Source organism: Halomonas denitrificans (assembly GCF_003056305.1).
Lineage (GTDB): Bacteria > Pseudomonadota > Gammaproteobacteria > Pseudomonadales > Halomonadaceae > Halomonas > Halomonas denitrificans.
The window spans coordinates 113,163-340,567 of sequence record NZ_PYVX01000001.1 but is presented as its reverse complement, the minus strand read 5'-3'; the positions used below and the strand labels follow the sequence as shown (position 1 = coordinate 340,567).

At 64.2% G+C, this 227,405-nt stretch carries 205 protein-coding genes, 5 tRNA genes and 1 pseudogene (2 of these 211 cut by a window edge); 129 read left to right on the top strand and 82 right to left on the bottom strand.

From position 1 onward, the window contains the following. The 9 genes from C9F13_RS01505 to C9F13_RS01465 all read right to left on the bottom strand — a co-directional run. Positions 1-1,384, bottom strand: partial view of a ribonuclease J gene (locus C9F13_RS01505; protein WP_108445311.1) — the 5' portion only. 239 nt of this gene lie to the left of the window's left edge; only the first 1,384 of its 1,623 coding nucleotides appear in the window; it begins with the start codon at positions 1,382-1,384; its stop codon lies off the left edge, out of view. Positions 1,385-1,784: 400 nt separating this feature from the next. Continuing rightward, the gene (locus C9F13_RS01500) at positions 1,785-2,546 is read right to left on the bottom strand and encodes an amino acid ABC transporter ATP-binding protein (protein ID WP_108444471.1); all 762 of its coding nucleotides are present in this window, start codon (positions 2,544-2,546) and stop codon (positions 1,785-1,787) included. Further along, positions 2,543-3,217: an amino acid ABC transporter permease gene (locus C9F13_RS01495; protein WP_108444470.1), complete on the bottom strand. Its 675-nt coding sequence runs from the start codon at positions 3,215-3,217 to the stop codon at positions 2,543-2,545. Before C9F13_RS01495 ends, C9F13_RS01500 begins: the two co-directional genes overlap by 4 nt. Positions 3,218-3,234: 17 nt before the next feature. Then, positions 3,235-4,002, bottom strand: a complete 768-nt coding sequence (locus C9F13_RS01490) for an amino acid ABC transporter substrate-binding protein (protein ID WP_245888678.1) — start codon at positions 4,000-4,002, stop codon at positions 3,235-3,237. A gap of 126 nt (positions 4,003-4,128) precedes the next feature. After that, positions 4,129-4,875: a M15 family metallopeptidase gene (locus tag C9F13_RS01485; protein WP_245888677.1), complete on the bottom strand. Its 747-nt coding sequence runs from the start codon at positions 4,873-4,875 to the stop codon at positions 4,129-4,131. A 16-nt stretch (positions 4,876-4,891) separates the two neighbouring features. After that, positions 4,892-6,169, bottom strand: a complete 1,278-nt coding sequence (locus tag C9F13_RS01480; RefSeq protein WP_108444467.1) for a TRAP transporter large permease — start codon at positions 6,167-6,169, stop codon at positions 4,892-4,894. Beyond that, complete coding sequence (locus C9F13_RS01475) at positions 6,166-6,657, bottom strand: TRAP transporter small permease (protein WP_108444466.1); 492 nt, start codon at positions 6,655-6,657, stop codon at positions 6,166-6,168. Before C9F13_RS01475 ends, C9F13_RS01480 begins: the two co-directional genes overlap by 4 nt. An 80-nt stretch (positions 6,658-6,737) precedes the next feature. After that, positions 6,738-7,772 (bottom strand): TRAP transporter substrate-binding protein DctP, encoded by a 1,035-nt coding sequence (gene dctP / locus C9F13_RS01470; protein WP_108444465.1) that lies wholly within the window; start codon positions 7,770-7,772, stop codon positions 6,738-6,740. Positions 7,773-7,862: 90 nt separating this feature from the next. Next, positions 7,863-8,828, bottom strand: a complete 966-nt coding sequence (locus tag C9F13_RS01465; RefSeq protein WP_108444464.1) for a LysR family transcriptional regulator — start codon at positions 8,826-8,828, stop codon at positions 7,863-7,865. A gap of 154 nt (positions 8,829-8,982) precedes the next feature. Here C9F13_RS01465 and purU point away from each other — a divergent pair, with 154 nt between their 5' ends. Together purU and C9F13_RS01455 are read left to right on the top strand one after the other, a co-directional pair. Beyond that, complete coding sequence (purU, locus tag C9F13_RS01460) at positions 8,983-9,837, top strand: formyltetrahydrofolate deformylase (RefSeq protein WP_108444463.1); 855 nt, start codon at positions 8,983-8,985, stop codon at positions 9,835-9,837. A gap of 86 nt (positions 9,838-9,923) precedes the next feature. Beyond that, positions 9,924-10,595: an energy-coupling factor ABC transporter permease gene (locus C9F13_RS01455; RefSeq protein WP_108444462.1), complete on the top strand. Its 672-nt coding sequence runs from the start codon at positions 9,924-9,926 to the stop codon at positions 10,593-10,595. 44 nt (positions 10,596-10,639) lie between these two features. On the opposite strand, the gene C9F13_RS01450 is transcribed toward C9F13_RS01455, so the two are convergent. The 3 genes from C9F13_RS01450 to lexA all read right to left on the bottom strand — a co-directional run bounded on the left by C9F13_RS01450 (position 10,640) and on the right by lexA (position 12,851). Then, positions 10,640-10,981 (bottom strand): four helix bundle protein, encoded by a 342-nt coding sequence (locus tag C9F13_RS01450; protein ID WP_108444461.1) that lies wholly within the window; start codon positions 10,979-10,981, stop codon positions 10,640-10,642. A gap of 106 nt (positions 10,982-11,087) precedes the next feature. After that, on the bottom strand, positions 11,088-12,134 hold the full coding sequence (gene dinB / locus C9F13_RS01445; RefSeq protein ID WP_108445310.1) for a DNA polymerase IV: 1,047 nt from the start codon (positions 12,132-12,134) through the stop codon (positions 11,088-11,090). A 57-nt stretch (positions 12,135-12,191) separates the two neighbouring features. After that, positions 12,192-12,851, bottom strand: coding sequence for a transcriptional repressor LexA (gene lexA / locus C9F13_RS01440; protein WP_108444460.1), 660 nt, complete (start codon positions 12,849-12,851; stop codon positions 12,192-12,194). Positions 12,852-13,088: 237 nt separating this feature from the next. Here lexA and C9F13_RS01435 point away from each other — a divergent pair, with 237 nt between their 5' ends. Both C9F13_RS01435 and C9F13_RS01430 read left to right on the top strand, forming a co-directional pair. Continuing rightward, entirely contained in the window at positions 13,089-13,757 is a 669-nt protein-coding gene (locus tag C9F13_RS01435) for a TetR/AcrR family transcriptional regulator (protein ID WP_108444459.1), read from the top strand. After that, a complete protein-coding gene (locus C9F13_RS01430) occupies positions 13,757-14,275 on the top strand; it encodes a L,D-transpeptidase (protein ID WP_108444458.1) in 519 nt (172 codons plus the stop codon). The genes C9F13_RS01435 and C9F13_RS01430 overlap by 1 nt, the downstream gene beginning before the upstream one ends. Positions 14,276-14,278: 3 nt before the next feature. On the opposite strand, the gene C9F13_RS01425 is transcribed toward C9F13_RS01430, so the two are convergent. Together C9F13_RS01425 and pilB are read right to left on the bottom strand one after the other, a co-directional pair. Then, entirely contained in the window at positions 14,279-15,511 is a 1,233-nt protein-coding gene (locus C9F13_RS01425; protein WP_108445309.1) for a type II secretion system F family protein, read from the bottom strand. 50 nt (positions 15,512-15,561) lie between these two features. Continuing rightward, complete coding sequence (pilB, locus tag C9F13_RS01420; RefSeq protein WP_108444457.1) at positions 15,562-17,358, bottom strand: type IV-A pilus assembly ATPase PilB; 1,797 nt, start codon at positions 17,356-17,358, stop codon at positions 15,562-15,564. Positions 17,359-17,728: 370 nt separating this feature from the next. Here pilB and C9F13_RS01415 point away from each other — a divergent pair, with 370 nt between their 5' ends. The 6 genes from C9F13_RS01415 to C9F13_RS01390 all read left to right on the top strand — a co-directional run bounded on the left by C9F13_RS01415 (position 17,729) and on the right by C9F13_RS01390 (position 23,971). Then, on the top strand, positions 17,729-18,223 hold the full coding sequence (locus C9F13_RS01415; protein ID WP_157955147.1) for a pilin: 495 nt from the start codon (positions 17,729-17,731) through the stop codon (positions 18,221-18,223). Between the two features lie 123 nt (positions 18,224-18,346). Then, positions 18,347-19,717, top strand: a complete 1,371-nt coding sequence (locus tag C9F13_RS01410) for a sulfatase-like hydrolase/transferase (protein ID WP_157955146.1) — start codon at positions 18,347-18,349, stop codon at positions 19,715-19,717. Between the two features lie 29 nt (positions 19,718-19,746). Then, positions 19,747-21,030 (top strand): O-antigen ligase family protein, encoded by a 1,284-nt coding sequence (locus C9F13_RS01405; protein ID WP_108444454.1) that lies wholly within the window; start codon positions 19,747-19,749, stop codon positions 21,028-21,030. Further along, on the top strand, positions 21,027-21,890 hold the full coding sequence (gene cysQ, locus C9F13_RS01400; protein WP_108444453.1) for a 3'(2'),5'-bisphosphate nucleotidase CysQ: 864 nt from the start codon (positions 21,027-21,029) through the stop codon (positions 21,888-21,890). Before C9F13_RS01405 ends, cysQ (C9F13_RS01400) begins: the two co-directional genes overlap by 4 nt. A gap of 97 nt (positions 21,891-21,987) precedes the next feature. Beyond that, on the top strand, positions 21,988-23,409 hold the full coding sequence (locus C9F13_RS01395) for an MBL fold metallo-hydrolase RNA specificity domain-containing protein (RefSeq protein WP_108444452.1): 1,422 nt from the start codon (positions 21,988-21,990) through the stop codon (positions 23,407-23,409). A 121-nt stretch (positions 23,410-23,530) separates the two neighbouring features. Continuing rightward, positions 23,531-23,971 carry a low molecular weight protein-tyrosine-phosphatase gene (locus tag C9F13_RS01390; RefSeq protein ID WP_108444451.1) on the top strand — a complete coding sequence of 147 codons (441 nt, stop codon included), beginning with the start codon at positions 23,531-23,533 and terminating at the stop codon, positions 23,969-23,971. 36 nt (positions 23,972-24,007) lie between these two features. Here C9F13_RS01390 and cysQ (C9F13_RS01385) read toward each other — a convergent pair whose 3' ends face one another. The 4 genes from cysQ (C9F13_RS01385) to C9F13_RS01370 all read right to left on the bottom strand — a co-directional run bounded on the left by cysQ (C9F13_RS01385) (position 24,008) and on the right by C9F13_RS01370 (position 28,532). Further along, the gene (gene cysQ / locus C9F13_RS01385) at positions 24,008-24,796 is read right to left on the bottom strand and encodes a 3'(2'),5'-bisphosphate nucleotidase CysQ (protein ID WP_245888676.1); all 789 of its coding nucleotides are present in this window, start codon (positions 24,794-24,796) and stop codon (positions 24,008-24,010) included. 86 nt (positions 24,797-24,882) lie between these two features. After that, positions 24,883-26,787 (bottom strand): sulfate adenylyltransferase subunit CysN, encoded by a 1,905-nt coding sequence (cysN, locus tag C9F13_RS01380; RefSeq protein WP_108444450.1) that lies wholly within the window; start codon positions 26,785-26,787, stop codon positions 24,883-24,885. Continuing rightward, entirely contained in the window at positions 26,787-27,689 is a 903-nt protein-coding gene (gene cysD, locus C9F13_RS01375; RefSeq protein WP_108444449.1) for a sulfate adenylyltransferase subunit CysD, read from the bottom strand. The genes cysN and cysD overlap by 1 nt, the downstream gene beginning before the upstream one ends. Positions 27,690-27,725: 36 nt before the next feature. After that, positions 27,726-28,532 (bottom strand): helix-turn-helix domain-containing protein, encoded by an 807-nt coding sequence (locus C9F13_RS01370; protein WP_157955145.1) that lies wholly within the window; start codon positions 28,530-28,532, stop codon positions 27,726-27,728. Between the two features lie 135 nt (positions 28,533-28,667). Between C9F13_RS01370 and C9F13_RS01365 the strand changes: the two genes are divergently transcribed. The 15 genes from C9F13_RS01365 to C9F13_RS01305 all read left to right on the top strand — a co-directional run bounded on the left by C9F13_RS01365 (position 28,668) and on the right by C9F13_RS01305 (position 46,652). Then, positions 28,668-30,395, top strand: coding sequence for an SLC13 family permease (locus C9F13_RS01365; protein WP_108444447.1), 1,728 nt, complete (start codon positions 28,668-28,670; stop codon positions 30,393-30,395). Positions 30,396-30,783: 388 nt separating this feature from the next. Beyond that, positions 30,784-31,518: a GumC domain-containing protein gene (locus C9F13_RS01360; protein WP_245888675.1), complete on the top strand. Its 735-nt coding sequence runs from the start codon at positions 30,784-30,786 to the stop codon at positions 31,516-31,518. Between the two features lie 62 nt (positions 31,519-31,580). Beyond that, a complete protein-coding gene (locus tag C9F13_RS01355) occupies positions 31,581-32,948 on the top strand; it encodes a lipopolysaccharide biosynthesis protein (protein WP_157955144.1) in 1,368 nt (455 codons plus the stop codon). Between the two features lie 360 nt (positions 32,949-33,308). Then, on the top strand, positions 33,309-34,142 hold the full coding sequence (locus C9F13_RS01350; protein ID WP_157955143.1) for a sulfotransferase family protein: 834 nt from the start codon (positions 33,309-33,311) through the stop codon (positions 34,140-34,142). Positions 34,143-34,147: 5 nt separating this feature from the next. Continuing rightward, a complete protein-coding gene (locus C9F13_RS17390; RefSeq protein WP_157955142.1) occupies positions 34,148-35,341 on the top strand; it encodes a hypothetical protein in 1,194 nt (397 codons plus the stop codon). 1,979 nt (positions 35,342-37,320) lie between these two features. Further along, positions 37,321-38,313, top strand: coding sequence for a glycosyltransferase family 4 protein (locus tag C9F13_RS01345; protein ID WP_108444443.1), 993 nt, complete (start codon positions 37,321-37,323; stop codon positions 38,311-38,313). A gap of 1 nt (position 38,314) precedes the next feature. After that, the gene (locus C9F13_RS17850) at positions 38,315-38,830 is read left to right on the top strand and encodes an acyltransferase (protein WP_108444442.1); all 516 of its coding nucleotides are present in this window, start codon (positions 38,315-38,317) and stop codon (positions 38,828-38,830) included. 15 nt (positions 38,831-38,845) lie between these two features. Then, positions 38,846-39,619 carry a sulfotransferase gene (locus C9F13_RS01335; RefSeq protein ID WP_108444441.1) on the top strand — a complete coding sequence of 258 codons (774 nt, stop codon included), beginning with the start codon at positions 38,846-38,848 and terminating at the stop codon, positions 39,617-39,619. Positions 39,620-39,626: 7 nt separating this feature from the next. Beyond that, complete coding sequence (locus tag C9F13_RS01330; RefSeq protein WP_157955141.1) at positions 39,627-40,424, top strand: WecB/TagA/CpsF family glycosyltransferase; 798 nt, start codon at positions 39,627-39,629, stop codon at positions 40,422-40,424. 120 nt (positions 40,425-40,544) lie between these two features. Next, a complete protein-coding gene (locus C9F13_RS01325) occupies positions 40,545-41,951 on the top strand; it encodes a mannose-1-phosphate guanylyltransferase/mannose-6-phosphate isomerase (RefSeq protein ID WP_108444439.1) in 1,407 nt (468 codons plus the stop codon). Positions 41,952-41,965: 14 nt separating this feature from the next. Continuing rightward, complete coding sequence (locus tag C9F13_RS01320; protein WP_108444438.1) at positions 41,966-43,348, top strand: undecaprenyl-phosphate glucose phosphotransferase; 1,383 nt, start codon at positions 41,966-41,968, stop codon at positions 43,346-43,348. 83 nt (positions 43,349-43,431) lie between these two features. Further along, complete coding sequence (locus tag C9F13_RS17830) at positions 43,432-43,827, top strand: NAD-dependent epimerase/dehydratase family protein (protein ID WP_342747758.1); 396 nt, start codon at positions 43,432-43,434, stop codon at positions 43,825-43,827. Between the two features lie 277 nt (positions 43,828-44,104). Further along, a complete protein-coding gene (locus C9F13_RS17825) occupies positions 44,105-44,368 on the top strand; it encodes a GDP-mannose 4,6-dehydratase (RefSeq protein ID WP_342747757.1) in 264 nt (87 codons plus the stop codon). Positions 44,369-44,465: 97 nt separating this feature from the next. Continuing rightward, the gene (locus tag C9F13_RS01310) at positions 44,466-45,728 is read left to right on the top strand and encodes an O-antigen ligase family protein (RefSeq protein WP_108444437.1); all 1,263 of its coding nucleotides are present in this window, start codon (positions 44,466-44,468) and stop codon (positions 45,726-45,728) included. A gap of 126 nt (positions 45,729-45,854) precedes the next feature. After that, a complete protein-coding gene (locus tag C9F13_RS01305) occupies positions 45,855-46,652 on the top strand; it encodes a hypothetical protein (protein WP_245888674.1) in 798 nt (265 codons plus the stop codon). Positions 46,653-46,705: 53 nt separating this feature from the next. Here the strand turns inward: C9F13_RS01305 and C9F13_RS01300 are convergent, their stop codons facing one another. Continuing rightward, positions 46,706-47,437 carry a lipopolysaccharide kinase InaA family protein gene (locus C9F13_RS01300; protein ID WP_108444435.1) on the bottom strand — a complete coding sequence of 244 codons (732 nt, stop codon included), beginning with the start codon at positions 47,435-47,437 and terminating at the stop codon, positions 46,706-46,708. A 27-nt stretch (positions 47,438-47,464) separates the two neighbouring features. Then, a complete protein-coding gene (locus C9F13_RS17745; protein WP_281261059.1) occupies positions 47,465-47,590 on the bottom strand; it encodes a hypothetical protein in 126 nt (41 codons plus the stop codon). 998 nt (positions 47,591-48,588) lie between these two features. Here C9F13_RS17745 and C9F13_RS01295 point away from each other — a divergent pair. From C9F13_RS01295 to C9F13_RS01200, 26 genes are all read left to right on the top strand, one after another. Next, positions 48,589-49,923 carry a UDP-glucose dehydrogenase family protein gene (locus C9F13_RS01295; RefSeq protein ID WP_108444434.1) on the top strand — a complete coding sequence of 445 codons (1,335 nt, stop codon included), beginning with the start codon at positions 48,589-48,591 and terminating at the stop codon, positions 49,921-49,923. 793 nt (positions 49,924-50,716) lie between these two features. Then, the gene (locus C9F13_RS01290; RefSeq protein ID WP_483866728.1) at positions 50,717-51,796 is read left to right on the top strand and encodes a polysaccharide export protein; all 1,080 of its coding nucleotides are present in this window, start codon (positions 50,717-50,719) and stop codon (positions 51,794-51,796) included. A gap of 2 nt (positions 51,797-51,798) precedes the next feature. Further along, on the top strand, positions 51,799-53,796 hold the full coding sequence (locus tag C9F13_RS01285) for a polysaccharide biosynthesis protein (RefSeq protein WP_108444433.1): 1,998 nt from the start codon (positions 51,799-51,801) through the stop codon (positions 53,794-53,796). Positions 53,797-54,010: 214 nt separating this feature from the next. After that, positions 54,011-55,075 (top strand): dTDP-glucose 4,6-dehydratase, encoded by a 1,065-nt coding sequence (gene rfbB, locus C9F13_RS01280; protein WP_108444432.1) that lies wholly within the window; start codon positions 54,011-54,013, stop codon positions 55,073-55,075. A gap of 270 nt (positions 55,076-55,345) precedes the next feature. Then, positions 55,346-56,404: a TDP-N-acetylfucosamine:lipid II N-acetylfucosaminyltransferase family protein gene (locus tag C9F13_RS01275; protein ID WP_157955140.1), complete on the top strand. Its 1,059-nt coding sequence runs from the start codon at positions 55,346-55,348 to the stop codon at positions 56,402-56,404. 37 nt (positions 56,405-56,441) lie between these two features. Continuing rightward, positions 56,442-57,635 carry a dTDP-4-amino-4,6-dideoxygalactose transaminase gene (rffA, locus tag C9F13_RS01270; protein WP_245888672.1) on the top strand — a complete coding sequence of 398 codons (1,194 nt, stop codon included), beginning with the start codon at positions 56,442-56,444 and terminating at the stop codon, positions 57,633-57,635. Between the two features lie 70 nt (positions 57,636-57,705). Continuing rightward, a complete protein-coding gene (locus C9F13_RS01265) occupies positions 57,706-58,896 on the top strand; it encodes an ATP-grasp domain-containing protein (protein ID WP_108444430.1) in 1,191 nt (396 codons plus the stop codon). Between the two features lies 1 nt (position 58,897). Further along, positions 58,898-59,695, top strand: a complete 798-nt coding sequence (locus tag C9F13_RS01260) for an amidohydrolase family protein (RefSeq protein ID WP_108444429.1) — start codon at positions 58,898-58,900, stop codon at positions 59,693-59,695. A 118-nt stretch (positions 59,696-59,813) separates the two neighbouring features. After that, on the top strand, positions 59,814-60,584 hold the full coding sequence (locus C9F13_RS17385) for a hypothetical protein (protein WP_157955139.1): 771 nt from the start codon (positions 59,814-59,816) through the stop codon (positions 60,582-60,584). 17 nt (positions 60,585-60,601) lie between these two features. After that, positions 60,602-61,588 carry a glycoside hydrolase family protein gene (locus tag C9F13_RS17380; protein ID WP_157955138.1) on the top strand — a complete coding sequence of 329 codons (987 nt, stop codon included), beginning with the start codon at positions 60,602-60,604 and terminating at the stop codon, positions 61,586-61,588. Continuing rightward, the gene (locus tag C9F13_RS17375) at positions 61,572-62,360 is read left to right on the top strand and encodes a hypothetical protein (protein ID WP_157955137.1); all 789 of its coding nucleotides are present in this window, start codon (positions 61,572-61,574) and stop codon (positions 62,358-62,360) included. The genes C9F13_RS17380 and C9F13_RS17375 overlap by 17 nt, the downstream gene beginning before the upstream one ends. Positions 62,361-62,666: 306 nt before the next feature. Then, on the top strand, positions 62,667-63,380 hold the full coding sequence (locus tag C9F13_RS17370) for an ATP-binding protein (protein ID WP_157955136.1): 714 nt from the start codon (positions 62,667-62,669) through the stop codon (positions 63,378-63,380). Positions 63,381-63,704: 324 nt separating this feature from the next. Further along, positions 63,705-65,006, top strand: a complete 1,302-nt coding sequence (locus C9F13_RS17365; protein ID WP_157955135.1) for a hypothetical protein — start codon at positions 63,705-63,707, stop codon at positions 65,004-65,006. Continuing rightward, positions 64,987-65,865, top strand: coding sequence for a glycosyltransferase family protein (locus tag C9F13_RS17360; protein WP_157955134.1), 879 nt, complete (start codon positions 64,987-64,989; stop codon positions 65,863-65,865). Before C9F13_RS17365 ends, C9F13_RS17360 begins: the two co-directional genes overlap by 20 nt. A 4-nt stretch (positions 65,866-65,869) precedes the next feature. Continuing rightward, the gene (locus tag C9F13_RS17355; RefSeq protein WP_157955133.1) at positions 65,870-66,613 is read left to right on the top strand and encodes a hypothetical protein; all 744 of its coding nucleotides are present in this window, start codon (positions 65,870-65,872) and stop codon (positions 66,611-66,613) included. Continuing rightward, positions 66,576-67,718, top strand: coding sequence for a glycosyltransferase family 4 protein (locus C9F13_RS01250; RefSeq protein WP_157955132.1), 1,143 nt, complete (start codon positions 66,576-66,578; stop codon positions 67,716-67,718). The genes C9F13_RS17355 and C9F13_RS01250 overlap by 38 nt, the downstream gene beginning before the upstream one ends. A gap of 101 nt (positions 67,719-67,819) precedes the next feature. Continuing rightward, the gene (gene rfbA / locus C9F13_RS01245; protein ID WP_211310906.1) at positions 67,820-68,689 is read left to right on the top strand and encodes a glucose-1-phosphate thymidylyltransferase RfbA; all 870 of its coding nucleotides are present in this window, start codon (positions 67,820-67,822) and stop codon (positions 68,687-68,689) included. Positions 68,690-69,103: 414 nt separating this feature from the next. Then, positions 69,104-71,380, top strand: a complete 2,277-nt coding sequence (locus C9F13_RS01240) for a polysaccharide biosynthesis tyrosine autokinase (protein WP_108444426.1) — start codon at positions 69,104-69,106, stop codon at positions 71,378-71,380. Between the two features lie 51 nt (positions 71,381-71,431). Further along, a complete protein-coding gene (locus C9F13_RS01235; RefSeq protein ID WP_108444425.1) occupies positions 71,432-73,234 on the top strand; it encodes an ABC transporter ATP-binding protein in 1,803 nt (600 codons plus the stop codon). 953 nt (positions 73,235-74,187) lie between these two features. Beyond that, on the top strand, positions 74,188-75,378 hold the full coding sequence (locus C9F13_RS01230) for a carboxylate--amine ligase (RefSeq protein ID WP_157955131.1): 1,191 nt from the start codon (positions 74,188-74,190) through the stop codon (positions 75,376-75,378). 79 nt (positions 75,379-75,457) lie between these two features. Continuing rightward, entirely contained in the window at positions 75,458-76,054 is a 597-nt protein-coding gene (locus C9F13_RS01225; protein ID WP_245888671.1) for a sugar transferase, read from the top strand. A gap of 42 nt (positions 76,055-76,096) precedes the next feature. Further along, positions 76,097-77,254: a DegT/DnrJ/EryC1/StrS family aminotransferase gene (locus C9F13_RS01220; RefSeq protein WP_108444423.1), complete on the top strand. Its 1,158-nt coding sequence runs from the start codon at positions 76,097-76,099 to the stop codon at positions 77,252-77,254. Between the two features lie 525 nt (positions 77,255-77,779). Then, positions 77,780-78,427, top strand: a complete 648-nt coding sequence (locus C9F13_RS01215; protein WP_108444422.1) for an HAD-IB family hydrolase — start codon at positions 77,780-77,782, stop codon at positions 78,425-78,427. 916 nt (positions 78,428-79,343) lie between these two features. Further along, the gene (locus tag C9F13_RS01210) at positions 79,344-80,624 is read left to right on the top strand and encodes an O-antigen ligase family protein (protein ID WP_108444421.1); all 1,281 of its coding nucleotides are present in this window, start codon (positions 79,344-79,346) and stop codon (positions 80,622-80,624) included. A 103-nt stretch (positions 80,625-80,727) separates the two neighbouring features. Next, a complete protein-coding gene (locus C9F13_RS01205) occupies positions 80,728-81,186 on the top strand; it encodes a tellurite resistance TerB family protein (protein ID WP_108444420.1) in 459 nt (152 codons plus the stop codon). 156 nt (positions 81,187-81,342) lie between these two features. Beyond that, positions 81,343-82,584 carry an NAD(P)/FAD-dependent oxidoreductase gene (locus C9F13_RS01200; protein ID WP_108444419.1) on the top strand — a complete coding sequence of 414 codons (1,242 nt, stop codon included), beginning with the start codon at positions 81,343-81,345 and terminating at the stop codon, positions 82,582-82,584. Between the two features lie 156 nt (positions 82,585-82,740). On the opposite strand, the gene C9F13_RS01195 is transcribed toward C9F13_RS01200, so the two are convergent. Continuing rightward, positions 82,741-83,166 (bottom strand): hypothetical protein, encoded by a 426-nt coding sequence (locus tag C9F13_RS01195; RefSeq protein WP_108444418.1) that lies wholly within the window; start codon positions 83,164-83,166, stop codon positions 82,741-82,743. A gap of 371 nt (positions 83,167-83,537) precedes the next feature. On the opposite strand from C9F13_RS01195, the gene pyrC reads away from it, so the two are divergent. Continuing rightward, positions 83,538-84,575, top strand: coding sequence for a dihydroorotase (gene pyrC, locus C9F13_RS01190; protein ID WP_108444417.1), 1,038 nt, complete (start codon positions 83,538-83,540; stop codon positions 84,573-84,575). A 94-nt stretch (positions 84,576-84,669) separates the two neighbouring features. Here the strand turns inward: pyrC and C9F13_RS01185 are convergent, their stop codons facing one another. From C9F13_RS01185 to folD, 4 genes are all read right to left on the bottom strand, one after another. Beyond that, the gene (locus C9F13_RS01185) at positions 84,670-85,551 is read right to left on the bottom strand and encodes an alpha/beta hydrolase (protein ID WP_108444416.1); all 882 of its coding nucleotides are present in this window, start codon (positions 85,549-85,551) and stop codon (positions 84,670-84,672) included. Positions 85,552-85,554: 3 nt separating this feature from the next. Further along, positions 85,555-86,289, bottom strand: coding sequence for a 5'-methylthioadenosine/S-adenosylhomocysteine nucleosidase (gene mtnN, locus C9F13_RS01180; RefSeq protein WP_108444415.1), 735 nt, complete (start codon positions 86,287-86,289; stop codon positions 85,555-85,557). After that, entirely contained in the window at positions 86,286-86,753 is a 468-nt protein-coding gene (locus tag C9F13_RS01175; protein WP_108444414.1) for an S-ribosylhomocysteine lyase, read from the bottom strand. The genes mtnN and C9F13_RS01175 overlap by 4 nt, the downstream gene beginning before the upstream one ends. Positions 86,754-86,853: 100 nt before the next feature. Continuing rightward, complete coding sequence (gene folD, locus C9F13_RS01170) at positions 86,854-87,720, bottom strand: bifunctional methylenetetrahydrofolate dehydrogenase/methenyltetrahydrofolate cyclohydrolase FolD (RefSeq protein WP_108444413.1); 867 nt, start codon at positions 87,718-87,720, stop codon at positions 86,854-86,856. Between the two features lie 208 nt (positions 87,721-87,928). On the opposite strand from folD, the gene C9F13_RS01165 reads away from it, so the two are divergent. The 11 genes from C9F13_RS01165 to C9F13_RS01115 all read left to right on the top strand — a co-directional run bounded on the left by C9F13_RS01165 (position 87,929) and on the right by C9F13_RS01115 (position 98,391). Beyond that, positions 87,929-88,005: transfer RNA gene (locus C9F13_RS01165), tRNA-Pro, on the top strand. Between the two features lie 68 nt (positions 88,006-88,073). Next, a tRNA-Arg gene (locus tag C9F13_RS01160) sits at positions 88,074-88,150 on the top strand. Positions 88,151-88,227: 77 nt separating this feature from the next. Further along, a tRNA-His gene (locus C9F13_RS01155) sits at positions 88,228-88,302 on the top strand. A gap of 24 nt (positions 88,303-88,326) precedes the next feature. Further along, positions 88,327-88,401: transfer RNA gene (locus C9F13_RS01150), tRNA-His, on the top strand. Between the two features lie 286 nt (positions 88,402-88,687). Further along, positions 88,688-90,043: a trigger factor gene (gene tig, locus C9F13_RS01145; RefSeq protein ID WP_108444412.1), complete on the top strand. Its 1,356-nt coding sequence runs from the start codon at positions 88,688-88,690 to the stop codon at positions 90,041-90,043. 89 nt (positions 90,044-90,132) lie between these two features. Further along, complete coding sequence (gene clpP, locus C9F13_RS01140; protein WP_108444411.1) at positions 90,133-90,753, top strand: ATP-dependent Clp endopeptidase proteolytic subunit ClpP; 621 nt, start codon at positions 90,133-90,135, stop codon at positions 90,751-90,753. 126 nt (positions 90,754-90,879) lie between these two features. Next, positions 90,880-92,160, top strand: coding sequence for an ATP-dependent Clp protease ATP-binding subunit ClpX (gene clpX / locus C9F13_RS01135; RefSeq protein ID WP_108444410.1), 1,281 nt, complete (start codon positions 90,880-90,882; stop codon positions 92,158-92,160). Between the two features lie 181 nt (positions 92,161-92,341). Further along, positions 92,342-94,750 (top strand): endopeptidase La, encoded by a 2,409-nt coding sequence (gene lon / locus C9F13_RS01130; protein ID WP_108444409.1) that lies wholly within the window; start codon positions 92,342-92,344, stop codon positions 94,748-94,750. A gap of 178 nt (positions 94,751-94,928) precedes the next feature. Continuing rightward, on the top strand, positions 94,929-95,201 hold the full coding sequence (locus C9F13_RS01125) for an HU family DNA-binding protein (RefSeq protein WP_089850121.1): 273 nt from the start codon (positions 94,929-94,931) through the stop codon (positions 95,199-95,201). A 163-nt stretch (positions 95,202-95,364) separates the two neighbouring features. Next, positions 95,365-97,188 (top strand): SurA N-terminal domain-containing protein, encoded by a 1,824-nt coding sequence (locus C9F13_RS01120; RefSeq protein ID WP_108444408.1) that lies wholly within the window; start codon positions 95,365-95,367, stop codon positions 97,186-97,188. Positions 97,189-97,359: 171 nt separating this feature from the next. Next, on the top strand, positions 97,360-98,391 hold the full coding sequence (locus C9F13_RS01115; RefSeq protein ID WP_108444407.1) for a CobW family GTP-binding protein: 1,032 nt from the start codon (positions 97,360-97,362) through the stop codon (positions 98,389-98,391). A 22-nt stretch (positions 98,392-98,413) separates the two neighbouring features. On the opposite strand, the gene C9F13_RS01110 is transcribed toward C9F13_RS01115, so the two are convergent. Further along, a complete protein-coding gene (locus tag C9F13_RS01110) occupies positions 98,414-99,175 on the bottom strand; it encodes a UDP-2,3-diacylglucosamine diphosphatase (protein ID WP_108444406.1) in 762 nt (253 codons plus the stop codon). Between the two features lie 108 nt (positions 99,176-99,283). Further along, complete coding sequence (locus tag C9F13_RS01105; protein ID WP_108444405.1) at positions 99,284-99,790, bottom strand: peptidylprolyl isomerase; 507 nt, start codon at positions 99,788-99,790, stop codon at positions 99,284-99,286. A 177-nt stretch (positions 99,791-99,967) separates the two neighbouring features. On the opposite strand from C9F13_RS01105, the gene C9F13_RS01100 reads away from it, so the two are divergent. Together C9F13_RS01100 and cysS are read left to right on the top strand one after the other, a co-directional pair. Continuing rightward, positions 99,968-101,677, top strand: coding sequence for a glutamine--tRNA ligase/YqeY domain fusion protein (locus tag C9F13_RS01100; protein WP_108444404.1), 1,710 nt, complete (start codon positions 99,968-99,970; stop codon positions 101,675-101,677). Positions 101,678-101,691: 14 nt separating this feature from the next. Then, a complete protein-coding gene (gene cysS / locus C9F13_RS01095; protein ID WP_211310905.1) occupies positions 101,692-103,134 on the top strand; it encodes a cysteine--tRNA ligase in 1,443 nt (480 codons plus the stop codon). An 82-nt stretch (positions 103,135-103,216) separates the two neighbouring features. Here cysS and C9F13_RS01090 read toward each other — a convergent pair whose 3' ends face one another. Further along, the gene (locus tag C9F13_RS01090; RefSeq protein ID WP_108444403.1) at positions 103,217-104,212 is read right to left on the bottom strand and encodes a DUF1853 family protein; all 996 of its coding nucleotides are present in this window, start codon (positions 104,210-104,212) and stop codon (positions 103,217-103,219) included. Positions 104,213-104,303: 91 nt separating this feature from the next. Between C9F13_RS01090 and osmF the strand changes: the two genes are divergently transcribed. The 9 genes from osmF (at position 104,304) to C9F13_RS01045 (ending at position 115,013) form a co-directional block, all read left to right on the top strand. After that, positions 104,304-105,218, top strand: coding sequence for a glycine betaine ABC transporter substrate-binding protein OsmF (osmF, locus tag C9F13_RS01085; protein WP_108445302.1), 915 nt, complete (start codon positions 104,304-104,306; stop codon positions 105,216-105,218). A 7-nt stretch (positions 105,219-105,225) separates the two neighbouring features. Next, positions 105,226-106,392 carry an ABC transporter permease gene (locus tag C9F13_RS01080; RefSeq protein ID WP_108444402.1) on the top strand — a complete coding sequence of 389 codons (1,167 nt, stop codon included), beginning with the start codon at positions 105,226-105,228 and terminating at the stop codon, positions 106,390-106,392. Further along, positions 106,389-107,333, top strand: coding sequence for an ABC transporter ATP-binding protein (locus C9F13_RS01075; protein ID WP_108444401.1), 945 nt, complete (start codon positions 106,389-106,391; stop codon positions 107,331-107,333). The genes C9F13_RS01080 and C9F13_RS01075 overlap by 4 nt, the downstream gene beginning before the upstream one ends. Next, positions 107,326-108,054, top strand: coding sequence for an ABC transporter permease (locus tag C9F13_RS01070; RefSeq protein ID WP_108444400.1), 729 nt, complete (start codon positions 107,326-107,328; stop codon positions 108,052-108,054). The genes C9F13_RS01075 and C9F13_RS01070 overlap by 8 nt, the downstream gene beginning before the upstream one ends. A gap of 213 nt (positions 108,055-108,267) precedes the next feature. Beyond that, positions 108,268-109,485 carry a thiamine pyrophosphate-dependent dehydrogenase E1 component subunit alpha gene (locus C9F13_RS01065; protein WP_211310880.1) on the top strand — a complete coding sequence of 406 codons (1,218 nt, stop codon included), beginning with the start codon at positions 108,268-108,270 and terminating at the stop codon, positions 109,483-109,485. A gap of 1 nt (position 109,486) precedes the next feature. After that, the gene (locus C9F13_RS01060; RefSeq protein ID WP_108444398.1) at positions 109,487-110,464 is read left to right on the top strand and encodes an alpha-ketoacid dehydrogenase subunit beta; all 978 of its coding nucleotides are present in this window, start codon (positions 109,487-109,489) and stop codon (positions 110,462-110,464) included. Positions 110,465-110,492: 28 nt separating this feature from the next. Next, the gene (locus C9F13_RS01055) at positions 110,493-112,148 is read left to right on the top strand and encodes a dihydrolipoyllysine-residue acetyltransferase (protein ID WP_108444397.1); all 1,656 of its coding nucleotides are present in this window, start codon (positions 110,493-110,495) and stop codon (positions 112,146-112,148) included. 166 nt (positions 112,149-112,314) lie between these two features. Further along, positions 112,315-114,162 carry a protein kinase domain-containing protein gene (locus tag C9F13_RS01050; RefSeq protein WP_108444396.1) on the top strand — a complete coding sequence of 616 codons (1,848 nt, stop codon included), beginning with the start codon at positions 112,315-112,317 and terminating at the stop codon, positions 114,160-114,162. A 50-nt stretch (positions 114,163-114,212) separates the two neighbouring features. Then, positions 114,213-115,013: a hypothetical protein gene (locus tag C9F13_RS01045; RefSeq protein WP_108444395.1), complete on the top strand. Its 801-nt coding sequence runs from the start codon at positions 114,213-114,215 to the stop codon at positions 115,011-115,013. A 30-nt stretch (positions 115,014-115,043) separates the two neighbouring features. On the opposite strand, the gene C9F13_RS01040 is transcribed toward C9F13_RS01045, so the two are convergent. Genes C9F13_RS01040 through C9F13_RS01025 form a run of 4 tightly spaced genes read right to left on the bottom strand, consistent with a single transcriptional unit; the run spans position 115,044 to position 118,515 of the window. Further along, positions 115,044-115,562 carry a winged helix DNA-binding protein gene (locus tag C9F13_RS01040; RefSeq protein WP_108444394.1) on the bottom strand — a complete coding sequence of 173 codons (519 nt, stop codon included), beginning with the start codon at positions 115,560-115,562 and terminating at the stop codon, positions 115,044-115,046. Between the two features lie 34 nt (positions 115,563-115,596). After that, the gene (locus tag C9F13_RS01035) at positions 115,597-116,892 is read right to left on the bottom strand and encodes a TRAP transporter large permease (RefSeq protein ID WP_108444393.1); all 1,296 of its coding nucleotides are present in this window, start codon (positions 116,890-116,892) and stop codon (positions 115,597-115,599) included. A gap of 16 nt (positions 116,893-116,908) precedes the next feature. After that, positions 116,909-117,460: a TRAP transporter small permease gene (locus C9F13_RS01030; protein WP_108444392.1), complete on the bottom strand. Its 552-nt coding sequence runs from the start codon at positions 117,458-117,460 to the stop codon at positions 116,909-116,911. A 53-nt stretch (positions 117,461-117,513) separates the two neighbouring features. Next, entirely contained in the window at positions 117,514-118,515 is a 1,002-nt protein-coding gene (locus tag C9F13_RS01025) for a TRAP transporter substrate-binding protein (protein ID WP_108444391.1), read from the bottom strand. A gap of 220 nt (positions 118,516-118,735) precedes the next feature. Here C9F13_RS01025 and C9F13_RS01020 point away from each other — a divergent pair, with 220 nt between their 5' ends. The 3 genes from C9F13_RS01020 to C9F13_RS01010 are packed head-to-tail and all read left to right on the top strand — an operon-like array spanning position 118,736 to position 121,157. Beyond that, on the top strand, positions 118,736-119,491 hold the full coding sequence (locus C9F13_RS01020) for a 5-oxoprolinase subunit PxpA (RefSeq protein WP_108444390.1): 756 nt from the start codon (positions 118,736-118,738) through the stop codon (positions 119,489-119,491). Continuing rightward, positions 119,488-120,216 carry a 5-oxoprolinase subunit PxpB gene (gene pxpB, locus C9F13_RS01015; RefSeq protein WP_108444389.1) on the top strand — a complete coding sequence of 243 codons (729 nt, stop codon included), beginning with the start codon at positions 119,488-119,490 and terminating at the stop codon, positions 120,214-120,216. Before C9F13_RS01020 ends, pxpB begins: the two co-directional genes overlap by 4 nt. Next, positions 120,213-121,157, top strand: a complete 945-nt coding sequence (locus C9F13_RS01010; RefSeq protein WP_108444388.1) for a 5-oxoprolinase subunit C family protein — start codon at positions 120,213-120,215, stop codon at positions 121,155-121,157. Before pxpB ends, C9F13_RS01010 begins: the two co-directional genes overlap by 4 nt. Positions 121,158-121,193: 36 nt before the next feature. On the opposite strand, the gene C9F13_RS01005 is transcribed toward C9F13_RS01010, so the two are convergent. The 3 genes from C9F13_RS01005 to C9F13_RS00995 all read right to left on the bottom strand — a co-directional run bounded on the left by C9F13_RS01005 (position 121,194) and on the right by C9F13_RS00995 (position 124,050). Next, positions 121,194-121,403: a hypothetical protein gene (locus tag C9F13_RS01005; RefSeq protein WP_108444387.1), complete on the bottom strand. Its 210-nt coding sequence runs from the start codon at positions 121,401-121,403 to the stop codon at positions 121,194-121,196. A 119-nt stretch (positions 121,404-121,522) separates the two neighbouring features. Next, a complete protein-coding gene (gene csiR / locus C9F13_RS01000; RefSeq protein ID WP_108444386.1) occupies positions 121,523-122,209 on the bottom strand; it encodes a DNA-binding transcriptional regulator CsiR in 687 nt (228 codons plus the stop codon). A 119-nt stretch (positions 122,210-122,328) separates the two neighbouring features. After that, entirely contained in the window at positions 122,329-124,050 is a 1,722-nt protein-coding gene (locus C9F13_RS00995) for a SulP family inorganic anion transporter (RefSeq protein WP_108444385.1), read from the bottom strand. A 160-nt stretch (positions 124,051-124,210) separates the two neighbouring features. Between C9F13_RS00995 and C9F13_RS00990 the strand changes: the two genes are divergently transcribed. Then, positions 124,211-125,485 carry an O-acetylhomoserine aminocarboxypropyltransferase/cysteine synthase family protein gene (locus C9F13_RS00990; protein WP_108444384.1) on the top strand — a complete coding sequence of 425 codons (1,275 nt, stop codon included), beginning with the start codon at positions 124,211-124,213 and terminating at the stop codon, positions 125,483-125,485. 86 nt (positions 125,486-125,571) lie between these two features. On the opposite strand, the gene C9F13_RS00985 is transcribed toward C9F13_RS00990, so the two are convergent. Both C9F13_RS00985 and rarD read right to left on the bottom strand, forming a co-directional pair. Further along, on the bottom strand, positions 125,572-126,714 hold the full coding sequence (locus C9F13_RS00985; RefSeq protein ID WP_108445301.1) for an NAD(P)/FAD-dependent oxidoreductase: 1,143 nt from the start codon (positions 126,712-126,714) through the stop codon (positions 125,572-125,574). Positions 126,715-126,770: 56 nt separating this feature from the next. Next, entirely contained in the window at positions 126,771-127,706 is a 936-nt protein-coding gene (rarD, locus tag C9F13_RS00980; protein ID WP_108444383.1) for an EamA family transporter RarD, read from the bottom strand. Positions 127,707-127,836: 130 nt separating this feature from the next. Between rarD and C9F13_RS00975 the strand changes: the two genes are divergently transcribed. Beyond that, on the top strand, positions 127,837-128,652 hold the full coding sequence (locus C9F13_RS00975; protein ID WP_108444382.1) for an amidohydrolase: 816 nt from the start codon (positions 127,837-127,839) through the stop codon (positions 128,650-128,652). Then, positions 128,652-129,350 carry a pseudouridine synthase gene (locus C9F13_RS00970; RefSeq protein ID WP_108444381.1) on the top strand — a complete coding sequence of 233 codons (699 nt, stop codon included), beginning with the start codon at positions 128,652-128,654 and terminating at the stop codon, positions 129,348-129,350. Before C9F13_RS00975 ends, C9F13_RS00970 begins: the two co-directional genes overlap by 1 nt. A gap of 98 nt (positions 129,351-129,448) precedes the next feature. On the opposite strand, the gene C9F13_RS00965 is transcribed toward C9F13_RS00970, so the two are convergent. The 7 genes from C9F13_RS00965 to gloB all read right to left on the bottom strand — a co-directional run bounded on the left by C9F13_RS00965 (position 129,449) and on the right by gloB (position 139,149). Beyond that, complete coding sequence (locus tag C9F13_RS00965; RefSeq protein WP_108444380.1) at positions 129,449-131,185, bottom strand: sensor domain-containing diguanylate cyclase; 1,737 nt, start codon at positions 131,183-131,185, stop codon at positions 129,449-129,451. Positions 131,186-131,442: 257 nt separating this feature from the next. Next, positions 131,443-133,029 carry an ABC transporter ATP-binding protein gene (locus C9F13_RS00960; protein ID WP_108444379.1) on the bottom strand — a complete coding sequence of 529 codons (1,587 nt, stop codon included), beginning with the start codon at positions 133,027-133,029 and terminating at the stop codon, positions 131,443-131,445. After that, positions 133,022-134,122: an ABC transporter permease gene (locus C9F13_RS00955; protein WP_108444378.1), complete on the bottom strand. Its 1,101-nt coding sequence runs from the start codon at positions 134,120-134,122 to the stop codon at positions 133,022-133,024. Before C9F13_RS00955 ends, C9F13_RS00960 begins: the two co-directional genes overlap by 8 nt. A 3-nt stretch (positions 134,123-134,125) precedes the next feature. Further along, positions 134,126-135,199 (bottom strand): microcin C ABC transporter permease YejB, encoded by a 1,074-nt coding sequence (locus C9F13_RS00950; RefSeq protein WP_108444377.1) that lies wholly within the window; start codon positions 135,197-135,199, stop codon positions 134,126-134,128. Positions 135,200-135,253: 54 nt separating this feature from the next. Beyond that, entirely contained in the window at positions 135,254-137,083 is a 1,830-nt protein-coding gene (locus C9F13_RS00945) for an extracellular solute-binding protein (RefSeq protein WP_108444376.1), read from the bottom strand. 43 nt (positions 137,084-137,126) lie between these two features. Further along, entirely contained in the window at positions 137,127-138,308 is a 1,182-nt protein-coding gene (locus C9F13_RS00940; RefSeq protein ID WP_108444375.1) for a transglycosylase SLT domain-containing protein, read from the bottom strand. Positions 138,309-138,381: 73 nt separating this feature from the next. Further along, on the bottom strand, positions 138,382-139,149 hold the full coding sequence (gene gloB, locus C9F13_RS00935) for a hydroxyacylglutathione hydrolase (protein WP_108444374.1): 768 nt from the start codon (positions 139,147-139,149) through the stop codon (positions 138,382-138,384). 95 nt (positions 139,150-139,244) lie between these two features. Between gloB and C9F13_RS00930 the strand changes: the two genes are divergently transcribed. The 3 genes from C9F13_RS00930 (at position 139,245) to nudC (ending at position 141,640) form a co-directional block, all read left to right on the top strand. Then, entirely contained in the window at positions 139,245-140,027 is a 783-nt protein-coding gene (locus C9F13_RS00930) for a class I SAM-dependent methyltransferase (protein ID WP_108444373.1), read from the top strand. A 78-nt stretch (positions 140,028-140,105) separates the two neighbouring features. Continuing rightward, positions 140,106-140,867 carry a DNA polymerase III subunit epsilon gene (dnaQ, locus tag C9F13_RS00925; RefSeq protein ID WP_108444372.1) on the top strand — a complete coding sequence of 254 codons (762 nt, stop codon included), beginning with the start codon at positions 140,106-140,108 and terminating at the stop codon, positions 140,865-140,867. Beyond that, positions 140,867-141,640, top strand: coding sequence for an NAD(+) diphosphatase (nudC, locus tag C9F13_RS00920; protein ID WP_108444371.1), 774 nt, complete (start codon positions 140,867-140,869; stop codon positions 141,638-141,640). Before dnaQ ends, nudC begins: the two co-directional genes overlap by 1 nt. Positions 141,641-141,649: 9 nt before the next feature. Here the strand turns inward: nudC and C9F13_RS00915 are convergent, their stop codons facing one another. Further along, positions 141,650-141,961, bottom strand: coding sequence for an SCP2 sterol-binding domain-containing protein (locus C9F13_RS00915; protein ID WP_108444370.1), 312 nt, complete (start codon positions 141,959-141,961; stop codon positions 141,650-141,652). A gap of 148 nt (positions 141,962-142,109) precedes the next feature. Between C9F13_RS00915 and sohB the strand changes: the two genes are divergently transcribed. After that, positions 142,110-143,150, top strand: a complete 1,041-nt coding sequence (gene sohB / locus C9F13_RS00910; protein ID WP_108444369.1) for a protease SohB — start codon at positions 142,110-142,112, stop codon at positions 143,148-143,150. 6 nt (positions 143,151-143,156) lie between these two features. On the opposite strand, the gene C9F13_RS00905 is transcribed toward sohB, so the two are convergent. Then, positions 143,157-143,489, bottom strand: a complete 333-nt coding sequence (locus C9F13_RS00905) for an ArsR/SmtB family transcription factor (protein ID WP_108444368.1) — start codon at positions 143,487-143,489, stop codon at positions 143,157-143,159. Between the two features lie 340 nt (positions 143,490-143,829). Here C9F13_RS00905 and C9F13_RS00900 point away from each other — a divergent pair, with 340 nt between their 5' ends. The 3 genes from C9F13_RS00900 to C9F13_RS00890 all read left to right on the top strand — a co-directional run bounded on the left by C9F13_RS00900 (position 143,830) and on the right by C9F13_RS00890 (position 147,434). Beyond that, positions 143,830-145,737 (top strand): propionyl-CoA synthetase, encoded by a 1,908-nt coding sequence (locus C9F13_RS00900; protein ID WP_245888670.1) that lies wholly within the window; start codon positions 143,830-143,832, stop codon positions 145,735-145,737. Positions 145,738-145,915: 178 nt separating this feature from the next. Then, positions 145,916-146,599, top strand: coding sequence for a 7-cyano-7-deazaguanine/7-aminomethyl-7-deazaguanine transporter (locus C9F13_RS00895; protein ID WP_108444366.1), 684 nt, complete (start codon positions 145,916-145,918; stop codon positions 146,597-146,599). A gap of 55 nt (positions 146,600-146,654) precedes the next feature. Further along, positions 146,655-147,434, top strand: coding sequence for an alpha/beta fold hydrolase (locus C9F13_RS00890; RefSeq protein WP_108444365.1), 780 nt, complete (start codon positions 146,655-146,657; stop codon positions 147,432-147,434). Between the two features lie 28 nt (positions 147,435-147,462). Here the strand turns inward: C9F13_RS00890 and C9F13_RS00885 are convergent, their stop codons facing one another. Further along, positions 147,463-148,677, bottom strand: a complete 1,215-nt coding sequence (locus C9F13_RS00885; protein ID WP_108444364.1) for an ABC transporter substrate-binding protein — start codon at positions 148,675-148,677, stop codon at positions 147,463-147,465. Between the two features lie 155 nt (positions 148,678-148,832). Between C9F13_RS00885 and C9F13_RS00880 the strand changes: the two genes are divergently transcribed. After that, on the top strand, positions 148,833-150,539 hold the full coding sequence (locus C9F13_RS00880) for a potassium/proton antiporter (RefSeq protein WP_108444363.1): 1,707 nt from the start codon (positions 148,833-148,835) through the stop codon (positions 150,537-150,539). Positions 150,540-150,623: 84 nt separating this feature from the next. Here C9F13_RS00880 and C9F13_RS00875 read toward each other — a convergent pair whose 3' ends face one another. Both C9F13_RS00875 and C9F13_RS00870 read right to left on the bottom strand, forming a co-directional pair. Beyond that, complete coding sequence (locus tag C9F13_RS00875) at positions 150,624-151,178, bottom strand: YaeQ family protein (protein WP_108444362.1); 555 nt, start codon at positions 151,176-151,178, stop codon at positions 150,624-150,626. A 216-nt stretch (positions 151,179-151,394) separates the two neighbouring features. Beyond that, positions 151,395-151,485 (bottom strand) — tRNA-Ser (locus tag C9F13_RS00870). 120 nt (positions 151,486-151,605) lie between these two features. Here C9F13_RS00870 and C9F13_RS00865 point away from each other — a divergent pair. From C9F13_RS00865 to C9F13_RS00835, 7 genes are all read left to right on the top strand, one after another. Next, positions 151,606-152,076: an NUDIX hydrolase gene (locus tag C9F13_RS00865; RefSeq protein WP_157955130.1), complete on the top strand. Its 471-nt coding sequence runs from the start codon at positions 151,606-151,608 to the stop codon at positions 152,074-152,076. Between the two features lie 79 nt (positions 152,077-152,155). After that, on the top strand, positions 152,156-152,830 hold the full coding sequence (locus C9F13_RS00860) for a Bax inhibitor-1/YccA family protein (protein WP_108444360.1): 675 nt from the start codon (positions 152,156-152,158) through the stop codon (positions 152,828-152,830). 69 nt (positions 152,831-152,899) lie between these two features. After that, positions 152,900-153,292, top strand: a complete 393-nt coding sequence (gene tusD / locus C9F13_RS00855) for a sulfurtransferase complex subunit TusD (RefSeq protein ID WP_108444359.1) — start codon at positions 152,900-152,902, stop codon at positions 153,290-153,292. Positions 153,293-153,313: 21 nt separating this feature from the next. Next, positions 153,314-153,694: a sulfurtransferase complex subunit TusC gene (gene tusC, locus C9F13_RS00850; protein ID WP_425432850.1), complete on the top strand. Its 381-nt coding sequence runs from the start codon at positions 153,314-153,316 to the stop codon at positions 153,692-153,694. Positions 153,695-153,717: 23 nt separating this feature from the next. Further along, the gene (gene tusB, locus C9F13_RS00845) at positions 153,718-154,008 is read left to right on the top strand and encodes a sulfurtransferase complex subunit TusB (protein ID WP_108444357.1); all 291 of its coding nucleotides are present in this window, start codon (positions 153,718-153,720) and stop codon (positions 154,006-154,008) included. Then, positions 154,008-154,361, top strand: a complete 354-nt coding sequence (locus C9F13_RS00840; protein WP_108444356.1) for a TusE/DsrC/DsvC family sulfur relay protein — start codon at positions 154,008-154,010, stop codon at positions 154,359-154,361. The genes tusB and C9F13_RS00840 overlap by 1 nt, the downstream gene beginning before the upstream one ends. A 10-nt stretch (positions 154,362-154,371) precedes the next feature. Next, a complete protein-coding gene (locus C9F13_RS00835; RefSeq protein WP_108444355.1) occupies positions 154,372-154,959 on the top strand; it encodes an acyl carrier protein phosphodiesterase in 588 nt (195 codons plus the stop codon). Positions 154,960-154,983: 24 nt separating this feature from the next. On the opposite strand, the gene C9F13_RS00830 is transcribed toward C9F13_RS00835, so the two are convergent. From C9F13_RS00830 to C9F13_RS00780, 11 genes are all read right to left on the bottom strand, one after another. After that, entirely contained in the window at positions 154,984-156,192 is a 1,209-nt protein-coding gene (locus C9F13_RS00830) for a molybdopterin molybdotransferase MoeA (protein ID WP_108444354.1), read from the bottom strand. 77 nt (positions 156,193-156,269) lie between these two features. After that, positions 156,270-156,791: a molybdenum cofactor biosynthesis protein B gene (moaB, locus tag C9F13_RS00825; RefSeq protein ID WP_108444353.1), complete on the bottom strand. Its 522-nt coding sequence runs from the start codon at positions 156,789-156,791 to the stop codon at positions 156,270-156,272. Further along, complete coding sequence (locus C9F13_RS00820; RefSeq protein ID WP_108444352.1) at positions 156,788-157,111, bottom strand: DUF1244 domain-containing protein; 324 nt, start codon at positions 157,109-157,111, stop codon at positions 156,788-156,790. The genes moaB and C9F13_RS00820 overlap by 4 nt, the downstream gene beginning before the upstream one ends. A gap of 95 nt (positions 157,112-157,206) precedes the next feature. Then, positions 157,207-158,268 (bottom strand): formate dehydrogenase subunit gamma, encoded by a 1,062-nt coding sequence (locus C9F13_RS00815; protein WP_245888669.1) that lies wholly within the window; start codon positions 158,266-158,268, stop codon positions 157,207-157,209. Between the two features lie 10 nt (positions 158,269-158,278). Beyond that, the gene (gene fdh3B / locus C9F13_RS00810) at positions 158,279-158,893 is read right to left on the bottom strand and encodes a formate dehydrogenase FDH3 subunit beta (protein ID WP_108444350.1); all 615 of its coding nucleotides are present in this window, start codon (positions 158,891-158,893) and stop codon (positions 158,279-158,281) included. A gap of 10 nt (positions 158,894-158,903) precedes the next feature. Next, positions 158,904-161,759, bottom strand: a complete 2,856-nt coding sequence (locus C9F13_RS00805; RefSeq protein WP_108444349.1) for a molybdopterin-dependent oxidoreductase — start codon at positions 161,757-161,759, stop codon at positions 158,904-158,906. 24 nt (positions 161,760-161,783) lie between these two features. Further along, on the bottom strand, positions 161,784-161,987 hold the full coding sequence (locus C9F13_RS00800) for a twin-arginine translocation signal domain-containing protein (protein ID WP_108444348.1): 204 nt from the start codon (positions 161,985-161,987) through the stop codon (positions 161,784-161,786). A gap of 79 nt (positions 161,988-162,066) precedes the next feature. Then, positions 162,067-162,669: a TorD/DmsD family molecular chaperone gene (locus tag C9F13_RS00795; protein WP_108444347.1), complete on the bottom strand. Its 603-nt coding sequence runs from the start codon at positions 162,667-162,669 to the stop codon at positions 162,067-162,069. Positions 162,670-162,673: 4 nt separating this feature from the next. Continuing rightward, entirely contained in the window at positions 162,674-164,389 is a 1,716-nt protein-coding gene (locus C9F13_RS00790) for a 4Fe-4S dicluster domain-containing protein (protein WP_108444346.1), read from the bottom strand. Positions 164,390-164,577: 188 nt separating this feature from the next. After that, entirely contained in the window at positions 164,578-165,162 is a 585-nt protein-coding gene (locus C9F13_RS00785) for a DUF3306 domain-containing protein (RefSeq protein WP_108444345.1), read from the bottom strand. Next, positions 165,159-165,590, bottom strand: a complete 432-nt coding sequence (locus C9F13_RS00780) for a DUF3305 domain-containing protein (protein WP_108444344.1) — start codon at positions 165,588-165,590, stop codon at positions 165,159-165,161. The genes C9F13_RS00785 and C9F13_RS00780 overlap by 4 nt, the downstream gene beginning before the upstream one ends. A 219-nt stretch (positions 165,591-165,809) precedes the next feature. Here C9F13_RS00780 and C9F13_RS00775 point away from each other — a divergent pair, with 219 nt between their 5' ends. After that, positions 165,810-166,655, top strand: a complete 846-nt coding sequence (locus C9F13_RS00775; RefSeq protein ID WP_108444343.1) for a formate dehydrogenase accessory sulfurtransferase FdhD — start codon at positions 165,810-165,812, stop codon at positions 166,653-166,655. Between the two features lie 13 nt (positions 166,656-166,668). Here C9F13_RS00775 and C9F13_RS00770 read toward each other — a convergent pair whose 3' ends face one another. Together C9F13_RS00770 and C9F13_RS00765 are read right to left on the bottom strand one after the other, a co-directional pair. After that, positions 166,669-167,304: a helix-turn-helix domain-containing protein gene (locus C9F13_RS00770; RefSeq protein WP_108444342.1), complete on the bottom strand. Its 636-nt coding sequence runs from the start codon at positions 167,302-167,304 to the stop codon at positions 166,669-166,671. A gap of 152 nt (positions 167,305-167,456) precedes the next feature. Then, entirely contained in the window at positions 167,457-168,392 is a 936-nt protein-coding gene (locus tag C9F13_RS00765; protein WP_108444341.1) for a histone deacetylase family protein, read from the bottom strand. Between the two features lie 111 nt (positions 168,393-168,503). Here C9F13_RS00765 and C9F13_RS00760 point away from each other — a divergent pair, with 111 nt between their 5' ends. Then, positions 168,504-171,251, top strand: coding sequence for a bifunctional acetate--CoA ligase family protein/GNAT family N-acetyltransferase (locus C9F13_RS00760; RefSeq protein WP_108444340.1), 2,748 nt, complete (start codon positions 168,504-168,506; stop codon positions 171,249-171,251). An 84-nt stretch (positions 171,252-171,335) separates the two neighbouring features. Here the strand turns inward: C9F13_RS00760 and pdxH are convergent, their stop codons facing one another. From pdxH to C9F13_RS00745, 3 genes are all read right to left on the bottom strand, one after another. Further along, complete coding sequence (gene pdxH / locus C9F13_RS00755) at positions 171,336-171,977, bottom strand: pyridoxamine 5'-phosphate oxidase (protein WP_108444339.1); 642 nt, start codon at positions 171,975-171,977, stop codon at positions 171,336-171,338. Positions 171,978-172,071: 94 nt separating this feature from the next. Then, positions 172,072-172,419, bottom strand: a complete 348-nt coding sequence (locus C9F13_RS00750) for a branched-chain amino acid transporter permease (RefSeq protein WP_108444338.1) — start codon at positions 172,417-172,419, stop codon at positions 172,072-172,074. Continuing rightward, positions 172,416-173,117, bottom strand: coding sequence for an AzlC family ABC transporter permease (locus tag C9F13_RS00745; RefSeq protein ID WP_108444337.1), 702 nt, complete (start codon positions 173,115-173,117; stop codon positions 172,416-172,418). Before C9F13_RS00745 ends, C9F13_RS00750 begins: the two co-directional genes overlap by 4 nt. 248 nt (positions 173,118-173,365) lie before the next feature. Here C9F13_RS00745 and C9F13_RS00740 point away from each other — a divergent pair, with 248 nt between their 5' ends. Next, positions 173,366-174,646, top strand: coding sequence for an O-antigen ligase family protein (locus tag C9F13_RS00740; protein WP_108444336.1), 1,281 nt, complete (start codon positions 173,366-173,368; stop codon positions 174,644-174,646). Positions 174,647-174,688: 42 nt separating this feature from the next. Here C9F13_RS00740 and C9F13_RS00735 read toward each other — a convergent pair whose 3' ends face one another. From C9F13_RS00735 to C9F13_RS17345, 4 genes are all read right to left on the bottom strand, one after another. After that, entirely contained in the window at positions 174,689-176,788 is a 2,100-nt protein-coding gene (locus tag C9F13_RS00735; protein ID WP_211310879.1) for a YjbH domain-containing protein, read from the bottom strand. Next, complete coding sequence (locus C9F13_RS00730; RefSeq protein WP_108444335.1) at positions 176,785-177,525, bottom strand: capsule biosynthesis GfcC family protein; 741 nt, start codon at positions 177,523-177,525, stop codon at positions 176,785-176,787. The genes C9F13_RS00735 and C9F13_RS00730 overlap by 4 nt, the downstream gene beginning before the upstream one ends. Before the next feature lie 93 nt (positions 177,526-177,618). Continuing rightward, a complete protein-coding gene (locus C9F13_RS17350) occupies positions 177,619-178,191 on the bottom strand; it encodes a YjbF family lipoprotein (RefSeq protein WP_157955129.1) in 573 nt (190 codons plus the stop codon). 143 nt (positions 178,192-178,334) lie between these two features. After that, complete coding sequence (locus C9F13_RS17345; protein WP_157955128.1) at positions 178,335-178,706, bottom strand: hypothetical protein; 372 nt, start codon at positions 178,704-178,706, stop codon at positions 178,335-178,337. Positions 178,707-179,448: 742 nt separating this feature from the next. On the opposite strand from C9F13_RS17345, the gene C9F13_RS00720 reads away from it, so the two are divergent. The 20 genes from C9F13_RS00720 (at position 179,449) to C9F13_RS00625 (ending at position 202,868) form a co-directional block, all read left to right on the top strand. After that, complete coding sequence (locus C9F13_RS00720) at positions 179,449-180,576, top strand: polysaccharide export protein (RefSeq protein ID WP_108444333.1); 1,128 nt, start codon at positions 179,449-179,451, stop codon at positions 180,574-180,576. Next, complete coding sequence (locus C9F13_RS00715; RefSeq protein WP_108444332.1) at positions 180,573-181,037, top strand: low molecular weight protein-tyrosine-phosphatase; 465 nt, start codon at positions 180,573-180,575, stop codon at positions 181,035-181,037. The genes C9F13_RS00720 and C9F13_RS00715 overlap by 4 nt, the downstream gene beginning before the upstream one ends. A 40-nt stretch (positions 181,038-181,077) precedes the next feature. Next, the gene (locus tag C9F13_RS00710) at positions 181,078-183,273 is read left to right on the top strand and encodes a polysaccharide biosynthesis tyrosine autokinase (RefSeq protein ID WP_211310878.1); all 2,196 of its coding nucleotides are present in this window, start codon (positions 181,078-181,080) and stop codon (positions 183,271-183,273) included. A 64-nt stretch (positions 183,274-183,337) separates the two neighbouring features. Beyond that, positions 183,338-184,654, top strand: coding sequence for a nucleotide sugar dehydrogenase (locus C9F13_RS00705; protein WP_108444331.1), 1,317 nt, complete (start codon positions 183,338-183,340; stop codon positions 184,652-184,654). A 41-nt stretch (positions 184,655-184,695) separates the two neighbouring features. Next, positions 184,696-185,646: a Gfo/Idh/MocA family protein gene (locus C9F13_RS00700; protein WP_108444330.1), complete on the top strand. Its 951-nt coding sequence runs from the start codon at positions 184,696-184,698 to the stop codon at positions 185,644-185,646. Between the two features lie 8 nt (positions 185,647-185,654). Next, complete coding sequence (locus C9F13_RS00695) at positions 185,655-186,236, top strand: acyltransferase (RefSeq protein ID WP_108444329.1); 582 nt, start codon at positions 185,655-185,657, stop codon at positions 186,234-186,236. Between the two features lie 28 nt (positions 186,237-186,264). Continuing rightward, entirely contained in the window at positions 186,265-187,350 is a 1,086-nt protein-coding gene (locus C9F13_RS00690; RefSeq protein ID WP_108444328.1) for a DegT/DnrJ/EryC1/StrS family aminotransferase, read from the top strand. 25 nt (positions 187,351-187,375) lie between these two features. Then, entirely contained in the window at positions 187,376-188,830 is a 1,455-nt protein-coding gene (locus C9F13_RS00685) for a lipopolysaccharide biosynthesis protein (protein WP_157955127.1), read from the top strand. Beyond that, on the top strand, positions 188,827-189,411 hold the full coding sequence (locus tag C9F13_RS00680; protein ID WP_108444326.1) for a GNAT family N-acetyltransferase: 585 nt from the start codon (positions 188,827-188,829) through the stop codon (positions 189,409-189,411). Before C9F13_RS00685 ends, C9F13_RS00680 begins: the two co-directional genes overlap by 4 nt. 15 nt (positions 189,412-189,426) lie before the next feature. After that, positions 189,427-190,353 carry a GNAT family N-acetyltransferase gene (locus C9F13_RS00675; protein ID WP_108444325.1) on the top strand — a complete coding sequence of 309 codons (927 nt, stop codon included), beginning with the start codon at positions 189,427-189,429 and terminating at the stop codon, positions 190,351-190,353. A gap of 5 nt (positions 190,354-190,358) precedes the next feature. Further along, a complete protein-coding gene (locus tag C9F13_RS00670) occupies positions 190,359-191,783 on the top strand; it encodes a polysaccharide deacetylase family protein (protein WP_211310877.1) in 1,425 nt (474 codons plus the stop codon). Positions 191,784-191,797: 14 nt separating this feature from the next. Further along, positions 191,798-193,099: a hypothetical protein gene (locus C9F13_RS00665; RefSeq protein ID WP_108444324.1), complete on the top strand. Its 1,302-nt coding sequence runs from the start codon at positions 191,798-191,800 to the stop codon at positions 193,097-193,099. Then, entirely contained in the window at positions 193,059-194,171 is a 1,113-nt protein-coding gene (locus C9F13_RS00660) for a glycosyltransferase family 4 protein (RefSeq protein ID WP_108444323.1), read from the top strand. Before C9F13_RS00665 ends, C9F13_RS00660 begins: the two co-directional genes overlap by 41 nt. 11 nt (positions 194,172-194,182) lie before the next feature. Then, positions 194,183-195,433: a glycosyltransferase family 4 protein gene (locus C9F13_RS00655; RefSeq protein ID WP_108444322.1), complete on the top strand. Its 1,251-nt coding sequence runs from the start codon at positions 194,183-194,185 to the stop codon at positions 195,431-195,433. Continuing rightward, on the top strand, positions 195,430-196,026 hold the full coding sequence (locus tag C9F13_RS00650) for a sugar transferase (protein ID WP_108444321.1): 597 nt from the start codon (positions 195,430-195,432) through the stop codon (positions 196,024-196,026). Before C9F13_RS00655 ends, C9F13_RS00650 begins: the two co-directional genes overlap by 4 nt. Then, a complete protein-coding gene (locus C9F13_RS00645) occupies positions 196,019-196,717 on the top strand; it encodes an acetyltransferase (protein ID WP_108444320.1) in 699 nt (232 codons plus the stop codon). Before C9F13_RS00650 ends, C9F13_RS00645 begins: the two co-directional genes overlap by 8 nt. A gap of 2 nt (positions 196,718-196,719) precedes the next feature. Then, positions 196,720-197,901 (top strand): DegT/DnrJ/EryC1/StrS family aminotransferase, encoded by a 1,182-nt coding sequence (locus tag C9F13_RS00640; RefSeq protein ID WP_108444319.1) that lies wholly within the window; start codon positions 196,720-196,722, stop codon positions 197,899-197,901. 67 nt (positions 197,902-197,968) lie between these two features. Beyond that, positions 197,969-199,948, top strand: a complete 1,980-nt coding sequence (locus tag C9F13_RS00635) for a polysaccharide biosynthesis protein (protein ID WP_108444318.1) — start codon at positions 197,969-197,971, stop codon at positions 199,946-199,948. Positions 199,949-200,026: 78 nt separating this feature from the next. Beyond that, positions 200,027-201,955: a glutamine--fructose-6-phosphate transaminase (isomerizing) gene (glmS, locus tag C9F13_RS00630; RefSeq protein WP_108444317.1), complete on the top strand. Its 1,929-nt coding sequence runs from the start codon at positions 200,027-200,029 to the stop codon at positions 201,953-201,955. 229 nt (positions 201,956-202,184) lie between these two features. Next, complete coding sequence (locus C9F13_RS00625) at positions 202,185-202,868, top strand: cytochrome b/b6 domain-containing protein (protein ID WP_157955126.1); 684 nt, start codon at positions 202,185-202,187, stop codon at positions 202,866-202,868. A gap of 106 nt (positions 202,869-202,974) precedes the next feature. Here C9F13_RS00625 and C9F13_RS00620 read toward each other — a convergent pair whose 3' ends face one another. The 5 genes from C9F13_RS00620 to C9F13_RS00600 form a co-directional block, all read right to left on the bottom strand. After that, positions 202,975-203,448 carry a c-type cytochrome gene (locus C9F13_RS00620; RefSeq protein WP_108444315.1) on the bottom strand — a complete coding sequence of 158 codons (474 nt, stop codon included), beginning with the start codon at positions 203,446-203,448 and terminating at the stop codon, positions 202,975-202,977. A gap of 82 nt (positions 203,449-203,530) precedes the next feature. Then, the gene (locus C9F13_RS00615; protein WP_108444314.1) at positions 203,531-203,923 is read right to left on the bottom strand and encodes a DUF2069 domain-containing protein; all 393 of its coding nucleotides are present in this window, start codon (positions 203,921-203,923) and stop codon (positions 203,531-203,533) included. Then, a complete protein-coding gene (gene wrbA / locus C9F13_RS00610; protein ID WP_108444313.1) occupies positions 203,920-204,543 on the bottom strand; it encodes an NAD(P)H:quinone oxidoreductase in 624 nt (207 codons plus the stop codon). The genes C9F13_RS00615 and wrbA overlap by 4 nt, the downstream gene beginning before the upstream one ends. A 40-nt stretch (positions 204,544-204,583) precedes the next feature. Further along, the gene (gene arsC / locus C9F13_RS00605; protein ID WP_108444312.1) at positions 204,584-204,931 is read right to left on the bottom strand and encodes an arsenate reductase (glutaredoxin); all 348 of its coding nucleotides are present in this window, start codon (positions 204,929-204,931) and stop codon (positions 204,584-204,586) included. Between the two features lie 81 nt (positions 204,932-205,012). Further along, positions 205,013-205,453, bottom strand: a complete 441-nt coding sequence (locus C9F13_RS00600; protein WP_108444311.1) for a gamma-glutamylcyclotransferase family protein — start codon at positions 205,451-205,453, stop codon at positions 205,013-205,015. Between the two features lie 149 nt (positions 205,454-205,602). Between C9F13_RS00600 and smrA the strand changes: the two genes are divergently transcribed. Then, positions 205,603-206,196 carry a DNA endonuclease SmrA gene (smrA, locus tag C9F13_RS00595; RefSeq protein ID WP_108444310.1) on the top strand — a complete coding sequence of 198 codons (594 nt, stop codon included), beginning with the start codon at positions 205,603-205,605 and terminating at the stop codon, positions 206,194-206,196. Positions 206,197-206,300: 104 nt separating this feature from the next. Here smrA and C9F13_RS00590 read toward each other — a convergent pair whose 3' ends face one another. The 4 genes from C9F13_RS00590 to metH all read right to left on the bottom strand — a co-directional run bounded on the left by C9F13_RS00590 (position 206,301) and on the right by metH (position 213,707). Continuing rightward, the gene (locus C9F13_RS00590; RefSeq protein WP_108444309.1) at positions 206,301-206,831 is read right to left on the bottom strand and encodes a DUF934 domain-containing protein; all 531 of its coding nucleotides are present in this window, start codon (positions 206,829-206,831) and stop codon (positions 206,301-206,303) included. Further along, positions 206,824-208,476: a nitrite/sulfite reductase gene (locus tag C9F13_RS00585; RefSeq protein ID WP_108444308.1), complete on the bottom strand. Its 1,653-nt coding sequence runs from the start codon at positions 208,474-208,476 to the stop codon at positions 206,824-206,826. Before C9F13_RS00585 ends, C9F13_RS00590 begins: the two co-directional genes overlap by 8 nt. Before the next feature lie 119 nt (positions 208,477-208,595). Next, positions 208,596-209,924 carry an MATE family efflux transporter gene (locus C9F13_RS00580; RefSeq protein ID WP_108444307.1) on the bottom strand — a complete coding sequence of 443 codons (1,329 nt, stop codon included), beginning with the start codon at positions 209,922-209,924 and terminating at the stop codon, positions 208,596-208,598. Positions 209,925-209,987: 63 nt separating this feature from the next. After that, positions 209,988-213,707, bottom strand: coding sequence for a methionine synthase (gene metH / locus C9F13_RS00575; RefSeq protein ID WP_108444306.1), 3,720 nt, complete (start codon positions 213,705-213,707; stop codon positions 209,988-209,990). Between the two features lie 356 nt (positions 213,708-214,063). Between metH and nfuA the strand changes: the two genes are divergently transcribed. After that, complete coding sequence (gene nfuA, locus C9F13_RS00570) at positions 214,064-214,654, top strand: Fe-S biogenesis protein NfuA (RefSeq protein WP_108445297.1); 591 nt, start codon at positions 214,064-214,066, stop codon at positions 214,652-214,654. Positions 214,655-214,703: 49 nt separating this feature from the next. Here nfuA and C9F13_RS00565 read toward each other — a convergent pair whose 3' ends face one another. Then, positions 214,704-215,750, bottom strand: a complete 1,047-nt coding sequence (locus tag C9F13_RS00565; RefSeq protein WP_108444305.1) for a DNA-binding protein — start codon at positions 215,748-215,750, stop codon at positions 214,704-214,706. Positions 215,751-216,045: 295 nt separating this feature from the next. Here C9F13_RS00565 and C9F13_RS00560 point away from each other — a divergent pair, with 295 nt between their 5' ends. From C9F13_RS00560 to gcvA, 3 genes are all read left to right on the top strand, one after another. After that, entirely contained in the window at positions 216,046-217,290 is a 1,245-nt protein-coding gene (locus C9F13_RS00560) for a tyrosine-type recombinase/integrase (RefSeq protein WP_108444304.1), read from the top strand. 37 nt (positions 217,291-217,327) lie between these two features. Then, on the top strand, positions 217,328-217,753 hold the full coding sequence (locus tag C9F13_RS00555; RefSeq protein ID WP_108444303.1) for a SufE family protein: 426 nt from the start codon (positions 217,328-217,330) through the stop codon (positions 217,751-217,753). A gap of 160 nt (positions 217,754-217,913) precedes the next feature. Further along, positions 217,914-218,840: a transcriptional regulator GcvA gene (gene gcvA, locus C9F13_RS00550; protein ID WP_108444302.1), complete on the top strand. Its 927-nt coding sequence runs from the start codon at positions 217,914-217,916 to the stop codon at positions 218,838-218,840. Positions 218,841-218,912: 72 nt separating this feature from the next. On the opposite strand, the gene C9F13_RS00545 is transcribed toward gcvA, so the two are convergent. Further along, positions 218,913-220,601 carry a BCCT family transporter gene (locus C9F13_RS00545; RefSeq protein WP_108444301.1) on the bottom strand — a complete coding sequence of 563 codons (1,689 nt, stop codon included), beginning with the start codon at positions 220,599-220,601 and terminating at the stop codon, positions 218,913-218,915. A gap of 358 nt (positions 220,602-220,959) precedes the next feature. On the opposite strand from C9F13_RS00545, the gene C9F13_RS00540 reads away from it, so the two are divergent. From C9F13_RS00540 to C9F13_RS00520, 6 genes and pseudogenes are all read left to right on the top strand, one after another. Next, the gene (locus C9F13_RS00540) at positions 220,960-222,147 is read left to right on the top strand and encodes an aromatic ring-hydroxylating oxygenase subunit alpha (RefSeq protein WP_108444300.1); all 1,188 of its coding nucleotides are present in this window, start codon (positions 220,960-220,962) and stop codon (positions 222,145-222,147) included. A 32-nt stretch (positions 222,148-222,179) separates the two neighbouring features. Next, the gene (locus C9F13_RS00535; RefSeq protein ID WP_108444299.1) at positions 222,180-223,622 is read left to right on the top strand and encodes an aldehyde dehydrogenase family protein; all 1,443 of its coding nucleotides are present in this window, start codon (positions 222,180-222,182) and stop codon (positions 223,620-223,622) included. An 11-nt stretch (positions 223,623-223,633) separates the two neighbouring features. Then, a pseudogene (locus C9F13_RS17650) lies at positions 223,634-223,795 on the top strand (rubredoxin); the annotation flags it as partial. Next, the gene (locus tag C9F13_RS00530) at positions 223,784-225,058 is read left to right on the top strand and encodes an NAD(P)/FAD-dependent oxidoreductase (protein WP_342747778.1); all 1,275 of its coding nucleotides are present in this window, start codon (positions 223,784-223,786) and stop codon (positions 225,056-225,058) included. The pseudogene C9F13_RS17650 and the gene C9F13_RS00530, both read left to right, overlap by 12 nt. A 142-nt stretch (positions 225,059-225,200) precedes the next feature. Next, on the top strand, positions 225,201-226,520 hold the full coding sequence (locus C9F13_RS00525; protein ID WP_245888668.1) for an NAD(P)/FAD-dependent oxidoreductase: 1,320 nt from the start codon (positions 225,201-225,203) through the stop codon (positions 226,518-226,520). 83 nt (positions 226,521-226,603) lie between these two features. After that, positions 226,604-226,984, top strand: coding sequence for a cupin domain-containing protein (locus tag C9F13_RS00520; protein ID WP_108444297.1), 381 nt, complete (start codon positions 226,604-226,606; stop codon positions 226,982-226,984). Positions 226,985-226,988: 4 nt separating this feature from the next. Here the strand turns inward: C9F13_RS00520 and yidD are convergent, their stop codons facing one another. Further along, positions 226,989-227,321 (bottom strand): membrane protein insertion efficiency factor YidD, encoded by a 333-nt coding sequence (gene yidD / locus C9F13_RS00515; protein ID WP_108444296.1) that lies wholly within the window; start codon positions 227,319-227,321, stop codon positions 226,989-226,991. A gap of 48 nt (positions 227,322-227,369) precedes the next feature. Beyond that, positions 227,370-227,405: the end of a phosphoribosyl-AMP cyclohydrolase gene (hisI, locus tag C9F13_RS00510; RefSeq protein ID WP_108444295.1), read on the bottom strand. Its footprint extends 405 nt past the window's final position; only the last 36 of its 441 coding nucleotides appear in the window; the start codon falls outside the window, past its right edge — the gene reads right to left on this strand; the stop codon is at positions 227,370-227,372.

Genomic DNA, 227,405 nt, shown 5'->3' with positions numbered 1-227,405 from the left:
CGTCGGTGGCGGCCACCGAGAGGGCGAGGTAGAGGCTCCCGTGGCGGGCGCGCTGCCCGCCGTCATTGCCCCCGAGGCCCGGCAGGGCGGCGACCGCATCCTGGCTGACGATGTGCGGCTGCTGGGGGTGGCGTGCCGTGAGGGAGAGGCCGTCGGCATCCAGGCGTATCAGGTCGCCGTTGGTCGGGATCACCGGAGCCTGGATGCCCAGCGACGCCGCCAGCGACTGGTGGGCCCGTTGGTGGCGGGCCTCGCCGTGCACCGGCAGCAGGTGACGCGGCATTATCCAGCCATAGAAGGTGTTCAGCTCCTCCTGGGCCGGGTGGCCCGAGGCGTGCAGCTCGGGATGATTGTCCTCATCGAAGAGATGCACGCCGAAGTGTCGGAGTCCTGCCTTCAGGCGTTGGATCAGCCGCTCGTTGCCGGGAATCGCCTTGGCCGAGAAGATCACGGTGTCGCCGGCCATCAGCTCGAAGTGGGGATGGCGCCCCCGCGACAGGCGTGACAGCGCCGCCCGGGGCTCGCCCTGGCTGCCGGTGGCGATCACCAGCACCTCCTCGGGCGGCAGGTATCCGAGGTCGGCGACCGGCACCAGCGGCGGCAGGTCGTCCATGTAGCCCAGCTGGCGCGCCACGCCGACCATGCGCTCCATGGAGCGCCCCATCAGGCTGACCCGCCGCCCGCAGCGCTGGGCGGCGCGGCCGATGGCCAGCACCCGGGCGAGGTTGCTGGCGAAGCAGCTGACCACCACACGGCCCTCGCAGCGGGCGATGGTGCGGGCCAGGGCCTCAGCGACCTCGCCTTCGCTTCGCGAGTGGCCGGGCAAGGGGGCGTTGGTGGAGTCGCCCACCACCAGGTCCACCGGCGCGATGGCGCGAAAGGTGGCGGCCGAGATCGGCGGGCCGATCAGCGGCTCGGGGTCGAGCTTCCAGTCGCCGGTGTGCAGCACCCGATGCTCGCCCGCGGCGATCAGCAGCGCGCAGCTCTCGGGGATCGAGTGGGTCAGCGGCAGAAAGCGCAGGGTGAAGGGGCCGGTCTCCAGCGCCTCGCCGGGCTCGATCACCCGGATGGCGTCGGTGGCGAGCCCGCGCTCGACGAACTTGGCCCGCAGCAGGCCCGCCGCCAGCGGCGTGGCGTGGATCGGGCAGCCCCACTTGGGCCACAGCCAGGCGGCGGCGCCGATATGGTCCTCGTGGCCGTGGGTGATGATCAGCGCCCGGGGCCGGATCGACAGTCGCTCGAGGGTGGAGAGGTCGGGGACCTGCAGCGGATTGTCCGGCAGGTCCTGGCGGATCATCATGCCGCAGTCCACGGCGATCCAGTCGTCCTCGCCGCCTGTCTGGCCCGCCTTCCGCTCGCCGAAGCCGTAAAGGCTGAGGTTCATGCCGATCTCGCCGCAGCCCCCCAGCGGCAGGAAGTGCAGCGGCGGGCGGCGGCGGGGACGGATCTGGACGCGGGGCTGTGGCATCGAGGAAGCGTGGGCCTGAAAACGTGTACGAACACTATACGGGATGGCCGCCGCGCCCCACAACGCGACCCTCCGGCGCGGCGGGGATATCGCAGAGCCTTTGACAGCTCGGTAGGTCGAGTTGAGCTGGCGACTAGCCCCGGAGCGCCGGACCGTCGAGGAGGCGCTGTGAACCCTTCCCTGGGCGCTACCGACGCCATCCATGGCGTAGGACCTCCTCTTCGGCTTGTCCCCAGCGCACCATGATTTCGAGAACGGCGATAACCCTGCGCGGCGCAGGTCTATCCGGTCAACGCTGCCAGTTTTTGGACACAGCCTACTCGGGGACGTCCAGGGCGACCTGGGTGGCCAACACCTGGCGCAGGAAGTCCCGCGTGCGGGGATCCTTCGGCGCGCGGAAGAGCTGGTCGGGCGGCCCCTGCTCGACGATGCGCCCGCCCTCCATGAAGATCACCCGGTCCGCCACGTCCCGGGCGAAGCTCATCTCGTGGGTCACCACCAGCATGGTCTGGCGCTCGGTGGCGAGCTGCTTCATCAGGCCAAGCACCTCCTCGACCCATTCCGGGTCCAGCGAGGAGGTCGGCTCGTCGAAGAGGATCACCTCGGCCTGGGCCGCCATGGCGCGGCCGATGCCGACCCGCTGCTGCTGGCCGCCGGAGAGCGAGGCGGGGTAGGCGTCGGCCTTGTCGGCGAGGCCAATGCGCTCGAGGATCTCCCGGGCCCGGGCATGGGCTCGCGCCTTGGGCCAGCGATTGACGACGATCAGCCCCTCGGCGATGTTCTCGAGCGCCGTCTTGTTGGCGAACAGCGCATAGTTCTGGAAGACGAAGGCGGTGCGCCGCCGGGCGGACAGGATGTCGGCGCGGGTCGCGCGGGTGACGTCCACCTCCAGGTCGCCGATGGTCAGCCGGCCGGCGTCCGGGCGCTCGAGGAAGTTGAGGCAGCGCAGCAGCGTCGACTTGCCGGTGCCCGAGGGACCGATGATGACGACGATCTCGCCCTGCTCGATGGCGAGATCGATGCCGTCGAGCACCGGCTGGCCGCCGAAGCGCTTGATGAGTCCTTCTACCTTGATCATCGACGGTATGCCTCGTTGAGCCGGGTTTCCAGGCGCCGCTGGACCCAGGCCAGCAGCTCGACGATTCCCCAGTAGAAGATCGCCACGGTGATGAAGGCCTCGAAGTAGAGGAAGCTGCCGGCAGCCTCCTTCTGGGTCGCGCCCATCAGCTCGGTGACGCCCAGGGTGAAGGCCAGCGAGGTCGCCTTGATCATGTCGATGAAGTAGTTCATCAGCGTGGGCACCGCGACCCGGGTCGCCTGGGGCAGTACGATGCGGCGCATCAGCTGGCCGTTGGTCATGCCGATGGAGAGCGCCGCCTCCGTCTGGCTGCGATCGACCCCGACGATGGCGGCGCGGATCGACTCCGCCATGTAGGCCGAGAAGTGCAGGGTCAGGCCCATGATGGTCGCGGTCACGCCGTTGATCTGGGTCAGGAACGCCAGCAGCTGGGGCAGGCCGTAGTAGAACAGGAACAGCTGCACCAGCAGCGGCGTGCCGCGAAAGAAGGAGATGAACAGCAGGGTGGCGGCGTTGAGGCCCGGGATGCGCAGCACGCGAATCACCGCCAGGCCGCAGGCCAGGATCAGGGCCAGCGCCATGCCCACGGCGGCCATCTGCAGCGTCAGCGGCAGGTAGCGCAGCAGGATGGGCACCAGCCCCAGCATGTAGTCGAGATCGAGCACGGACATGTCAGCCGCTCAGCGCCTCACGGGGTGGTGATGTCGCTGCCGAACCACTGCTCCGAGATCGCGCGCAGCTCGCCGGACTCGCGCAGGGTGGCGAGCGCCGCATTGACCCGGTCGCGCAGGGCGCGGTCTTCCTCGGTGTCGCGGAAGGGCAGGGCATTCCGGATCTCGGAGAAGGGCTGGCCGGCCAGTGCCAGGGGCAGCGGCTTCTCCTTGATCACCTGGCTGGCGCTGACGCGATCCATCACGAAGGCGTCGACACGACCCAGGGCGGTGTCCTGCTCGATGTTGCTCTCGTAGGTGCGGATCTCGATCTCGTCGGCGTAGGGCAGCTCGTTGAGCAGCTGCTCGTAGTTGGAGCCGAGGTTGACGGCAACGGTCTTGCCCTTGAGGTCCTCGACGCCCTGGATCGTCTCGTTGCCGGCCTTCACCACCACCTGGGCGCCGTCGTAGACGTAGGGCTCGGTAAAGGCGTACTTGGCCTCCCGCTCCTCGGTGATGGTGATCTGGTTGGCGATGGTGTCGATGCGGCCGGACTCGAGCATGCCGAACAGGCCCGAGAAGTTCGCCGTGACGAACTCGACCTCCACGCCCATCTCCTCGGCCACCGCCGTGAGCACGTCGACCTCGAAGCCCTGGAGCTCATCCTGCTCGACGAAGGTGAACGGGAAGTAGCCGCCGGACATGCCGACCTTGAGGGCGTGATCGTCGGCCTGGGCCAGGCCGGCGGCGCCGAGCAGGCCGGCGGTGAGGATCGCCAGCGGGGTGCGGGTAATGCGCTTGTGCATGTGAGGGCTCCTGGACATTCGCAATGAGAGAAGGTCCGTCACGGGATCGTGACGTGTTGGGCGCTCACACTAAAGAATAAGAAAGCGTTTTTCCAATAGCCTCTGGTTATTAATATTCAACGCCGCTTACCACTGGCGCTGCCAGCGACTCTCGATGGTCTCGAGCTCCGCGGGCCCGTAGAGCGCCTGCGGCTGGCCGCTGTAGTGGGCCCAGAGCTGGTCGCCGGCATCGAAGTGCCACCACTCGCTCGGCAGGTTGGTGAAGCCCTGCTCCTGCATGGCGCCATACAGCCGGCGCCGGTTGTCGCGGGCCTGTTGCTCGCGCGCATCGGGACGCTCAAGCGCCTCCAGCGCGGCGGTGTGCGAGGCCGGCACGGCCTCGTCGAACAGGGTGCCCATGTCCAGCGCCAGGCCGTCGGCATCGCACAGCGTCACGTCCACGGCGCCGCCGGTGAGGTGCGGGCTCGGCGCGCTCGCCTCTCGACTGGGCACGGAGACGAACTCGCGGGTGCGGGCCAGCAGCGCCTCGTCGTCGAGGGTGGGGTGACGGGAGCGGATCGCCTCCTGCAGGGTATCGAACAGGTACTGCTGCACCCGCCAGGGGCGCCAGCCGTCGAGCACCACCAGCCCGAGGCCCGCCGGCAGCGAGCGGGCCACGGCGATCAGCCGGCGATAGACCCCCTCGCGGACGTAGCACTCGTTGATCGCGCCGGGCACGTCCTGCTTGGCGTAGATCGGGAAGATGCGCAGCGGCGAGGGCGCCAGGCTCAGCGGCACCAGCGGCTCGTCGCTGCCGGCGATGGGGATGCGACTGACCACGGACCAGTCGGGCTCGGCCTGAAGGGCGATGGGGGATGAGAGCGAGCGGTTCACGGCGATCTCCATGGGCTCAACCGAGCTGGGTCGGGAGCCAGAGGGTCAAAGAGGGGAACAGGATCAGCAGCAGCAGCACCAGGATCGCGGTCACCACGAACGGCCAGATGGTGCGAAACAGCGAGGTGATCTCCAGGCGGCTGACCGCGGCGGCGACGAAGACGCAGGCGCCCATGGGCGGCGTGATCAGCGCGATGGTGATGTTCAGGGTGATGATGATGCCGAGATGCACCGGGTCGATGCCGGCCATGATCGCCACCGGCGAAAAGATCGGCGTCAGCAGCATCAGCGCCGAGACCTCCTCCATGAACATCCCGGTGACGAAGGTGATCAGGCTCAGCATCAGCAGGATCACCACCGGCTGCTCGATGTAGGGAGCCAGCAGCGCGACGAACTCATTGGGCACCTGCGCATAGGAGAGCAGCCAGCTGATGGTCGCCGAGGCGGCCATGATCAGGAAGATGGCCGAGGTGAGCCGGGTTGTGTCGACGATGGCCTTCCAGAACTCCGCGAGGCGCAGGTTGCCCTGGGCCAGGCCGCACAGCGCCACGTAGAGCGCCGTCAGGGCGCCGGATTCGGTGGGCGTCACGATGCCCATGACGATCCCGGCGACGATGATGAAGGGTGCCACCAGGGCGGGCAGGGCGCCCAGGGCCGTGACAGCCAGCTCGCGTGGCGAGGGCAGCCCACCACGCTTCTCGAGCCCCTTGTGCCAGGCGTACCAGGCGTTCATGGCCATGAAGGCGACGCCCAGCAGGAGGCCGGGAATGACGCCGGCGAGGAACAGGTCGCCCACCGAGGTGTTGGTCAGCGAGGCGTAGAGGATCATGAAGATGCTCGGCGGGATGATCGGCCCGATCAGCGAGCTGCCTGCGGTGAGCCCGGCGGCGAAGGCGGTGGAGTAGCCCTCCTTGCGCATCGGCGGCACCAGCAACGAACCGAGCGCCGAGGTGTCGGCGACCGCCGAGCCGTTAACGCCGGCGAAGAAGACGCTGGAGACCACGTTGACATGACCCATGCCGCCGCGCAGGTGGCCGACCAGCAGCCTGGCGAAGGCCATCAGCCGATCCGTGAGTCGCGTCACGTTCATCAGGTTGCCGGCCAGGATGAACAGCGGGATGGCCATCAGCGAGAAGGCGTTGATGCCGCCGAAGAACTGCTGGGGCATCATGCGCGGGATCATGGCGGGGTCGACGAACAGAAAGCCCACCACCGCCGTGACGAGCAGCGAGATGAAGAGCGGGAAGCCCAGCAGGACGTGGGCGAGGAACACCGCCAGCATGGTCAGGGTCATGTCGGTTCTTCCGTGAGCGTTTTCAGGGGCGCCGGGCCATGACACAGGGCCTGCCAGGCCAGCAGGGCGAAGCCGATCGGCAGGGAGAGCATGGGCCAGGTGCGGCTGATGCCGAGGCCCTGGCTGGTGAACATCGAGACCGACTGGGCGTAGCGATAGCTGACGATCGTCGCCGCGATGGCCAGGCACAGGGTGAGCAGCCACTGGTAGAGGTTGAGCAGGCGGCAGAGCCGGGCCGGCAGCAGGCGCTCGATCAGGGCGATGCGCATGTGGCCGCCCTCCACCCACACCGCGCCGGCGGCGAGCAGCACGCTGCCGATGATCAGGAAACGGGCCAGCTCGTCGGTCCAGATCGGGGCGCCGCCGGCCAGGTAGCGCATGAAGACGCCGAAGAGGATGACCGCGAGGTCGATCAGCAGCAGGCTGCTGGCCACCGTCAGCGACACGGACCGGCTGATGGCCGGTACGCGAGGGTTCAAGAACGCCATAGGGGGAGATTCCGTGAGCTGTCATGGGGCAGGGGACTGGCCCCTGCCCGAACGGCTGAAGATCGCGAGGCGGGTGTCGCTTATTCGGCCAGGTGGGTCATGCCGGCGTCGTCGAGCGCCATGTCGATATAGGCGCGATCGATGCCCTGCTCGCCGAGCCACTCCAGGTAGGCCGGCTGGCCCTGCTCGCGGAAGGCCGCGAGTTCCTGCTCGGAGGGACGAATCACCTCCATGCCCTGCTCCTCGAGGAAGGCGATGCGCTCGTCGACGCGGCCGGCGTTGCGCTCGCGCGCCATCTCGTTGGCCTCGTCGACCGCCTCCAGGAAGGCCTGGCGCATCGACTCGTCCCAGCCGTCGATCATGGCGCCGTTGCCGACCAGGAACTGGTCCGAGTACTGGATGTTGGCCAGGGTCAGGTAGTCCTGTACCTCGTAGAGGCTGCCGAGGATGATGTACATCGGCGGGTTCATCTGGCCGTCGGCGACGCCGGTCTTGAGCGCCATGTAGACCTCGGTCCAGGGGATCGGCGTGCCGGAGGCGCCGAAGGCCTCGTAGAGGGCGACCTGGCTCGGGTCCATGGCGCGAAAGCGCAGCCCCTCGAAGTCGTCGGGCGAGGAGATCGGCTTCTCGTCATTGGTGAAGGCCAGGAAGCCGCCTTCCTCGACCACCGCCAGCAGCTCGAGGCCGGCGCGCTCGCGCAGGTCGCCCTCGACGGCCTGCCAGTAGTCGCCCTCGTCGAAGAAGGTGCGGGCCGAGTCGAAGTCCTCGAAGAGGAAGGGGATGGCGCTGACGAAGATCTCCGGGACCAGCGGCGACATGCCGGCGAAGGAGGCGATGTTCAGGCTGGGGCTGTTCATCGTCTGCTCCATGCGCTCCTGCTCCTCGCCCAGCATGCTGTTGGGGTAGAGCGTGAGCTCGAGCTCACCGTCGGTCTTCTCCTCGACCAGCTCCTTGAGGTGGGTGGCGAAGACGTGCACGGCGTTCTTGTCGGCATCCGGGGCGCCGTTGTAGCTCAGGTTGACGGTCGTGGCGGCCTGGGCCTGGCCGGCCAGGGTGCCGGCGGCGAGCACGGCGGCGGCCAGGGAGGAGAGCGCGAAGGGACGGGTGCGGTTCATGCGAGGGCTCCGGGTTCTTGTTGGTGATGTTGTTGGCGATGTCGCGGCCTGTCGGGCGACTCATCGGCAGACTATGCGTTGATGCGTTGACTAATCAAACCGCTGAGTGTTGGTTTTTCGACAACGCTCGGCCTCCAGCAGCCGAGGGGCGTCGGCGTTGAAGAAGCGCATGCCCCGGCAGAGATGCTCGAGGCAGGCGTTGGCGGCCACGGTGAGCTCGCGCCCGGTGAGGCTCACGATCTGCGCGCGGGCGTCGCTGAGCACGCGATGGGCCATGGGCAGCACGGTGATATCGCCCTGGCGTACCTCCTCGGCCACGGTCAGCTCGGGCATGAAGGTGATCCCCGTGCCCCAGCGCACGAAGTTCTTGAGCACGGCCACCGAGTTGGTATGCAGGCGAGCCTGCAGATGCACCCGCTCCTGATGGGCCACGGCGTTGACCATCTGGCGCATGCCGAAGGGGTTGTCGATCAGGCCGACAGGCCAGCCCACCAGGTCCTGCAGCCGCGCCGGGCGCCCGAGGGCGGCCAGGGGATGGTCGACGGGCACGATCAGGTCGAGGGGCTGGCGCGTCTCGACATGGCAGGTCAGCAGCGGGTCGACCGGCGGGGCGTAGAGCAGGGCGAGCTCCACCTCGCGGTCCTTGACCAGCGCCATGGCCTCGTTGACCCCGGCCATCACCACCTCCAGCTCGATCCCCGGATAGGCGTTCATGAAGGACTGCAGGGGGGCCGCGATCAGATCGCCGATGAAGCCCTCGCCCACCGCGATGCGCACCTGCCCGCTGACCAGCCCCTGAAGGGCCGACAGGCGCGAGATCACGGCGTCCTCCGCCGCCTGCTGGCGGTGGTGGTGATCCACGAGCAGGCGACCCGCCTCGGTCACCTTGATGCCGCCGGCATGGCGCTCCAGCAGCCGGGTGTCGAGGTGCTCCTCGAGGTGGCGGATCTGGCGGCTGATGGCCGAGACGTCGACGTCGAGGTGGGTGGCCGCCTTGCGCAGCGAGCCGCGACGTATCACCTCGCTCAGGTAGGAGAGGGCCCGCGTATTGAGCATCGCCGCTAGTGCCTCGTCTGGTTCAGGGAAGGGTCGCGATGCGACCGCGGACAGCTTACCCCACGGCCGGCGCCTCGGCAGCCCGGGCGTGCCCGAAGCCCCTGTTTTGGCTACACTGTTGCTCCCAGTCACTGCCGCAACGCGGGATCATTCGATGTCACACTACTACCGCCTGGTGGTCTCCTGTCCGGACCGTCTGGGCATCGTCGCCAGGGTCTCCAACTTCATCGCCGGGCACGGCGGCTCGATCACCGAGGCGAGCCAGCACTCCGACCTGGAGGGCGGTCGCTTCTTCATGCGCTACGAGATCCTGGCCGACTCGGTGGGCATGCCGCCGGAGGCGCTGCGCGAGGCGTTCGCGCCGATCGCCGAGGAGTTCGACATGACCTGGGCGCTCACCGACACCCGCCAGCGGCGGCGCGTGGTGCTGATGGTGTCGCGGGAGACCCACTGCCTGGTGGACCTGCTCTACCGCTGGACGGCGGGCGAGCTCGACTGCGACATCGCCGGGGTGATCTCCAACCACGAGGACATGCGCGGCCTGGTGGAGTGGCACGGCATTCCCTACCACCACGTGCCGGTCAAGGCCGACGACAAGCCGACCGCCTTCGCCGAGGTCGAGCGGCTGGTCGAGGAGGCGCGCGCCGACTGCGTGGTGCTGGCCCGCTACATGCAGATCATGCCGCCGGCGCTCTGCGAGCACTTCCGGGGCCGCATGATCAACATCCACCACAGCTTCCTGCCGTCGTTCGCCGGCGCCCGGCCTTACCACCAGGCGCACCAGCGCGGCGTGAAGCTGATCGGCGCCACCTGCCACTACGTCACCGAGGAACTCGATGCCGGCCCGATCATCGAGCAGGACATCCATCGGGTCAGCCACTGCCACACGCCCCAGGACCTGGTGCGCTTCGGCCGCGACGTGGAGAAGGCGGTGCTGGCCCGCGGCCTGCGCTGGCACCTGGAGGATCGGGTGCTGATTCACGGCAACAAGACCGTGGTCTTCGCGTGACGGCCGGGCCGACGATCGCGAAGTGAAGCGGAGGGTGAATAGCAGGTGAAGCGCGAGGTGAGTGGCGCGAACCAGAGGGAGTCGAGATGACGCTTGCCGAACCGGTGCTCGCCCCCTGGCTGTTGTGGCTGTGCGGCCTGGTCTCGCTGGCCGTGGTTGGCCTGGCGCTGAGCCGGCGGCCCTGGGCGGCGCTGATCGCCGATACCGCCCTGCAGCACCGCTGGCTGGCCGCGACCGTCATGGTGATGCTGCTCTGGCAGCTGCGCGCCCAGGCCGTGGACTGGCTGACCCTGCACCTGATGTTCACCGCGCTGCTGACGCTGATCTTCAAGGCGCCGCTGGCGCTGCTTTCGATCACCGCCATCAACGTGGCGATGGTGCTGCTGGGGCGCATCGACTGGCCGCTGCTCGGCGTCAACGTGGTGATCACCGGGGTGGTGCCGGCGCTGGTGATGGGCATCGTCTGGCGGCTGGTCGACCGCCGCCTGCCCGATAACCTGATGGTCTTCCTGTTCGTCTGTGGCTTCTTCGGCTCGGCGCTCGCCACCCTGGCCGCCGGCCTCACCGCCGTGGGGCTGATGGCGCTGGGGGCCAGTGACGCCGAGGCGCTGCGCCAGGCGCTCGAGTACGCCCGCTTCCTGCCGCTGCTGATGCCCTCCGAGGCCTTCATCACCGGCATGCTGCTGAGCATCCTGCTCGTCTACCACCCTGGCTGGGTCGCCACCTTCAACGACCACCGCTATATCGATACGAAGTAAGCCGCAAGCGGCCAAGCTGCCTAGCGCCAAGGATTACCACCAGTTCATTCACGGAACCGGTTCATGAGCCCGTAGAGCATCCGAGAAATCTCACGTGTCTCTTCGGCCCAACGCTGGCCTGACGACTTCTCGATGTAGCCAATCTCGATGCCGATGTAGATCTGGGTTCTAAGCTCGGCACAGGAACCTTTGGCATAGCTGAAGAACTTGACGCGATCCTTGTCGCCATCTCGTTCATAGCCTTCTGCAATATTGCTGGCGATCGATAGGGCGGATCGGGTGATCTGGTCCTTGAACCCGAAGTCTCTCGATTGGCTGAACGACTGGTAAACCTCTGAGCAAAGCCTTGCTGAGCGTTTCCATACTTGGAGATCCTCGAATCGCATCCCTGCCTCCCTTGCAATTCCCTAATGCTTTCAACATAGCACTAGCAGCCTGCCTGGTCGGATCTCGGCATGTATCTTGGCTGCTCGGTGCTTGGCTGCTTGGAGCTTATAACGGCAGCGTGAGCTGCTGGCGCGCATCTTCCGGCAGCAGGCGCACCCCGACGCCGAGCAGGCGCACCGGACGGCTGGCGCGGGCCCAGGCCTGCTCCAGCAGTCGGGTGTAACTCTCGGGTTCGGGGGTGAGTCCGCGGCTCTCCAGGGTGGTCAGACTGAAGTCGTCGAAGCGCACCTTGACGAAGAGCCCGGCCAGGGGCGGGTGGCCGTGACGCTCCAGGCGGCCCTTTAGCCGCTCGCAGAGCGGCACGAGTGCGTCTCGGGCGCTGGCCAGGTCCGGCAGGTCGCGATCGAAGGTGGTCTCCACGCTCACCGACTTGCGTTCGCGCTCGACCCGCACCGGCCGCTCGTCGATGCCCCGGGCGAGTTCAAAAAGCCGGCGGCCGAACTTGCCGAACTCCTCGATCAGCCGCTCGATGGGCAGTTCTCGCAGCTCGACGCAGGTGGTGATGCCCATGGCGTCGAGCCGGGCGCCGGTGGCGGGGCCCACGCCGTGGAGCTTCTTGACCGGCAGCTCGCGCACGAAGGCGTCGACCCGCTCCGGCGGGATCACCGTCAGGCCGTCGGGCTTCTCCCAGTCGCTGGCGATCTTGGCCAGGAACTTGGAGGAGGCCGCGCCGACCGAGACGGTGATGCCGGTGCGACGGTAGCACTCCTCCTTTATCCAGCGTGCCATCCAGGTGGCGCTGCCGCGAAAGCCCTCGACCGCGGTGACGTCGAGGAAGGCCTCGTCCAGGGAGAGCGGCTCGACCAGCGGGGTCAGCTCATGGAAGACTGCCTGCATCTGCGCCGACACCTCTCGATACTTCTCGAAGTGGCCGGGCAGCAGGGTGAGGTGGGGACAGAGGCGCAGCGCCCGGGCGGTGGGCATCGCCGAGTGGATGCCGTACTCCCGGGCGGGGTAGTTGCAGGTGGCGATCACCCCACGGCGCTCCCGTGAGCCGCCGATGGCCAGCGGGATGTCGCGCAGGCTCGGGTCGTCGCGCATCTCCACCGCCGCGAAGAAGCAGTCGCAGTCAACGTGGAGGATCTTGCGCAGCTCGCTCATGGGATCGACAGGATGCGGGTCGGGCCCGCATCGCCTCGTGCCCTGGGGTTAGCCCAGCGCCTGGCCGTTGCCGCCGCGGATGACGCCCACCCCGACGCCCTCGATCTCGAGCGCATCGTGGCGCAGGTCCACCTCGATGGGGGCGAAGTCCGGGTTCTCGGCCTCTAGGGTGACCACGTGCCCCTGGCGGTGGAAGCGCTTGACGGTCACCTCGTCCTCGAGACGTGCCACCACGATCTGGCCGTCGCGGATACGCTCGGTGCGATGCACGGCCAGCAGGTCGCCCTCGAGGATGCCGACGTCCTTCATGGAGAGGCCGCGCACCCGCAGCAGGTAGTCGGCGCGGGGGGTGAAGTACTCCGGGGGGAGCGGGCAGTAGCGGTCGATATGCTCGGCGGCGAGGATCGGGCTGCCGGCGGCGACCTCGCCGATGATCGGCAGGCCTTGGGCGGGCGGTTCTTCCAGGGGCTGCTCGCCGTGGGCCTCGGGCTCCTGGGCCGGCAGGCGGATGCCCCGTGAGGTGCCACGGATCACGCGGATCGCGCCCTTGCGCTCCAGGGCGCGCAGATGCTCCTCGGCGGCATTGGCCGACTTGAAGCCGAGCGCCCGGGAGATCTCCGCGCGGGTCGGCGGATAGCCCAGCTCGTTCATGGTCTTGACGATGAAATCGAGCACGTTCTGTTGCCGAGCGGTAAGGGAGCGGCTCATGGGACCTCCGGGGTCTGTAACCGTGGGGGACGATGCCATCGTCACGCGTCTGGTCAAGTATACAGCATGTCTTTACATCCAGTAAAAGCATGTGCGTCGGTTGATCATCCAGCGAGGGTGTGCGCGCTCTTGTCGGCGTTTCAAACGCCCCGACCTTGGCGGCATTGAGCCATCCCCTTGTCTGTCATAGACTCCTGCTAGATTCAAACAATTGTTTCCAATCACGTGGAGCCGCCCATGGCCCAGCAGCCCGACACCGTCACGCGCATCCTCGACACCGCCGAGGTGCTGTTCGCCGAGCGTGGTTTCGCCGAGACTTCGCTGCGCAACATCACCAGCAAGGCCAAGGTCAATCTCGCCGCGGTGAACTATCACTTCGGCTCCAAGAAGTCGCTGATCCAGGCGGTGTTCGCCCGCTATCTCACCCCTTTCACCGAGCGCTTCCACACCGCCCTCGACGAGCTCGAGGCGCGACACGCGGGCAGCGTCATTCCGCTGGAGGAACTCCTGGAGACCATGGCGCGCTGCGTGCTGGAGGTGCCGGCAGAGCGCAACAGCCTGAAGGTGTTCATGCGCCTGCTGGGGCTCGCCTACAGCCAGGCCCAGGGTCACCTGAGGCGCTATATCCAGGAGGAGTACGGCAGCGCCTTCACCCGCTTCACCGAGCTGGTGCGCCTGGCCACCCCCGAGCTGCCCGACGCCGAGCGTTTCTGGCGGCTGCATTTCATGCTCGGCACGGTGATCTTCACGCTCTCGGGGCTCGATGCTCTGCGCGACATCGCCGAGCAGGACTACGGAGAGCACGTCGGCGTGCGCGACCTGGTCCGTCGCCTGCGCCCGGTGGTGGTGGCGGCGATGAACGCGCCGCTGCCCGAGGCGCTTCCGCCCCAGCGGGAGGTGGGCTGATGCGCACGCCAGTGCTGGCCGAGCTGCCGCCGGAAGACGGCCTGTGGCTGGAGATCGATACCGCCGCCCAGCGGCTCTGCGTCTGGCGGGGGCGCGAGTTGCAGTGGACGTGCGAGGTCTCCACGGGGGGCAACGGCACCGGGGAGGAGGAGGGCAGCGGGGCGACGCCGCTGGGCTGGCACACCATTCGCGCCGCAATCGGCGCGGGCCAGCCGCCGGGTACCGTCTATCGCGGGCGTCGGCCTACCGGCGAGGTCTACTCCAAGGCCCTGGCCGCGGAGCACCCGGGGCGCGACTGGATCCTCACCCGCATTCTCTGGCTAGGCGGGCTTGAGCCCGGGCGCAATCGCGGCGGCCGGGTAGATACCCAGCGCCGCTACATCTACCTGCACGGCACACCGCCGAGCGAGCCCATGGGGGTGGCCCGCTCCCACGGCTGCGTTCGCCTGCGCGATGATGACCTGCTGGCACTCTTCGACATCGCCGTACCGGGCACCCCGGTGTGGCTGCACGACTGACGATCAGATCACGCTACCCAGTTCGAAGATCGGCAGGTACATCGAGATCACCAGGCCGCCGACCAGCACGCCGAGGATGACGATTATGAAGGGCTCGAGCAGCGAGGTCAGGGTATCGACCTTGTTGTCGACCTCCTCCTCGTAGTAGTCCGCCACGCGGTTGAGCATGGCGTCAAGCGACCCCGCCTCCTCGCCGATGCCCACCATCTGCACCGCCAGCGGCGGGAACTGCTCGGTGAGGCGCATGGCGAAGTGCAGCTGCTGGCCGGTGGCCACGTCCTCGCGGATCTGGGCGATGGCCCGCTCGTAGACCATGTTGCCCGCCGCGCCCTCGGCGGTTTCCAGCGCCTCGACCAGCGGTACGCCGGCGCCGAAGGTGGTGGCCAGGGTGCGCGAATAGCGGGCCACGGCGGACTTGTCGAGGATGTCGCCGATCACCGGGATGCGCAGCGCCAGACGATGCATGCGAAAGCGAAACGCCTCGGACTTCTTCATGCCGCCGCGCAGCAGGAAGATGAAGCCCGCGACCCCGAGCAGCCCCCACCACCAGTACTGCTGGGCGAATTCCGACATCGCGATGGTCATGCGCGTCATGGCGGGCAGTTCGGCGCCAAACCCGTGGAACAGGCTCTCGAACTGCGGGACTACCTTGATCAGCAGCAGGGCGGTGACGGCGATGGCGACCACGATGACCGCGGCCGGGTACCAGAGCGCCTTCTTGACACGGCTCTTGAGCGACTCGACCTTCTCCTTGTAGGTCGCCACCCGCTCCAGCATGTGGTCCAGCGAGCCCGACTGCTCGCCGGCCTCCACCAGGTTGGCGAACAGGCGGTCGAAGTGCTCGGGATGGCGCTTGAGCGCCTCGGAGAAGCTGGCGCCCGCGGCCACGTCGTTCATCAGCTCCTGGACCAGCGCGCTCATCGCCGGCTTCTTGAGGCTTTCCGCCACCACCTGGAAGGCCTGCAGAACGGGCACGCCGGCACGGATCATGGTGGCCATCTGGCGGGCGAAGAGCATGATGTCCCGCGGCTTGATCTTGCCCATGCCGCCGCCGAAGCCGCCCTTGCGACGGACCTGCTTGACGATGATGTTCTGCCCGGCGAGTACGCGTTCCACCTCGGCCCGCTTGGGCGCGATGATCTCGCCGCCGACCTTGCGCCCATTGGGGCCCTTTCCGGTCCACCGCCAGCGATAGAGCTTGGTTTTCTGCCCCTTGCGCAAGGGCTGAGTCGCCATGTTCATCGTGTGGTCCATCCCTGCGTCGCGTTGTCGTTATGGTCGTTATGTCAGTCTTTGGTGACCCGGTTCACCTCGGCCAGGCTGGTCAACCCCTGCATCACCTTGAGGATCCCGCTGCGGCGCAGGTCCGGATGACCCTCCTGGCGGGCCTGGGCGTCGAAGTCCCGGGAGTTGCCCTGGGTCATGATCAGGTGGCTCATGGCGTCACTGATCGGCACCACCTCATAGATGCCGACGCGCCCCTTGAAGCCCTGGGTGCAGTGCTGGCAGCCCACCGGCTCGTAGATGGTGGCGCTGGCCACCTCGTCCTCGGTGAAACCCTGGGCGAGCAGCGCCTCGCGGGGAATCTCCGCCGGCTGCTTGCAGCGCTGGCAGAGCCGGCGCGCCAGGCGCTGGGCGATGATCAGGCTGACGGAGCTCGCGATATTGAAGGGTGCCACGCCCATGTTGGCCAGGCGGGTCAGGGTCTCCGCCGCCGAGTTGGTGTGCACGGTGGAGAGCACCAGGTGGCCGGTCTGGGAGGCCTTGACGGCGATCTCGGCGGTCTCCAGGTCGCGGATCTCGCCCACCATTACCACGTCCGGGTCCTGGCGAAGGAAGGCGCGCAGGGCGCTGGCGAAGGTCAGGCCGATCTTGGGCAGCACGTTGACCTGGTTGACGCCCGGCACCTTGATCTCCACCGGGTCCTCGGCGGTGCAGATGTTTCGCTCCACCTGATTGAGGATGTTGATGCCGGTATAGAGGGAGACGGTCTTGCCGCTGCCGGTGGGGCCGGTGACGAGGATCATGCCCTGGGGTGAGTCAAGCACGCTCTCGTACATGGCGCGCTGCTCGGGAGTGAAGCCGAGCTGTTCGATGCCGAGCTGCGCCGAGCCGGGATCGAGGATCCGCAGTACCACCTTCTCGCCGTAGACCGTGGGCAGGGAGTTGACGCGAAAGTCGATGGAGCGCGTGCTGGAGAGCTTGAGCTTGATGGCGCCGTCCTGGGGGAGCCGGCGCTCCGAGATATCGAGCCGCGACATCACCTTGAGGCGCGCCGAGATGCGCGAGCGCATGGCGAAGGGCGGATGGGCCACGTCGTGAAGGATGCCGTCGATGCGAAAGCGCACCCGATAGCTGGTCTCATAGGGCTCGAAGTGAATGTCCGAGGCGCCGCGGTTGATGGCATCGAGCAGGATCTTGTTGACGAACTTGACGATGGGCGCATCGTCGCCGGCGGCGGCCACTGCGGCCTGTTCGTCCGTGGCGTCGACTACACCCTCGTCGTAGGCAAGCTCCCCCACGGCATCGTCGACGTTGGCGAGATCGTCGAGCATGCTGCGCTCGCTGCTGGCGAGGTAGCTCTCCAGCACCGGGCGCAGCTGGTCTATCGGCGCGAGCACTCCCTCGAGCGTCAGGCCAGTGGCGAACTGGAGCTCATCGAGCAGCGCCAGCGTGGAGGGGTAGGGCACCGCGACGGTGAGGCGATGGCCGTGGCGTACCAGCGGCAGCACCCCCAGCCGGCGCAGGATCTTGTCCGGGTAGTCCTTGGCCGGCGGCAGGCTCTCCAAGCGCAGGGCATCGAGATCGATGATTGGCAGCCCGTACTCCCAGGCGGCGGTCAGCGTGGCCTGGCGGGCGGGCACCATCCCCGTTTCGATCAGGTGGGCGAGCAGTGACAGCTCCGCCTCGCGGGCTTCGGCCTCCGCGCGCACCGCCGCCGCTTCGCTCAGCAGGCCATCGGCCACCAGACGACGCGCCAGGCCTCGAAGCCCGCTGCGCTGGGTGGCCCCATGCAGCGGCGAGGGGCCGGCTTCCGGCGGGCTCGGGTGGCGTTCGGGGGACGGGGGGCGATAGTCGTTCATGGCGCCTCATGGTGTCGCAGGGAAAGGACAGATGAAGTTCACTGGCTTAGCTGATTCTAGCCCCTGTGGCCAGTGCCCGCCCAGCGCCGCGTCATGCTCGCTCCGCTTTTTGCTCATGTTTTGGCTCATCCTTATGGCTGAAATTTCTGATGTTCACTCACCGCTGGGATACACTGACGCTTGCAGGGTTGCGGTGCGTAAATTAATGTAACTTTTAGCAGGCGGTATGACGCCTGATGATACCGGTGGCTGGCGAAAGGCTGAGATGCCTGGACTAGCCGCCTCACGTGAAACCCGCACGGGCCTGCATACCAATAGGCATCGGCCACGGCGGAAAGGAGCAAGGGGCAGGGTCATGAAACGACAGGGCATGCAGAAGTACGTCAAGACCGGGCAGGGCGGTTTTACCCTGATCGAACTGCTGATCGTGGTGGCGATCATCGGGATTCTGGCGGCAATCGCGATTCCGCGGTACCAAGACTATATAGCCAGAAGTCAAATGAGTAACGCACAGGCCACAATTAGAGGGGTGTTGACCCAAGCTGATGACTTTGTAAATAGAGGTTACAATCTTTCTTTCAATTCTAGCGATCAAACGGGAGATACAAGATATGTCGGAGTTGTAGCTGATCAAGCGTATGGCACTTTGGCCTTTGATCCTGCTACTGGTGTGCCTGCAACAGGTGGTTACATAAGTATAGTTTATCAATTTGGGGTGGGTACGGATAAACAGTATGCACCACAGTTAGCATTGACTGGTGGCGGAGATCCTGTTATCAAGTATGAGCGTACTGATGCCGGCTGGGAGTGTACAACAGATGTTGATGTGCAGTACCGTCCTGATGGATGCGGTGCAGGAAGCTAGCATGAGCTTGCCAAAAGATTAATGGATTGATCTTTTCCATCAAGTCGATTTTAGCGGCCGGCAGTTATGTCGGCCGTTATTTATGTTTTTCGCAACAGCAAGCCTGTTTTCAAGGAAATACGCTTGAGATCTTTTTCATTGATGTTTCGACGCGCTGCTATTTTGGCTGCAGCCGCTTTCTTGCCGAACATAATTCTGTTAGCCGCAGCAGAATATTATTCCTTGATTCGACCAGTAGTGAATCTGGATTATTTGCTGACGATGTCAGTATTTGTTTTAGGGTGGTGGCACTTAGGGGTGTTGTTGGTCAGTGTTGCTTTTCTTGCTGATATATTTGCACTCATCGGGCAGGTTTTTCCATTTTTTAGACTAGAAGAAGTAGTCTACCTTTCCAAGTTTTTTCTGTTAGCTCCTCTTTATTATAAAGTGGTTGCTGCTGGAGTTTTTTGTTCAGCTGTTGTTTTGTTGGCCTTGCATTTCTATATGGCGCCAAAAATCTCTCGCCGTGGCTTTTTCCTAACGATGGTGCTGTTTGGTAGTTGTTACTTTTCAGCCTCACAGCTATCAGACGGAAGAAGCACTTATCGAAAGCCAGAGAAGTTCTTTGCAGCAAGTCAATTCGATTATCTTATCTCTAGCAGACAGGTAGGTTTTGCTTCAAATGTACGAACAGGAAAGTCTGATTTTTCCAATTATGTTGGGGTAAGAGCGATAACCCAATGGTCTGATCGTGATGACGAAACCCTTGGTGACCAACTTCTATTCGTCATCGTAGAATCTTGGGGAGTTCCTCATAAACCTGAGATACAGGAAGATATCTTACGCCCCCTTAGGGCCTTGAGAGGTCTTAGTTATGATTCGGGGATTTTTCAGTTTTCGGGTGCTACCGTTGAGGGTGAGCTAAGAGAGTTATGTGGTCTTCGGCCAAGTGGCTATGATGTGCGTTTGATACCCGATGAGATTTCAAGAGATTGCCTGCCACGTAAGTTAAGCAGTCTCGGTTACAGTACTGCTGCCATGCATGGAGCTAGTAGTACCATGTATGATCGTGGTGTATGGTATCCAAAAATTGGCTTCGATGAAGTAACTTTTTTTGAGGATCGTAGTTGGCCACGCAGGTGCTTCTCCTTTCCAGGAGCATGCGACGTTGACATGGTTGACGACGTTGAAGATTTTTTTGTAGAAAATGATAAAGGCTTCTTTTATTGGCTAACATTGAATAGTCACTCGCCCTACGATGCGCGTGATATATCTGTTGATAGGTTTGATTGCGAGAAACACCAAATTACTAGCGCTGAGGCATGTAGAAACTTGAAGTTGAATGCTCAGTTTTTTGACTCGCTTGCGAAGCTTTTGTCTCAAGATGGAATGCAGGATGTTGATGTAGTTGTAGTCGGCGATCATGAGCCTAGACTGTTTGATAGGGAAGAGTTTGAGGACCATTTCGAGTCCAGGGTTGTGCCGTGGATAATGCTTCAGTCTGGAAAAAGCTAGAATAAAACTTAAAGAGGCTACAGTTTTTTATGAGCAATGCATCTCTTTCAGAAGTTCGAGACGGCGATGGCGAGTTCTTTAATTATGTGTCTTTGTTTTTTCTGTGTGCGACGATTGTGGTTCCGGTTTTTCTGACTTCGGTTTATACGTCAAGGGATATAAATGTTATTGTCATGGGGTTGCAGTTAGTTTTTGTCTTGGCTAACTATCGGAGCCTGTCAAAGTGCATGTCTCACTTTCTAAGCCGGTGGGTTATGCCTACTTTACTTGTCGGTGTATTTTTTATTTGTGCTTTGTCTTGGTTTTTTTTAGGGGTTGAGGTGGTTCGCGAAGATAGATTTTATTTCTATATAGTGCAGTTCTTCTTCTACTTTTCTTTTGTCGCTTACCTGCAGGAGCAGAGAGTGGGTTTGAAAGAGGTTTTTTTTATTAAAGGTTTCTCGTTGCTAATTGTCTTGGTGGTTTTTTTGATTGTTTGGCTTTCAAGTGATCCTGCTGCTTGGGAAGGTAGTGTTAAACCTCATCCGCCTCTCTATCGGCACATACGTCATTTTAATTACGATCTTTTTATATTCACGGGATTGTTGTGCTGGGCGTACTTGAAGAATTTTGTTAGCTACATGTTTTTTGCATTTCTGATGGTTTTGATTGGGTTCTTGACTGCCTGGACGGGAGCGAGAGGACAAGCAGCGGCAACGTTTGTATTGATTGTATTGTTGATGCTGACTTTCAGGAAAGAGGCTGTCGCATTAGCTGGCTCTATGGCGGTTTGGTTACTTTTTGGGGCCTCTTTGTTATTGCTTTCAGGTGAAACTCATATGCTTTTTGATAGTGTCTCCACTTCCGCTAGGGATTCTATGAATGGGATTTCCTCAGGGAGGCTTGCTATATGGGGCGCTACGTGGGAGGTTTCACAGATTTCCCCGATTTTTGGCTTGGGGCCTGAAGCTTTTTATAATTACAATGTTATAGATGCCAATATTGTTCAGCCCCATAGTCTGATCTTCCAGGTTTTGATTGAGTTCGGTTTTTTGGGGTTGTCTGTGGTCTCTGTTCTTGCCTTGTTTTTGATATGCAAATCCTTCCTTGCAATCTATGTTAAAAGGTCTTCTGAATACCTTGTTTTTATGTATTTATTCATGCTCTCCATTCTTGCTTTTAGTTTGGTTGATGGGCTGTTTTATCATGGTGTTCCTTTTTCATTGTCTCTCATGGTGTTGGCTTATATTAACGTGAGTGAGGGTTATGGAAAAAATGTGCATGTGGGCTGTATTCAGAACTTTGGCCCTGAGAAATCGATAGGGCGACCATGAAGCTGAATCGCGTCACCATCGAAAGACTCATCACCGGGGTGGAGGACGCCGGCCGCAAGGTGATGGCGATCTATCGACGAGGCTTCGCCGTCGAGCACAAGGCCGACCAGAGCCCGCTGACCGAGGCGGACATGGCCGCCCATTACGCTCTGGTGGCGCTGCTCGAGCGTGAGACGCCAGGCATTCCCATGATCTCCGAGGAGTCCGGCGAGATTGCCTGGGCGACTCGCCGGCACTGGACGCGCTACTGGCTGGTCGATCCGCTGGACGGCACCCGGGAGTTCATCGCCGGCAACGGGGAGTTCACCCTCAACCTGGCGCTGATCGAGGCCGGCGTGCCGGTGTTCGGCATCGTGCATGCCCCGGCGCTGCCAGAGGGGGCGGTGACCTGGTGGGGCCTGGCAGAGCAGGGCGCCTTCCGACGCCAGAGTGCGCAAAACAGCGATGACGTTCGCGACTCTCCGATTCGAGTGCGGGCGCTTCCTGACCCCGAACGTGAGCCTTGGCGTGTTGTCGGTAGCCGCCGCCAAGGGGCGGGCGCCTATGCGGCTTTCTGCCAGGCGCTGCCTGCCCACGCCACTCAATCGATCGGCAGTTCGCTTAAATTCTGCCTGATCGCCGAGGGAATGGCCGATCTCTATCCGCGTCTGGCGCCTACCCGCGAATGGGACACCGCGGCGGCCCAGGCCATCGTCACCGCCGCCGGTGGACAGGTGTTGGAGGCGAAGACGCTCAAGCCGCTGCGCTGCAACCAGCAAGAGAGCCTGTTCAATCCTGACTTCATCGCCTGCGGCCAGCGAGATCCGCGCTGGGAACGGGCCTTGGCCGAGGCGCTGGAGGCCGATCCCGATAGCCGCTGACAGGCTGCGCCCTTTGGGTCCACCCGCGAAGCCACCCTTGCCTACATTGAAGACATCAGAGAGCGGGTACTGGATTGCGGGCAGGGAGGCCACCTCAATGCAACCCCCACGGATCGTCCATCATGGCGCTGCCGAGAGCGTGACCGGCAGTTGCCACCGCCTGCAGATAAGTGAAGAGCGTGCTCTGCTGATCGACTGTGGCCTCTTCCAGGGCCAGGACGCCGATGGTCTCGACAGCCTGGAGCAGCACCGGGTGCGCTTCCCGGTCGAGGATGTTCTGGCGCTGGTGGTCACCCATGTCCACATCGACCATATCGGTCGGCTGCCCTACCTGCTGGCCGCGGGGTACGAGGGGCCGATCCTCTGCTCGGTGCCCTCCGCGCGGTTGTTGCCGCTGGTGATCGAAGATGCCCTGAAGATCGGCTTCACCCGCGACCGGGCACTGATCGAGCGCTTCCTCGCCGAGGTGGAGAAGCGCCTGGTGCCCCTGGACTACCGGCAGTGGCATGTCGTGATCGACGATCCGCGCCACCGCGTGCGCGTCAAGCTGCAGCGGGCCGGGCACATCCTCGGCTCCGCCTATGTCGAGGTCGATACGCGGGAACACGCCACCGGCGAGCGCCATCGCACGGTGTTCTCCGGCGATCTCGGGGCGCCCTATGCACCCTTGCTGCCGGCCCCCCGGTCTCCCTATCGCGCCGACACCCTGGTGATCGAGAGCACCTATGGCGATCGCTGCCATGAGGGGCGGCAAGCTCGTCGAGAACGGCTGAAGGCCGCCATCGACCGGGCGCTCGAGAACGGCGGCAGCGTGGTGATTCCCGCCTTCAGTATCGGCCGTACCCAGGAGCTGCTCTACGAGCTGGAGGGGCTGATCCATGGTGCCAAGGATGCGCGCTGGCGCGAGCTCGAGATCATCGTCGACTCGCCGTTAGCCGCGCGCTTCACCGAGGTCTATCGCGAACTCAGGCCGTGGTGGGACGCCGAGGCGCATCGGCGACTGCGCGGCGGCCGCCACCCGCTGAACTTCGAGAGCGTCTACACAGTGGAGAGCCATGCCGAGCACGTGCAGACGGTGGATTACCTGGCGCTTAGCCACCGCCCGACGGTGGTGATCGCCGCCAGCGGCATGGTCACCGGCGGTCGGGTGGTCAACTACCTGAAGCGGATGCTCGGCGACCCGCGTCACGCCGTGGTGTTCATCGGCTATCAGGCCGTCGGTACTCCGGGTCGCGCCATCCAGCGCCATGGACCGCGCGGCGGCTGGGTGCTCCTCGACGGCGAGCGGCTTGATATTCGCGCCCATATCGAGACCGTGGGTGGCTACTCGGCTCACGCCGACCAGCGAAATCTCCTCGATTTCATCCGCCGCATGCGCCACCCGCCTCGCCGGATCCGGCTCGTACACGGTGAGCACGACGCTCAGCTCGCCTTCAAGGCTCGTATCGAGCAGTGGGCGCGGGAAGCGGGCCGGAGGGTCGAGGTGAGCCTGGGGGCCGATCACCAGGCCCAATGGTGAGCAGCAAAGCCCTGTGGGATTGTGGGAGCCGTGCTTGCACGGCGATCGCTGGTATTCAGCACGTCGGAGTGCGTCGGCAACTGCCTCCCGCCTGGTTCGAATCATGAAGGAAAATCCCGCCATGTTTCATCACATCCTGGTGGTTTGCACCGGCAACATCTGCCGCAGCCCGGTCGCTGCGGCGATGCTTGCTCGTGCGCTGCCGAATCACAGGGTGGAATCCGCCGGCCTAGGCGCGCTGGTGGATCACGGTGTCGAGTCTTCAGCCAGAGCGTTGGCTGAGGCCGATGGCCTGGAGGTCGCTGGCCATCGGGCTCGCCAGCTCACCGTCGAGATGGTGCGAGAGGCCGACATCGTGCTGGTGATGAGCGAGGGCCAGCGTCAGGCGGTGGCCGACCTGGTGCCCGAGGCACTGGGCAAGACCATGCTGCTGGGGCGGTGGCTGGAGGCGGGGCAGGGCAGGGACATTCCCGATCCCTACCGGCAAGCCCCTGCCGTGTTCGATGCGGTGCACCGGTTGCTGTGCGAAGCCTGTGAGGCCTGGGCGGCTCGCCTCGGTTGAGCCCGTAAGCTCTTCACATGGCAGATCGAAAAGGCATCACTGACTTCCCCAGACCACGAAGTAGGGATTCAGGTGCTGCTCGGGGCTGGCATATCGCAGCGGCTGCCCCTCCAGGGTTTCGACGCGGCCGCCGGCTTGCTCGACCACGGCCTGGGCGGCCCCGGTGTCCCACAGGCAGGTGGGGCCGAGGCGCGGATAGGCATCCGCCGCACCCTCGGCCACCAGGCAGAGCTTCAGCGAGCTGCCCATGGGTACCATCTCATGATCCCCAAGCCGCTCCAGCCATTCGGCGAGATCCGGGCTGGGGTGGGAGCGGCTGCCCACCACGCGCCAGGTGGTGCCTTCGGCGGGCTTGCCCGCCACCTGGATCGACTGGCGCTCGCCGCCTTTCTCGTCTCTTTCGTCCACCTTGAAGGCACCGATTCCCTCGGCGGCAAGGTAGGAGACCTCCAGTGCCGGAGCTACGACCACGCCGAGCACCGGCTTGCCGTGTTCGATCAGCGCGATATTGACGGTGAACTCGCCGTTGCGCTTGATGAATTCCTTGGTGCCGTCCAGCGGATCGACCAGCCAGTAGCGGCCGTGGGCATCCGCCCCGGTGAAGCCTTCGGTGTGCTCCTCTGAGAGCACTGGGATTTCGCCCGGCACGGCCTCGAGCCCGACCACGATGACGTCATGGGCGGCCTTGTCGGCCTCGGTGAGCGGGCTCTTGTCTTCCTTTTCCTCGATGGAAAAGTCGCGGGCATAGACGGCCATGATGGCGGCGCCGGCATCCTTGGCGATGGTGTGTACCTGCTCGAGCAGGTCGGACATGTCTAGCGGCATGTGATGGTCCCTATCGTGACAACCCGGCGCAGGCGCCGGGTTGGGTATGGTGAGAGCCGATGTCAACGTGCACGGCCATGGCAGCATCAGGCAATGATCTGGCGCTCGCGAAGCAGCGCGATGATGGCGTCGGCGGCCTCGTCGCTGCTCATCTCCTGGGTCTTGAGATGCAGGTCCGGGGTCTCCGGCGCCTCATAGGCAGAGTCGATGCCGGTGAAGTTCTTCAACTCGCCACGGCGCGCCTTGCGATAGAGCCCCTTGGGATCGCGCTCCTCGGCCACGTCGAGCGGGGTGTCGACGAAGATCTCGATGAATTCACCGTCTTCCACCAGATCCCGGGCCAGGTCGCGCTCGCTGCGGAACGGCGAGATGAAGGCGGTCAGAACGATCAGGCCGGCATCCACCATAAGCTTTGCCGTCTCGCCGACGCGGCGAATGTTCTCGACGCGATCGGCATCGGTGAAGCCCAGGTCCCGGTTGAGGCCGTGGCGGACGTTGTCGCCGTCCAGCAGGTAGGTATGCTGGCCCGCGGCGTGCAGCTTCTTCTCCACCATGTTGGCGATGGTCGACTTGCCGGCGCCGGAGAGGCCGGTGAACCACAGCACCGCGGGCTGCTGGGCCTTGGCGAGCGCTCGCGCCTGCTTGTCGATGTCGACGTGCTGCATATGGATGTTCTGGCTGCGCCGCAGGGCGAAGTGCAGCATCCCGGCGCCGACCGTGTTGTTGGTCAGGCGATCGATCAAGATGTAGCCGCCGGTATCCTGGCTCTCCTGGTACGGATCGAAGGCCACGGGCTTGTTGAGGCTCAGGGTACAGATGCCGATGCCGTTGAGGTCCAGCTGCTTGGCGGCCGCGTGCTCCAGGGTGTTGACGTTCACTTGGTACTTGATGTCGGTGACGGTGGCCGAGACGGTCTGGGTGCCGAGCTTCATCAGGTAGGGGCGCCCCGGTAGCAGCGGCTGATCGTGCATCCACACCAGGGTGGTCTCGAACTGGTCGGCGGTCTGCGCAGGCTGTTCGACGCCGGAGATGATGTCGCCTCGTGAGATGTCGATCTCGTCGTCCAGCAGCAGGGTGACGGACTGGCCCGCCACGGCTTCGTCCAGGTCGCCATCGAAGGTGTAGATCCGAGACACCGTGCTGGTCTTGCCGGAGGGCTGCACGCGGATGGCGTCGCCCGGCTTGACCTTGCCGCTCGTCACCATGCCGGTGAATCCGCGGAAGTCCAGGTTCGGGCGATTCACCCACTGCACTGGCAGGCGGAACGGGGCGCGCTGGAGGCGCTCGTCGTCGACCTCCACGGTCTCCAGGTAGGCCATCAGCGTGGGGCCGTGATACCAGGGCATGTGGTGGCCGTGTTCGATGACGTTGTCGCCCTTGAGCGCCGACATGGGGATGAAGGTGATCGACTCGAGCCCCAGCTGCTTGGCGAAGGTCCGGTACTCCTCGACGATCTCGTCGAAGCGGTCCTTGGAGTAGTCGACCAGGTCCATCTTGTTGATCGCCACCACGACCTTGCGCATGCCGATCAGCGACATCAGGAAGCTATGGCGGCGGGTCTGGGTGAGGATGCCGTGGCGGGCATCGACCATCAGGATGGCCGCATCGGCGTTGGAGGCGCCGGTCACCATGTTGCGGGTGTACTGCTCGTGGCCCGGGGTATCGGCGACGATGAACTTGCGCTTGTCGGTGGAGAAGAAGCGGTAGGCCACGTCGATGGTGATGCCCTGCTCGCGCTCGGCGGCCAGACCATCGACCAGCAGGGCGAAGTCCATTTCGGTGCCTTGGGTACCGAAGCGCTTCGAGTCGGCTTCGATGGCGGCAAGCTGGTCCTCGAACAGCAGCTTGGACTCGAACAGCAGGCGGCCGATCAGCGTGCTCTTGCCGTCATCCACGCTGCCGCAGGTGATGAAGCGCAGCAGCCCCTTGTGCTCGTGAGACTCGAGATAGCCGGCGATATCCTCGGCGATCAGGTCGGACGCGTGTGCCATCAGAAGTACCCCTCTTGCTTTTTCTTTTCCATGGACGCGGCGCTGTCGTGGTCGATCACCCGGCCCTGGCGCTCGGAGGTGTTGGTCAGCAGCATCTCCTGGATGATCGACGGCAGGGTGTCGGCCTCGGATTCGATGGCGCCGGTGAGCGGGTAGCAGCCCAGGGTACGGAAGCGTACCTTGCGCATCATCGGCACCTCGCCGGGCTCCAGCGGCATGCGCTCGTCATCGACCATGATCAGCGCGCCGTCGCGCTCAACCACCGGGCGTTCGGCGGAGTAGTAGAGGGGCACGATGGGGATGTTCTGCAGGTAGATGTACTGCCAGATATCGAGCTCGGTCCAGTTGGAGAGCGGGAAGACGCGGATCGACTCGCCCTTGTGCTTGCGGGTGTTGAAGAGCTTCCACAGCTCCGGACGCTGGTTCTTGGGGTCCCAGCGGTGCTGAGCGGTGCGGAAGGAGAACACCCGCTCCTTGGCACGGGACTTCTCCTCGTCGCGGCGCGCCCCGCCGAAGGCGGCATCGAAGCCGTACTGATCCAGCGCCTGCTTGAGGCCCTCGGTCTTCATCACGTCGGTGTGAATGGCCGAGCCGTGGGTGAACGGATTGATGTCCTTTTCCACGCCCTCGGGGTTGATGTGCACGATCAGGTCCATGCCGGATTCCTCGGCCATGCGGTCGCGGAACTCGTACATGGCGCGAAACTTCCAGCGGGTATCGACGTGAAGCAGCGGAAACGGCGGCGGCGCAGGCGCGAAGGCCTTGCGCGCCAGGTGCAGCATTACGGCGCTGTCCTTACCTACGGAGTAGAGCATCACCGGATTCTCGGTCTCGGCGACCACCTCGCGCATGATCTGGATGCTCTCGGCTTCGAGCCGCTGCAGATGGGTGAGTGTCGTCATCGTCTGTCCATGTACAGGAATTGTCGGGGCCGCGTCTCAGCGAACTTTTGGGGCAGACCCCAAGCCGAGGTTTGGCGGTACGTTGATCAGGTGGAACTCGGGATGATCCGCCAGCCAGGTCTGGATCTCCGGACTGGCCTGCAAGAAGGCGCCGCGGAAGAGCAGGGTGATGGGGCCTTGTGCGCTGGAGAGAAACCGTTCGAACAGTGCCAGGTACTCCTCGGCCATGGGCGGTGCCGGCAGGCAGCGAGTGAAGAGGGCGCCACGCTTGCCGTGCAGATAGAGCTGATAGCGTCGGGGAACACTATCCGCCGAATTGTCCGGCCTCGCCACGCGAACGCCTCCCAGCCAATGGCTGCCGCCGGCCTGGTTGACCTGCTCGAGCACCGGCTGCACCTGCTGACGATACCAACGTCCCGAAGAGGAGCGCTTGCGCGCCAGGCTCTCCAGCGAAAGCGGTTCGGGCTTGAGACCCTGCGCAGTGAGCCAATGGTCGATCGCTCTCGGTGATACCCTGTGGCCTTCTTCAGCCAGCGCAACTGCCAGCGCCCGACTGCTCCAGGCTGGTTCGGGTGTATCTGGGTGAGAGGCCAGCAGCGATTCCAGGTCGCCCTGAGCCTCTTCATCCAGACTCTCCGCCTGACCCGCCTTGCGACCACGCCGGCGCACCGGCACGCCCTCCCAGCCGCCTTCCCGGAAGGCTTTCCAGGCCGCTGAGACTGTGGGGGCGGATAGTCCTGTCCGGATAGCTGCCTCTGCCACGGTATGGCCATCCAGGCGAAGCCGAACCGCTTCCAGTCGGCGCTCGTTCAGCACTTTGGGCGATAAAAATTTAGTGCTCAATATAGAGTCAACTTATTGACTATAAAGTGTAAAATATCAATGTGAAGAAAAGGGGTAGAAGGCTATTCGACATCATCATAAAAGCCCCAGTAGAATCCCACAAGCCTGATCCGATCCCCTCAAGGACGAGCGACCATGATGACCTGGGCGGTACTGTTCTCCATCGCTGGCCTGTTGGCCGCGCTGATCTCCGGGTGGGTGCGCCCGGCCATCGCCTTCGTCAGCCTGGCCGGGGCCTACCTCCTGTTTGGCTTGGTGGATACCTCGACCCTGCTTCAGCAGTACACCAATCCGGCCCTGGCTACCCTCATGTTGCTTCTGCTCGTCTCGTTGGCCCTGGAGCGTTCCCTGCTGCTCGACTGGCTTTCTGGGCGGCTGCTGGCCGGTCGTGAATCCACCGCGACGGCTCGCCTGATGGGGGCCAGTGCCGTGCTGTCGGCCTTCCTTAATAACACCGCCGTGGTCGCGGCTTTCCTCGGGGCCGTCTCAAGGCAGAAACGGATCGCGCCGTCTCGGCTGCTGATCCCTCTCTCCTACGCCTCCATCCTAGGCGGCATGACCACCCTCGTGGGCACTTCCACCAACCTGGTGGTGAACTCTTTCGTCTTGAGCAGCGGAGGCACCGAGCTGGGCATGTTCCAGTTCAGCCTGGTGGGTATTCCGGTGGCGCTGGTCACCTTCGGCATGCTGCTGTGGCGGGCGCGGTCGCTGCCGCATCATATGCCGGAGGAGACGGCCGACAAACTATCCTACTTCCTGGCTGCTGACCTGCAGCCCGGTTCCGATCTGGTCGGCCGCAGTATCGAGGCCAACGGGCTACGCAGCCTGGATGGGCTCTACTTGCTGGAGATCGAGCGGCAGGGGAGGCTGATCAGTCCGGTGGGGCCGGATGAGATCCTGCAAGCGGATGATACTCTGGTGTTCACCGGTGAGGTGAGCAAGGTCCAGGCGCTTCAGCGCTTCCCGGGGCTCAAGCTGTTCGGGCACCAAGCCGATGCCTTGTTGGCGACCAATCTCGTCGAGGTGGTGATCTCTCACGAATCGGAGCTGGCGGGCCGCACCTTGCAGGAGGTGGACTTTCGCAGCATGTTCAATGCTGGCGTGGTGGGCATTCGCCGTGGGGACAAGCGTCTCGAGGGGCAGCTTGGGCAAATCACCCTGAGAACCGGCGACTGCCTGCTGATGGCCGTGGGTAGCGACTTCCGCCAGCACCGAAACCTCGATCGCAACTTCCACCTGCTCAGTGGCAGCCTGACACGTCCCAAGCTCCGTCCTGTGGCGAGTGGGCTGACCCTGGTCGGATTCGCCAGTGTGATCGGCCTGGCTGCCCTGGAGCTGCTGCCGCTGTTCCACGGACTACTGCTGCTGATGGCGGGGCTGCTGGTGGGAAAAGTGCTCAGTCCGGCCGAGCTGCGGCGACGTTTCCCTTTCGAGCTGTGGGTCATCATTGGTTCGGCGCTGGCCATCGCACAGGGGCTAGAGAGTTCAGGCGCTGCTGACCTGCTGGCACAGGGCATGCAGGTGCTCTTCAGCGGCCACGGTGTCTATGCCGCCTTCATCGGCTGCTATCTGCTGACGCTGCTGCTCACCGAGACGGTGACCAATAACGCCGCTGCGGCTCTGGCCTTCCCCGTGGCCTGGACCACCGCTCAGGCCTTTGGCGCAGACCCCATGCCCTTCATCATGGCGGTGGCCTACGGCGCTAGCGCCTGCTTTCTTATCCCCTATGGCTACCAGACCCATCTGATGGTCTACTCACCCGGTCGTTACAGCATGGGGGATTTCCTGCGGGTGGGCCTTCCGGTCAGTCTGGCCTATTCCAGTGCCGTTCTGCTGCTCACGCCGCTGGTGTTTCCCTTCTAAATTCCGAGCGACTTCTTGTTGGAGCTTCCGGTTCGGCTCTTTGACTGGTGTTGCGATAGATGTCGTTGTGGGCGCGACAGGAGGTCTGTATCCTTCACAAGCCAAGTCGCCTTAGCTTCTGATCATTGCCCTGGGCGTCCTATCGGCGCCCAGCGTGGAGTAGACCTGCGCAGTTGCGTAGAATGTCGTGATCATCAATTGATGCCAGTGCGGGGGCAAGGCCCACCCGGCGATATTTCTGTTTCTGAAGGGCATGGGAAGCGCCCGGAAAAATCCTCGGGCGGTAGCGTGCCTAGCTTTTTACGTTGACCGGAGCGACACCATGACGAGCTCTACACAGCCCCCCTCCCAACAAGAACCTCGCGGGCATGCCGACGATGAGATATCTATGGTTGATTTGGCCAAGATCCTGGTCCGGCGCTGGAAGGCGCTGGTCACCATCTTTGCACTGGTGGTTGCTGCCTCTCTCATCTACGTGTTGCTGTTGCCGCGCAGTTACCAGTATGTGTCGGTCTACAATGTCGCCGAAAATGCACCGTCTGAGGCATTGGAGTCACCATCGTCGCTCGTCGCTAAAGTGCGTAACCTTTACCTAGGGCCGCACATACGAAAACTGCTTGAAGATCAGGGTTGGGAGTACCTTCCGTTTGAGGTTCAGGTCAACCAACCTTCTGACACTTTTCTGATCATGCTGGCCAGCGAAGCCAGCCCGAACCATGCCAGTCAGGTGGAGACACTGCATGCCCAGGTCTTGGAAAGCTTGCAGCAATCCCAACAAGCTTTGGTGGAGCATCGCCGTGAATCCCTGGAGCGGCAGCTGGAAAGTAGTCGCGAGGCGCTAGAGGCCGTGCGTGGAACCGATAGCTCCAATACTGGGGAACTGATCGCAACCTATACCTCCCGCATCGCCGACCTTGAGGCCAGCCTTTCCGAGCTGAGGAATGGTGAAGCTAGCCAGATAGCGCTACAAAGCCTTGAACCTGTGGGCACCAGCCGTAGCCTGATTCTAGCGTTGGGCATCGTGCTCGGTGGCATGCTGGCCGTGATTGGCGTATTCGTTTTGGAATTTGCCAGCCTAGTGTGCGCGAGTCTCAAGGATGAGACGACAAATGGCACGCTTTGATGTTTCAGGACTGCTAAGTGAAAAAAAATGGATGTTAAGTTTTTGTTGCTTAGTAATTAAGAGTGTTTAATTCTTTGTTGAAAAAAATGCTTAGCAGGACGGCCAAGCAGTTCCGGAGCGAACTGGGCCTAGCCTTGTTGCGAACCTTCATTGCTCGTGGTGTCTCAGCGCTGGGTGGGCTGCTGTTAGTAGTGGTGTTGGGGCGCCTCTATGGCCCCAACGGAGTCGGACTCTTTGCGCTTGCTCAAAGCCTATACCTCGGTGCCGGGATTATGGCCAAGTATGGTATGGATAACGCTTTGATGCGCTTCGTGGGACAGGAGCCTCACTGCGTTCATGTAAAGACATACCTGCGCTGGGCGTTGATGCGATCTTTATGGCTGAGCCTGTTGGCGGCTGTTGCGATTTACCTATTACGGTCGCCATTGGAAAGACTTTTCTCGTCTCCGGAGCTGGCGAGTGTCCTGCCGGGCATCGCTGTGGCTATTCCCGCCTTTACCCTGGCTTTCGTGCTGGGAGGGTTTATGAAAGGGGTGAACAAGCCTGCCACCGCCTGTTTATTGGAAAACGGCAGTATATCCTTGATCGCTACTCTCTTGCTGCTAAGCATGAACCTGATGTGGCCTGATTCCGGAATTCTTCAAGCCGGCTGGGCTTTTGCCCTTGCGGCCTGGTTGGTGCTAGGGCAGGGCTTCTGGCAGGCAAGACATTGGCTTGTTAGGCAAAAATGGAAGGTGATTGGCGAGTTAATTTCGCGAAAAGAATTCCGCTCTTCATCCCAGGCCTTCTTCTTTTTGAGCCTGGCCCAGTTCATGCAGCAGGTAGTGGGGATCATGATCGCTGGTTGGCTGCTATCCAGTGATGAACTTGGGCTTTTTCGCTCTGCCGAACGTATAGCTTTTCTTATAAGCTTTATACTGTTAGTGATTAATGCTGTTTTCCCACCACGTTTTGCTAAGCTGTTTTATAAAGGAGATTATTTTGGTCTTAATAGACTTGCGAAGAAAAGTTCGCTGTTTGCTTCGCTGTTGGCTTTTCCGTTATTAATAATATGTTTGTGTTACCCATCTTGGGTATTAGGCTTGATGGGAGAAGGCTTCTCTGGTGCGAGCTTCATACTACAAATTCTCGCCTGCGCTCAACTTGTGAATGTATCTACTGGCTCCGTTGGATTTCTGCTCAACATGACTGGCCATGAGGCTCTGATGCGCAATATTTCCCTTTTGTGTAATGCGCTTGGTTTGTTATTGCTTTTAATTATGACTTCCCAGTTTGGCATTGTCGGCGCGGCCTTTTCATTTGCGACAGTGTTGGTATTACAAAACCTGACTGCGTTGTTCTTTGCTTGGCGACGGCTGGGTATTTGGATGCTTCCATTACCGAATCTGTTTAAATTACTCGGCATATCAACAGAGCGAGAATCCATTTGACTGAATTCGGTTCCTGCTAGTGGTGTGATAATTTATTATAAGCTGGCCTGAAAAAAGATCTGCAAGATAAGAAAGTGATGAAGGCGCCTTTATCGGTATGTAAGAAACGTAAATAACAAGTACTGGAGTGGGTGAAATCATTACATAATTCCTCAAAGATTTGAGAGTGGGGTCATGATCAGTTGATGTATATAATAAAGCTTTTATTTATAATTTCGGCTACAATTTATTGCTCTTGATAACCCCGAGTCGAGCAGCTCCACTGTTTTTCCACATTGCGGTAGCAACAATCCCATCAAGCCGTCGATAACCGAGAAAGATTTATTTTCATTTGAAGCTTTAATAAGAGGTGTACGAGATTTGTTTAATAATGGCTGCAAGCATGTATTCATTGTTGGGGCTCAAAAGGCTGGTACAACCACAATCTATGATTGGCTATCACAGCATCCTAGTATTTCAGCATCAGTGAATGCGAAAGATTATCCATATTTCTCAGACGAAGAAGTGTACCGTAGGGGTAGAGAAGTATTTAATAAAGTCCATAGGTCAGTTGACGGAAAAAAAACACTTGGGGCAGATGCAAATATTTCATACCGTGATGAAAATATCTATAAATTGAAAGAGGAGTTTCCTTTAGCCAAAGTTATAATGATAAAAAGAAATCCAGTTGATAGGGCTTTTTCCGCATACTGTCATGCTGTAGAAAGAGGTCTTGAAAACAGAAGTTTTGATGAGGCATTGGATTATGAGTTGAAAGGAGGAAGGTACGAGCAAAAGGATAGTTTGTGGGCAGACTACCTCAAACATGGAGATTATACAAAACAAGTTCAGGTTTTAAGGCGTGAGTTTTCTGAGAATAATGTGGAAGTGGTTGATTTTGAAAAAATGATAAATCAACCCGCAGAGGTTTTTCAAAACTTGTGCTGCTTTATCGGTGTAGATAGTTCTTTCGTGCCTAGATTTAATAAGGAGAACTCAACAAAAGGCGGGGTGAGAATTAGGTTCGTTAGTCAATTTTTACATGGGTATAGTCCTAGATATGATATGGTTAAGAAGTTTGGTAGAATTATTCCTTTTCCTATGAGGTCATACATACGCAAATGCCTAGTTAAGGTGAATAGAGTTGAAGGTAATAAACCTATGCTTAGTAGAGCCTCAAGGGAAAAACTAGAGCAATACTATGGGGTTAAATAAAGCTCATGGCGCTCATATTGAAAAAATCAACAATAATTTATTGTCTAGCTTTGGTTTGGGTTTTTATTGATATTTTAGGTGGTGTTTTTAGAGAGTATTTAGGGTTTCCCAAGTTCACTTTGATTGTTAGAGGCGTGTTTTTTCTTGTTTTACTATGGTTCTGCTTTAGACAGGCGAAATTAAACAAGTCTTCGATTTTAATACTTGTTTTGTCATGTTTTTTAGTGTCGCTATCTTCTGTTCATTTGGCGTTTTACGATAATTACGACAGCTTCTTGATTTCAACAAAGCTGCTGCTTCCGCTGCTATGGTTTTCAGCAATTAACAGACTTATGGATTTAGAGTTGATCTCCTATTCATTGTTGAAGAACGTTGTAATGGTTGGGGCTGCAGCTCTGTTAGCTAACCAGTTTTTATACTTTTTCGATATCGGCTTCTCGAATTATGGCGTAGAAAAAGAAGCTCTACTCGGCGGGACAGGTTTTATATTTGCTGGGAATGAAGTTGGTGTGACATTGATCGCCCTTTTTTCACTCTATCTATACTTTTTTAGTGGGAAGTTGCTGTTTTTTCTTGGAGGTATTACCGCTTTTTTTGCTGCCTCAATCGCGCTAATGTCTAAAACAGCTATATTTGGAGTTTTTCTAGTTCTTTTTATATACTTTATTTTTAAAATGAAAAGAGTCTATGCTTACATAGTGATTTTAGTTTGCTTCCCCTTCGCTTTATTTTTTTCTTCGTTTATCGCCAGCTTTTTAGGTCCATCCATATCTAGGTGGTCGTACTTTTATAATGAATATGGGGTTATTTATTTCCTGGGGGGAGTGAAGAGGTGGAAAGCAATAGAAGCATGGTTTGTAGATATATCATCAGATCCTGTGAAGCTTTTATTGGGGGAAGGCTGGACAGGTTTGCCTGAAAACAATTTTTTTGATTTGGTACAAGGGTTTGGTCTCTTAGGTTTTTCCATATACTTGTTTTACATGGTGTATGTTCTGATTAATTTTAGAATCAACAGTCCTGATTCGCGTTATTTTTTTTGCGTTATTATTTTGATATTTGTAATAAGCTTTTTTGCTGGACATGTAGTTCAGTCAGCACTTTTTTCACTTTATTTTGGACTGATCGCCAATCTTTACGTAAGATCAAGCCGCCAAGATGTAAAATTAAACAATGATTTTAAGTGTAGTGGCGCTTGACAAAAATTCTCATAAAGTATTTATTTTGCTTTTCATCTGTTGAGAGATGTTTGCACTTTAATTGATATGTGATTTTCCAAAGACGACAATTTTTTTAGATCCATGTGCTTTTCGTATCGATGCTAACGATGTTATCTGATGGTGGAATAGCTCATCATTGTTGCAGACTTTATCCGCCACTACATGCAGGTAATACCCTTGCTGCCGCAACTTAAAACTGGGGGTTGGTGTTTCTAAAAAATAGCTATGCTATAATAAGTATTATAGTGACTTGTTGTCTTCTGCATTAGGGTTCTGCTTAATATATATCCTATAAGTTTGACTATACTTAATATTAAGAATGCCCCGTTGCAGGGTGCCATGAGATAGCCGATAAATGTTGGGTAATGATCGATTATGGCGTGGCACTTTCGCACAGGGTGAAATGTCCCTGTTGTTATCAGCGCAAATTCCCATATAAAATTTTCTTGAATCTTTTCGCGGATGCCAAGTTACTATAGCTGTCAGATCACTAGGTTCTGTCTAAAAAGTCCGTACGAAAACAACGTTCTATGCAGGTCAGGTATACTATTGCACAGAAGCTTCTGGCGAGCTTGTCGTAACGTGTGCAGATACGGCATAGCTACTTTTTCCAGCCAATGCATCGCAAGATGACCTTCCTTGCACGGTAGCACGGTTTGTTAAAAACTCCGGTCTTCCTTAGACATGACTTTGTGTGCATTTTGCGCCAAACAATAATCAGCTTCATCCTATGACAAACGCAGTACTGACGGAGGAGATCACTGTCGTAGATCTTGACTACCACGATGGCGGCAACGCTTACGTCGCCTACCCACAAGCCCAGCCCGGTGAATGTGCTCCATGGTGGGACGTAGTGACGGGGATCCAAATCCTACCCCAGTGACACAAATAAATCTCGAATTATTACTAGGTCCATCTGGCCATCTTCACGTAAGCGGAGTTGGAGGCTTGCCACGGTGGCCTCAGAGGAGCCGTCATTGCGCTACTGACAAAACTGTCATAGACGGTCTTTCACTGGCCGTAGCACTCTGGCATGTAGCGGCTCCATCTCAAGCTGCGTGAAGCCGGGCTGATGGATCTGGATATCTGGATGATAGATTCCACGTCGATCCTGGCCACGCGCGCTGCCTCGGGAGGCGGCAAAAAAGGGGATCGAAAGAACCCATAGACCATGCGCTGGGACGCAGCCGAGGCAGCCTGACCACCAAGATCCACTTGGTCTGCGACCGACATGGCTGGCCACTCACATTTACCGTGTCACCGGGCAGGATTCGGATACCCGCCACTTTTGTTACCACTATATGGAACACGTCCACCTGCCCGGGCCGGTGGGACGGCCACGTAAGCGGTGCCGATACATCGTGGCTGACAAGGGCTATGACAGTGATCCTCTCCGCCGGTACTGCGATCACCATCGGATGAAACCGATCATCGCCAAACGCAAGATGCACCAAAAGCAGTGTCCCGGGGCGCCCCGAGGCTTTGACAAACCCCGCTGAACCTCATCAAGCGTTGTATCGGCTGGCTCAAGGAGCTGAGCCGTGTCTGCAAGCGTTATGACAAGCTCGCTAGCAGCTTCCGGGGATGGTATGCCTGGCCTTCATAGAACGTTGTTTGCGTGCTGACTTTTTAGACAGAACATAGTTAGAGCCGTCCCACGGTCAGCAGTTCTGAAGTTGGTTAGATGCTTTGGTAATCTGCTGCTAATCGGTACATAAGATCTGTGTACATAATTTCATTTAAGGTATATTGCGGAGGAAGTCTCTTGCTCTAATGGTGTATGATGCCGAGCGTTTATTCAGAATATTATTTTTTGATGGTAACCAGTTGTTGTGTTTTATTTTGTTAAGCTTGAGGTGTGAGTTAAGGTTTTTGTAAGAAGTGTAGCTTTGACGTTTCTTTTTGTAATTAATTGAATAAGGTTTCTTGTGAAAGATAGAGTGCTAATCATATCTAACATGTACCCGTCACGTGCTAAGCCGTATAGCGGTGTGTTTGTAAAAAATCAATATTATCATCTTCTAGATAAAATGAAAGGTGGCGTAGAAATATATTATATGGAGAGAAGCTTTACAAATAAAGCTGGTTCTTTGGTTAAGTATGTTTTATTTTTCTTAGGTTTCTGTAAATTCTTTTTCAAAAAGTACACGGTTGTCCATGTGCATTATTTCGGTCCTCACTATTTTCTAGCTTTAGCTTATAAGCTTTTTCATTGGAAGTGTCGTATTATAATAACATTTCATGGTGGTGATGAGACTCGACTTGATAATCTTTTATATCGTTGGCTTGCATCATATAGTGATACAGCTATATACGTCGGATCTGGGCAGAAGGTTTATGTCTCTTCTTTAAAAAAATATAATGTTTGCATAAAACGCCTTCCTGCGGGGATTGATCAAGCTGTATTTTTTCACCAAGGTTTAAGGGAGAAAAAATATGATTTTATTTTTGTTGGCTCCTTCTATAAGGTAAAGGGTTTTGATATTTTTGTAAAAGCCGTGAAAAAATTCAATCCGGGTGATGTAAAAATATGCATTGTCGGAAGCGGTCCTCTAGAGCAACAGTTAAAAGAAGAGTTGTGTGGGCATTCATTTGACCTTTTCAAGGACGTTAGTCAAGAACGTATAAGTTATTTGCTTAATAAGTCCAAGTGGCTTGTTTTTCCATCCCGAGGCGATTCTTTTGGACTGGCTGTGAGTGAAGCGCTATATTGTGGTACACCAGTAATTGCCTCCGGTATTTTAGGGGTCAAAGATCAGGTTGATATAGGGAAGAACTCTTTGCTGGTTTCGGATCTTAATAGCGTGAATCTTTTTTTCTATATGCGAAAGGCTATGTTAATGCCTGCGCACGAATATGAGAAGTATAAGAGATCCTGTATTTTTTCAGAGAGGACCTACTCGCTTGATAACGTTTGTCGGGAATTAATAAACATTTATAAGGCAAGCTGACATGGGAAAAATTAAATTAATATTATATTATGCCATAGTTCAAAACCTGCCACACTCTAGATACTTTAAAGCTTTCTCTAAAGTGCGAGTCTGGTATGCGGTGCATGTACTAGGTGTTTTGGAAGACATGTCTAATTCTGTTATCGAGCCTAAAGTATATCTAGGTGATGGCACTAAGGTTACCATTGGTAAAGGTTGCCAGATTAATGAAGGTGTATTTATTCAAGGTGCTGTTATTGGGAAAGATGTGATGATTGCACCGAATGCATCATTATTATCTAACATGCATAAGTTTGATCGAGTGGATATTCCGATTAAAGATCAAGGGAAGGTTAAAGGAAATTTAGTTAAAGTTGAAGACGATGTTTGGATAGGGCGAAATGCTATTATACTGCCTGGGGTGAAATTAGGTAAGGGGGCTATTGTTGGTGCTGGTTCGGTTGTTACAAAAGACGTTGAAGCGTATGCAGTTGTAGGAGGAGTCCCTGCGAAAGTTATTTACAATAGACTTGGTTGATGGCGAGGATTTTTTGTGATCATTTACATAATGGGTGCCGGCCGCAGTGGTACTACTCTGCTTGATATAGTAATTGGAAACCATAAGGAAGCATTCAGCGTTGGAGAGGTTAGGAAGTTTTTTGTATTCGAAGGAAAGCCACCATCTAGGGATAAAAATGATAATGTTTATGTTTTTTGGAGAGAGTTTTATGCAGGCTTGAGTAAACAGCTAAAAGAAAATAAGTCTATAGAAAAATGCGCCGCGCTAGAGTACCATACAAGTTACCCACTTGTCCTTTTTTTAAGGCTTTTTAATTGGGTCCCGAAAAGTTACTGCAGGCTTTGGAGAGGGTTTTTTAAGTCGTTTTTTGATTATATTGGTAGTAGTAAGAGCATGGTTGTTGATTCTTCTAAGTATCCTGCCCGAGCTATGCTTTTGTCCATGGTTTTTGATGATGTTAGATTAGTATATTTGAAGAGAAATCGAAGAGATGTATTAAAGTCATTTTCTAGGAAAGGTTTGGAGCAGCCTTCAAAGTCAAAAGCTAGCGCTAAAGCTTATCATATAATAAATGGTTGGATGTGTGGCATCGCCTATGGGTTACATCGCAATCATAAATGTGTTGTTAATTATGAGGATCTTGTTCATAGTCCTTCTGATACTATTGCAAGTATTCTTGAAGAGCTTGGAGTTGATCCTGATCCGATTTTGATTGACAATCTTATCCAAGGGGGGGCTCTTAGCACGGGTAATGTTTTCGAGGGGAATCGTATTCGCCTCAATGATACTTTGGCTATTAATAAGTGATGCTGCTATGTTTGATGTAGAAAATTTTGCTTCGCGGCGTAAGTTCATTCTTAACACCCCCTTTGATTATGTTGATAAGAATGGCCTTGTCGCTTGTATCCTTAAACGTATTGAAGACGGAGGTACGTGTGTTGATGTGGTGATTACTCCAAATGTTGATCATGTTCTAAGGGTAAATAAAGACCCCTCTCTTAGGGAAGTATACAATTCGGCTTGGCTTAGTGTTTGTGATAGTCGTGTTTTAGAGTTTTTGGTTAAAATAAGAGGGCACGAAGCACCATGTGTGTTCCCAGGAAGTGAGATAGTTGCATCGTTAGTGAACGATAAATTTTTTTTGAGCCGAAAGGTTGCGGTGATAGGTGGCTCACAAGATGTTGTTTCAGAGTTTAAAAGGCGATTCCATTTTCAGAGCCTTTTCCACCACAATCCCCCAATGGGGTTTATCAACTCTGTGAAAGAAACTAACGAATGCATTGATTTTGTATTGGGCGTTAAGCCTGATGTTATTTTTTTGGCTGTCGGTTCTCCTCAGCAAGAACAGCTCGCATATAAGCTTAAACAGCAAGGCGGCATTGGAGCTTTGTGCCTTTGTGTGGGTGCGTCAATACTTTTCTTAACTGGACATGAAAAGCGGGCTCCAAGAATAGTAAAGTCAATGAGGCTTGAGTGGTTGTACAGACTCTTTAGAAACCCTAGAAGGCTATGGAAAAGATATTTAAGTAATTTCAAGATTTTTCCATTGATGTTTACTTCTAATTTTAAGCCTTCAAAGGAACCTGGTGTGCCAAAATCCGGTTCTCATTGATTATTTATTTCGGTGTGCCGGCTGCGTTGTTAATAATATTTATTTGAATTTTGTTTTCTGTATACTACGTTTTTAGCTAACTCCCTTTGTGTTTTATAAATAGCTGGAGTGACTTTCGATATGCTTTATCCTGTGATTCTTGCTGGAGGCTCTGGATCACGCCTTTGGCCACTGTCGCGCCAGTTGCGCCCCAAGCAGTTCCTGCCGCTTACTGGCGTGGGAACCATGCTGCAGGAGACGCTCAAGCGACTGTCGCCGATCGAGCACCACGCACCGCTGTTGATTTGCAATGAGGAACATCGCTTCCTGGTGGCCGAACAGTTGCGCCAGCAAGGCATCAACGATGCGCGTATCCTGCTTGAGCCGGAAGGGCGCAATACCGCTCCGGCCATCGCTTTGGCGGCACTGCAGGCGATGGAAGTTGAGCCCGAGGCGTTGCTGCTGGTACTAGCCGCCGATCATCTAATTCGCGATGTGGCGAAGTTTCACGTGAGTGTGGGTCATGCCCGTCGGCTCGCCGAACAGGGACAATTGGTAACCTTCGGCGTGGTGCCCACCCATGCCGAGACCGGCTACGGCTATATCCAGCGTGGCGAGGGGCAGGGCGAATTCGGCTTTCAGGTTAAGCGCTTCGTCGAGAAGCCCGATGCCATCACGGCCGAAGAATATTTGGCAGTCGGTGGTTATTACTGGAACAGCGGCATGTTCCTGTTCTCGGCCAAACGCTACCTCGAAGAACTAGAGTGCTTCCAACCGGCCATGGTCAAGGCCTGTCGCGCTGCCTTGGGCGGTGCCAGCGAGGATCTCGACTTCACGCGGCTCGACGCCGAGGCCTTCAAGGCCTGCCCGGCCGAGTCCGTGGACTATGCGGTGATGGAGCGTACCGAACGCGTCAGCGTGGTACCGCTGGACGCTGGCTGGAGCGATATAGGCTCCTGGTCGGCGCTGTGGGAGGTCAGCGAGCGTGATGCCCAGGGCAATGCCTGTCACGGTGATGTGATGCTTTACGACAGCCATAATCTGCTAGTGCATGCCGACCATCGCCTGGTGGCTACGGTGGGCGTCGAGGATCTGGTGGTGGTAGAGACCAAAGATTCGGTGCTGGTGGCCCACAAAAATCGGGTGCAGGAGGTCAAGCAGATCGTAGAGCGACTCAAGGCGGAAGGCCGCAGCGAGCAGTCGAATCATCGCGAGGTTTATCGCCCTTGGGGCGTCTACGACAGTATCGACAACGGCGAGCGCTATCAGGTTAAGCGCATAACTGTGAAGCCCGGCGCCAAGCTCTCGGTACAGATGCATCACCACCGCGCGGAGCACTGGGTGGTGGTCTCGGGGACGGCCAAAGTCACCATTGGTGACAAGACCTCCCTTATCAGCGAGAACGAGTCGACCTATATCCCAATCGGCCAGGTTCATTCCTTGGAAAATCCTGGTGTGATTACTCTTGAGCTGATTGAAGTACAGTCTGGCTCGTATCTGGGAGAGGATGATATCGTTCGATTGAAAGATCAATATGGGCGCTGCTAAATAGGCTGACTTAAATGTTTCATAATACTACAGGTCTTGCCGAACGTTACCCAGCCCAGTTGATTATTCCTTTCGTTGATGCATTTTCCATTGTCATGGGTGGGTTGCTTGCGCACTGGTGGCGTTTCGAACATTTCCAGTTGCCAGAACGTTTTGTGCTGGCTATGGCCATCATAGCTTTGCTAGTAGTGATGCTCAATACTGTGCTTGGCGGTTATACCCGTTGGCGTATCACCACTATTTCTACATTGCTGGGTCGTTTGCTCCTAGTCTGGCTGGTTGTGGCACTGCTGGCTACGTCGATCATCTATTTTTCCCATGCGGCGCAGCGCTACTCACGTCTGTGGGTGGGTGGTACATTACTGCTATCTTTTGCCATCGCTGGTGGTGCTCGTGTGGCAGTGCAACTCGTACTACGCGGGGCTCGTTTGAAGGGGAGGGCGCGTCGCTCAGTATTCTTGGTGGGGCCGGGACATCATTTGGTGAATGTTGCCAAGGGCATGCGGGCCTCACCAGGCGAAGGCTACTCCATTGCTGGTGTTGAACGCATAAGTGGAAGTGTGGGTGATGCCTGGCTCGAACGTATGGCCAGACGAGTTACAGATTGCGAGGCTCGGGAGGTGTGGATCTGTGTGCCCTTGGAGATGGGCAGTATCGTGCGTTCTATCTTCTATGTACTGCGCAACCATACTGCGGAGGTGCGTCTCATACCCGACTTTCGTGACATGCATCTGTTGAACCATCGGGTGAGTGAAGTGGCGGGTCACTATGCTATCGACTTGAGCGTGACACCCATGAATGGAATGGCCAGGGTGATCAAGCGACTCGAAGACATCGTGGTCGGTGGCATGATCAGTATACTTGTCCTGCCAGTCTGTATCGTCATCGCTATCGCAATCAAGATCAACTCGACCGGTCCGGTGCTGTTCAAGCAATATCGCACCGGAGCTAATGGTAAGCAGTTCAAAGTCTACAAGTTCCGTTCGATGAAGCTGCATCAGGAAAAGAACGGCCAAGTAACCCAAGCCACCAAGACCGATCCGCGTATCACCTCGTTTGGCGCCTTCCTGCGTCGGACTTCTCTGGACGAACTGCCCCAGTTCTACAACGTGTTGCAGGGGCGTATGTCCATTGTGGGTCCACGACCGCATGCTTTGGCGCACAACGAGCAATATAAGGAGCTGGTGGAATCCTACATGCGCCGCCACAAGGTCAAGCCGGGCATTACCGGCTGGGCCCAAGTCAATGGCCTGCGTGGTGAGACGGATACCTTGGAAAAGATGGAAAAGCGGGTTGAGTATGACTTGTGGTACATCGACAACTGGTCGGTCTGGCTGGATCTGCGGATTATCCTGTTGACGGTGTTCAAAGGCTTTATCAACAAGAACGCGTATTGAGGGGCGAATGACGACCTTAGTAACGGGGGGCGGGATATATCTGTTCTCATACAGTAGTTGAGCTGCTGAATGCTGGACACGAGGTGGTTGTGATTGACAATCTCTGCAATGGCTCCGAATTGGCTCTGCGGCGAGTAGAAGCAATAACTGGGAAGAACGTCACCCTCTTGAAAGGATACATCCGGGATCGAGCCTTACTCGATACGGTGTTTGTCAAGCATGCTATCGAGGCGGTGATTCGCTTTGCTGGGCTCAAGCCGGTGGGTGAAAGTGTCGATCGACCTCTCGCCTACTATGAGAACAACGTTCATGGCACGCTAGTGTTGTGCCAAGCAATGGAAGCGGCTGGAGTGCGGTGTCTGGTGTTCTGTTCTTCGGCCACTGTCTACGGAGAAGAGGAGCCGGTTCCCTATGTGGAGTCGATGCCCCGAGGCAGGACGTCGAGCCCCTACGATACTTCCAGGGCCATGGTCGAGTAGGTGTTGGAGGACCTGTGCGCCGCCGACTCGCTCTGGTCCGTGGCCCTGCTGCGCTGCTTCAATCCCATTGGTGCACATTCCTCTGGGCTAATCGGTGAGGATCCGTGCGGCATTCCCAGCAACTTGATGCCCAATATTAGCCAAGTGGCGGTGGGGCGGTTGCCGGTGCTTTCAATCTTCGGCAATGATTATCCCACCGTCGATGACACCTGCGAGCACGATTACCTACAGGTAGTCGACCTGGCTGTTGGCCACCTCAAGGTCCTGAGGGCACTTGATGAGCCAAGTGTCAGTTGCTTCAACCTGGGCACTGGGCAAGGGTGTATCGGTTCTCGCTATGGTCACTGCTTTCATGGCCTCTACCAGCGTCGCGGTGCCTTATCGCTTTGCGCCGCGGCGTCATGGCGACTTGCCTGCCTTCTGGACGGATGCTGGCAAGGCGGAGCGTGAACTCGGGTGGCGCGCGGAGCGTGGCCTTGAAGAGATGATGGCCGATACCTGGCGCTGGCAATCCTTGAATCCACACGGCTTCGACAGCTGAGCTTCCGCTCCCCTGTTTGCTCTGTGCTAGAATGACTGGCCTTCGTGCCGGTCATTCGCGTATATGGCCTGGTATTTTCTCAGGACAAATTAGATTCATGCCGATCATGACCCATTCCATCACTTCCGTAGCAAGTTCGCCGTTGCGACTCTACACTAGCTTGGCCGTCTTCTTGCTCGGAGCTATTGCCCTGATCGTGCCCTCGGGGTATTCGCTGGGGGCGGTGATGTTGCTCCTCGGCAGTTCGGTGTTGTTGTTTAAGCGACCGGTGCTCGGCTTGACGAGACAGGACTGGTTGGTAATTGCAGCCCTGTCAGCTTATACCGCCATCGGCGTATTCGAAGCCTGGTGGGATGGGCAGGGAACCAGCGGGATCGACAAGCCGATTCGCTTTCTGCTGTCTGTCCCCGCGATGCTTCTGGTCATGGCCTATCCGCCACGCTTGGCGTGGATGTGGAGCGGGCTGGCCATCGGAGCCATTGGGGCAGGCGGTTGGGCCAGTTGGCAGAAGCTCGTCGAGGGAGCTTGGCGCGCGTCGGGCCATACCCATGTCATCCAGTTCGGTAACCTGAGCATGCTGTTGGGTATTTTCTGCCTGGCTGGGCTGGGTTGGGCCATGGAACAGCCTCGCCGGAAAGCCTGGTTGGTATTCTTGCTGATAGGGGCGCTCATGGGGATCCTGGGCTCGCTCTTCTCCGGCAGCCGTGGTGGCTGGATTGGCTTCCCCTTCGTGCTGTTGGTGCTCTATCGCGGATACGGGCGCGAATTGCCGGCCCTGCTTAAGGTGGGCGCAGTAATGGCAGTCTTGGTTATGGCCTCGCTAGCGTATGCGTTGCCGCAGACGGGGGTGCAGTCTCGCGTGCATCAAGCCTTTGACGATGTCTCTCGCTACGCCTCCGGCGAAAGCCAAACCAGTTCGGTTGGTGCTCGCTTCGAGATGTGGAAGGGGGCGACACAGCTTATTCTTGAGAAGCCGTTAACGGGCTGGGGCGACAACGGTTATGAGCAGGGCATGCAGGCGCTGGCCGAGGCCGGAGTAATTGATTCGGGTGTACTCAGATATGGTCATGCCCATAACGAGTTCATCGATGCCTTCGCCAAGCGCGGGATCATAGGCTTAGTGGTGCTGCTTGCGCTTTATCTCGTACCCATGAAGTTGTTTGCGAAACGCTTCGCCACTCGGGATCTGCAGCAGCGATCCCTGGCCGTGGCAGGAGTGCTGTTGTCGGTGGCGTATATTGACTTCGGGCTCTCCCAGGTCTTTTTGGCGCATAACAGTGGGGTGATGATGTTCGCCTTCTGGTTGGTTGTCCTTTACGGGACGATGAGGGCGCATGAGTCGCGGAAATCGAGTGTCTAAGGGCTTACGGGACCAGCGGAGTGGATCTTGGTGGCTTGAGGAATGAAGAGGAATCGCCGATCAACCTCGACCGTACCGCTCGCCCCGGCGGGTGATGCGGCGTTTGCGCCTTTGTATGATTCACGCATGCACTGGCCCATCCGCCGTGCGCAATGTCAGGTAGCCGTACGATCAGGGTTTCAGTCTGTTGTCGGTATGCCTTTCGAACGCATCGCGTTGAGTTGGTGGCGGGCCGGCCTGCCTGGCACCAGCACTCTTGAAAAATTTGGATTGCCCCGGCGCGCGATTGAGGAGCGACTGGGGGATGCCTTGATATTGCGTGTGGATCCGTGCGAACTTATCCGTATCACCGATTGGCGAGGCTACGCGCACAGAAGCCGGCCATCATCGTCCGCCTTTTTATGGGATGGCGAGTGGGACCTCCGCCGGGGGGATCTTCGTCAGGGATCACGCTACCGATTTATTAGCGATCTCGACGACCACCGGGATGACCTGCGCCGAACAGAGCGGTTTCGCGAACTGAAAGCGCGTCTGGATGCCGGCCGTCCGTGGTCTTCACACCAGCAGGGTATACTGCTGGATTCAGAGAATCGTATTCTCACCTATTTGCGAGTGTATTTGAGCTTTCTCGATGACATGGCGGTGAGAGGCTTTGATGCCCGTAGAGGTAAGGATCAGCTCGGAGTTGCGGTTAGTCGTGAAGGGCGACTGATCAAAATCAACCGCGGCCTGCATCGTCTTGCCATGGCGCAGAGGTTGGGTTTGCCTTCGGTGCCGGTGACGGTTAAGGCTGTGCACCGGGAATGGTGGGAAACCGTCACGCAGGGGGCTACCGGGGAGGAAGCATTGACGCGCGTCAAGGTTCGTTTGGCCGAGTGTCTTCCCGAGACCGAGCCCGGGCCGTTGGATCCTTCCCCTACGTAGCTGGCGTTTTCTCCAGAGGCCGGGCCGGGGTCGAGCAATATCCGAATGCTGATTCAACCGCGGTGAGATGCCGCGCTCTCATCCCCAATGAAGAGAGCATGAAGTCGTGTTTCTGCCAGGGAGTGGTAGGCTTCGCCCCGTAGCTTGGTCACAGTCAATGAACGCTTCAGCGCCGGCCACTGGTCGGCGCTTTTCGTTGGTAGCCGGCGTACGTGGGTATCGATCCAGAGAATATCTCCGTTTTTATCGATTAGCAGGTTATCGTAGTGAAGATCGCGGTGTGCGTAGCCTGCCCCGGCTAGTCGGGCCACCTCTAGACAGAAGCGCTCCAGGAAGGCGAGTCGGCCCTGTTCGTCGAGTTTGTTGAAGACCTCGCCGCCCGGTTGTGCGTTCTGCACGTGCTCCATCAACAAAAGCGAGCCGTTGTGGTTGCCGGGGTTGAGCGATACCCCCCAGCCGTAGCAGCGGGGCGTAGCCAGGCCGGCACGACGCAGAACCTGCAGGCTTCGATATTCCTTTCGTGCGTCGGTCTGGCCAAGCCAGCGTTTCTCGAGGTAGTCCCTCAGCAGCCATTTCAACGGGGCCTGGCGTCGGGGGAACTTGTCCGGTACCACTTTGGCGAGAATTTTCTGGTCTTGTGAGACGAAGAAACGACTGCTGCCCAGGGCCTCGAAGGCCTGGGTGGTTGTGGTGCTCGAGAACGCCAGCTGATTCGAAAGGCCATCCGGATGGACGACCAGGTAGCGGCGGCGGCGGTCATTGAAGGGGATATCCAGCAGTTTCACGTCATGTCCTAATAACTAAGCCCTTGATCAGAGCGTTTCGAACAGAGGCAGAGTGCTCTCCTTGAGGAACGCCAAAATCAGCAGGCGGTGCTCGATGCGCCCGCGCAGGATGAAGACGATGACGTCGTAGCCACTCTGGCTCAGCTGATCCACCGTGTATAGCAGCGATTTTTGAGTGCCGCCGCTGTGCTGTAGAGGTCCTCGATGACGAAGGCGAAGCGTTGATGTCCATGGAGATCTTGCGGCAAAAAATCTTCGAAAGCTTACCACAATGTTCGTGATAAGTGGTTGGGGCGCGTCCAGGGAAGGATTGCGTTACAGTTCAGCCGGTGCCTCAAAGAAAACACCATTAAGCTCTTCATTACGGCATGGCCGGTTTTATCGGCCATGCCGTTGCCGGGGGCTGGCGGGGCAGCAGCACGAGATCGTCGGGACCGACAACCTCAATGCCTATTACGATATTTCGCTCAAGTAGACTCGCTTCGACGATCTAGCCGGTTACAAAGATGTGCGATTCATAGCTGGACCTGGCCGATCGCGAGTAGATGGCCGCACCGTTCGCCGAGCACCGCTTCGACCGGGTGATTCATCTGTCGTCCCATGCGGGTGTTCTCTACTCCCGTGAGCCCCCCAAGTCTACGTCAACAGCAACGCCTCCTACATTGACGAGATCGTCGGGTTCGTCGTATGTGTGCTTGATGTTATTCCCGGACCGATCTGTAGTGGTAGGCCGGCGACTCGGAGCCAGACAGCTCCAGAGCGCTATATGCGATGCGTCCTACAATATCGGCCATGGCAGTCTGGTGCCATTGATATACTACTAGAGCTAGAAAAGGTTGCTTCCGGCTGTGCGGCGATCTGCGACTGCTTGCCCCTGCAGCCGGGAAACGTGCCGCGTGCCTTGAATGATGCCTACGTGCTATTCCAGCCAACGGACTATACCACTATGGTCAGCGTTAGGAAGAAATGAGCTGGATCGTGACGTGCTATCGCGGGTTTATGGGGTTTAGAGCGGTCTGACACCATTCGCGCTTTATCTTGATGGAAGCATCGAGCTGACAAGGGCGGCTTTGCTCCCAAAACACCTTTACAATGCGGCGACAGCGTCTACCGGATAGAACAGATCACCGGGACAGATCAGGAGACAGGGAATGAAGATCACCATTTTTGGAACGGGGTACGTGGGCTTGGTTACCGGCACCTGCCTGGCCGACGTGGGCCACGACGTGCTGTGCGTGGACGTGGATGCTGACAAGATCGCCCGCCTCGAGGGCGGTGAGATTCCCATCTACGAGCCCGGGCTCGAGCCCATGGTGCAGGCCAACGCCGCGGCGGGACGGCTGCGCTTCACCACCGATCCTGAAGAAGCGGTGGCCTTTGGGACCCTGCAGTTCATCGCCGTGGGCACGCCCCCCGATGAGGATGGTAGCGCCGATCTCAAGTACGTGCTGGCGGTGGCGGAGACCATCGGCCGTCACATGAATGAGTACAAGGTGATCGTCGATAAGTCGACGGTGCCTGTCGGCACCGCCGATCGCGTTCGCCAGTCGGTGACGCAGATCCTTGAGACCCGGGGAAAGGACGTCGATTTCGATGTCTGCTCTAATCCAGAGTTTCTCAAGGAGGGCACGGCGATCCAGGACTTCAGCCAAGGTGCGCGGATTGTGGTCGGCACAGATTCCGAGCGGGTCATGGGACTGATACGTGAGTGCTACGCGCCCTATATCCGCCAGCAGGAAAAGCTGATGTTCATGGATGTTCGGGCCGCCGAGCTGACCAAGTACGCCGCCAATGCCATGCTGGCGACCAAGATCAGCTTCATGAATGAGATCGCGAACCTGGCCGAGCGGCTGGGCGCCGACGTGGAACAGGTGCGCCGGGGAATCGGCTCGGATCCGCGCATCGGCTACCAGTTCATCTATCCGGGCTGTGGCTATGGCGGCTCCTGCTTCCCCAAGGACGTGCAGGCGCTGGCACGCACCGCGGCCGACGTGGACTACCGGGCGGAGCTGCTCACCGCCGTCGAGTCGGTGAACCAGCGCCAGAAACAGACGCTCTACACGAAGCTCAAACAGGCCTTCGATGGCGATCTGGCGGGGAAGACCATCGCGCTATGGGGCCTTGCCTTCAAGCCCAATACCGACGACATGCGCGACGCGCCGAGTCGCACCCTGATGGAGGCACTGTGGGACGTCGGTGCCCGGGTGCAGGCCTACGATCCGGAGGCGATGCGGGAGTGCCGCCGACTCTACGGCGTGCGCGATGATCTGGTGCTGGTGGGCGATCGCATCCAGGCGGTGAAGGGCGCCGACGCCCTGGTGATCTGCACCGAGTGGAAGGAGTTCCGCACCCTGGACTTCACCTGGCTGAAACAGCAGCTGGGCATGCCGGTAGTGGTCGACGGCCGAAACCTCTTCGAGCCGGAGACGGTGAAAGCAGCCGGGCTGCTCTACTTCGCAGTGGGGCGGGGGGACTCGCTGAGCTAGCCATCACGGCCTAGAATATCTCACACCCCGCTGGTCCCGATGGCGTCATCGACGCCTCGAGGTCGCCGTCGAGGCCTGACATCGCCTACTTCCTTCCCTTGCACCGCTCCGCCAGAACGGTCGGCGGGTATCGTCTGATGGGGCAGGGGGAGCCAGGCCCTCCTCGAGTCCACGGTTACACCCCTCCTAATTAGAGGCCGCTTCTGGCCGACTCCTCTCTCGCCCAAACCCTCTCTCCATACCTCTTTCGCCAATACACCTGCTTGCCCCCTTTCCCGCCGTCCCCTTTCCAAGCTTTTGTCGCTAATACATTTTCTTGCCAGCATCTTGCACAGAGCATGAGGCTTGCCTGGTACACGATCAGTCTCTTGGATGAGAGGGGATGCTGGTTCAGCCATGTCCGCCTCATCATCTTCTCTCCATCCTTGCGAGCTTTCCCGTAGGCCACTTATCACCCGTGGCGAGGCAGGAAAATCCCAATGTGGCGGAGCAGTCACTTTGTAAGCTTACGTTATCTGTTCGGCCTGAATTGTTATTGGAATGTATCTCGATGCGTGCCGAGGCACGTCTCGGCGGGCGAGCAGCCAAAAGGCGGGAGGAAGCAATCGAGAGGTTGCTCCTCCAGCGGCCACGGGCTTCGGGGTGATGCCAAACGACATCCCCGGGGCGGTAGCGTGGCCTGGCAATAAACAGCGGGGATGTCGCCATGATCATGCATGCGGTACACGCACAAGACGAGGCTCCAGGGGAAGCGCAGCGTGTCGCCTGGCGATTCGGGGGCGGGTTGCTCGCCATGCTCGTGGCGGTTGTGCTATCGGGTTGCGCCCTGGCGCCGGGGGGGCATATCGATGAGGACCATATTGGTGAGTCTTTGGACGAGCGTGTCGATCTGGAACCAATCACGCCTCAGTTGGTGGCCGCCATGAGTCACTCGCAACAGGCAATGGCTCGGCCGATGCCCAGTGAGGCCCGCCGCGAGCTGAGCGATTATCAGTACCGTGTAGGGCCAGGAGATGTGTTGAGCATCATCGTCTATGACCACCCGGAGCTGACGATACCGGCGGGGGCAGAACGAGAAGCCGCAGATACCGGCAACCGGGTCCAGACGGATGGCACCATGTTCTATCCCTATGTGGGCCGCCTACAGGTTGGAGGGAGATCTCTGGAGGAGGTGCGTCGCTTACTGACCAGCCGCCTGTCCAGCGTGATCACCGACCCTCAGGTGGAGGTCAGCGTTGCCGCCTACCGATCACAGAAGGTTTACGTGACCGGTGCCGTGGAGACTCCCGGAACCCTGCCGATAACCATTGAGCCCATGACCATATTGGATGCGATCAGCCTAGCGGGGGGCACCACGCCAGAGGCGGATTGGCACTCCACGACCTTGGTGAGAGACGGCCAGAAACACCAAATCTCGCTCTATGACCTGCTGCGCCTGGGCGACCAAAGCGATAACCGCCTGTTAAGGGATGGCGACCTGCTGCATGTCCCCACGGCGGACAACCAGAATGTGGTGGTGCTGGGTCAAGTCAACCGCCCCGGCACTCTTTCCGTCGGGAACGAACGCATCAATCTGACAGATGCCTTGGCCAGAGCCGGAGGGGTCAACGAGAGTCGTGCCGAGCCCTCGGGAATCTTCGTCATTCGCGGCCATGCCCTGGAGAGTGAGAAACTGGCCACCGTCTATCAGCTTGACATCAGCGACGCAACACGGTTGATGCTGGGGACTCGCTTTCCACTACAGGCCCAGGATGTCGTCTATGTCACATCCGCGCCGATCGCTCGCTGGAATAATGTAATCAGCCTCTTGTTGCCGTCTATCGCTCTGCCTGGCGACATCGGCTCGTCCGTCGATGAAGCGGGGAGCCTGTGATCATGGCGGTGCCCTGTTGGTTCAAGTCGCTCGTGCGGTTGCCACGTCGTTTCAAGCGCTGGTTGCTACGGCTTACGGATATGCTGCTGGTGGCGCTGGCCATGGTCATGGCTGTCCTGCTGGTGGGCGACAGCCAGACCTTGTGGGATGGGCGTACCTTGGCGGTGATGGTTCCAATGGTATTGGTTACACCGCTGTTTTTCGAGGTATTGGGCATCTATAGGGTAGTGCTGCGCTACATGAACCGGCGCGTGATCAAGACCATGATGGCTGGAGTCGCATTTGTGGCCGCTGGGATGATCCTGCTGGACATGATCATGGGGCAGCCGTTTGTGCTAAGGGTGGTGCCGGTATTCGCCATTCTGGCGCTTCTGGGGATCGGTAGCCTGAGGCTCGTGCTGCATGAGCTCTACCAATTCAGCTGTCGGACCCAGCGCAAACCGGTGATTATCTACGGTGCCGGTGCTGCGGGTTGCGAACTGGCGCGAGCCCTGCAGCAGGGCGGCCATTACTGGCCGCGTGCCTTCGTGGACGACTGGCGTGGACTCCAAGGCTCGCTGGTGGAGGGGCTACGCGTCTATCCGCCCGACGATCTAGGCGGGCTGGTGGATCGACTGGGTGTGGAATTGGTCCTCCTGGCAATTCCCAGTGCTCCACGCTGTCGACGCAGGGAGATTCTGGAGGATCTCGCCGAACTCACCATCCCGGTGCAGACCATCCCAGGGACAAAGGATCTTGTGTCCGGGCGAGCATTCGTCAATGAGACCCGCGACGTCGCTGTTGAGGATCTGTTGGGGCGTGAGCCTGTGCCGCCTTTTCCTGATCTCATGGCTCAGGACATCCGCGGCAAATCCGTCATGGTCACGGGGGCAGGCGGATCGATCGGTGCGGAACTGTGCAGACAAATCCTTCTGCAGAAACCGCGACGCCTGGTGCTGGTCGACAGCTGTGAGTTCGCTCTTTACTCCATCGAACAGGAGTTGCTAGGCGACCGCGCTGGCGATGGCCGCGGCGTGTGCCATGCAGCTCTGATGTCGATACAGCAGCATGAGTGCCTAGAGGCGCTCATGCGGCGTGAAAGCGTGCAGACGCTCTATCATGCTGCGGCCTACAAGCACGTCCCTCTAGTGGAGAGCAACCTGATCGAGGGCATACGAAACAACGTCTTCGGTACCCTAGGCCTGGTGAAAGCTGCCGTGGCAGCCGACGTGGGGAGTTTTGTGATGGTCTCCACCGACAAGGCGGTGCGACCCACCAATGTCATGGGAGCTACCAAGCGGCTTACTGAACTCATCTGCCAGGCCTTCGCTAGCCGCTATCCACGGGACGTCAAGACACGCTTGTGCATGGTGCGATTCGGTAACGTCTTGGGATCTAGCGGCTCGGTCGTGCCCCGTTTTCGTGAGCAGATCGCCCGCGGAGGCCCGGTGGAGGTGACCCATGTGGAGATTACCCGCTATTTCATGACCATTCCCGAGGCTGCACAGCTGGTGATCCAGGCTGGGGCTATGGGGGAGGCCGGTGAGGTGTTCGTGCTGGATATGGGCGAACCCGTGCGTATCGCAGAGCTGGCTAAAAGCATGATCCGGCTTTCAGGGCTAGAGGTGAAGAGTACGGAGAATCCAAGCGGTGATATCGAGATTCGCTATACGGGCCTAAGGCCTGGTGAAAAGCTCTACGAGGAATTGATCATTGGCGATTGTGCTCATCCCACCCCCCATCCGAGAATACTAACGACTCGCGAGCGCTACTGGTCCTGGGAGAGGTTAGAGCCTTTTCTGGAAAGTTTGAACTCAGCGGTAGAAAGCCGCAATGAAGAGAAAGTCATCACACTGCTAAGGCAAGCGCCGCTGGACTATCGGCCAGGACTATCGACCACCTTCGCTGGGACGCCCCCCGCTAGTGAGTCCTTACCGGAGAATGCAGCCTCAGCATCCGGCGCACAGGAAGGTAATGAGGGATGGCAGGGAATCAGCCATGCCGCTAGAGCAAGACTATAGGGAGCCGACAAGGCGGTAAGGCTCATGCTTAAGATACTATTGAGCTTCCTGATCAGCAGTTCAAAAGCCTTGCGGGAAACGTAACTTCATGCGATGAATGTAACTGCTTTAAATCCAAAATGGATAGTGATTTTCTTGTAATTGATGATGTAAGTAAAAATTGATATAGAATATGCCCCTTGCAAGTTTAATTGTAAGATCCGTCGGAGGATATATGAATATAGTGGTTACTGGGGGGGCAGGCTTCATTGGTTCCGCTCTCGTGAGATACATTATTAATAACACGAATGATACTGTGGTCAATCTCGATAAACTGACCTATGCAGGAAACCTGGAGTCGTTGAAGGATGTAGAGCACAGTGAAAGGTATCATTTCGAGAAAGTAGATATACTTCACAGTACTGGTGTCGAAGCGGTATTCGAAAAATACGAACCCGACTCTGTTATTCATCTGGCAGCAGAGAGTCATGTAGACCGTTCTATTGATGGCCCAGAAGAATTCATTAATAACAATATATTGGGTACCTTCTATCTTATCGAAGTCTGCCGGGCATACTGGCAAAAAATGGGAAACTCTAGGAGAGAAAAGTTTCGATTCGTCCATGTCTCCACGGACGAGGTGTTTGGAGATCTGGGCGATAATCAGTCACTATTTAGTGAAGAAACGGCGTATTCTCCTAGTTCACCTTATGCTGCCAGTAAGGCCAGCTCAGACCATCTCGTGCGTGCCTGGCGGCGCACCTACGGCTTTCCCGCCCTGATAACGAACTGTTCAAACAACTACGGACCATATCAATTTCCGGAAAAATTGATACCACTGATGGTGATGAACGCACTGGATGGCAAGCCGCTTCCCGTTTATGGAGAAGGACGACAAATAAGAGATTGGCTGTACGTTGAGGATCATGTCCGAGCTTTATACATGGTGCTGAAAGAGGGAAGGCCGGGAGAAACCTATAATGTAGGCGGAAACAATGAAAGAACAAATAAAGAAGTGGTGGAAAGAATCTGTGAGACTCTGGGAGAGCTATTACCTCGCTGCAAGGGGTGCCAAGAGTTGATTACTCACGTGCACGACCGACCTGGTCACGATAGCCGCTATGCAATCGATTCTACGAAGCTCAGGAAGGAGTTGGGATGGGAACCCCGAGAAGACTTCTATAGTGGGATTCACAAGACGGTTTCTTGGTATCTCAATAACCTTAGCTGGTGCAGAAACGTGCTGGATGGCTCTTATCATCGTGAACGACTAGGGCTGCAGGGAAGAGACGTAGCTTAAACAATCATCATGCTCTTATCAGCATATAATGAAAAGTCATCTTAAAGCTATATCTCATATCTTCACTTTCGTTCAGACAAGATGACGATGTACTTTAAAGGACTTCAGCTCTCATCATGGAAGATATGCAGGGTGCATTGATTGTTATGTTAATAGGATAAGGTCTTCATACTTAGCCAGGTGTCTTTGAATTCTAATGATTGAGTATAAAAACACCTAAACATTTCATGGCACAGTATTTGTGAGCACCTGGGAAGCATGGATTTCGATATGAAATACACCAACACCAATCTTCATGTATGTAGTGAAGAAAAATTCATGCCATCATTTATTGACTTTGTTGCGAAAAATTTCCCCGACGCCAGTAATGTTTACTACATAAGGAAAAAAAAGGAAAAGATATTATATAACCCTTCAGCACAGGATGGGGAAGAAAATGGAACGATACTGAGGGGAATTCAAGATGTGGTGATGGTAGTGAGATTGCTCTATACGTCAAAAAGAATTGTTCTACATGGGTTCACCAATAAGTACGTGATTATGTTTTTAGCCATGAATCCTCGGTTGCATGCGAAATGTTACTGGTCTATATGGGGAGGTGAACTTTATTCATTTAAAAAAAGAAAGGATATACCAAGAAAGATCTACGAAAAAATATTCAAGTCTAAGGTTATAGGCGGCGTAGGTCATATATTGACTTATGTGCCGGGTGATGTTGATCTGGCAAGAAAATGGTATGGTGCAAAGGGCGAACATATAGAATGCCTTATGTACACAAGTAATGTGGTGCCGGATAAACTTGAAAAAAACAATAGGGAAAGGAAACCAGGGCGCCTCAAGATAATGGTTGGTAATTCAGCCGCACCATCAAACCGACACGTTCATGTTTTCAAAAAATTGAAAAAAATAGAGTGTAATGGTGTCTGCATCATATCGCCACTTTCGTACGGTGATAAAAAATATGCAAATGAGGTTCGTGAAATAGGTATGGAAATCTTTGGTCAGGATTTCCAGGCTATTATGGATTTTATGTGTTATGAAGATTATTTAAAGTTCTTGAGTGATATAGATATTGCTGTTTTCGCGCACGACCGTCAACAGGCCATGGGTAACATCATCATGCTTCTGGCACTTGGGAAAAAGGTTTACATGAATAAATCTTCAACCTTGTCAAGAATGCTTTGTAATACAGGCTTAACTATATTCGATGTTAACGAATTAAGTCTTGAGGCTATTGGTGAAAAAGAGCGAGATGATAATATCAGGATCATTAAAGAGAAGTTCAACTCAGATGTCCTAAAACATCAGCTACGGGCAATATGTGACTAAATTGTGGGCCTGAGAGAGTTACGTTTCGATAACAATCATGGTGGACTCGATGAAGGTAGAATTTAATCAGCCGCTTTATACGGGACAAGAGGATGCTCATGTCTTGTCTGCCATGCATGGAAGATGTCTTGCAGGTAATGGGACGTATACAAGGCTGTGTCAGGAATGGTTCGAGACAAAATTCGGCTTTAATAAAGCATTAATGACACCTTCCTGCACACATGCCCTGGAAATGGCGGCTCTGCTGATAAATGTCGTGCCGGGTGATGAAATCATCATGCCGAGCTATACATTCTCGAGTACAGCAAATGCCTTTGCTCTGCGCGGGGCGGAGATTGTCTTCGTTGACGTTCGGCAAGATACCATGAACATGGATGAGACTCTCCTGGAAGAAGGAATATCTGAAAAAACCAAAGCCATTATCCCCGTTCACTATGGCGGCATCTCCTGTGAGATGGATGTCATAATGAATTTGGCTGAGAAATATGGGATATATGTGATTGAAGATGCCGCACAAGGAATGATGGCTTCATATAAAGGCAAGGCACTTGGTTCAATCGGGCACATGGGATCTTACAGTTTCCATGAAACGAAGAACTATACCAGTGGCGGTGAGGGGGGACTCTTGATAATTAACGACAAATCGTTGATAAATAGAGCAGAAATCATCAGGGAAAAAGGAACCAATAGAACACAATTCCTGAAGGGAATGGTAGACAAGTACAGTTGGTGCGATATAGGTGGAAGTTTTCTGCCATCTGAGATTCAGGCTGCGTATCTCTGGGGACAGCTTGAGCAGGCTACAGTGATCAATGAAGGTCGACGTCATATATGGTCAATATATGCTCAGGAATTGTCAGCCTTGGAGAAAGAAGGGAGGATTTGCCTACCGAAGGTTCCCCTTGGTTGCAGGCACAATGCGCATATTTTCTACATCAAAACCGTAAAACAGTATGAAGCAGTCTTCTTGATGGATCACTTGAGAAGTAACGGTGTATCGGCTGTCTATCATTATGTACCGCTACATACTGCTCCCGCATCGCGAGGCATCAGCCGCTTCGTTGGGCAGCACGATCATACAACTTCTGAAAGCGACAGGTTAATAAGGCTGCCAATTTGGTATGGTATGGATGAAGATGATGTTCACTGTGTTGTAGACTTAATTCGTCGTTTTTACGAAAGCAAAAATGCGGAAGAAATTTTGTTTGACTCGCTGCCTGCCAAACAATAAACAGACAGGGTTAGGTAAACTAAGCAACCTGTTCATTCGTGCTTTTTAAGAAAGGAATAGGGTGAATGGAATGCTGCTAATGATTTTAGGCGGCGGGCGGATGCAGCGTCCTGCCTATAGCGAGGCCAGAAAGCTTGGGATCAAAGTTATCGGTGTCGATCCGAATCCTGACGCGCCCTGCAGGGGATTGGCAGATTATTTTTATTCCCATGACCTTCAGGATATACCGAGTTTGGTAAAGATATTCGGAAAGCATCATGTGGATGGCGTTATGACACTTGCTGCTGATTATCCTGTGAAGGCAGTGGGAACTCTTAACTCCATGTATAACCTTTCAGGAATTTCAAGAACTGCGTCCGAAGTTGTCACCGATAAGGCAGTGTTGCGAAACCTTTGCCATGATCGTGGAATAAACTCCCCACATTACCTCATCCCAGAAAAGATAAATGAAGAAGCAGTAGATAATATAGTTGATATGCTACCAGTTGTTGTAAAGCCAACTAGTAGTTCCGGGGGAAGAGGTGTTACCTGCATAAAGAAGGAAGGGGGAGAAAAGAAGCAAATAAGAGACGCAGTTAGGTATGCTCTTCAATTCAGCAAGAATGGCAAGGTCATCATTGAATCATTCATTGGCGGTAAGGAATATTCGGCAGAAACGATCACTTTTCGTGGTGTCACCCGAGTGATTGCTATAACGGAAAAAATAACTTCCGGATATCCCTATTTCATGGAAGTCGGGCACAATGTACCTTACGTGTTTGATGAGAATAACTGGCAGAAGGTCAAGAGGTTTCTCTTTTCGGTGATTGAGGGCGTGGGCATAGATAATAGCCCGGCACACATAGAGTTCAAGGTGGATGAGGGAGTGCCGGTACTTGTGGAAGTAGGTGCGCGACTTGGTGGTGGATCAATAACGACTGAACTCATACCCCTTGCAACAGGTATCAATATGGTTGCCGCAGCAATCAATTTAAGCCTCGGAGTCGAACCTGAAATACGCAGGACTCATGACAGGACAGCGGGTATCCGCTACTTGATTCCTCCGCCAGGGGTAATGAAATCAGTAAAGGGTTTAGACTGCATCAAGCAAATCAGCGGAATTGTCAATTCAGAAAGTGATTACATGCCGGGAAGTAATATACCAGTAATTAGAGATGCCGATGGGAGAAAAGCCTACATAATAGGGGTAAGTGAAAGTATTATGAGTCTGAAGGCAATCTTGAACAAAGCTTGTGACGCCGTGAAATATGAGATGAACTGACATGAGTATACCCTTCTTTGACTCCTTAACCCATGTCTCAAAGGATGGAAGCTGGTTAGGACGAAACCAGTTCGATGCCGGTCTTGAGCGTTTGCTGGTAGAGGCAAAGCGCATTCCTGACTATCGTGCCTGCCTTGTCAATATACATGGCTATCAGGATAACGACCATTTAGAAGAAGTCGCGAGGAGATATCCTGAACTTTTCGTGCCAATCGCAGGTTTCGATCCTTCAATACACGAAAATGAAAAAAGCATAAGAAAAGAGTTGGCTGAACTTTCTGAAAGAAATTTCGCCGGGATCAAGCTTCACCCGCGATTAAATGGTTATGACCCCCTTGATAAAAATTGTATTTATACGATAAGGGAAGCGAGCAGTTTTAACCTGGTGGTATTTATTGATACGCTCTTCAGGCAGCTTAGAGTAATGACCCGGCATACTCCAGATATAATCGACAAAATAGCTCATAGCTGCCCAGATTCAAAAATAGTATTACTACATGGTGGCGGGACAAGTATGCTGGATGTCTATGAAGTGGTAAGAATGAGGAAAAATCTCACGATGGATATTTCATTCTCCATGATGAGGTATCGCGGTAGCTCGCTGGATATGGATATCAAGTTCATAGCTCGTACATTGGATCAACGCGTGACATTCGGATCGGATTTTCCTGAGTATACACCCAAAGAATGCCTCGATGTTGCGCTTAGACTCGTAGAGAACTTGCCGGAAAATAAGGTGGAGAATATCTTTCATTTAAATCTAACGCATGTTCTAGATGATTGGCTTTATAAGAATTAGAAATTAATGAATCTTATCAGTTATAAGCTCTATTGAACGAACCGTATTTTATTAAAGACAGAATTTGTTTTGCATGTTCTATGGAGGACCTTGGGGGTAATTATCGACAGGAGGTTTTATGCCAATGTCAGAAAAAATCAGAAGGATGGGGTCGGTAGATGAGGCACTGGATAGCCCTGAGATAATAAAACGTGTACAGGAAGGAATATTGAGTGGCGAGGTTTATGTGTTCGATAGTGGCATAGATCGCTCACTTCTAGAGCGTATAAGAAAATATCTTACATCTATTGGGAGAAACTCTCTTCCTACCTATCATGCGATAGAGGCAGGGTGTCCAAATTTTCACAGAATAAACAATTGGGATACCAGGTCATATGTTAAAGGGTGTTTCCATCAATTCTCATTTTTTCCATGGAACGATGATTTCTTTGGCCTCTTTGAAACCTTCAAGAAAGTTTACTACCTCAAAAATCTGATCAGTGGGCTTCCGAAAGAAAGTTTTCTTTCTATGGTACCTGAACAAGGATGCGCAGCAAGGCTGTCTTTCCAGTATTACCCAACAGGCGGAGGGGCCATGAATAAGCATATGGACCCCGTTGATCGACATCAGCTTACCGTTCCCACCATGCTACTTTGCCGGAAGGGTGAAGACTTTAGTCAAGGTGGTGCATTCTTCATTGATGACCATGGCGAGACAGTATTCATTGATGAATACAGTGATTGGGGAGAGGTAACCTTCTTCAATGCTCAGATGGTGCATGGAGTAGCACCTGTAGATCCGCACAAAGAGCGCCAATGGGAAGATTTCAATGGTCGCTGGATAGCGCTTTTTGCAGTAAACAAGTTAGCTAGCACGCAGGGGATATCTAATTCAGTAGATCTAGGGTAAGACTTCACGGTGATAGGATGAATAAAATATTGAATTCTTGTTGGCAATCATTAGGTTTACTGATTAAGCCTTCGCCTTCTCATCCAGATTGGCTGAAACGCTATACGGGATCTTCATCTATAATTGCTGCTCCTGGAGACGGGAAATTTTGGTTCTACATCACAGGGCGGGATGCCTTTAACCGATCGCTTATTGGTAGGATATTGGTCGACATGGAGGATACCCCTGCCGTCATCGATATCGAAAATCACCCTTGCTTTTCACATGGCAAGCTCGGGGCTTTTGATGAGGATGGAGTTTCATATCCATGTGTTGTGTCGGATGGAGACGTTTTGCATCTTTTTTACACCGGTTGGGTGGCCACTTGTTCTACTGGTTTCCAGAACCAGCTTGGTAGAGCTGTGAGTCGTGACGACGGTGAGCATTTTCTTAGGACCTCTGATGCTCCTATCTTGCACCGAACCGACGATGAACCTTTTTCCATCGGATCATCATTTGTGATGCTAGAGGATGGACAGTGGAGGATGTGGTACACGAGTTTTATTGAGTGGCACAGGAACCTCGATACCTCTACAATCCATCGTTATTTAATTAGGAATGCTGAATCAAAAGACGGTTTTCTATGGCAACGAGATTATATTGATCGTATCGGTTTCGAGATAGGAGAGCATTCTGTATGTCATCCCACGGTATTGAAGCTGGGTGATACGTATCATATGTGGTTCTGTGCTAGAGGAGACTACTACCAACTGCATCATGCGATATCTCGAAATGGGCTGATCTGGCACAGATTGCATTATCGCTTTCCAGTAGGTGGCGCCGGAGCGTGGGATGACCGTGCGCAGTGCTATCCATCAGCATTTGAATACAAGGGAGTCGTCTATGTGGCCTACAGTGGTAATGATTATGGCCAGGGCGGGCTCGGTATCTTGATGGCAAAAACTGAAAGCCTGGAATCAGCAGCACATCACTACTGGGAGACAGGTCATGCTAACGCATACTGATATTGATCAAGCTACATTCTCCGCAGAAAGTATTGACGACCTCGATTTCATGAAATTGCAGTCGGTCCTGAATGAGAAAAATTTTGCAATTATAGTAGGGCTGATAACTCATGATGAGATCGTTGAAGGCAAGAGAGCTCTAAGGAAAGTCTTTTCTATTGATAATGACAATCCGGCTACAGGCGAGTCTCCGGCAAGTATCCAGGAAAACTATCAAAAGTTTTCCATTGGAGGGGGGGAGCTCAGAGAAAAGGACCTAGCTAAGTGCGTGCGAACTTTTTACAATCCGATATTCTCCGCTGATATTTATGGCCTGAGAAATGCTTTCACTCAGGCGGCAATGATTAGAAATATCGTAACAGGATTTGATAAGAAGTTTGCCCTTGACACTATACAAGATGGTTTCTGGACGGCTTCTCGTGTGCATCACTATCCATCAGGCGGTGGCCATATGGCTGGCCATGTCGATGATTATGTACCCACGGTGGTCGGCAAACACGGAGTGGATGCCTATTTTCAGCCATTGATCGTCATGAGTAAGAAAGGTAGCGATGGCACATGCGACTATCAAAAAGGGGGAGGGTATTTCGTACTCGAGGGAGAGAGAGTTTATTACGACGCTTTTCTTGAGCTCGGCACTATCGTCGTTTACAACACGAGAATATTCCATGGCGTTGAAGAAGTGGATCCTGGCGTAGCTTTTAGACAAGATAGTTTCTCTGGTCGATTCTCTGGGTTAGTGACAATGTACAGAGATTTTTCGGAGAAGTAGAAGTTTATATTGGAAGCAACCTCGAGTTGTATTGCCTGATAGTTAAGTAAGATTTTATATCCCTGGCTATTATGCCTGGTTACATAGAAACTACCTAGTAGATAATTGTCGGTTTGATGCACGGCTTACAAAAGTGCATAGCTAATTACTGGAACAGACCATGGCAAGCATGATATGAAAGCGTCATGTGCCGCTGCATGTAAATTGAAATTTATCATTAACGTTAGCAATAACCCTAGAAGCAATGAATAAGACATGAAAAATTGAACACTCCAGGTTCCTACAAGAAATTAAAAGAAGGGCTTTATGAAAGAAATAATTTCAAATATATTCTTTAATAGAGCTGGATTCGATGTTTATCGATGTGCCAATTATGAATGTTTTCCGTTTATCGTTGATGTCATCGGCCCTCCAGGAGTGGGCAAATCGCACTTAATCAAGCACCTGATAAAAGGACATGTACTTAACAATGAGCGTCAAAAAATTGATAAAAAAAGGATGGAATGTAAATCTAGAGCTTTGTTGCTTTCTTTAGCTTCCAGAAGAATCATCGATATCGGTATTCTCCAAAAAAAAGTGACTAAAGCGCTATATGACCTTAATATCCATAGCGCTACACTGGGCGTCATGGTCGATGAGGGGCTTTGCCAGCACTTTATGAATGAGCTACGTATGCTGGCAAGTGAACGTCCCGACCATTTCGACTTTATTATGAAAAGGCGCGCGCTGATTAATCTAAGCACTTCCCCCAAGCAGATCAATGTACGCATTCGGACTAGAGCTAAAAGAAAGGGTATCATGCGTTCATACCATCAGGATAAGACAGAAGAAGAATTGTCACAATTCAACTCGCAATTCCTCGAACAAAGCGAGGCTTTAGTCACTACGATGAGGGAAAGAAATTTTTCAGCCATTACCATTGATGTAAGCAAGGGTGATGATGTTGTGATTGGTGAGGTAGTTGATTTTTTAAGATCTTTAGAATCTTATAAATCAAGTGAATTTCTTGTAAAGGTTTAGTTTGCACTTGACAAGCTTTGGTTAAGCTATTTAGAAAGCAAGGTCGACAAACTTCTTTAGTGTCTTTATCCCGTAAAAAGCCATTCCTGCTACGTTTTATACAGCATGCGAGTATGCTGAAAATTCAGTCTTAAGCTGTGCAACCTTCTTTTTCAGGTGTTGAGTTAGCAGGCTTTCGCCGTATTTATTTAAAGTCTTTTCTCATGGTTAGTTTAAAGATATCAAGAAGTTCTCCAGGAGTATGTGTTCGTAGTAACTTATTGCCACGTAGGGCTATGAGCGCAACAAAGCCTATGGAGCAAGAATAACGATAGGTGTCATTTCATGAGAAATGAATTGAAGTTATCTTCCATGTTTTTTCCGGTTGCGATGGTTGCTGCTGTTTCTATTGTATCGATTACAGCCAGTTTGATTCTTGCTTTCTTGTTGACGACAGTGGTTGCATCGAAAAGTATCTACTACTCAATTCCGCTGGTTTTGTTTGGGGCTGGTTTTCAACTAATTGGTATCTACTCAGGAGTGCACTATGGATGGTTCATTCTGCTTTCAGCATTGTTAGGTGCTTTTTATCAAGTAATTGCAAATGGTATTCTCAGAGTATACACCCCATTCGGGATGTTGTTTCTGGTCATTTTGATACTGTCATTTATTCATTTGCTTGGTGATACTACCTTTCTGGAAAGGTACTTTGGATTAATAGCTGTCCTTGTTTATATGGTTGTTCTCTTGAGCTTTGCTGATAACTATACTCCCCAGTATTTGGAAAATAAACTCTTGCTCGGTGTGGCGTTTTCTGGGCTATGTATGGCAGTGGCTGTCTTTGTACTGTTCAGTTCCCAAGAATTATCGTTAGCAAGAGATTCTGAGATGAGCTTGGCTATTGGTGATACGCAAAGTTCACCAAGACTCTTGACTACTGTGCTTGGATTTGTGCTTACGATTACAAGCATCGCGCTGGCAATAGAGAAGTCTGGAATACTACCGAAACTTCTTTATCTGGTATCCTCGGTAACCATCTTGATGGCCATGGCTTATGCTGGTTCGAGAATGCCACTAATCGCGACTTTTATCTCTATAACAATAGGACTATTTGTTTATCTTTTGATAAATTTCAGAGAGCTACCAGCTAAGTTTTTTCTATGGGTGGCAGTTTTTCTATTGTTCATAACAGCTTTAGTTTTTTATGTTGGCGAGCACGGTGTCTCAGCCTTACCATTTGTGCCGGAATCTGTCGATTCACTGCGTATTTTCAAGACTATAGATTTTGCTGACAATGGAAGGCTGATAATGTGGGGGGGGTATTTAGAACAAATGGATGTGTTAGACATGTTATTTGGCATCGGATTAGGGACATTTGGCAATCCACATTCATTCTGGATAGGAGCATTTATCGCCTTTGGTATTGTCGGTGTTGTACCCATTATTTTCTTTATACTGGCAAATCTTTTTCGGTCGCTTTCAATAGGTGCCATTTATCCTGTAGCCGTATTGACTTATATAATTTTATCCGTGTCCACATCAAGTGATATAGATCGAATGCAACCATGGATCATCATAGCCATGGCCAGCTTGCTTTATGTGACAAACTTACATGGTTGGGCGGAAAATGAAACAACAGAACAATAAAGCAGATCGTGGTTATGGTGCAATATATGTGGCCATGGGACGACCTTATCTGGCTATGACATTACTTTCTATCAAGACTTTAAAGTCAGTCAGCCCTGCTATGCCTGTCACCGTGATCACGAATGTAGAAATCACAACAAGCATAGTCGATTTCTTATCTGAAGATATTGATACAATTATTCTGGTTGACCTTGATACGGAAGAGAACAGGAATATAAAAAGTCGCTTGCATGAGTATTCTTCTTATGAAAAAGCAATTTTTCTGGATTCAGATACATTGATCATGAAAGACCTTTCTGTTGGTGAATTTCTATTGGATCATTTTGATGTTGCCATGAGGGTTAACCCTTATCCTCAAGAAAGAAAGGGAAAAGGTGATGTTTCTATTCTGGGAGGGGAGCTGGTCTCCAGTCTTCCACACTGGAATAGTGGTGTGATTCTTTTCAAAAAATCTGAAGCAGTCAACCATTTCTTTTCCAAGTGGAACAAATGCTATAACAGTATTGGTGTGAAGTACGATCAAGTGTCTCTGGTTGAGGCGGTGTTTAAATCTGATGTTAGGTTCTTGGGTCTGGAGAAACGTTGGAATGATACGGATCCTTTCTTGAATAGAAAAAAATGGCTAAAGAGTGTGCGTGTCTTTCACTATGCATCCAATATCAGCAACAATCTTAAGCAGCAGATACTTGACATGGATTCATTTATTCCTGATGAATGTAATATGGGGAACGTTAATGAAACAGCCGAGTTTATCTCCAGGAAAAGGAGATCAAAGCGGGAAGAACTCGGTTTGCTGAAATACGCTGTGATTAAAACTTTCTGGTTATTCAGTACGCCTATTAAATTCCAGAACAATTGAAGGTATGCTTGGAATGCCATGTATTGTTGAGTTTATTGGTGCGCCAGGGTCAGGTAAAACCTTTTCATCTTTGAAACTTGAGTCTCTCTTGGCTTCAGAATTGCACAGTATTTCAAGTTATTCAAGTTATTCTAACAGTGGCGAAAACGACTCGCGTATTGCAAGTATTTTGCGCATGTCAAAGAAAGCAATATCTTCGCTGAGTTTTTTTATCAGCAAGCCAAGGGAGTTTTTGTTTTTAAGGTCGTTGATATTCTCCAATAATTATAATTCCAAGTTTCTGGCATGGACTTTATTAATTAATTACATTTTCTTACTAAGTTTTTTTACGAAGTGCAGGATCCAATCGTCATCAGCCGTGGTTGAACAAGGTATCTTCCAGCTGGGGTGGCCGTTGTTTTACTATTCTTCTAATATAAGATTAGCCCTGAAAGTTTTTAATGGGGTTTTGGAGAATGCAAAAAAATATATTGATCCTTTTATGTATGTCATTGTGGTCATGGACCCTCCTGAAATACTTCTTGAGAAAAGAATGGAAAAGAGGGGACTTAACGACTTAAATGCCACAGAATCCAAGGCGGCATTAGAGGTTTTATGTTCAACAATACATAGCCTAAATCCCTTTTCAGGAATGGTTCTCCTTACCAACGATGGAAGTGATGTCTCTACTGAGAAAATAAATGCCACTATACTTGATCTGGTGAAATCAAATGAGCAAAAGAAAAATAATTACTACTGTGACAAGTGATGGTAGTGTCATCTTCCTGGAAGGGCATTTCGCGTGCGCCCACGCGTCAGGGTTCGATACTGTTCTGATATGCCAAGCTGGCCCCAATTCACAGAACATTTCTGTCAGTGAGAAAACGAAATTCAAAGAAGTACCATTCAGCAGAGAAATAAACGTTGGAAACGACCTTGCTTGTCTGATTTCTCTTATATCTATTTTCCGGAGAGAAAAACCCTACATAGTAAATGCTGGTACTCCAAAAGCTTCACTTCTAAGCATGTTAGCGGCCTGGGTATCATGTGTTCCACACAGAATCTATACACAGCATGGATTCAGGCATGAATCCCTTAACGGTCTGTCACGTACTATTCAAATTGCAATGGAGCTTGTTACGTGCCGCTTAGCTACTCACGTCATTTGTGTTAGCCCCAGTGTTCGTCAACTTGGTGTTTCATCAGGTTTTTTCTCGGAAAGCAAGTCGCGTGTACTGGGTATGGGTAGTTGTGGTGTTTCTTTAGGTAAGTTAAAAAACGGAACTACTCAAGGTCCAAGTTGCGAAGTAATAAAATCGTCAACTGGTATTCAGTCGAGCGATTTTGTTATTGGCTTCGTTGGCAGGTTAATCCCCAGAAAAGGGATTGAAGAGCTCGTGTCTGTTTTTGTAGAAATATCTGAATCTCGGCCAAATCTGAAGTTGCTTCTGGTGGGGGGAGTGGAAAAGGCACAACCTATTTCCGAGTGGTGCATGGATATGATCCATAATCATGAGAATATCGTACATGTAGGCTATCAAAGCAATGTGGCACCGTATATGCAAGTGATGAACGTATTTTGCATGCCTTCCCACTGGGAGGGATTTGGCAATACCTTAGTTGAAGCTGCATATCTTGGAGTTCCTGTCATTACCACTAACGGAACTGGTAGCTGTGATGCCGTAAAGGATGATTATAATGGATCCATTGTTCCAGTGGGAGATGAAGTCGCCCTGAAGGACTCAATTATACGTTACCTTGATAACCCTGATGTTTTAAAAAGACATGCCGACAATGGTCCACATTGGGCAAGTCGTTTCGATAGAGAGTTGATTAATAATGAGCTAGTTGGTTTCTATAAAAGTCTGGCATGATCGTTGTCATTGCTGTCTCTATCTTGTCCCGTGCACACGGTTTCAGTACGGCTCCTATTATGGTGATTGTCCTGTAGTTTTAGAAGGGAGGGTGTATGAAAATGAAAGGAATTATTCTGGCAGGAGGTTCCGGCACTCGACTCTATCCCATCACGATGGGGATATCTAAACAGCTGCTTCCCATCTACGATAAGCCTATGATTTACTATCCCTTGTCTGTGCTCATGCTAGCGGGTATACAGGATATTTTGATCATTACTACCCCAGATGAACAGTATTGCTTCCAGAGGCTTCTAGGTGATGGCAGTCAGTTTGGTGTGAACTTTACCTATGCGGTTCAGCCGAGCCCGGATGGTCTAGCACAGGCATTTATCATCGGAGAGGCATTTATAGGCAACGACAGGGTATGTCTTGTTCTTGGTGATAATATATTTTATGGTCAGGGTTTTTCTCCTGTTCTTAGAGCATCGGCTGAAAGAGAAGTGGGAGCCACGGTGTTCGGGTATCTCGTAAAGGATCCAGAACGCTTTGGGGTGGTAGAGTTCGATGAAAATAGACAGGTACTTTCTATTGAAGAAAAACCAAGTAACCCGAAGTCACGTTTTGCAGTTACCGGTCTCTATTTTTATGATAATGATGTTATTGAGATCGCCAAGCAGGTACAGCCATCATCACGAGGAGAGTTGGAGATTACCAGTGTCAACCATGCCTATCTCGATCAGCAAAAACTTAGGGTCGAGGTCCTTGGGCGTGGGTTCGCCTGGCTAGATACCGGCACTCATGAAAGCCTTCTGGAAGCGTCCCAGTTTGTAGAGACACTGGAAAAACGGCAAGGTTACAAGGTTGCTTGTCTCGAGGAGATTGCCTTCAACAATGGGTGGTTAACAGTCAATGACATTTCAAAAGCGGGCAGCGATCTTTCAAAGAATGGTTATGGTCAGTACCTCCTTGATCTTGTAAGTGGGCTATGACGCCTATCTCGTAGATCCATTACGATAATTATAGAAGTATATGGCAATAGTTTTAAATGTTTGCCTATGTTTTTCAAGGCGCGAAATAACACGGTAAGTGCATGGATCGACCTTTTTTAGTTGTAAATTATTGTCTGTTAGTCTTTTCGATGTAAGGAGATGGTTTTCTTCGACGTTTTAAGTGTCGGTGATTTATTCGCATTTTTGCTAGTCTCTTGAAAAGATTTTTATATAAACCACCAGGTGCTTAATGCGGACATTTTTTTTGTGTTATAGCTATCTTTTCCTCTCAAGCAGTGTGAGTACAAGTCAGGCTGTCAATGTGCAGGTCTTTTTCATATCAGATTATTCGCGTACGTTAACATCTTAGACTTAATTAGAATGCCTCGGTGAATAATACAAATGGTGTGAATCATGAATAAAACAGTCGATAAAAGCTATAAGGAACTCGATCTGGCGCGGTTCTTCGGCATGCTGCTAGATCATAAATGGTTCATCATCCTCGTTACCTTGGTATTCGCACTGATGGGGGCTGCGTATGCAATGCTCTCTACGCCTATCTATCGTGGTGATGCACTAGTCCAAGTAGAGCTTCGTAGCACTGTTAATCCTCTTGGTGAGATCTCTATCGGATCACGAGGAGAAGAGGGTGAGAGCAGCACGGCAGCGGAGTTGCAGATTCTGCAGTCTCGCATGGTACTTGGGAAGGTCGTTGATCGTATGGGTCTGGATATAGAGGTCATTCCCAAGGCCTTGCCAATCATTGGAAACTATCTGCATCGGCGAGAAATTACCCGTCCAACATTCGCTACTGGCGGTATCGATATTTCCAGTTCTCTCCCCGATGCCATGAAGGGGGGGCTGCGTATCCCGAGCATTTTGGAGCCTAACTCGGTTGTTTGGGGGGGCGAAAGGCTCGAGCTAGCTCACCTGGAGGTTTCGGAGCGTTTCCTCGGAACTCCATTGATTGTCAAGACTGAACAAGATGGTCGCTACTCTCTTTGGCTGGATGAACAGGTGCCCAGATCCATCGGCGAGGGAGTGGTGGGCGAGCTGACGCGCTTCCTGGAGGGGGATATTCAGCTTTTGATAAACAACCTTCAGGCGCCTCCAGGCGCGGAGTTCTCCCTCTTCAAGCACACACGAGTTTCGGCCATCCGCAACTTGAGAAACCGTTTAGACGTTTTCGAAGTAGGAGGCTCAGGGGCTACCAGAAGCGGTATGCTTCGCCTGACGCTAACCGGACCCGACCGAGAGGAGGTGCGAAAATCGCTGGATGCCGTGGCAGAAACCTTCTTGGAACAGAATATCCAGCGGCAGTCAGCCGAGATCGATGAGAGTTTGGCGTTTCTTGAAGAACAGACCCCCGTGATTCGTGCCCAACTTCGGGAAGCCGAGGACAGCCTCAATGAGTACCGCGCAAATCAGCATAGCGTTGACTTGACGTCCGAGGCTCGTGCTGCCATCGATCAGTTCGTCGCGATCGATAGTCAATTGAATGAGTTGGCTTTCAAAGAGGCTGAGTTGGTGCAGCGTTACACTGTAAACCACCCTGCCTATCAATCGCTGTTACGTCAGAAGCGGCACCTGGAATCTGAGCGAGTCGCTCTCAGCGACAGGGTTGACGATCTACCACGCGAACAGCAGGAGGTGGTCCGCCGGACCCGTAAAGTGGAAGCCTCTCAGTCCATCTACGTCAATTTGCTCAACAGAATGCAGGAATTGCAGATTGAACGTGCGGGGACAATTGGCAATGTACGCATCATCGATGATGCTGTGGTGGGTACCAATCCGATTGAGCCAAGGAAGTCTCGAATCGTGATGCTATCCACCTTGTTCGGAGGGACATTGGCGGCGGGACTCGTATTGATACGCGGTCTGCTCAATCGCGGTATAGAGTTGCCCGAACAGCTTGAAGAGGCTTTTTTGCCGGTATATGCCACGGTGGCATATTCGAATGAGCAGAAAAAATTGGTCAGGCGTGTCAAGCACCGCCGCGATCGCCGTAGTCGAGATGTCTTCAATCAGATTCTTGCCGAGTCTGAACCTACCGACATGGCCGTCGAATCGTTGCGCAGTCTGCGTACCAACTTGCACTTCGCCATGCTTGAAAGTCACGACAACCGTCTGATGATTACCAGTCCCAGCCCCAATATTGGCAAGAGCTTCATTACCGCCAATCTGGCCGCCGTCTGTGGTCAGGCAGGGCAGCGAGTGCTGATGGTAGATGCCGATATGCGCAAAGGACAGCTTCACCATGCCTTCGGTGAACGTAGCGGTGTTGGTCTCTCGGACCTGCTGTCAGGCCATGCAAAACTCGATGAAGTGATCCGTCAAAGCAGCATCAGTGGCCTGGACTATATCTCCCGCGGTCATGCCCCCCCCAACCCCTCTGAGATTCTGATGTCAGAAGCCTTCAGCCGTTTTTGTCATAAGGTGAGTGAATGCTACGACCTGGTGATTTTCGATACACCGCCTGTATTGGCGGTGACGGACGCCGCGGTGATAGGTGCACAATGCGGCACTACCCTGATGGTTGTACGATTCCAGGTCAATCCATTAAGGGAAGTCCAGTTAGCAGTGAGGCGCCTAGAGACGGCTGGGGTAACGGTCAAGGGAACGATCCTCAATGCGATCGAACGCAAGGCCATCTCCCGATATAGCTATAGCTATGGCTATAGCTACTCTTGAACCGAATAGTCTAGGGCACATACTTCATATCAATCATCAAGCGATAAGCCAATGATCTCAAGCCTAAAAGCTCTTTATGACCTTCTTACCCGTGAACAGAGAAAGCAACTTCTCCGTTTGCAACTTCTGGTCGTTTTAATGGCCTTGTCTGAGGTTGCTGGCGTTGTGGCTATTGGCCCTTTTATGGCTCTTGTCGGTGATATGAGCCGTATTGAAGGTGATGGTGTGGTGGCACGCCTTTATACAATGACCGGCTTCACCGATCCCACTGACTTCCTGTTTTGGACGGGCATCTCAGTTCTTGCAGCCCTGACCGTTGCTTCCGGCATCTCGATGCTTACTGTTTGGAGGCTATCCATGTACGGTCAGCAGATAGGGGCCGAACTCAGCACGCGTCTCTATCGACATTACATGCACCAACCATGGTTGTTCCACGCTGCTGGTAGCAGCGCCCAGTTGACAAACAAGATCTCACAGGAGTGTACGCGAGTTACCGACAAGATCATTGCCCCATTGATGAAGATGAATGCTAGAGTAGTCATGGTGTTTTTCATGTCGGTAGCTATACTGATCTTCAATCCTGTCGTGGCGATAACGGGTTTCATTGTTTTCTTCTTGGTGTATCTGCTGCTTTATCGTACCGTGCGTCGAAAGCTAGTGGCTAATGGCAAGGTGGTTTCCGCTACCCAGCGTGAGCGCTTTAAATTGATGGGCGAAGGCTTTGGTGGAATAAAAGATGTGTTATTATTAGGTCGGCAGCAGGTATTTAACCAGCGTTTCGAACAGTCCAGCAGATCGCTAGGGCGTGCAAGAGGGATGACAAAAACTCTATCGGAAGTTCCTCGTTATGCTATGGAGTTGCTTGCCTTTGGGTCTGTGATATTTCTCGTTCTCTATCTTTTAGTCGCGCGTGATGGAAATCTCGGTGATATTCTTCCTGTGCTTTCTGTTTTTGCTCTCGCAGGTCTTAAATTGTTGCCAGCTTTCCAGCAGATTTATACTTGTGTAGCAACTATCAGGGGTGAGCTGGCTGCTTTCGACAGCATACGCGAGGATCTTTCAGATAGCCGTTACGCGGCTTGTCAAAGCCCTCCTTCCGAATCGACTGCAGGGTATCTGGAACTTCATCAGGCTATCGAGTTGCGCAATGTCATATTTCACTACCCTGGTAAGGAGGAGGCCGCGCTGGAGAAGCTTTCAATAACTGTTCCGGTTAATCAGGTCGTCGGGCTGGTGGGGGCCTCAGGGTCAGGGAAATCTACGGCGATTGATATTCTTTTGGCCCTTATAGAACCTGATAGCGGTGAGTTGCTGATTGATGGTTTGCCCCTCAACGACGAAATGAAACGTGCCTGGCAGAATAGCTTAGGATTTGTACCTCAATCTATCTTTCTTGCTGATGCCAGTATTCGGGAGAATATTGCCTTTGGGCTTCTTGATGAACAGGTGGACTACCATCGTGTTCAGAGGGCTGCGAGTATGGCTCGTCTAGATGAACTGATAAGTCAACTCCCTGATGGTCTTGAGACCCGTGTCGGTGAGCGTGGTATTCAACTATCTGGAGGTCAACGACAGCGTATTGGGATAGCGCGGGCGTTATATGATGATGCCAGCGTTCTAATTTTTGATGAGGCTACTAGTGCCTTGGATGGTATCACCGAAAAGTTGGTCATGGATTCTATACATGAGTTTTCCGGTAATAAAACTATCATAATGATTGCTCATCGACTTGCAACGGTGAGGAGCTGTGATTGCATCTACCTCATGGAAAGGGGGCGTGTGGTCGACCACGGAAAATACGATGAATTAGTTGATAGGAATGTTCTTTTCCAACGAATGGCCACACACTCCTAACTGGGTTTTAATGCAGAAGTCATACATGTTAAGAGTAATGCTGATGGTTTTATTGAGTGCTCAAGTTTTATAGTTTTCAGTTTCTATCGCTGAGCAGGTTCTTTTCTTCTCAGCGTGATTTTAGATGTTTAGTGGTGGTGAGCACCGGTGCGTTCAGTGATTCTGGTTGTGAACTTTAGCTGTTTCATGATTTAGGAGACATTTTTCATTGTTTCTATCTTTGATATTAGATTCCTGATTTGCTCAGTCTTCTTCGGCTCGATCCTTTTGTTGCTCATTAGTTTTTTCACGGTAGGTTATCTGTTGTTTGTTATTGAAGTCCTGAAGAGATTTTTTATTAAGTTCGAAGTCTGGTGATACTGTCTTCTCTGTCTAAGATAGGGTTTGTTTCTTTATTATTGCATGGACTTCAAGTCTATCTAATGATGTTACCTTCGTGGTTGATCTTGATGCTCTCTCTACAATTAAGTGTTATAAAGTAAAGTTTTTATAGTCATGGTGAGTGACTATGGTTGTTCTATTTGACAAAGACCCCAGTCGCGTGGAATATAACTAATTTTTCTCTTTAAAGCGGGGTGGTTTTCGTTTTAAAGCGTTTTGTGGTTTCGGCATTTTAATTTTTGTATTTTTCTGAGATTAATTATCTTTTTGCTGAGTTCATCTCTTTTTCTGATCTGTGGCAACCTTGAGTGATGGCGGTGAATTTTACCGTACTCAAGATCATTATCGAGGCCCTGCCTAGTTCAAGAGTGTGAATGGAGACGCTTGTCAATGGCCAGTTGATCGAGCCTTGCAGTCCTCCGCCGTTGTTCATGAGCAATACCATTGACGCTTTAGTGACGATTACAGGGCGTGCCAGCTTATAGAAATAGACACAGCATTATTACTCTCAGCGCGCAAATCTATAGCTGCTAGTGATAATCCATCTTAGAGGGGGGGTTATGGGAGTTGAATTGACGGTACTGCTCACTCACGGCTGGTGCCGCAGCAGCTACTCTGTTCTGCGGGGCCTGGCGAAGCATGGAGTCAAGGTGGTGGTGGCTGATACTGCCCGGATCGGCATGTGTCAGGCGTCACACCTGGCCCATGCCCGTGGGCGGTACCGTTCGCCCTATGCCGATCCCGATGGCTTTGTGGCGGATATTGTCGAGCTTTGTCGTCGCCACGGGGTGGGGCTGATCATCCCCGGACATGAGGAGGGTGAGCTTCTAGTGCAGGCTCGTGAATCGGGTCGCTTGCCTCCCGGCGTCGCTTTACCGATGACTGATTCGGCCAGCTTGTCACTTGTCAATGACAAAGACCGCATGAGTCGACTGGCCAGGGGGCTATGCCTGCCGGTCGCGCCCATCGTCGATTACCGAACGCCTGCCGAGGCTCAGGTCGTCACGGATCCGGACCGCTGGTACGTGGCCCGGGCGCGTCGTGGAAACAGTTCCAAGGGCGTGCGATTCTCCCGGGGTGGCGAGGCCCTGGCTTCTGAGCTCGAGCGTATGACCTTGGACTTTGGACTCGACCAGGAACGCGCACCGATTGTTCAGGAGCGGGTAACAGGCTGTGGTTGGGGAGTTTCCTGTCTCTACTGGCATGGCCGCCGAATCGCCTCGTTCACTCATCGACGCCTCCAGGAGAAGGTTGCGACCGGGGGGACCAGCACCCTGAGGATTAGCACTTCCAACCCGGAGCTGGAAGCAGATGCCCATCACTTGCTCGACGCCCTCCAGTGGCATGGTCTGGCGATGCTCGAGTTCAAGCATGACGCCGACAGCGGGCGACACCATTTTATCGAGATCAACCCGCGACTTTGGGGCTCCATTGATCTCGCGCTGAGTTCGGGCGTGAACTTTAGCTGGTTACTTTATCTGGCCGAGACCCGCGGACTCGATGCCGCGCTGGAGGCGGCCAAGCCGGCGCGTGAAGGGGTAGTGGAGAAGTGGTTGCTTGGCGACATTATCCGCCGTCTCGACCTGCTGCGGCGGGGCAGTCTTGTCGAAGCTCTGCGGCTGAGTTCTGGGGAGAGGGTGGACGCCTTCGACGACTTCAAGCTCGACGACCCGCTCGTGCTGTTCGGGGAAGCGTTCTACTACCTGGCGAAAGGGGTGAAGACCCAGAGCATGAATCCTCTTGAAGCCGGTATGGTGCGCTGAGATGTCCCAGCTCGAGCGGCATATGGGCGAGCGTGCGGCAGAGCGTAGAGGAGCCGGCCTGTCTCCCGGACAGCGTGGCTTGAAACGCACCTTCGACCTTGTGATGTCGGTGCTGCTGCTGGCGTTGTTGTGGCCGGTGATACTGCTGGCGGCCTGGGCCGCGGCTCTAGACACCGGTGCCTCCGGGTTCTTCCTTCAGGAGCGTATCGGCCGCGAGGGTCGGCCGTTCCGAGTCGTCAAACTGCGTACCATGCGTCCTCTGTCAGGCACCACGGTGACCACCCTGGGTGACCCGCGCATTACCCCATTCGGCCGACTGCTGCGCCGCTCTAAGCTTGATGAACTACCTCAACTATTCAACGTGGTTGTTGGCCAGATGAGTTTCGTTGGGCCGAGACCCGATGTGCCGGGGTTTGCCGATGCCCTGGGCGACAATGAGCGCGTCATCCTCTCGGTACGACCCGGCATTACAGGGCCGGCGACGTTGAAGTATCGAAACGAGGAGGCGCTGCTGGCCGGCATGGCTGCGCCGGAACGCTACAATCGCGAGGTGATCTTCCCCGACAAGGTGAGACTTAACCGCGACTATGTTCTGCACTGGTCCTTCATCATGGACCTGGTCTATCTGTGGCGCACGGTTTTCTCGACGCCGTATCGCGAGAAGACGAAGTCCTAGGCGCCGCGACTGGAGGGGCGCCCAAGGCGCCGGGAGGAGTGAATGGGAAGCTGGCCATGTTTTGAAGAGGACGAACTGGAGGCGGTTAGCAGAGTGCTGCGTTCCGGATGGGTGAACTACTGGAGTGGCGAAGAGGGAGTCTCCTTCGAGCGGGAGTTTGCCGCCTTCCATGATGTGCCTCACGCCATTGCTCTGGCAAACGGTTCGGTGGCACTGGAGTTGGCGCTGTATGCCCTGGGTGTCGGCCCCGGTGACGAGGTGGTAGTGACGCCGCGCAGCTTCATGGCTTCGGTCTCCTGTGTGGTGGCTCGGGGGGCACAACCGGTGTTCGCCGATGTCGACCCGGATTCCGGCAACCTGACTGCCGAGAGCGTGCGGGCGGTACTGACACCGCGTACTCGGGCGATCATCGCGGTGCATCTGGCTGGCTGGCCCTGTGATCTTGACGCGCTGAGGACACTGGCCGATCAGTGCGGGTTATGGCTGATCGAAGACTGCGCCCAAGCCCATGGCGCCACCTGGCGCGGCCGTCTCGTCGGCAGTATCGGGGATGCCGCGGCTTTCTCCTTTTGCACCGACAAGATCATTTCCACCGGGGGCGAGGGGGGGATGCTGCTGCTGCGTGACAAGGAAACCTGGCGGCGCGCCTGGAGCTACAAGGATCATGGCAAGTCCTGGGAGGCGGTTCATTCTGAGCACGCGCTGGGCTTTCGTTGGCTGCACGAGAGTTTCGGCACCAACTGGCGACTCACCGAGATGCAGTCCGCGATCGGCCGGGTGCAGCTGCGCAAGCTGCCGGCATGGAAGCGGGCGAGACGCGCCAATGCCGAGCGGATCTGGGCCACGGCGCGTACTTGCCCGGGATTGCGGGCGCCCGAGCCACCATCCCACATCGAACACGCCGCCTATAAGGCCTATGTCTTCGTAGAGCCCGAACGGCTTCGCCCGGGATGGGATCGCGACCGCATCCTCGCCGAGATCGTGGCGGCTGGAGTGGTTTGCCTGGTGGGATCCTGTTCCGAGATCTATCGCGAGAAAGCCTTCTTGGGCAGTGGGTGGGTTCCTAAGCGGTCGCTGCCGGTTGCCAAGCATCTAGGCGAGGTGGCATTGATGTTTCTCTGCGACCCCACGCTCACCGAAGCCGAACTGGAGTTGAACTGTCAGGTGATGAAGGAGGTGATGCAACGTGCAGCGAGATGACAGGTCGAGAAACTCGCTAAACTTACCGCAGGACATAGGCTGAGGCAGTTGCTGATTAAATGCGCAATATAAAAAAACGTGATGAGCCTAGCTATCGCGCAGTATTTGAATATCATATGATCGAAGAGGAAATCGTGCCATTTTTCAGGTATGTGCCTAGATCTTTAGTGATCTTCCCCAGCAATTTTAGACACCGATCTAAGCAACTATTTGGGGTGCGAATGCCTCAAGGCAGATTATCCCGATGGCACGATACTAGCACTTACGGTTGTCGTTCATCTCCATGCAATCTAACACTAACCGCTGCATGGTGGACTACGGATCGAATCATCCGCCATGGGCTGGCTCGACCTTGAGGCTGGATCAGCTGTTGCTACCCCGTGCTCTGCATCACATTGGTCGGTGAGCCGTGAAGGGTATTGGCGCTGGCCCTCGTGCCTCTCCGTGGTGTCCATAGTGCTGCTGTTATTCTGCGAATCCAGGCAACAACTAAACCCCTGAACCTACTTTTAAGCGGATTTCTCTGTGGGCCAGCTAACCAAATCTGATACTCGGCCAGTAGCTTTTTTTGACTTCGACGGGACCCTGACGATTGACGATTCTCTGATGCCGTTTCTCAAATATGTCGTAGGCACGCCGACCTACTACGCTAAACTGGCCTTGGTTAGTCCGGTGCGGGCCGCCCTTGTCGCCAACCTGCTACGCAACGATATTGCCAAGCAAATCTTTCTCCGGCAGTACCTGGCAGGGTACCATATTGATGATCTTTTCGAGCAGGGGCAGCGCTTCAGTGAAGAGGTGATCCCCACCATGTTGCGCCCGGAAGGCATTGAGCGTCTTAGGAGACACCAGGAGAAGGGGCATGAGTGCGTTCTGGTGAGTGCCTCAATGGATTTGTATTTATCCCACTGGTCAAAAATGTATGGTTTTTCAGAATCTTTATGCTCAACCTTAAGTACTGGCTCAGGGGTTGTTGTATCCAGAAGTCTGGTTTTAAAAAACTGTCATGGTGAAGAAAAGTGTGAAAGAATAAGTTGTTGCATAACTGATCTTACACAGAGAGAGAGTTACGCCTATGGAGACTCCTCGGAAGATCTTCCTATGTTACATATGGTCGACAATGGTTTTATGTTAACTAGAGGTGAGTTTTTTCGAGTCCGGCGTTCTTCTTGAAGATTTAGTGGTTGATTTTTGTAAAGCTTTGCGGCCAAAATTTCAATCGCAACCTTATTGAAAGGGGCGGGGCTGTGACCGGTTTCTTGATCACCTCATCCTAAACTTGCAGTGGCGTGCGCCATCACAGTGTTTAGCGCGGTCGTGTGTTTAGTGAGTCGTCAATTTGGTCGAATTCTGCCTGACTGTAGACCGACAGCCGTGCCCTTTGGCAGGTAATGCCGCAACACCCCGTCGGTGTTCTCGGTGTTCTCGGTGTTCTCGGTGGAGCCCCGCTGTCATGGGCTGTGCGGTGCCATCGAAGTAGCGCCTTACGGGTCTTCTGCGTAATCTCGACATGTTTCATCATCCCTCTTCCTATGTCGTGGGTAATGAAAATAATTGGGACTAGTGGCACCACATTTAGCTTGTTGCTGATGCCAACGGTCGCCGTGGCGGCCTTGGTGCCTTCCACTTTCGCCAGGATCACCAAGCAGGTGGTGCGCTCCACCCGCATTTCGACACTAGAGCGGATCGTTCGCGCCTAGGATGAAAGCACCTTCCCAGTGGCCAGGGATCAGGCGTTCTTAGATCTCAGGCGGGCGCATGCGAATGCCGACCAAGTCGGGAATCTGCTGGCGTCGGTGCTTGATGCACGAACCGAATGACTGGCGATGGCCTGAATCTAATGAGTGGCTCGCATCATCATGATGGCGGCTTGGTCTTTAGCAGGGAGGTGGCCATAGCAGTGCGTCATGGCCGCTCCTGATCTGGTGACTCATGTGCTGCAACTGGTCATTGAGACCGGCACGTAGGTATATCTCTGCTTTACCAACAAAGATGCTTTAGACCAATTCCATGAATGGAGAGGCCGAGCCAAAGCGAATGTGTTTTAATTTCTTATCCGGAGTTTTTATTATAAAGGTCGTCGCGAGAGATGTCTGTATCAAGAGTAATAGCCTTTGTTAATGGTTGGCTTCTTTTTCTGTTTCTGGCATTTTTGATAGCAATACCATTGGGGTATGCCGTTGTCCCTCTAATGATACTTGGCGTGATTCTTTTCAGCCTGCCGGTGATGCGTCGGGTTTTGTCTTGTCTGGACAATAGAGATCTCACTTTTTGTCTTGCCCTGCTTTTTTATTCTTCCGTTTGGCTGTTAGATGTTTGGAAGTCCGGAGAATGGTCGATTGGTGACGGCGTTGCCATGCCACTCTGGTCAGCGCTCGCGGCACTAATACTGATCTGGTGTCGTCTGTTTCCTCCTTTGCCAGCGCTGTGGTGGTCGGGTCTCTGTACGGGAGGCTTGTTGGCAGGTGGCATTGCACTGTTCGAGCATCGAGTGCTGATGCTCGACAGAGCCAGCAACGGCATGAATGCGATCCCTTTTGGCAACCTGGCTTTGCTACTTGGATGCCTGTCCTTGATAGCGGCCTTTTGGTGGTCGCTACAGGGGCACCGCGCGCGTTGGAAGGTCTGGCTTGCTCTCGCTGCTGCTGCTGGCGGGTCCATGGCTTCGCTCTTGTCGGGGACGCGTGGCGGCTGGGTTGCAGCGCCCGTGCTGGCAACTTTGATCTGGGTCGCCTGGTGCAGTATGCCGGATCATCAAGTGCGTCAGTGGCGGCCGCGAATTTGGCTTTTCGTCTCCCTGGTCCTGCTGAGTCTCGTCGGTATAAGTCTCGTGAGTGTGCCCGCTCATCGCCTGGTCGCCGCCGTAGAGCAGCTGCAGGCCTATTGGTTGTTGGGCGAACGGAGCGGCTCGGTGGGGGCACGACTCGAAATGTGGAGAGGAGGCCTGATGCTCTTCAGCGAGCGGCCGGTGACGGGCTGGGGAGAGGCAGGGCTGCAGCCCGCGCGAGATATCCTTGTGAAGCGAGGAGAGTTGTATCAAGGGGTAAGTAGATTCACACAGCTGCACAGTGATGCGATCGATACTGCCGCCAGGCGAGGCCTGGTCGGGTTTTTCTCGCTGATGGCGCTCTACGGGGTGCCTCTGGCGATGTTCTGGCGGTGCCGCAAGGATCCAGACCCTCGCGTCCGCCTGGTGGCGATCTCGGGAGTGATGATTGTGATGGCGTTCATTGTCTTCGGGCTTTCCCAGTCCATGTTGAGGGACGTCCGCGGCCTCAGCGGTTACCTCGGCCTTTGCGTCGGCTGCTGGACGATACTGAGAGCCCTTGAGTCATCGACTCCTTATCGTCATTCTCAGCGGGCGAAGTGAACCTAACTGCCGCATCGATCCGGAAGCGGTATCGGCGCTTGAGATGAAATGATTCCCTGACTTGCGTGTCTGTTGACCTGAACACGCTATCTGGTAAGCCTCGATGATCGATTCGATACAGCGCTTCTTCAATGACATCGTGACGGCAAGCGATCGCCCCGATGAGCCCACGATCTCGCTGGAACTGGCCACGGCGGCCCTCCTCTTCGAGGTGGTGCTGGCCGACTATCATCTCGACGACAGCGAGGTCGACCTGCTGCGTGAGCTGCTGCAGCGGCGATTCGCGTTGGAAGACGCCGAGCTCGAGGAGCTGCTGCACCTCGCGCGACGGGAGGCCGAGTCCGCCGTGGATCACTACCGCTTCGTCAGCCTGGTCAAGGAGCACTGCGACTATGAGCAGCGCTGCGAGCTGGTGCGCATGATGTGGTCGCTGTCGCTGGCCGATGGAGAGCGGCACCACCTGGAGGAGCATCGCATTCGCCGTCTGAGCGAGCTGCTGCATGTCGGCCACCCCGACTTCATCCGAGCCAAGCTCAAGGTCCAGGAGGAGCTCGATCGCTGATCGCGTGAGCCCCGCTTTTCCTCGTCTCCTGAAAGGGGCATGCTGTGGGGAGGCCTCTACATGGGGAAACCCTTATGGGACAATCCCTTATATGGCAGCCCTTGTGTGGCAGTCCGCATGGCAAGAGCCCCGTAACAGCAGACAAGGAGTCGAGCGATGGCGCGTGAGATAGTGGTGATGGGAGCCGGAATGGTGGGGGTGTCGGTGGCCTGGCACCTCGCTCGGCGAGGGCACTCGGTGACCCTGGTCGATCGGCGTGAGCCTGGGCGCGAGACCTCGTTCGGCAACGCCGGCATCATCCAGCGCGAGGCGGTGCGCCCCTATCCCTTCCCGCGTGACCTCGCCACCCTGCTGCGCGTGCTGCCCAACCGCCAGGTGGACATCCGCTATCGCCCCGGCGGCATGCTGCAGGCGGCGGGCCCGCTGCTGCGCTATTGGCACAACTCCGCCAAGGCCCGTTACCAGCAGATCGTGCCGGAGTATGCCTCGCTGATCGGGCTGTCGCTGGAGGCGCACGCCCCGATGATCGAGGCCGCCGATGCCGAGCGACTGGTGCGACGGGAAGGCTGGCTCGAGGTCTATCGCACCGCGGCCGAACTCGAGGCGCGCGCGGCCGAGGCGCGAGAGGACGCACAGCGCTTCGGGATCCGGTATCGCGTGCTGGATGCCGACGAACTGGCCGCCTTCGAGCCTTGTCTGGCCGAGGGCCTGGCGGGGGCCATCCACTGGCAGGATCCCTGGACGGTCGCCGATCCCGGCGCCCTGGTCCAGGCCTACGCCAAGAGCTTCGAGGCGGAAGGAGGGCGTGTGCAGCGGGCCGAGGTGACGGGCATCGAACGCCGGGGCAGCGGCTGGCGTATCGCGACCTCCGAGGGCGCGCTCGACGCCGAGCAGCTGGTGATGGCGATGGGGCCCTGGTCGCGCGACTGGCTGGGCGATCTCGGGATCGAGATCCCGCTGTTCGTCAAGCGCGGGTACCACATGCACTATGCCACCACGACGCAAGAGACGCTGCGCCACTGGGTCATGGATGCCGAGGTCGGGTATGTGCTGGCGCCCATGCAGGCGGGCATCCGCTTGACCACCGGGGCTGAGCTTGAGCGACTCGATGCGCCCCCGCACCTGGCGCAGCTCGCGGCCGCGGAGCAGGCGGCGCGGCGACTGGTGCCGCTGGGCGAGCGCCTCGAGGCCGAGCCCTGGAAGGGGGCGCGCCCCTGCACCTCCGACATGAAGCCGGTGATCGGGCCGGCGCCGGGAGAGCAGGGGCTGTGGCTGGCCCTCGGTCACGGCCACCAGGGCTTCACCCTGGGGCCGGCGACCGGCCGGCTGCTCGGCCAGATGATGGATGGCGAGACGCCCGACATCGACATGGCGCCGTTCCGGGTCGATCGGTTCTGAACACCCGGCGATCAGGGAAGCTGAAGGGGAGGAGGGCGGAGCAAGCCCTCCTGCTCTCAGCACAGCGCTATCACAAGGTTGATGCATGATGCTCTCGCGTCTCGCAGTGCCGTGCGAGCCGTGCTCACGGGACGACGCGCGGCCGCGAGCAGGAGATTAGCGCTTCGCCTTGCGCTTCTGCTGGATCAGGTGGATCAGCAGCTTGAAGAGCAGGGTGACCACGAACACCAGCCAGCCCGCCGTGGCCAGGGTGTTGAACAGCAGCATCTTGAGCTCGCCGTTCATCGGGGTGATCAGGTGATCGATGACGATGGCCAGCAGGAAGGCCAGGGTCAGGGGCAGGGCGAGGATGTGCATCCACATCTCCGTGCGCCGCTTGCGGACGTGGTAGCGCCCCAGCAGCACGCGGATCGGGCGGTGCACGAAGCTGATCAGGATCAGGCTGCCCACGATCAGTAGCGCGGCCAGCGACGGTTCGATGCTGCCGAGGTGGGCCGAGATGCTGACCGACCAGTAGAGCACCAGCCACATGAGACCGGCCAGGATGGCGACGATGTCGGCGTAGTGTCTTACCTTGGGCATGCTGTCCTCATGCAGGAGTGGTGCGGCCTGTCGGGCTGACGCCATGATACGGCATTCGGCGCCGCTTGCGGAGACGCGTGGCCGACGATGGCGGAGACGGTCGGGAGTGGGCGGCGACTCGGCGGGCGGGCCTCGCGGACGGCCCCTCGTGCCGGCCTGTCCCGATCCCGCGGTATCTGATCGAGGGCGCATGGTAGCAGACCCGGCGGGGCCCTGGCCTCTGGAACGCGCGTCGGTTGCGATATACTGGCTCCGGTGCGTCTTGCCGCGCGATGACAATCGCGTGGCACAGGCCCGACAGCCCCCATGATTACTCCTGCCGCCGTGCGTGACAGGCGCTCTCGATACAGATTTTCGAAACAGGATCCGCCGTGAACTCGATTACCCTGACCCGCCCGGACGACTGGCACCTTCACCTGCGAGATGACGACGTGCTCTCGGCCGTGGTGGCCGCCAGTGCGCGCCAGATGGGCCGTGCGATCATCATGCCCAACCTCAAGCCGCCGGTGACCACCACCGAGCAGGCGCTGGCCTACCGGGAGCGGATACTGGCGGCTCTGCCCGCCGGGGCGAGCTTCGAGCCCCTGATGACGCTCTATCTCACCGATGCCACCTCGGCCGAGGAGATCGAGCGGGCCCATGCCAGCGGCCTGGTGCACGGCGTGAAGCTCTATCCGGCCGGGGCGACCACCAACTCCGCCTCCGGCGTGACCGATCTCGCTCACTGCGACGAGGCCATCGCCGCCATGGCGCGGCTGGGCATGCCGCTGCTCGTTCATGGCGAGGTGACCGATGCCGAGATCGACATCTTCGATCGCGAGGCGGTGTTCATCGAGCGGGTGATGAAGCCGCTGCTCGAACGCCACCCGACCCTCAAGGTGGTGTTCGAGCACATCACCACCGCCGAGGCGGCGGCATTCGTGTCCAGCGCGCCGGCCAACGTGGCCGCCACCATCACCGTCCACCACCTGCTGTTCAACCGCAACCACATGCTGGTGGGCGGCATTCGCCCGCACTACTACTGCCTGCCGATCCTCAAGCGCGAGCGTCATCGCCAGGCGCTGCTGGAGGCTGCGACCTCGGGAAGCCCCAAGTTCTTCCTGGGCACCGACAGCGCGCCCCACGCTCGGGGCGACAAGGAGAGCGCCTGTGGCTGTGCCGGCGCCTACAGCGCCCCGGCGGCCCTGGAGCTCTACGCTACCGCCTTCGAGCAGGCCGGCGCCCTGGAGCGGCTGGAGGGCTTCGCCAGCCATCACGGCCCGGACTTCTACGGCCTGCCTCGCAACGCCGAGAGCGTGACCCTGATGCGCGAGGCGTGGCAGCTGCCGGAGGCGCTGCCCTATGCCGGCGGTCAGACCATCGTGCCCCTCGCCGCCGGCGAGACGCTCACCTGGAAGCTCGTCGACTGAGGCCAAGCGATCGCCTCAGGTGACAGGCCGGCGGCCGCCCCGATGGGCGGCCGCCGTCGTTTGAACCGGTGATGGGGGCTCGCCAGCAGGGCGCTCAGTCGTCGCGCAGCTGCCGATCCAGGAAGGCGATGCCGGCCTCGATGGCGCCGTCGCGCAGCAGGAAGCCGGTGAAGTGGCCGCGGTAGTGTTGGAGGTAGAGCTCGCTTGCTACGCCGTGCGCCTCGAGCGCCGCATGGAAGTCGGTGGCGTGATCCACCGGGACCAGGCCGTCCCAGCGGCCGTGGAAGAGGAAGTGGGGCGGGGCGTCGGCATCGACGTGGGTGATCGGCGAGGCCTGCCGATAGGCCTCGGGTTTCTCGGCGCGGGTGCCGCCGATGAACTCGACCACCAGGCGGCCATCGTCGAACTTCATGAGATCGCTGGGCAGGCCGCCGGCCAGCACGGCCGCCAGGCGATCTTGCTCGCCGGTCAGGGCCAGCAGGCTGACCAGGTGCGCGCCGCTGGAGTAGCCGACGCCGACGAGGCGCCCGGTATCGATGCGCCAGGCCTGGGCCCGCTCGTGGATCCATGCCACGGCCTGCTCGAGGTCCTCGAGCTGGGCGGGGAAGCGGTACTCGGGGGCGAAGCGGTAGGCGACGTTGACCGTGACATAGCCGCGACGGGCGAGCCGCTCGGCGATCGCCGTCATGTCGTCGGGGCTGCGCCGCTGCCAGCCGCCGCCATGCACCAGCAGGGCGGCGGGGCGCGGCGCCCCGTCAGGGGTGTCGGGCAGCAGCACGCGCGCCTCGAGGGACTCGGGCCAGTCGGGTGGCGTGTAGGGGCGCGGCGCCAGGCGCCGGAAGTCGACGTCGGGGCGAGGCCCCGACTGGGCGATGGCGGGCGCGTCGCTCGTGGAGAGATGCGTGGCGCAGCCCGCCACCAGCAGCGGCAGGCTCAGGGCGAGGGCTCGCCATCCGCCGACCGCCGAGCGGGGCATGGCTCAGCCCTCCACCGGCTCCGCCTGGGGGCAGGGCTGGCCCAGGCGGTCGACCATGGCCGTGACCATGCGCGTCGAGTGGTCGGCGGCCTTCTCCAGGAACTGCTCGAAGGAGAGGTGGTTGTCGCCACCGCCGGCGATGTCGGAGAGCGCGCGGATCACCACGAAGGGGCAACCGTAGAGGTGGCAGGTCTGGGCGATCGCCGCGGCCTCCATCTCGGCGGCCAGCATGGTGGGGAAGCGCGAGCGCGTGGTGGCGACGAGCTCCGGGCAGGCCATGAAGACGTCGCCGGTGGCGATCAGCCCCTCGACGACGTTGACCTCGCCCAGCGACTCGACGCACTCCCGTGCCACCTTCACCAGGCGCTCGTCCGGCAGATAGGCGGCGGGCATGTTGGGCACCTGGCCGTGCTCGTAGCCGAACACCACGGCGTCCACGTCGTGGTGGCGCACTTCACTCGAGACCACCACGTCGCCGATCTCGAGTCCCTCGCCGAAGCCGCCGGCGGAGCCGGTGTTGATGATCGCCTCGGGCTGGTAGACGTCCAGCAGCAGGGTGGTGCCGACGGCGGCGTTCACCTTGCCGATGCCGGACTGCAGGATCACCACCTCGACGCCGTGCAGCCGGCCGAGGTGAAAGGTGCAGCCGACGTGATGGCGGGTGCGGCGACCCTCCAGCTGGGCGGCGAGCTGCGCGACCTCCTGGGCCATGGCGCCGATGATGCCGATGCGCTTCATGCGAAGATGTCCGCCCACTCGTCGCGCTTGGCCAGGAAGCCGCGAGCGATCTGCTGGGCGCCCTCCAGGCTGTGGCTGGCGGCCCAGCCGCACTGCATCTCGTTGCAGGCGGGCACCTCGGTGGCCTCGAGCACGTCCTTGAGAGTGCCCTCGACCAGCGCGAGCACGCCGTCGTAGTCGTCGTGGTTGATCATCGCGATGTAGAAGCCGGTCTGGCAGCCCATCGGGCTGATGTCGACGACCTTGTCGGAGTGGTTGCGCGACAGCTCGGCCATCAGGTGCTCCAGCGAGTGCAGGCCGGGCATGTCCATGTGGTCCTGGTTGGGCTGGCAGATCCGCATGTCGTACTTGTGGATGGTGTCGCCGTGCTCGCCGGTCTTGATGTCGGCCAGACGAATGTAGGGCGCCTTCACCTTGGTGTGGTCGAGGTTGAAGCTCTCGACGTTCATCTTCTTGTCGCTCATCGGACGACCTCGCGAGTCGGAAAAAGTGGAGGCGAGATTCTAGCGGAATTCGCGGGCGGGTGCATGGCAGCGGCCCGCGCGCCGCCCCGTGTTCGGTGCCTTACGGCGTCTGGGCGGCGTCGTGGAGGTCGGCGGCCTGCAGGGTGTTCTCCAGCAGGGTGGCCACGGTCATCGGGCCGACGCCGCCGGGCACCGGGGTGATCCAGCTGGCGCGCTCGGCGGCGGCGTCGAAGTCGATGTCGCCGATCAGGCGCCCGTCCTCCTGGCGATTGATGCCCACGTCGATGACGATGGCGCCGGGCTTGATCCACTCGCCCTTGACCAGGCCCGGCTTGCCGACGGCAACCACCAGCAGGTCGGCGCGGCGCACGTGCTCCTCGAGGTGCTGGGTGAAGCGGTGGCAGACCGTGGTGGTGCAGCCGGCGAGCATCAGCTCCAGCGCCATGGGACGCCCGACGATGTTGGAGGCGCCGACCACGGTGGCATTCAGCCCGCGCACCGAGAGCTCGCTCTGCTGCAGCAGGGTCATCACGCCCTTGGGCGTGCAGGGGCGCAGCAGCGGCAGGCGCTGGGCCAGGCGCCCGAGGTTGTAGGGGTGGAAGCCGTCGACGTCCTTGTTCGGCAGGATGCGCTCGAGGATCGGTCGCGGGTCGAGATGCTCGGGGAGCGGCAGCTGCACCAGGATGCCGTCGATGCGCGGGTCCTCGTTGAGCTGGTCGACCAGCTGCTCGAGGGCCTGCTGGCTGGTGTCGGCCGGCAGCTGGTGCTTGAACGAGAGGATGCCGGCCTCTTCGCAGGCGCGGTGCTTGTTGCGTACGTAGACGGCGGAGGCAGGGTCCTCGCCCACCAGGACCACGGCAAGCCCCGGGATGCGCCCGCCGGCCTCGCGGCGCGCCTCGACCTGGCGCGCGACCTGCTGGCGGACTCGGGCGGCAATGGACTTGCCATCGATCAGTTGGGCGGTCATCGAGCTTCCCTCTGGTGGTTCGGGGTGAGTGTGAGGCCGTGGCGGCTGTTGCACGGCAGTCGGGGCGGGATTTTCGCATGCCGGGACCCCCAGGCAAAGCGCAGGGCGTCCATGGCGCGGTTGGCGCTTGACCCCTGAGTAAAGTTACGTAGAATACGCAGCGCTTGACGAGGCCCCTGCGGCGACGTCGAGGCCGTGCAAGAGCCGGCGGGGTGTAGCGCAGTCTGGTAGCGCGCCTGCTTTGGGAGCAGGATGTCGGGGGTTCGAATCCCTCCACCCCGACCACAACCTGTTGATTGGAAAGTTTTATTTTTTCATCAGGGGTTGCGGTCAGGCGCCCGGATACGTATCATGCGCCCATAGCTCAACCGGATAGAGCAACGGCCTTCTAAGCCGTAGGTTGCAGGTTCGAGTCCTGCTGGGCGCGCCATGCGAAGCATGGGAGTGTCGGCAGCGGTCCGAAGTTCGCGAGAGCTCGTAGCAAGCAGCAAGACCCGTGTCGTCGTGGTGGATGTAGCTCAGTGGTAGAGCCCCGGATTGTGGCTCCGGTGGTCGTGGGTTCGATCCCCATCATCCACCCCATCTCGACATGATCTCCAGGCAGTGGTGGATGTAGCTCAGTGGTAGAGCCCCGGATTGTGGCTCCGGTGGTCGTGGGTTCGATCCCCATCATCCACCCCATTGCCTCCCTCAGCGTGACCCCGTCCTTTTCGCAGTGCTCCCTTTCCTGTCTTTCGCCATGGCCAGTGCCGTGCGTCAGCCCGTGCTCCGGTGCCGTGGTGTCTCGTGGCGCGCGCCTCCGTGTCGTCGTGGCCGGAACAGAAAATCTCCATGACGACCCTTGTAATGCGCCGCCGAGCCCCCATCTGATCAGGCACGGCGCTTGCCAGTCACGGGCGGGATTCTTAGAATCAGCCCTTTGAACTTTTCACGCTTTCAGAACGCCCAAGTCGGTAGAGGACATTTCATGCAAGTTTCCGTCGATACGACCTCCCAGATTGAACGCCGCATCAAGGTCCAGGTGCCGGCCGCCGAGGTCGACGAGGCCGTTGCCGCTCGTCTCAAGGATGCCGCCAAGAACGTGCGCCTGGACGGGTTCCGCAAGGGCAAGGTGCCGATGTCGGTGATTCGTCAGCGCTACGGCCACGACGTGCGCAACGAAGTGGTGGGCGAGGTGATGCGCGAGCGCTACGTGCGCGCCATTTCCGAGCACGAGCTCAACCCGGCGGGCTACCCGCAGATCGAGGCCACCACCAACGAGACCGGCAAGGACCTGGAGTTCACCGCCACCCTCGAGATCTACCCGGAGATCGAGCTTGCCTCCATCGAGGGCACCGAGGTCGAGCGTCCGGTGGTCGAGGTGACCGAGGCCGACGTCGACGAGATGATCGACACCCTGCGCAAGCAGAACGCCGGCTGGGAAGAGGTCGAGCGTGCCGCCGAGGATGGCGATCAGGTGAAGATCGACTTCCAGGGCTTCCTGGGCGACGAGCCCTTCGAGGGCGGCAGCGCCGAGGGCCACGAGCTGGTGATCGGTTCCGGCAGCTTCATCCCGGGCTTCGAGGAGCAGCTCATCGGTGCCAAGGCCGGTGAGGAGAAGGAACTCAAGGTCACCTTCCCCGAGGACTACCAGGCCGAGCAGCTGGCCGGCCAGGAAGCGACCTTCAAGGTCAAGGTCCACGCGGTGAAGGGGCAGGCCCTGCCCGAGGTCGATGCCGACTTCATCGCCAAGTTCGGCGTCGAGGATGGCGACCTGGAGAAGTTCCGCAGCGAGGTCAAGCAGAACATGACCCGCGAGGCGAGCCAGGCCGTCGACAACCGCGTCAAGCAGCAGGTGCTCGAGGCGCTGAAGAAGGCCAACGACATCCCGGTGCCCCAGGCGCTGGTCAAACAGGAGACCGACGGTCTCAAGCGTCAGGCGGCCCAGCAGTTCGGCCTCGGCGAGGACTTCGACGTCTCCCAGCTGCCCGACGAGCTGTTCAGCGAGCAGGCCAAGAGCCGCGTCCAGGTCGGCCTGCTGCTGGCCGAGGTGATCAAGAGCAACGAGCTCGAGGCCACCGACGACGAGATCAAGGCCAAGGTCGAGGAGCTGGCCCAGCAGTACCAGGACCCCGAGCAGGTCGTCGCCCACTACATGGGCAATGACCAGCTGAAGACCCAGGTCCAGTCCGCCATCCTCGAGGAGAAGGCGGTCGACGCGCTGCTCGCGCAGGCCACCGTCAAGGACGTGGAAATGGGCTATCAGGAGGCCCTCGCCGCGGCCCAGCAGCAGGGCGAGGCGGCCGAGGAAGACGAAGAGGCCGAAGGCGACGCCAAGGCCTGATCCTCGCCTCGGGTCATCCTGCCCGGCCGTCCGGCCGGGCAGGTGGCGCATCCTCCGCATCCATTCATCGGATCCAAGGACATCACCAGATGAGCAACCCGTTCGAACCCCAATCCGCCGGCGGCCTGGTGCCCATGGTGGTCGAGCAGAGCGCGCGCGGCGAGCGGGCCTACGACATCTACTCCCGCCTGCTCAAGGAGCGCGTGATCTTCCTGATCGGGCCGGTGGAAGATTACATGGCCAACCTGCTGGTGGCGCAGATGCTGTTCCTTGAGTCCGAGAACCCGGACAAGGACATCCACCTGTACATCAACTCCCCGGGTGGTGGCGTGACCGCCGGCATGTCGATCTACGACACCATGCAGTTCATCAAGCCCGATGTCTCCACCGTCTGCATCGGCCAGGCGGCGAGCATGGGCGCGCTGCTGCTGGCCGGCGGTGCCGCGGGCAAGCGCTATTGCCTGCCCAACTCGCGGATGATGATCCACCAGCCGCTGGGCGGCTACCAGGGCCAGGCCTCGGACATCGAGATCCACACCCGCGAGATCCTCGGCATCCGCGACCGGCTCAACCAGATCCTGGCGCACCACACCGGCCAGAAGATCGAGACCATCGCCAAGGATACCGATCGCGACAACTTCATGAATGGCGCGCAGGCCGCCGAATACGGCCTGATCGATGCGGTGCTGGAACAGCGCCCGACATCCTGATAGCGTGAAAATCATCCGAGTGCCCTTCATGCACTGAGACGTTTCCCGGTGGCTCCGGCCACCGTGGTGAACCCGGCGTCCCGTGAGCCATACTGTACGGGGCGTCACCAAGAAAGAGGTACGCGAATGGCCGACGGCAAAGGCAAGGACGAAGGCGGCAAGCTGCTCTACTGCTCGTTCTGCGGCAAGAATCAGAACGAGGTGCGCAAGCTGATTGCCGGCCCATCCGTCTATATCTGCGATGAGTGTGTCGACCTCTGCAACGACATCATTCGCGAGGAGGTGCTCGATGCCGATGCCGAGACCGATGAGGAGCGCCTGCCCGCTCCCCGCGAGATCCGCCACACCCTCGACGACTATGTGATCGGCCAGGACCGCGCCAAGATGGTGCTGTCGGTGGCGGTCTACAACCACTACAAGCGTCTGCGCTTCGGCGGCAAGGAAGACGATGTCGAGCTCGGTAAGTCGAACATCCTGCTGATCGGTCCCACCGGCAGCGGCAAGACCCTGCTGGCCGAGACCCTGGCACGCCTGCTCAACGTGCCCTTCACCATCGCCGATGCCACGACCCTCACCGAGGCGGGCTACGTCGGCGAGGATGTCGAGAACATCATCCAGAAGCTGCTGCAGAAGTGCGACTACGACGTGGACAAGGCCCAGCGCGGCATCGTCTACATCGACGAGATCGACAAGATCTCGCGCAAGTCGGACAACCCGTCCATCACCCGTGACGTCTCGGGCGAGGGCGTGCAGCAGGCGCTGCTCAAGCTGATCGAGGGCACCACCGCCTCGGTGCCGCCCCAGGGCGGTCGCAAGCATCCCCAGCAGGAGTTCCTGCAGGTGGACACCGGCAACATCCTGTTCATCGTCGGCGGCGCCTTCGCCGGTCTCGACAAGGTGATCCGCGATCGCGCCGAGACGGGCGGCATTGGCTTCAACGCCGAGGTCAAGAGCAAGGACGAGTCCAAGGGCATCGGTGACCTGCTGCTCGACGTCGAGCCCGAGGACCTGGTCAAGTTCGGCCTGATCCCCGAGTTCGTCGGTCGCCTGCCGGTGATCGCGACCCTCACCGAGCTCACCGAGGATGCCCTGATCCAGATCCTCACCGAGCCGAAGAACTCGCTGATCAAGCAGTACGGCCGGCTGTTCGAGATGGAGGGCGTGGAACTCGACTTCCGCGAGGACGCCCTGCGCGCGGTGGCCGGCAAGGCCATGGCCCGCAAGACCGGGGCCCGCGGGCTGCGCTCGATCCTCGAGTCGGTGCTGCTCGACACCATGTACGAGATTCCGTCGCTCGAGGGAGTCTCCAAGGTGGTGATCGATGCCTCGGTCATCGCCGGCGAGAGCGAGCCGCTGCTGATCTACTCCCAGCAGGAAGCAGCGCGGGTCGACGGCACCGACGGCTGACACGCCCCGGGCGCACGTCGCCCTGATGAGGGAGCGGCTTCATCCCCGGGATGCCCGAAGGGCACGCCGGGGGAGGGTCGCTCCCCTTCTTGTGTGTGGTCGCCCGCCATTGCCTTGCAATGCCGCCGCTTCGCCCCCACTCCCTGAGTATCCATCCGATTTCGTGTGAGGAACGTCTGCGATGCAGCAGAACGCCGAACAGACCCTGAGTCTGCCCCTTTTGCCGCTGCGGGACGTGGTCGTCTACCCGCAGATGGTCATCCCGCTGTTCGTCGGCCGCGAGAAGTCGATCCAGGCGCTGGAGGCCGCCATGGAGGCCGACAAGCGCGTCCTGCTGGTGGCCCAGCGCGAGGCCAGCAAGGACGATCCCGATAGCGAGGACATGTTCGCCATCGGCACCGTCGCCGAGATCATGCAGCTGCTCAAGCTCCCCGACGGCACCGTCAAGGTGCTGATCGAGGGCGAGTCGCGGGCCGACATCCGCGAGATCGTCGCCGTCGACGGCGGCTACAGCCGCGCCGAGGTGAGCCTGCGCGAGAGCGAGCCGCTCTCCGAGCGCGAGCAGGAGTCGCTGGTGCGCGTGCTGCTCAACCAGTTCGAGCAGTACGTCAAGATGTCGAAGAAGGTGCCCAATGAGGTGCTCAACTCGCTCTCCGGCATCGAGGACCCGAGCCGCCTGGTGGATACCATCTGCGCCCACCTGTCGTTGAAGATCGACGACAAGCAGCAGCTGCTGGAGATGGACCGGGTGCGCGACCGCATCGAGCATCTGATGGCGCTGATCGAGTCCGAGATCGACCTGCTGCAGGTGGAGAAGCGCATCCGCTCGCGGGTCAAGGACCAGATGGAGAAGTCCCAGCGCGAGTACTATCTCAACGAGCAGATGAAGGCCATCCAGAAGGAGATGGGCGAGCTCGAGAACGTGCCCAACGAGGCCGAGAAGTACGAGCAGGCCATCGAGGAGTCCGGCATGCCCAAGGAGGCCCGCGAGAAGGCCCTCCAGGAGCTGGGCAAGCTCAAGATGATGTCGCCGAACTCCGCCGAGGCCACGGTGGTGCGCTCCTACCTCGACTGGCTCGTGGCGGTGCCCTGGAAGAAGCGTACCCGTATCAAGCACGACCTGGTGCATGCCCAGAAGGTGCTTGACGAGGATCACTACGGCCTCGAGGAGGTCAAGGCGCGCATCCTCGAGTACCTCGCGGTGCACAAGCGGGTCAAGAAGCTCAAGGGGCCGGTGCTCTGCCTGGTGGGGCCGCCCGGGGTGGGCAAGACCTCGCTCGGGCAGTCCATCGCCCGTGCCACCAACCGCAAGTACGTGCGCCTGGCGCTCGGCGGGGTGCGTGACGAGTCAGAGATCCGCGGCCACCGTCGCACCTACATCGGCTCGCTGCCCGGCAAGATGATCCAGCGCATGAGCAAGGCGGGGGTCAAGAACCCGCTGTTCCTGCTCGACGAGGTCGACAAGATCGGCATGGATCACCGTGGCGATCCCTCCTCGGCGCTGCTCGAGGTGCTCGACCCGGAGCAGAACGATACCTTCAGCGACCACTACCTGGAGCTGGACTACGACCTCTCGGAGACGCTGTTCATCTGCACCGCCAACTCGATGAACATCCCCGGGCCGCTGCTCGACCGCATGGAGGTGATCCGGCTGCCGGGCTACACCGAGGACGAGAAGCTGGCCATCGCCAAGCGCTACCTGGTGCCCAAGCAGCTCAAGGCCAACGGCTTCAAGGACGACGAGCTCAGCTTCACCGACGATGCGCTGCTCGAGCTGATCCGCTACTACAGCCGCGAGGCCGGGGTGCGGGAACTCGAGCGCCAGATCGCCAAGGTGTGCCGCAAGGTGCTGCGCGAGCGCATCGAGAAGGAGAGCAAGGAGGGCGCCCAGGCGCCGCAGCGGCTCTGCGCCGCCGATGTCGAGCCCTATGCCGGGGTGAGGCGCTACAGCTACGGCCTGGCCGACCAGCAGGATCAGGTGGGTCGCGTGACCGGCCTGGCCTGGACCTCGGTGGGCGGCGAGCTGCTCAGCATCGAGTCGGTGATCACCCCCGGCAAGGGCCGCCTGGACAAGACCGGCTCGCTGGGCGACGTGATGAAGGAGTCGGTGAGCGCCGCCCAGACCGTGGTGCGGGCTCGCGCCCTGGCGCTCGGCATCGACCCCGAGCGCTTCGAGAAGGAGGACCTGCACATCCACGTCCCCGAGGGCGCCACGCCCAAGGACGGTCCCAGCGCCGGCATCGCCATGGTCACGGCGATGGTCTCGGCCTACACCGGGCGTCCGGTTCGCTGCGACGTGGCCATGACCGGCGAGGTCAACCTGCGCGGCGAGGTGATGCCGATCGGCGGACTCAAGGAGAAATTGCTGGCCGCCAGGCGCGGTGGTATAAAGACGGTGCTAATACCGGAGGAGAACCGCCGCGACCTCAAGGAGGTCCCGGACAATATCAAGGAAGCCCTCGATATTCGGCCGGTTAGCTGGATTGATGACGTGCTGGAGGTGGCCCTGGCCGAGAAGCCTGGGCCGAAAAAGGAGGGTTCCACTGCGGAAGACTCCTCCTCCAAATCGTCGATGATCAGTACGCACTAACGGTAATTTTCCTTGCCATGCCGGAGTGAAAAGCCCGGTATGGCGGGGTTTGGCTGCTAAGGTTGCTTGACAGAGCTTTCGCCGCATTGCTATAAACTATCGCCATGCTGTGATCGCGTCAGTCAGCCAAAAGTCTCGCCGATTAGAGCCAATTTACGAAATAGTCAAGGGGTGAAGTGTGAACAAATCCGAGCTGATCGAAGCCATTGCCGCGTCTGCCGACATTCCCAAGGCAGCCGCATCCCGTGCACTGGATGCCATGGTCGACACCGTGTCAGAGAGCCTGAAGAAGGGTGACAGCGTGTCCCTGGTGGGGTTTGGTACCTTCACCGTCAAGGAGCGTGCCGCTCGCACTGGCCGTAACCCGCAGACCGGCCAGCCGATCGAGATCAGCGCTGCCAAGGTGCCGAGCTTCAAGGCCGGCAAGGCGCTCAAGGACTCCGTCAACTGAGGCAACGGCGCCTGCCGTAGCATTGACGGTGGTTTCTTCAACAGGCGCATCGCCCCGGCGGTGCGCCTGTTCGCGTTCATGGGCATCGACACCGCGCGTCGCGAGGCGCGAGGCGATGCGTATAATGTGCGCGACCCGACTCATTTGATCCGCAGAGGCCTGCATGCTGCAAAGTATTCGTGACCGCTCCAGGAGCTGGGGCGCCAAGATCATCATCGGTGCCGTGGTCGTCACCATGGCGCTGTTCGGCGTGGAATCGCTGGTCGGGCTGCTGGGCAACAGCGGCGATGAGGTCGCCCAGGTCAACGATGAGCCGATCACCCGCCAGCAGCTCGAGATCGAGGTGCAGCGCGCCATCCGCAGCGGCCAGGTGCCGCCGGACCAGGAGCGCGCCCTGCGCGCCGAGATGCTCGACATGCTGATCACCGAGCGGCTGCTGACCCAGTACGCCGAGGAGGGAGGCCTCTACGTCTCCGAGCAGCAGCTCGATCAGCTGATCGTCACCCTGCCGGAGTTCCAGGACGCCCAGGGGCGCTTCGACCGCGAGCTGTTCCGCAATCGCCTGGCCAGCGCCGGCTTCACGCCGCTGTCCTTCCGCCGGCAGCTCGCCGTCGATCTCAAGCGCCAGCAGGTGCAGCAGGGCCTGGCCGTCAGCACCTTCACCCTGGAGGAGGAGCGGGAGCGCCTCGCCGAACTGCAGCGCCAGACCCGCAGCTTCCGCCACCACGCCCTGACGCCGGACGACCTCGCGGCCACGCCCGAGATCACCGAGCAGGACCTCCAGGCCTACTACGACGCCCACCGGGACGACTTCCGCCGCCCCGAGCAGGTGCAGGTCAACTACGTGGTGCTCGATCGCCAGCAGATGGCCGACGAGGCCGAGGTGAGCGAGGAGGCGCTGCGCGAGGCCTGGGAGGCCGGGGCGGCCGAGGCCGACCGTCGCATCTCGCACATCATGGTCGCCGTCGGCGACGACGACGGCAGCCGCGAGGAGGCCCGGGCGCGTCTCGAGCAGGTCCAGGCGCGTCTCGCCGAGGGCGAGGCGTTCGCCGAGCTGGCCGCCGAGGTCTCCGACGACACCTCGACCAGCGATGCCGGCGGGGATCTCGGCGTCATCTCCCGCGGTTTCTTCGGCGAGGCCTTCGAGGACGCCGCCTTCGCCCTCGGCGAGGGAGAGGTCTCCGGGATCGTCGAGACCGACAACGGCCTGCACCTGATCAAGGTCACCGAGCTCGATCGCCCCGCCTTCGAGGAGCGCCGCGAGGCGCTGCGCGCCGAGCTGGCCCTCGAGCAGGTCGACGACGCCTTCAACGAGCGTGCCCAGCGCCTGATCGATGACAGCTTCGCCGCCGACGACCTGGCAAGCGTGGCCGATGACCTGGGCCTGACCCTGCAGCAGAGCGACTGGGTCGGTCGCGATGTCGACGAGGGCGTGCTCTCCGAGCCCGGCGTGATGGCGCAGGCCTTCAGCGATGACGTGCTGGAGAACGGCTACAACAGCGAGGTGATCGAGCTCGACGAGGATCGCCGCCTGGTGCTGCGCGTGGCCGAGCATCGCGAGGCCACCACGCTGCCGCTCTCCGAGGTGCGCGGCCAGGTCGAGGCCGCCGTGCTCGAGGCCAAGACCCGCGAGGCGCTGGTCGAGCTCGCGGCCCAGCGCGTCGAGAGCCTGCGGGCGGGCGAGACGCTCGACATCGACTGGCAGCAGGCCGAGTCGGTCAGCCGCCAGACCGGCAGCACGCTCTCCGAGGCGCTGGTGCAGGCTGCCTTCCGCCTGCCGCACCCCGAGGGCGAGCAGCCGGTCTACGGCCACGCCGTGGACGGCGAGCGCGTGGTGCTGATCGCCCTGGAGCGCGTCCAGGACGGCGAGCCCAACGCCCAGATGGAGGCCTTCGTCGCCAACATGGCCGAGCGCCTGCGGGCCCAGGCCGCCATCCAGGGCCTGCTCGAGGACCTTCGCGAGAAGGCGAACATCGAGCGGCTCTGAGCGATCGGCGCGGATGCTGCGTCGCGCGACCACGACGATCCCTGCGGGCTCACGCCCGCAGGGGTTTTTTGATGGGGCGAAGAGGGGCGGAGGGCTTACCCTCGAGCGGGTGCCGGCCCGAACCTAAAATGTTATGTTGTAACAATACCGCCATGCCCGCCTGGAGTTACCATGCCCGCACCCCTCTCCGCCATTCCCGTCCACCTGATCACCGGTTTTCTGGGCAGCGGCAAGAGTTCGCTGATCCGGCGCCTGATCGACCAGAAGCCCGACGACGAGCGCTGGGCCGTGGTGATCAACGAGTTCGGCCGGGTGGGCATCGACCAGGCGATGTTCGAGGCGCGTGACGACCTGGTGGTCAAGGGGCTGCCCGGGGGCTGCCTTTGCTGCCAGCTGGCCTTCGTGCTTCAGGCCTCGCTGGTGAACCTGCTGCATCGCCATCGCCCGGACCGGCTGATCATCGAGCCCTCGGGGCTCGGCCATCCGGCCGGCCTCATTGAGATGCTGCGCGGCGAGGGGCTGGGCGAGGCGCTGGCGGTGCACGACGTGATCGCGCTGCTCGACCCGCGCCGGCTGGATGATCCGCGCGCCCGGTCGCACGAGACCTTTCGCGATCAGCTGGTCATGGCCGACGGCGTGGCGCTGACCATGACCGACCTGGCCACACCCGAACAGGTCCAGGCGGCGAGGGAGTGGCTCGGCGCGCTCTGGCCGGCGAAGCGCTGGATTCGCGAGGCGCCCCATGGCGACCTGCCGCTCGCGCTGCTGGCGGCGGGCGGGCGCCACGCCGATGGCGGCGGGGGATCCGCCCCGGCGCCGCATCGGGCGGCGCGGGACGAGGCGCGCCACCCGCCGGCAGCGCCGGCCGCGATCGAGCGTGAGCCGGCCCCCGGTCGGCCGGTCCGCGAGGAGGGGGCGTCGCTCGGGCACGCGAGCCTGGGCTGGCGCTGGCACGCCGCGGAGCGCTTCGACCTGGATCGCCTCGCGGCGCGCCTCGGCGAGCTGCCCGCCGGTCTCCGGGTGAAGGGCGTGCTGCATACCACCGAGGGCTGGCGGCTCTACAACCGGGCCGAGGGCGTGGTCAGCCTCGGCGATACCGCCTGGCGGCGCGACTCCCGCCTGGAGCTGATCGGCGAGGCGGGGCGGCTGCCGGACCCCGAAGCGCTGGAAGTCATGCTCGAGGCGTGCCGGGCCAGGGGGTGAAGCGTCCGCCCCGCGGCGCGCGTCAGGCGAGCGGGAACGCCTGAAGTCGTGGCTCGGTGCCGTCCTCGACGACGATCTCCCAGCCCTGGTCCGGCTGCCAGTCGCCCAGCACCAGGCGCCTGGCCGGGGTGCCGTCGACCTGGAGGTCGTGCGCCGCCGGGCGATGAGTGTGGCCATGGATCAGGGTATCGACCCCGTGGTCGCGCAGCGCCGCGACCACCTCCTCGGGGGTGACATCCATGATGTCCTCGGCCTTGTTGGAGTTGGCCTCCCCGGACTGGTCGCGCAGCTGTTTCGCGAGCTGGAGCCGCTCGGCGATCGGCATGGCGAGGATCTGTGCCTGCCACTGCGGGTCCCGGGCCTGGCGGCGGAAGGCCATGTAGGCCTCGTCCCGGGTGCAGAGGCTGTCGCCGTGCATCAGCAGCACCGGCCGGTCGCCCAGGGTCACCACGCTGGGGTCCGGCAGCAGGCGGGCGCCGGCGGCGGTCGCGAAGCGCTCGCCGAGCAGGAAGTCGCGGTTGCCGTGCATCAGGTAGACGGCAGTGCCGCCCTCGGCGAGGCGCTTCAGCGCGGCGGCGACGCGGGCGGCCAGCTCGGCGGTGCCGGTCGGGTCGCCGGCGCCGAGGTCAAGCAGGTCGTCGCCGATCCACGCCTCGAAGAAGTCGCCGAGGATATAGAGGGCCTCGGCGCCGGAGGCACGTTCGTCGAGCCAGCGCAGGAAGCCGTCGGTGAGTTCGGAGGTGGCGGGCTGCAGGTGCAGGTCGGAGATCAGCAGGGTGGTCATGGTCGGCCCGGTTGGCAGGGGAAAGGGGGCGTCGGTGATGCGTGTCGGTTGGCGAAACGCATCACGCCCGCCAAGGGTCGGCGGGCGTGGCAGCGAACGTGGCGAGGCTCAGGCCTCGGCGTCGTCCTTCACGTAGGCCTTCTGGATGACCACGTCCTCGGCGGGCACGTCGGCGTGCATGCCGCGACGGGTAGTGGGCACCTCCTTGATCTTCTCCACCACGTCCATGCCCTCGACGACCTCGCCGAACACGCAGTAGCCCCAGCCCTGGATGCTCTTGCCGCTGTGGTTGAGGAAGTCGTTGTCGGCCACGTTGATGAAGAACTGCGCGGTCGCCGAGTGCGGGTCCTGGGTGCGGGCCATGGCCAGGGTGCCGCGGGTGTTCTTCAGGCCGTTGTCGGCCTCGTTGTCGATGGCCTCGCGGGTCGGCTTCTGGTTGAAGTCGCTGTCGAAGCCGCCGCCCTGGATCATGAAGCCCGGGATCACGCGGTGGAAGAGGGTGCCATCGTAGAAGCCGTCGCGCACGTACTGCTCGAAGTTGGCGGCGGTCTTCGGGGCCTGGTCGTGGTTGAGGGCGATGGTGATATCGCCGAAGTTGGTCTGCAGTACGATCATCGATCCGTTCCTGTGTGCGATGTAGGGAGCAATGGGGGATGCGCCTTGGCGCTGCCCATGGGCGTGGCGCTATAATAGCCGTTTTGCCTCGATGCGCGAAGGCGGGAGCGTGTCCGTCACGTCCTGCGCGGCGCATCGAGCCAGGCCCGCGATTCAACCAGAGGTTGCCCCACCGACATGACCACCGAGACTACCAGCGCGCCGAACTTCATCCGCAACCAGATCCGCGAGGAGATCGAGGCCGGGCGGACCGGGAAGATCGTGACGCGCTTCCCGCCGGAGCCCAACGGCTTCCTGCACATCGGCCACGCCAAGTCGATCTGTCTGAACTTCGGGCTTGCCGAGCACTTCGGTGGCGACTGTCATCTGCGCTTCGACGACACCAACCCGGCCAAGGAAGAGCAGGCCTACATCGACGCCATCAAGGAGGATGTCAGCTGGCTGGGCTTCGAGTGGGCGGGCCCGGTGCGCTTCGCCTCGGACTACTTTGACCAGCTCTACGCCTGGGCCCAGCATCTGGTGCGCGAGGGCAAGGCCTACGTCGACGACCTCTCCCCGGACGAGATCCGCGAGTACCGCGGCACCCTGACCGAGCCGGGCAAGCCGAGCCCCTATCGCGAGCGTGACGCGGACGAGAACCTCGACCTGCTCGAGCGCATGCGCGTGGGCGAGTTCGCCGAAGGCGAGAAGGTGCTGCGGGCGAAGATCGACATGGCCTCCCCCAACATCAACCTGCGCGACCCGATCCTCTACCGTATCCGCCACGCCAGCCACCATCAGACCGGCGACAAGTGGAAGATCTACCCCTCCTACGACTTCACCCACGGGCAGTCCGATGCCCTCGAGGGCGTGACCCACTCCGTCTGCACACTGGAGTTCGAGGATCACCGCCCGCTCTACGAGTGGTTCCTCGACAACCTGCCGGTGCCGGTGACCCCGCGCCAGATCGAGTTCGCGCGGCTCAACCTCAACTACACCCTGACCTCCAAGCGCAAGCTCAAGCTGCTGGTGGACGAGCAGATCGTCGATGGCTGGGATGACCCGCGCCTGCCGACTATCTCCGGCATGCGCCGTCGCGGCTACACCCCGGCCTCGATCCGCAAGTTCTGCGACATGATCGGCGTGACCCGCGCCGACGGCGGCCTGGTGGACATCGCCATGCTCTACCACGCCATCCGCTCGGACCTCGAGGACAACGCCCCGCGGGCCATGGCCGTGCTCAAGCCGCTCAAGGTGGTGCTGACCAACGTGGCCGAGGATCACGAGGAGGTCTACGAGGTGCCCGGCCACCCGGCCCGCGAGGACATGGGCGTGCGCCAGATCCCGTTCACCCGGGAGCTCTATATCGACGCCGACGACTTCATGGAGGAGCCGCCCAAGAAGTTCTTCCGCCTGGCGCCGGGCAAGGAGGTGCGCCTGCGCAACAGCTACGTGATCCGCTGCGACGAGGTGATCAAGGACGCCGCCGGCGAGATCGCGGAGCTGCGCTGCTCCGTGGACTTCGACACCCTCGGCAAGAACCCGGAAGGGCGCAAGGTCAAGGGCGTGATTCACTGGGTCAGCGCCGCGCACGGCGTGCCCATGGAGGTACGCCTCTACGACAACCTCTTCCAGGTCGAGCAGCCCGACAAGGACAAGGACGCCGACTTCCTCGACCACCTCAACCCCGAGTCGCTGGTCACCGTGCAGGCGATCGGCGAGCCGAGCCTCGCCGAGGCCACGCCCGAGAGCCGCTTCCAGTTCGAGCGGGTGGGCTACTTCTGCGCCGATCGCCACGCCTGCCAAGACGGCACCCTGGTGTTCAACCGCACCGTGGGCCTCAAGGACGGCTGGGCCAAGGTGAAGAAGCAGGAAAGCCAGAAGACCGCACAGGCCAACAAGGGGTGAGCATGAGCGCCGAGATGCAGATCTACAACACGCTGACACGCCGCAAGGAGCCTCTCACGCCGCTTGTGCCCGGCAAGGTGCGCATGTACGTCTGCGGCATGACGGTCTACGACTACTGCCACCTGGGCCACGCCCGGGTGATGGTGGCCTTCGACGTCATCACCCGCTACCTGCGCGCCCGGGGCTACGACGTCACCTATGTGCGCAATGTCACCGACATCGACGACAAGATCCTCAAGCGGGCCGACGAGAACGGCGAGAGCATTACTGCGCTCACCGAGCGCATGATCGCGGCCATGCACGAGGACGAGGCGCGCCTGTCCGTGCTGCCGCCGGACCGGGAGCCTCGCGCCACCGGTCACATCGGCGAGATCATCGCCATGATCGAGACGCTGATCGACAAGGGCTTCGCCTACGCCGCCGACAACGGCGACGTCTACTACCGGGTGCGCCGCTTCGAGCACTACGGGGCGCTGAGCAACCGTGACCCCGACGAGATGCGCTCCGGCGCCCGCATCGAGGTGGACGAGCACAAGGAGGATCCGCTGGACTTCGTGCTCTGGAAGGCGGCCAAGCCCGGCGAGGCGAGCTGGCCCTCGCCCTGGGGCGAGGGACGTCCCGGCTGGCACATCGAGTGCTCGGCGATGTCCACCTGCTGCCTGGGCGAGACCTTCGACATCCATGGCGGCGGGCCGGACCTGATGTTCCCCCATCACGAGAACGAGATCGCCCAGAGCGAGGCCGCCACCGGCCAGCGCTACGTCAACACCTGGATGCACGCCGGGGCGGTGCGGGTGAACCAGGAGAAGATGTCCAAGTCGCTGGGCAACTTCTTCACCATCCGCGACGTGCTCGAGCACCACGACCCGGAGGTGGTTCGCTACCTGCTGGTGGCGAGCCACTACCGCAGCCCGATCAACTACGCCCCCGAGTCGCTGGCCGAGGCCCGCAAGTCGCTGGAGCGCTTCTACAACGCTCTCGAAGGGCTGGCGCTCGAAGGGCTGGCCCTGGAGGCCGTCGCCCTCGACGAGTCGACGGCGGAGACGCTCGCGCCGTCGAGCGACGGCGGCCACGCGGCGCGCTTCGCCGCCGCCATGGACGACGACTTCAACACGCCCGAGGCGCTCTCGGTGCTCTTCGACCTGGCCCGCGAGGTTAACCGCGCCCGCAAGGAGGCGCCGGAGCGGGCCCCGGCGCTGGCCGCCGAGCTCAAGCGCCTGGGCGCGGTGCTGGGGCTCCTGCAGCAGGACCCGGCGAGCTTCCTCAAGGCCGGCGCCGCCGACCTGCCGCTCGCCGAGGCCGAGATCCAGGCGCGGATCGAGGCGCGGGCCGCGGCCAAGAAGGCCAAGGACTTCGCCCGCGCCGACGCTATTCGCGACGAGCTCGCCGCGCTTGGGATCATCCTCAAGGATTCCCGCGAGGGCACCACCTGGGTCTTCGAGGCGCCCGGCGACTGACCGCGGCCCGCCCCGAAGCCGTGAACGCGCGCCCGGTTCCTGCACGGCAGGGGCCGGGCGCGTCGCGTTTCGGGGCGGAGGGTCAGCGAGGCGGCGAGGGCGGCAACGGGATCTGGTGTGGCCAGTCGTCTGGGACCAGCATCAGGCGCCGCTCGCCGGTCTCGGGGTGACCAAGCGCCAGCTGCAGCGGCGCGCCGCCGGCCTGGAAGTGCGCCCTGAGCCGCCCGTCCAGGATCGACAGGGGCGCAAGCGTCTCGCCGCGGGGCAGGGCGAGCCAGTGCGGCTTGTGCAGCCAGGCGCCGCGCGTGCCCGGCGGCAGCCCGGCCCGCAGCCGGGGCCAGTCCCGGGCGCAGAGCCAGCGGCCGCGCAGGTGGTCGGGGGTGGCGTCGCGCGGCGCTGGCAGGGGCGCGTGCCAGGGGTAGAAGAGCACGCCCGGCATCGCCAGCCGCACGGGCGTGGCCGGTACGCTGCCCGAGGAGGGCGGCTCTGCCGGTTGGGCGGATGACAGCAGCGGCTGCAGCGCCTCGATGGCCTCCGGGGTGCGCGTGAGGCAGAGCTGGTGATGAAAGAGGTGGTCGCGCTTGGCGAGCAGGCTGTCGGCCCCGCCCGGGCCGATCCAGCGCGCCTGGCTGTCCGGCGCGCCGGGCCCCTCGTCGAGGCCCAGGTAGAACTTGATCGCCACCTCCAGGTGCACCGGGCGAGGGTCATCGCGCCGGGCGTAGAGCAGGTCCAGCTCGCCCAGGGTGCGCTTGCCCTGGTGGATGCGCAGGTTGTGGGCCAGCAGTCGCGTGGCCGGCGCCTCCTCGAGCAGGAACTGCCAGAGTCGCTCGTGATAGAGCCCCATCCGCCCGCGCAGGGTGGGGGCGAGGTGCGCCTCGAGGCGGCCCGGCGCGCGTTCGTGTTCCCGCAGCCAGGCCGCCAGCCGGTCGTCATCGGCGAGGCCCAGCTCGGCGCGGGTCGGGCGCGGGACGCCCGGCAGCGCGACGAGGCAAGGCGCGAACAGGATCCAGCCGAGGTCGCGGACCAGCGGGTGGCGGCAGTGATCGAGGAGGCGTTGCGCCGAGGCGGTGAGCGGCATGCTGAGGGTCCGACGTTGATGCCCGTGTCTGACATTGAAGCTATACAGGCCTTATACTCAGGATACATTCATAAGGAACCCGGTGAACATGATGATTCGTCCCCTGTCTCGCTGCGTCTCCCTGGCGGCCGCGTCGCTGATTGCCATCTCCACGGCCCAGGCGCAGGAGCCCGTGGTGGTGGCCTCCAAGATCGATACCGAAGGCTCGGTGCTCGGCCAGCTGATCCTGCAGCGACTGGAGGAGGGCGGCATCGAGGTCGAGGATCGCCTGCAGCTCGGCGGCACCAGCATCGTGCGCGAGGCGCTGCTGGCCGGCGAGATCGATCTCTACCCCGAGTACACCGGCAACGGCGCCTTCTTCTTCGACATGACCGACAGCCCGGTGTGGAACGACGCCGCCAAGGCCTATGACACCGTGCGCGAGCGTGACGCCGAGGCGAACGATCTCGTCTGGCTGACGCCCGCCGAGGCCAACAACACCTGGGCGATCAGCGTGCGCGGCGAGCTGGCCCGCGAGCACGGCCTCGAGAGCCTCGAGGACCTGGCGGACTACCTCGCCGACGGCGGCGACTTCAAGCTGGCGGCGAGCGCCGAGTTCGTGGAGTCGCCCCAGGCGCTGCCGGCCTTCCAGTCGGCCTATGGCTTCGAGCTCGACGAGGAGGAGCTGTTGATCCTCTCCGGCGGCAACACCGCGGCGACCATGCGCGCCGCCGCCCAGCAGACCAGCGGCGTCAATGCGGCCATGACCTACGGTACCGACGGCGGCCTGCAGGCCCTGGACCTGGTGGTCATGGACGACACCCTTGGCGTGCAGCCGGTCTATCAGCCGGCGCCTGTGGTCCGCGAGGCGGTCCTCGACCAGCACCCCGAGATCGCCGAGCTGCTCGACCCGGTCTTCCGGGCGCTGGACAAGGAGACCCTGCAGCGCCTCAACGGCGACGTGGCGGTGAACGGGCGCCCCCCGGCTGCCGTGGCCGCCGAGTTCCTCGATACCCTGGGCGACTGAGGCGACCTTGCCCGCCGAACGTCCCCGCCACAATGTCGTGCTGCTGAGCCTGTCGCTGGTCGGCCTGCTGGTCTGGCTGACCCTCGACACGGTGAGCGTGGCGCCCAACCGCATCGTGCCCGGCACCGCCCATGGCCTGGCAGCATCGCTCGGCTGGGCCGGCGCCCTGGTCTCGGCGCTGCCGCTGCTGGCGCTGGCGGCGCTCTCCCGGCGGCCGACGCCGGCGGCGCTGCTCCTCGCCCTGGGGCTCACCGTGCTGATGCTGGCCGCCTTGCCGCTCTGGCTCTCCCTGGCGGCGCATCGCCTGGTCGATCCCGGCGCGGCCGGGGCGCGCCTGGGCGTCGGCGCCGGCGTCTGGCTGCTGCTCTTCCTGCTGCTGATGCTGCTGGTGGAGCTGCGCGGTCGCCTGGCACTGTCGCGCCTGGCGGGCGTCGCTCTGCTGGCGCTGCCGCTGGCCGTGCTCGGGCTCTGTCTCAGCCGGTGGCTCGCGCCCCTGGCGCTGTGGCAGGAGTTCCAGGGGCGCCGCGACCAGTTCCTGGGCGCCGTCCTCGAGCACCTGGCGCTGGTCGGCGCGGCGGTCGGCGCAAGCCTCGTGCTCGGGGTGGCCGCGGCGCTCGCCATGCGCCGCTGGCAGGCCGCCCAGCGGATCGGCTTCGGCATGCTCAACGTCCTGCAGACCATCCCCAGCATCGCGCTCTTCGGCCTGTTGCTAGCCCCGCTCGCCTGGCTCTCGGCCCACGTCGACTGGCTGGCGGCGCTGGGGGTGAGCGGCATCGGCGCCGCCCCGGCGCTGCTGGCGCTGGTGGGCTACAGCCTGCTGCCGATGGTGCGCAACACCTTCGTGGCGCTGGAGGCGGTGGATCCCGGCGTCATCGATGCCGCCCGCGGCATGGGCATGAGCCGCGGCCAGGTGTTTCGCCAGGTGCGCCTGCCGCTGGCGCTGCCGGTGATCCTCGAGGGGGTGCGCATCACCACGGTGCAGGCCATCGGGTTGACCGCGGTGGCCGCGCTGATCGGCGCCGGCGGCCTCGGCACCTTCATCTTCCAGGGGCTCGGCCAGGCCGCCATGGACCTGGTGCTGCTGGGCGCGTTGCCCATCCTGGCCCTGGCGCTGGTCGCCGACGCCCTGCTCGGGGCCCTGACCGATACGCTACGCCCGGGAGGGGCCGCATGATCGATCTGATCCACGTCACCAAGCGCTTCGGCGATGCCGTCGCGGTGGACGACATCTCGCTGAGCGTGGCGCGGGGTGAGCTCTGTGTGCTGGTCGGCACCTCGGGCTGCGGCAAGTCGACCACGCTGCGCATGATCAACCGCCTGATCGAGCACAGCGAGGGCGAGATCCATATCGACGGCCAGCAGATTCGCGACTTCCGCGAGGAGCACCTGCGCCGGCGCATGGGCTACGCCATCCAGAGCACCGGGCTCTTCCCGCACTGGACGGTGGCCCGCAACATCGGCCTGGTGCCGCGCCTGCTCAAGTGGCCGGCCGCCAGGGTCAGGGCGCGGGTCGAGGAGCTGATGGGCCTGCTCGGGCTCTCCATGGCAGAGTTCGCCGACAAGTACCCCCACCAGCTCTCTGGCGGCCAGGCCCAGCGGGTGGGCGTCGCCCGGGCGCTGGCGGCGGATCCCGATATCCTGCTGATGGACGAGCCCTTCGGCGCCCTGGACCCGCTGACCCGGGAGGGCCTGCAGGAGGAGCTGCGCGCGCTGCAGGGGCGGCTCGAGAAGACCATCGTCTTCGTCACCCACGACATGGACGAGGCGTTGCGCCTGGCCGACCACCTGGTGGTGATGCACCAGGGGCGGATCAAGCAGCAGGGCCGGCCGCTCGAGCTCCTGCGCGAGCCGGCCGACGCCTTCGTCGAGTCGCTGCTGGGCGGCGAGGATCGCGGCCTGAAGGAGGCGGCGCTGCTGCCGGTCAGCCAGCGCATGCTGCCGCTGGGGCCGCGTCTGCTGGCGCGCGAGCGGATCGGCCAGCAGGCCAGCCTGCGCGAGGCGCTGTCGCTGATGCTGTGGCGCCATGCCGAGCGGCTCACCGTGGTCGACGACGACGACCTGCCGGTGGGCGAACTCTCCCTGCGCCGCCTGGTAGGAGCGCGCAGCGATGACTGAGGCTCGACGACTCGCCGTGCCACTGGGCTGGGTGGCGCTGCTGCTGGCCGCCACCCTGGGCATGGGGCAGCTGGAGGGGCTCTTTCGCCTCCTCGAGCCCGACAGCCGCCAGGTGATCTACGCCCGGGCCGACTTCCTGACCCTGCTCGGGCGCCACCTCACCGTGGTGGGGGTGGCGGCGGTGCTGGCCGTCCTGATCGGGGTCGGCGCCGCCATCGCCGTGACCCGCCCGCGGGGCCGCGACTTCCTGCCGCTGGTCAGCCAACTGGCCTCCATGGGGCAGACCTTCCCGCCGGTGGCGGTGCTGGCGCTGGCCGTGCCGGTGCTCGGCTTCGGCACCCTGCCGATCATCGTGGCGCTGCTGCTCTACGGGCTGCTGCCCATCGTGCGCAACACCCTGGCGGGCATCCTCGGCATCGACCCCTCGGTGCGCGAGGCGGCGCGCGGCATGGGCATGAGCAGCGGCCAGATCCTTCGCCAGGTGGAGCTGCCCCTGGCCGCCCCGGTGATCCTTGCCGGCATCCGCACCTCGGTGACCATCAGCATCGCCACCGCGGCGATCGGCGCCACCGTGGGGGCGAGCAACCTGGGCGATCCGATCATCTCGGGCATCGTCAATGGCAACACCGCCTACGTGATCCAGGGGGCGCTGCTGATCGGGCTGCTGGCGATCAGCGTCGACAGCCTGTTCAGCCGCCTGCCGTCCCCCGGCGGGCGCTGAGCGCCTCGCGCCCGCGCTTCGTGCTACGTCCAACTCTCTCCTGAGTGCTGCTCGCACGCATGCAGCACGCGGCGTTCCCTCGTGCGATGGGGGACTACCCAAGAAGAACAGTTTACGTTAACGTCAATCCTGTTGCGTTGACCGGCCCCGGGGCGACCCCCTGGCGGAGCGGAACATTAAAGACAACACTGCCCCCAAAAGGGGCACAGGATCATGACGATGACAACAACAGCGGACATCCACGAGCCGACCTTCCTGGCCGGTGACGAGTTCAGCATTCCGACCTTCCGGCTGCTCCAGCAGGACGGCACCCTCCACGAGGGGGCGAAGGCGCCCGAGCTCGACCAGGAGCAGGCGCTGGCCATCTACCGCGCCATGGTCGCCACCCGGGTGCTCGACGAGCGGATGCTCGCCGCCCAGCGCCAGGGACGCCTCTCCTTCTACATGCAGTGCACCGGCGAGGAGGCCGCGGTGATCGGCGCCACGGCGGCGCTGGACGACGCCGACATGATCATGGCGCAGTACCGTGAGCAGGGCGCCCTGATCTATCGCGGCTTCACCTTCGACGAGTTCATGAACCAGCTGTTCGGCAACGAGCTCGACTACGGCAAGGGCCGCCAGATGCCGATCCACTACGGGTCGCGCAAGCTGCACTACATGACCATCTCGTCGCCGCTGGCGACCCAGATCCCCCAGGCCACCGGCTACGCCTACGGCCAGAAGCTCGCCGGCGACGGCCAGTGCACCACGGTGTTCTTCGGCGAGGGGGCGGCCTCCGAGGGCGACTTCCATGCCGCCCTGAACATGGCGGCGGTCCACGAGGTGCCGGTGATCTTCTTCTGCCGCAACAACGGCTATGCGATCTCCACCCCCTCCATCGAGCAGTTCGCCGCCGACGGCGTGGCACCACGGGCCTTCGGCTATCGCATGCACGTGATCCGCGTCGACGGCAACGACATCCTGGCGGTCTACGCGGCCACCCGCGAGGCGCGCCGGATCGCCGTGGAGCACAACCAGCCGGTGCTGATCGAGGCCATGAGCTATCGCCTGGCCGCCCACTCCTCCTCGGACGACCCCTCCGGCTATCGCTCCAAGAAGGAAGAGGAGGCCTGGCGCGAGAAGGATCCCATCCTGCGCATGCAGCGCTGGCTGGGCGACCTGGGCTGGTGGAGCGACGACGAGGAGAAGGCGCTCCAGGAGAGCCTGCGCCGCGAGGTCCTGGAGACCATGAAGCGGGCCGAGAAGCGTCCGCCGCCGCCGCTGGACAGTCTTGTGACCGATGTCTACGCCGACGTCACCCCGGAACTGCAGCGACAGCTCGATGCGCTCAAGCGCCACATCCGCCAGTACCCGGAGGCCTACCCCAAGGGGGCGCGTGCCCTGGACCCGGACGTGCAAGCCGATGCCACCGCGGCCAAGGGAGAGAAGTGAGATGCCGACCATGAACATGCTGCAGGCCATCAACAACGCCCTGGACATCGCCATGGGCGAGGACGACAAGGTGCTCTGCTTCGGCGAGGACGTGGGCAGCTTCGGCGGCGTCTTCCGCGCCACCAGCCACCTGCAGGAGAAGTACGGCCGCGCGCGCTGCTTCAACACGCCGCTGGTGGAGCAGGGCATCATCGGCTTCGCCAACGGCCTGGCCGCCCAGGGTTCGGTGCCGGTCGCCGAGATCCAGTTCGCCGACTACATCTTTCCGGCCTTCGACCAGATCGTCAACGAGACCGCCAAGTTCCGCTACCGCTCCGGCGATCTTTTCAACGTCGGCGGCCTGACCATCCGCGCCCCCTACGGCGGCGGCATCTCCGGCGGGCTCTACCACTCCCAGTCGCCGGAGGCCTACTTCGCGCACACCCCCGGCCTCAAGATCGTGGTGCCCCGCGATCCCTACCAGGCCAAGGGACTGCTGCTGGCCGCCATCCGCGACCCGGACCCGGTCCTCTTCTTCGAGCCCAAGCGGCTCTATCGCGCCGCCGTGGGCGAGGTGCCGGAGGAGGACTACCAGCTGCCCATCGGCGAGGCCGAGGTGACTAAGGAGGGCAGCGACGTGACCCTGGTAGGCTGGGGCGCCCAGATGGAGGTGATCGAGCGTGCCGTGGAGCTCGCCGAGAAGGACGGCATCTCCTGCGAGGTGATCGACCTGAGGAGCCTCCTGCCCTGGGATCAGGAGACCGTGGCCGAGTCGGTGTTGAAGACCGGCCGGCTGGTCATCACCCACGAGGCACCGCGCACCGGGGGCTTCGCCGGCGAGATCGCCGCGGCCATCCAGGAGCGCTGCTTCCTGTACCTGGAATCGCCCATCGCCCGGGTGACCGGCCTGGATACCCCCTTCCCGCTGACCCTGGAGAAGGAGTACCTGCCGGACCACCTGAAGATCGTCGAGGCCATCCGCGAAAGCGTGAATTTCTGACGACCGGATCCAGGACAGGAGAGACAAGATGACAGAGTTCAAGCTGCCCGATATCGGCGAAGGTATCGTGGAGTGCGAGGTAGTGGAGTGGCGCATCCAGGAGGGTGACGTCATCGAGGAGGACCAGCCGGTGGTCGAGGTGATGACCGACAAGGCGCTGGTCGAGATCACCGCCCCGGAGGCAGGGCGGGTGACCCGGCTCCACGTGCCCAAGGGCGAGATCGCCAAGGTGCACGCGCCGCTGTTCGCCTACGAGGCCGAGAGCGGCGAGGCCGGTGCCTCGGCCCCGGCGTCCGAGGCACGAGAATCCGAGCCCCGGGCCGACGAGCCCTCGCCCTCCGCTGCAGAGGCGGGCGCTCGCCCGGCCAAGGCCGCGACGGCCGCCGCCAAGGACTTCATCCTGCCGGACCTCGGCGAGGGCATCGTCGAGTGCGAGGTCGTGGAGTGGCGCATCGCCGAAGGCGACATGCTCGAGGAGGACCAGCCGGTCGTCGACGTGATGACCGACAAGGCCATGATGGAGATCACCGCTCCGGAGGCGGGGCAGGTGACCCGGCTCCACGTCGCCAAGGGCGAGATCGCCAAGGTGCACGCGCCGCTGTTCGCCTATGCGCCGGCCGACGCCGAGCCGGAAGGGGAGCCCGAGACGGCCGAACGCGAGGCGTCCGCGCCCGCCGCCTCGAGCCAGCCAGCCCCGCAGGCGGCCGCGACGGAAGCGTCGTCTGGCACGGTGGCCCGCGAGACGAGCGGGCAGGGGCCCCACGGGCGAATCCCGGCGAGCCCGGCGGTGCGCCGCCTGCTGCGCGAGCACGGGCTGCGCCTGGGCGAGGTGCCGGGCTCCGGCAAGCAGGGCCGGGTGCTGAAGGAGGACGTCCAGGCCTACCTGGCCCGCGGCGGGACTGCCGGCGCAGAAGCCCCGGCCGCCGCGGAAAGCCCCGCCGAGCCGGCCCGGGCATCCGCGCCCGCGAGCGCCCCGGGCGAGGTGCGCGTGGAGCCGATGCGCGGCATCCGCGCCGCCATGGCCCGCAAGATGGTCGCCTCGGCCTCCACGATCCCGCACTTCCAGTACGGCGAGGAGCTCGACGTCACGGAGCTTCTGGCGCTGCGCGAGCGCCTGAAGCCCGAGGCCCAGGCCCGGGACGCGCGCCTGACGCTGATGCCCTTCTTCATGAAGGCGATGGCGCTGTCGATCCGCGACTTCCCGATCCTCAACAGCCGGCTCAACGAGGCGGGCGACGAGATCCACTACCTGCCCTCGTGCAACATCGGCATGGCCGTGGACGGCAAGGCGGGCCTGATGGTGCCCAACGTCAAGGGCGTGGAGCGGCTGAGCCTGCTGGAGATCGCCGGCGAGATCCAGCGCCTCACCCAGGATGCCCGCGAGGGCCGGGTGGCCTCCGCGGACCTGCAGGAGGGAACGATCAGCATCTCCAACATCGGCGCGCTGGGCGGTACCTACGCGGCGCCGATCATCAACGCCCCGGAGGTGGCGATCGTCGCCATCGGCAAGACCCAGTGGCTGCCGCGCTTCGACGCCGACGACAACGTCGTCAAGCGGGCGATCATGACCGTCACCTGGGCGGGGGATCACCGGCTGATCGACGGCGGCACCATCGCCCGCTTCTGCAACGCCTGGAAGGGCTATCTCGAAGCCCCGGAGACGATGCTCCTGCACCTTGGATAAGCGCGCCTTTCACGGCTCCTCGCCATGCCGGATACCGGGGGCAAGGCGAAGCGAGGGTCCTTTGCCAAGGATGGCAAAGGTAGCGCCCAGGGATGGGTTCACAGCGCCCTCGCGAAGACTTGCCGACGGGATCTGATCCACTGGGTTGTGCAAGGAGTCCCATGTCATGACGCAGGCGTCCCTGCAGCAGTTCTACATCCCGGAAGAGCAGTCGATCTACCTGCTCAGCCACGACGACGCCCGCAAGCTCAAGGCGTGGGTGTCGCTGTGCCAGGCCCAGCTCGAGCAGCTGGGCTACCGGGGCATCGAGCTGATCGGCAAGGGCGCCTACGGCTTCGTGTTCGCCGGCTTCACCGGGGTGGGCGAGGAGTACGTCTTCAAGTTCACCCGGGTCAACCTGCCCCAGCGCCTGCAGGACCGCCTCGAGGAGGAGGCCTTCATGCTGGAGCAGGTCGACCACCCGCGGGTACCGAAGCTGATCGTCTTCCAGCGGGTCCGCCGCCAGTCGATCCTGGTGATGCAGCGGGCGCCGGGCTACAACCTCGAGGAGGTCTCGCTGCAGCGGGGGCGGCTCTCGCCGCGCCTGGTGGTGCGCATCGCCGACCAGCTGGCCGATATCCTGCGCGCCCTGCGCCGGGAGAGCGGGCCCGCCGGCAAGCCGGTGGTGCACGGCGACATCAAGCCCTCCAACCTGGTCTTCGACGCGCAACACGAGACCATCGCGCTGATCGACTGGGGCTCCTCGGTGTTCGCCCAGCTCGATGCCAACCAGCAGTTCGTGGCGACCAACGTCATGGAGCTGATGTCGGACAACCTGCAACAGACCAACGCCCGCCTGGGCGACGTCTATTTCATCGGCGAGGAGCAGCTCAACGGCGCGCTCTCCTCGCCGCGCTTCGACGAGCAGGGCGCGGCGGCGACCCTCTATGCGCTGGCCTCGGCCCAGTCCTGCCGCTTCGGCCACCGGGCCATCCCCGCCACCTCGCTCGGCCTGCCCCGGGAGTTCGCGCGCATGCTCGACGGCATGCTCGATCCCGACCCGCAGACACGCCGGCGCGCCGGCGATCACTTCATCCGCGAGATGCCGCGCCTGGGGCGGTTGGTGATGCTCGACCTGCCCACGCCCCAGGAGGCGCCGCTGGTGCCGGTCTGGAGCCGGCCCGCCGGGCGCGAGATCGACACCGTGGTCTACAGCTCGCGCAAGTCCTTCCTGCGCGAGGAGGGCGGTCGCGAGACGCTCAACGACGTCAACGACGTCCAGCTCGATCGCTACTACAAGAACTTCATGCAGAACATGGGCGAGACCGAGAAGGCCTTCCTGGCCGCGGTCAGCCGGCTCGGCCGCTACCCGGTGGTCGGCGGGCTGGCGGTGCGCTGGGAGGCCGAGGGCGTCTACATCGACACCTCGCTCAACCTCCACGACCCCGGCCTCAAGCCGGCCTTCATCGCCGCGGTCAACAACATGGTGACCCTCGCCCGGGCGATCCATCGCCGCGGGATCTTCAAGAGCTGCCTGTTCAATGCCCGCGACACCCTGCACCTGGAGCGGGAGAGCGTCGATCGCCCCTTCGTGCTCACCCCCGGCATGCGGCTGCACTACGAGGTCAGCGCGGTGCCGGAGCTCGAGGACCGCTCGCGCCTGCACAGCTACTTCGAGGATGGCCCGGACCCCGAGGAGTTCCTGGTGCTGCCCGAGGCGATCATCACCTCGCTGGAGGCGCTCAACGAGATCCACCACACCGGCATGATCATCTTCGAGGCGCTGCCCGAGCACCTGAAGATCCATAGCCACTACCGCCTGCTGGACCCCTCCCGGGAGGTGGAGTTTCGCCGCCGGCTCGAGGACATCCTCGATGCGGTGGGGCTGATCGAGGGGCTCGGGGTCTCGGGCTTCATGAAGATGCCCTACAAGGACACCCGCTTCTTCGCCCATATCGAACGCCAGCCCGAGCGCTTCTATCCGCGCAACCCCCGCCAGGCGGCGGAACTGTCGGCGACGCGCGAAAGCGAGTAGGGTATTCGCTCGCCGGGTTTCTCGTCGCACAGGGAGGTGGGTCGACGCTTATGCTCCAGCCGTTGCTGATCAAGCTGCTGGCCACGGCCGGCATCGTCATGCTGGTGGCGCTGTCGGTGGGGCGCCTGGGCCCGAGGCTCGGCGGCATCGTCGCCGGCACCCCGGTGATCCTCGGGCCCGGCTACTTCTTCATGCTGCGCGAGCAGTCGGCGGACTTCGTGCAGCAGGCCGTGCTCTCCACCCTGCAGGCGCTGGTGGCGACGCTGCTCTTCACGGTCTGCTTCGTGGTGAGCACGGCGCGGCGCACGGCTCTGCAGGGCCTGGCGCTCGCGAGCCTGCTCTGGGTGCCCGGCGCGCTGTTGTTCACCCGGCTGCCGGGCGGGCTGGTCGGCGTCGTCGTCGCCTACCTGGCGGTGCTTGCGATGGCGGAGGGGATCAACCGCCGGCTGCGGCTGGGTCAGCCGGTGGTGGTGGCCAGCACCGGCTGGGGCGACCTGGTGCTGCGCGGGCTGCTGGCGGGGCTGCTGGTGAGCCTGGCGACCACGCTCGCCGCGCGTTCCGGGCCGGCCCTCTCCGGCGTCATCCTCGGCTTTCCGGTAGGGATCCTGACCATCGCCTGGGCGCTCTCCGAGCGCTACGGGATCGACGTGGCCCGCACCACGGTCAGCATGACCCAGCGCGGCATGCTGAGCCTGCTCGCCTTCTGCGTCGTCAGCTACCTCGGCGTGGGCCACCTGCCGGGCCTGCTGGTCTTCGCCCTGTCGCTGGCCTCGTCGATGGCGACCAGCGGCCTGCTGTTCATGCTAAGCCTGTGGCAGGCGCGGCGGCGCTACCCGCGCTGCGCGGCCTAGCGCCGCCGAGAGAAAGCCGTTACGGCCTGCCTAGAGCGAGGCCGCGCAACGCGCGGCCTGGTCGTAGAGGCCGGACATGGCGCGCAGCAGGCCCGCCAGGCGGCTCATCTCCTCGCGCTCGATGCCCATGGAGGCCAGCGAGTCGACCAGGCAGGCCTCGCGGATCTCGGCGTAGCGGCTGCAGGCCTCACGGCCCAGGTCGGTGGTGCGAAACAGGCTCTCCTTGCCCTGCTTCTCGCCGGCCACCAGTCCCAGGCGCCCCAGCTTCTTCAGGGCGTAGGTCACCGTGTGGGTATCCTCGACGTTGAGCACCAGGCAGATGTCCGCCTGGCGCTTGGCCCGCTCCCGGTGGTTGACGCTGTGCAGCACCAGCACGTCCAGGGCGCCGAGCTCCGGGTAGCCGCTGGCCGTCATGCAGCGCACCATCCAGCGGTCGAAGGCATGCCCGGCGATGATCAGGCCGAACTCGAACTCCGAGGTCTCCTGGCTGCTGCGAGACAGGTGCTCCGAGGAGACGATGGGGCTGCGGGGTGTCCGTTCGCGCGTCATGTGCCGCTCCTTGTCGATGAGTCCAACGGTTCGATCAATTGCCCATGGCCTGGGGCAGCCAGGTCACGATGCCGGGGAAGAGGCTGATCAGCACCACGCCGAGCATCATCAGGAAGAAGAACGGCAGGGCGGCCCAGGCGATCGAGAGGATGTTGCGCCCCGTCATGCCCTGCAGCACGAAGAGGTTGAAGCCCACCGGCGGGGTGATCTGCGACATCTCCACCACGATGACCAGGTAGATGCCGAACCAGATCAGGTCGATGCCGGCGGCCTCGACCATCGGCAGCATGATGGAGGTGGTCAGCACCACCACCGAGATGCCGTCGAGGAAGCAGCCCAGCAGGATGAAGAACAGCGTCAGGGCCGCCAGCAGCATGACCGGCGAGAGCCCCAGGGTGCCGATCCAGGCGGCGAGCTCCCGGGGCAGGCCGGTGAAGCCCATGGCCGCGGTGAGGAAGGCGGCACCGGCGAGGATGAAGGCGATCATCGTCGAGGTGCGCACCGCACCAAGCAGGGCGTCGCGAAAGACCCCGCCGCTCATGTTGCCTTGGACCCGGGCCAGCAGCAGCGAGAGCACCACCCCCACGGCCGCCGCCTCGGTGGGCGAGGCGAGCCCCGCGTAGATCGAACCGATGACCCCGACGATCAGGGCCAGCAGGGGGATCAGCCGGCGCGCCCGGCGCAGCTTCTCGCCCAGCGGCAGGCCGGCCTCGGCGGGGGGCACCTTGTCCGGGAAGCGCCAGGACCAGAGCATCAGGTAGCCGGCGAACAGCGAGATCAGCAGCAGCCCCGGGAAGATGCCGGCCATGAACAGCCGCGCGATGGACTGGTCGGTGGCGACGCCGTAGACGATCAGGATGATCGACGGCGGGATCAGCAGGCCCAGGGTCGCGGAGCCGGCCAGGGTGCCGATCACCAGCTGCTCGTCGTAGCCGCGGCGGGTGAGCTCGGGAATGGTCATCTTGCCCATGGTGGCGCAGGTGGCCGCCGAGGAGCCGGAGACGGCGGCGAACAGGCCGCAGCCGACCACGTTGGTGTGCAGCAGGCGCCCCGGGATGCGCTGCATCCAGGGCGAGAGGCCGGTGAACATGTCGTCGGCGAGCCGCGAGCGGAACAGGATCTCGCCCATCCAGATGAACATCGGCAGCGCCGTGAGCTCCCAGCTGTAGCTCTCGCCCCAGACGTTGGAGGCGAGCACGTCGCCGGTGGGCACCGAGGTGAACTGCGAGAGCCCGAGCCAGCCCAGTCCCAGCAGCGAGAAGGCCACCCAGACGCCGCTGCCGAGCAGCAGCATCAGGGCGACGAAGAGGATCGTCATCATCACGAGCATGGTGTGTCTCCCGGGCTCATTCCTGGCCGCTGTCGTCGATGGTGAAGGAGGAGGGCCGGGTCACGGCGGTCACCAGGGTTGCCCACCAGGCCTCGGCGAGCGCCAGGCAGAACAGCACCACGCCGGTGAGCATGGCGGACTGGGGAATCCACAGCGGGATGCGCAGCAGGCCGTAGGAGGTCTCGTTGAAGGCGATGCTGTCGGCCAGCAGCCAGTAGAGGTACCAGCCGAGGTAGAGGGCGAGGATCAGCGCGATGCTCAGGCAGAAGACCTCGACGAAGGCGCGCGGGGCTGGCGAGAGCCGACCGACCAGCAGCGTCACGCGGATATGGCCGCCGTGCACGAAGGTATAGGCGAGCCCGAGGAAGCTGGCACCGACCAGCAGGAAGCCGGAGATCTCGGCGAGGCCGGGAATCGCCAGGCCGATGCGGTCGCCGCCGAGGGCGGTGGCAAAGCGGTCGACGAGGCGGCCGAGGATCTGGGCGGTGATCAGCGCGCAGATCAGGCACAGGCAGAGGGCGGCCAGGTAGCCGCCCAGCTGGTAGAGGGGTCTGAGGCGATAGGTCATGGCAGGGTCCAGAGGCAGCTGCCGGGGCGAGGGCCCCGGCAGAGGAGGGCGGATCAGTCGCGAGCGGCCTCGTAGGCCTCGAGGATGGCGGCGCCCTGGTCACCGGCGCGGCCGGCCCACTCCTCGGTCATGGTCGCGCCGACCTCCTCGAGCAGGGTGGCGAGCTCGGGCGTCGGCTCGCTGACCTCGATGCCGTTCTCCTTGAGCACCGCGAGGGCGTCGGCGGTTTCCTGGCGGCTCATCTCCCAGCCGCGGGTCTCGGCCGCCTCGGCTGCCTCGAGCACGGCCTGCCGGGTCGCCTCGTCGAGGCGCGAGAAGGCCTTCTCGCTGACGATCACCATGTTCTTCGGCAGCCACAGCTGGGCATGGTTGAAGTGGCTCAGGTAGTCCCAGGCCTTGGTGTCGGCACCGGTGGCCGGCGAGGTGATCATGGCGCCGACGCGCCCGGTGCTGAAGGCGGTGGGGATGTCCGGCACCTCGACCTGGGTCGGCACGGCGCCGACCAGCTGGGCGAAGCGCTCGCTGGCGGTGTTGTAGGCCCGCATGCTCAGGTTCTTGAGGTCGTCGGGTTCTTCCACCGCCTGCTGGGTGTAGATGCCCTGGGGCGGCCACGGCACGGCGAACAGCAGGCGCAGGCGCTGCTCGGCGAGCTCCTCGGCGATCACCTCGCGGGAGGCCTCCCAGAGGAGTTCGGCATTCTCGTAGCTCGAGGCGAGGTAGGGCACGGAGTCGACCTCGAAGATCGGGTTCTCGTTGGCCAGCCGCGACATGATCAGCTCGCCGATGGGCACGATGCCGCGCCGCACCGAGTTCTTGATCTCGGCGTGGCCGATCAGCGAGCCGTTGGAGTGCACGGTGATGTCCAGCTCGCCGTCGGTGGCCTCGCGCACGTCATCGGCGAACTCGCGGATGTTGACGGTGTGGAAGGTCATGTCGCCATAGGGCGTGGGCATGTTCCACTCGGTCGCCGCCTGGGCGGTGCCGCCCAGGGTGGCTAGGCTGAGACCAAGGACGGCGGCCGAGGTCAGGGAGCGGAGCGGGAAGCGGACGGTCATGGGCGGTACCTCGTGTCGAATGCGTGGGGTCGTGGCGGGACGGCGGGCGGCGTCGCAGGGCGCCGCCGGCGGGTCGTCACGAACCAGTCTAGCGGGTGTCTGGACGGCAGATTAGGGAGGCGAGGGAGTCAGAGTCAACGATCTGTAGACTAAAGAACGATGTCTTATCGATAAAACGTTGATAAATTCTCGTCAAATACTCGTTTGGAGGAGATGGAGCATGAAGCGCCTGCTGCTCAACGCCGACATGGGCGAGAGCTTCGGTCCCTGGGTCATGGGGCTGGACGACGAGGTCATGCCCCACGTCGACCTCGCCAACGTCGCCTGCGGCTTCCACGCCTCCGACCCCGACGTGATCCGCATGACCGTGCGCCTCGCCAAGCGCCACGGGGTCACCGTGGGGGCCCACCCCGCCTATCCGGACATGGTCGGCTTCGGCCGGCGCTCGATGGCCTGCACGGCCGAGGAGGTCGAGAACCTGGTGCTCTACCAGGTCGGCGCCCTGGCCGGGGTGTGTCGGGCCGAGGGGCTGGAGGTCGGCTACGTCAAGCCCCACGGCGCCCTCTACAACGACATGATGCGCGACCCCGAGATCCTCGCGGCGGTGATGCGCGCGCTGGTCGCCTATGACCCCCGCCTGCCGCTGATGGTGATGGCCACCCGGGACCCGTCCGCGACGCGTGAGCTGGCCGAGCGCCACGGCGTGACCCTGTGGTTCGAGGCCTTCGCCGATCGCGCCTACGACGCCGAGGGGCGGCTGGTCTCCCGGCGCGAGCCGGGCGCCGTGCACCACGACCCCGAGGTGATCGTCGACCAGGCCCGGCGCATCGCCCGTGGCGAGCCGCTGACGGCGAGCGACGGCAGCCAGCTGGTGCTGGCCGCCGACACCCTCTGCGTGCACGGCGACAACGCCGAGTCGATCGCCGCCATCCGGGCGATCCGCGAGGCCCTCGACGGCTCCGCGAGCGGCTCATGAGCCGGCGTCTCCCCCGCGGCCTGCCGCGCCTCGAGCCCGCCGGCCTCGACGGCTGGATGGTGCGCCTGTTCGACACCATCGACGAGGCCAACATGCCCTGGCTCACCGCCCTGGTGAGGGAGTGCGAGGCGGCCTTCGGCGAGACGCTGGTCGACCTGGTGCCGTCCTACACGACCCTGCTGGTGATCTTCGACCCGCTGCGGCTCTCGCCGGCCGAGGCCCGCCAGCGGCTGGGGGCACTGCTGGCGCGGCTCACCCCGGACGAGGAGGCGGCTGATGCCCCGGTCAAGGAGCTGCCGGTGTGGTACGACGCCTCGGTGGGGCCGGAGCTTGGCCGACTGGCCGAGCTCGCGGGGATGAGCCGCGAGGCGGTGATCGCCTGTCACAGCGAGCGGACCTACCGGGTCTTCGCCCTGGGCTTCGCCCCGGGCTTCGCCTTCATGGGCAGCGTCGATGCGCGGCTCGAGGCGCCGCGCCTGGAGACCCCGCGTCGCCGGGTACCGGCGGGCAGCGTGGCCGTGGCCGGCCGCCAGACCGCGGCCTATCCCGCGGTCACGCCGGGCGGCTGGAACCTCATCGGCCGCACTCCGGCGGTGCTCTTCGATCGCGACCGCGAGGGGTTCAGCCTGTTGCAGGTGGGCGATCGGGTGCGCTTCGTGCCCATCGAGCGCGCCGAATTCGAACGACGGGGCGGCGATGCCCGCCCGATGGAGGAGGCGCGATGAGCGATGCCGTCGACGGCCTGCGCGTGATGCGCGCGGGTCCCCTGGCGCTGCTTCAGGATGCCGGGCGCTGCGGCGTGCGCCGGCTGGGCGTGACCCAGGGCGGGCCGGCGGACCTGCACGGCTGGGCCTGGGCCAACCACCTCGTCGGCAATGCCTGGGGCACGCCGGCCCTGGAGGTGACCTTCGGCGGCCTGGAACTGGTCGCCGAGCGCGACCTGACGGTGGCCGTGGCCGGGGCGGACCTCGGCGCGACCCTCGACGGCGCGCCGCTCGATGGCTGGCGGTCGTTCTCACTCGAGGCCGGCCAGCGCCTCGCCTTCGCCACGCCGGTCAACGGCCTGAGGGCCTACCTGGCGGTGGCCGGAGGCTTCGCGGCGCCGCCGGTGCTCGGCAGCGTCGCCTGCGTGGTGCGCGAGGGGCTCGGCGGCCACGACGGCCGGGGCCATCGGCTGGCCGAGGGCGATCGCCTGCGGGTCACGCCGCAGCGCGCCGGAAGGGGGTGCGAGCTGGGGCACGAGGCCCCCTCCGAGGCGCGGATCGACTATCGCCGGCCCGCCGAGCTGTCGCTGCTGCCGGGGGCCCAGGTGGGGGAGTTCAGCGGGGAGAGTCTCTACCGGGCCTTCAACGCGCCCTGGCGGGTGGACGATCGTGCCGATCGCATGGGCGTCCGGCTCGCCGGCCCGCCGCTATCCTGCCGGATGACCAGCATGATCTCCGAGGGGATCGGCCTTGGCGCCGTGCAGGTGCCGCCCGACGGCCAGCCCATCGCCCTGCTCAACGATCGCCAGACCATCGGCGGGTATCCTCGGCTCGGCGCCCTCACGCCGCTGGCCTGTTCCCGGCTGGCCCAGTGCCTGCCGGGGCAGGAGGTGCGGCTGAAGGCGGTCGCCACCGAGCCGGCGCTTGAGGATTACCGGCGCTTTCGCGCCGCCTTCGCCTGAGACGGCGCCCTCCCGGGCGCCGCGTCGGAGTCGCGCCTAGGCGCCCAGGCCGCTCTCGCGCAGCAGCTGGTCGATGCTGCGCTCGGCCCGGGGGGCGCCGCCCTCGAGCAGCAGCTGGGTCTCCAGGTCGCTCAGGCCATCCTGCACCAGGCGCTCGATCAGCTCGGCCTTGGTGATGCCGGTGTGCTGGCAGGCCTGCTCGAGGCGGGTCTCGATGTCGCGGGAAAAACGCAGCAGGTGGGGCATGGGGCTAGTTCCTTGCAGTGGGTCTGAGTCGAGTGTCGCGACGGTGGATGACACCATCATGACGTCTTGTTCGGGCGAGGGAAATCCCCGGGGGCGGCGGCCGTGGCGGCGCCGGCCCCTCAGGCCAGCCCCTGGCGCTTCATGGCGTCGGTGATGATCGGTACCGGCGTCATCAGGTGCTCGCGCATCATCCGGGCGGCACGCGGGACGTCGCGGGAGAGGATGGCCTCGACCAGCGCCTCGTGCTCCTCGCGCTTGCGCGCCAGGGCCTCGCCCGAGAAGACGGTCTCGCGCAGCCACAGGTGGCGATAGCGCTCCACCTGGTCGAAGAGGCTCTCGCGCACCTTGAGCAGGTGGGGCGAGTCGCAGCCGGCGACGATGGCGGTGTGGAAGGCCTTGTGGCGGGTGTCCCACACCTCGAGCTGCTCCTCGGGGCTGTTGACCTCGGTCACCTTGGCGAGGGTGTGGGCCTTGGCCAGGATCTCGGCCTCCCAGTCGTCGCCGCCGCGCTGGATGGCCAGCTCCAGCAGCAGCCCCTCGAGCTGGGCCCGGGCGTCGTAGAGGTCGGCGAGCTCCGACAGCGACATGGGGGCGACCCGATAGCCCCGCTGGCTGATCGCCACCACCAGGTGCTCGGCCACCAGCTGCGAGAGGGCCTCGCGCAGCGGGCCGATGCCGAGGCCGTAGCGCTCCTTGAGCCCGCTCATGCGCAGTTTCTCACCGGGCGTGAAGACGCCGCGGATGATGTCGTGTTTCAGCCAGTGGTAGGCACTGACGCCGAGGTTCTGCTTCGAGATGGTGTCCATGGCCCGCTTGTCGTCCTGAGTGTCCCGATCATCATACCCAATGATCGCCACTGTGGTGAATCATCGCCTCCACGACCAAAACATGGACGCTTGCGGCGATGGTGGACATTCTGACCGGGTCAGTCGGCGGCCTCGCGGGGCTGGCGCAGCTCCTGCCAGGCCGCGTAGGTGCTGAGGAACACCCGGCCGGTCAGGTCGTCGAGGAAGTCGCTGTGCTTGAGGCGATCCATCACCGGTCCCTTCACCTCGGCGAGGTGCAGGGTGACCGAGGAGTCCTGGAGCCGGGCGTTGATCGCCTCGAGGCTCTCCAGGGCCGAGGCGTCGATCAGGTTCACCGCCGAGCAGATCAGCACCACGTGGTCGAGCTCGGGGCGGCTGGCCACCAGGGCGTAGAGGGTGTCCTCGAGGTAGCGGGCGTTGGCGAAGTAGAGGCTCTCGTCGACGCGCAGCATGGCCAGGTGGCTGACGGTCTCGGTCTGGTGGCGGTGCACGCTGCGAAAGTGCTCGGTGCCCTCGATGCGACCCACCAGCACGCTGTGCGGGCGGCTGGTGCGGTAGAGGAAGAGGCCGATGGAGAGCAGCACCCCCGAGATGATGCCGGCCTCCACGCCCTCCACCAGGGTCAGCACGATGGTCACCGCCATGGCCGAGAAGTCGCTGCGCGAGTAGCGCCAGGTCTGGCGCACCAGGGGGATGTCCACGAGGGTCAGGATGGAGACGGTGATGGTGGCGGCGAGCGTGGCGATGGGCAGGTGGTGGAGCAGCGGGGTCAGCGCCAGGGTGACCGCCGCGATGCCGAGCGCCGCGAACAGCCCCGCCATGGGGGTGCGCGCCCCGGACTCGAAGTTGATCACGGTGCGCGAGAGCCCGCCGGTGACCGGCATGCCGCCGGTGAAGGCGGCGGCCACGTTGGCGCCCCCCAGGCCCACCAGCTCCTGGTTCGGCGAGATCCGCTCGCGGCGCTTGGCGGCGAGCATCTGGGCCATGGAGATCGACTCGACGAAGCCGACCACGCTGATCAGCAGCGCCGGGACCAGCAGGCGCTGCCACAGCGACGGCTCCAGCGGCGGCAGGGTCAGCGGCGGCAGCCCGCCCGGCACCGCCCCGACCACCGCCACGCCCCGCTCGGCGAGCCCCAGCTGCCAGCTGAGCAGGGTGGTCACGACCACCGCGATCACCGGCCCCGTGCGGGTCAGCAGGGCGGCGAATCCCGCCGGCAGGCCCATCGCCACGAAGGCGCGCTGGCCGAACTGGCGGATGCCCACCAGGAAGGCCAGGCTGCCCAGGCCCATCAGCAGGGTCGGGCCGTGGGTCTGGCCGAGCTCGCCGGCGAGGCTCGCCACCAGGTCCAGGGCGGTGAAGCCGCTGGCCTCGATGCCGAGCAGGTGGGCCGCCTGGCTGGCGGCGATCAGCACCGCCGAGGCGGAGAGGAAGCCGGCGATCACCGGGTGGCTCAGGAAGTTGGCGAAGAAGCCCAGGCGCAGCAGCCCCATGGCGGTCAGCATCAGCCCCGAGAGCAGCGACAGCACGAGTGCCGCCTGGAGGTACTCCGGCGTGCCCGGCGTGGCCACGCCCGAGAGGGCCGCCCCGGTCATCAGGGCGATGATCGCCACCGGCCCCACGGCCAGGGTCCGGCTGGTGCCAAGCAGGGTGTAGGCGAGCAGGGGCAGGATGCTGGCGTAGAGGCCGACCACCGCCGGCAGCCCCGCGAGCAGGGCATAGGCCAGCGACTGGGGGATCACCATGATGCTGACGATGGCGCCGGCCAGCAGGTCGGCGCCGGCCAGGCGGCGGGTGTAGTGGGGCAGCCAGGTGAGGATCGGGAGGTAGCGCTTGAGCATCCTGTCACGCCGTGTCGGTGGTGGAGGCGGCGGGCAGTGGCCCGCGGGCATGCCGACCAGACTAAACGATATTGGTCTCGAGGTTCAGGCTTGGTTAGCATCGGGTGAATCAGCGATACGCAGTGACACCACCAACGATGACAACGCCCAAGGACACGCCATGAAGCCCGAGACCCTCGCCCTGCACCACGGCTACGCCCCCGACGACCAGCACGCCGTGGCCGTGCCGATCCACCAGACCACCTCCTTCTCCTTCGACAGCGCCCAGCACGCCGCGGACCTGTTCGATCTCAAGGTCGAGGGCAACATCTACTCGCGGATCATGAACCCTACCTGCGCGGTGCTCGAGCAGCGCCTGGCGGCCCTGGAGGGCGGCATCGCGGGCCTGGCCGTGGCCTCGGGCATGGCGGCCATCACCTATGCCATCCAGACCATCGCCGAGGCCGGCGACAACATCGTCTCGATCAGCGAGCTCTACGGCGGCACCTACAACCTCTTCGCCCACACCCTGCCGCGCCAGGGGATCGAGGTGCGCTTCGCCGACAAGGACGACATCGAAGGCCTCGAGGCGCTGATCGATGCGCGCACCAAGGCGGTCTTCTGCGAGAGCGTGGGCAACCCCTCGGGCAGCGTGGTGGACATGGTCGCCCTGGCCGAGGCGGCCCATCGCCATGGCGTGCCGGTGATCGTCGACAACACCGTGCCCACGCCCTTCCTGTGGCGGCCCATCGAGCACGGCGCCGACATCGTCATCCACTCCGCCACCAAGTACATCGGCGGCCACGGCACCACCGTGGGCGGGGTGATCATCGACTCCGGCAAGTTCCCCTGGGCCGAGCATGCCGAGCGCTTCCCGCTGCTCAATGAGCCGGACGTCTCCTACCACGGGGTCTGCTACACCCGTGACCTGGGCGAGGCGGCCTTCATCGGCCGGGCGCGGGTGGTGCCGCTTCGCAACATGGGGGCGGCGCTCTCCGCCCAGGCGGCCTGGAACCTGCTGCAGGGCCTCGAGACGCTGTCGCTGCGCATCGAGCGCATCTGCGACAACGCCCTCCGGGTCGCGGAGTACCTCGAGGGGCATTCCGCGGTGACCTGGGTGCAGTATGCCGGCCTCGAGAGCCACAAGGACAACGGCCTGGCCCGCCGCTACATGGACGGTCGTGCCTCGGGCATCCTCAGCTTCGGCATCAATGGCGGCCTCGAGGCCGGCGCACGCTTCTACGATGCCCTGGGCATGATCCTGCGTCTGGTCAACATCGGCGATGCCAAGACCTGCTCGTCGATCCCCGCGGCGACCACCCATCGCCAGCTCAACGAGCAGGAGCTCGCGGCGGCCGGCGTGACGCCTGACATGGTGCGCCTCTCCATCGGCATCGAGCACGTCGACGACATCATTGCCGACCTGGATCAGGCCCTGGCGGCGAGCCAGGCCTAGGGGCACCGGGCCACTCTCACGGCGCCTCCTGTCGGGGGCGCCGCGGGTATCGCCAGGACCTCGCCATCGCGTCAGGGCCTCGAGCGTCAGTCCGGGTCGAGCAGGCTCCGGTCGAGCCGACGCTTCCAGGCCAGCGCCAGGCGCCCGCCCCACCAGTGCCGGCCGCGGATGGCCAGCCCCTGGCTGCCCAGGTCGAGGATGGTGACGGCGAGCCGCCGGGGCACATAGGGCCTGGGCGGCTCGCCGGCGAGGCGGGCGCCGAGATTGTCGGCCAGCACGGCGGCCTGGTGCCGGTCGTGGAGGATCAGCTTTGGCAGCACCCGATGCATCAGGGCCGCGCAGTCGCCGGCGGCGAAGATGTCGGGAGAGCCCGGGCTCTGCAGGGTCTCCTCGACGGCCAGGCCGCGCCCCGGGATCAGCGGCAGGCCCAGTCGCTCCAGTCCCTCGGGCGGGGCGAGGCCGGTCGCATGTACCACGTGGTCGGCCGCCAGCCACTGCAGGCTGTCCTCCCCCCAGCCGTGATCGGCGGCGGTGAAGGTCACGCCCCCCGGGGCGTGGCCGGTGACGTTCACGCCGATGCGCACCGCGATCTCCTGGCGCGCTAAATAGCACATCAGCCAGCGTACGGCCCCCGCCGGGGCGCCCTCCAGCAGCCGGTCGTCCCGCGTCACCAGCAGGATCTCGGCATGCCCACCTCGGCGCCGGGCCAGCTCGCGCAGCTGACAGGCGATCTCCACGCCGCTGGCGCCGCCCCCGACCACGACGATCCGCGGGGTGAGCCCGCGGGCGAACGCCCGCTCCAGGCAGTGGCGCAGTGCCAGCAGGCGCGCCACCGGCTTGATCGCCCAGACCCGGGGGCCCGGCGACGAGGGGGGCGGGCAGTGGCTGGCGGAACCCAGGTTCAGGGAGAGCAGCGAGAAGGGCAGCGTGCGGCCGTCCTCGAGCCGGGCCCGTCTCGCCTCGGGATCCAGGCTCGCCAGGCGTCCGCGGATCGGCGTCACGCCATGCCGGGTTGCCAGCCGCACCGGATCCAGCCGACCCTCGCTGGCCGCATGCCGTCCGCCCAGCAGGCCGGCGGCAGAACCGGCGTGCCAGAAGCCGCCGGGGTCGACCAGCGTCACCTCGGCCGCCGCGAAGCGGCGTCGATGGCACAGCAGCTGCAGGTGGACATGGCCGGCGCCCACCAGCAGCAGGCGGGGACGCTCGGCGCGGGGAGAGGCGATCGTCATGGCGCGATGGTAGCCCAAAGGCGAGGCGCGGGCGATACGCGGCCCGCGCGGGCCGATCAGCGCGCCGCCATCCCGGGGGCGGCGCGCCGGCTATGGGTCTGCCAGGCCGACCAGGAGTAGAGGGCCAGGCCGAGCCAGATCAATATGAAGGTCGCCAGCTGCGTGGCCGGCAGGGGCTCATGGAAGACCCACAGGGCGATCGCGAACTGGATGGTCGGGTTGAGGTACATGAGAAACCCCAGGGTGGCCAGGCGCAGGCGCCGCGCGGCCCCGGCGAAGGCCAGCAGCGGAAGGGCGGTGATCACGCCGCTGGCGATCAGCAGCAGCGTGGTGCGGCCCTCGTCGAGGAAGTGGGAGAGCTCGGCCTGGGTGAGCCACCCCAGCGCCATCAGCGCCAGGGGCAGCAGCAGCAGGGTCTCGACGAACAGCCCCGAGAGGCCGTCGAGACGCACCTGCTTGCGCAGCAGCCCGTAGGTGCCGAAAGAGAAGGCCAGCGTGAGGCTGATCCAGGGCAGCTCGCCAAGCATCACCAGCTGGATCGCGATGGCCGCGACGGCCAGCGCCACCGCGACCCCCTGCAGGCGCGCCATGCGCTCGCGCAGCACCAGCATGCCGAGCGCCACGTTGACCAGCGGCGTCATGAAGTAGCCGAGGCTCGCCTGCAGCACGTGGCGCGTCTCCACCGAATAGATGTAGAGCCCCCAGTTCAGCGCGATCAGTAGCGCGCAGCCCAGCACCCGCCCCAGCCGCCGCGGCTCGGCCAGGGCCAGGCGCACCGGCGACCAGCGCCCGAGCAGGGTGATCAGTCCGGCCAGGAAGGCGCAGGACCAGATCACCCGGTGGATCAGCACCTCGAAGGCGGGCACGCCCTGGAAGAGGGCGAAGAACAGCGGGAAGCAGCCCCACATCGTGTAGGCGGCCAGGCCGAAGGCCACGCCCCGGCCGGTGTCCCGGGCATCGGCGGCGGTGACGGAAGCGGAAGAGCGCGTCATGGGGATCTCGGTCGCAAAGACCCTCGAGGTTAGCAGGCTATCGGCGTCGCCGCCATGCGCGCCCGGCTGACGCGACGCCGGTGCTGCGGTAGTCTGGGGGCCAGAGACATCCCCCGGACGGAGTGCCCCGATGAGCGAGTTGCGAACCACCCTGGTGCAGTGCGATCTGCGCTGGGAAGACCCCGAGGCCAACTGCCGCATGCTCGAGGAGACGCTGGGCGACCTCGGCGCCGACGACACGGACCTGATCGTGCTGCCGGAGATGTTCGCCACCGGCTTCACCATGAACTCTCGCGAGATGGCCGAGCCGATGGCCGAGAGCCGCACCGTGGCCTGGCTCAAGGAGCAGGCGGCCCGCCGCGGCTGCGTGGTCACCGGCAGTGTGGCCGTGGTGGAGGAGGGCGACTACTTCAATCGCTTGATCTGGGCGCGCCCGGACGGCAGCCTGGTGCACTACGACAAGCGCCACCTGTTCCGCATGGCCGGCGAGCACGAGCGCTACGCCATGGGCCACGAGCGCGTGATCGTCGAGCTCAAGGGCTTTCGGCTCCTGCTCAGCGTCTGCTACGACCTGCGCTTCCCCGTCTGGCTGCGCCAGCGGCCGGAGCCCGGTGAGCACTTCGAGTACGACGCCCTGCTCTGCGTGGCCAACTGGCCGGCCCCGCGTCGCCACCCGTGGCGGGTGCTGCTGCAGGCGCGCGCCATCGAGAACCTGTGCCCGGTGATCGGCGTCAACCGGGTCGGCGAGGATGCCAAGGGCCTCCCCTACGCCGGCGACTCCATGCTGATCGATGCCAAGGGCGAGGCGCTGATCGACGAGCCCCGCGACGCGCCCTTCCTGAAGACCGGCACGCTCTCCCTCGACGAGCTGCAGGCCTTCCGCGAGAAGTTCCCGGCCTGGCGCGACGCCGACCACTTCGGCCTCGCCGACGGAGTGGGCTTCTGATGCGCCTGGACCGATTCCTGAGCGAGACCACCGACCTGACCCGCAGCCTGGCCAAGAAGGCGCTGCACCGCGAGGAGGTGCGGGTGGATGGCGAGGTGGTCAAGAACCCCGCCACCCAGGTCGACGCGAGCCGTCGGGTCACCTGGAACGGCGAGCCGCTGGCGCTGGTCGGCCTGCGCTACGTGATGCTCCACAAGCCCGAGGGAGTCGAATGCAGCGCTCGCCGGGGCCTCTATCCGCTGGTGCGCGAGCTGGTCGACCTGCCCCACGTGGAGCGGCTGCAGACGGTGGGGCGCCTCGACGTCGACACCACCGGCCTGGTGCTGCTCACCGACGATGGCCAGTGGTCCCACCGGGTGACCTCGCCGAAGCGGCGCTGCGGCAAGGTCTATCGCGTCACCCTCGCCGAGCCGCTGGAGGGCGAGGCCCTGGAGGCCGCCGTGACGCAGTTCGCCGAGGGGCTGTGGCTCGACGGCGAGGAGAAGCCGACGCGTCCCGCCGAGCTTTCGATGCGCGAGCCGCGGGTGGCGGAGCTCACCCTCTTCGAGGGCAAGTACCACCAGGTCAAGCGCATGTTCGCGGCGATCGGCCACCATGTGGCGGCCCTGCATCGCGAGGCGATCGGCCCGCTCTCGCTCGGCGAGCTTGCCCCCGGCGAGTGGCGGGAACTCAGCGAGGCCGAGCGAGCCCAGTTCTGAGGGGCGTTCTTCTGTCCTGAGCACTGCGGGCCATGCCGCCCTGAATCCCGCCCCGCACTGCGGGGTGTGGGTGCGGGGCGCCTGAGCGCTGGTCGCGTTCAGGCGTAGGTCTCGATGCGGGCGCGCCCGCGATGCTTGGCCGAATAGAGCGCCTTGTCGGCGAGCCCGATCAGCGTCAGCGGCTCGCCGGCATGTTCGGGATAGGAGGCGATGCCGCAGGAGATCGTCAGGGGGTCGAGCACCTGGCCGCGATAGCGAAAGCGCGTTCGGTCGATGATCTCCATCAGCTCTGCGAGGCGCGCCTCGACCATTGCCGCGGTGGCGCCCGGCATGACCACGACGAACTCCTCGCCCCCCATGCGGCAGACTTCGTCGCTGTCGCGGAAATGATGGGTCAGCAGGCGGCCCAGGCCGATCAGTACCGTATCTCCCGCCTCGTGGCCTTCGCGGTCGTTGAACTGCTTGAAATGGTCGATATCGATCATCGCCAGGGTCAAGGGCGTGGCGTGGCGACGCGCCATGGCGGCCTCGTGCTCGAGCAGTTCGTCGAAGTAGCGGCGGTTGTGCAGGCCGGTCAGGGAGTCTTGGTAGGAGAAGGCCTGAAGCTTCATGACCGTCTCCTCGAGTTCCCGGGTGCGCTGGGCAACCTGCTGCTCGAGGGAGTGATTCAGGCGGCGCAGTTCATGCTGGGTGCGGCTGTAGTGCCAGAGCGAGATCGCCACGATCGCTACCGCGAAGCCCAGGGCGCCGCCATGCACGGGCACCCGACGCCAGCTGAGCAGCCCGTGGGCCACGGCCATGTCGACCAGCAGCATCAGGGCGAAGAGCCCGTAGCTCAGCACGATCAGCCTCTGCTCGCCGTTGAGCTCCCCGAGGTGCACGACGATGGCCATGAACATCAGCACGAGACTCGCCACCAGCAGCGCATCGAAGGGCGGGAAGGTGCTGGAGAGGTCGATGATTCCGGCCAGCGCCAGCCCGAGGGCCACCACCAGGTAGCCGAGGTGGAGCTGCCAGAGGCGGCGCAACAGCGTCGGGCGCCGGTCGGCGAACCAGTGCTCCAGCATCAGGCCCATGGCCAGCGGCACGGTGTAGTAGCCCGCGGCGGCGAGATAGTCCCACAGCAGGGGCCGCTCGATCAGAAGCTGGCTGGCCTGGGTCTCGGCCAGCAGCATGGTACCGGATGCCAGGGCAAAGAGCCCGATGCCGAGGAAGCTGCGCTGATCGGCCTGCACCAGGGTGAAGATGAAGGCGAGCAGGGCCAGTAGCAGCAGGAAGGCGCTGACGACCAGTTCCCCGGCGGAGCGCTCCAGGATATAGGTCAGCAGAGCGGGGCGGTCCATCAGCTTGACCTCCCCCCACAGGCCGATGTCGGTGTAGTCGGAGAAGACGCGGAAGTAGAGCGTCTGGCCGGCGAAGTCCTCGGGCAGGCTGATCATGTGCCAGGGCCAGCCCTCGAAGCGCCCCTCTCCCTGCGCATCGAAGCGACCGTACTGGTAGATCCGCTCGTCACCGAACCACACCTGGGTGATCAGGTCGACGCTGTAGATGTACAGCACCGGGTCACGCCACTCGCCCTCCGGGAGGGTGATGCGAAACCAGGCGTGCTTGTGCCCATCGCGACCGGGCGGGTTGGAGGGGAAGGCGATGGGCTTCCACGCGGCCTCGTCCCCGGGCTCGACGACCCAGGCGGGCGTGCCGTCGGCCTGGAACGGAGAGTCGCCCCAGCGGTACTCCCAGCCCTCGTCGAGCTCCAGCGCCCTGGCGTTGGCACTGGCAACGAGCAGCGCGGCCAGCAGCAGGGGGGCGAGCAGCGAGGGAAGGAGGCGTCGCATGGCGTCTCATCGGCATGTTGGAAGAGATACAGTGTAACGCGGCGTAATCAGCGCATCCTCGCCGCCTGTCAACGCCCCGACGACGCAGGTGACGAATGGCCCTCGGCTCGCTAATGGGGTGACGGCCGTGGCGCTCGCTGGTTCGTATTTATACCGTTATCTTGTCTACCTGCTCATCGATCGACGCCTTCCCGTCATGAGCCTATCGCGGGTCTTCGCGGGTCTTCACAGATAGCAAGGGCACGCCGTTTGCCGGCTCAGTCGACCTCGGCGAGGCCGGCAGCCGCCACCAGGGCCCGGGTGTAGTCGCTGGCGGGCCGCTCGAGCACCTGGCGGCAGTCGCCCTGTTCCATCACCTCGCCATCCTTGAGCACCAGGATGCGGTGCGCCATGGCGCGCACCACGGCCAGGTCGTGGCTGATGAACAGGTAGCTCAGCCGGCGCCTGGCCTGCAGGTCGCGCAAGAGCTCGACGAGCTGCTTCTGTACGCTGCGATCCAGCGCCGAGGTGGGCTCGTCGAGCACCACCAGGCGCGGCTCGAGGATGATCGCGCGCGCCACGGCGATGCGCTGGCGCTGGCCACCGGAGAACTCATGGGGATAGCGGGAGGCGCACTCCTCGGGCAGGCCAACCTCGCGCAGGGTGTCGCGCACCCGACGCTCGACCTCGCCCAGGGCAAGCTCCGGGTGGTGGAAGCGCAGACCCTCGCTGACGATATCGAAGACCGGCAGGCGCGGGGAGAGCGAGCCGTAGGGGTCCTGGAAGACCACCTGCAGGCTGCGGCGCTGGCGGCGCAGGTCGTTGCCGCTCAGGCGATCGAGCCGCGTGCCGTCGAATTCGATCTCGCCACTCCCCTGGCCGAGGCGTAAAAGCGCCAGGGCCAGGGTGGTCTTGCCCGAGCCGGACTCGCCGACGATGCCCAGGGTCTCGCCGGGTGCCACCGAGAGGTTCAGCGGCTTGACCGCCTCGAAGGGGGGCGGGCGACGCGAGAACAGCCGCTTCGGGCGCTGGAAGCTGACCCCGATGCCGCGGGCCTCGAGTAGCGGCGCCCGGCCCTCGATGGGCGCCGGCCGGCCGGTGGGCTCGGCCTCCAGCAGCAGGCGGGTATGGGGGCTCTGGGGCCGGTCGAAGACCGCGTCCACCGCGCCGCTCTCCTGCGCCTTGCCGTGATGCATCACGCAGACCCGGTCGGCGTGGCGGCGCACCAGGTTCAGATCGTGGGTGATGAAGAGCATGCCCATGCCGTGGCGGTCGCGCAGCTCGGCCAGCAGGGCGAGGATCTCCTGCTGCACGGTGACGTCGAGCGCGGTGGTCGGCTCGTCGGCGATCAAGAGGTCCGGCTCGTTGGCGATGGCCATGGCGATCATCACCCGCTGGCGCTGGCCGCCGGAGAGCTGGTGCGGCCAGGCGTCCAGCAGCTCCTCGGCGCGGGGCAGCTTGACCTGCTCGAGCAGCGCACGGGTGCGCTGGCGGGCGGCCTTGCCGGTGAGTCCCTGATGCAGGCGCAGCGCCTCGCCGATCTGCTTGCCGATGGGGTGAAGCGGGTTCAGCGAGGTCATCGGCTCCTGGAAGACGAAGCCCACCCGGCTGCCGCGAAGCCCCCGCCAGCCCCGCGGCGAGAGGTCGGCGAGGTCGGTGTCGCCGAGCCGGCGGCCGCCCTCGATGCGCGCGTTGGCGGGCAGCAGGCTCATGGCGCCGAGCGCCGAGACCGACTTGCCGGAGCCGGATTCCCCCACCAGGGCCAGGGTCTCGCCGCGCTCCACGGTGAGCGAGAGCCGGTCGACCACGGTGACGTCGTCGAAGGCGATGGTCAGGTCGTCGAGTCGCAGCAGGGGCTCAGGCATCGCGGGGCGTCCTCGGGGTGGCGGCGTGCTGGATGTGGCGCGGGTCGAAGGCGTCGCGCAGCCCCTCGCCGATGAACACCAGCAGCGAGAGCATCACCGACAGGGTGACGAAGGCGGTGATGCCGAGCCACGGCGCCTGCAGGTTGTTCTTGCCCTGGGCGACCAGCTCGCCCAGCGACGGCGAGCCCGGCGGCAGGCCGAAGCCCAGGAAGTCCAGGGCGGTGAGGGTGGTGATCGCCCCGGTGAACAGGAAGGGGATGAAGGTCAGGGTCGCGACCATGGCGTTGGGCAGCACGTGGCGCCACATGATCAGGTGCGACGGCAGGCCCATGGCGCGGGCGGCGCGCACGTACTCCAGGTTGCGCGCGCGCAGGAACTCGGCGCGCACCACGTCGACCAGGCCGAGCCAGGAGAAGAGCAGCATGATGCCGAGCAGCCACCAGAGGTTGGGCTCCACCAGGCTCGCCAGAATGATCAGCAGGAAGAGCATCGGCAGCCCCGACCAGATCTCGGTGAAGCGCTGGCCGATCAGGTCGACCTTGCCGCCGAAGTAGCCCTGGATGCCGCCGGCCAGCACCCCGAGCACCAGGGAGCCCGCCGTCAGCACCAGCGCGAAGATCACCGAGAGCCGAAAGCCGTAGATCACCCGGGCCAGCACGTCGCGCCCCTGGTCGTCGGTGCCCAGCCAGTGGCGGGCGGTGGGCGGCGAGGGTGCGGGATGGTCCAGCTCCCGGTCCAGGGTCTCGTAGGAGAAGGGGATCGGCGGCCAGAGCATCCAGCCGTTGGCGGCGATCTCCTCCCGGGTGAAGGGGTCGCGGTAGTCGGCGGGGCTCGGCAGGAAGCCGCCGAACTCGGTATCGGGGTAGTCCGCGACCACCGGCGCGTACCACTGCCCCTGGTACTGCATGACGATCGGCCGGTCGTTGGCGATCAGCTCGGCGACCAGGCTCACGACGAACAGCGCCGCGAAGATCCACAGCGAGAGCCGGGCGCGGCGGTTGTCGCGGAACACCGCCAGGCGCCGCCGGGTGATCGGCGAGAGGCGGGAGGGGCGGCGCGTGGCGCTGCCGGGGTCGGTGCCGGGGGCGTTCATGACTCAGGACTCCCGTGTCTCGAAGTCGATGCGCGGGTCGACCCACACATAGGTCAGGTCGGAGATCAGCTTCAGGACCAGGCCGATCAGGGTGTAGAGGTAGAGGGTGCCGAAGATCACCGGGTAGTCGCGCTGCATCACCGCCTCGAAGCCCAAGAGGCCCAGCCCGTTGAGGGAGAAGATCACCTCGATGAGCAGCGAGCCGGTGAAGAAGATCCCCACCAGCGCGGCGGGCAGGCCGGCGATGATGATCAGCATGGCGTTGCGGAAGACGTGGCCGTAGAGCACGCGCCGGTCGCTGGCGCCCTTGGCGCGGGCGGTCAGCACGTACTGCTTGTGCACCTCGTCGAGGAAGCTGTTCTTGGTCAGCATGGTCAGGGTGGCGAAGCTGCCGATCGCCGAGGCGACGACCGGCAGGGTGATGTGCCAGAGGTAGTCCTTGACCTTGCCCCAGGCGGAGAGCTCGTCGAAGTCCGCCGAGGTGAGGCCGCGCAGCGGGAACACATCCCAGTAGCTGCCGCCGGCGAACAGCACGATCAAGAGGATCGCGAACAGGAAGCCGGGGATGGCGTAGCCGACGATCACCAGCCCCGAGCTCCAGACGTCGAAGGGCGATCCGTGGTGGAGCGCCTTGCGGATGCCCAGCGGGATCGAGACCAGGTAGACCACCAGGGTGGTCCAGAGCCCCAGCGAGATCGACACCGGCAGGCGCTCGAGCATCAGGGTGGTGACCTGCTCGTCGCGGAAGAAGCTCTCGCCGAAGTCGAAGGTGGCGTAGTCGGCGATCATGCCGAGAAAGCGCTCGTGGGCCGGCTCGTCGAAGCCGAACTGCGCCTCGAGCTTCTCGATGAAGGCGGGGGGGATGCCCCGGGCGCCGCGGGACTCGCCGCCCGCCGCGACATCGCCGCCGCCGCCCTCCATGCGGGTGCTGGCCTGGCTGGAGAGCCCCTGGAAGCGGGCCAGCACCTGGTCGATGGGGCCGCCCGGGGCGGCCTGGACGATGATGAAGTTGAGCAGCATGATCCCCAGCAGGGTGGGGATCATCAGCAGCAGGCGGCGCAGTACGTAGGCAGCCACGGCGTGTCCTTACTAGATGATCAGGGTCTTCAAGCCGGGTGACAGTCGGCGCCCTCAGCGATTGCGCTGGCGGGCCTCGATCTCGCGGCCGCGCTCGGGATCCACCCACCAGGCCGACAGGTCCAGCCCGTACTCGGGGAAGGGCTCCTGCCAGCCGAACTTGTCCCACAGGGCGATCCGCGTCTGCCCCAGGTGCCACTGGGGAATCACGTAGAAGCCCCAGCGCAGCACCCGGTCCAGCGCCCGGGCGGCGGTGTCCAGGGCCTCTCTGGAGTCGGCGGCGATCAGCGCGTCGACCAGGTCGTCGATCACCGGGTCGCTGAGCCCGATCAGGTTGCGGCTCTGGGGCACGTCGGCGAACTCGCTGGTCCAGAAGTCGCGCTGCTCGTTGCCGGGATTGGCCGACTGGGGGAAGCTGCCGACGATGATGTCGAAGTCGAAGCTGCGCAGCCGGTTGAGGTACTGGTTGACGTCGACGATGCGGATGTCGCCCTGGATGCCGAGGCGCTCGAGGTTCTGCAGCAGCGGCTGCACGACTCGCTCGAACTGGGTGTCGAAGAGCAGCACCTCCAGGCGCAGGGGGGTGCCGCTGTCGAGATCGGTCATCACGCCGTCGCGCACCGCATAGCCCGCCTCGTTGAGCAGCTCCAGCGCCCGGGCCAGCCGCGGGCGCAGCCCCTCGGGGTGCTCGATCGGCAGCGGCGCCTCGAAGACCTCGTCGGGCAGCGCCTCGCGATGGGGCGCGAGCAGCTCGAGCTCGGCCTCGCTCGGCAGCCCCTCGGCGGCCATCTCGGAGTTGGCGAAGTAGCTCTCGGTGCGCTCGTAGGCGCCGTAGAAGAGGTTGCGGTTGAGCCACTCGAAGTCGAAGGCCAGGTTCAGCGCCTCGCGCACCCGCACGTCCTGGAAGGTCTCGCGGCGCAGGTTCATCACGTAGGCCTGCATGCCGGCGGGCTGGCCGTCCGGCACCTCGAGGCGCTTCACGAAGCCTGCCTCGAGGGCCGGGAAGTCGTAGGCGGTGGCCCAGTTGCGGGCGCTGGTCTCGATGCGCAGGTCGAGGTTGCCGGCCTTGAAGGCCTCTAGGGCCACGGTCTGGTCGCGGTAGTAGTCGAAGACCAGTCGCTCGATGTTGTGACGGCCGCGGTTCACCGGGAGATCCTGGCCCCAGTAGTCCGCGACGCGCTCGTAGACGATGCGCCGCCCGGGCTCCACGGTGGCGATGCGGTAGGGGCCCGAGCCGAGCAGGGCGTCCCGGGTGGTCGCCTCGAAGTCCCGGCCTTCCCAGTAGTGGGCGGGCAGGATCGGCAGCTGACCGAGGATCAGCGGCAGCTCCCGGGAGTCGCTGTCGGCCAGGTCGATGTGCACGGTGTCGTCATCGACGGCGCGGACCTCCACCACGTCGGCGTAGTAGGCGGCGTAGAACGGCTGGCCCTGCTCGGTCAGCGTCTCGAAGCTGAAGATCACGTCCTCGGCGGTGACCGGGTGCCCATCGTGGAAGCGCGCCTCGGGGTGCAGGTCGAACTCGATCCACTGGCGATCGGGATCCAGGCGTACGCCCTCGGCGAGCAGCCCGTACATCGAGAAGGGCTCGTCGGGGTTCTGGGCGAGCAGGGTGTCGTAGATCTCGGTGAGCCCGGTGGCCGGGGTGCCGCGGATGATGAAGGGGTTGGTCGAGTCGAAGCTGCCGATGGCCGAGCGGACCAGGCTGCCCCCGGTCGGGGCCTCGGGGTCGGCATGGGGCAGGTGCGGGAAGTCGGCGGGCAGGGCCGGGTCGCCGTAGAGCGCCAGGCCGTGAACGGTCGGCACCTCGGCGGGCTCGGCCGCCAGGGCCGGCCCGCCGAGCAGGGCACCCAGCAGCAGGCCCAGGCCAGGGGCAGCGTGTCGCATCGATCAGCATCCTTGTAGCAGGGCGGGGCCGCGGCCCCGGTCATCAACTACCGGAAAGTGTCAGCTGTTGCCCCGGTTGTAAAGTATCGGGCCGCTCGATGCCGTTCCACCGCGCCAGGTCGGCCAGGGCCACGGAGTGGCGCGAGGCGATCGCCGAGAGGCTGTCGCCCCGGCGCACCACGTAGGTCTCGTCGCTGCGCCCGGTCGCGCGGTCGGGGGTGTCGCTGCGCAGGCGGGCGACCATCTGGGTGGCGCTCTCGGCGGGCACCAGCAGGCGCGTCACGCGGCGCGGGTCGGCGCGGTTGCCGAGCAGGCCGGGGTTGAGCTCCTCGAGTTCCGAGCGGGAGACGCCGGCGAGCTGGGCGGCTTCGCCGAGCGCCAGGGAGCGGGTCACCGGCACCTCGGCCACGGCCGGCTCGGCCTCGATCTCGGGCAGCGCGACGCCGTAGCGCTCGGGGTCGGCGATGATCGTCGCGATGGCGATCAGCTTGGGCACATAGTTCATGGTCTCCCGCGGCAGGTCGAGATCCCAGTAGTTGCCGGCCTTGCCCTGGGCGAGCGCGGCGCTGCGGGCCCGATTGACGTTGCCGGCGCCGGCGTTGTAAGCGGCCAGGGAGAGCTCGATGTCGCCCTCGTACCACTGCTCGGCCTGCATCTCGATGTAGTCCAGGGCGGCGTGGGTGGAGCGTGCCACGTCGAGGCGGCCGTCGTAGCCGCCGCCGCGGTGCAGCCCCAGGGCGTTGCCGGTGCCGGGCATGAACTGCCACAGACCGCTGGCGCCGCGATGGCTGCGGGCGGTGGGGTCGAACGAGCTCTCGATGAACGGGATCAGCGCGATCTCGCCCGGGAGCTTCCGCTCCTCGACGCGCTCGGTGATCCAGGCGAGCCACGGCCGGGCCCGCTCGGTGATCTCGGCGATGTTGTGCGGGCTATGGCGATAGTGCTCGATCCAGTGCTGGACGCGCGGATGGTCGGCGTCGGCCTGCCACTGGAAGGCCTCGCTGAGGCGCGACCAGGCGTCCTGGGGCTCCAGGGCCAGGGCATCCCAGAAATGCAGGCTGGTGGGCAGGGTGGCGGTGCGGGCCGTCAGGCTGGCCGAATCATCCTTGAAGGCGCTCCCGGGGGTGGTGGACGCCTGGCTGTTGCCGGCGGCCATCAGGGATCCCATGAGAGCGAGACAGCTGGTGAAGCCCAGGATCCGTCGACGTGAGGTGTAGTAAGTCATCGAGAGGTGATCTCCAGGTCATGCGAAGGCCTGCCCCAGGGGGCAGGCCTGAAAACGTCTGTCATCAGAGCGTTCAGAAAGCGTCTTTCCAGGCGCGCAGCGTGGTGAAGGTTGCCAGGCTGGTATCGGTGTCGCCATGGGCGGCGGCGGCCTGGCGAACCCCGGCCGAGTCGCAGCGCAGGAAGGGGTTGATCCGGCGTTCACGGCCGAGGGTGCTCGGCAGCGTGGGGCGGTCGAGTTCGCGGGCGCGGCGGCACTCTTCCTGGGCCGCCTCGACGTCGCTGTTGTCCGGGTCGGCGGCGCGGGCGAAGGCCAGGTTGGCCTGGGTGTACTCGTGCGCGGCGAAGACCAGGGTCTCCTCCGGCAGGGTGGCCAGGCGCGACAGCGACTCGTGCATCTGCTCGGGCGTGCCCTCGAAGAGCCGACCGCAGCCGCCGCTGAAGAGCACGTCGCCGGCGAACAGCAGCGGCGGGATGCCCGCCGTGAAGAAGCCGATGTGGTCCAGGGTGTGGCCGGGCAGGGCGAACACCTCGAACAGACGGCCCATCACCCGCACCTCGTCGCCATCGCCGACCCGCTCGTCGATGCCGTCGATGGCGGGGTTGTCGGGCCCGATCACGCGGGGCGAGTAGCGCGTGATCAGCTCGCGCAGGCCGCCGGTGTGATCCGGGTGGTGATGGGTGATGAGCACGGCGCCGAGTTCGAGTCCCTCGCGCTCCAGCCACTCGATGACCGGCGTTGCATCGCCCGGGTCCACCACGCAGACTGCCTGGCTCGTATCCTGGCGAAGCAGCCAGATATAGTTGTCGCTAAAGGCGGGGATCGGTGTCACGCTCAACATGGCTCAGGATCCTTGACGGAGGCGTTCCCAGACGCTGCCGCGATTCGTTGCGATATGGCTTGCAAAACACGGCACTGTGGAGGGATAAGGGCGTTATGTCAAATTCGCGGGATCTCCATGGACTGGCGCAGCTGGTACGCGACGGCCGCCGCTACTGGGCATCGCCGGCGGGCCGCGCCCTGTGGCGGGCCGAGCGCGCCTGCCTGGGACCGGTCTGCGAGCGCCTCTTCGGCCGGCACAGCCTGGAGCTCGGCATGGCCCCCGTGCTGAGCGATATCTGCCCGATCCGCCACGCCCTGAGCTGGTCGCCGACCCGCGAGATGGCCGCCCATGAGGCGACCCTGGTCTGTCCTCCCGACGGCCTGCCGCTGCCCGACGACAGCGTGAGCCTGGTGGTCATCCACCACCTGCTGGAGGTGGTGCCCGATCCCCACCACATGCTCCAGGAGGCGGCCCGGGTCACCGCCGACGATGGTCGGCTGATCATCTTCGGCTGGTATCCGCTGAGCGCCGGCGGGCTGTCGCGTGCCTGGCCGGGGCGACGCGAGCGCATGCCGTGGCGGGGGCGCTGGCGCACCCCGGGGCGGCTGGGGGACTGGCTCGCGTTTGTCGACTTCGAGATCGACCGGGTAGACTACTGCGGTTTTCATCTGCCCGGCGGCCTGCCGCACAACGCCATGCTCGAGACCCTCGGGCGGCGCCACAACCTGCCGCTGGGCGACAGCTACATGATTCACGCCCGGCGCCGGGCCCAGCTGGTCTCGCCATCGCGGCCGGCGCTCGACCTGGCCAATCCCCTGGCGGGGCCGACGCTCGGCAGCGCTACCCGCATCGGGGCGCCGGGCGAGGCGCGGCGCGAGAAGGCGCCGCTGGGGTGAGGCAAGGCGCTCCCCCGTGACGTGGCCGCGCCTGCCCCGGCTTCCCCCCTGCTTACCCGCGAGTCGACGAGAGACCCCATGCGTCAGATCATCCTGGATACCGAGACCACCGGCATCGACCCCCGTGACGGCCACCGCCTGATCGAGATCGGGGCGGTGGAGATGGTCAACCGCCGGCTCACCGGCAACTCCTACCATCAGTTCATCAATCCCGAGCGCGACATCGAGGCCGAGGCCATCGGCGTCCACGGCATCACCAACGAGCGCGTGGCGGACGAGCCGCTGTTCGCCGAGATCGCCGACGCCTTCTGGGCCTTCATCGAGGGGGCGGAGCTGGTGATCCACAACGCGCCCTTCGACGTGGGCTTCATCGATCACGAGCTCGACATGCTCAACGCGCGGCGTGGCGAGCCGCGCCTCGGCCCGGTGGCCGAGCACTGCCGGATCCTCGATACGCTGAAGATGGCGCGCGACCTCCATCCTGGGCAGCGCAACAACCTCGATGCGCTGTGCAAGCGCTACGACATCGAGAACGGACACCGGGTGCTGCACGGCGCCCTGCTCGACGCCGAGATCCTCGCCGACGTCTACCTGGCGATGACCGGCGGCCAGACCGCGCTGTCGCTGGACGCCTCGGCAACCTCGGAGGGAACCGGCAGCGAAGAGCACGGCCTCGCCATCCGCCGGCTGTCGCTCTCGCCGGGCCAGCTGCGCGTGGTGCGCCCCGACGAGGCGGAGCTGGCCGCCCACGAGGCCAAGCTGGATCGCATTCGTGAGGCCGCCGGCGAGTGCCGCTGGGACGCCCATGCCGGGCTCGTGGGCGAGCAGGGGGCGCGCTGATGCTGCATCGGGAGCTGCCCAGCGAGGCGCCTGCCGGGCGGGTGATCCGCCTGGCCCGCGGGCGCATCGCGCCGGGGATCGACGACGGCCCCCTGCAGGCCTTCCAGCCCTGGCATGCCCGGCTGCAGCCGCTCTGCTGGTGGCACGAGGAGCCGGTGGCGCTGTCGCTGGAGGAGCAGCCGGGCGAGGACTGGCCGGAGGCCCGCGAGTGGCTGGGGCGGCTGCCGGAGCCCTGGTACGCGCTGGTCGCCACGGCGCTGCAGGTGGCGGCCTGGCTGCAGAACCATCGCTTTTGCGGCCGCTGCGGAACCCCGACGGCGCGGCTGGACGCCGAGTTCGCCATGCAGTGCGAGGCGTGTGGCCATCGCACCTATCCGCGGAACTCGCCCTGCATCATCACCCTGGTGACCCACGGCGAGTCGCTGCTGCTGGCGCGCAGCCCGCGCCACCCGCCGGGGCGCTATTCGACCCTGGCCGGCTTCATCGAGCCCGGCGAGGCCGCCGAGGAGGCGGTGCGCCGCGAGGTCTTCGAGGAGGTGGGGCTCAGCGTGGGGCGGGTCAGCTACTACAAGAGTCAGCCCTGGCCCTTTCCCCACTCGCTGATGCTGGGGTTCTTCGCCGAGGCCGCCAGCCGGCGCATCCGCATCGACGGGGTCGAGATCGCCGACGCCGCCTGGTTCAGTCCGCGACAGCTGCCCCAGCTGCCCCCGCTCTACTCCATCTCGCGGGCGCTGATCGAGACCCACCTCAAGGAGGTGGGCGGCAGGGGCTAGGGACGAGTCTCAGTGGCTCGGGAAGAGGCTCGAGAGCTTGGTGGCCAGCATGACGTTGCCGGTGGCCTTGAGCTTGCCGGTCATGAAGGCGCTCATGCCGTTGATCTCGCCGTTCATCACGCCCTTGAGGGTGTCGCTGCTCATGCTCAGGCTGACCGAGGGATCGTCATGCTCGCCCTCATGTACCTCCAGCTGCCCGTCGTTCACCACCAGGTAGTGGTCGCCGACGTCGCTGAAGTGGAACTGGAAGACTTCGTGCATGCCGCTGGCGGCGTCGGCATCGAAACGGCGCTTGAGCTTGTCGAGGGTCGCGTCGGACATCGGGGATCCTTGTGGGGGAGTCGAGTGCATCGTGGCAGGGGTTGAGCCTTGCCAGCGTATTTGAAACACCTGTTTGAATCAAGCGCTCCGGCGCCGCCGGAAGGCCTCGGCCAGGCCGGTGGCAGGGCGCATCGACGCGGAGAGGACGATGAACGAGTGGCTGACGGATTTCGGCATGTTCGTGGCGCAGCTGTTGACCCTGGCGGTGGTGGTGGGCCTCGGTGCGGCGCTCTTCATGAAGGCGCGAGGCGAGACGGGGGAGCGCACCCGGCTGCGCCTCGAGGAGCTCAACCAGACCCGCCGCCAGCGCCGGCGGCGCATGCAGCTGGCGGCCAGCCAGCCAGGCGCTCGCAAGGGGCTGCTCAAGGCCTTTCGCCGCGATGACAAGGCACAGGCCCGCAGCGGTGCCAAGGGCGCGGACGAGACGCGTCCCACGGTCTGGGTGCTCGACTTCCACGGCGACATCAAGGCCAGCGCAGCCGGTCGCCTGGCCGAGGAGGTCTCGGCGGTGCTCGAGGTGGCCGGCGCCAACGACGAGGCGGTGCTGCGCCTGGAGTCGGCCGGCGGGCTGGTGCACAGCTATGGCCTCGCCGCCGCCGAGCTCGATCGGCTCCGCGAGGCTGGGCTCACCACCACGGTCTGCGTCGACAAGGTGGCAGCCAGCGGCGGCTACCTGATGGCGTGCGGCGCCGATCGTCTGCGGGCCGCGCCCTTCGCGGTGATCGGCTCCATCGGGGTGGTCGCCCAGCTGCCCAACCTCCATCGCCTGCTCAAGCGTCATGACATCGACGTCGAGCTGCTCACGGCGGGGCGCTACAAGCGCACCCTCACGGTGTTCGGCGAGAACACCGACGAGGGGCGCGACAAGTTCATCGAGGATCTCGAGACCACCCACCAGCTGTTCAAGCGGCACGTGGCCGAACGGCGCCCGGGCCTGGACATCGAGGCGGTGGCGACCGGCGAGATCTGGTACGGCAGCGATGCCCTGGGGCGGGGCCTGGTGGATGAGCTGGGCACCAGCGAGGCCTACCTGGTCGGGCGCATGGGCGAGGCCCGGGTGATCAGTGTCAAGCTGGAGCAGAAGCCGACGCTCTCGCGTCGGCTGGGCGTGGGGGTCTCGCGGGGCGTGGAGCGCGGCATCGAGCGGGGGCTGGAGATGCTCGACGCCGGACGTTGGCAGAAGCGCTGAAGGCCCTCAGGGGCGGCCGTCGAGGGCCAGCTGGCCGAGCGCCTCGATCAGCGTCCTGGCGCGCTGGCCCTGCAGCGAGTAGTAGATGGTCTGCGACTCGCGGCGGGTCGTGACGAGATTCTCGCGACGCAGGATCGCCAGGTGCTGGGACAGCGCCGACTGGCTGAGCACCAGGCGCTGGTTCAGCTCGGTGACCGACAGCTCGGTGCCGTCCAGCAGGCAGAGTATCCGCAACCGATTGTCGTTGGCCATCGCCTTGAGTAGGGAGCTGGCCTCGTTGATGACCGCCTCTCCGCCTTCGAGAAGGCGTGCTGACGCACCTCTGATGGTAGTGCCCATGATCTGTGCCCTGCGTTGCAGGCGCCGCCCATGGTCGGCCGCCTGCGCGGTGAAAAGGATCCCCTGAGTCCACGCCTGGGGGGAGCGACAGGCCGCATGGTGGCCCTCTGATTCAGCTTATGCGCAATAATAGCGCACTCCGGAGGCTAACGCCGGATCAACGATGCGATCGCGGGGCGGAGATCGGCGGTGGGGGCTCGTATTTTGTTGACAATAGTCGAGAGGTTTCTCGTTCTTTTGTCGAAGATTAGCCGATGGTATGAGGTTTGGCGGTAGGGCTTCGTCTAGAGTGTCAACAATCAATGCCCTTTCCTCGATTGCTGACAGGATGCTGACGCGCATGTATCAAGACGAGTTCCGCCGCTCCATCGATCACCCTGAGGCCTTCTGGGCCGAGCAGGCCAAGCGTATTCCCTGGTTCACCCCGCCCACCACGATCCTCGAGTACGACGAGGCGAACCACGCCCGCTGGTTCGTCGACGGTGAGCTCAACATCTGCCACGCGGCCCTGGATCATCACGTCGAGCAGGGGCGGGGGGAGCAGCCGGCCCTCTACTGGGATTCGCCGGTCACCGACAGCAAGCGCACCATCACCTACGCCGAGCTGCGCGACCAGGTGGCGCGTTTCGCCGGGGCGCTGCGCGACCTGGGGGTCGAGAAGGGCGATCGGGTGGTGATCTACATGCCCATGGTGCCCGAGGCGCTGGTCGCCATGTACGCCTGTGCCCGCCTCGGGGCCGTTCACTCGGTGGTGTTCGGAGGCTTCGCGCCCCACGAGCTGGCGGTGCGCATCGAGGACGCCGAGCCGAAGGTCGTGATCGCCGCCTCCTGCGGCGTCGAGGGCGACCGGGTGCTGCCCTACAAGCCGATCATCGATGCCGCCATCGAGCAGAGCCGCTACAAGCCCGAGGCCTGCGTGATCCTGCAGCGCGAGCAGCACATCGCCGAGCTGGGCGCGGCCATCGACCATGACTGGTCGACGCTGGTCGAGCGGGCCGCACCGGCGGCCTGCGTGCCGGTCAAGGGTAGCGATCCGCTCTACATCCTCTATACCTCCGGCACCACCGGCAAGCCCAAGGGCGTGGTGCGCGACACCGGCGGCTACGCCGTGGCGCTGGCCTACTCCATGGACACCATTTACGACGTGGCGCCGGGCGAGGTCTTCTTCTCGGCCTCCGACGTGGGCTGGGTGGTCGGCCACTCCTACATCGTCTATGCGCCGCTGCTGCGCGGTGCCACCACCGTGGTCTATGAGGGCAAGCCGGTGAAGACCCCGGATGCCGGCGCTTTCTGGCGGCTGATCAGCGAGTACCGGGTCAAGAGCTTCTTCACCGCGCCCACCGCCTTCCGCGCCATCAAGAAGGAGGACCCCGACGCCAAGCTGATGGCCCAGTACGACATCAGCTGCCTCAAGGCGCTGTTCCTGGCCGGCGAGCGTCTGGACCCGCCGACCTTCCACTGGCTCGACGACCTGCTGACGGTGCCGGTGATCGATCACTGGTGGCAGACCGAGACCGGCTGGCCCATCGCCGCCAACCTGCACGGCCTCGAGCCGATGCCCACCAAGGCCGGCAGCGCCACGGTGCCGGTGCCTGGCTTCGACGTGCAGATCCTCGACCGGGCGGGCGAGCCGTCCGGGGCCATGGAGCAGGGCAGCGTGGTGATCAAGCAGCCGCTGCCGCCGGGCTGCCTGGCGGGCATCTGGCGCGACCCGAAGCGCTTCCACAGCGCCTACATGGCCGCATTCCCGGGCTACTACCTCACCGGCGACGGCGGCTACTTCGACGAGGATGGCTATCTGTTCATCATGGGGCGCACCGACGACGTCATCAATATCGCCGGCCACCGCCTCTCCACCGGCGAGATGGAGGAGGTCGTGGGCGCCCACCCCGCGGTGGCGGAGTGCGCGGTGATCGGCATCCACGACGCCCTCAAGGGGCAGCTGCCGGTGGGGCTGGTGATCCCCAAGGACGGCTTCGAGGGCGACGAGGTGACCCTGGAGAACGAGCTGATCGGCCTCGTGCGCGAGAAGATCGGGCCGATCGCCTGCTTCAAGCAGGTGCTGGTGGTCGACCGCCTGCCCAAGACCCGCTCCGGGAAGATCCTGCGCAAGCTGCTGCGCAATATCGCCGACGGCCAGGAGTTCGGCGTGCCCTCGACCATCGACGATCCGGCTAGCCTCCAGGATGTCCACGAGGCGATGAAGGAGCGCGCAGTCGGTGCCGCCGACGAGGCCCGCCAGGTCTGATCTCGGCGAGCCCCTGCCGCGAGGCCACGACGCCGCCAGCATGGGCGGCGTCGTCGTGTGGGGCCGGCCGTCGCATGGCCAGGGTGTCGGCCAGGCCGTATAATGCTCGGCCCGTGCTCGCCCCGAGCGGGCGTCGTCCACCAGGGTTCCCTCACCCCTCCCCAAAAAGGATGCCGTGATGTTCGTGCTCTCCGAGGCCCAGACCCGGCGCTGCCTGGCGCTGCTGGTCGCCTTCCATATCCTGGTCATTGCCGCCAGCAACTACCTGGTGCAGCTGCCGTTCACCCTGTGGGGCTTCCATACCACCTGGGGCGCGTTCAGCTTCCCCTTCATCTTCCTGGCCACTGACCTCACCGTGCGCCTGTTCGGCAAGGAGCCGGCCCGGGCGATCATCCTGCGCGTGATGCTGCCGGCGCTGGTAATCTCCTACGTCGTCTCCGTGGTCTTTCCCCGCGGCGGCTTCGCCGGCCTCGAGGCGCTGGGCGAGGCGAACCTGTTCGTCGCCCGCATCGCCCTGGCGAGCTTCATGGCCTACGTGCTGGGGCAGCTTCTGGACGTGCAGGTCTTCGACCGGCTGCGCACCCTCAAGGCGTGGTGGGTGGCGCCGGCCGTCTCCACGGTGCTCGGCAATCTCGCCGATACCTTCGCGTTCTTCTCCATCGCCTTTTACCGCAGTCCCGATCCCTTCATGGCCGCCAACTGGCCGGAGATCGCCTGGGTCGACTACGCGATCAAGCTGGCCATCAGCCTGGCGTTCTTCCTGCCGCTCTACGGCGTGCTGCTGGCCTGGCTGAGCCGTCGACTTGTGGCGGTGACGGGGCGCGACGACCTGAGGCCGGACGAGGCGCGCGCCTCGTCCTGAGCCTCGAGCACATGACCCCTCAGCACCCGATATCCCCGTAGCCAAGGAGGCTTGCATGCCCACCGATCTCCATTTCCTCGACAGCGGCGGCGACGAGACGCCGCTGGTGGTCGTCCACGGCCTGCTGGGCAGCGCCGACAACTGGCGCTCCCACGCCAAGCAGTGGCAGCGTCGCCGGCGGGTAATCACCGTGGACCTGCGCAACCACGGGCGCTCGCCCCACGTGGCGGGGATGGGCTACGACGCCATGGCCGAGGACCTGCTGGCCCTGCTCGATCGTCTCGACGTCGAGCGTGCCCACCTGCTGGGGCACTCGATGGGCGGCAAGGTGGTGATAAGCCTGGCCAGGCTCGCCCCCGCGCGGGTGGCGTCGCTGATCGTCGCCGATATCGCCCCGGTGGCCTACGGGCACGACCATGACAGCGTCTTCGCCGCCCTGCGCCGCGTCGAGGCGGGCTCGCCGACCAACCGGCGCGAGGCTGATGCGCTGCTCGCCGAGCACGTCGACGAGCCCGCGGTGCGGCTGTTCCTCGCCACCAACCTTGAGCGCGACGAGGCGGGCATCCTGCGACCGCGCATCGGCCTCGACGAGATTCAGGACGACTACGAGACGATCATGGGCGTGCCGGCGGGCGAGGGGGCCTTCGAGGGGCCGACGCTGGTGCTGCGTGGCGCCCAGTCGCGCTATGTCACCGACGAGATGCTCCCGGCCCTGCACGAGGTGCTGCCGGACGCCGAGATCCAGACCCTGGAGGCCGGCCACTGGCTGCATGCCGAGCAGCCGGCGGCCTTCCAGGCCGCGGTCAACGCCTTCCTGGAGGCGCTGGACGACTAGCGAGAGCGATGGCCGCCCGGCGGGCTAGCTAGCGAGAGAGCGCGCCGGGATCGACGGCCAGGCGGGAGACCGGATGGCGCTGCTCCAGGATGCCGGCCTCGAGCAGGTACGCCTCGAAGCGACGGTAGCGGCCCTGGTCCAGGGCCGCGGGGCTCAGGCTCAGGCGCGGGCGAACCTGCTGCCAGGCCTCCCGGTTCACCGGGGTGTCGAGCCCCGGCTCGGCGCTGGCGATCAGCGTCCACGCCTCCTCGGGGTGGTTGGCGATCCAGGCCGAGGCCTCTTCCAGCGCCTCGACCAGGCGCCGGATGGCGTCGCGCTGTGACCCCAGGTGATCGCGGTTGGCCAGCAGCACCAGGCCGTCGTGCAGCGGGATGCCGAGGGCCTCGCTGGTCAGCACCCGGGTCGCGAGTCCCTCGTCGGCCAGCTGGCGCGGCAGCAGGTGGCGCATGGCCCCGATTACCCCCTCCACGCGACCCTCGCGCAGCGCATCGCCGAGGCGGAAATGCAGCTCCTCGGTCTCGACCTCGTCGTCGCGCACGCTGGCCTCGCGCAGCAGGGCCGCCAGCAGCACGTCCCGGCTGTCGGCATCGGCATGGCCGATCCGCGCGCCGGCCAGGTCGACCGCCGCGGTGATCTCGCTGTCCTCGCGCACCACCAGGGCGCTGAGCGGCATGGCGACCAGGGTGGCGACGCGCACCAGTGGCAGCCCGCGGTCCACGCCGAGATGCAGCAGCGGCTGGCGCGCCAGGGCCAGATCGATCCGCGACGCCGCCAGCAGCTTGATGGGCACGTCCGGATCGGCGGGGGTCGAGAGGGTCACCTCCAGCCCGCGGCTGGCGAAGAGGCCGCGCTCCCGGGCGACGATCAGCGCGGCATGCCGCGGGCTGGGCGTCCAGTCCAGCATCACCCTGAGCGGGGTCACGGGGGGTGGCTCGATGGGCTCCGCCGGGCGCAGGGCGATCGCCGGCACGCTGGGACGGGAGGGCGTGTCGACCGCCGGGCCGCGCGGGGCCTCCCGGTAGCGTTGGCGGATCGCTTCTCGCTCGGCGATCTCGCGTTTCGCCGCCTCGGCCAGGGCCTCGAGATCCAGCACCATCACCTCGGTGTTCAGCGGTGGATAGCCCTTCCGCGGTTCGGCAACGGCCGGCGCGGCGTCGGCGGCGAGCGGCCCGGTCGGCAGTAGCCAGGCGATCGTCAGCAGGGCCGTCGTCAGGGGAGGCCGACGAACGGCGGGGGGGATCATGGAAAGGATTCCTGGCATGCGCGGTACCCGGTCGAAGATGCCGCGCAAGCTTAACCGCTGGCGGTCGGCCAGGGCCAGTCGCGACCGCCAACGACAATCGCCGCGTTCGTCGTGGCATGCGATACTGGGCGTTCTCGCAGCCAAGGCAGGCGGCCATGGATTCGATCAACAGTCTGTTCCTGCTCAGCGGCTTCCTGCTGGCCCTGAGCATCCTCGCCAGTCGGCTCTCCTCGATGGCCGGCGTGCCGCTGCTGCTGATCTTCCTGGGCCTGGGGATGCTGGCCGGGGAGGAGGGACTGCTCGGCATCCAGTTCGACGACTACTCCCTGGCCTTCTCCATCGGCCACTTGGCGCTGGCCATGATCCTGCTCGACGGCGGGCTGCGCACGCGCCTCAAGACCTTTCGCGTCGGCTTTCGCCCGGCGCTCTCCCTGGCCACTTTGGGGGTCTTCATCACCAGCGGCCTGGTGGGGCTCTTCGCCATGTGGGTCTTCGACCTGAGCCTGGTGCAGGGCCTGCTGGTGGGCGCCATCGTCGGCTCCACCGACGCCGCCGCGGTGTTCTCCATGCTCAGCGGGCGCGGCGTCAACCTCAACGAGCGGGTCGGCGCGACCCTGGAGATCGAGTCGGGCACCAACGACCCCATGGCGATCTTCCTGACCCTGATGCTGGTGGAGGTGCTGGTCGGCGACATCGGCGGCATCGGCGAGACCCTGCTCTTCCTGGTCCAGCAGTTCGGCCTGGGCATTCTCATCGGGCTCGGCGTCGGTTGGCTGAGCGCGCGGCTGTTGAGCTGGCTGGACCTGGCGCCGGGCCTCTACTCGCTGCTGGCACTGGGGCTCGGGTTCTGCGTGTTCGGCCTGACCAGCGCCCTGGGTGGCAGCGGCTTCCTGGCGATCTACCTGGCCGGCCTGATGATCGGCAACCGTCCCGGTCGCCACCTCAACTTCATCCTGCCGGTGCACGACGGCTTGGCCTGGCTCTCCCAGATCGGGCTCTTCCTGGTGCTGGGCCTGCTGGTCACCCCCAGCGAGATGCTGGACTATGCGCTGCCGGCGCTGCTGGTGGCCCTGGCGTTGATCTTCGTCGCCCGGCCGCTGGCGGTGCTGATCGCGGTCAAGCCCTTCTTCAAGTTTCGCTGGCGGGAGATCGGCTTCATCGCCTGGGTGGGGCTGCGCGGGGCGGTGCCCATCGTGCTGGCGATCTTCCCGGTAATCGGCGGGGTGGAGAACGCCTCGCTCTACTTCAACGTCGCCTTCGCGGTGGTACTGCTGTCGCTGCTGATCCAGGGCGGCTCGCTGCCGTGGATGGCGCGGCGCATGAAGGTCGAGCTGCCGCCCACCGTCACCCCCAACCGCCGCGGCCCGCTAGGTATCCTGCCGGAGAACGACTACGAGATGTTCGTCTACGAGGTGGAGAACGCCGACCTCGAGGACGTGCCGATCCGGTTGCTGCGCTTCCCCTCGGGGGCCCTGATCTCGGCGCTCTTCCGCGAGCACGCCATGTTGCACCCCAAGGGCAGCACTCGGCTGCGGCTGGGCGATGTGATCTGCGTGATCGGCCGCACCGATGACCTGCCGGCGCTGAACCGCCTGTTCAACGGGGATGCCAAGCTCAAGCGCGAGCGGGCCTTCTTCGGCACCTTCACCTTCGACGGCGACGCCTTCATGCGCGACATCGCCGACGCCTACGGCCTCACCCTGAGCCCCGGTGAGCAGGACATGACTCTCGCCGAGTTCGTCTCGCTGCGGGTCGGCGGGCATCCGGTGGTGGGCGACGACGTGGACTGGCACGGCATCCACTGGGTGGTCAGCGCGATGGAGGGCAATCGCGTGACACGGGTGGGTCTGCGTCTCTATTAATCGCCAGGCGGCGCCTCTGATCAAAGCAGCCTGATGGATGCATTGGGGGGCGAGGGTGCGGCTGGGAGGGACGAGTGCGGCCGCTCAGGCCTGCCGGGTCGCCGCCTTGAGCACCTCGAGGGGGACCTCGACGGCCTGCGCGCCGTCGGCCACCCACGCCGTATCATCCTGGAGCGTGGCGCTCAGGGCCATGCTCTTCGCCACCATCCCGACAAGCGCCTGCACCGTCTCCGGCGCGATGGCAACCACGGTCAGGTTGTCGAGGATCGCCAGCTTGCCGGCCAGCGATTCCCACCAGAGCGTCGCGCCATGGCCGCTGTAGGTGTAGATGACGACCTCGTCGGCGCGGCCACAGGCGCGCCGGATGCTCTTCTCGTCGGGCTGGCCGAGCTGGATCCACTGCTCGATCTTCCCGGTGAGGTCCCGGCGCCACAGGTCGGGCTCGTCCTCGGTGCTCACGCCGCGCCCGAAGGCCAGGGCCTCGTCGGCGTTCAGTGCGAAGGCGAGCAGCCTGACCATCATCCGCTCATCGGTTTCCGAGGGGTGTTGCGCCACGGTCAAGGCGTGATCGGCATAGTAGTGCCGGTCCATGTCGGCGACCTGCAGCTGGACCCGATGTATCGTTGCCTTCAGTGCCATGGCGAGATGGACCTCTGTTGGGGGCGCGGCCCTACGGGGCAGGGCGGCTAGATGATGCCGGCGGGCGTTGCCCGGTGGCGTCTGGTGGGTGGACAGCGTCTGAGGGGCCCGGGTTTCGCCCCCGCATGCGGCGCGATCGACGGTGAGCCACCAGGTGCATGGTCCGTGCACTAAAACAAGAAAACCAGCCCGGTGGGCTGGTTTTCTCTGAAAAGGTGGCGGAGGGACAGGGATTCGAACCCTGGGTAGGCTATTAACCTACGCCGGTTTTCAAGACCGGTGCATTCAACCGCTCTGCCATCCCTCCGGCTTACGGATGCGTACTCTACCAGTTTTCATCCGCAGGTCAAGACCCCATCCGGATCAGGGTGTTAGCTCCCGGCTCGGGGGTGGGGCACAATGGGGTACGTCGATGGAGGAGAGCCCTATGACCGAGCGCTCGGCAGCACCCCCCGTGCAGCCCATTCCCGCGGTGTCGGCCGCGGTGGTCCGGGGAGATCGTATCCTGATGATCAGGCGGCGCAATCCCCCCAACGCAGGCAAGCTGGCGCTGCCCGGCGGCAAGGTCGAGGCGGGGGAGAGCCTGCAGCAGGCCGCGGCCCGCGAGCTTCTCGAGGAGACCGGCGTGCTGGCCGAGCCGCGGCGCATCCTGACCGCCCTCGACCTCTTCGATCACGACGCCGATGGCGCGCTGCGCATGCACTTCGTCATCGTGGTGGTCCAGCTTGTGTGGCGGGGCGGCATCGAGGCGGCCGCGGACGATGCCACGGCGCTCTGCTGGATGGACCTGGCGGCGCTCGATCGCGCCGGGTCGGCGGTCTGCGACACCGCGGCGCGGGTGGCGCGGCGGGTCCTCGAGGAGGCCGCGGCCGCGGAAAAGGCGTTGAACCCTGATTAGCCGGGCGCTTGCGTCGGGAACCATCTGGCTGCATCCTAAGTCTAGTGCCTAGTCCAACCATACAGGGAGCTTCGGATCCATGGCTTATCAAGAGACGCAGACGACACGTCAGCAGACGCAGGCGCAGTCGGTCGGTGCCAGCAAGGTCCTGCGCAACACCTATGGCCTTCTGGCAATGACCCTGCTGTTCTCCGCCATCACGGCGGGCACCGCCATGAGCATGGGCGTCGAGCGCATGAACATCTTCGTGTTCTTCATCGGCGCCTACGGCCTCATGTTCCTGGTGCACAAGACCGCCAACTCGGCGATGGGGCTGCTCGCCACCTTCGCCTTCACCGGCTTCATGGGCTTCACGCTCGGACCGGTGCTGAGCGCCTATCTCACCCTGCCCAACGGCGCCCAGCTGATCATGACCGCGCTGGGCATGACCGGCCTGACCTTCGTGGGGCTCTCGGCGGTGGCGCTGATCACCCGCAAGGACTTCAGCTTCCTGGCCAACTTCCTGATGGCCGGCGCCATCGTGCTGATCCTGGCCATGCTGGCGGGCATCTTCCTGCAGATCCCGGCCCTGTCGCTGATGGTCTCCGCCGGCTTCGTGCTGTTCTCCTCGGCGGCCATCCTCTACCAGACCAGCGAGATCGTGCATCGTAGCGGCGAGACCAACTACATCCTCGCCACCATCACCCTCTACGTGTCGATCTACAACCTGTTCATCAGCCTGCTGTCGATCCTGGGCATCATGAGCCAGGACTGACCCCCGCGCGGTATCAGGATCATCTGGCCCCGCCATCCGGCGGGGCCAGGTCGTTTCAGGAGGACCTTCATGCGCTACGCCATCCTGCTGATGGGCGCTCCCTACAGTCATCAGGCCAGCCACTCGGCCCTGCGCTTCGCCCGCGCCCTGGTGGCGCGCGGCCATCGCCTCGAGGCGGTATTCTTCTATCACGACGGGGTGCACAATGCCTCCCGGCTGGCCGCTCCCCCTCAGGACGAACCGCACCTGGTGGACGCCTGGACGGCCCTCTCCCGCGAGCACGAGGTCTCGCTGCAGGTCTGCATCGCCGCCGCGCTGCGCCGCGGCCTGCTCGACGAGCGCGAGGCCGCCCGGCACGGCAAGGAGGGGAGCAGCGTGGCCGCGCCCTTCGAGCTGACGGGGCTCGGGCAGCTGATCGATCTGGGCACGCGCTGCGACCGGCTGGTGACCTTCGGCCCCTGACCCTCTGCTTGCGATGGAGCGATGATGCACGAACACGACGACACCCTCCGCGACCTGCTGGTCATCCTGCGCCATGCTCCTCACGGCAGCAGCTGGCTGAAGGAGGGGCTGGACGCCGCCCTGGTCGCCGCCGCCTTCGGCCAGAGCGTGTCCCTGCTGTTCATGGGGGAGGGCGTCACGGCGCTGATGCCGGGTCAGGGCCCCGGGCCGCTCGGGCAGAAGGGGACGGCCGCGACGCTGGAGATGCTGGAGATGTATGATATCGAGACCCTGCTGGTGGACGCGCAGGCGCTGTCGGCGCTTGGCTTCTCGTCCGACGAGCTGATGCTCGACGTGACGCCGGTGTCGGCCGAGGCCATCCCCGAGGCCCTGTCCGCCCACCGCCTGGTGTTGACCTTCTAGCCCGAGTCGCAAGGAGAACCGGGATGCTGTTGCATGTGGTGAACCGTTCCCCGGCGAACAGTCGGGTCTTTGAGCAGGCCCTGAGCGGCATGGGGCCGGACGATGTCCTGCTGCTGATCGAGGATGGCGTCCAGGGGGCGCTGCCCCAGCTGGTGCGCTATTTCGCGCCGATCGAGGGGCGGCTCTTCGCCCTGAAGGAGGACCTCGAGGCGCGCGGGCTGCTGGGCCGCTGCGCGGAAAGCGTGCAGGTGGTCGACGTGGATGGCTTCGTGACCCTGACCGAGGAAGCCGAACGGACGGTGAGCTGGTACTGATGGCCTCGACAGAAATATACCGTTATCTATCCGTGGGCGAACACCATTACGGCCTCGACCCCGAAGACTACCTGGTCGACATGACCCAGTGGTCGCCCGAGGTCGCCGACGCCCTGGCGCGCGAGGAGGGCATCGAGCTGACCGAGGAGCACTGGGAGGTGCTCAGGGTGCTGCGCGACTTCTATGCGCGTTATGAGATGGCGCCCGCCATGCGCCCCCTGGTCAAGGCGGTGGGCAAGGCCCTGGGGCCCGAGAAGGGGCGTTCGATCCACCTGATGCGGCTCTTCCCTGGCAGTCCCGCCAAGGTGGCGGCGCGACTGGCCGGGCTGCCCAAGCCTTCCCACTGCCTGTGAACGGCTCCCCGTGAATTTCCTCGCCCATGGCTGGCTCGCCCGCGGCGGCGGTGACGACTTCCTGTATGGCAACCTGATCGCCGACGGGGTGAAGGGCAGCGATCTCTCGGCGTGGTCGCAGGAAACGGCGGAGGGCATCCGCCACCACCGTCGGGTGGACGCCTTCGTCGATGGCCATCCGGTGATCGCCGAGGTGCTGGCACGCACGCCGTGGCCGCAGCGCCGCTTCGCCGGCATCGCCCTGGATCTGCTCTGGGACCACTTCGCGGCCCGCGCCCTCGAGGAAGAGGCGCGGCGGCGACTGGCCGCGCGCTGCTATCGGCTGCTGGCGACCACCCCCGCGCCGGGCCGGCTGGCGGGGATGGTGCCGGTGCTGGTGGAGCAGGACTGGCTCAACCGCTACGCCGACTTCGCCTTCACCTGCCGTGCCATCGCGGGCATCGGCGGGCGGCTCTCCGGTCCGAATCGCCTCGCCGAGCTGGTGCCGTGGCTGGAGGCGGACTATGTCCGCCTCGCCCGCGACTTCGAGCGGCTATGGCCGGCCGTCAATGCGGCGCTCGAGGTGCCGGATGGCGGCCGGCGCCCCCCGCCACCCTAGCCGGCTTCGGTCGCCCCTCGATCCTCAATCGACCCTGAGCCACAGGCAGTCAACGCGATCGCCCGGTTCGATGTGCGTCTCGGCGGGGATCTCCGCCAGGGCATCGGCGCCGATGCACGATGACAGCACCCCCGAGTTCTGATCGCGAAACGCCCGGGCCACGATGCCGTCATCACCCAGCGCGAGGGTGACGCGCATGTAGTGGCGGCGCGGGCCTGTGGAGGTGGCGAAGTCGGCGCGCGCCGGCACCCGGGGCAGCTCGGCGAGTGCCGGACAGCCCTGCAGGGCGCCCAGCAGGGGGCGCAGGAAGAGCCAGGCGCCGACGAAGCAGGAGACCGGGTTGCCGGGCAGGCCGACGAAACGCACCTGACGGCCCTCGCGACCCGGTAGGCGCCCCAGCGCCAGGGGCTTGCCCGGGCGGATCGCCAGGCGCCACAGGTCCAGCTGCCCGAGCGACGCCAGCGCCGCCTTGACGTGATCCTCCTCGCCGACGCTCACCCCCCCGGTGCTGATCACCAGGTCGGCCTCCAACGCCGCCGCGGCGAGGGTGTCGCGGGTCCCCTCGGCATCGTCCGGCACCGAGGCGAGGCGCACCAGCTCGGCGCCGAAGCGCTCCAGCAGGCGTTTGAGCATCGGCCGGTTGGAGTTGTAGATCTGCCCGTCGGCCAGGGGCGCGCCCGGATCGACGATCTCGTCGCCGGTGGAGAGCAGCGCCACCCGTGGGCGGCGCCTCACCGCCACCTCGGTGATGCCCTGGCCGGCGAGATGGCCCAGGGCCGCGGCCTCCAGCCGCTCCCCGGCGGGCAGCAGCCGCGCGCCCGCGGCCACGTCGCGCCCGCGACGGCGTACGTTGTCGCCCGCCGGGAGATCCGCCGGGACATGGACGATATCGTTCTCGAGCGTCACGCGCTCCTGCATCACCACGCAGTCGGCGCCCGGGGGCAGGGCGCCGCCGGTGAAGATGCGGGCGCAGGTGCCGCGTGCCAGCGGCGTCGCCGGGGCGCCGGCGGCGATGCGCTGGGCGACGGGCAGCCGCTTACCGGCGTCGAGGTGGTGCAGGGCGTAGCCGTCCATGGCGCTGTTGTCGAAGGCGGGCACATCTAGGCGCGCCTCGATCGCCTCGGCGAGCACGCGCCCGGCGGCGTCGGTGCAGGGCACCGTCTCGGCGGGGGTGGGGGTGACGCCCTCGAGCAGGGCGTCGAGCGCGGCCTCGACCGGTTTCAGCTCACCCATGTTGGCCCCGCTCGGGAATGCCCCGGTTGGCCTGAAGGTGTAGAGAGCTGCATGGCCTGTGCCGATGGGTCGTCCTGTCACACATGCTGGCCTCGCTCGGGAATGACCAGGTTGGCGAAGTTGCACGGCTTGTGCCGGCTGTCGAGCTGTTCGGCAAGGATGCCGTCCCAGCCGGTGCGACAGGCGCCGGTGGAGCCGGGCAGGCAGAACACCACGGTGGCATTGGCCAGCCCGCCGAGGCAGCGGCTCTGCACGGTGGAGCTGCCGATCTCCTGCCAGGAGAGGTGGCGAAACAGCTCGCCGAAGCCCTCGATCTGCTTGTCGAGCAGCACAGAGACCGCCTCGGGGGTGGAGTCGCGTCCGGTGAAGCCGGTGCCACCGGTGGTCAGGATCACCTGGACGGCGTCGTCGGCGATCCAGCCGGCCACCACGGCGCGGATGCGATAGACGTCATCGGGCACGATGCGCTTCTCGTGCAGTCGGTGGCCGGCACTCGTCAGGCGCTCGACCAGGGCCTGGCCGCTGCGATCGGTCTGCTCATTGCGCGTGTCGGAGATGGTCAGCACCGCCACGGAGAGGGGGATCATCGGGTCGCTCATTGGCCTTGCTGCTCCTGCTTGGCCGCCTGGCGGGCCGCGAAGGCCGCCTGCTGCTCCGGGGTGGCCTCCTGCTGGTACTTCTCCTTCCACTCGCCGTAGGGCATGCCATAGACGTGCTCCCGGGCGCTGTCGTAGTCCAGCTCGACGCCTTGCTCGTCGGCGGCGGCCACCAGCCACTTGGAGAGGCAGTTGCGGCAGAAGTCGGCGAGGATCATCAGGTCGATGTTCTGGACCTCCTTGTGCTCGTCCAGATGGCGCAGCAGGCGGCGAAAGGCGGCCGCCTCGAGTTCGGTGCGGGTGGCGTCGTCGAGTTGTGACATCGTCGCTCTCCGATGGTCGGGGGATCTGTGGGGTCAGCTTAACAAAAAAGACACCGCCCGCAGGCGGTGTCGTAGGGGGGCATCGAGGCCGGGGCTCAGCCGGAGCGTGGCGCGGGCGTCTCGCCCTCGGCGGCCGGGCGCTGCTCGGCCAGCTGCTCCTCGGGAATGGCCTGGTCCTTGACCTCCTCGTACCAGAGGTTGTGGTGCTCCTTGGCCCAGCTCTCGTCCACGTAGCCGGTGGTCATGCCTTCCAGCGACCCCTCGGTGCCGACGGTGCCGATGTAGATGTGGCCCAGGGCCACGGCGGTCAGGCCCAGGGCCCCCACGGCGTGGATGATGCTGGCCCACTGCATGGTGTCACGCGCCTGGCCGTAGTTGGGGAAGTCCAGCACGAAGCCGCTGGCGATCACCGCGAGGCCGGCGGTGGCCAGTAGCCAGTACCAGACCTTCTCGCCGCCGTTGGCGAAGCCGGCGTCGGGATGCCCCTTGCCGACCAGGCCGCCGCCCTTGGCGAACCACTGCAGGTCGTGGGCCTTGGGGATGTTGTGGCTGAGCAGGCGCAGCAGCAGGATCACCAGCAGGATGCCGAACAGCGGCCCCAGGTAGTTGTGGATCAGCTTGGTGCCCGACATCATCGCCGCCCAGGCCCCGTCGCCGAACAGTGGACGCAGCAGCGTCTTGCCGTAGGCGAGGTTGAGCCCGGTGAGGGCCAGCAGGATGAACAGCGTCGCCACCGTCCAGTGCAGGGAGCGCACGACCAGCGACCAGCGCAGCAGCTTGCGCCCGGTGCGCGGCTCGTCGAGCTTCTTGCGTCCCACCAGCAGGTAGAAGAGCGCGATCGCCGCGATCATGCCCAGCACCGCGATCGCCCCGAACGGGGAGATCCAGCGCTCGCGGATCTGCCGCCAGGTCTCGCCGCTGGCATTCACCAGGTTATAGGTGCTCTCGGCCCGGGAGTCCCGGTAGTTGGGGCCCGTCTCGCCCGCCTTGACCTGTCGCCACAGGTCGGCGTCCACGGCGGGGACGGCGAAGGCCGCCTCCCGGCCGGGATCGGCCTCCTGTGCCAGCGCCAGCGAGGACAGCACCAGGCCGGCCAGCAGCACCAGCAGCGTCAGGAACCGCCGGGCGGCCCCCGCGTGCGTCATCGAGATGCTCATGGTCGCCTCCTTACCCCTGCTGGGTGGCATCGTAGGCCAGGGAGTCGGCCTCGGCGCGGGGATTGCCCGACCAGCCGCCGTCCTTGTGGCCGCGCTGGACGACGCGCTGGCGGAAGATGTCGGCGACCTCCTGGGCATCCCCGGCCAGCAGCGCCTTGGTCGAGCACATCTCGGCACACAGCGGCAGCTTGCCCTCGGCGATGCGGTTGGCCCCGTACTTCTGGTACTCCTCCTCCTTGGTCTCCGCCGGCCCGCCGGCGCAGAAGGTGCACTTGTCCATCTTGCCGCGCTCGCCGAAGGCGTTCTGCTTAGGAAACTGCGGCGCGCCGAACGGGCAGGCGTAGAGGCAGTAGCCGCAGCCGATGCAGAGGTCCTTGTCGTGCAGCACGATGCCGTCATCGCGCTGGTAGAGGGTCTCGGTGGGGCAGACGGCGATGCAGGGCGCATCGTCGCAGTGCATGCAGGCCACCGAGATCGAGACCTCGCTGGGCTCGCCGTCGTTGAGGGTCACCACACGGCGGCGCTGCACGCCCCATTCGACCTCGTTGGCGTTTTTGCAGGCGGTGACGCAGCCGTTGCACTCGATGCAGCGCTCGGCGTCGCACATGAATTTCATTGTGGCCATGGGGATCTCCTCAGCTTGCCTTCTCGATGCGACACAGGGTGCACTTGGTTTCCTGCATCTGGGTCACCGAGTCATAGCCGTAGGTGGTGGCGGTGTTGGCCGCCTCGCCGAGCACGTAGGGGGCCGAGCCTTCAGGGTAGCGGTCGTGCAGGCTCTCGCCCTGGAACATGCCGCCGAAGTGGAAGGGCATGAAGACCACCTCCGGGGCCACCCGCGGGGTGACCAGGGCCTTGACCTTCACGCGGCCGCCCTCGGCCCCCTCGACCCACACCATGTCGCCCTCGGCGATGGCCAGGTCGTTGGCGAGCGCCGGGTTGATCTCGACGAACATCTCCTGCTGCAGCTCGGCCAGCCAGGACATGGAACGCGTCTCCTCGCCGCCGCCCTCGAACTCCACCAGGCGTCCGGAGGTGAGGATGATCGGGTACTCCCCGGTGACGTCCCGCTCCTGGATGCTGCGGTAGAGCGTCGGCAGGCGGTAGTGGGAGGTCACGTCCGGCCAGGTCGGGTAGTCCTTCACCAGGTCGCGGCGGCTGGTGTAGAGCGGCTCGCGATGCTTGGGGATGGGGTCGGGGAAGGTCCAGACGTTGCAGCGCGCCTTGGCGTTGCCGAAGGGGGCGCATTCGTGGGCGATGGCCACGCGCTGGATGCCGCCCGAGAGGTCGGTCTTCCAGTTCTTGCCCTCCGCCTCGGCCTTCTCGGCCTCGGTCAGGTCGTCCCACCAGCCCAGGTCCTTGAGCATGGCGTCGGTGAACTCGGGGTAGCCGTCCTCGAGCGCCGAGCCGTCGCTGAAGACGCCGTCGGCCAGCAGGTTCTCGCCGTCGCGCTCGATGCCGAAGCGGGCGCGGAAGGTGAGGCCGCCCTCGGAGACCTTCTTGCTGGTGTCGTAGAGGATCGGCGTGCCGGGATGGCCCATCTCGGCGGTCCCCCAGCAGGGCCAGGGCAGCCCGTAGTAGTCGCCGTCGGCGGGTCCGCCCTCGGCCTTGAGGTCGCGGAAGCTGAAGGTGTGCCAGTTCTGCTGGTGCTGCTTCAGGCGCTCGGGGCTCTGGCCGGTGTAGCCCACGGTCCACATGCCGGCGTTGAACTCCCGGGTAATGTCCTCGATCACCGGCTCGGTGCCCTCGACCCGGATGTTCTTGAACAGCTCGTCGCCGAAGCCGAGCTTGTGCGCCAGCAGGTACATGATCTCGTGGTCGGGCTTGGATTCGAAGAGCGGCTCGATCACCCGGTCGCGCCACTGGATGGAGCGGTTGGTGGCGGTGACGCTGCCGGTGGTCTCGAACTGGGTGGCCGCCGGCAGCAGGTAGACGCCGTCCTGGCGGTCGTGCATGACCCCCGCCACGGTGGGGTAGGGATCCACGATGACCATCATCTCGAGCTGCTGCATGGCCTTCTGCATCTCGGGGCCCCGGGTCTGGGAGTTGACCGCATGGCCCCAGTAGAACATCGCCTTGAGACGGGTCCGCTGGGAGATGTCCTCCTCTTCCTCGAGGACGCCATCGATCCAGCGCGAGACGGTGATGCCACTGGAATACATCGGCTTGCCGTCGACGTAGTCGCCCTGGTCGAAGCGTCCCTTGAGCCACTCGTAGTCGAGGCCCCAGACCCGGGCCCAGTGCTGCCAGGCGCCCTCGGAGAGGCCGTAGTAGCCGGGCAGCGAGTGCGACATCAGGCCGAGGTCGGTGGCGCCCTGGACGTTGTCGTGGCCGCGGAAGATGTTGGCGCCGCCGCCGGACTTGCCGATGTTGCCCAGCGCCAGCTCCAGGATGCAGTAGGCGCGGGTGTTGTTGTTGCCGGTGGTGTGCTGGGTGCCGCCCATGCACCAGACGATGCAGCCCGGACGGTTCTCGGCCAGCTGGCGGGCGGTGTCACGCATCGTCGCTTCCGGCACTCCGGTGATGTTCTCCACCACGTCCGGCGAGAAGGCCGCGACCTCCTCGCGCACCTGGTCCATGGCATAGACCCGCTGATCGATGTACTGGCGATCCTCCCAGCCGTTCTCGAAGATGTGCCACAGAAGGCCCCAGATGAAGGCCACGTCGGAGCCGGGGCGGATCCGCACGTAGTGGTCGGCCTTGGCGGCGGTGCGCGTGAAGCGCGGATCGACGACGATGATCTGCGCCTGGCTGCGCTCCTTGGCCAGCAGGATGTGCTGCATGGCGACCGGGTGCGCCTCGGAGGGGTTCGAGCCGATGAACATGATCGACCGGCTGTTCTGGATATCATTGAGCGAGTTGGTCATCGCCCCGTAGCCCCAGGTGTTGGCGACCCCAGCCACGGTGGTGGAGTGGCAGATGCGCGCCTGGTGGTCGGTATTGTTGGTACCGGCCAGGGCGGCGAACTTGCGCATCAGGTAGGCCTGCTCGTTGTTGAACTTGGCCGAGCCCAGCCAGTAGATGCTGTCGGGACCGTGCTGCTCCGTGAGGGCCAGCACCTTGTCGCCGATCTCCTCGATGGCGTCCTCCCAGCTCAGGCGCTGCCACTCGCCGCCGACCAGCTTCATGGGGTACTTGAGGCGCCGGCTGGAGTGGCCGTGCTGACGCAGCGAGGCGCCCTTGGCACAGTGGGCGCCGCGATTGATGGGGTGGTCGAAGGCCGGTTCCTGCTTGGTCCAGACGCCCTCCTGCACCTCGGCATAGACGCCGCAGCCCACCGAGCAGTGGGAGCAGACGGTCCGCTTCGTCTCCACCGGGGCATCGGACCAGGCGGTCTTCCCGGCGGCCTCGGCGCGCTGCATCATCGGCGCGCCCATGAAGCCGGCGGCGGCGAGCCCGCCGGTGGTGGCTCCGCTGCGCTTGAGGAACTGGCGACGGGAAATGCCCAGCCCGGCGGCCCTCGGCGTATCGGATTTAGGTGTCAAACGCATGGCTGCTCTCCTGGCTCGGGGCCGTCAATCACGCAGGGTGGCGTAGAAGGCACGGATGTGGGGCGTCTCCCGGTACTCGCGGGACGGCTCGGCCTGGGGGGCCTCGGCCTTGGTGTCGGCCTGGGCCAGGGTGACGTGGCCGACCGCGGCCGCGGCGCCGGCGGCCGCGGTGCCGACGCCGAGGGTCTTGAGGAAACGCCGGCGCTGCGGGTTGCGTGTGCTGGGCATGGGTAGCTCTCCTGTCTCTCGCTGTCGCTGGCCCTGACGGGCTCTGTCGTTATGGGGCTGTCACGGTTGTCGCGCGGCGTCAGGGTTCGACGATCCGCACCGGATGCTGCTGTGCCTCGGCCTCGAGGCGCCGGGCCTCCTGCTCGATGAAGGCCTGGCCGAGCCGGCCCAGGCACGCCTGGAAGGGGGTGTCGACCCGGCCGAGATCGGCCAGGCAGTCCGCGGCCCAGGGGGCGAGGTGCGCCATGAAGAAGCGCGCCTCCTCCTTTGATCGGGCCTCGATCAGCATCGCCATCACCTCCGCCAGGGCGGCGAGGTGGTCTTCGGGGTCGTGGCTATGCTCGGCACGCTGGAAGCCCAGCGCCTTGAGGTCCCGGCGCAGCGCGACCAGCGCCGCGTCCATCAGTTCGCCGTTGCGGTACCAGGAGGCGTAGGGCGTGACGTCGCCCTGGACCACCCCGACCAGGTGGCGAAAGTGGGCGCGGACCTCGGCCTCGGCGGTGGTCTCGCGTGCCGCCGCGATCAGCGCCGCCCAGCGCTCGGCGAGCAGGGTGCCGTCGGCCTCGACCTCGAGCCCCGCCAGCCAGTCGAGCAGGTCGGCATCCGGGGCCTCCCGCAGCAGCCGGGCCAGCAGTCGATAGACGTCGGCGCGCAGCGCATCGCTCTCGTTCAGCTCGTTCATGCGGTCACACCTTCAGCTGCGATTCGGGATTGCGGGCCATGTCCTGCCAGACGTCCTTGACGCGACAGTCCTCGCACATCTCCAGGCGGGCCAGAGCGTCGCCGGCGAAGTAGGGGTGGTCGGCGAGCTTGGCCTTGATGGTCTCGACGGTGCTCACGGTGGCGAAGGGCTTGCCGCAGCGAATGCACGGGAAGGCGGCCTCCTCGTGGCGCACCTGCCGCTCGCTGCGCACCGCATCGGCCAGGAAGCCGGGCCGCAGGGTGATCGCCTGCTCCGGGCAGGCCTCGGCGCAGAGTCCGCACTGCACGCAGTCGGCCTCGCGAAAGCTCAGCTGCGGGCTCGTGTCGCCGGCGGCCAGCGCCGGGGTCGGGCAGTTGGAGACGCAGGCCATGCACAGGGTGCAGGCGTCGGCATCGACCGCGATATCGCCGTAGGCGGCGCCGGCCGGCAGGCGGTGGCGCTGGCCGTCCGGGGTGCCCAGGCCTGCCAGGTGCTCGAGTACGGCGTTGAGCCGGCGGCGCTTGTCGTGACCGTCCAGTACCGGCGGCGTCTGCGTCAGCGGCGGCTCGACCGGCAGGGCATCGCGGCCGAACGTGTCGCCGGCCTCGAGACGCGCGATCCGCGTCGGGGCGTGCCCGAGGGCCGCGAGCAGGGCACGCGCCTGGGCGAGCTGGTCGTCGATGAAGGCCGACAGGCGCTCGGGCATGCGGGCGTGGCACTGGATGCGCACCTCGGCGGCGCCGGCGGCCAGGGCGGTCAGCCACTGGTCGTGACCGGCGGCCCCGAGCTCCTCGAGGGGCACGTCGAGCACGTGGCCCGCCGCCTCGCCCTCGGTTGCCAGGTCGCTCGCCTCGGCGAAGCGCACCACCGGGGCCGTGCCGCCGGCCGCGTGATAGGCGGCGAGCCAGCCCAGCAGGGTGTCCTGCTGGCGGGCGGTCTCCGGCAGGCGGAACTGGATGGCGCCGGTGGGACAGGCGCTGCTGCAGCTGCCGACGCCGTGGCAGCGGAAGGGGTCGATCTCGATCCACGCCTCGATGCGGCCCTGGTGGCTCGCGACGGCATCGGCGGGGCAGACGTCCAGGCAGCGGGTGCAGCCGGTGTTGCCGCTGCTGGCGTGGGCGCAGAGGTCGTTGTCGATCTGGAAGTAGCGCGGCTTGTCGAACTCGCCGACCAGCCCGGCGAGGGCCTCGAGGCGCTCGTCGCGATCCGCGTCCTGCCAGTGCAGGGCGACGTAGCCGGGCGGGGGAAGCTCGAGGGCGAGGGTGGGCGTTGCGCCGAGATCGAGGATCAGGTCGAAATGGGCGCGCTCGGCGAGCGCCCGGGCGAGATCCAGCGAGCCGTCGCCGTCGGGCACACTGACGCCGAATTGCCCCAGGTAGCCGTCGATGGTGAGCGCCCGCGCCTGGGCGCGCGACAGCGTCTGGCAGGCGAGATCCGCGGTCGCGGCGAGCAGCGCCTCGTGTTCGGTATCGCTGCCGGCATCGTCCTGGAGCGGCTCGGTGACCACCAGGGTGGGAGGCGCGAGCCCTCTTGCGAGAAGGGCGCGGGCGGCGCGCCGGACATCCCGCTCGTTACCGAGGATCAGGGCATGGCCGTCACTCTGATAGCTGACGCGGGCAGGGCTGAGGTTGACGGGCCAGGAGACGCGGCGCCGGGCGGCCTCCCTGGCGTGCCGGTTGCGATCGTCGTCGACCGGCATCAGTTCGATGTGCTGGTTCATGCAGTCTCACGGTTGCGTGCGTGCGGTAGGCTTATTGTCATCGTTGTATGCCTGCTAGTTAGTCTTGGTCGAATACGCGGTGGGCGCAAACGCTGCCTTGGTCTAATGCATAGGACTGATGCATGACTGCGATAGCCCGGATCAATGGATCGCCCGGTGGCAGCAGTCGGCCGCGCCGCTGCGGGCCGTCATCCTGGGCGCTCATGAGAAGGCCCCTCGGCGTCGTCGGCGATATCGCTGTCCGGGGCGGGATCGGACGCCTCCGGGGGCATCTCGCGGGCGTCCTGCTCATCGCCGTCCTGCTCACCGCCGTCGATGGCCCGTGACGAGACCTCCTCCGGGGCCTTTTCTTCCGGCATCTCGTCGTCGCTCTCGACCTCACGGCGGGTCCACTGGCGCAGCCGTTCGGCCACGTCCTCGGCCAGCGGCTTCAGCTTCTCCCGGAAATCCTCGTCGTAGTCGTCGAGGCCGTCGCGGACGCCGTAGTGGCTGGCGGCGAAGAGGCGGCGCAGGGCGCGCTTGCGTAGCCCCGCGCTGACGCCGGAGACCAGGTAGGCCTTGATGTCGCTTCCCGGGGGCAGGGTGTCGGGATCGGGCAGGGTGTGATCGAGGCTGCCCGGCTCGGGCGCCCCTTCGACCGCCTCCGGGGCGCCGTGAGCGTCGGGACCTGCCGCTCGACTCTCGTCCTCGGCGGAAACCGCGGCCCGGGGCGAGGTCGAGGGCGCCTCCTGCTCGCTCCGCTTGCGACGCGACCAGCGTTCCAGGCGGTTCATGACTTGGCCTCCCGGGCACGCCCGGCACCCTTGCGCTTCTTCTTGCGCCCCTCCTCGGGCGCCTCGCCGTGGTGGGCGAGATAGGCCTCGAGCCAGGCCTGGAGGGCCAGCGGCATGTCGATCTCGAGCACCCGATGCTCGCCGTCGAGCCAGCCGGCGGCGACCTCCTGGCTGGCGGTGATGGCATCGGGGCGGGGCGTCCCGTCGGCCTCGCCGGCCCGCACGAACAGGCGCGGCGTGCGGCTGGTCAGGTTGAAGCGGTAGGCGGCGCGCTCGGTCATGTAGAGCTGCAGATCGAGCCGGCAGGGGCCGGCGTCGCCCGGCGCGAGGTTCGCGATGCGCCAGCGGGTCGTGGCAAAGCCCTTGATGGTGAGCGGCTCGCCGACGATCTCGAAGCTCAGGGGGCGCGTGCTGCTGATCGTCGCCATGGGTCAGTCTCTCCGGGGCCGGGCTGAAGGGGGAGGCGTGTCGTGACGGGGCATCCCATGTCGACATGCCGCGGTGTCAGGAGTACCGAGTCCGCTAATAGTACAGAAAAATCTGATATTGATGACACTGCCCAGTGTCAACGAACCTTTACATAGTAAAGACAGGGCGGGGCGTAGAGTGCCATCATCGAACGTCAACGTTCTGTCGAGGAGCCGTGGATGCACGACATCAGCCTGAGCCGGGCACGCCTGCCCGCTACCCTGGAGATCGAGGTGCTCGACGAGTTCGGCGAGGCGAAGCGCCAGGCGATCGCCGCGGAACGCGCCCTCACCGTCTACCTGAACAAGCGCGAGATCGTCACGCTGATGACCCTCGGGGCCGACCCGGAGGCGCTGGTGGTGGGCTATCTGCGCAACCAGGGCCTGATCGGCGAGGTCCGGGACCTGCAGGCGGTGCAGGTGGACTGGGAGGTCGAGGCGGCGGCGGTGGTGACTCGTCGCCTGCCGGAGGACCTGGAGGAGCGGCTGGGCCAGCGCACCGTGACCACCGGCTGCGGCCAGGGGACGGTGTTCGGCCGGCTGCTCGAGGCGACCGCCCTGCGCCCGCTGCCGGCCACCGTGATGCGCCAGTCGGTGCTCTATCGGCTGCTGGACAACCTCGGCGCCTACAACGAGACCTATCGCAGCGCCGGCGCCGTGCATGGCTGCGCGCTGTGCCGCCAGGAGACGGTGCTGGACTTCGTCGAGGACGTGGGGCGCCACAACGCCGTGGATACCCTGGCGGGGCGCCAGTGGCTCGCCGAGGCCGACAGCACGGAGGCCGACATCTTCTATACCACCGGGCGACTCACCTCGGAGATGGTGCTGAAGGTGGCGCAGATGGGCATCGGCGTGCTGGTATCGCGTTCGGGCGTCACCCAGAAGGGCGTGGAGCTGGCCGAGCGCTTCGGCGTGCTGCTGATCGCCCGGGCCAAGGGGCGACACTTCCAGGCCATCCACGGGGCGGGGCGGCTCGAGCTCGACGCCGTGCCGACGCGCCGCCCGGGGGATCGGGCTCGCGTCTGAAGAGGCCTGAGCCTCAGGACGTGCCGTCGCCCCGGGTGCAGACCGACAGCACCACGGCATCGGCCTCGCTGGTCGATACCAGGGCGTGGCCCATGGCGCTGTCGAAGTAGATGCTGTCGCCGTCGCTGAGGGAGAGCGGCTCGTAGTACTCGGTATAGAGTCGGATCTCGCCCTCGAGCACCATCAGGAACTCCTCGCCGTCGTGGCGCACCCACTCGGTGAACTCCTCGAAGGCGCGGGCCCGCACGATGGTCTTGAAGGGGATCATGCGCTTCTGGGCGAGCTCGCAGCTGAGCAGCTCGTGCTCGTAGGTCGGGGTAGGGTGGAGCTCGCCGTGGCCGCGGCGCGTCAGGTCGCGCCGCCCCATGGTGCGGGTCTGGACCTTGGGCGGCGAGAGCAGCTGGGGCAGGTCGATGCCCAGGCCGTCGATCAGCTTCTGCACCGCGGAGAAGGTCGGTGAGATCTGGTCGTTCTCGATCTTGGAGAGCGTCGAGCGGGCGAGCCCGGTACGCTGGCTGACGTCTTCCAGGGTCCACTGGTTGGCCAGGCGGATCTCCTTCACGCGCTCGCCCAGGCGCAGCGGTTCGACGAAGGGCTTGCGGCCGGCGGCGATACGCAGGGCGGCGCCCTGATCGGTGGTGGCGGTCATGCGCGGATCACTGTCCTTGTTCACTATTGGAAACGAGGTTTCCCTGAAGCGTACCACAGCCGTCGTGGGCGGTGCCCCTTCGTGCGGACGTCAGCCGGACTCTTGTGGATCGGGGGCGCGCGCCTCCGTTTCCGGTCGGCGGGAAACGCCGCTCAGGCGCCGTACGGCAGGCCGAGCAGGGCAGTGAGGTGGGCCTCGGCGCTGCGCCCCAGGGCGTCCGGGTCGTAGCCGCCCTCCAGCACAGAGACCAGGCGGCCGTCGGCGTACAGGGCGGCGATCTCCAGTGCCAGGTGGGTGACCCAGTAGAAGTCGTCGTCCTCCAGGCAGAGCTCCGCCATGGGATCCTCGCGGTGGGCGTCGAAGCCCGCCGAGACCAGCACGATATCGGGCTTGAAGGCGTGCAGGGCGGGCAACCAGTCGTCCTCGATGGCGCGACGGAAGGCGGCGCTGTCGGTGCCGCTCGGCAGCGGCGTGTTGACCACGTTCTGCCATTCGCTGCGCAGGTAGCGCCAGGGATAGAAGGGGTACTGGAAGCTGGTGCAGACCAGCACCTCGGGATCATCCTTGAAGATGTCGATGGTGCCGTTGCACTGGTGCACGTCGAAGTCGAGGATGGCGATCCGGCGCGCCCCGTACTTCGCCCGGGCATGGGCGGCGCCCACCGCCACGTTGTTGTAGAAGCAGAAGCCCATGGCGTCGCTGGCCTCGGCATGGTGGCCGGGCGGGCGCACCGCGCAGAAGACGTTGTCGGCCTGACGGCGAAACACCTGATCGACCCCCCGCACAACCGCGCCGGCGGCCACCTTGGCCGCCGTGAGGCTGTCGGGGTTCATCATGGTGTCGCTGTCCAGGGTGACGATGCCGTGCTCCGGCACGCACTTTTCCAGGGCGCGCAGGTGGCGCAGGGGGTGCACCCGGGCGAGCTGCTCCTCGGTCGCCGCCTTGGCGTCGGACTGCATGGTCTGCTGCAGGAGGCCTGCGCGCATCAGCCGCGCGCGGATGGCGTCCAGCCGCAGGGGGCTCTCGGGATGTTCGGGCCCCATGTGGTGCAACTGGCAGTCTGGGTGGGTAATGTAGGCGGTGATCATGCGCTGGCTCCGAAAAGGCTGAAGTCACCTTAATCGTGACCCCCGTCTGCCGGACAGTGTCCATAAGTCGTAAACGTGACGGGGCAATCCCCCGCGCAGGGAGGTCCTGGCTTGAGCACGCGCTTTCTTCGTCACTTCTTCGAGCCCGGCACCATCGCGGTGATCGGGGCGTCCGAGAAGCCCTACTCCATGGGCGGCCTGGTGATCCGCAACCTTCGCGAGGGCGGCTTTCCCGGCAGCCTCTGGGCGGTCAATCCCAAGGGCTACGAGGCGGTCTTCGAGGCGCCCTGCGTCAACCGGGTGTCGCACCTTCCCGAGGTGCCGGATCTGGCGGTGATCTGCTCGCCGATCCAGACGGTGCCCAAGCTGATCGAGTCCCTGGGCCGCTTCGGGGTCAAGGCCGCGCTGGTGCTCTCCGGCGGCGCCCACCTCGACCGCGACCACGGCGACAAGGGCTCGATCCGCAGCCGCATGCTCGGCGCGGCCCGCGCCTCGGGCATCCGCGTGCTCGGCCCCGAGTGCATGGGGCTGATCGTCCCCGGTCGCAAGCTCAACGCCTCCTACGCCAGCCAGCCGGTCAAGGCCGGCCGCGTGGCCTATCTGGGCCAGTCGGGGATGCTCGGCAACGCCATGATCGACTGGGCCGCCGGTCGCGGCATCGGCTTCTCCCACCTGCTCACGGTGGGCGACAGCGTCGACGTGCTGCTGCCCGACCTGATGGACTACATCAACCAGTTCTCGCCGGCCCAGGCGATCCTGCTGCATCTCGAGCGCATCATGGACGCCCAGCACTTCATGACCGCGCTGCGCGACGCCTCGCGCAACCGCCTGGTGCTGGCCATCAAGAGCGGGCGCACCGCCGAGTCCGACATCTCGGGCCTTCCGCCGACGCCCGGCGTGGCCAATCGCGACCAGATCTTCGACGCCGCCTTCGCCCGGGCGGGGGTGGTGCGGGTCAACGACTCCGACGAGCTGTTCGATGCCCTGGAGACGCTGTCGCGCATGAAGCCGCTGAAGGGCGATCGCCTGGCCATCGTCTCCAACGGCCTGGGACCGGCGATGCTCGCCATCGACAAGCTGATCAATGCCGGGGGCCGGCTGGCCACCTTCAGCGAGGAGACCCGCGACGCCCTGCGGCGCGACGACTTCGACATGAGCAAGCCCGGCGAGAACCCGGTGGACCTGGGCGGCAACGCGACCCCGGAGCGGCTGGTGGAGGCGCTGGAGATCGTCGCGGCCGACCGAGGCGTCGATGCCGTGCTGGTGGTCCACGCCCCGACGCGGCTGGCGCCCTCCAAGACCACCGCCCAGGCGATCATCGCCGCCCGCAAGCGTTTCCGGCGCAACCTGCTGACCAGCTGGATGGGCCTCCATGAGGCGCTGTCGGCGCGCTACGAATGCAACCTGGCGGGGATTCCCACCTATCTCTCCCCGGAGAAGGCGGTCAAGGCCTTCATGCACATGGTGGACTACCAGCGCGTGCAGGCGCTGCTCCAGGAGATTCCGCCGAGCCTGCCCTTCGCCACCACCGCGGAGATCCGCCGGCGCTGCCGGCTGCTGATCGAGGAGGCGCGGGACGCGGGGCGCGAGACCCTCGCCCACTCCGAGACGGCGCAGGTGCTCGCGGCCTACGGGCTGCCGGTGGCGCCGAGCCGCTATCCCCAGACCCCGGAGGAGGCGGCCGAGGCGGCGGCCGACTTCGACGGCCCCATGGCCCTCAAGGTGGTGCACGAGGGCAACTGTCGACCCTTCCGCTACCGCCAGCACCCCCACAAGATCTCCGCCGGCCTGCTCCAGGACCTGGCGAACCCGGCGCAAGTCGCCGAGGCGGTGGGGCGGCTGGGCGACCGGGTGCGCGAGAAGTTCCCGGACGTCGCGATCCACGAGTACTGCCTGCAGGCCATGCAGCGCGGCAAGCACTCCATGCAGCTGTGCGCCGGCATCACCCGCGACCCGGTGTTCGGGCCGGTGATCGTGTTCGGCATCGGCGGCTACAAGGTCAATATCCTGGCCGACCGCCAGGTGGCGCTGCCGCCGCTCAACATGAGCCTGGCGGCGGACGTGGTGGGGCGCACCCACGCGGCACGGCTGATCCGCGAGCACTCCAGCCACCCCGAGCGCGACCTCGAGCGGCTCTACGAGCTGCTGGTGACGCTGTCTCAGATGGCCAGCGACCTGCCGCAGCTGCGCGGGCTGGAGCTCAACCCGCTGGTGCTCAACCGCGACGGCCTGCTGGCCGTGGACTTCGCCATGGACCTCGGCACCCCGGCGCGCTTCGCGATCATGCCCTATCCCGAGGAGCTGCGGGAGTGGTTCACGCTGAAGAACGGCTGGAAGGTCGAGGTGCGCCCGATCCGCGCCGAGGACGCGCCGCTGATCACCCGCTTCCACGACCAGCTCTCCGAGGAGAGCATCCGCTTTCGCTACTTCCACAACAAGGCGGACCTCACCCAGCGCGACCTGTCGATCCTCTCGCACATCAACTACGACCGGCAGATGGCCTTCATCGCCGAGCATCGCGGCGAGGACGGCAGCCAGGAGATGCTCGGCGTGGTGCGGGTCTGGAACGATCCCGACAACATCCGCACCGAGTTCTCGGTGATCATCCGCGACGACCTGCAGGGGCTCGGCATCGGCAGCCTGCTGATGAACAAGATGATCGGCTACTGCCGCAGCGTCGGCACCCTGGAGATGATCGGCAAGGTGATGGTCGACAACCACCCGATGCGCGCGCTGATGAAGCACCTGGGCTTTCGCCTGCGCTACAACATGGAGGAGCAGGTGGTGGACGCCGTGCTGCGCCTCAACGAGCCGGAGAGCGAGTGGCAGCGCCATCGCCTGGAGAGCCAGCCGGACTGACGCCGGCGCTCGCCATCCGATGAACAAAACGCGGCCCCCGCCTCTGGGCGGGGGCCGCGTTCCGTCGAGGCGGGGTCGAGGCCCTCAGGGCGCCAGGCGGAAGCGGTGCCAGCTGCCGTCGCGACGCTCAAAGCGCAGGCGGTCGTGGAGTCGGCTCGGCTGGCCCTGCCAGAACTCGATCATGTCGGGGATCACGCGGTAGCCACCCCAGTGGATCGGGCGGGGAATCTCCTGGCCCTCGTAGGCGTGCTCGAAGCGCTGCTCGCGCTCCGCGAGCCAGGTGCGATCGGGGATCACCACGCTCTGGGTGGCGACCCAGGCACCCAGCTGGCTGCCCCGGGGACGGCTGGCGAAGTAGGTGTCCGACTCCTCCGGGCTGACCTGCTCGACCCGGCCCTCGACGCGCACCTGGCGGGAGAGGCTGGGCCACCAGAACACCAGCGAGGCGTGGGGCACGTTGGCGAGCTCGCTGCCCTTGTGGCTGTGGTAGTTGGTGAAGAACACCATGCCCTTCTCGTCAGTGCCCTTGAGCAGCACGATCCGGGCGTGGGGGCGCCCCTGGCTGTCGGCGGTGGCCAGGGTCATGGCGTTGCCGTCGCTGCCCTCGGTGTCGAGCGCCAGGGTCAGCCACTCGTCGAACAGCGTCATGGGCTCGTCGGGGGCGTCCGCCTCCTCCAGCTGGCCGCCCTCATAGTCGCGCCGAATGTCGGCAATGTTGCGTGTCATGACCGTCTCCTTGAAGTTTTTCGTCATGCTCGCCGGTCGTCGGGCCGAGCTCAATGCCCTGGATCAACGAACCTCGGGAAATCCTCCCCCCAGCTTACGGGGTCCAGCCCAGCTGCACCATGGCCATGTAGGCGCCGGTCCCCCCTGCGATCGACAGCAGGGCGTGGCGCCGCCACAGGTGCAGCCCCACCACGGCCAGCGAGGCGAGGATCAGCGGCCAGCCGTCGGGGGCGGCGTTGAGGCGGCCGTCGGTCAGGGGACGGAAGTCGCGCAGGGCGTAGATCACCAGGATCATCATCACCGCCGGCGGCAGGTAGCGCCCCAGGTGCAGGATCAGCGGATGTTCCGCCTGGCGGGCGAGGGCCACGAACGGCAGCACGCGGGTGGCGAAGGTCGCCGCGGCGCACACGGCGATGAAGGTCAGCAGCTCGGCGGTGCTCATGGGGTCAGGGCCTCGCGGTGTGACTGACGGCGGCGGTGATCGGCCAGCAGCACCAGGGTGGTGGCGCCGATGGCGCCCAGCAGCAGGTGGCGGTCGGGCAGCAGCGCCACGGCGCCGAGGCCGGTGGCCAGGGCGATGGCGAAGGGCAGCCACTGGCGCAGCCGCCGGGCCTGCTCCAGGGTCAGCACGATGAACAGCGCCGTCAGGGCGAACTCGATGCCGCGGCTGTCGAAGGCCAGGGTGGTGCCGATCAGCACGCCCGCCGCGCTGCCCAGCACCCACCAGAGCTGGTTGAGCAGGCTGAGGCGGAAGGCCTGGGCGTGGTCCAGCCCACGCTCCCCACCGTGGGTGGTCAGCAGCGAGTAGGTCTCGTCGGTCAGTGCGAAGATGAGGTAGGGCTTGCGCCAGCCGGCCCCCTGGAAGCGCTTGAGCAGTGAGAGGCCGTAGAAGAGATGGCGGGAGTTGAGCATCAGGGTGGCCACCGCCACCTCCACCAGGCCCGCCCCGGCGGCGAGCAGCGCCACGGCGAGGAACTGGCCGGCCCCGGCGTAGATCACCAGCGACATCAGCAGCGCGCCCCAGACGGGGACGCCGACCTCGATGGCGAGGATGCCGAAGGCCGCGCCCAGCGGCAGGTAGCCAAACATCACCGGCAGGGTCGTGACGCTGGCCTCATGCCAGGCATGGCGCTTGCCCATGCAGCTCCTCCTTGTGTGCGTGTTCGCCCGGGACCGTCCCCGTGAACGATTTCCCTGCCGGCGACTCTCCTGACGGTTCAGACTGCTGATGAATCACGGGGAATTAGAATAACTTGTTGTGGCGTCGCGGTGCCAGCGGGCACCGGGCCTGAGGGCAAGCGTCATGCCCCTGGCGTGATCCTTTCACGCCGGCCGTGGTCATAGCCGCTGCAACATCGAGAGACGTGATCCGGGAAGGGAGAACCAGCATGGAAGAGCGAGGCCTGTCGCCGTCCGGAGGGGAGGTCGCTTGGCCGCGGGGAGGCGGCGGGCGACGCACCGCGGTGGGCGTCGGCGTGGCGGGGTTCTGGATCGGGCTGCTGCTGGTACCCCGGGGCTATTTCCTGGTGCCGGGTCTGCTGGCGGTCGTCGGCCTGTGCTGTCTATGGCCGGGGCGAGCGGCGATGGACTGGGGGCGTCGGGACCGACGGTTGATGCTGGCCCTCGTGCTGCAGGGGGGCATCTGGTTGGTGGCCGGCCTCTGGGAAGGCGAGGCCGGCGATGCACTGGGCGGCGCTGCCTCCATCGGCATGGGGCTGACGCTGCTGGTGTTGCTGTGTCGGTTGACGCCGGCGATCGGCTGGCTGTGGATCGGCATGGCGCTGGGGGGCATTGGCGCCGGTGCCTGGGCGCTGTGGCAGCGACTGGCCGACGGCGTGCTGCGTGCCGATGGCCACGAGCCACTGCATGCCATCCTCTTCGGCAACCTGGCCCTGCTGACCGGCCTCAGCTGTCTGGCCGGGCTGGTGTGGGCCTGGCCCCGGGTCCGCCGTCACCTCTGGCTCCCGCTGCTGGCGGGGGGCGCCTTCGGCGGCCTCCTGGCCTCCCTGCTCTCCGGTTCCCGGGGAGGCTGGATCGGCGTGCCGCTGGCCCTGTGGGTGATCTATCGCGGTCAGGGGCGGCGAGTGGCGCGACGCTGGCGGCTGATCGGGATGGGCGGCCTGCTGGCGATGACAATCGCCCTCTATGTCGTGCCCCAGACCGGTGTCCAGGCGAGGGTCGACCATGCCGTGTCCAGCCTGCAGCGGTATCTCCAGGGGGACGAGGAGATGACCTCGGTCAGTGCGCGACTCGAGCTGTGGCGGGGCTCTCTGGCCCTGATCGCCGAGCGACCCTGGCGGGGGTGGGGCAATGAGGGGTACCGAGCCGGCAAGGCCCGGTTGATCCGGGAGGGGGAGCTGGATCCCGAGTTGGGGCGCTTCTGGCATTCTCACAACGACGTGCTGGATGCCTGGGTCAAGCGCGGGGTTCCCGGCCTGGTGGCGCTGCTGGCCCTGTATGTCACCCCGCTGTGGCTGTTCGCCCGAGGGATTCGTGCCGCCTGCCCCCGCCAGCGTTCGCTGGCCATCGCCGGCACCCTGCTCCCCGTCGCCTTCATCGATTTCGGTCTGACCTACAGCTTCCTCGCCTATCCCGCGGGGCTTGCGACCTATGCCGCCTGGCTGGCCATGCTGTGGGCCCTCTATCGCCCGCGTCCCGCCGCGGTGTGATGGCCGACGTGGCCGGCCCGCCCGACGGCGCGGCCGAGAGACTCAGGGCAGTGCCGCGTCGTAGTCCTCCCAGTAGCGCGCCATGTCGCGTTCGCGGGTCAGGCCGTAGAGGCCGAAGCGGCGTCCCAGGCGGGCGCCGCCGTCCCGCGTCAGTGGCTGCCAGGCGATATTGGCGCGCTCGCGGGTCGAGTTCACGAAGAAGGCGTTGAGGGGCAGCGAGACGTAGATGCCCTTGTCGAAGCTGCCCTCGCCATAGTCGCTGCCGGCGTCCGTGAAGGTGGCCCAGCCCCCGAGCCTGACGCCCGAGTCGAACGCCCGCGACAGGTCGAAGGTCGCCCCCAGGTCGCCGGCCAGGTAGCGCCCCACGCTGACCTTGGCCAGGGTGTCCTCGATGCCGGTCTGCCAGTAGCCGGTCAGGTGCCCGGTCCAGGTGCGGTAGTCGCGCAAACCGAACCCCTGGTCGAAGGCCCGCTGGCGCACCCAGTTGAGGTCCAGGCCGATGGCGAGGTCGCTGTCGAAGGGGCGGTACAGCACCTCGCCGCCCACCCCGGCGTACATGGTCTCGAGGATCCCGCCGTAGCCCATCGCGTACCAGTCGTCGTCCAGTCGCGCCGTGTGGGTGTACTGCAGGTTGGTCAGGCCCACGTCGGTTTCCGCCAGGTAGTCGCCGATATGGGTGCGCACCCGCGGCAGGTCCGAGTCGGCGATATAGTCGTAGTTCTCGAGGTTGTCGGCCAGGCCGTAGGCCACGCTGCCGCTGAACCAGCCGTTCTGGCTGCTGCGGTATTCCGCATCCAGGCTGGCCGAGATCCGATAGAGATAGCCGTCCGGCCCGCCGAAGTTCTGCTCGAGCATGGGCCCCAGGCGGTAGGAGAGTCCTCGGGGGTCGTTCTCGAACAGCACCTCGCCGCGTGCCGGCGTCAGGGCGCCATGGGCATAGAGGCCGTGGCGATGCTCGACACGGTGGCTCGCCGAGCGTACCGCCCCGGTCAATGCCTGTCGGTCATGCACGCTCTCCCGAAGCGCCATGCCGCGCTGCTCCCAGCGGAACCGGAAGGTCTCGACCTCGCGCCCCAGCCGGTTGTGGAGCAGGCGCCCGGCGCGAAACTCGCTCTCGGCGAGGGACGGGTAGCGGGTCGGGCTACCCTCCACGGTCACCTCGTCGCCCGCCTGGCGCAGGCGGTGCACCCGGATGCCGGCATTCTCCTCCATGGCCCGGTTCAACCCCTGCCAGTCCCCGTCATGCTCCGCCGGCGCACTGGCCAGGCGAACCGGCTGCGGGTCGCGCTTGGCCTGCGAGAGGGTCGCCAGGTTGGTGGAGAAGCTGACGCCGAGCATGGCGGTATTGCCGCGCTCCCAGCCCGCATGCAGCTCGATGCTGTCGGTCAGGCGAAGGCGGGCCCCCAGGTTGACGCGACTGTCCTGGGCCTGGTCGTTGCGCTGGGGCTCCTGCTGGTAGTCGTTGCCCTCGACCTCGAGCTGCAGCACCAGCGGGTCCCAGGGGGTCTGGTACTCGATGCCGCCGAACAGCGCGGCGGGACCGCTGAACAGCCGGGACACGCTGATCGAGCCCCCGTCGCCTCCCGCACTGAAGCCGTCGCGGCTGTTGAAACGATCGAAGGCGTGGCCCAGGGGATTGGCGAGGTCCGCCTGGTTGCCCAGGTAGCCCCAGCCCAGTCCCATGCTGACATCCAGGTCGTGCCAGCGCTTGCTGGCCACCAGGTACTCGGCACCGAACAGCCCGGTGCCCGCCACGTCTCGCACCCCGATGGCCAGCTGCGGCCGGTAGCGGCTCTCCTCCAGCAGGCGCAGCTTGAGGTCGAGCCCCTTGTCGAGGTTGTTGCGGTCCTCGTCGGCGGCCAGGTACTGGCGGTTCTCGATCTCCACATAGCGAAAGCCGGCCTCCAGCCAGTCCGTGGGCTGGAAGAACAGGTTGTAGCGTCGGTAGGGCGCGGTTCGGGACAGGGTCAGGGCGGCATGGCCGAGGGGCGGCATGCGGGCCGTGGGGGTCTGCATCAGGCCGGTGTCGCCGAAATCGCTGCGCCCGGGACTGGCCGCGTGGCTCGTGGTGGCGGCCGCCAGGCCGAGGAGCAGGGCCAGCGACAGCCGCGGCGACGCCTGGCGGGAAGGGGGATGCATCATGTCGAACGTGTCCGCTGCGAGGCCGTGGGCGTGGGCCCGAGGGGCGTGCAGGACCCCCCGGGCAGGCGGGTGGCGAGGAAGTCGGGCAGGTGACGGTTGAGCCAGGCGGCGGCCGGCAGGTCGTCGCTCAGCTCGAGCACGAGGCGACTGCCCGGGACGAGTTCGGCCTCCTGGGCGTTCCAGGCGGCAATGCCGAGCCGCCGGGGAGGCCGGTGAGGGGAGACCAGCCGGGCGGCCTGGGTCGTGCCCAGCGCCTCGGGCGGCAGGCGCGCCAGGAGATCGCTGAGGCGCATCCGCGCCGTCCAGGGAAGCCGTGTGACGCCCTCCCGTGACCAGACCTCCACCCAGTCGGGGGCCTGGCATACGCCGATCGTGTCGAGAGAGGCCAGGGGCGGGTCATGGCGTGGATGCGCCAGCAGGGCGGCCAGGTCGGCGCGAGCGGGCGTGCGGCCGCCCCGCGCGAGTCCGCGACGGATGGCCTGTCGCCAGGCCATCAGGCCGGCCTGGCGGAGGTGGGGCCGTCCGAGTTCCGCCTGGCCGATCAGGGTGGTCAATTCCGCCAGCAGGCGTCGCCCCAGGCGCTGCTGTTCGCCGGCATCCGTGCCGAGCAGGTAGTAGGGCCGGGTGTCGGGCGCGGGGAGCGCCTCCCGCTCCAGCCACCAGTCGGACAGTCGGGGGGACGACGGGGGGGACGCGGCCATGGTCAGCACCGGCACCAGGGCCAGGTTCGCCACCACGACCCATCGCAGAGCGCGTCGGGGTATCCCCGGGGACAGGATTCGCTTCTCGGGCATCGGGTTATCTTCAGGTTATCTCGTGTCGCGGCGCGGTCAGGAGCCAGGCGCCGGCGCCGGTTGGCGAGTCCAGGGGCGTGCGACCCGCCAGGCCAGCCGCTGGCCGTCCGGCCAGAGGGATATTTCGCCGGCCCAGAGCCGACCGGTATCGGGATCTCGCCACAGGACGTTGGTGCCGCGTTCGCCGCCTTGCCAGCGCAGGCGCTCGACGCAGCGCTCCAGCGGCTTGCGCATCAGGGGCAATTCGACGGGGCGAGGGCCGTCGCACTCGAGGCGTGCCATCGCCACGTCCCGGTGTTCCCGGCCGTCGCGGTCTTGCCAGTGGGCATGCAGGCGATAGCGATAGGGGGGCGCCAGGGGAACCAGCCAGCTGCCCAGCAGGGTCGCCTCGAAGCCGTCCGTGGCCACCGGTCGGCCATCGCGCAGCTGCAGGGTGGCGAAATCCGCCGCCTGCCAGAAGGTGTCGCGGCCGTTCTCACCGGCCTGGTAGGCCATCACCAGCAGGCCCCGGTTGCCCTGGGTGTCCACCGCCAGGGAGGCGTAGGGCAGCGCCGCGGCGCGCTCGGCGGGGTCGGGCGCTCGCCACGGGGAGAGGAGGGTGGCGCCCATGGCGGTGAAGCCCCCTCCGCTTGCGCACCCGGCCAGCAGGCTGCCCACCAGCAGCATCGCGAGGAGGCGGCAACGCAGCAGGACCGCCTTGCGGCGGCCCTGTGGTTCCTCATGTGGCGCCGTGGCGCGATGTTGCCAAGGCGTCAACGCGGCTTGCCCTGGCCGGTGCCCGTGGCTCCGGAGCCGGTTCCGGTACCGGGGCCGGTGCCGTTCGCCCCGGTCACCACGCCGACGCCCACGGCCCCGTTGTCGATGGCGTTGCCGATGGCGGTGCCGGAATTGCCCGGGGCATCCCCTCCCGCGGCACCGCCCGTGGCCACGCCACCGTTGGCGCCGGCGTTCCCGGCGGTGGCCGTGTTGGCATTGCCCGTCGAGATGGCGGCGTTGGCGTTCGCGTTCCCCGAGGCGCTCGCCTGGCCCTGGGCGCTTTGCTGCGCCAGGGCCAGCGGCGACAGGGTCATGGCCAGCGTGGCCAAAATGGCGGCCGGTCGCGCCGCTGTACGGAATCGTTTCATCGTCTGCTACTCCTGTGTGCCTGAAGGCTCCGAGTGTTGCGCCGCCAGGCAGCCGCGGCCTGCGTCCTGCCTGACCCGCATCCCCCCGCCGGCGATCGCATGCCGCCGTTTCCTCCCGAATTACCGAAGGCAGATTCATGGGAATCTGTGCGGGGATATACGTCTTACAGAAAGGTAAGGATTCACTAAAGAAAATCTTTTTGTCGTAAATTTAAGAAATGTAAAGAACGGAAAGGAAATGAAAAAATGCGGAATTATGGGTGACATGGTTAGATAAATGATTATCCTCTCATACAGTCGAAAGCGCCCATCATTCGGATAGGTCCTTCGAGCTATCGCCTCGAAGTCGCAGAAGTATTTCTGACCATTTTCATAGGGAATGAAAGTCAATGTGTTGCCATACGGCAACAGTTGGAAGAGTGGTCTCTGTCATATTGTTTTTGTAAGTAATTGACTATAAATGATAATGCCTCCTTCTCTACCGGCTCGTATGGGCGGTGAGCGAAGAGATAGTGCGCTCGTTGTGCAGAGAGATGTGTATCACATCTGCGACATTTCAATTTTGTCGTGTCGCAAAATTGATTCGATATCGTGTGAATCATTGTGCGGTATGCATGGATATTGGCGTGTCTAATTTGGGGTTTTATCTCGCATTAGGCGTATCGTTTGCGCGACATTTTTACTGCTTGGTAGGCATATTTGCCCCATGGGGCGAGGGAAACGGCATGGTCGAGAGAGTGAGATGAAGACGACTGAGAACGGGTGGCGCCGGATACGGGCGGCACTGCCAGCCATCGGGTTGTTGCTGGTGCAGGGCTGCGCCTTCGCCCCGGGCGGACACATCGACTACGACACCTCGACGGCGCCCATCGACGAGCTGGTGGATATCGAGCCCATCACCTTCGGCCTGGTCCGGATGCAGCGCCAGGCCAGCGAGGCGCCGGTGTCCGGCGAGGCGACGACGTCCCCGGCCGAGGGGTACCGGTACCGAATCGGCAAGGGAGACGTGCTCAGCATCATCGTCTACGACCACCCCGAGCTGACCATCCCCGCCGGCAGCGAACGCAGTGCCGCCGAATCCGGTAATACGGTGCATAACGACGGCACGATCTTCTATCCGTATGTCGGCCAGATCTCGGTGGTGGGCCAGACCGTCGGCGAGGTGCGTGCACGCATCGCCCGGGCCCTGCGGCCCTATGTCGCCATGCCCCAGGTCGAGGTGCAGGTGGCCGAGTTCAACTCGCAGAAGGTCAACGTCACCGGTCAGGTCGAGAAGCCGGGCCCCATGCCGATCACCAACGTCCCGCTGACCGTGCTGGATGCCATCAATGCCGCCGGCGGCCCCGGCGAACTGGCCAACTGGCATCGCGTCGTCCTCACCCGTGACGGTGAGAGGATCGACCTGTCCCTCCACGCCATGCTCAACGACGGCCGCCTCGACGAGAACCTGCTGCTGCGTGACGGCGACGTGCTGCACGTGCGCGACCTGGGCGAGCAGAAGGTCTACGTGATGGGGGAGGTCGGCGAGCCGGGCAGCCTGCCGATGGGGCGTAGCCGCCTGACCCTCACCGACGCCCTGTCGGAGGCGGGCGGCATCGACGAGAGCAGCGCCGACGCCTCCGGCATCTTCGTGATCCGCCGCCGCCCGTCCCGAAGCGACAAGCTGGCGACCGTCTACCAGCTGGATGCCCGCAATGCCGCGGCCTTGGTGCTCGGGACCGAGTTCCGGCTGGCGCCCAGCGACATCGTCTACGTCACCACCACGCCACTGGGCCGCTGGAACCGCGTGATCCAGCAGCTGCTGCCGACGGTCAGCAGCCTCTACCAGAGCACGCGCATGACCGGCGAAGTCGAGGACCTGGCGCGATGAGTTCGATCGGCCCCTTTCAGCGTCTGCTGGTGGTCTGCACCGGCAACATCTGCCGCAGCCCCGTGGGGGAGGCCCTGCTGCAGCGGAAACTGGCCCACTGCCGGGTGGCATCCGCCGGCCTGGGCGCGCTGGTCGGCGAGGGCGTCGAGCCCCGGGCGAGGCGGCTCGCCGAGGCCGACGGACTGGATGTCAACGGGCATGTCGCCCGCCAGCTGGACGCCGCCATGGTGCGCGAGGCGGATCTGGTCCTGGTGATGAGCGAGAGTCAGCGGCTCGCCATTGCCGAGCGCTATCCCACCGCCACGGGCAAGGTCATGCGCTTCGGCCACTGGCTGGGCCCGGGCGGGACGGACGTGCCCGACCCCTATCGCGGCAGCGACGAACTCTTTGCGTCGGTGCATGCCCACCTCGTCCAGGCCGCCGACGGCTGGGCGCGTCGCCTGGCTCCGGGCACGTCTTGATCACAGGGCCCGGTCTCCACTCGTTCAGCAGGATTTCTCAATGGTGAAACAGATGACCCAAGGCGGGCGACCCGCACAGGATGACATCGATATCGCTCGCCTGGCCGGGGCGTTGCTGGACCACAAGTGGTGGATCGCGCTGATCACCCTGGTCTTCGCCGTGGGGGCAGTGATCCACGTCCAGCTCGCGACCCCGGTCTACCGTGCCGATGCGCTGGTCCAGGTCGAGGGGAACCCGGGACTGAGCAACCCCCTGTCCGAGGTGCGCTCGATGCTCGACCAGCAGCCCAAGGCCGAGGCTGAGCTCGAGATCCTGCGTTCGCGGATGGTGCTCGGGCAGGCCGTCGACCGCGAGCGCCTCGATGTCGTGGTGACGCCGACGCGGCTGCCGCTGGTCGGCGAGTTCCTGGTCAGGCGCGGCGTGGAGCGTCCTGGCTTCGCCGACCGCAGCGTCTGGGCCGGTGAGTTTCTCAGCGTGGGCAAGTTGCGGGTCGACGAGGCCTGGCTTGGTCGCCCGCTGAGGGTGGTCGCAATGGGCTCGGGGGGATATCGGCTCTACGCCGAGGAGCGCCTGCTGGGCGAGGGGCGCGTCGGCGAGGATGAGCGGTTTGCGAAGGGGCAGATCGACCTGCGCGTCGCCGAGCTCGAGGCGGGGAAGGGCGCCGAGTTCACGCTGCTCCGCCGCACCCGGCTCTCCGCCATCAACAGCCTGGGCGCCCGCTTCAGCGTCGCCCAGCGCGGTCGCGACAGCGGCGTCTTCCGCCTTGCCCTGCGCGACACCCGGCCGGCGCGTGCCGAGGACACCCTGAGCGCCATCGCCGAGATCTACCTGACCCAGAACATCCGCCGGCAAAGCGCCGAGGCCGAGAAGAGCCTCGAGTTCCTGCGCGAGCAACTGCCCCAGGTGCGCGAGGAACTGGTCCAGGCCGAGAACGCCCTCAACCGCTACCGCACCCAGCGCGACAGCGTCGACCTCTCGATGGAGACCCGCTCGGTGCTCGATCGCCTGGTCCGGCTCGAGTCCCAGATCAAGGAGATGGAGCTCGAGGAGGCCGAGCTGTCTCATCGCTTCAATGCCGCCCACCCCACCTATGCGGCCATGCTCGACAAGAAGCAGAACCTGCAGCGCGAGCGCGAGCGCCTCAACGACAAGATCTCCGACATGCCCGAGACCCAGCAGCATGTGCTGCGCCTGTCCCGGGACGTCGAGGTGACCCAGGAGGTCTACGTCCAGCTCCGCAACAAGATCCAGGAAATGAACATCACCAAGGCGAGCACCGTGGGCAATGTGCGCATCCTCGACGATGCCGTGGTCCAGCCCCACCCCGTGGCACCCCGCAAGCCGGCGACCGTGGTCTTCATGACCCTGGTGGGGGGCTTCCTGGCCGTGGGTGGCGTGCTGCTGCGCAGCATCTTCAGTTGCGCCGTGGAGAGTGCCGAGCAGATCGAGGAACTGGGGCTGCCGGTCTATGCGACGGTGCCGCTGTCCGACGAGCAGCAGCAGCTGGTGCGTCGCTTCAAGCACCGTCACCACAAGCGCGGTCGCGCGGTGACCAGCGGCCTGCTGGCGAGCCGTGAAGCCGACGATACCGCGATCGAGGCCCTGCGAGGCCTGCGCACCAGCCTCCACTTCGCGATGCTCGAGAGCCGGGACAACCGGCTGATGATCACCGGGCCGAGCCCCGGCGTCGGCAAGAGTTTCGTCACCCTCAACCTGGGGGCGGTCTGTGCCCAGGGGGGACAGCGGGTGCTGGTGATCGACGCCGACATGCGCAAGGGACACCTGCATACGGCCTTCGGCGTGTCGAGCGAGGGCGGCCTCTCGGAGGTGCTGTCCGGCAAGTGCCCCCTCGACGAGGCGATCGGGTCGTCGTCCGTGAGCGGCCTGAGCTTCATCACCCGGGGCAAGGCCCCGCCCAACCCGGCCGAGATGCTGATGGGGGATCGCTTCACCGCCCTGCTGGATGACCTCGCCGGCCGCTTCGATCTGGTGATCATCGACACGCCGCCGGTACTGGCGGTGACCGATGCCGCCGTGGTCGGCAAGCAGAGCGGCACCACCCTGATGGTGGCGCGCTACGGGCTGAACCCCGCCAAGGAGATCCGGGCCGCCCTGGGTCGACTGGAGAGCAGCGGGGTCTCGGTCAAGGGCGCGATCCTCAATGCCGTGGAGCCCAAGGCCGCGACCAGCTTCGGCTACGGCTACTACCACTACGCCTACAAGGCCGGTGGCTGACCCTGGCGGTCCCCGCGTGGCCGGGATCTGCCACAACCCTTCTGTCTGAAAACATGGATGCGTCATGACCAACTTGAAAGATCGTCTGGTGGAGCGGCTGGAGCGCAAGGAAGCCGTGATCGGGATCGTCGGGCTCGGCTATGTCGGCCTGCCGCTGATGCTGCGATACAGCGATATCGGCTTCCGGGTGCTCGGGATCGACATCGACCCGGGCAAGGTGGCGCGACTCAACGCCGGGGAGAGCTATATCGAGCATATCCCCGCCGAGCGGGTCGCCGTGGCCCGGGACGCCGGTTTCGAGGCCACCAGCGACTTCGCCCGGATCGCCGAGGTCGATGCGGTGATCCTGTGCGTGCCGACCCCGCTCAACAAGTACCGCGAGCCGGACATGAGCTACGTGATCAACACGGTCGAGGCGCTCACCCCTCACCTGCGCGAGGCCCAGGTGGTCTCCCTGGAAAGCACCACCTACCCGGGCACCACCGAGGAGGAGCTGCTGCCGCGCATCGAGCGCCAGGGCCTGACCGTCGGCGAGCACCTCTTCCTGGTCTATTCCCCGGAGCGCGAGGATCCCGGCAACCGCGATTTCGAGACCCGGACCATTCCCAAGGTGGTGGGCGGCCATACGCCGGCCTGCAGTGAGGTGGGCCTGGCGCTCTACCGCCCGGCCATCGACCGCGTGGTCCCGCTCAGCTCGACCCGTGCGGCCGAGATGACCAAGCTGCTCGAGAACATCCACCGCGCGGTGAACATCGGCCTGGTCAACGAGATGAAGGTGGTGGCCGATCGCATGGGCATCGACATCTTCGAGGTGGTGGATGCCGCGGCGACCAAGCCGTTCGGCTTCACCCCCTACTACCCGGGGCCGGGGCTGGGGGGGCACTGCATCCCCATCGATCCCTTCTACCTGACCTGGAAGGCCCGCGAGTACGGCCTGCACACCCGCTTCATCGAACTCTCCGGCGAGATCAACCAGGGCATGCCCGAGTACGTGGTCGGCAAGCTGATGGAGGCCCTCAACCAGCGGGGCAAGGCGCTCAAGGGCAGCCGCGTGCTGGTCCTCGGCATCGCCTACAAGAAGAACGTGGACGACATGCGCGAGTCGCCGTCCGTGCACATCATGGAGCGCCTTCGCGAGCGCGGTACCGACCTGGCCTACAGCGATCCCCATGTCCCGGCGTTCCCCACCATGCGCGAGCACCACTTCGACCTCGAGAGCGTGCCGCTGACGCCGGCGTCGCTCGAGGAGTACGACGCCGTGGTGCTGGCCACCGACCACGACCGTTTCGACTACGCCATGATCCTCGCCCACGCCCGGCTGATCGTCGACACCCGCGGGATCTATCGCGGGGCCGCCGCCGACACCGTGATCAAGGCCTGAGGCCGACCGGGCCTCCCACAAGAACGACAGAGGGATACTGCATGAAGTACTTCGGACTGATCGGCGCCGCCGGCTACATCGCCCCGCGGCACATGAAGGCCATCAAGGAGACCGGCAACCGCCTGGCGGCCGCCTACGACATCAACGACTCCGTCGGCATCATCGACTCGATCTCGCCCGACAGCGAGTTCTTCACCGACTTCGAGCGCTTCCTGGAGCATGCGCATCGGTGCCGTCGCGATCCCTATACCGCCCTGGACTACATCGCGGTCTGCTCACCCAACCACCTGCACCACGCGCACATCGCCGCCGGGCTGCGCCTCGGCAGCGACGTCATCTGCGAGAAGCCGCTGGTGCCGACCCCGGCACTGCTCGACGAGCTGCAGCGGGTGGAGGAGGAGACCGGCCGGCGGGTCTACAACATCCTCCAGCTGCGCCATCACCCGGCGATCCTCGAGCTCAAGCAGCAGGTGGCGAAGAGTGCCCGCCACGACAAGTACGAGGTCGAGCTGACCTACATCACCTCGCGCGGCCAGTGGTACCAGGAGAGCTGGAAGGGCGACCCGCGCAAGTCCTTCGGCGTCGCGACCAATATCGGGGTGCACTTCTTCGACATGCTGCACTTCGTGTTCGGCAAGCTTCAGCGCAACGTCCTCCACCATGTCGATGACCAGAAGGCCGCCGGGTACCTGGAGTACGAACGGGCGCGGGTCCGCTGGTTCCTGTCGATCGATGCCGAGGACCTGCCCAGCAGTGTCAAGGGCCAGCAGCCCACCTACCGCTCGATCCTCTGCGAGGGCCAGGAGATCGAGTTCTCCGGCGGCTTCACCGACCTGCATACCGTGAGCTACCGGGAGATCCTCGCCGGCCGCGGCTACGGCATCGAGGACGCGCGCCACTGCATCGAAACGGTCGATCACCTGCGACACGCCCGTCCCGAGCCGCCGGCCCACGGCGAGGGACACCCCTGCCTGAAGCGCTTCGCCCAGTGAGGTCCTCCATGAGTACCCGTATCCATTCCAGCGCCATCGTCGACGAGGGTGCCGTGCTCGGCGAGGGCACCCGGGTGTGGCACTTCGTGCACGTCTGTGGCGGTGCCCGCATCGGCCGCGAGGTCTCCCTCGGCCAGAACGTCTTCGTCGGCAACCGCACGGTGATCGGCGATCACTGCAAGGTCCAGAACAACGTCTCCGTCTACGACAACGTGACCCTCGAGGCGGGCGTGTTCTGCGGTCCCAGCATGGTCTTCACCAACGTCATGAACCCCCGGGCCCGCGTCGAGCGCAAGGACGAGTTCCGCGACACCCTCGTGCGCGAGGGCGCCACCCTGGGGGCCAACTGCACGGTCGTCTGCGGCGTGACCATCGGGCGCTACGCCTTCGTGGGCGCCGGCGCCGTGATCAACCGCGACGTCCCCGACTTCGCCCTGATGGCCGGGGTGCCGGCGCGCCAGCTGGGCTGGATGAGCCGGCACGGCGAGCACCTCGACCTGCCGCTGACCGGGGAGGGCGAGGCCCGCTGCCCGCACACCGGCGACCGCTACCGGCTGCAGGGGGACTCCCTCGCCTGCGACCCGGCCTGAGCCTCGAACCACCAGGAAGACGACACCCATGCAATTCATCGATCTCGAGTCCCAGCAGGTGCGCATCCGCGAGCGCATCAACGACGGCATCCGTGAGGTGCTGGCCCATGGCAAGTACATCCTGGGCCCGGAGGTGGCCGAGCTGGAGGCCCGCCTGGCGGCCTACGTCGGCGTCAGGCACTGCATCAGCTGCGCCAACGGCACCGATGCCCTGCAGATCGCCCAGATGGCGCTGGGGATCGGCCCGGGCGACGAGGTGATCACCCCCGGGTTCACCTACATCGCCACCGCCGAGACCGTCGCCCTGCTGGGCGCCCGTCCGGTCTACGTGGACATCGATCCGGCCACCTACCTGCTCGATCCGGCGCGCATCGAGGCGGCGATCACCCCGCGCACCAAGGCGATCATCCCGGTCTCGCTATACGGCCAGTGTGCCGACATGGACGCGATCAACGCGATCGCCGAGCGCCACGGGCTGACGGTCATCGAGGATGCCGCCCAGAGTTTCGGTGCCACCTACAAGGGGCGGCGCTCAGGGGGCCTCTCGGCCATCGCCACCACCTCCTTCTTCCCCAGCAAGCCGCTGGGGGCCTACGGCGACGGGGGCGCGCTGTTCACCGACGACGACGAGCTGGCCACCGTGCTGCGCCAGATCGCCCGGCACGGCCAGGATCGCCGCTACCACCACGTGCGGGTCGGCATCAACAGCCGGCTGGATACCCTGCAGGCGGCGATCCTGCTGCCCAAGCTGGAGATCCTCGACGACGAGCTGCGGCTTCGCGAGCAGGTGGCGGAGCGCTACGGCCGGCTGCTCGCCGCGGCAGGCCTCGAGGCGCCGCACATCGAGCGCCACAACACCAGCGCCTATGCCCAGTACACCGTGGAGGTGGAGGACCGCGAGGTGGTGCTGGCCCGGCTGGCGGAAGCGCAGATCCCCACCGCGGTCCACTACCCGATACCGCTCAACCGCCAGCCGGCCGTGGCCGACGAGACGGCGCACCTGCCGGTCGGCAACACCGCGGCCCGGCGCGTGATCAGCCTGCCGATGCACCCCTACCTCGATGGCGAGGACCAGCATCGCATCGTCACTGCCCTGATCGACGCGCTGCAGTGAGGGTGGGGCGATCGGGAGTATGTCCGTGTTGAGTCGAGTGGCCCGTCCTGTCCGCCGCCTGTTGCCGACCGACGCCTTTGCCCGCGGGGTCGGGGTGCTCGTCGGCGGCACCGCCGGGGCGCAACTGCTGATGCTGGCGGCGGCGCCCCTGCTGACGCGCCTCTATGGCCCCGAGGACTTCGGCCTGCTGGCCGTGTTCACCGCCTGCCTGGCGCTGTTCACGGTGGTGGCGGCGGGGCGCTACGAGCTGGCGATCCCGTTGCCCGAGGCCGACCACGAGGCGGCGAGCCTGGCGCTGATCGGCGTGGTGTGCGTGCTGCTGACCGCCGGGCTAGCGCTGCTCGCGGTGCTGCTCTGGTCGGAGACCCTGGCGGCCCTGCTGGGCGCGCAGACACTCGCCGCCTACCTCTGGCTGCTGCCGGTGGGGGTGGTGTTCGTGGGGGGCTACCAGGTGTTCAACAAGTGGGCGGTCAGGACCCGGTGCTTCTCCCATGTGGCCCGCACCCGGATCTGGCAGGCCCTCGGGACCCTGGGCATCCAGGTCGGCGGCGCGGGCCTGGGGCCGGTGGCCCTGCTCGGCGGCCAGGCGGCGGGGCAGGGCGTGGGGGCCACCGGCCTGACCCTGGCGGCGCTTCGCCACCCGGCCTTCCGTCGCGTCTCGCTGGCCGAGATGCGACGCCAGGGCTGGCGACATCGGCGCTTTCCGCTCTACTCGACCTGGACCGGCCTGTTCAACACCGGCAGCCTGCAGCTGGCCCCGATCGTGCTGATCGCCCTCTTCGGGGCGCCGGTGGCCGGGCTCTACGCCCTGACCCTGCGCATCCTGACCCTGCCCGTCAGCCTGATCGGCAACGCTGTCGGCAGCGTCTTCCTGGCCCACGCCGCCCAGGCGCGGCGCGACGGCGAGCTGGCCGACCTGGTCGGGGGCCTGCATCGCAAGCTCGCCATCCTGGGCATCCCGCCGCTGGTGGCGCTGATGGCCGTCGGCCCCGAACTCTTCGCCGTGCTGTTCGGCGAGCAGTGGCGCAAGGCCGGCCTCTATGCCCAGTGGATGCTGCCGTGGATCTACATCCAGTTCCAGTGGTCGCCGCTCTCCATGCTGGCGAGCGTGCTGGAGCTGCAACGGGATGCCCTGGTGGCCCAGTTCGGCATGCTGGTGGCGCGCTTCGGCGTGCTGCTCGGGCTCTACCTCGCCGGCGCCTCCGCGGATACCGCCATCCTGGCCTTCGCCGTGACCAGCGCCCTGGTCTACCTGCTGCAGCAGGCTTGGTTCTTCCGCAAGGCGGGCCTGTCGCTGCGGCGCTGCGCGGCGCAGGAACTGGGGCACCTGCTGATGTTCACCGTCCTGAGCCTGCCGCTGGTGTGGCCGTACCTGCAGGGAGCGCTGCCCCTGGCCGGGCTGCTGGCCGCCCTGGTGCCCCTGGCGGCCGCCTGGACCTGGTGGCGGCTTCGGGCCGGACGAGGAGGGAAGCACTCGTGACACGACACCTCAGACGCCTCGGCGCGGCCGCCGGCGGTGGCCTCACGCTGGCCCACAACCTGCTCGCCGCCCGGCGACACACGGCGATGCCGTCCCAGCTGGGGGCCATGGCCCTCATCCGCGGCATGACGCCCGACGAGTACGACCAGGTGCTGACCCTGTATGCCGACATCCATCGCGGCCGTCGGCCCGACTGGCTGAAGCGCGCGCTGTGCCGGCTCGCCGGGGATCGGCTGGTGATGGTCGCGGTGGTCGGGAAGGCGGGGTGCCCACGGGTGGTGGGCATGGACCTCTTCTATGTCACGCCCCGGGATCGCCGCGAGGGCACCATCCACGAGGGATTCATCGGGGTCCATCCCGACATGGCGGGTCGGGGGGTGGGCACGGCGCTTCGCGGCGCGGCGATCGCGCACTTCGCCGCCCAGGGCTATCGCGGGATCTCGACGCGCATCTCGCTGGACAACCCCGCCTCCCTGGCGTCGGCGACCAAGCAGGGCTTCGTTCCCCGGGAGCGTTACCGCGACCCGGCAACGGGAGACGAACGGCAGTACCTGGTCCGCTGGCTCCGGGATGCCAACTGAGTGAAAGGAATCAACATGCACATGGATCCCCTGTTTCACCCGGGCTGGATCGAGTTCAATCAGCGTCGCTGGCACCTGACGGCCGAGAGGCTCGAGCTGGGGCCCGAGAAGGGTACGGGCTGGGAACTGCAGACGGTGCTGTACCGCAACCGTCGCGGCCGGCTGGTCACGCCGCCGCGCAACCCGCACCTGCCGATCGCCTTCCGCTGTGCCAGCGACCGTCCCGCCGCCATCAACCGTCGCCGGCGCCTGGCGTTGACCCGCCTGGCCGCGGCGTTCCGGGAGCGGGGGCTGGGCGGCAGCCTGAGCCTGTCGGCCGAGGCCTGCGATGCGCGGCCCTTCGAGTGGGCCGGCATGGCGGTGCGTCCCCGGTTCACCTACCACCTGGAGATCGCCGAGCGGGAGGCCCGCATCGATCCCAGCGCGCGGAAGAAGGCCCGCAAGTGCCATCGCCTCGGCTATCGCTGCGCGGTCAGCGACGACTATGCGGCCGTGGCCGAGTGCCTGGCCGGCCCCGAAGCCCGCAAGGGCTTCGACTACCGCCTCGACGCCGCCGATCTCGAGCGGCTCGCCGGCCTGCTCGGCCCCGACCATGTCGTCTGCTTCCTGGCCCGCGACGCCGAGGGCCATCCCCAGGGGGCCCGCGTCTGCCTGTTCGTGCCGGGGGGCCACGCCCTGGCCTGGTCGGCGGGGATGAAGACCCCGGCCCTCAAGGACGGCGTCAACAACCTGGTCGCGGAGTATGCCCTGGAGCATTTCGCCGCGCGGGAGTGCCGGGTCTTCGACTTCATCGGGGCCAACATTCCCCCGGTGGCGGAAATGAAGGAGGCCTGGGGAGGACGCCTGGTCTGCCACTACGCGATCAGTGAACGCGGCCCGCGTCACCTGGCCCGGGAAGCCTATGCCACGGTCGGCATGCTGCTGAAAAGGATGAGGAAATGAACGACATGCATACCGTCGCAGAGCGACAGGGCCCCTCGTCGGCCCCCGTTGCCGCCAGTGCCCCGGCGGCCGGCGCCACGGCGGCCGGCGACCCGGTACTCCGCTGGCTCTCCCGGGTGCTGGTGGAGCGCTATGGCCTGCCGGTCAGCCTGTGTCGCGAGGAGGCGGGATGCCTCTCGCTGCGCCTCGAGGGGGAGCGGGGGCGGATCCTCTTCGACCGCCGCCAGCCGGACTTCTTCCTGGTCGGCGCCGACTTGCCCCACGGCCAGTGGGACGCCGGGGCCGAGGGGTTCCGGCCGCCCCTGGGCATGCCGCTGCCGGCCCCCGGTGACGATGGCCTGCCGACGCCGCTGGTCGAGCAGGACGCCGAGGGCTGGGTCGTCCACTACGATATCCCGGGGTTGGCCTACTGGATGCTCAGCCGCCAGGAGGAGGTCGACGCCGACGCCCGCGACCGACACGGCCGCTTCCCGGCCAGCGCCTCCCACGGTGGACGGCACGGCTACCTCGACCGCCCGGTGGTCGACGAGTGGCTCGATATCCTGGGCCAGGTCATGCGGCGCCAGTGGCCGGGGGCGACGTTGCGCGAGCATCGCTTCACCACCCGGCCCACCCATGACGTGGACCGGCCGAGTCGCTACGGCTTCGCCGGGGATCTCCGTCTGCTGCGGGTGATGGCCGGCGACACCCTGCGTCACCGGCGTCCCCAGGCGCTGCTGCTCGGCCCCTGGGTCTGGTTGACCACCCGACGGGCGCTGCATCCCCTCGACCCCCTGAATACCTTCGAGTGGTTGATGGCGACCTCGGAGCGCCATGGCCTGACGAGCGCCTTCTATTTCATCTGCGGGCGCACCGACCCGCGGCTGGATGCCGACTACGAGCCGGAGCACCCGGCCATCCGTGACCTGCTGCGGCGCATCCATGCCCGTGGCCACGAGATCGGCCTGCATCCCAGCTACCACACTTACCGCAACCCCAAGGAACTGGCCAACGAGGCCGACCGGCTGCGTCGCGTGTGCGGCGAGGAGGGCATCGAGCAGGCGACCTGGGGCGGGCGCATGCACTACCTGCGCTGGCATACCCCGATGACCCTGCAGGGCTGGCAGCAGGCCGGCATGAGCTATGACAGCACCCTGGGCTATGCCGAGACGCCGGGCTTTCGCTGCGGGACCTGCTTCGAGTACCCGGCCTTCGACCCGGTAAGGGGCGAGGCGCCGGGGCTGCGCATCCGTCCGCTGATCGCCATGGAGTCGTCGGTGATCGGGGCGTCCTACCTCGGGCTTGGGACCGGCGAGGCCGCCTTCGAGCGCTTCGCCACCCTCAAGTCCCGCTGCCGCGCCCTGGGGGGAAGCTTCACCCTGCTCTGGCACAACTCCGAACTGGTCACCACCAAGCAGCGCGCGCTCTATGAGCGGGTGCTGGCGGCCTGAGGGGGACCCGGAGCGTGCTGCTGTCGTCCGATGCGCTGGCCGCCCGACTCTCCGGGGCGGGCCTGCTGGTGCTCTATCCCGGCTACCTGTTCTACCACACCCTGGTGGCCCTGGGCCTGATCCCGGCCTTCCTGGGGGGCATGTTCGGCCTGATGACGGTGCTGCTGGCGGCCCTCTACCTGCCGCTGCTGCCCTACCTGCAGCGCGACCTGCTGAGCCTCGTGCCCGGCTATGCGCTGGGCGTCATCGGCCTGCTCGGTTTCGTGCTGGTCTGGTCGGGCGCCGGCTATCTCGTCGAGGGCGGCACGGCGATGCGGGTGGCGGCCATCCAGTCCGTGGAGACGGTGGTGCTCTGGCTGGTGCTGTTCCTGCTGGCCTACCGGCTGCCGCTGGAGGCGCGCTGGCTGGTGGGCGGCATGTGGCTCGCCTTCGCGATCACGGTGATCTACCTGGCCGTTTTCGCGGCCACCACGGGCCAGGTGATGTTCGTCGCGCGCGGCCTGGGCGAGTCCACCGAGGAGGTCTCGACCTATCAGGGCTACGCGCGCAGTGCCCTGGTGATGCTGGTGTTCCTGATCGCGGTATCGCGCTCGGCCCTGGCCCGGGCCGCCGTGATCGGCCTGGGCAGCTTCGTCATGTTCCTGCTCGGGGCGCGCTCCGAGCTCTATGGCTTCCTGCTGCTGGCCATGGGCCTGCTGATGCTCTGGTCGGGGATGAGCGCCCGCTACCTGCTGATCCTGCTGGCTGTCCTCGGGCTCGGGGTCGCCACGGTGGTGAGCCAGTTCGAGGCCATCGCCGAGAGTCGCCAGTTCCAGGTGCTGGACCTCGCCGGCGACAGCTCCTGGCAGGCCCGTCAGCAGCTCGAGCGGGCGGCGGTGGAGCAGCTCCTCGCCCACCCGCTGATCGGCGAGTTCGCCGGCCACGTCAGCGCCAGCGGCGGCTCGGGCGGCTATGCCCACAACGTGCTCTCGGCCTGGGTCAACTACGGCCTGCCCGGGTTCGTCCTCTATCTGGGCCTGACCCTGACCGCCCTCGCCGGGGCGACCTACCGCATGGTGCTGTGCCGCGACCTGTCGGCCTGCTGGGTGTTCGCCTTCGCCCTCAACGCCGTCTGCCTGCTGCTGATGCTGATTGCCAAGCCGGTCTTCTGGCCCTTGCCGGCGCTCGGCTGGGGGAGCTTCGCCAATGCCCTGGTGCGCTCCCGCCGGCCCCTCGATCACGACGATGCGCACGTCCCCGCGGGATGTGACGAGACCTCACAAGGAAGAGACAACCATGAAAGTGGCACACCTGACCTCCGCCCATCCGCGCCTTGATACCCGGATCTTCCACAAGCAGTGCCGGTCGCTCTCGGCGGCGGGGCACCGGGTCCACCTGGTGGTGGCCGACGGAAAGGGCCAGGAGCAGCGCGACGGGGTCGACATCCACGACGCCGGCCGGCTGCCGGGACGCCTCAACCGTATCCTGAGAACGACGCGCCGGGTCGAGCGCCTGGCCCGCGCCCTGGATGCCGACGTCTACCACCTCCATGACCCGGAGCTGCTGCCGGTGGGGCTGCGCCTCAAGCGTCGGGGCAAGGTCGTGATCTACGACGCCCATGAGGACCTGCCGCGCCAGGTGCTGGCCAAGCACTACCTCAGTGCCCCGGTCCGGCGGGTGCTGTCGCGCACGGTCGAGGGCTATCAGCGCCACGCCTGCCGGCGCTTCGACGCGGTCGTGGCGGCGACCCCCCATATCCGCGACCTGTTCAGCGTCTTCCACCCCCGGGCGGTGGACGTAAACAACTTCCCGCTGGGCGGCGAACTGGTCGCCGGCGACGCATCGCCGGCGCCACGCCATGAGGCGGCCTCGGTCTGCTACGTGGGGAGCATCGGCTCGATCCGCGGCATCCGCGAGATCGTCAGGGCCATGGAGCGCCTGACGACGCCGTGCCGCCTCCAGCTCGCCGGGCGCTTCAGCGAGGCGAGCGTCGAGCAGGAGGTCCAGGGGTATCCGGGCTGGTCCCGGGTCGATGCCCTGGGCCATCTCGACCGGGCCGGGGTGCGGCGGGTGATGACCACCGCCACGGCGGGCCTGGTGACCCTGCATCCGGTGATCAACTACCTCGATGCCCTGCCGGTGAAGATGTTCGAGTACATGAGCGCCGGCCTGCCGGTGATCGCCTCCGACTTCCCGCTGTGGCGGGAGATCATCACGTCCAGTGACTGCGGGCTCTGCGTCGACCCCCTCGACCCGTCGGCCATCGCCGAGGCCATCGACTACCTGCACGCCCATCCCGAGCGCGCCCGCAAGATGGGCGAGAACGGCCAGCGGGCGGTGGCCGAGCGCTTCAACTGGGCGCAGGAGGAGCGAAAGCTCCTGGACACCTACCAAGCGCTTTTCCGTTGAGCGAGGCCCCCATGAAGCACGTCTGGATCCTGAACCACTATGCCAACCATCCCGGCGGGTCCGGGGGGATGCGGCACTACCAGCTCGCCCGCTACCTGCCGGCCCACGGCTGGCAGGCGACGCTCATCGCGGCCAGCGTCGAGCACCCCAGCGGCCATCAGCGACTCGCGCCGCGGGAGACGCGCCGCCTGGAGCACTGCGACGAGGTGCGCTTCCTGTGGCTCCGCACCCCGGAATATCGCGGCAACGGCGGCGGCCGGATGAAGAACATGCTGCACTATAGCCTGCAGGCGCTGCGTCCCGGCCGCCTGCGGGAGCTGCCGGCTCCCGACCTGATCATCGGCTCGAGCGTCCATCCCTTCGCCGCGCTGGCCGGCTGGTGGCTGGCCCGCCGCCACGGCGTGCCCTTCGTCTTCGAGGTGCGCGACCTCTGGCCCCAGACACTGATCGACATGGGACGCCTGGCCGAGGGAAGCCCGACCACCCGGGCGATGCGCGTCCTGGAGACCTTCCTCTATCGCCGGGCTCGCCGGGTGTTGACCCTGCTGCCGCGGGCGGTGGACTACGTGGCGCCCCAGGGCGTGCCCGCCGAGCGGGTGGTGTGGCTCTCCAACGGCGTCGATCTGGCCGACTACCCGGCGCCGGACCGGCCGGAGGCCCCGCCGGCCGAGGCCCCCCTCACCCTGATGTACTTCGGCTCCCACGGTGACGCCAATGGCCTGGACGTGCTCATCGACGCCATGGGCCGGGTGCGGGACCGCCTGTCGGCCGACGAGCCAAGAGTCCGCCTGCGCCTGATCGGTGACGGCGCCCTCAAGCCGGCGCTCAGGCGACAGGCCGAGGCCCTGGGGCTCGACGGTCGCTGGGTCTCCTTCGAGGACCCGGTGCCGCGGCGCGAGATCCCGGCCCTGGCGCGGGAGGCGGATGCCTTCGTGATCACCGTCCGCGACCTGCCGCAGCTCTACCGCTTCGGCATCAGCATGAACAAGCTCTTCGATTACATGGCCGCCGCGCGTCCGGTGGTGATCGCCTCCGGGGCCGTCAACGACCCGGTGGCCGACGCGGGCGCGGGGATCAGCGTGCCGCCGGAGGACCCGCAGGCGCTGGCCGAGGGCATCCTGGCCATGGCGCGCCTGTCGCCGGAAGCCCGCGCGCGAATGGGCGAGGCCGGGCGCCGCCACATGGAAGAGACCTACAGCTACCGCATCCTGAGTGGCCGGCTGGCCGACGTGATGGACGACGTCGTGGAGGAAGCGACATGAAACGCCTGATGGACCTCCTGGTGGCCCTGGTGGCCCTGCTCCTGCTGTCGCCGCTGCTGCTGGGGATCGCCCTGGTGGTGAGGCGCAACCTCGGCGCCCCGGTGCTGTTTCGCCAGACGCGCCCGGGGCGTCACGGTCGCCCCTTCCAGATGATCAAGTTCCGCACCATGCGTGACGGCGAGGATGCACAGGGCAGGCCGCTCCCGGATGCCGAGCGGCTGACCCCCTTCGGCGAGAAGCTGCGGGCGACCAGCCTCGACGAGCTGCCCGAGCTCTGGAACGTGCTCAAGGGCGACATGAGCCTGGTGGGGCCAAGGCCGCTGCTGATGGACTACCTGCCGCTCTACGACGCCGAGCAGTTTCGCCGCCACGAGGTGCGTCCCGGCGTGACCGGCTGGGCCCAGGTCAACGGCCGCAACGCCTTGAGCTGGGAGGAGAAGTTCGCCCTCGACGTATGGTACGTCGATCACCGCACGCTGTGGCTGGACCTGAAGATCCTGGCCATGACCGTCGCCAAGGTCGTCGCCCGGGAGGGCATCGCCCACGACGGCGAGGTGGCCATGCCCCGTTTCCGGGGGTCGCGGCATGAGTAGGCGCGGTGCCCTGGCGATCCTCGGGGCCAGCGGTCACGGCAAGGTGGTGGCGGATATCGCCGCCCACTGTGGCTGGCAGCGAATCACCTTCTACGACGATGCCTGGCCCGACCGGGCGTGCCTGGCGCACTGGCCGGTGGTCGGAGGCCTGGATGCCCTGCTGCGCGACCTCGACGGGGTCGATGGAGTCGTCGTCGCGATCGGCGACAACCGCGTCCGCCAGGCCAAGCTGGAAACGCTGCGAACCGCGGGCGCGCCCCTGGTCTCGCTGATCCATCCGCGGGCCTCGGTCAGTCCCCATGCCCGGCTGGCACAGGGCTGCGTGGTGGTCGCCGGGGCGGTCATCAACGCCTTCGCCGAGCTGGGGCCGGGCTGCATCGTCAATACCGCCGCGACGGTGGACCACGACTGCCGCCTGCAGGCCGGCGTGCACGTGGCACCGGGCGCCAACCTTTCGGGCAACGTCTCGGTCGATCGCGGGGCCTGGATCGGCGTCGGCGCCGCGGTCCGCCAGGGCGTGAGCATCGGGGCGGATGCCGTGATCGGCGCCGGCGCCGCGGTGGTCGGCGATATCGCCCCGCAACTGACGGTGGTCGGCGTCCCGGCACGGCCGTTGCGCCGCAATGCCGGGGCGGTGCCCGCCGAGCCCGTCCACTCGCCTCACCTTCTACCGGAATCACAAGGAACCTAGCGATGCTCAACGGACCCTTTCCCCCCTGGCCGGACTTCTCCGAGGAGGAGGTGGCCGCGGTGTCGCGCGTGCTGCGCTCGAATCGCGTCAACTACTGGACCGGCGAGGAGGGCCGTGCCTTCGAGCGGGAGTTCGCCCAGTTCGCCAACGCCGACTACGCCGTCGCGGTCGCCAACGGCACCACCGCCCTCGACCTGGCACTGCACGGGCTGGGCGTGGGCGAGGGGGACGAGGTGATCGTCACCTCGCGGACCTTCCTGGCCTCGGTCTCCAGCATCGTCAATGCCGGGGCGATCCCGGTGTTCGCCGACGTGGACCGCGACAGCCAGAACATCACGGCGGACACGGTGGCGCCCAGGATCACCCCGCGGACCCGGGCCATCCTCGCCGTCCACCTGGCCGGCTGGCCCTGCGACCTGGCCCCGCTCACGGCACTGGCACGCCGGCACGGGCTGGCCGTCATCGAGGACTGCGCCCAGGCCCACGGGGCCCGCTACCGGGGCCGCAGCGTCGGTGGCCTCGGGGACGTGGCGGCCTGGTCGTTCTGCCAGGACAAGATCATGAGCACCGGTGGCGAGGGCGGCATGGTCACCACCAACGATCGCCAGCTGTGGCAGCGCATGTGGGCCTTCAAGGATCACGGCAAGAGCTGGGAGGCGGTCTACGAGCGCGAGCATCCACCCGGCTTCCGCTGGCTCCACGAGAGCTTCGGCACCAACTGGCGGCTGACCGAGATGCAGGCGGCGATCGGCCGGATCCAGCTCGCGCGCCTGCCCGACTGGACCCACCAGCGCCGCCACAACGCCCAGACCCTCTGGCAGGCCGCGCGCGCGATGCCCGGGTTGCGGGTACCGAGCCTGCCCGACGACATCGAGCATGCGGCCTACAAGGCCTACGTGTTCGTGGACCCCGAGGCCCTGGCCGAGGGGTGGGATCGTGATCGCATCCAGCAGGCCGTGGTCGAGGGCGGGGTGCCGTGCTTCTCGGGGTCCTGCTCGGAGGTCTATCGCGAGCGGGCCTTCGATGGCACGGGATGGCGTCCCGCCGAGCCCCTGCCGGTCGCCCGGGAGCTCGGCGAGACCAGCCTGATGTTTCTCGTGCACCCGACCCTGGGAGAGGCCGAGATGGCGCTCACGGTGAAGGTGCTGGGGGAGGTCATGGCCCGGGCGACGCCCCGGCCCTGACCGATCATCACGGCCGGGCAGGTGTCCGGCCCCGGAGGGTTCCAAGGCAGGAACCCGGGAGACCACGATGTTCGAGTTGCTGCAACCGCTGTTCCGCCTGCCGAGGCGTCGCAAGCGGGCCATCCAGGTCCTGGTGGACTGCGTCCTGATCTCGATCAGCTTCCTCGCCGCCATGCTGCTGCGGCTCGAGGAGTGGGGACGGCTGGCCCAGGTCGAGACCTGGGCGGCCCTGCTGGTGCTGATTCCGGTGAGCCTGGTGATCTTCATCCGCCTGGGCTTCTACCGTGCGGTGATCCGCTACATGAGCTCGAAGGCCATTCGCGCCGTGCTGGTCGGGGTGGTGGTCTCGGCCCTGACGCTGCCCATGGCCAGCTACCTGTTCCATCTGGGCGTGCCGCGCTCCGTGCCCTTCATCTATGCCCTCCTGGCGCTGATGACGATCGGTGGCGTGCGCTTCGCCCTGCGTGCCTTTTACCTGCGCAGCCAGGTGCTGCACAAGCCGCGGGTGGTGATCTACGGGGCCGGGGCGGCGGGGCGACAGGTGGCGGCCTCCCTGCGCCACGGCATGGAGTATCTGCCGGTGGCCTTCGTCGATGACGTCACGAGCCTGCATGACACCTTCATCGAGGGCATCAAGGTCTACCCGCCCAAGCAGCTGGGCTATCTGGCGGACTGCTATGGCGCGCAGCGGGTGCTGCTGGCGATGCCCAGCGCCAGTCGCGGCCGGCGCCGCGAGATCCTGGCCGAGCTCGAGCCCCAGGGCCTCACCGTGCAGACCATTCCCGGCATCGCCGACGTGGTGTCGGGACGGGCCAGCATCAGCGAGATCCGCGACGTGGCGGTGGAGGACCTGCTCGGCCGAGATCCGGTGCCCCCCAATCAGTCGCTGATGGACGCCAACATCCGCGGCCGGGTGGTCATGGTCACCGGGGCCGGCGGCTCCATCGGCTCGGAGCTGTGTCGCCAGATCCTGCGCCAGTCGCCCGCCCGGCTGCTGCTGCTGGAACTCTCGGAGTTCAGCCTCTATCGCATCGAACAGGAGTTGCGACAGATGGCCGAGGCGCAGGGCCTCGAGATCCCCATCGAGGCCCTGCTCGGCTCGGTCCAGCACCAGCAGCGCGTGCAGGCGGTCATGAGGGCCTTCGGGGTGCAGACGGTCTATCACGCGGCCGCCTACAAGCATGTCCCGATGGTCGAGCACAACGTGGTGGAGGGCATCCGCAACAACGTGTTCGGCACTCGCGAGGCCGCCAGGGCGGCAGTCGCCGCCGGCGTCGAGACCTTCGTGCTGGTCTCCACCGACAAGGCGGTGCGCCCGACCAATGTCATGGGGGCGACCAAGCGCATGGCCGAACTGGTCTGCCAGGCCATCGCCGCGGACGGCCCGGCCACCCGCTTCGCCATGGTGCGCTTCGGCAACGTGCTGGGCTCGAGCGGCTCGGTCGTGCCGCTCTTCCGCCGCCAGATCCAGTCGGGGGGACCGATCACCGTCACGCACCCCGAGATCACCCGCTACTTCATGACGATTCCCGAGGCGTCGCAGCTGGTGATCCAGGCCGGGGCCATGGCCCAGGGGGGCGATGTCTTCGTGCTGGACATGGGCGAGCCGGTGAAGATCGCCGAGCTGGCGCGCCAGATGGTGCGTCTGTCGGGGCTGCGGGTGAATGACGAGCATCACCCGGAGGGGGATATCGCGATCGCCTACACCGGGCTGCGGCCCGGCGAGAAGCTCTACGAGGAACTGCTGGTCGGCAATGACGTGGCGGCCACCTCGCATCCGCGGATCATGACGGCCAATGAGGTGTGCTGGAGCTGGGACAGGCTCCAGCCGTTCCTGGAGGAGCTGTTCCAGGCGTGCCTGGGCTTTCGTCACGACCGGATCCGCGAGCTGTTGCTCGAGGCGCCCACGGCCTATCGCCCCCAGGGCGAGATCGTCGACCTGGTGTGGCAGGCCGGCGGCGTGCCCGGTGAGGCATCGCCGTCGGTGGTCCCCCTGCGAGCCGGCGGGCGGCGACGGGGCGCAGCCCAGCAACCCGTCACGCCCTAGGGCTCGCCATTTCGCGACGTCGTATCAATCAATCATTTTCCCCCGGCGACGCCGGGGATGGTCAGGGAGGAACCCAAGATGTGTGGCATCGTAGCAGCCGTGGGGACGCAGGATATCCTGCCGGTCCTGGTGGAAGGCCTCAGGCGACTGGAATACCGCGGGTATGACTCGGCCGGCGTGGCACTGGTCGAGGCGCCCGGTGTCCTGGGGCGCACCCGCGAGGTCGGCAAGGTGGCCGCCCTGGAGGCGGCGCTGGCCAGCCGACCCCTATCGGGCAGGAGCGGCATCGCTCACACGCGCTGGGCGACCCACGGCGCCCCCAGCCAGGACAATGCGCATCCCCATGTCTCCGGCAAGATCGCCGTGGTTCACAATGGGATCATCGAGAACCACGGCGTGCTGCGTGAGCGCCTCGAATCGGCCGGCTATCGGTTCGACTCCCAGACGGACACCGAGGTCATCGCCCATCTCATCGACAAGGAGCTGATGGCGGCGAACGACCTCACCGAGGCCGTGGCCCGGGCCGCGGACCAGCTCGACGGCGCCTATGCCATGGGCGTGATCCATGCCGATGATCCCGAACGCATGATCGGCATGCGGCAGGGCAGCCCCCTGGTCGTCGGTATCGGGGAGCAGGGGCACTACCTCGGTTCGGATCCCCTGGCGCTGCTCTCGGTCACCGACCGCTTCATCTACCTGGAGGACGGGGACCTGGTCGTCGCCACCCACGGCCACTGCCGGGTGCATGGCTTGGCGAGCGCCAGCGTTCGTGAAGGCGTCCCGGTCACCGGCGGCGATGCCCCGGAGGCCGGCGAAGCGCGCCAGGACTCCGACCGCGTCCGCGTGGAGCGCCCCGTGGTGCGCTACGAGCACGACGATCAGGCGATCGACAAGGGCGAATTTCCCCATTACATGCTCAAGGAGATCCACGAGCAGCCGCTGGCGGTGGCCAACACCCTGGAGGGGCGCCTGGGCGAGGACGAGGTGCTGGTCGATGCACTCGGCGACGCGGCACAGGCGCTCCTGGGGGCCACGCGCCAGATCCACCTGGTGGCCTGCGGGACCAGCTACCATGCCGCCCTGGTGGCCCGCTACTGGCTGGAGGAGCTGGCGGGAGTCCCCTGTCAGGTCGAGGTGGCCTCGGAGTATCGCTACCGGCGGGTGGTGGCCCCGGAGGGCACGCTGTTCGTGACCCTCTCCCAGTCCGGGGAGACCGCCGATACCCTGGCGGCGATGCGTCATGCCCTCTCCGCCGATGCCGCGACAGGGGAATCGCCCTACCTGGGCAGCCTGGCGATCTGCAACGTGCCCGGCAGTTCCCTGGCCCGGGAGGCGACCCTGACCCTGCTGACCCATGCCGGACCGGAGATCGGCGTGGCCTCCACCAAGGCCTTCACCACCCAGCTGACCGCGCTGATGCTGCTGACCCTGGCGCAGCGTCAGGTACGGGGGGGCGAGGCGGGGCTGACCGCCCGCCTGGTGCGTCGCCTGCGCTACCTGCCCACGGTGCTGGGCGATGCCCTGGCGCTGGATGGGGTGACCGCCGACCTGGTGGATCGGTTCCGGGATCGCGAGCACAGCCTCTTCCTGGGGCGGGGCGCGCACTTCCCGATCGCTCTCGAAGGAGCCCTGAAGCTCAAGGAGATCTCCTATATCCATGCCGAGGCCTTCGCCGCGGGCGAGCTCAAGCATGGTCCCCTGGCGCTGATTGCCGAGGGCATGCCGGTGGTCGCGGTGGCGCCGATGGATGGCCTGGTGGGAAAGCTGGCCTCGAACCTCCAGGAGGTGCGGGCCCGGGGCGGGAGGGTGCTGGCCTTCGCCGATCCGGATACCGGCCTTGCCAGCGCGGAAGGACTGGAGGTGGTCTGGGTGCCGGCGGTGTGCCGCTTCCTCGCGCCCATCGTCTATAGCTTGCCGCTGCAGTTCCTCTCCTACCACGTCGCCGTGGCGCGGGGGACCGACGTGGACAAGCCCCGCAACCTGGCCAAGTCGGTCACCGTCGAGTGAGGGACGGGCAAAGCCGGGCGCCTCGGGGCGCCCGGTTCTGTCATGTTCGCGGCCGGCGGCTGTGAACATGACCGAGCCATGCCGCCGGGCGTAGCGCCTTTGCCCCGAAAGTGTCTTGTCTTCCGCTCAGGGTCGGACAGCGCCCCCGGGCGGGCTATCATGTGCCGACACGATCCGGGTTCGCCCGGGAGAAGAACATGCGATGGCAGGAAGGCAAGGAGCCAGCAATATGCACCGCATCAGAGTCTGGGATCTACCGATTCGTCTGTTTCACTGGGCGCTGGTGGGCGCCGTGGCGCTCTCCTATTACACCATGAAGACGCCGGGGGCCCCCTTCGTCTTTCCCGTCGAGATCCATGCCCGGGCCGGCCTGGTGGTGCTGGGCCTGCTGCTCTTCCGCTGGGGCTGGGCGCTGGCGGGGAGCCGTCACGCCCGCGTGTGGCACTTCCTGTACCGGCCGCGCGCCATGCTGAACTATCTGCGGTCCCTGCGCCGCGGGTCGCTGCCGCCCTATGCCGGCCACAATCCCCTGGGCGGCCTGGCGGTGCTGGTCATGCTGGTGTCGCTGAGCGTGCAGGCCTTAAGCGGCCTCTTCCTGAGCGACGATATCTTCTTCCAGGCGCCGCTGTACGATCGGGTCGCCGCGGGGACCAGCGATGCGTTGCGCACCCTGCACCACTGGAACGGCCAGCTGTTGATCGTCTTGATCGGCCTGCACCTGGTGGCGCTGCTGTTCCATCGCCTGAAGGGTGAGCGCCTGGTCGGCGCCATGGTCCACGGCACCAAGCGGCTGGACGCCAGGCCCCTGGACGTCGCCGATGAGTCGCCGGTTCGCGACGCGGCTCGGCCGGGGCGCGCGGCCGCGCTGATGCTGGTGGCGGTCGCCGCGGTGGCCTGGCTCTGGCGGCTGTGACGATCGAGCCGCGGTCGTTCGGGCTGCGCGCAATCGGGCCGCGATGACACCAAACGAGGAGGCGGCCCGCAGGCCGCCTCCTCGCTGATCGACGTCTGTCGTCGGCTCACTCGGCCTTGTAGTTGTCGTGGCACCCCTTGCAGGTATTGGCGACCGCCGCGACCTGGCGGCGCATGGCGGTGACGTCGTCGCCCTGGGCGAGCTCGGCCAGGGTCGCGGACTCCTCGATCAGGGCCTGCTGGCGTGACTCGAAGTCTTCCCGGTCGTCGGCGATCGCCGAGAGGGCATCGGTCTCGACGCCGTGGCCATCGCCCTGCAGCGAACCCTCGACGAAGCCTTCCCAGGGCAGCGGGGCGACGGCGGCGAGGTTCTCGGCCCGGCGGGTGAAGGCCTCGGCGTCGAACTCGATCTTGCCCTGGGCCATGTCGCTCAGCGGCCCGATCTGCCAGGCCATGACGCCCAGGGCGTCCTGGCGGTACTCGATGGCCTTGTCGACGTCGGCGGCCTGGCTGCTGGTGGCGGCCGTCAGCGAGACGGCCAGGGTAGCGGCGGCGATGAGCGGGGTGCGCATCGGGGTCATCACGATCTCCTTTTCGTGTCGGTTCGGGCTCGTCGTCGAGTGCCGACGAGCCCGACCAGCCTAGCATTTTTTGCCTCCGCCGCTAGCCGGCCCGCTGCTGGCGGCTGCGAAACCGCGCGTAGCCCATGCAGCCGACAAACAGTGCCAGGGAGACCAGTGCCTCGGCCGTGCCGCGCAGCCCCTGGCCGGGCAGGGTGGCGACCATCACGCCCTGGGTGAAGTAGAGCAGGCTGACGAAGGAGAGCCAGGCGTGGCCGCGGGGGCGACGGGCGATGATCGATGGCAGGAAGAGCACCAGCGGCAGCACGAAGGCCACCAGCGGCACCAGGGGATTGCCGTCGGTGCTGACGAGCACCCCGCGATAGAGCATCAGCGCCAGCAGCACGCCGTAGCTGCCGAGCACCAGCCGGCGCGAGGCGTCGGTCAGGTGGTCGAGTCCCTTGCGGGCCTCCAGGCCTTCCAGCCACTGTCTCATTTGGTCTCCCGGCGCGACGCCTCGAGAGCCAGGGCGAGGCGCGCGACGCGCTTGCCCTGGGCGAAGGCGAGTCGGCGCTCCTGCTCGTCCAGCGGACGGTCGCTGCGCGTACCGGCCAGGTGACTGGCGCCGTAGGGCGTGCCACCGCCCGCGGTCTCCATCAGCTCGATCTCGCTGTAGGGCAGGCCGGCGTAGACCATGCCGTGGTGCAGCAGCGGCAGCAGCATCGAGATCAGCGTGGTCTCCTGGCCGCCGTGCAGGCTGGAGGTGGAGGTGAAGGCGGTGGCCGGCTTGTCGATCAGGGCGCCACCCAGCCACAGCTCGCTGGTGCCGTCGATGAAGTACTTGAGCGGGGCGGCCATGTTGCCGAAGCGGGTCGGGCTGCCGATGGCCAGGCCCGCGCAGTGGCGCAGGTCGTCGAGGGTCGCGTAGACGGCGCCCTCCTCGGGGATCTCGGGCGCCACCGCCTCGCAGGTGGCCGAGACGGGCGGCACCGTGCGCAGGCGCGCCTCGATGCCCGGGCACGCCTCGACGCCGGCGGCGAGGCGCTCCGCCATGGCGCGGGTGGCGCCATGGCGAGAGTAGAAGAGGATCAGCACGTACGGGCGGTTTGCGGTCATGGGGGTTCCTGGGTGACCTGGAGGGGCGGGCGAGGGAGGCTCAGCCGAGCAGGGCGCGGATGGCCTCGGGGGGGCGACCGACGATGGCGCGGCGCCCGTCATCGGCGATCGGACGCTGCAGGATCCGCGGGTGGGCGAGCACCGCCTCGATGACCTGGCGCGGGTCGTCGGCATCGGCACCGCGCTCCTTCCACTCGGCTTCGTTCTGACGCACCAGGCTCGAGACCTCGCCCTCCAGGCGCTGGAGCAGGGCCTCGAGCTCGGCGGCCGCCAGGGGCTCATCCAGGTAGCGGCGCACCTGCACCTCCGCGCCGGCCTCCTCGAGCAGGGCCAGCGCCTCGCGCGACTTGGAGCAGCGCGGGTTGTGGTAGAGGGTGATAGCGACCATGAAGACTCCTTGAACCCTGATGAAGGTCGCCATTGTAGAAGGCGGCGATATGGGGCTACAACCCGACCGCCCGCTGCTGCACTATCCCGAGCCGGGCTCGGCGGCCTCGGGGAGGCGTCGATAGACCCAGGCCTCCCGGCCGTCGCGCAGGTCGATTCGCACCCGTTCGTAGCGAAGGCCCAGCCGCTCGTAGCGGTCGAGGCGGGAGAGCTCCTCGGCATCGACCCGCAGCAGCAGGCCCTCCACCTGGGCCGAAGGGGCCGGCGCGAGGTCCAGCCCCGTGCGCCGGAAGCCCTCCAGCACGGCCGGCTCGGGATCGCCGGCGCGGCCGTAGACCAGCCAGCGGATCGGGGCATGGGTCAGGGTGCCGTAGACGAAGACCCGGTGGGGGCCCTCCTGGATCGGCGCCAGGTGCTCTGGGCGATCGTAGGTGAAGGGACTGAGCATGGTCAGCCACAGCCAGCCCGCCAGGGCGAGGGGCGAGGCGATGGCCAGGGTGGCGAGGCCGTGTCGCAGGCGCATGGCGCTTCCTTGTCGTCGTGAGTGGCGGTTGAAAGACCGAGGGGCCCCGGGTGCCTGGCCATCCTGCCACGAACGGGGCGCGCGCTTAAGCCGCCCGCGCGGCTCTGCTAGGATGGGAGCTCCCCCCCTTGACGTCCTGGAGGTGCCCCATGAGCCAGCCCAATCGCCACGACGAGGATTTCCAGGCGCTGATGGGGGACGTGCGCCCCCTGGCGAAGACCGCCAACCGGGCCGACCCCGGTCGCCGCCGCGGCGCGCCCAGCGAGGCACAGCTGGCCCGTCGCGAGAGCGCGGCGGCCGAGACGCCGGGGGGCGGCCCGCTCTCGACCGACTTCATCGACCTGCTCCCGCCCTTCGATCCGCTGCTCTTCCGCCGGGACGGTATCCAGACCGGCGTCGTCGATCGCCTGCGCCATGGCGGCTACCCGGTCCAGGCCAGCCTGCACCTGCTGCGTCGCCCGCTGGAGGAGTGCCGCCATCTGCTGGCCCCCTTCATCCGCGAGGCCTACGCCCATGACCTTCGCTCGGTGATGATCATCCACGGCCGGGGCCGCGAGATCGACAGCCCCGCCAACGTGCTGCGCTCGTGCCTCGCGAAGTGGCTCGAGAGCCTCGACGAGGTCCAGGCCTTCGCCTCGGCGAGCCAGGCGGACGGCGGCCTGGGCGCCACCTGGGTGATGCTGCGCAAGAGCGAGCGGGCCAAGGCCAACAACCGCGAGCGCCAGCAGAAGCGCCGCGGCTGAGGGCAGCGACGCCCTTCGCTGAGCTCGGAACTGACGACGCCGCCGGCCCTCGGGCCGGCGGCGTCGTTTATTGCGCTGCGTTTTTTTTCGCTGCGGTGCTGGCCTCAGGCCAGGGCCGGCTCCCGGAGGCGGCCGGCGAGCTCGCGCAGGCGACGGCGGAACAGCGGCTGCGGGTCGTCGGTGCCCGGCTGGTAGCCGCGGCTGAAGGTGGTCAGGGCGTTCAGCGCATCCGGCACCAGCTGATCCTCACGCAGCGAGAAGGCGTTGACCCCGCAGCGCGACAGGTAGAAGAGCTGGTCGATCAGCACGTCGCCGACGGCGCGGATCTGGCCCGAGTAGGCGTGGCGCTCGCGCAGCAGGCGGGCGATGGAGTAGCCGCGACCGTCGGTGAACTTCGGGAAGTCGACGCCGATCAGCGGTGCCTGCTTGAGTTCCTCGGCCAGTGCCGGCGTGAGCTCGGTGTCGCTCGGCAGCCAGGGCGCCAGGTCGGCGCGACGCCCGGCGGCCTGCCAGACATCCAGGCGCACCAGGGCCGGGCCCTCGGCCGGGGCGGAGTCGCCGTCGTGGCGGGGCCAGTCGGCCTCCACCGGGCGGCCATCGACGATCAGCGGGCGAGTGGCAATTTGCTCAGGCATAGACACGCTCCTTGAAGGGTTTGAGGCCGATGCGGCGATAGGTGTCGAGGAAGGTCTCGTCGGGCTGGCGGCTGCCGACATAGACCTGCAGTAGCTTGTCGATCACGCTCGGCACGTCCTCGCGGAAGAAGGAGGGGCCGAGGATCTTGCCGAGGGAGGCACCGTTGCCTTGGCTGCCGCCCAGCGAGATCTGGTAGTACTCCTCGCCCTTCTTGTCGACGCCGAGGATGCCGATGTGGCCGACGTGGTGATGGCCGCAGGCGTTCATGCAGCCGGAGATGTTGAGCTCCAGGGGCCCCAGGTCATAGAGGAAGTCGAGGTCCTCGAAGCGCTCCTGGATGGCATGCGCGACCGGGATCGACTTGGCGTTGGCCAGGCCGCAGTAGTCGCCACCGGGGCAGCAGATCAGGTCGGCCAGGGTGCCCACGGTGGGGTTGGCCATGCCCAGCGCCTCGAGGCGCTGCCAGAGCTCCTCGATGCGATCCACCGGCACGTCGGTGAGCACCAGGTTCTGCTCGTGGGTGACCCGCAGCTCGCCGTAGCCGAACTCGTCGGCGAGGTCCGCCACCGCGGCCATCTGCTCGGAGGTGACGTCGCCCGGCGAGTGCTCGCGGCGCTTCAGCGACAGGGTCACCGCCTTGTAGCCGGCCACCTTGTGGTCGGTGACGTTGTTGGTGACGAAGCGGGCGAAGGCGCGGTTCTCGCCGCGCAGCCGCTCATAGGCCTCGATGGCCTCGGCCGGCACGGCGCGGCGCTCCGGCTCGACGAAGTGCTCGGCCACGGCCTCGAGCGCCTCGGCGGTGAGGGTCTGGGGGCCGTCCTTGAGGTGGGCCCACTCCTCCTCGACGCGGCGGCGGAACTCGTCGACGCCCAGCGCCTTGACCAGGATCTTGATGCGCGCCTTGAACTTGTTGTCGCGGCGACCGAACTGGTTGTAGACCCGCACCAGGGCCTCGAGGTAGGTGAGCAGGTGCTGCCAGGGCAGGTCCTCGCGCACCGTCTCGGCGATCATCGGCGTGCGCCCGAGCCCGCCGCCGGCCAGCACCTTGACGCGCACCTCGCCGTCGCGGTTGCGCCACAGGCGCAGCCCGACGTCATGGACCTGGATGGCGGCGCGATCCTCGGCGGCCCCGGTCACGGCGATCTTGAACTTGCGCGGCAGGAAGGCGAACTCCGGGTGGAAGGTCGACCACTGGCGGATCAGCTCGCACCAGGGGCGCGGATCGACCTCCTCGTCGGCGGCGATCCCCGAGAACTGGTCGGTGGTGGTGTTGCGGATGTCGTTGCCGCTGGTCTGGATGGCGTGCATCTGCACGCTGGCGAGCTCGGCGAGGATGTCCGGCACGTCCTCGAGCTTCGGCCAGTTCAGCTGCAGGTTGGTGCGGGTGGTGAAGTGGCCGTAGCCGTGATCGTAGCGGGCGGCGATCTCACCGAGCTTGCGCAGCTGGTAGGAGGCCAGCATGCCGTAGGGGATGGCGATACGCAGCATGGGGGCGTAGCGCTGGATATAGAGGCCGTTCTGCAGGCGCAGCGGCAGGAACTCCTCCTCGCCGAGCTGGCCGGCGAGATAGCGGCGCATCTGGTCGCGGAACTGGGCGACGCGTTCATCGACCAGGGTCTGGTCGTGGGAGTCGTAGCGGTACATGCAGCGCGATCCTGAATCGAGAAAAGGGGACGTTGGCGCTACCTTACCCGCTCGCATTTATTCTATAAAAGAATAAATCTTCATAGTTTATATGCAGAATGGAATGAGGCGGCGCCCGACTAGAGCGCCAGGGACTGCCAGCGTCGCCGCTGCCAGATCAGCATGAACCAGGCCGAGTTGAGGCAGCGGTAGCCCAGCTGCACCCACCAGATACCCAGCAGCCCCTGCTCGAGCCCCACGCCCACCCACCAGGCCAGCGGCAGGAATACCAGCCACTGCAGGGAGAGGGTCGCGGTCATCACGGTGCGATTGGCCCCGGCCCCCAGCAGGGCCTGGGCGAACACCAGGGCGGCGGCATCAAGCACGATCATCACCGCCGTCAGCTGCAGCGGCAGCCGGCCCAGGGCGACCAGCGCCGGGTCGTGGAGGAAGAGGCCCAGCACCGCCTCGGGGAAGAGCAGCATCGGCAGGGCGAGGATCGCCAGGCCGCACCAGGCCAGGCGCACCACCTCCCAGCCCCAGCGGTGGGCCTCCTGGTGGGCCTGGCGCCCGAGCGCCTGGCCCACCAGGCTCATCGCGGCCATGCCGAGCCCCACGCCGGGCAGGATTAACAGCAGCGAGAGGTTCACCAGCACGTGGCCCACCGCGACGCTCGGCGTGTCGATGCGTCCCAGGATCCAGAACAGCACGGCGTAGCCTGCCGCGAACCATAGCTGCTGGAAGGAGTGGGGCGTGGCCAGGCGCAGGGTGGTGGCCAGCACGCCCCCGTGGGGGCGCTCGGCCAGAAAGCCGCTGGCGGTGGCGTGGCGCAGGCTGAACACCGCCCAGATGGCGAGCCCGGCGAAGAGCGACAGGCTGGTGCCGGCCCCGGCGCCGGCCGCGCCCATGGCCGGCAATCCGGCGAGCCCGAAGATCAGCCCCAGGCTCGCGACCACGTTGATGGCATGCATCACCAGGATGATGCGCAGGTAGAGGCCGGTCTGCTGGATGCCGTTCCAGTAGCCGCGAAAGCAGAAGATCATCGCCACCGGGACCAGCGACACCACCCGCCAGCGGAAGTACTCCACCGCCACGGCGTTGACCGCGGGATCCTGGTTGATCAGCGCCAGCAGGCGCGGCGCCTGCCACAGGCAGAGCAGGGTGAGCGGGCCCGCCACGGCCAGCGCGATGGCAAGCCCGGCATTGAGCGCCAGGGCGCGTCGCCCCCAGTCCTCTTCGCCGTGGCGCCGCGCCGTCTGGGCCTGCACCCCCGAGGAGAGCCCGAAGACCACGGCGGTGATCAGGAACATGGCGTAGCCGCCGATGCCGACCCCCGCCAGGGGCACCTGGCCCAGCGAGCCGACCAGGGCGGCATCGATCAGGTTGAGCAGGCTCTGGGTGAGCATGCCGGCGATGATCGGCAGGGAGAGGCGCAGGATCGTCTGGCGGCGGGTGGATTCGGGGAGCATCCGTCTTCCGGCAAGGTGGGACAAGGGGGCGAGAAAACGGCCCGCCGCGGCGGGCCATCGGGGTCAGGCGGGATCGTAGGAGAGCACCGGCGCGAGCCAGCGCTCGAGCTCCGCGATGCCCATGGCCTTGCGTTCGGCCAGCGCCTCGACCTGGTCGCGGGTGATCTTGCCGGTGGAGAAGTACTTCGAGCGGGGGTGCGAGAAGTACCAGCCGGCCACCGCCGCGGCGGGCCACATGGCGAAGTTCTCGGTGAGCGCGAGGCCGGCGTTCTCGGTGGCGTCGAGCAGGCGGAACAGGGTCGCCTTCTCGGTGTGGTCGGGGCAGGCCGGGTAGCCCGGCGCCGGGCGAATGCCCTGGTACTTCTCGGCGATCAGGGCGTCATTGTCCAGGGCCTCGTCGGGCACATAGCCCCAGAACTCCTTGCGGACCCGCTCGTGCAGCCGCTCGGCGAAGGCCTCGGCCAGGCGGTCGGTGAGCGACTGGACGAGGATGGCGTTGTAGTCGTCGCCGGCGGCCTTGTAGCGCTCGGCGAGCTCCTCGACGCCGTGCCCGGTGGTCACGGCGAAGCCGCCGATCCAGTCCAGTTGGCCGCGCTTCTCGCCGTTGGCGTCATGGCGGGGCGCCACGAAGTCGGCGAGGCTCTGGCAGACGCCGTCGCGGTTCTTGGTGGTCTGCTGGCGGATATGGTGCAGCCGCTCGATCACCTCCTGGCGCGACTCGTCGGCGTAGACCTCGATGACGTCGTCGTCGACGCTGTTGGCCGGCCACAGGCCGATCACGCCGCGGGCGTGGATGCGCTTCTCGTCGATCAGCTTGCGCAGCATCGCCTGGGCGTCGGCGAAGAGGTGGCGTGCGGCCTCGCCGACCACCTGGTCCTCGAGGATCTTCGGGTACTTGCCGGCCAGCTGCCAGCTCATGAAGAAGGGCGTCCAGTCGATGCGCTCGACCAGCTCCTGGATGTCGTAGTCGTCGAACACCTGGAGCCCGGTGAGGGCCGGGCGCGGCGGCGTGTAGCTCTCCCACCCCATGTCGGGCTTGCGGCGTCGCGCCTCTTCATAGCTGAGGTCGGCGGCCTTGGGGCGGCGCTTGGCGTTGCGCTCGCGCACCGTCTCGTACTCGGCGCGGATCTCCGCGACATAGGTCGGCTTCAGGGCCGGCGAGAGCAGCTTGCCGGCCACGCCCACGGCGCGGGAGGCGTCGGAGACGTAGATCACCGGCTGGTCGTAGCCGGGCTCGATCTTGACCGCGGTGTGGGCCTTGGAGGTGGTGGCGCCGCCGATCAACAGTGGCAGGCTGAAGCCCTGGCGCTGCATCTCCTTGGCGACGTGGACCATCTCGTCCAGCGACGGGGTGATCAGCCCGGAGAGGCCGATGATGTCGGCGTTCTCCTCCCGGGCCGTCTGCAGGATCTTCTCGGCGGGCACCATCACGCCCAGGTCGATCACCTCGTAGTTGTTGCACTGCAGGACGACGCCGACGATGTTCTTGCCGATGTCGTGGACGTCGCCCTTGACCGTGGCCATGACGATCTTGCCCTTGGCCTGGGTCTCGGCGCTCTTCTCGGCCTCGATGTAGGGGATCAGGTAGGCCACCGCCTGTTTCATGACCCGCGCCGACTTGACCACCTGGGGCAGGAACATCTTGCCGGCGCCGAAGAGGTCGCCGACCACGTTCATGCCGTCCATCAGCGGCCCCTCGATCACCTCGATGGGGCGCGCGGCCCGCTGGCGAGCCTGCTCGGTGTCCTCCTCGATGTAGGCGGTGATGCCCTTGACCAGGGCGTGGGAGATGCGCTGCTCGACCTCCCAGGAGCGCCATTCGAGGTCTTCCTTCTTGGCCGGGCCGCTGCCGTCGCCCTTGTACTTGTCGGCGAGCTCGAGCAGGCGCTCGGTGGAGTCGCTGCGCCGATTGAGGACCACGTCCTCCACCGCCTCGCGAAGCTCCGCCGGCAGGTCGTCGTAGACCGCCAGCTGGCCGGCGTTGACGATGCCCATGGTCAGGCCGGCGCGCACGGCGTGGTAGAGGAACACCGAGTGGATCGCCTCGCGCACCGGGTTGTTGCCGCGAAACGAGAAGGAGACGTTGGAGACGCCGCCGGAGACCATGGCGTGGGGCAGGTGCTCGCGGATCCAGCGGGTCGCCTCGATGAAGTCCACGGCGTAGTTGTCGTGCTCCTCGATGCCGGTGGCGATGGCGAAGATGTTGGGGTCGAAGATGATGTCTTCCGCCGGGAACTCCAGCTCGTCGACCAGGATGCGGTAGGCGCGCTCGCAGATCTCGCTCTTGCGGGCGAAGGTGTCGGCCTGGCCGGCCTCGTCGAAGGCCATCACCACCACGGCGGCGCCGAAGCGCCGGCAGGCGGTGGCCTGCTCGCGGAAGGCGTCCTCGCCCTCCTTCATGGAGATCGAGTTGACCACCGCCTTGCCCTGCACGCACTTGAGGCCGGCCTCGATGATCGCCCACTTGGAGGAGTCGATCATGATCGGCACCCGGGCGATGTCGGGCTCGCCGGCGATCAGGTTGAGGAAGCGCACCATCGCCTCCTCGGACTCGAGCATGCCCTCGTCCATGTTGATGTCGATGACCTGGGCGCCGTTCTCCACCTGCTCCAGGGCCACCTCCAGCGCCGTAGTGTAGTCCTCCTCGACGATCAGCCGCTTGAAGCGCGCGGAGCCGGTGACGTTGGTGCGCTCGCCGACGTTGACGAACAGCGAGTCGGCCTCGATGTTGAAGGGCTCGAGCCCGGAGAGGCGGCAGGCCCGGGAGCGCTTCGGCACCCGGCGCGGGGGCAGGTCCCGGATGGCGTCGTGGATCGCCGCGATATGGGCCGGGGTGGAGCCGCAGCAGCCGCCGATGATGTTGACGAGACCGCTCTGGGCGAACTCGGCGACGATAGCCGCCATCTCCTCGGGCGTCTGGTCGTACTCGCCGAACTCGTTGGGCAGGCCGGCGTTGGGGTGGGCCGAGACGAAGGTGTCGGCCTTGGTCGAGAGCTCTTCGACGTAGGGGCGCAGCTCCTCGGCTCCCAGGGCGCAGTTCAGCCCGATGGAGAGCGGCCGGGCGTGGCGCACCGAGTTCCAGAAGGCCTCGGTGGTCTGGCCCGAGAGGGTGCGCCCGGAGGCGTCGGTGATGGTGCCGGAGATCATCACCGGCAGCCGCTCGCCGCGCGCCTCGAAGAGCTCCTCGAGGGCGAAGATCGCGGCCTTGGCGTTGAGGGTGTCGAAGACCGTCTCGATCATGATCAGGTCGGCGCCGCCCTCGATCAGGGCCTCGGCGGCCTCGCGGTAGTTGTCGCGCAGGGCGTCGAAGGTGACGTTGCGCTTGGCGGGGTCGTTGACGTCCGGCGACAGCGAGGCGGTGCGCGAGGTCGGCCCCAGCACGCCGGCGACAAAGCGCGGCACGCCGGTCTCCTCGGCCACGGCGTCGCACACCTGGCGGGCCAGGCGCGCCGACTCGCGGTTGAGCTCCGGCACCAGTGCTTCCATGCCGTAGTCCGACTGGGAGAGCCGCGTGCTGTTGAAGGTGTTGGTCTCGACGATGTCGGCGCCGGCCTCGAGGTAGTCGCGGTGGATGCTCGTCACCAGGTCGGGGCAGGTCAGGGCCAGCAGGTCGTTGTTGCCCTTGAGGTCGCTGGGCCAGTCGACGAAGCGCTCGCCGCGAAACTCCGCCTCGGAGAGCTCGGCGTTCTGCAGCATGGTCCCCATGCCGCCGTCGAGCATCAGGATGCGACGGGACAGGCTGTCATGAAGCGAGGCGGTCTGGGCGGTGGGAACGGCGGCCATGGGCGGGTCTATCTCCAGCGAAGAGGCGTCAGGGTTCGGGCCGGCAGCGGTGCGCCTGGGGCGTCTTGTCTCGTGGAAGCGCTGCGGGCCGGAGGCGGCCTGCCGGGATGCGGCACGTCGGCGGGTCGCCGGGGAAGCCGCTTATCCTAGCAAAAGCCGGCGCGTCGGGGCAGGGGCGCGACGCGAGCGTCTTTCATGTCGTGCGTGACCGGGCCTCATGCAGCCGGTGGAGGTAAAACCCAGCAAATCAGTCGGGATTGTGTCGGCCGCGCGGGTCGCTTACCATTGATGCCAACACCCTTTCTGCCTCCGTCGCGACGGTCTTCGCTGCGGCGGGTCACGATAGCGAGAGCATGATGAGCGACAGCATCCAGATTACCGATAGCGCCCAGGACTACCTCGCCGAGCTGCTCGAGAAGCAGAACGTCGAGGGCATCGCGGTGCGCATCTTCATCACCCAGCCCGGCACGCCCTACGCCGAGACCTGCCTGGCCTACTGCCGCCCTGGCGAGGAGGAGCCCAGCGACGAGCTGCTGGAGCTTCCCAAGCTGCGCGTCTACCTGGACAAGAACAGCCTGCCGTTCCTCGAGGAGGCCGTGGTCGACTTCAACGCCGATCGCATGGGCGGCCAGCTGACCATCAAGGCGCCCAACGCCAAGATGCCCAAGGTCAACGCCGACAGCCCGCTCGAGGATCGCGTCAACTATATCCTCTACAGCGAGATCAACCCGGGACTGGCGTCCCACGGCGGCGAGATCAAGCTGGTCGAGCTGACCGAGGACCAGGTGGCGGTGCTGGCCTTCGGCGGCGGCTGCCAGGGCTGCGCGGCGGTCGACCTGACCCTCAAGGACGGCGTCGAGAAGACCCTGCTCGAGCGCATCCCGGAGCTTGCCGGCATCCGCGACGTGACCGATCACTCCGACACCACCAACGCCTACTACCGCTAAGGCGGCGACAGGGCGCGCGCGGGAGGTCATCGGCCTCCCGGCGCCGTCCTCACTCCTCCCTGGAAGGCTCCGCATTCGCGGGGCCTTCGTCGTTTTCGGCCGCGTCCTCCTCCTTGTTCTCGTCGCGCTGGGTCTCCACCGGCGCCTGCCACAGGCAGCGATGCAGCTGGGTCTCCAGCTCGCGCAGGCGGCGCGCCTGTTCCGCCAGCAGCTGCTTCTGCTCGTCGATGCGCCCCTGCAGCAGGGTCTGCTCATGCTGCTGGGTACGCGTGCGCTCCTCGGCCTGCCGGCGCGCCCAGTCGGTCTCGCGGTGGCGCTTCTCCTCCTCGGCCAGCGCGCTCCGCGCCTCCTGCACCAGCCGCTCGGTGCGCTCCAAGCGCGTCTCGAGCTGCTGATGGCGCTGGGCGTGGGCCTTGTCGGCGGCCTGGCGCTCCTGGCGCGCCTCGTCGAGCAGCGCCATCAGCCGCGACTCGCTGCTCTCGTGACGCTTCTCCTCCTGGGCCAGCCGCTCCTGGTGGCGTCTCGCCTGGTCGGCCAGCGCCTGCTGGTGCTCCTGGGCCTTCTGCTCCTGTACCTGCTGCAGGTCGGCGAGCTGCTGCTCGAGTCGCGCCTGGTGGCGACTGAGCTTCGCCTCGCGTTCCGCCAGGGCGTCGCGCTCGGCTTCGCGGCGGGCGAGCTCGCCGCTCTGCTCCGTCAGGCGCTGTTCGGTGCTCGCCAGATGGGCGGAGAGCGCCGACTCCCGCTGCTCGGCGTCCTCGGCGCGGCGTGACGCTTCGCTGGCCTCCTCGCGGGCCGTCTCCACCCGGGCGTCGGCCTCCTGGCGATAGTGGGCGAGCGCCTCGTTGGCGGCGACCTGGGCCTTCTCCCACAGCGCCTCGGCCAGCTCCTGCAGCGCCGCCGGCATGCCGCGGGGCGGCGGCTGGTCGCGATTCTCCTCGCGCTGGGTGCGCCACTCCCGCAGGTGCTCGCTGATGGTGGTGAAGCTGCCGGTGCCGAGCACCTCGCGCACCTTGTGCACGCTCGGGGCCTCGCCCTTCGCGAGCAGGGCGTCGATGGCCCGCTGTACATCCTCGTACCGCACGCCGCTGCGCGCCATGGTCGTCTCCTCGTGGTGATCTGCCGGCCGCTCCTGCGGGCGGCATCCGGGTTCAGGGCGCCAGTCTACCCGCCACCGGACGAATATTGAAGCTTTTTACGTATTACGTACTACGTAAATATATTTACACTATGCAAGATAAAATCAAGATTACGCGGATTATCTTGATTATGGGGCGGCGTAAGGGCGATACTCGGCCGCCAGGAGGCGGGGCGGCCCGCGAAACGGGGCATATCTCGGCCGCGGGCAGGAAACGCCGCGACACGGCGAGCGCGACAGAAGGGACGCAATGGCGATGAAAGACCAGGAAAAACAGCAGCTTGATCAGGATGGCGTGGGCCTCGCCCTGGCGCTGCCCGCGGAGTCGGCGGTCGCGCTGGGGCGCGTCCCGGCCGCGGCGACATCCCGGCCGCCGGCGGTGAGCGCGCACATCGAGGCCGCGAGCGACGCCGAGGCGGTGGCGAGGTGGCTCGCCGAGTACCGGGCGAGCCGGCAGACCCAACGCGCCTATCGGCGCGAGGCGGAGCGGCTGCTGCTGTGGCTTAGTGAGCAGGGCAAGGGGCTTGGCGAGCTGCGCCGCCAGGACCTGGACGCCTTCGAGGCCTTTCTGGCCGATCCGCGGCCGGCCGAGCGCTGGATCGGCCCGGTGCGCCCGCGGAAGGATCCGCGCTGGCGGCCCTTCCGTGGGCCGCTGTCCCCGGCGAGCCGCCGGCAGAGCCTGGTCATCCTGCAGGGCATGTACGCCTGGCTCGTGGAGGCGGGCTGGGTCGGCCACAATCCCTTTCGGCTGATGCGCGACAAGCGCCGCCGCCTGGACAACCGCCAGGGCGGCATCGAGCGCTACCTTGAGCGGCCGCTCTGGGACTGGTTCTGGGCCTGGCTCGACCGGCCGCTGCCGGCGGACGCCGCGCCGCGCCGGGTCTTCGAGCGGTCACGCCGCCGGCTGGTCTTCGGCTTCGCCTACCTGCTGGCCCCGCGCATCGGCGAGATGAGCGCGGCGCGCATGAACGACTTCGTGTGCCGCGAGGGACGCTGGTGGTGGCGGGTGGTCGGCAAGGGCGACAAGGCGGCACAGGTGCCGGTGCCGCCGGACATGCTGGCCCTGCTGGTGGCCTGGCGGGAGGCCCTGGGACTGCCGCCCCATCCCGCCTCCGATGACGACGGGCCGCTGCTCAGGGCGCTGGACGGCACACGAGGCCTGGGCGACAACCGCCTCTACCGGCTGATTCGCGACGCCTTCGGCGAGGCGGCCAACGCCCTGGAGGCCGAGCAGGGCGACGAGGCCCGCGACGCCGTGGTGCGCCTGCGCCAGGCCACGCCCCACTGGCTGCGCCATACGGCGCTGACCCACCAGGCCCAGGCCGGAGTGGAGCTTCGCTACCTGGCGGGCACCGCGCGCCACTCGCGGCTCGATACCACGGCGCGCTACCTGCACGCCGAGGACGAGGAGTGGCATCGCCAGCAGGCGCGCCACGGCCTCGGCGCCGGGAGCGACGAAGCAGCGCCTGACGACGGCGGAGGATCGAGATGGGGCGCGTGAGTCGGTATACTGAGGTCCACTGCCTCGAGGAGAGATCATGAGCACCGAGACCACCGCCGAACAGGCCCAGCAGGAGCTTCTCGACGAGTTCGAGATGTTCGACAACTGGATGGATCGCTATCAGTACATCATCGACATGGGCAAGCAGCTGCCGGCCTTTCCCGAGGAGTGGAAGGTCGAGGAGCTGAAGATCCAGGGCTGTCAGTCCAACGTCTGGATGCGCCACCGCCGCGAGGGTGAGACCCTGCACTTCGATGCGGTCTCCGACGCCGCCATCGTCTCCGGGCTGATCGCCGTGCTGATGCGCATCTACAATGACCGCCGCCCGGCGGACATCCGAGCCACCAGCCCGCACTTCCTCAAGGACCTGGGGCTCGACAAGCACCTCTCGCCGACCCGCAGCAACGGCCTCAACGCCATGCTGGAGCGCATCTACCGGGTGGCCGAGCAGGAAGCCGCCTGACAGGCGCTCGAGACCCGGCCGACGCGAAGGGCGGTGAAGGGCCGGGGAGGGCGGGCCGCCTTGCTTCGGCGCCCGGCGTCATGCGGCCTCCGGGGCGTGGCGCCGCCTCATCGCGACGCGTAAACTCCTCGCCCCTCCCCACCGTCGATGTTGCGCTGCCATGAAGATCAGCCCCCTGCCTCCCCTGAACAGCCTCGTGGCCTTCGAGTCGGCGGCCCGCCACCTCAGCTTCACGCTGGCGGCCGAGGAGCTCCATGTGACCCAGGGCGCGATCAGTCGCCAGATTCGCGGACTCGAGGACTATCTGGGCAAGCCGCTCTTCGAGCGCGCCAACCGCAGCGTCAAGCTGACCGCGGCGGGTCAGCGCTATGCCCAGACCATTCACCACTCGCTGAACGACATCGCGTCGATCACCGACGAGGTGCGCAGCTGGCAGGGAATGCACCAGCTCACCGTGGCCACCACCAGCGCCATGGCTTCGCTCTGGCTGCTGCCCAAGATCTCCGAGTTCCAGCGCGAGCACGACAACATCGAGCTGCGGATCGTCGCCATCGAGCAGCTCCGCGACCTGGCCCGCGTGGAGTGCGACGTCGCGCTCTTCTACTGCCGCACGCCCCCGCCCGCGATGCAGGCCACGACGCTCTTCCACGAGGAGGCCTTCCCAGTGTGCAGCCCCAGCTACCTGGAGAAGTACGGTCCCTTCTCCGGGCCTGAGGCGCTGCTCGACTGCACCCTGCTGTCGCTCGAGGATGCCGATCAGGACTGGATGAGCTGGAAGCAGTGGTTCACCGAGGTGGGCGTCGTCTCGCGTCCTCCGCGACGCCGGCTCAACATCAACAGCTATTCGATGCTTGTGCAGGCGGCGATGATGGACCAGGGCGTGGCGCTGGGCTGGAGCCAGCTGGTGGACGACTATCTGGAACGCGGCCAGCTGGTGCGGCCGGTGGAGACGTTGCTGCGCACCCCGGCGCGCTTTTGCCTGCTCGAGCGCGGCGAGGCGCCGTCGCAGCGTCGGGGGGTCAAGGCCTTCCGGGAGTGGCTGCTCGAGACCGTGCCCCGGGAAGTGGGGGACCTGGGCCTGAACTGAGGTCCCGATGCAGCGCCCGACAATGACGAGGCCCGGCAAGCGCCGGGCCTCTTGCGTTGCGCAGGGCGCGTCTCAGGCCTGCGCGACCGCCGCCTCGCGGCGCGTCGCGGCCGCCGGGGCGGCCTCGGCCTGGCCGCTGTGGTGATCGAGGTCCTCCGCCGCGGGCCGGACCTGGGCCGGCAGCATGGCCGCGGCGATGGGCTCCCGGCGCAGCGTGCGGTACAGGCTCAGGCTCATCATCAGGATGAACATCGCGATCGGCAGGCCGGCGATTATCGAGGCGGTCTGGATCGTCTTGAGCCCGCCGGCGTAGAGCAGGGCGCCGGCGATGCAGCCGATCACCAGGCCCCAGATCACCCGGATCGGCTGGGGCGGCTCCGGGCTGCCCATGCTGTCCAGGGTGCACAGTACCAGGGTGCCGGAGTCCGCCGACGTGATGAAGTAGGTCGCCAGCAGCAGCACCGCCATGATCGACAGCACGCTGCCCAGCAATCCCGGGTCCAGGGTGTCGAACAGCGTGAACAGCGCCAGTGTGGTGTCCTCCCTGGTCGCCTGAAGCACCGCGCCGCCGGCGAAGTCACCTCCCGCTACCGCCTCGCCGCTGGCCACTGCCTGCTCGTGCGCCTGGCGCGCCTGCTGCTCCTGGAACAGCGCGCTGCCGCCGAACACCGACATCCACACGAAGGTCACCAGGGTCGGCACCAGCAGGGCGCCGCCGATCAGCTCGCGGATGGTGCGTCCCCGGGAGATGCGGGCGATGAACATGCCGACGAAGGGCGCCCAGGTCATCCACCAGGGCCAGTAGAAGGCGGTCCACCAGTTCTGCCAGCCGCTGTCGGCGTTGGCGTCGCTCCACAGGCTCAGGCCGATCAGGTTGTCGGCATAGTCGCCGGTGCTCTGCAGCAGGGTGTTGAGGATGTAGCGGGTCGGCCCGATGGCCAGCACGATCGCGATGATCGCCACCGACAGCAGCATGTTCCACTCGGAGAGCCGACGGATGCCGCGACCCACGCCGGACATCACCGAGGCGATGGCGAACAGCGTGATCACCGCGATCATGGCCAGCTGGATGCCGATGCCATTGGATACCCCGAAGACGTTATGCAGCCCGCTGTTCATCTGGATCACGCCCAGCCCCAGCGACTGGGAGACGCCGAAGGCGGTGATCGCCACGGTGAGGATGTCGACGGTGTGGCCGATGGGGCCGTAGATGCGATCGCCGATGAAGGGGTAGAGGATCGAGCGCAGGGTCAGCGGCAGGCCCTTGCGGTAGGCGAAGTAGGCCAGCGCCAGGGCCACGATGATGAAGGTCGCCCAGGGGTGCAGGCCCCAGTGGAAGAAGGTCAGACGCATGGCCATGCTGGCCGAGGCAGCGTCCATCCCATCGCTGAAGGGATTGTCGGCGTAGTGCCACATCGGCTCGGCCACCGACCAGAAGACCAGGCCGATGCCCATGCCCCCCGAGAACAGCATGCTCACCCAGGAGACGAAGCTGAAGTCGGGGCGCTCGTCATCCTGGCCCAGCCGGATATGCCCGAAGCGACTGACCATCAGGTAGAGCAGGAAGGCCAGTACGCCGCTGACCACGGCGAGGTAGAACCACTTGGCGTTGTCGAGGACGGTCGTCGAGATGTCCTGGAAGATGGCGCCGGCCCGTTCGGCGAGCACGGCGCAGAAGATCACGAAGCCGATGACCAGCACCTTGGAGGCGATGGTCACCGTGGGGTTGAGGCCCTTGAAGAGGCCGCTTTCTGAGCGCATGGCGTCACTCTCGTTTGTTATTGATTCAGGGGAGGTCGGGAAGGGAGGGGTCACGAGGACCCGCCGAGAAGGGTGGGGACTTTGCGGGGCGTGGGCAACGCATGTTTTCTCATCGATCCATGACCCTTGCTCATTCGACGGCGGGCCGTGATGGCTCTGCTATCGTCGGATAAACAGGCGTTTAGATGGCCTAACTGGGATTAGTCCTTGGTCTAATCGATGATGATGGCTCATGGAATGATGCCGAATCATCGATTGTCGTGGCGCCGCGCCGCTCCCAGACTCGCTTCCACCAGCCGGAACCCCCGGTAGGGCCACAACAGATAATGACTCGCCCGTTGCCCGTGAGGAGGCCAAGATGACCCTGACCCCATCCCTGATTCCCGCCCGCCAGCTCGATGACGTGCTCGCGCCCATCGACCAGGCCACCGGCATGCCCAACGAGGCCTACGTCAGCGAGGCCTACTTCGCCGCCGAGCGCGACCGCGTGATGGCCGCCACCTGGGTGTGTGTCGGCTTCGCCAGCGACCTGATCAAGAACGGCTACGTCAAGCCGGTCGACTTCATGGGCCTGCCGCTTCTGATGATGCGCAACAAGGAGGGCGAGACCCAGGTCTTCCATAACGTCTGCAGCCACCGTGGCATGCAGCTGGTCGCCGAGGAGGGCGAGGTGCAGGGCGTGATCCGCTGCCCCTACCACTCCTGGACCTATGACCTGAACGGCAACCTGCGCGGCACGCCGCACATCGGTGGCGTCGGCCAGCACAAGGTCGACGGCTTCAAGTGCGAGAAGCATGGCCTCAAGCCCATTCGCAGCGCCGTGTGGATGGACATGGTGTTCGTCAATCTCGACGGCCAGGCGATCGAGTTCGCCGAGCACGTGGCGCCCCTGGAGAACCGCTGGCGCGACTTCATCGGCGCGGACGGCTTCGAGCTGCTGCGTCGCGTCAACATGGGCGGCAACCTCGAGATCACCGTCAACTGCAACTGGAAGCTGGCGGTGGAGAACTACTGCGAGAGCTACCACCTGCCGTGGGTGCATCCGAGCCTGAACACCTACTCGCGCCTCGAGGACCACTACAACATCCAGTTCGGCGAGCATTTCTCCGGGCAGGGCAGCCTGGCCTACCGCCTCTCCGACGTGGCCGGCACCCGCCTGCCCAAGTTCCCGTCCTGGCCGAAGGACAAGATGGAGCACGCAGAGTACGTCTCCTTCTTCCCCAACGTGCTGCTCGGCATCCAGGCCGACCACGCCTTCGCCATGATGCTCGAGCCGGTCTCCACCGGGCAGACCGTGGAGCACCTGCGCGTCTACTACGTCGGTGACGAGGCCACCCAGGACGCCTATGCGGCCTGCCGCACCTCCACCCTGGAGTCCTGGCGGGTGGTCTTCGGCGAGGACATCGCGGCCGTCGAGGGCATGCAGCGCGGCCGGCAGTCGCCGGGCTTTCAGGGCGGGGTCTTCTCGCCGGTGCTGGACCACCCGACCCACTTCTTCCACCAGTGGGTGGCACGCCGCGTGCGCGGCGACGCCGAGGCCGCCTGATCGCCCGATCCCTCGAGACTGGAGTCCCCCTGATGAGCACGCTCGACCGTTACTATAACTATATCGACGGCGCCTGGACGGGCGCCGAGACTTGGCTGATGGTCGCCGATCCGGCCACCGACGAGCCCTACGCCGAGATCGCCGAGGCCGGTCTCGCGGACGCCGACGCCGCCATGGCCGCGGCCCGGCGCTGCGTGGCGTCGGGTGTGCTGAGCGCGGTGCGCCCGGCAAGGCGGGTCACCTGGCTGCTGGCCATCGCCGAGGAGCTCAAGGCGCTGACCGAGGAGGCGGCCCTGGTGCTGTGCCGCGAGAACGGCAAGTCCCTGGAGGTGGCCCGCGGCGAGTTCGAGGAGGCGGCGCGCTACTTCGAGTACTACGCCGGCATGGCCGACAAGATCGAGGGCACCTCGATCCCGCTGGGCGACGACTACGTCGACTTCACCAGCCATGAACCCATGGGCGTCTCGGTGCAGATCGTGCCCTGGAACTTCCCTCCCTCGATCTGCGCCCGCTCCCTGGCGCCGGCGCTGGCCGCCGGCAACGCCGTGGTGATCAAGTCGCCGGAGATCTCCCCGCTGGCGATGACCTTCCTGATGACCGCCTGCGAGCGCGCCGGCCTGCCGAAGGGCGCGGTCAACCTGTTGTGCGGCAAGGGCTCGGTGGTCGGCGCCCACCTGGTCAAGCATCGCGAGGCCAACCAGATCGTCTTCACCGGGTCGGTGCCCACCGGCCAGCGCATCCTGCGCGATGCCGCCGAGCGCGCCACGCCGAGCGTCATGGAGCTGGGTGGCAAGTCCGCGGCCATCGTGCACGCCGATGCCGACATCGAGCAGCTGGTCGACAGCGTCAAGGCGGGCATCTTCTTCAATGCCGGCCAGGTCTGCTCCGCCATGTCCCGGCTGCTGGTGCATCGCTCGCGCTTCGATGAGGTGGTCGAGCGGCTGCGGGCGCTGGCCGAGGGACTCTCCATCGGGCCCGGCATCGCCAACCCGGACCTGACCCCGCTGGTCTCGCGCGCCCAGCTCGAGCAGGTCGAGGCCATGTGCCGTCGCGCCATCGAGGCCGGCGCCACCTGCGTGACCGGCGGCGAGCGGGTCTCGGGCACCCGCGGCTACTTCATGCAGCCGACGCTGTTCACCGATGTGGCCGTGGACAGCGAGATCTTCCAGGAGGAGGTCTTCGGCCCGGTGCTGGTGATCCATCCCTTCGATACCGAGGACGAGGCCGTCGAGCTCGCCAACGGCACCCCGTTCGGCCTGGTGGCCGGCGTCTTCGACACCTACCTCGACCGGGCCCTGCGCACCGCGCGGCGCCTGCGCGGCGGCCAGGTATTCATCAACGAGTGGTTCGCCGGCGGTGTGGAGACGCCCTTCGGCGGCGTGGGCCTCTCGGGCTTCGGCCGCGAGAAGGGCCAGGAAGCGCTCTACAGCTACGTCCAGACCCGCAACATCGCCGTGCGCATCAAGGGCGCGTGAAGGAGGTCCCGATGAAGAAATGGCTCTGCATCATCTGCGGCCTGATCTACGACGAGGCCGAAGGCTGGCCGAGCGACGGCATCCCCCCCGGCACCCGCTGGGAGGACGTGCCGGAGGACTGGCTGTGCCCGGACTGCGGGGTAGGCAAGGCGGATTTCGAGATGCTCGAGATCACCGATGACGCGCCGGCTGCGGCGGCGCCGGTGGCTCCGATGCCCCTGACCGATGCCGTGGCCGCCCCGGCGGCGACCGCCGCCGCGCCGCGGTCCGCGACCCCGGCCGGCCCGCTGGTGATCATCGGCAGCGGCCATGCCGGCTACGGGCTGGCCGAGGCGGTGCGGGCCCGGGACCCGGAGCGCGAGATCCACGTGGTCACCGCCGACGACGGCGGCCTCTACGCCAAGCCGGCGCTCTCCAACGCCTTCGCGCTCGGCAAGGACGCCGACGCCCTGCTCGATGAGTCGGCGCTGGCCCTCGAGAAGCGCCTCGACCTTCGCGTGCACGCCTTCTGCCCGGTGGAGCGCATCGACGCCGAGGCGAAGCGCCTGCATACCCGGCTGGGCGCGCTGGACTACGGCCAGCTGGTGCTGGCCACCGGAGCGAGCCCGATCCGCATCCCGGTGGAAGGCGAGGCGGGGGCGCTGCTCTCGGTCAACGACCGCGGCGACTATGGCGAGATGCGCCGGCGCCTCGACGCCCTGGGCCGCAGGGCGCGAGTGGTGATCATCGGCGACGGTCTGATCGGCTGCGAATTCGCCAACGACCTGGCCCAGGCCGGCCACCGGATCGAGGTGGTGGGTTTGGCCGAGCGGCCGCTACCGCGGCTGCTCCCCGAGGCGGGAAGCCGAGTGGTGCGCGAGGCGCTCGCGGCGCTGGGCGTGGGCTGGCACCTCTCCCGTTCGGTGGCCAGCGTCGCCGCGGAGGAGGGCGGCTACCGGCTGACCCTGACCGACGGCAGCAGGCTCGAGGCGGATCTCGTGGTCAGCGCCGTGGGCCTCACCCCCAATGTCGAGCTGGCCCGGGCGGCCGGGGTCGACTGCGGGCGCGGCATCCGGGTGGACGGGTATCTCGCCACCTCGCTGCCGGACGTCTATGCCCTGGGCGATGCCGTGGAGATCGACGGCCAGCTGCTGCCCTATCTGGCGCCGATCAACGCCGGGCTGCGCGCCCTGTCGGCGACGCTGACCGGTACGCCGACGGCGGTCAGCTATCCGGTGATGCCGGTGATGGTGAAGACACCGGCGGCCCCCGTCTGCGCGGTGGTGCCCCCGGCCGAGGTGGCGGTGACGTGGCACGTCACCGCTACCGCCGACGGCATCGAGGCCGGCGCCTATGACGCCGGTGGCCGGCTGCTGGGCGTCGCCCTGGTGGGCGAGGCGGCCATGGCCCGGCGCAGCGACTGGGTCAAGGCTTGCGGCCACGCCCAGGCCGCCTGAGGCCCGACGACAACTGCCTGCGCTCGATCATATGGCGTGAAAAAGTGCATGACGACACGCGGAGCCCGACGGGCGCCGCCTTCTACCGAACCGCCGGCCTGGCCGGCGATGACGTCGCGCCCCGGCGCGGCGGAGGTCCAGGATGTCACAAGCAACCCTTCCCCGTGACGACAAGTGCAACGGCTGGTACCAGCTGCTCGACGCCCCGGCCCCGGCGCGTCGCCTCAATTCAAGCGAGAGCGCCGACTGGCTGGTGATCGGTGCCGGCTTCACCGGCCTGGCCGCGGCCCGGCGCGTCGCCGAGCTGCGCCCTCATGATCGCGTCGTGCTGCTGGAGGCCCTGCGGGTCGGCCAGGGCGCCTCGGGGCGCAATACCGGCTTCGTCATCGACCTGCCCCACAAGCGCGACCTCGAGGGCGACGACCTGGCCCACAAGCAGAAGGTGCTGTCGCTCAACCGCGCCGCGGTGGACGACCTGGAGACCCTGGTGCGGCGCCACCGCATCGACTGCGGCTGGTCCCGAGCCGGCAAGTACCAGGGCGCCGTGGGCGAGCGGGGGCTCCAGTACCTCGACCACTACGAGACCCTGCTCAAGGAGTTCGACTATCCCTACCGGCGCCTGGCGCGCGATGAGCTGGCGCCGATCCTCGGCACCCGCCACTACGCGGGGGCCATCTACACGGCCAATACCGCGCTGATGCAGCCCGCCGCCCTGGTGCGTGGCCTCGGCGAGACTCTGCCGGGAAATGTCGAACTCTACGAGCATACCCCGGTCGTGACACTGGCCCGATCGGCGGGACAGTGGTGTGCCACCACGCCGGAGGGCGAGGTGCGCGCCACCAGACTGCTGCTGGGCTCCAACATCTATGCCCGGGAGTTCGGCTTCCTCAAGCATCGCATGTTGCCGGTGATGACCTTCGCCAGCATGACTTGCGCGCTGAACGACGAGGAGATGGCGCTGTTCTCTACCGCGCCCCATCACTTCGGCCTGACGCCCGCCGATCATGCCGGCACCACGGTCAGGCTGACCCCGGACCGGCGGCTGATCATCCGCAACCAGTACCGCTTCGTGCCCCGTTACCACGACGACCTGGCCGAGCGGACGCGGATCCGGAAGGGGCATCGCGACTCCTTCGAGGCCCGCTACCCGTCGCTGGCCCATGTCCCCTTCGAGGCGACCTGGGGCGGAGCCTGCGGGCTGTCCCGCAACTACACCGCCTTCTTCGGCAGGGTCGGCGACGCTGCCTGGATGTCCGGCGTGCACCAGAGCGTCGGTGCGGCGCGGGGCACCATCTCCGGCAAGCTGCTGGCGGAGCTGGCCACCGGCGAGGACTCCGACCAGCTGGCCGACATGCTGGCGATCTCCGGACGGCCGGCGATCAATCCGCCGGAGCCTTTCCTGAGCCTCGGGGTGAAGGCGCGCATGAAACAGGCGGCCTGGGCCAGCCGCAGCGAGATGTAGGACCAACCCGAGCGGAGCGGGATGAGTCCCGCCCGCGCCGGCCCGAGCGAAATTTCGACATCTGATATGAACAGGACGTTATCGTGAGCGATACCCCCGTACGCGCCATCAAGTTCGATCATCGCGAGACACCGTTCCGGCATCGCGGCGGGCCGCCCGGCCATGCCGAGATCGGCCGCACCGTGGATACCACGCTTAGTGCCACCATGGGCGCCGGGTTCGCCCGCTGGGAAGGGGCCGAGGTGGCCTGGACGGTGCTCTACGACGAGGTGATCTTCGTGATCGAGGGCGAGCTTCGGGTCACCGCCGCCGGGGAGAGCCATCGCGTCACCCCCGGCCAGATGCTGTGGATCCCCGAGGGCACCGAATTGATCTACGCCGGCCAGGCGCTGTTCGGCTATGCGCTCTATCCGGGCAACTGGAAGGAGAGCCTGCAGGAGGTCAGGGGGCAGGACGCGGTGTAGCGGGTCAGCGGGGATCCTGCGACCTGTGAGGCGGGCGGCAGCGGAACTGCTCGTCGAGCTCCGGGTCCTCGCGGCACAGCCGCTCGCTTGGCCCGCCCGGCACCGGATCGATGCCGCCGGCGGCGCCGGGATGGCAGCGCGCGATGCGCTTCACGCCCAGCCAGCCGCCGCGCAGCGGGCCGTGCACCTTCAGCGCCTCCGCCGTGTAGGCCGAGCAGCTCGGCCAGTAGCGGCAGCGCGGGCCGAGCAGCGGGCTGAGCGTGACCTGGTAGAGCCTCACCAGGGTGATCAAGAGCCCGCCCAGCGCGCGTGACAGCAGGGCCGCGAGGCGCCTCACCGCTCGGCCCTTCTCATCTCAGCGCTTCTTGTCTCAGCACTTCTCGTCTCAACGCTTGGCATAGAGGGTGTCGGGGTCGATCAG

Bases quoted from the DNA above. Each gene is read 5' to 3' on its own strand.
- C9F13_RS00745 (WP_108444337.1), bottom strand. From the start codon at position 173,117: ATGGGCAAGCGCCATGCCTGGCATGAGGCCAGCGTCACGACCCTGCCG.
- C9F13_RS01105 (WP_108444405.1), bottom strand. From the start codon at position 99,790: ATGATCGTACTGCAGACCAACTTCGGCGATATCACCATCGCCCTCAAC.
- rffA (WP_245888672.1), top strand. From the start codon at position 56,442: ATGGTGGACTCGATGAAGGTAGAATTTAATCAGCCGCTTTATACGGGA.
- C9F13_RS01435 (WP_108444459.1), top strand. From the start codon at position 13,089: ATGGCCCAGCAGCCCGACACCGTCACGCGCATCCTCGACACCGCCGAG.
- C9F13_RS01220 (WP_108444423.1), top strand. From the start codon at position 76,097: ATGGGAAGCTGGCCATGTTTTGAAGAGGACGAACTGGAGGCGGTTAGC.
- rfbA (WP_211310906.1), top strand. From the start codon at position 67,820: ATGAAAGGAATTATTCTGGCAGGAGGTTCCGGCACTCGACTCTATCCC.
- C9F13_RS01495 (WP_108444470.1), bottom strand. From the start codon at position 3,217: ATGTCCGTGCTCGATCTCGACTACATGCTGGGGCTGGTGCCCATCCTG.
- C9F13_RS01430 (WP_108444458.1), top strand. From the start codon at position 13,757: ATGCGCACGCCAGTGCTGGCCGAGCTGCCGCCGGAAGACGGCCTGTGG.
- C9F13_RS00905 (WP_108444368.1), bottom strand. From the start codon at position 143,489: ATGGGCACTACCATCAGAGGTGCGTCAGCACGCCTTCTCGAAGGCGGA.
- C9F13_RS00820 (WP_108444352.1), bottom strand. From the start codon at position 157,111: ATGTCACAACTCGACGACGCCACCCGCACCGAACTCGAGGCGGCCGCC.
- C9F13_RS00545 (WP_108444301.1), bottom strand. From the start codon at position 220,601: ATGCGCTCAGAAAGCGGCCTCTTCAAGGGCCTCAACCCCACGGTGACC.
- C9F13_RS01050 (WP_108444396.1), top strand. From the start codon at position 112,315: ATGACGCAGGCGTCCCTGCAGCAGTTCTACATCCCGGAAGAGCAGTCG.
- C9F13_RS01250 (WP_157955132.1), top strand. From the start codon at position 66,576: ATGAGCAAAAGAAAAATAATTACTACTGTGACAAGTGATGGTAGTGTC.
- C9F13_RS00945 (WP_108444376.1), bottom strand. From the start codon at position 137,083: ATGCGACACGCTGCCCCTGGCCTGGGCCTGCTGCTGGGTGCCCTGCTC.
- C9F13_RS00895 (WP_108444366.1), top strand. From the start codon at position 145,916: ATGTTCGTGCTCTCCGAGGCCCAGACCCGGCGCTGCCTGGCGCTGCTG.
- C9F13_RS00695 (WP_108444329.1), top strand. From the start codon at position 185,655: ATGAGTACCCGTATCCATTCCAGCGCCATCGTCGACGAGGGTGCCGTG.
- C9F13_RS01415 (WP_157955147.1), top strand. From the start codon at position 17,729: ATGCAGAAGTACGTCAAGACCGGGCAGGGCGGTTTTACCCTGATCGAA.
- C9F13_RS00705 (WP_108444331.1), top strand. From the start codon at position 183,338: ATGACCAACTTGAAAGATCGTCTGGTGGAGCGGCTGGAGCGCAAGGAA.
- C9F13_RS01020 (WP_108444390.1), top strand. From the start codon at position 118,736: ATGAAGCGCCTGCTGCTCAACGCCGACATGGGCGAGAGCTTCGGTCCC.
- C9F13_RS01065 (WP_211310880.1), top strand. From the start codon at position 108,268: ATGACGATGACAACAACAGCGGACATCCACGAGCCGACCTTCCTGGCC.
- C9F13_RS00535 (WP_108444299.1), top strand. From the start codon at position 222,180: ATGAGCACGCTCGACCGTTACTATAACTATATCGACGGCGCCTGGACG.
- C9F13_RS01240 (WP_108444426.1), top strand. From the start codon at position 69,104: ATGAATAAAACAGTCGATAAAAGCTATAAGGAACTCGATCTGGCGCGG.
- pilB (WP_108444457.1), bottom strand. From the start codon at position 17,358: ATGAACGACTATCGCCCCCCGTCCCCCGAACGCCACCCGAGCCCGCCG.
- C9F13_RS01090 (WP_108444403.1), bottom strand. From the start codon at position 104,212: ATGCCGCTCACCGCCTCGGCGCAACGCCTCCTCGATCACTGCCGCCAC.
- nfuA (WP_108445297.1), top strand. From the start codon at position 214,064: ATGAGCGACAGCATCCAGATTACCGATAGCGCCCAGGACTACCTCGCC.
- C9F13_RS01075 (WP_108444401.1), top strand. From the start codon at position 106,389: ATGATCGATCTGATCCACGTCACCAAGCGCTTCGGCGATGCCGTCGCG.
- C9F13_RS00970 (WP_108444381.1), top strand. From the start codon at position 128,652: ATGCGCCTGGACCGATTCCTGAGCGAGACCACCGACCTGACCCGCAGC.
- metH (WP_108444306.1), bottom strand. From the start codon at position 213,707: ATGGCCGCCGTTCCCACCGCCCAGACCGCCTCGCTTCATGACAGCCTG.
- C9F13_RS01290 (WP_483866728.1), top strand. From the start codon at position 50,717: ATGCTCGTGGCGGTTGTGCTATCGGGTTGCGCCCTGGCGCCGGGGGGG.
- C9F13_RS00900 (WP_245888670.1), top strand. From the start codon at position 143,830: ATGTATCAAGACGAGTTCCGCCGCTCCATCGATCACCCTGAGGCCTTC.
- C9F13_RS01275 (WP_157955140.1), top strand. From the start codon at position 55,346: ATGAAATACACCAACACCAATCTTCATGTATGTAGTGAAGAAAAATTC.
- C9F13_RS00890 (WP_108444365.1), top strand. From the start codon at position 146,655: ATGCCCACCGATCTCCATTTCCTCGACAGCGGCGGCGACGAGACGCCG.
- C9F13_RS00840 (WP_108444356.1), top strand. From the start codon at position 154,008: ATGGCCTCGACAGAAATATACCGTTATCTATCCGTGGGCGAACACCAT.
- C9F13_RS00720 (WP_108444333.1), top strand. From the start codon at position 179,449: ATGAAGACGACTGAGAACGGGTGGCGCCGGATACGGGCGGCACTGCCA.
- C9F13_RS00540 (WP_108444300.1), top strand. From the start codon at position 220,960: ATGACCCTGACCCCATCCCTGATTCCCGCCCGCCAGCTCGATGACGTG.
- csiR (WP_108444386.1), bottom strand. From the start codon at position 122,209: ATGGACACCATCTCGAAGCAGAACCTCGGCGTCAGTGCCTACCACTGG.
- C9F13_RS00790 (WP_108444346.1), bottom strand. From the start codon at position 164,389: ATGAACCAGCACATCGAACTGATGCCGGTCGACGACGATCGCAACCGG.
- C9F13_RS01330 (WP_157955141.1), top strand. From the start codon at position 39,627: ATGTTTGATGTAGAAAATTTTGCTTCGCGGCGTAAGTTCATTCTTAAC.
- C9F13_RS00880 (WP_108444363.1), top strand. From the start codon at position 148,833: ATGGATTCGATCAACAGTCTGTTCCTGCTCAGCGGCTTCCTGCTGGCC.
- C9F13_RS01070 (WP_108444400.1), top strand. From the start codon at position 107,326: ATGACTGAGGCTCGACGACTCGCCGTGCCACTGGGCTGGGTGGCGCTG.
- C9F13_RS00780 (WP_108444344.1), bottom strand. From the start codon at position 165,590: ATGGCGACGATCAGCAGCACGCGCCCCCTGAGCTTCGAGATCGTCGGC.
- C9F13_RS01345 (WP_108444443.1), top strand. From the start codon at position 37,321: ATGTACCCGTCACGTGCTAAGCCGTATAGCGGTGTGTTTGTAAAAAAT.
- C9F13_RS01185 (WP_108444416.1), bottom strand. From the start codon at position 85,551: ATGCCCCGCTCGGCGGTCGGCGGATGGCGAGCCCTCGCCCTGAGCCTG.
- C9F13_RS01030 (WP_108444392.1), bottom strand. From the start codon at position 117,460: ATGACCTATCGCCTCAGACCCCTCTACCAGCTGGGCGGCTACCTGGCC.
- gloB (WP_108444374.1), bottom strand. From the start codon at position 139,149: ATGTTGAGCGTGACACCGATCCCCGCCTTTAGCGACAACTATATCTGG.
- arsC (WP_108444312.1), bottom strand. From the start codon at position 204,931: ATGGTCGCTATCACCCTCTACCACAACCCGCGCTGCTCCAAGTCGCGC.
- C9F13_RS01490 (WP_245888678.1), bottom strand. From the start codon at position 4,002: ATGCACAAGCGCATTACCCGCACCCCGCTGGCGATCCTCACCGCCGGC.
- smrA (WP_108444310.1), top strand. From the start codon at position 205,603: ATGAGCCAGCCCAATCGCCACGACGAGGATTTCCAGGCGCTGATGGGG.
- C9F13_RS00785 (WP_108444345.1), bottom strand. From the start codon at position 165,162: ATGAACCGCCTGGAACGCTGGTCGCGTCGCAAGCGGAGCGAGCAGGAG.
- cysD (WP_108444449.1), bottom strand. From the start codon at position 27,689: ATGACGACACTCACCCATCTGCAGCGGCTCGAAGCCGAGAGCATCCAG.
- C9F13_RS00660 (WP_108444323.1), top strand. From the start codon at position 193,059: ATGAAAGTGGCACACCTGACCTCCGCCCATCCGCGCCTTGATACCCGG.
- C9F13_RS00735 (WP_211310879.1), bottom strand. From the start codon at position 176,788: ATGATGCATCCCCCTTCCCGCCAGGCGTCGCCGCGGCTGTCGCTGGCC.
- C9F13_RS17385 (WP_157955139.1), top strand. From the start codon at position 59,814: ATGCCAATGTCAGAAAAAATCAGAAGGATGGGGTCGGTAGATGAGGCA.
- cysQ (WP_108444453.1), top strand. From the start codon at position 21,027: ATGAAGCTGAATCGCGTCACCATCGAAAGACTCATCACCGGGGTGGAG.
- C9F13_RS00715 (WP_108444332.1), top strand. From the start codon at position 180,573: ATGAGTTCGATCGGCCCCTTTCAGCGTCTGCTGGTGGTCTGCACCGGC.
- C9F13_RS00960 (WP_108444379.1), bottom strand. From the start codon at position 133,029: ATGCCTGAGCCCCTGCTGCGACTCGACGACCTGACCATCGCCTTCGAC.
- C9F13_RS01285 (WP_108444433.1), top strand. From the start codon at position 51,799: ATGGCGGTGCCCTGTTGGTTCAAGTCGCTCGTGCGGTTGCCACGTCGT.
- C9F13_RS01040 (WP_108444394.1), bottom strand. From the start codon at position 115,562: ATGACGCGCGAACGGACACCCCGCAGCCCCATCGTCTCCTCGGAGCAC.
- mtnN (WP_108444415.1), bottom strand. From the start codon at position 86,289: ATGAAGCGCATCGGCATCATCGGCGCCATGGCCCAGGAGGTCGCGCAG.
- C9F13_RS01210 (WP_108444421.1), top strand. From the start codon at position 79,344: ATGTCTGTATCAAGAGTAATAGCCTTTGTTAATGGTTGGCTTCTTTTT.
- C9F13_RS00795 (WP_108444347.1), bottom strand. From the start codon at position 162,669: ATGAACGAGCTGAACGAGAGCGATGCGCTGCGCGCCGACGTCTATCGA.
- nudC (WP_108444371.1), top strand. From the start codon at position 140,867: ATGCTGCATCGGGAGCTGCCCAGCGAGGCGCCTGCCGGGCGGGTGATC.
- C9F13_RS00990 (WP_108444384.1), top strand. From the start codon at position 124,211: ATGAAGCCCGAGACCCTCGCCCTGCACCACGGCTACGCCCCCGACGAC.
- C9F13_RS17355 (WP_157955133.1), top strand. From the start codon at position 65,870: ATGCTTGGAATGCCATGTATTGTTGAGTTTATTGGTGCGCCAGGGTCA.
- fdh3B (WP_108444350.1), bottom strand. From the start codon at position 158,893: ATGGCCACAATGAAATTCATGTGCGACGCCGAGCGCTGCATCGAGTGC.
- C9F13_RS01310 (WP_108444437.1), top strand. From the start codon at position 44,466: ATGCCGATCATGACCCATTCCATCACTTCCGTAGCAAGTTCGCCGTTG.
- C9F13_RS00750 (WP_108444338.1), bottom strand. From the start codon at position 172,419: ATGAGCACCGCCGAGCTGCTGACCTTCATCGCCGTGTGCGCCGCGGCG.
- C9F13_RS00670 (WP_211310877.1), top strand. From the start codon at position 190,359: ATGCATACCGTCGCAGAGCGACAGGGCCCCTCGTCGGCCCCCGTTGCC.
- C9F13_RS01055 (WP_108444397.1), top strand. From the start codon at position 110,493: ATGACAGAGTTCAAGCTGCCCGATATCGGCGAAGGTATCGTGGAGTGC.
- C9F13_RS00645 (WP_108444320.1), top strand. From the start codon at position 196,019: ATGAGTAGGCGCGGTGCCCTGGCGATCCTCGGGGCCAGCGGTCACGGC.
- C9F13_RS01175 (WP_108444414.1), bottom strand. From the start codon at position 86,753: ATGAGCGACAAGAAGATGAACGTCGAGAGCTTCAACCTCGACCACACC.
- tusC (WP_425432850.1), top strand. From the start codon at position 153,314: ATGATGCACGAACACGACGACACCCTCCGCGACCTGCTGGTCATCCTG.
- C9F13_RS00640 (WP_108444319.1), top strand. From the start codon at position 196,720: ATGCTCAACGGACCCTTTCCCCCCTGGCCGGACTTCTCCGAGGAGGAG.
- C9F13_RS01025 (WP_108444391.1), bottom strand. From the start codon at position 118,515: ATGACCGTCCGCTTCCCGCTCCGCTCCCTGACCTCGGCCGCCGTCCTT.
- C9F13_RS01010 (WP_108444388.1), top strand. From the start codon at position 120,213: ATGAGCGATGCCGTCGACGGCCTGCGCGTGATGCGCGCGGGTCCCCTG.
- C9F13_RS00530 (WP_342747778.1), top strand. From the start codon at position 223,784: ATGCTCGAGATCACCGATGACGCGCCGGCTGCGGCGGCGCCGGTGGCT.
- C9F13_RS00930 (WP_108444373.1), top strand. From the start codon at position 139,245: ATGTCAAATTCGCGGGATCTCCATGGACTGGCGCAGCTGGTACGCGAC.
- clpX (WP_108444410.1), top strand. From the start codon at position 90,880: ATGGCCGACGGCAAAGGCAAGGACGAAGGCGGCAAGCTGCTCTACTGC.
- dnaQ (WP_108444372.1), top strand. From the start codon at position 140,106: ATGCGTCAGATCATCCTGGATACCGAGACCACCGGCATCGACCCCCGT.
- C9F13_RS01405 (WP_108444454.1), top strand. From the start codon at position 19,747: ATGAGCAATGCATCTCTTTCAGAAGTTCGAGACGGCGATGGCGAGTTC.
- C9F13_RS01305 (WP_245888674.1), top strand. From the start codon at position 45,855: ATGCACTGGCCCATCCGCCGTGCGCAATGTCAGGTAGCCGTACGATCA.
- glmS (WP_108444317.1), top strand. From the start codon at position 200,027: ATGTGTGGCATCGTAGCAGCCGTGGGGACGCAGGATATCCTGCCGGTC.
- sohB (WP_108444369.1), top strand. From the start codon at position 142,110: ATGAACGAGTGGCTGACGGATTTCGGCATGTTCGTGGCGCAGCTGTTG.
- C9F13_RS17365 (WP_157955135.1), top strand. From the start codon at position 63,705: ATGAGAAATGAATTGAAGTTATCTTCCATGTTTTTTCCGGTTGCGATG.
- C9F13_RS01365 (WP_108444447.1), top strand. From the start codon at position 28,668: ATGATGACCTGGGCGGTACTGTTCTCCATCGCTGGCCTGTTGGCCGCG.
- C9F13_RS01480 (WP_108444467.1), bottom strand. From the start codon at position 6,169: ATGACCCTGACCATGCTGGCGGTGTTCCTCGCCCACGTCCTGCTGGGC.
- C9F13_RS01260 (WP_108444429.1), top strand. From the start codon at position 58,898: ATGAGTATACCCTTCTTTGACTCCTTAACCCATGTCTCAAAGGATGGA.
- C9F13_RS00965 (WP_108444380.1), bottom strand. From the start codon at position 131,185: ATGCGACGCCTCCTTCCCTCGCTGCTCGCCCCCCTGCTGCTGGCCGCG.
- C9F13_RS00800 (WP_108444348.1), bottom strand. From the start codon at position 161,987: ATGCCCAGCACACGCAACCCGCAGCGCCGGCGTTTCCTCAAGACCCTC.
- C9F13_RS00805 (WP_108444349.1), bottom strand. From the start codon at position 161,759: ATGCGTTTGACACCTAAATCCGATACGCCGAGGGCCGCCGGGCTGGGC.
- osmF (WP_108445302.1), top strand. From the start codon at position 104,304: ATGATTCGTCCCCTGTCTCGCTGCGTCTCCCTGGCGGCCGCGTCGCTG.
- C9F13_RS00525 (WP_245888668.1), top strand. From the start codon at position 225,201: ATGTCACAAGCAACCCTTCCCCGTGACGACAAGTGCAACGGCTGGTAC.
- C9F13_RS01455 (WP_108444462.1), top strand. From the start codon at position 9,924: ATGACGCTTGCCGAACCGGTGCTCGCCCCCTGGCTGTTGTGGCTGTGC.
- C9F13_RS00710 (WP_211310878.1), top strand. From the start codon at position 181,078: ATGGTGAAACAGATGACCCAAGGCGGGCGACCCGCACAGGATGACATC.
- cysN (WP_108444450.1), bottom strand. From the start codon at position 26,787: ATGGCACACGCGTCCGACCTGATCGCCGAGGATATCGCCGGCTATCTC.
- C9F13_RS00765 (WP_108444341.1), bottom strand. From the start codon at position 168,392: ATGATCACCGCCTACATTACCCACCCAGACTGCCAGTTGCACCACATG.
- C9F13_RS17360 (WP_157955134.1), top strand. From the start codon at position 64,987: ATGAAACAACAGAACAATAAAGCAGATCGTGGTTATGGTGCAATATAT.
- C9F13_RS00555 (WP_108444303.1), top strand. From the start codon at position 217,328: ATGAGCACCGAGACCACCGCCGAACAGGCCCAGCAGGAGCTTCTCGAC.
- C9F13_RS00620 (WP_108444315.1), bottom strand. From the start codon at position 203,448: ATGACCCCGATGCGCACCCCGCTCATCGCCGCCGCTACCCTGGCCGTC.
- C9F13_RS00865 (WP_157955130.1), top strand. From the start codon at position 151,606: ATGACCGAGCGCTCGGCAGCACCCCCCGTGCAGCCCATTCCCGCGGTG.
- C9F13_RS01045 (WP_108444395.1), top strand. From the start codon at position 114,213: ATGCTCCAGCCGTTGCTGATCAAGCTGCTGGCCACGGCCGGCATCGTC.
- C9F13_RS01395 (WP_108444452.1), top strand. From the start codon at position 21,988: ATGCAACCCCCACGGATCGTCCATCATGGCGCTGCCGAGAGCGTGACC.
- C9F13_RS17345 (WP_157955128.1), bottom strand. From the start codon at position 178,706: ATGAAACGATTCCGTACAGCGGCGCGACCGGCCGCCATTTTGGCCACG.
- C9F13_RS01035 (WP_108444393.1), bottom strand. From the start codon at position 116,892: ATGCTCGTGATGATGACGATCCTCTTCGTCGCCCTGATGCTGCTGCTC.
- C9F13_RS01450 (WP_108444461.1), bottom strand. From the start codon at position 10,981: ATGCGATTCGAGGATCTCCAAGTATGGAAACGCTCAGCAAGGCTTTGC.
- gcvA (WP_108444302.1), top strand. From the start codon at position 217,914: ATGAAGATCAGCCCCCTGCCTCCCCTGAACAGCCTCGTGGCCTTCGAG.
- C9F13_RS17380 (WP_157955138.1), top strand. From the start codon at position 60,602: ATGAATAAAATATTGAATTCTTGTTGGCAATCATTAGGTTTACTGATT.
- C9F13_RS17350 (WP_157955129.1), bottom strand. From the start codon at position 178,191: ATGGGCGCCACCCTCCTCTCCCCGTGGCGAGCGCCCGACCCCGCCGAG.
- C9F13_RS00565 (WP_108444305.1), bottom strand. From the start codon at position 215,750: ATGGCGCGCAGCGGCGTGCGGTACGAGGATGTACAGCGGGCCATCGAC.
- C9F13_RS17390 (WP_157955142.1), top strand. From the start codon at position 34,148: ATGGCGCTCATATTGAAAAAATCAACAATAATTTATTGTCTAGCTTTG.
- C9F13_RS00985 (WP_108445301.1), bottom strand. From the start codon at position 126,714: ATGACGATCGCCTCTCCCCGCGCCGAGCGTCCCCGCCTGCTGCTGGTG.
- C9F13_RS17825 (WP_342747757.1), top strand. From the start codon at position 44,105: ATGAGCCAAGTGTCAGTTGCTTCAACCTGGGCACTGGGCAAGGGTGTA.
- tusB (WP_108444357.1), top strand. From the start codon at position 153,718: ATGCTGTTGCATGTGGTGAACCGTTCCCCGGCGAACAGTCGGGTCTTT.
- C9F13_RS01120 (WP_108444408.1), top strand. From the start codon at position 95,365: ATGCTGCAAAGTATTCGTGACCGCTCCAGGAGCTGGGGCGCCAAGATC.
- C9F13_RS00955 (WP_108444378.1), bottom strand. From the start codon at position 134,122: ATGAACGCCCCCGGCACCGACCCCGGCAGCGCCACGCGCCGCCCCTCC.
- C9F13_RS01295 (WP_108444434.1), top strand. From the start codon at position 48,589: ATGAAGATCACCATTTTTGGAACGGGGTACGTGGGCTTGGTTACCGGC.
- tig (WP_108444412.1), top strand. From the start codon at position 88,688: ATGCAAGTTTCCGTCGATACGACCTCCCAGATTGAACGCCGCATCAAG.
- C9F13_RS01475 (WP_108444466.1), bottom strand. From the start codon at position 6,657: ATGGCGTTCTTGAACCCTCGCGTACCGGCCATCAGCCGGTCCGTGTCG.
- C9F13_RS01325 (WP_108444439.1), top strand. From the start codon at position 40,545: ATGCTTTATCCTGTGATTCTTGCTGGAGGCTCTGGATCACGCCTTTGG.
- C9F13_RS01500 (WP_108444471.1), bottom strand. From the start codon at position 2,546: ATGATCAAGGTAGAAGGACTCATCAAGCGCTTCGGCGGCCAGCCGGTG.
- C9F13_RS00635 (WP_108444318.1), top strand. From the start codon at position 197,969: ATGTTCGAGTTGCTGCAACCGCTGTTCCGCCTGCCGAGGCGTCGCAAG.
- lexA (WP_108444460.1), bottom strand. From the start codon at position 12,851: ATGAGCCGCTCCCTTACCGCTCGGCAACAGAACGTGCTCGATTTCATC.
- C9F13_RS01265 (WP_108444430.1), top strand. From the start codon at position 57,706: ATGCTGCTAATGATTTTAGGCGGCGGGCGGATGCAGCGTCCTGCCTAT.
- C9F13_RS00615 (WP_108444314.1), bottom strand. From the start codon at position 203,923: ATGAGACAGTGGCTGGAAGGCCTGGAGGCCCGCAAGGGACTCGACCAC.
- C9F13_RS00740 (WP_108444336.1), top strand. From the start codon at position 173,366: ATGGAAGAGCGAGGCCTGTCGCCGTCCGGAGGGGAGGTCGCTTGGCCG.
- C9F13_RS01200 (WP_108444419.1), top strand. From the start codon at position 81,343: ATGGCGCGTGAGATAGTGGTGATGGGAGCCGGAATGGTGGGGGTGTCG.
- C9F13_RS00775 (WP_108444343.1), top strand. From the start codon at position 165,810: ATGCACGACATCAGCCTGAGCCGGGCACGCCTGCCCGCTACCCTGGAG.
- C9F13_RS00975 (WP_108444382.1), top strand. From the start codon at position 127,837: ATGAGCGAGTTGCGAACCACCCTGGTGCAGTGCGATCTGCGCTGGGAA.
- C9F13_RS01205 (WP_108444420.1), top strand. From the start codon at position 80,728: ATGATCGATTCGATACAGCGCTTCTTCAATGACATCGTGACGGCAAGC.
- C9F13_RS17850 (WP_108444442.1), top strand. From the start codon at position 38,315: ATGGGAAAAATTAAATTAATATTATATTATGCCATAGTTCAAAACCTG.
- folD (WP_108444413.1), bottom strand. From the start codon at position 87,720: ATGACCGCCCAACTGATCGATGGCAAGTCCATTGCCGCCCGAGTCCGC.
- C9F13_RS01195 (WP_108444418.1), bottom strand. From the start codon at position 83,166: ATGCCCAAGGTAAGACACTACGCCGACATCGTCGCCATCCTGGCCGGT.
- C9F13_RS00940 (WP_108444375.1), bottom strand. From the start codon at position 138,308: ATGACTTACTACACCTCACGTCGACGGATCCTGGGCTTCACCAGCTGT.
- rarD (WP_108444383.1), bottom strand. From the start codon at position 127,706: ATGACGCGCTCTTCCGCTTCCGTCACCGCCGCCGATGCCCGGGACACC.
- rfbB (WP_108444432.1), top strand. From the start codon at position 54,011: ATGAATATAGTGGTTACTGGGGGGGCAGGCTTCATTGGTTCCGCTCTC.
- C9F13_RS01235 (WP_108444425.1), top strand. From the start codon at position 71,432: ATGATCTCAAGCCTAAAAGCTCTTTATGACCTTCTTACCCGTGAACAG.
- C9F13_RS01110 (WP_108444406.1), bottom strand. From the start codon at position 99,175: ATGACCACCCTGCTGATCTCCGACCTGCACCTGCAGCCCGCCACCTCC.
- C9F13_RS01100 (WP_108444404.1), top strand. From the start codon at position 99,968: ATGACCACCGAGACTACCAGCGCGCCGAACTTCATCCGCAACCAGATC.
- C9F13_RS01320 (WP_108444438.1), top strand. From the start codon at position 41,966: ATGTTTCATAATACTACAGGTCTTGCCGAACGTTACCCAGCCCAGTTG.
- C9F13_RS01060 (WP_108444398.1), top strand. From the start codon at position 109,487: ATGCCGACCATGAACATGCTGCAGGCCATCAACAACGCCCTGGACATC.
- C9F13_RS01465 (WP_108444464.1), bottom strand. From the start codon at position 8,828: ATGCTCAATACGCGGGCCCTCTCCTACCTGAGCGAGGTGATACGTCGC.
- C9F13_RS01115 (WP_108444407.1), top strand. From the start codon at position 97,360: ATGCCCGCACCCCTCTCCGCCATTCCCGTCCACCTGATCACCGGTTTT.
- C9F13_RS00590 (WP_108444309.1), bottom strand. From the start codon at position 206,831: ATGCCTGAGCAAATTGCCACTCGCCCGCTGATCGTCGATGGCCGCCCG.
- C9F13_RS01425 (WP_108445309.1), bottom strand. From the start codon at position 15,511: ATGGCGACTCAGCCCTTGCGCAAGGGGCAGAAAACCAAGCTCTATCGC.
- wrbA (WP_108444313.1), bottom strand. From the start codon at position 204,543: ATGACCGCAAACCGCCCGTACGTGCTGATCCTCTTCTACTCTCGCCAT.
- cysS (WP_211310905.1), top strand. From the start codon at position 101,692: ATGCAGATCTACAACACGCTGACACGCCGCAAGGAGCCTCTCACGCCG.
- C9F13_RS01390 (WP_108444451.1), top strand. From the start codon at position 23,531: ATGTTTCATCACATCCTGGTGGTTTGCACCGGCAACATCTGCCGCAGC.
- C9F13_RS00585 (WP_108444308.1), bottom strand. From the start codon at position 208,476: ATGTACCGCTACGACTCCCACGACCAGACCCTGGTCGATGAACGCGTC.
- moaB (WP_108444353.1), bottom strand. From the start codon at position 156,791: ATGAGCGACCCGATGATCCCCCTCTCCGTGGCGGTGCTGACCATCTCC.
- C9F13_RS00885 (WP_108444364.1), bottom strand. From the start codon at position 148,677: ATGATCCCCCCCGCCGTTCGTCGGCCTCCCCTGACGACGGCCCTGCTG.
- C9F13_RS00770 (WP_108444342.1), bottom strand. From the start codon at position 167,304: ATGACCGCCACCACCGATCAGGGCGCCGCCCTGCGTATCGCCGCCGGC.
- C9F13_RS00650 (WP_108444321.1), top strand. From the start codon at position 195,430: ATGAAACGCCTGATGGACCTCCTGGTGGCCCTGGTGGCCCTGCTCCTG.
- C9F13_RS17370 (WP_157955136.1), top strand. From the start codon at position 62,667: ATGAAAGAAATAATTTCAAATATATTCTTTAATAGAGCTGGATTCGAT.
- C9F13_RS00580 (WP_108444307.1), bottom strand. From the start codon at position 209,924: ATGCTCCCCGAATCCACCCGCCGCCAGACGATCCTGCGCCTCTCCCTG.
- C9F13_RS00815 (WP_245888669.1), bottom strand. From the start codon at position 158,268: ATGAGCATCTCGATGACGCACGCGGGGGCCGCCCGGCGGTTCCTGACG.
- C9F13_RS01360 (WP_245888675.1), top strand. From the start codon at position 30,784: ATGGTTGATTTGGCCAAGATCCTGGTCCGGCGCTGGAAGGCGCTGGTC.
- C9F13_RS00995 (WP_108444385.1), bottom strand. From the start codon at position 124,050: ATGCTCAAGCGCTACCTCCCGATCCTCACCTGGCTGCCCCACTACACC.
- C9F13_RS00915 (WP_108444370.1), bottom strand. From the start codon at position 141,961: ATGTCCGACGCGACCCTCGACAAGCTCAAGCGCCGTTTCGATGCCGAC.
- C9F13_RS00625 (WP_157955126.1), top strand. From the start codon at position 202,185: ATGCACCGCATCAGAGTCTGGGATCTACCGATTCGTCTGTTTCACTGG.
- pdxH (WP_108444339.1), bottom strand. From the start codon at position 171,977: ATGACACGCAACATTGCCGACATTCGGCGCGACTATGAGGGCGGCCAG.
- lon (WP_108444409.1), top strand. From the start codon at position 92,342: ATGCAGCAGAACGCCGAACAGACCCTGAGTCTGCCCCTTTTGCCGCTG.
- C9F13_RS00560 (WP_108444304.1), top strand. From the start codon at position 216,046: ATGAAAGACCAGGAAAAACAGCAGCTTGATCAGGATGGCGTGGGCCTC.
- C9F13_RS00675 (WP_108444325.1), top strand. From the start codon at position 189,427: ATGCACATGGATCCCCTGTTTCACCCGGGCTGGATCGAGTTCAATCAG.
- tusD (WP_108444359.1), top strand. From the start codon at position 152,900: ATGCGCTACGCCATCCTGCTGATGGGCGCTCCCTACAGTCATCAGGCC.
- C9F13_RS17375 (WP_157955137.1), top strand. From the start codon at position 61,572: ATGCTAACGCATACTGATATTGATCAAGCTACATTCTCCGCAGAAAGT.
- C9F13_RS00655 (WP_108444322.1), top strand. From the start codon at position 194,183: ATGAAGCACGTCTGGATCCTGAACCACTATGCCAACCATCCCGGCGGG.
- C9F13_RS00830 (WP_108444354.1), bottom strand. From the start codon at position 156,192: ATGGGTGAGCTGAAACCGGTCGAGGCCGCGCTCGACGCCCTGCTCGAG.
- C9F13_RS00860 (WP_108444360.1), top strand. From the start codon at position 152,156: ATGGCTTATCAAGAGACGCAGACGACACGTCAGCAGACGCAGGCGCAG.
- dctP (WP_108444465.1), bottom strand. From the start codon at position 7,772: ATGAACCGCACCCGTCCCTTCGCGCTCTCCTCCCTGGCCGCCGCCGTG.
- C9F13_RS01005 (WP_108444387.1), bottom strand. From the start codon at position 121,403: ATGCCCCACCTGCTGCGTTTTTCCCGCGACATCGAGACCCGCCTCGAG.
- C9F13_RS00875 (WP_108444362.1), bottom strand. From the start codon at position 151,178: ATGGCACTGAAGGCAACGATACATCGGGTCCAGCTGCAGGTCGCCGAC.
- C9F13_RS00600 (WP_108444311.1), bottom strand. From the start codon at position 205,453: ATGCGCCTGCGACACGGCCTCGCCACCCTGGCCATCGCCTCGCCCCTC.
- clpP (WP_108444411.1), top strand. From the start codon at position 90,133: ATGAGCAACCCGTTCGAACCCCAATCCGCCGGCGGCCTGGTGCCCATG.
- purU (WP_108444463.1), top strand. From the start codon at position 8,983: ATGTCACACTACTACCGCCTGGTGGTCTCCTGTCCGGACCGTCTGGGC.
- pxpB (WP_108444389.1), top strand. From the start codon at position 119,488: ATGAGCCGGCGTCTCCCCCGCGGCCTGCCGCGCCTCGAGCCCGCCGGC.
- C9F13_RS00700 (WP_108444330.1), top strand. From the start codon at position 184,696: ATGAAGTACTTCGGACTGATCGGCGCCGCCGGCTACATCGCCCCGCGG.
- C9F13_RS00690 (WP_108444328.1), top strand. From the start codon at position 186,265: ATGCAATTCATCGATCTCGAGTCCCAGCAGGTGCGCATCCGCGAGCGC.
- cysQ (WP_245888676.1), bottom strand. From the start codon at position 24,796: ATGCCGCTAGACATGTCCGACCTGCTCGAGCAGGTACACACCATCGCC.